Below are 174,904 nucleotides of genomic sequence, written 5' to 3'. Positions count from 1 at the left end.
GTTTGGTGGCGATAGCGGAGGGGTTCCACACGTACCCATCCCGAACACGACCGTTAAGCCCTCCAGCGCCGATGGTACTTGGACCGCAGGGTCCTGGGAGAGTAGGACGCCGCCAAGCACACATAAGACACTATCGATTTTCATCGATAGTGTCTTTTTTTTGCCCGGATAAAAATGAATGTGATTTATTTAAATATTAGTACCAAGTACTAGTACCAAGTGATATAATAAGAGCACTAACTGTAAGGAAGGTGAACAGGATGTATCAGTCTAAAGCGAAAATCACGGCAATAGGAACTTATGTACCAGAGAAGATATTATCTAACGCAGATCTCGAAAAAATGGTCGATACGAATGATGAGTGGATTGTACAACGTACAGGCATGCGTGAAAGAAGAATAGCTGCAGAGAACGAGTTTGTTTCTAATTTGAGTTACAAAGCAGTTGCAGACATGATTAAGCGTTACTCTGTTGATATAACAGATGTAGATATGATTCTAGTTGCCACTAGTACAGCCGAGTATACTTTTCCAAACGTAGCTTCCCGAATTCAACACCATTTCAATATTAAACAAGCAGGTGCTATTGATCTGGGCTCAGCTTGCGCGGGATTTGTTTACGGATTGCAGTTGGCTGATGGTATGGTATCCAGTGGTATTCACAAGAAAGTGCTTGTTGTTGGTGCTGAGACTCTTTCCAAAATCACAGACTATACAGATCGCTCAACCTGCATCCTTTTTGGGGATGGGGCCGGAGTCGTGTTGATCGAAAGTGATGATGACCATCCTGGCTTTATAGCCTCGGTATCCGGCACCCATGGCAGTGGTGGGGGACATTTATATAGAAGAACGTTTGCTACAGAAATTGATGGTATGAATCTCGAGAAGGACCCATTTCTTGTTCAAAATGGTCGAGAGGTCTACAAATGGGCAGTACGTCATGTACCTGAGGCATCTAATCAGCTTATTAAGCAATCAGGGCTGCAGCCGGAAGATATTAATTGGTTTGTACCCCATAGCGCCAATTTGAGAATGATTGAGTCAATTTGTGTAAAAGGCCCGATCCCGATTGAGCGCACGTTAACTAGTGTGGAGTTTAGAGGCAATACCTCAGCTGCTTCTATTCCCTTAGCTATACAGCTCGGTCTTGATGAAGGACGTCTCAAATTTAATGATAAGATGTTATTGTTTGGATTTGGCGGAGGTCTAACCTATGCAGGAGTAATTATGCGCTGGACCGTACCGGATAGCAACTAAAAGAATAGGAATGAGGAGCTTGTCCTCATTCCTATTTTAGTCTTCAATAATCTATTTGCTTGCATATCAAGAGAGCGCTTCACTTATCTTTTGAAATGAACTCTCATTAGCGATAATAAATAGCTTAGCTTGATCTGGAATGATGGCATTAGGTCTTCTTATAATACTAGTGTCATCGTGGTCGGCAATTAATAAGGCACCCATTGCTTTTATATCCTCGAACGCGTCATTGTATGTTATCCATTCTTTCTTCTTGTTAATAACATATATTTTCTCGCCACTCTCCGTGCTGAGCAGGTTCATGAATAATTTAGAAGATCCTTTCTGAACGCTGGCATGCGCAATTAGATAAGAGATAGACTGCTGTGAAAGTATGAGCTCATCCACCTTAGCGTGTTTAAAGTTAATCCGGTGATTCTCCTTAAGGATCTCTGCTATGGTGTATATTTGACAATTCATTTTCTCACCGTAGCTTTCGATTGTTGTTGCGATGAGCAGTGTTTGTCCATCAGCATATTTGGCCGGGACACCTTGAGGAGAAAAGATAATAACGGCTTTCGATTTGGCTACGTTAGCACGATCAAGTGTCTCGTATTCCGTTGGCTCGCCTTGTATGTAATGGATTTGACTATGATCTATGGGGCTTGAAGGCAGGTCAGCTATAAGAACGATGTTATGGACGGTGTCGCTGTTTAGCATTTCCTTTATTGTATCCTTAATCTTATCATCGGACCAGCCGATAATGACGTAGTGATTCTCTCCTCTATAATCCATTTTGCCTTCCTCCTTCATCTTAATCCACTTTGTAAATCTCTCAGAAATTTTTGCAATAAGGGTCCCGATGAGAAAAAGCCCTGTAAAAATAACAATAGTACCAAATATCATTCCAGGTATTGTTTCAGGAAAATAATCCCCATATCCCACTGTAGTGGTTGTGACAACGACCCACCATAGACCCTTGGCAAAGTTAGTAAACTTCTCAGGCTCCAGGATATGAATGATGATCGGGCTAATTAAGAAGAAGGAAAGTGCAAAATAGACAAGAGATATATTACTCATTTTAAACATTTTTTCGAAAGCTTTGCGCCAGAATAACATGGGTCACCTCATTCTCTAACTGATGCAGCTGGTGTATGGCATCTATTTACGGTGAGAGTGAAACTACGTTTCACAATATTTCAATATCTTTACGGTGAGAATCAATTTCATAGTACCTTTAGCTGCTTATATCAAGGGTATATATAGATCAAAATGATTTTATTTGTCTATATAGTTTTAAATTTACCTATTTAATGATTTATGAAATGGATTCAGCGAATTATATTATATAGAATTTCTTGTCGCCCGGCTATCTAAATCCTCTCCGAGAAAAAAGATCAAAAGAGCAAAAAAAGCACACACCGACAGGATCGGCATATGCTCTTCATTTGAAATATGAGACTGTTAAGTGATACGGATAACTACTCAGTCAACATAGGGGCTTTACGGTGCTGTGTTCCCTGCTCGTAGCTATAAGCGAGCTTAATGAGCTTCCCTTCATCATAAGCTCTGCCAAGGAATTCAATACCGACAGGAAGTCCGTCCGTGGTGAATCCAGCTGGAACCGTGATGGCGGGGAATCCAGAAAAGGCACTAAGCCGGTTATTGCCTCCGACATTTTGAGGCTCACCTATTACTGCAGCAGATTGGGTAGTACTCGGGTACACAATGGCATCCAGGTTATTGTCTGCCATCACCTTTAGGAGAGCGTCTTTGGCCAGCTTGGTTCGCTTCAGCACGATATCTTTGTACTCCTCGGTTTCCAATGTTTCACGGGCATCACGGGACTTCATCGATTGCTCTTGGTCTAGATCATAATTGCCGGAAGCAATGATCTCAGACAAAGTGGAGTATGGAGCATCTTCACCGAGTCCTTCAAGGTAATCGTTAAGTTGAAATTTGAACTCATAGCTGCTGAGACTTGGATACTTAGCAAGCTCGGCCAAATTAGGGAGTTGGATCTCTATAGCCGTTGCACCAAGCCGCTCTATTTCATCAATCGCGTTGTAAATAATGGACGAAGTTTCTTGTTCTGCATCACTGCTGCTTCCAAAGAGCTCAGTAGCTACGCCAATACGAGCACCTTCAAGGGCGTCTGCATCCAAATTATCCGTATAGCTCTCCGGAATTTGTCCGACGCTTGCTGCTGTGACAACATCTTCGGGGTCATATCCTGCAATAGCATCCAGCATAATCGCAGCATCCTCAACGGTGCGTGCCATGGGTCCGCCTACATCCTGTGTGAGTGCTAAAGGAATGATTCCGTCACGGCTTGCCAGTCCAATCGTTGGACGGATACCTACAAGACTATTAAAGCTGGAAGGGATCCGGATAGAGCCTCCGGTATCTGTGCCTAAACCCGCAGCTGCAAAGTTAGCAGCGATCGCAGCACCCGTTCCTCCGCTTGAACCGCCGGGGTAGTGATCAAGTGCATATGGATTTAAGGTTTGTCCACCGAGCGAACTGGAGGTTGTAATGCCGAAGGCAAACTCATGCAGATTTGTTTTGCCCAAGATGATTGCCCCTGCTTCTTTCAATCTGGCGACTTGCTCTGCATCTTCATCTGGAACAGAGTCCTTGAGGCATAGGCAGCCTGCTGATGTCGGCATATCATTTGTATCGTAATTGTCCTTGACCAGAACCGGGATCCCGTGAAGATTACTGCGAGCTCCTGTCCTTGTACGTTCGGCATCGAGCTCTGCTGCGATATCAAGAGCATCGTTATTAATCGTGAGCACTGCATTTAGAGAAGGACCTTGATCATCATACTGTTCAATACGATCAAGATACATTTGCACAAGCTGGACGGAGGTTAATTTTCCTTGTTCCATCGCTTTTTGCATATCTGCGATTGTAGCTTCCTCTACTTCAAAAGGCTGTATGTATTCTAGAACACGATCATATATAAGATGGACATCTTTGACGGTAAGAGGAGTTTTGGGAAAGAAGGAGTCTTTGCTGTAGCCTGTCATAATTTCTGCTTGAGTTACGGCACTTATAGCATCAGCATAGGAGCTGTTCTGAGGAATATCTTTGTATGAAATGTCCGATGCAGGCAAAGAGAGCCAGTTCTGGATTGCTTGGGCTGCGGCTTGTCTGAGCATAACTGTTCCAGTGACCTTCTCCATGGTAAAGGGAACCCCAGCCGTTTCTGCGGCTAGCTTCATTTGGTCGTAGAAATACGCGGCGTCTGCCTGCTTATTAGAGGCAGTCTCTACAGAAGATGTAACACTTGGATTCGTTCCGTCTGCTGCTGACGCAGTATAGGCAGGAAGCAGGAAGGAGCTGGATAGGAGTGCGGCTGCAAGAAAGGCTTGCCCACCTTTTCTCCATCGATGTAACGGCTGGTTCAACTTCATTTAAACACTCTCCTTGTAAGATGATTTAGAGCTCAGAATCCATTTCATATAATTATTCATCAAGGAAATGATTCAGTTAAATCATATTTAATGTTATAAATTGTTACAAGGATGCATGACTTCCAATAAAGCGATTACATCCAATATTTACAGCATGATACTCATTATTTCAATTGATTATCTCCGTACCAAAAAAATGTGAAAAGAGTCTTAAGACTAATATCATAGATTCAATGTAAAATTATATGACATGACGTGTATAAATCGCGGGCTTCTTGGTTTGATTTTCACTTGTTACTCCCATCACCTCTAGTCTATTGACTGTCCTGAATGAAGAAGTTCTTCTTTCGCGGGCACTTTGAAGGAGTGTTATAATGGAGGATGTTATAGAAAGGAGAGTCACATGAAAGTACTTGTTCTAGCAGAGAAACCTTCAGTGGCACGTGAGATTGCACGTGTGATGGGAAGTAGAGAGAAGCATAAGAGCTATTTTGAAGGACCTAAATATGTAGTGACTTGGGCCTTGGGCCATCTGGTCGGGTTGGCTGAGCCTGAGGATTATGATCATAAATATGCAACCTGGAACCTTGCGGATCTGCCGATTCTGCCAAAGCAGACGAAGCTGAAGGTCCTCCGAGAAACCCAACATCAATATAAAGCGGTACAGCAGCTAATGAAGAGACAAGACATTAAGGAGCTCGTTATTGCAACAGATGCTGCCCGTGAGGGTGAGCTGCTTGCCCGCTGGATTATGCAGATGGCGCATTTCAAGAAGCCTTTTAAACGCCTATGGATTTCGTCTCAGACGGATAAAGCGATCAAAGAAGGATTTGCAAATTTAAAGCCCGGTCAGCAGTTCGATCGTTTGTATGAATCCGCACGCTGCCGCGCTGAAGCGGACTGGATGATCGGTCTAAATGTCACCCGTGCTCTTACGGTTAAATATAACGCTCAGTTGTCTGCAGGACGTGTTCAAACCCCGACGCTCGGCATGATTATGAACCGGGAAAAAGAAATTATGAACTTCCGTTCAGAAGAATACGAAACGTTGTCTGCTGATTTTGGCAGCTTCCAAGCGATGTGGCGAGCGCCTCAGGGAGAATCTCGTATTTTTGATAAAGCACGGACAGAGGAACTTAAACGTAAGCTTGAAGGACGATCCGGCAAAGTCGTTCAAGTGAAAAAAAGCGAGAAGGTTGAATCCCATCCGCTGGCATATGACTTGACCGAGCTGCAGAGAGATGCCAATAAGCGATATGGTTTCTCAGCCAAACAAACCTCTAATCTCCTGCAGAAATTGTATGAACAGCATAAGCTCGTCACTTATCCACGGACAGACAGCAGATACTTGCCTTCGGATATGGCAGAGACATTCAAGGAACGTCTTGAAAGTGTAGCGGTAGGCCCTTACAGTCCACTAGCAAGACCGCTGCTTCGTGCCAAGCTTCATATCACAAAGCGTGTGGTGGATGACAGTAAAGTGAGTGATCACCATGCCATTATCCCTACAGAGCAAACGGTTCTGCTCAATCAATTGTCTACGGAGGAGCGCAAGCTCTACGATCTGATCGTAAGACGATTCATAAGTCTGTTCTACCCAGCGGCTAGATATGATGCAGTGCAGGTCAAGATTGAGGCAGAGAATGAAGCCTTCATTGTGAAAGGAACGACGGTCAAAAATCACGGATGGCGTGAAGTATATGGTGCGGAAGGTTATAGCGATGAGGATGAAGACGCTTCTGATGATGCCTCGGATTCAAGAGGAAGTGGACAGGAGCTTCCTGAGCTTCGCGAAGGGGAAATGTTTAAGATACAGCGTTGTATTATTAAAGCTGCCCGTACCATGCCGCCAAAACGTTACAATGAAGCGGCTTTGCTTGCTCAGATGGAGAAGCATGGTCTGGGTACGCCTGCAACGAGAGCCGATATTATCGAGAAGCTTGTCAGCAGTGATACAATTGAACGTCAAGGCAATGTGATGCACCCAACGGGTAAAGGGAAGCAGCTGATTGAGCTTGCAGCACCACAGCTCCGCACACCAGAACTTACCGCCAAGTGGGAATCAGAGCTGGAACGCATCGCCAAAGGACAGGGCTCTCCGGAACCATTTTTAAATGGAATTCGGAAGATGGCCGATGAACTTGTTCGCAGTGTCAAGAATAGTACCACGGAATACAAGCCGCATAATGTATCTAACAGCCATTGTCCGGATTGTGGTACAAGACTGCTCGAGAAGAAATCCAAGCGAGGCAAGTTCCTCGTCTGTCCTTCTGAGGACTGCAGTTATAAGCGGTCGGCAGAGAAGCGTTTGTCCAACCGACGTTGCCCGCAGTGTCATAAGAAGATGGAGCTTAGAGAAGGCAAGGCAGGAATGTATGTGCAGTGTCTGCCATGTGGCATTACGGAGACGGTGGATAAGGACAAGCAGCGGGTTAATAAACGGGAGCAGCAGAAGCTCGTTAAGCAGTTTGAGAAGAAGGAGCCGATTGGCTCAAATCTTGGTGATCTGCTAAAGGCAGCCATGGAAAAGAAAGAAGACAAATAAGCAGCGTGTCGATGTAATGCGGTGCACTACGAAGTATCCGTATAATGCTCCTTGGAAGATGACAATCTATGTCGTAGGGGGGTGAGCGACACATGCCTTATCATAAACCGCTGAAAATTAAAAACCAGCAAAATAAGTCTAGTGTGCTAGAGGAAAGTAAATCACTTCGTCCGGCCAAGGCAGCCCACACTCCGCCAAGCTTAAACGGCATTCCTAAGCAGGAATCCTAAGCCGTAAGCTGCTATTTAGCAGCGATGAGCTGGCAGCATGAGAACCAGATTCTGTATTGAATCTGGTTCTTTTGTATGTTTCCAGTCGATATATGATGCCAGCATAGCTAACGCATAGAATGAAGTTGATTTAGATACAATACATTTAGCTATTACAGCTGAGCCCGTCCGAACTCATTGTCACTCTGTTTCTACTGAAGCTATAATGGAGTGGGGAATGAGATCCCTAAAGAAAGGGGAATTGCCAATGCGGACAGGCATTATTGTATGGTTTGTTTTTATAAATGTGGTAGCATATCTTGTGATGTCAGAGGATAAGAGAAGAGCACAGAGAAGACGAGACCGGGTTCCAGAAAAAACGTTGTTTTTACTTGCCGCCATCGGTGGTTCACTTGGCATTCTGATTGCAATGTACCGGAAGCGACACAAAACAAGGCATGCCAGCTTTACCATTGGAGTTCCTGTGCTGCTCTTCGTTAATGCTATACTATACGGCTATTTTTTGAGCTGAAGCCACCTTTGGGCTCAATTGATCTTGGTGATTCAAACAAATCCGTAATCGGTTAAATATAAAGTACATACAGAAAGGTGGCGTTCCTCATGACTTTTTCCAATATTCTACTTGCATATGACGGATCAGAGTTAGCGAACAAAGCGTTTGAGCGCGCAGTGGAGTTAGCCAAATTGTCTGATTATACACAACTGCATATTGTTCACGTATACGATTTTCCGCGGGTATTTATCGGCGAAGGTCTGGCGCCAATCCCTCCGTCTGTGAACAGCGATGTATATGAGGTCGCTGAAGAGACCGTAGACGAGATTAAGAGACGTCTTGTAAACGAGCAAATTGGTGCCAAGGTTGAGCTCATTCAAGGCTCTCCGGTGGATGTCATATTAGAGTATGTGAAACAGAATGAGACGGATCTCATTGTAATAGGGAGCAGAGGACTCAGCGGTATACGCGAATTCGTGCTGGGCAGTGTAAGTCATCGGGTCGTTCAGGAAGCAGACGTTCCTGTACTCGTCGTGAAATAAACAAGATGAAACAGAGATCATTTATTCAAAAAAACCAGTATCTTTCCTGTACTTCATGGAAGCTGCTGGTTTTATTTATGTTTAGTATTAATAAATATCCGAACAATAAATATGGTAAAGATTAAAATGTTCGTCTTTAAGTTGACATCAGGTGTAGGGGATTGTTAAACTGATAAAGGTAAAAAGAATAAACTCGAAAATCCAAGAAATCTATTTTCAAACCATATGATAAGTAGTTATGAAATTGAATCGGTAAAAATATAGAATTAACTCGTATAGTACCGGGGATATGGCCCGGAAGTTTCTACCCGGAAACCGTTAATTTCCGGACTACGAGGATATTAGAATTTAGAGCAGCGGGTCAGGTGCAGGCAAGATAGACGCTTTTTCAAGATGCTATGAAGCGGATCTTCTTGAATAGAGAGTCTCTCTCTGCAGCGTACTTGAGCAGCGCCTAGCTATTGGGCTTGGCTATTGTGGAAGTACATCAATAGATGTTTTATTATTTCTCCCGTATGGCTGCATCTGATATCTTCATATCGTCCGGAATCCGTATAGTGTCATCATACCTCGAGGATTTCGGTTTTTTTTCGTCAATTGAAGGTGCATGTTGATCTAAATAAAGGGAGTGGATATCATGTCAGTGCAAGTTGCCGTAATTATGGGGAGTACATCGGATTGGGAAACAATGAGACATGCCTGTGAAGTGCTGGACGAGCTGGATATTGCTTATGAGAAAAAGGTGGTCTCAGCTCACCGTACACCGGATCTCATGTTTGAATTTGCGGAAGGTGCGTATGACCGCGGAATCAAAGTGATTATTGCTGGGGCTGGAGGAGCCGCTCATTTGCCTGGAATGGTCGCATCCAAAACTCTGGTTCCCGTTATCGGTGTACCTGTTCAGTCCAAGGCACTGAATGGTCTCGATTCTCTGCTGTCTATTGTACAAATGCCTGGTGGTATTCCCGTAGCTACGGTGGCAATCGGCAAAGCAGGAGCAACCAATGCAGGACTGCTCGCTGCACAGATCATCGGTGCTTTCGATCCAGAGGTTGCAGGAAGAACGCAAGAACGCAGAGATCGAATCCGCAAAGAAGTATTAGAAAGCAGTGATACGTTATGATAAACAAGCCAACCAGCGAGAGCACGAAGGTCTTCCCTTCTGGAGCAACAATTGGGATTCTTGGAGGCGGACAGCTTGGCCGGATGATGACATTATCAGGTACAGCCATGGGATATCGGTTTATTACGCTGGATCCGACAGACAATTCTCCTTGTGGACAAGTAGCACGGCAAATTGTAGCGGGCTACGATGATCAGAAGGCAGCACGCCAGCTTGCAGAAGAGTGCGATGTGATCACTTATGAGTTTGAGAATGTGGATGCGGATGTGGCAGCACTGCTGGAGAATGAAGCATATGTTCCGCAAGGAAGCAAGCTTCTGTATACGACACAGCATCGTCTACGGGAGAAGCGTGCAATTGAAGCGGCGGGTGTGCCGGTTGCTCCATATCGGGAAATTACGAGTGCGGAGGACATGAGCGCAGCGATAGAGGCATTAGGTGTTCCTTGTGTGCTCAAGACCGTAACTGGAGGCTATGATGGCAAAGGACAGCGGGTCATTCGCGATACAGAGACGGCGCTTACGGCTTACGAAGAGCTGGCTGGACTTGGTACGGAGCTTGTGTTGGAGCAATATGTATCCTTTGAGTGCGAAATATCGGTCATCGCTGCACGCAATCCCCAAGGAGAGATTCGAACATTCCCCCCAGCTGAGAATGTACACGTGAATAACATACTGCATACCTCAGTTGTACCGGCGAGAGTGTCTTCAGAGCTCCAGCTCGAAGCGCAGCAGCTCGCAGCTAAGATCGCCGAATCTATGGGAGCTGTTGGGCTGCTGGCTGTCGAGATGTTTGTGACAAGAGATGGACAGCTGTACGTTAACGAATTGGCACCTCGGCCTCACAACTCAGGTCATTATACAATGGAGGCGTGCAGCACATCGCAGTTCGAGCAGCATGTGAGAGCGATCTGTGGTCTGCCTCTTGCAGATACGTGCCTGCTTAGCCCGGTTGTGATGGTAAATGTCCTGGGAGAGCATATCGAAGCAGTAATTGATCGATTTGCCAAAAAGGATGCAGACGCTGATGAACTGGGCGTCGTGCCTAAGCTTCACCTGTACGGCAAAGCAGATGCCAAGACGGGCCGTAAAATGGGACATATTAATCTGTTATGCCATGATGTGCAGCATGCACTGGATTGGATTGGCAAAACCAATATATGGAGGAACGAATACAAATGATTGAACGTTATAGCAGACCCGAAATGCGGGCGATTTGGACGGAAGAAAATAAATTTAAAGCTTGGCTGGAAGTGGAAATTTGTGCATGCGAGGCTTGGGCTGAACTGGGCGTTATTCCAAAAGAGGACGCAGCTGTCCTTCGGGAGAAAGCAAGCTTTGACATTGACCGGATTTACGAGATCGAGCAGGAGACGCGCCATGATGTAATCGCCTTTACACGCACTGTATCCGAAAGTCTTGGAGAGGAACGCAAATGGGTGCATTATGGACTGACTTCTACAGATGTTGTAGATACAGCGAACGGCTACCTGCTTCGTCAAGCGAATGAAATTCTAGAGAAAGACATCCTGAACTTCATTCAGATCCTGAGAGACAAAGCGGTCGAATACAAGCATACCCCGATGATGGGACGTACCCATGGTGTACATGCAGAGCCAACAACCTTTGGTCTGAAAATGGCACTGTGGCATGAAGAGATGAAGCGTAACCTGGAACGTTTCCGTCATGCTGCTGACAATGTCCAATACGGCAAAATTTCCGGTGCTGTAGGTACTTATGCGAACATTGATCCATTCGTTGAGGAGTTCGTGTGCAAGAAGCTGGGCACGAAGCCGGCACCGATCTCGACTCAGACATTACAGCGTGACCGCCATGCAGAATATATGGCAACCCTTGCTCTGATTGCTACCTCCCTGGACAAATTTGCAACTGAAGTACGCGCGCTCCAGAAGAGTGAATTCCGTGAAGTGGAAGAGGCTTTTGCTAAGGGTCAAAAAGGCTCCTCTGCTATGCCGCACAAGCGCAATCCAATCGGCAGTGAGAACATCTCCGGCTTGTCCCGTGTTATTCGCGGACATATGCTGACAGCTTATGAGAACGTAACGCTGTGGCATGAGCGTGATATTTCGCATTCCTCAGCAGAACGCGTAATCCTACCGGATGCAACGATGCTGCTGAACTATATGCTGAACCGTTTTGGTAACATCATCAAGAATTTGACGGTGTTCCCTGAGAACATGAAGCGCAACATGTCCCGTACCTTCGGTGTTCCGTTCTCCGGACGCATTATGACGAAGCTGATTGATAAAGGCTTCAGCCGTGAAGAAGCTTATGATACGGTTCAGCCTCGTGCGATGGAAGCTTGGGAGACGCAGCGCCAATTCCGCGACATCGTGGAAGCTACGCCTGCGATCACCGAAGTGCTCAGCACAGAGGAGATCGAGGACGCCTTTAATCCGGCATGGCATCTAAAGCATGTGGATACGATTTTTGACAAACTGGGATTGAACTAGTCGAACAGAATCTTAGAAGGCTGTTACGGCTTAACAAATAATAAAACGTGGAGTGATTAACGTTATGGCTTTATCCACCGCAGCAGAGCTAATTAACGCACCACTGTTATACAAAGGCAAGGTTAGGGAGTTGTACGATCTTGGTGAGCATTTTCTGATCGTCGTAACGGACCGGATTTCAGCATTCGATTATGTGCTGGAGCCGGCTGTCCCAGAGAAGGGCAATGTACTCAACACAGTTAGTGCTTTCTGGTTTGACCAAACCAAGGGATGGATGCCGAATCACGTCGTTCATACCAATGTAGATGAACTGGGAGATATCGTTCTGGATAAAGAGGCGCTGAGGAATCGGATTATGGTCACGAAAAAAGCTGAGCGCATCGATATCGAGTGCGTGGTTCGCGGATACATTACCGGCGGCGGCTGGAGGCAGTATCAGTCCAGCGGCACGGTTAACGGGATTAAGCTTCCGGAAGGACTTCGCAAAAATGCGAAGCTGGACAAGCCGATCTTTACGCCGGCGGCCAAGAACGACGTCGGACATGACGAGGATATTTCCATGGAGCAGATGAAAGCAGCGGTTGGAGAGAAGCTTGCACTCGAGCTTGAAGCGAAGAGCCTTCAGTTGTATGAGTTTGCGAGAGACTATTGCGAACAAAGAGGCATTATTTTGGCGGATTGTAAGTTTGAGTTCGGGATGGTAGACGGAGAGGTCATTTTGATTGATGAGATCTTTACACCGGATGCCTCCCGTTTCTGGGCCAAGGAGAAATACGCGCTGGACATTGAGATCGACAGTATGGATAAAGAGCCGGTAAGAGCATATCTGGCATCCACCGATTGGGATAAGAACAGCCAGCCGGAGCCGCTTCCAGGGCATGTAGTGGAGGAAACGAGCAGACGCTATAAAGAGATTAAGGACAGGCTGACTCGTTAATCTAGAAGTTCTATATGGCTCAGTACCATATCCGTGTTATGGAAACTTAGCAGATGAAAGCTTTATATTAGCAATCATTATCATCATTAATCATAGTCCAAACCTTAAAAACATTCCTTAGGAGGAACTTCCGATCATGATAAAAGCTACTGTATACGTTACGATTAAGCAAAGCGTACTTGACCCTCAAGGCGTTGCCGTACAAGGCGCGCTCCATTCCATGGGCTTCAGTGAAGTGGAAGGGGTACGCATCGGCAAATATCTGGAGCTGACACTGGATACAAGTGATCGTAATGAAGCAGAAGAACGCGTTAAGGTCATGTGTGAAAAGCTGCTCGCAAATACGGTTGTCGAAGACTACCGCTTTGAATTGGAGGTTTAATTCATGAAATTTGCAGTTCTCGTGTTTCCTGGATCCAACTGTGATATTGACTGCTTCAAGGCAGTAGAAGAAACGATTGAACAGCCTGTAGATTATGTATGGCATACGGCAACAGATCTGTCTGCCTATGACTGCATCATCGTTCCCGGCGGCTTCTCTTACGGTGACTATTTAAGATGTGGAGCGATCTCAAGATTTGCTCCTGTGATGAACGAAGTAGCCAAGGCTGCGGAGCAAGGAAAATACATTATCGGGATCTGCAACGGATTCCAAATCCTAACGGAAGCCGGGCTTCTCCCTGGCGCATTGCTGAGAAATACGGGTATGAAGTTTGTATGCCACGATTCAGTACTTCAAGTAGAGAACAACAACACGCCGTTTACAAGCGAGTATGCACTTGGGGAAGAGATCATTATCCCGATCGCGCATGGGGAAGGCAACTATTATTGTGATGAAGAGACCCTTGAGAAGCTTAAGGCAAATAATCAAATCGTCTTTACTTATAAGAACAATCCGAATGGCTCCTTGAATAACATCGCCGGCGTAAGCAATGAGCGCGGCAACGTGGTGGGCATGATGCCACACCCGGAACGCGCAGTGAACGAAGTGCTTGGTACGACAGATGGTAAACGCATGTTTACTTCGATTTTGAACTCCTGGAGGGATCAGCATGACGCAGCAAGTATCCGCTAAAGAACCAACCGCAGCACAGATTGCGGAGCATAAACTTTATCAGCAAATGGGCGTGTCTGACAGTGAATATGACCTGATCGTGTCGTTCATGGGACGTCAGCCGAACTATACGGAGATCGGCGTATTCAGCGTTATGTGGTCAGAGCACTGCGCATACAAGAACTCCAAGCCGCTGCTGCGTCGTTTCCCGACCACAGGCGAACGTGTCCTGATGGGACCGGGAGAGGGAGCCGGAATCGTCGACATCGGAGATAACCAAGCGGTTGTATTCAAGATCGAAAGCCATAACCATCCTTCCGCGGTTGAGCCCTTCCAAGGTGCAGCAACAGGGGTCGGTGGAATTATCCGCGACATTTTCTCCATGGGTGCAAGACCGATAGCATCCCTCAACTCCTTGCGCTTCGGTAAGCTTGAAAGCGATCGTGTGAAGTATTTGTTCGAGCACGTCGTATCCGGTATTGCAGGCTATGGTAACTGTATCGGAATCCCGACCGTAGGCGGAGAAGTTATGTTTGATGAGAGCTATGACGGTAATCCTTTGGTAAACGCCATGTGTGTAGGTCTGATAGATCACGACAAAATTCAGCGCGGTGTGGCCAAAGGGGTAGGTAACCCGGTATTTTACGTGGGACCTCCAACAGGACGTGACGGTATTCATGGAGCGACGTTTGCTTCAGTTGAGCTGACGGAAGAATCCGAATCCAAGCGTACAGCGGTACAGGTTGGTGATCCGTTCATGGAGAAGCTGGTCATGGAAGCTTGTCTTGAGCTGATTGATACAGGCATCGTGCTTGGCATTCAAGATATGGGTGCTGCGGGTCTTACATGCTCCAGTGCGGAGATGGCAAGTAAGGCAGGCAACGGACTTGAGCTTTATTTGGACCAAGTGCCTCAGCGGGAACAAGGCATGTCTCCATACGAGATGATGCTGTCCGAATCTCAAGAACGCATGCTGTTTGTCGTTGAGCCTAAAGACGAAGCACAAGCACGTGAAATTTTTGAGCGTTGGGGCGTTATCTGTGCAAAAGTCGGGAAGGTTACGGACGACGGACGACTGAAGCTGTACCATCACGGTGAAGTCGTTGGCGACATGCCGGTAACGGCATTGGTTGACGAATGTCCGGTGTATAACAAACCGTCCTCGGTTCCTGCTTATTATATTGAGAACGAGAAAATCGACACCCTGCGTTACGAGGAAGTGTCGGATCTGACAGGAGCCTTGAAAAAGGTGCTGTCTTCCCCGACCGTCTCCAGCAAGGCTTGGGTGTATGACCAATATGACTACATGGTGCGGACCAGCACTGCCGTTCGTCCAGGATCGGATGCAGCTGTTGTGACGGTTCACGGCACACGCAAAGGTCTTGCGATGACAACGGACTGTAATGGTCGTTATGTGTATCTTGATCCAGAAGTTGGCGGCAAAATTGCGGTCAGCGAAGCTGCGCGAAACATTGTATGTTCTGGAGCCGAGCCGCTGGCGATTACGGACAACCTGAACTTTGGTTCGCCGGAGAAGCCGGATATCTTCTGGCAGATGGAAAAAGCGGTGGACGGAATGGCTGAAGCTTGTACTGTGCTGGGTACACCGGTTATCGGCGGTAACGTGAGCTTGTACAACGAGAATGCCAAAGGCGCCATTTATCCAACACCTGTTGTCGGTATGGTCGGACTTGTCCATGATACGGACCACATCACGACACAAGGCTTTAAGAAAGAAGGAGATGTTATCCTGCTTCTTGGGGATACCAAAGCAGAGCTTGGCGGCAGCGAGTTCCAATATGCCGTTCATGGCTTGACGGAAGGACGTCCTCCACAGCTCGACCTTGAAGTGGAGAAGAAGCTGCAGGGAGCGGTGCTTGGCGCCATTCAGAAAGGTCTTGTACAGTCTGCGCATGACTTGTCTGAAGGTGGTCTTGGCGTGGCGCTAGCAGAGAGCTGTATCAGCGGCGGCATTGGTGCCAGCGTGAACTTTACGACTGACCTTCGCGGTGATATTGCTCTATTCAGCGAGAGCCAATCCCGTATTCTACTGACAGCAGACCAAGCACAAGCAGAAGAACTGGAAGCGTTCGTTAGAAATAGCGGCGTTCCTGCTCAAGTGATCGGACAAGTAACAGGCAGCAATCTTAAATTGGAGTTGAACGGCACATCAGCTGTGGACGAACCGGTAGCGGTTCTGAAACAGGTCTGGGAGGATGTTATTCCATGTCTGATGAAGTAAAAACCCCGCAGTTTTGGACCGGCGATTACTACAACGAGGGTTCGGGCAAAGAGGGACTGTTCGATAAATTGAAAGAGGAGTGCGGGGTGTTCGGGGTGTATAGACACCCCGACGCTGCCTCCTTGTCCTATTATGGACTGCATGCGCTGCAGCATCGCGGCGAGGAAAGTGCCGGAATGTGTGTCAGTGACGGCAGCGAATTCCATTATCACCGCGGGATGGGACTCGTCAAAGAGGTATTTACGAAGGATCTCATGGCTTCCCTGTCCGGAGATATCTCCATTGGTCACGTGCGCTATTCAACCAGCGGTGACAGCAAGCTGACGAATGCACAGCCGCTCGTGTTTAAGTACCGTGACGGGGATCTCGCTGTTGCGACAAACGGAAATATCGTGAATGCACCAGAGATCCGCAAGGAGCTGGAGCAAAGCGGATCGATCTTTCAAACGACGAGTGATACCGAGGTTATTGCGCATTTAATCGCCCGTTCTCCCAAGGATCTGGTAGAGGCGGCAAAAGACGCATTTCGCCGGATCGTCGGGGGCTACGCCTTCCTGATCATGACGAACGATCGGCTAATCGTTGCGTCAGACGCACATGGACTGCGTCCGCTGACGATGGGCAAATTAGGCGATGCTTATATTTTTGCATCAGAAACTTGTGCATTGGAGACGATCGGTGCCGAGCTGATTCGGGACATTGAACCGGGAGAAATGCTGGTGCTCGATAGTGAAGGTCTGCATGAAGATCGTTTTGAGGAGAAAAAACACCGCAAAGCGCTGTGTGCTATGGAATATATCTATTTCGCTCGTCCGGACAGTGATATGAATGGAGCGAATCAGCATAGTGCGCGGAAGCGGATGGGAAGCCGGCTTGCGATTGAATCGTTTGTCGATGCCGATGTGGTAACGGGTGTTCCGGATTCAAGTATTTCCGCGGCAATAGGCTATGCGGAGCAGACGGGCATTCCGTATGAGCTGGGGATGATTAAGAACAAATACACAGGCCGTACCTTTATTCAGCCAAGTCAGGAGCTGCGTGAGCAGGGAGTGAAGATGAAGCTGAGTGCGGTGCGCCGGGTAGTAGAAGGCAAACGCGTTGTCATGATTGACGATTCCATCGTGCGCGGTACGACATCGCGCCGGATCGTGAATATGCTCCGTGATGCAGGTGCTACCGAGGTGCACGTACGCATTACTTCACCGCCGTTCAAGAATCCGTGCTTTTACGGGATTGATACCCCGAACCGGGATGAACTGATTGCTTCTTCCAAATCGATTGAGGAGATATGCAGAGAGATCAATGCAGACTCTCTGTCATTCCTCAGTCCGGAAGGTCTGATCTCTTCTATAGAAGGAAATCATCAGGATGCATATAAAGGCGGCTTATGCCTCGCCTGTTTCGATAATGACTACCCAACGACGCTGGACTTCAAGGATGCGAAGGCGGGCTGCGGCTGTTAATTCGCCGCAGAATTCAATGCTCCATAAAGAGCCGCCCCACATTTGTGAAGCAAACAGGGGATGGCTCTGATGGAGCAGCCACGCGCCGCGTGGTGTTGCTTCGCCCTGGAGCCTTAGCGCATCTGCCAAAGGCAGACAGCGAGAGGTCCGGCGAAGCGAGCGCGCAGCGCTAAAGGCTCCGCAGCGGACCCCAGCACATTTGCCGAAGGCAAACAGCGGGAAGTCCAGCGGAGCAGCCACGCGCCGCGTGGAGGAGAGCTTCACCGTGAGCCCCACGCTTTTGCCGCAGGCAAATAGTGGGTAAGCTCTGGTGAAGCATCGCGCGCAGCGCCAAGCAGTAGAGCGTGTCTGAAAGACGAAAGCGAATCCCAGCACGACAGTAACCATAGCAGGATCTAACCAAACTCTGGTCCGCGAATCCAATTTTGCGGGTGTCCAGAGGGGCCGCGGCCTCTTTGGGGTCCTCCCTGTCAGGGAGGATTTAGGAGGGTGAATTTATATTTGAGGGACGGTGACCAAGTTGTCAGAGGCTTATAAAAATGCAGGCGTAGATATCGCGGCAGGCAACGAAGCGGTTGAGAAAATGAAGAAACACGTAAAACGGACATTTCGCCCTGAAGTCATGACCGATCTTGGCGGATTCGGAGCCTTGTTCGGATTGAACAAGGATAAATACGATGAGCCGGTATTAGTGTCTGGCACAGATGGGGTCGGAACGAAGCTGAAGATCGCATTTGCCATGGATCAGCATGATACGATCGGCATTGATGCAGTAGCAATGTGTGTGAATGACATCGTTGTACAAGGTGCAGAACCATTGTTCTTCCTCGACTATCTGGCATGCGACAAAGTCGTACCTGACAAGATTGAAGCCATTGTAGCCGGTATTGCAGAGGGTTGTCATCAGGCAGGTGCTGCGCTGATCGGTGGTGAAACAGCGGAAATGCCGGGCATGTACAATGAAGGGGAATACGATATTGCCGGCTTCACGGTAGGTGTTGTAGATAAAGCCAAGATCATTAACGGCAGCAACATTTCGCCTGGAGACACAGTCATTGGACTTGCTTCAAGCGGCGTACACAGCAACGGCTTCTCTCTGGTCCGCAAATTGCTGCTGGAGCAGTCTGGATACAGCTTGCAGGATGAGATTGCAGAGCTTGGCGGAACACTGGGCGGTACACTGCTTACGCCGACCAAGATTTATGTGAAGCCAGTCCTTGCACTTCTTGATGAAGTAAAAGTGAAAGGCATGGCGCATATCACAGGCGGTGGATTCATCGAGAACATCCCGCGGATGCTTCCTGAAGGCGTGAATGTGGAAATCGATCATGGCTCCTGGCCTGTTCTGCCGATCTTCGAGCTTATGCAGGACAAAGGCAGCATCTCCAATCGCGATATGTTTACGACGTTTAATATGGGCATAGGTCTTGTCCTTGTTGTGAGTGATGCAGATGCAGCAAAAACGCTTGAAACCCTTCGTGCGAATAGCGAGGAGGCTTATACCATCGGCCGCGTAACAGAAGGCAGCGGAATTGTGACATTTACAGGAGTGGAAGTCTAATGTCTGGCTATCGTATTGCCGTGTTTGCTTCAGGACAGGGCAGCAATTTTCAGGCTTTGGTGGATGCTGCAGCGAGCGGTAAGCTGGATGCAACGATTGAGCTGTTAGTCAGTGATCGACCGCAGGCTCCTGTGGTGGAGAAGGCAACAGCCGCTGGTATTGAATGCCATGTGTTTAATCCCAAAGAATATGCTTCAAGGGAAGCCTACGAGCAGGAGATTGTAACCAAGCTTGAAGAACGGAATATTGATCTTGTTGTTCTTGCCGGTTATATGAGACTCTTAACTTCTGTTGTCGTTGACCGTTATGCAGGCAGGCTGATTAACATTCATCCTTCATTGCTGCCTGCGTTTCCAGGCAAGGATGCCATCGGACAAGCTCTGGATTACGGTGTAAAGATGACGGGAATAACGGTGCACTTTGTGGACGGAGGAATGGACACGGGAGCTATTATAGCCCAGAGAGCCATTATGGTTTCGCCGGAAGATACAACAGAGACACTTGCTGCTTCGATTCATGAACTCGAGCGCGAACTGTATCCGGAGGTCGTATCCTGGTTCACCAAAGGACTTGTCACGCTGGATGGACGCCAAGTTACGATTGCTGAGAATGATGTCAGAAAGTAATAGGCAAGACTTGTAAAAGTAACATTTTGCGATATAACTCATTTGTTCGCTGCAAGATATGATATTTCTCGGGAAATAAAACAACAATTTATAGCACCAAAATGGGATGAACAAGAGGAGGATCTTAATCGTGGGTATTAAAAGAGCGCTGGTTAGCGTTTCGGATAAAACGGGTATCGTGGATTTTTGCCGTGAGCTGTCTAATTTGGGTGTGGAAATTATCTCGACAGGAGGAACTAGCAGCCTGCTGTCGAACGAAGGCGTTCCTGTCATCGGGATTTCAGACGTAACCGGTTTCCCGGAAATTATGGACGGACGTGTCAAGACATTGCATCCTGCTGTGCACAGCGGACTGCTGGCGGTTAGAGACAACGCGGAGCATCAGCAGCAGATGAAAGATCTAGGCTTGGATTATATTGATCTCGTTGTCGTTAACCTGTATCCATTCCAGGAGACGATTGCCAAACCGGGTGTTTCTTACGAGGACGCGATCGAAAATATTGATATCGGCGGTCCGACCATGCTTCGTTCTGCAGCGAAAAACCATGCTTTTGTCAGTGTTGTTGTCGATGCAGCCGACTATGAGCAGGTGCTTGCTGAAGTTCGTGAAGGCGGCGATACGACACTTGCAACGCGTAAACAGCTTGCGGCAAAAGTTTTCCGTCACACGGCGGCTTACGATGCCCTCATTTCTGATTATTTGTCCAATGTCAACGGAGATCCACTTCCAGAGCGCTACACGGTGACTTATGAGAAGATCCAGGACCTCCGCTATGGGGAAAACCCACATCAGCAGGCAGCCTTCTACCGCAAACCGCTCGCACCGAACGGTACGCTGACGACTGCGGAGCAGCTGCACGGCAAAGAGCTGTCCTATAACAACATCAATGATGCCAATGCGGCACTGCAGATCGTGAAGGAATTTGATGCGCCGGCTGTCGTGGCTGTTAAGCATATGAATCCTTGCGGAGTAGGTACAGGTGAGAACATCTATGAAGCTTACATGAAAGCCTACAATGCAGATCCGACCTCCATCTTTGGCGGCATTGTTGCGGCTAACCGGACGATCGACAGTGATACGGCCGTAAGGCTCAGCGAGATCTTCCTTGAGATCGTCCTTGCACCGGACTTCACTTCGGATGCACTGGAAATTTTGACGAAAAAGAAAAATATCCGTTTGCTGAAAATAGGCGAGCTTGGCTCTGCGAAGGAGCGCACCAGCCAGTTTGTGGTCACTTCCATCGACGGCGGGATGGTCGTTCAGCAAAGCGATGTTCACTCCATTGATGAAGGTGATCTTCAGGTCGTAACGGATCGTGCGCCTTCTGCTGAAGAAATGAAGCAGCTGCTCTTTGGCTGGAAAGTGGTTAAACATGTGAAATCCAATGCCATCGTGCTTGCAGCGGATGATATGACCGTGGGCGTAGGCGCGGGTCAGATGAATCGTGTCGGTGCAGCCAAGATTGCGCTTGAGCAAGCGGGAGACAAAGCCAAAGGGGCGGCGCTTGCATCGGATGCCTTCTTCCCAATGGGCGATACGGTGGAACTCGCTGCGAAGCACGGCATTACAGCCATTATTCAGCCTGGCGGATCAATTAAAGACGAGGAATCCATCAAGGCAGCGAATGAGCATGGCATTGCGATGGTATTCACCGGCGTACGTCATTTTAAACACTAATAAAAAGATAAATAAATATCGTGTTAAGGAGCAGAGCGTTATTCGCACAGATTCAAAAAGGGGAATTGAACGGAGATTCAGGCGAAGCGTGATCTGATCCTAAGGAGGAAATTATGGATATTCTCGTCATTGGCGGCGGTGGCCGCGAGCATGCGATCGTATGGGCTTTGTCGAAATCGCAAAAAGCTGACAAGATCTACTGTGCACCGGGAAATGCAGGCATCGGTCAAATCGCGGAGTGTGTGCCGATTGCAGTCAGCGAGTTTGAACAATTGACAGCTTTTGCACTGGAAAAAGAAATCGGGCTGGTCGTCGTTGGACCGGATGATCCTTTGGCAGACGGAATTGTCGATGCATTCGAAGCGAAGGACATTCCTGTATTCGGACCGCGTAAAAATGCAGCAGAAATCGAAGGCAGCAAAACGTTCATGAAGGATTTGCTGCGGAAATACAGCATTCCTACTGCAGCCTACGAGAAATTTGATGACTATGAACAGGCGCTTGTTTATCTGCGCTCACGCACAGCACCGATCGTCATTAAGGCTGATGGACTTGCGGCAGGCAAAGGAGTGACTGTTGCTTATACGATGGAAGAAGCAGAAAAGGCTCTACGCAGCATGATGCTGGACAAGGTATTTGGCGATGCGGGTACTCAAGTCGTTATTGAAGAGTTTCTGGAAGGACAGGAAATGTCCATTCTTGCATTTGTAGATGGAGAAACGGTTCGCTGCATGCCGGCAGCACAGGACCACAAGCCAGTGTATGATGAAGATAAAGGTCCAAATACAGGCGGAATGGGAACCTATTCTCCACTTCCTCATATTGACCAAGCCATTATTGACAAGGCAATTGAAACCATTGTCGTTCCTACGGCAAAGGCGATGGTAGAAGAAGGCCGTCCATTCCGCGGTGTGCTGTTCGCAGGGCTGATGATATCTCCAGATGGTACGCCAAAAACAGTAGAGTTTAATGCACGTTTTGGAGATCCGGAAACACAGGTTGTACTTCCTAGGCTGAAGACAGATTTGCTGGAGATCTTCCTGGCAGCTGTTAACGGTACGCTGGCTGAACTGGATATTGAGTGGAGCGATGAAGCGGCAGTATGTGTTATCCAGGCCTCGGGCGGTTACCCGGCGTCCTTTCCCAAAGGCATTGTTATTTCCGGGCTAAACGAGGTATCTAAGGATGAGAGTGCGCTTGTGTTCCATGCGGGAACGGCTAAGAATGAGTCAGGAGAATGGGTTACGAATGGCGGCCGTGTGCTGGGCATAGTAGGACGTGGTGCGACCATTGAAGAAGCAAGGGCTGAAGCATATTCGGCAGCAGGACGCATTCATTTTGAAGGAAAGCATCAGCGGACGGATATTGCGGCAAAAGCACTTATCTAGCATTACGACATGCATGTACTATAATTCTTAAAACAAAAACGGCTTTTTTGTATGCTGGAATGAACAATGTCCATAATATAAAAGAGGCCGTTTTTTGTATTGGAAAACAATAGAAATCACCTCTTGCGAAATCGCTGTCGAGGGTTTATTATAAGGACATAGAAATATCTTTAATTTAAGATATTATGAATTAAGATGTTTTTTACAAAGATCAGAAGCTCAGATATAGATTGGAAATGTATAACCCCAAATTTAAAAATGGAGTGGAGGAAGTACCATGCTACAAACCGCAGGTATTCACCATATTACCGCTTTTGTGAGCGATGCTCAGCGGAATGTCGATTTTTATGCAGGTGTGCTCGGTCTACGCTTGGTGAAGAAAACCATTAACTTCGATGCACCGGAAGTATATCATTTCTACTTCGGAGATGAGAAAGGAAGTCCAGGTACGATCATTACCTTCTTTCCACAGGCTGGCGCACGGAAGGGCGTTGTCGGAGGGGGGCAGACCGGAGTAACCGTATATGCGATTCCACCGGGCAGCATGGATTTCTGGAAGGAAAGACTCACCTCTTATAGTATCCGGTTTGAAGAGAAGCATCGGTTTGGCGAGACCTACATTCGGTTTCTGGATAACGCGGGACTTGTCCTTGAGCTTGTGGAGCGTGAGTCGGGGGATTTGAATACCTGGTCCTTCAACGGAATTCCGTCAGATAAGGCGATCAAAGGCTTTGGCGGTTCCGTACTGTATAGTCTTGCTCCAGAGCAAACGATTCGGGTACTTGAGAATTTCCTTGGTCTGACTAAAGTAACCGAAGAAGATGGATGGGTCCGTTTTGAGGGAACAGGAAATCTGGGTAATATTATTGATATCAATAAATTAAAAATGGCTCCTGGACGCGCCGGCTCCGGAACAGTCCATCATATTGCCTGGCGTGCCAAAGATTTTGAAGAGCATGAAGCTTGGCGGAACATGGCCGTAGAGGCCGGACTTCATCCGACAGGCATTATTGACCGCCAATATTTCAATGCTGTATATCTTAGAGAACCAGGCGGCATATTGTTTGAGATCGCTACAGACCCTCCTGGGTTCGCAAATGACGAATCACCTGATAAACTGGGTGAGAAGATTATGCTTCCATCCTGGTATGAGCCTCACCGTGCAGCCATTGAAGAGAATTTACCAGACGTCACTGTTCGTGAAATTAAAGGAGGAACAACTGTATGACAATAAACTTACGTATGAAGCATGTATATCGTGAAGGCAGCAACCCGTCAGCTCCAACCATCCTATTGCTCCACGGCACAGGGGGGACAGAAACCGATCTACTTCCGCTTGCTGAACTGGTATCTCCGGAGTCCAATGTACTTGGAGTGAGAGGAAACGTAAGTGAACACGGAATGCCCCGATTTTTCCGCCGTCTGGCTGAAGGAGTATTTGATATAGAGGATCTGATCTTCCGTACACAGGAGCTGCATGAGTTCCTGGATGAAGCGGCTGAACAGTACGGCTTTGACCGCCGCAATATCGTTGCCATCGGCTACTCTAACGGTGCCAATATCGCAGGCAGCCTGCTGTTCCATTACGCGGACTCGCTGCGTGGAGCGATATTGCATCATCCAATGGTACCTCTTCGGGACGTTGTACTTCCGGATTTGGCAGGTGCTCCGGTATTTATTGCAGCAGGAAAAAACGACCCGATGTGTGCCCCGCAGGAATCGGAAGAGCTTGAAGAGCTCCTATCCGGCGCAGGTGCTGATGTGACTGTGCACTGGGAGAATAACGGCCATCAGCTGAGCCGCAGCGAGGTCATTGCTGCAGCTGCCTGGTTCAAGACCCAATTCAAGGCGTAAAGTGTTAATCGAATAAACTAATGATGTAGTATCGGGGATTACCGATTCATTAGATCTGACCTAACTTAAAGTCATATAATAGAAAAAGCAACCCGCTTCGGCTAAATTAAATTAGCATGGCGGGTTGCTTCTATTTGCCTTTACGCATTTAAGTGGAAACACCAATCTTGTTCACTTAAATACCGATTTCCTGCATGTTTTTCATTACATTCAAGGCCCTGCTGTCCAGATCTGTTCTGTTATACTTCGGAAGCTTCAGCTCGCTTAATATTTTGCCGTCCCGCATGAACAAGATTCGTTCCGCTCTCGCCGCAACCTTCGCATCATGAGTGACCAGCATAACCGCTGTTCCTTCTCTGTTTATTTCAGAAAAGATATCCATAATCTCCTGGGCAGTTTTGGAATTGAGCGCCCCTGTAGGCTCGTCACCAAAGATGATTTTCGGACTCGACATCAAGGCGCGGCAGATGCCCGCCCGCTGGAGCTGGCCTCCTGACAGCTGTGTGATGTCCCTGCTCTCAAGCTCTGCAATGCCTGCTCTTGCCATCAGCGCCTTCGCCTTTACCGAAATGGCAGCGGCGTTTTTTCGGTTACCGCGCATAGACGGCAAAATGATGTTGTCGAGTATATTCAGATTTCTCAGCATGGTCGGCTGCTGAAATATAAATCCCATTCGGGTTCGGCGAAGATCTGCAAGCTCATCCTCAGTGGCTGCAGATAAATCCATGCCGTCAAAGATAACCTTGCCGCCATTCACAGCATCCGTTCCACTCAGCGCAAATAATAGTGTCGATTTCCCCGAGCCAGAAGGTCCCATAATCGCAATAAATTCATCCTCGCCGATATTAACGGACACGCCATCGAGAACATGGCGTTTATCACCGTCTTGACCAAATGATTTGACGATTTGCTCACCAATGATTATCTTCTTCATATGCCTACCCCTTTATATTCTCATAAATTTGGATTCGATCAGCACCCGATGTGCCGATAATGGTCGCAATCAGGACCGTAATCATCATCATCAGCGGACTAAGCAGATATGCCGAAATCGGATCAACGGTGAAATTGAACGTCGATGCTCCGAAGGAAGAGATCGCCGCACCTGCAAGCAGCTCTCCGAGTGTATTCGCAAGAAGCGTGCCGAGAGTAATGCCGACAATAAGAACAAATGCCGATCGTGCGACATATTGCGCTTTTATATCCGAGTTTGTAAAACCCAATGCTTTCATAACAGCTATGGAATACCGGTCCTTGGCAACAAGCAGCTTCATAAATATAAGAGTGATCAGTACGATGACGATCAGGGCTGCAAATGCTGCGGCATAGGAGGCTTTTTCGACAGAGCTTATGGTTGAACCGAATGTTTGTGTAACGTATTCATCAATGTCTGTAACTTTGGCCTGTTTAAATTTGGCAGCATACTCCGATACCTTATGGTCCGTAACGCTCTTGTCTAAGAGCTCGGCACAGATCATGCTCCACATGATGGGCACCGAACTGTCGGTGAATACGGCCTTTGCGGTCTTGCCGCCGTTGGTGATGTCGGAATAGATCCCTGTCACGGTCAAATCTGCTTTTTCTCCATTGATGACCAGGGTTAGCCGATCTCCGAGCTTTTTGCCCATTTCCTCGGCGTTTAAGGTCGATAGTGCAATTTCATTTTCTACAGCTGGTGCTCTACCCTCGGTATAAGTAACAGGGAATATTGAATGGTCACCGAGTTCAACTTTGATATTCTCTTCTGTTCCTTCTTTTGTTCTTGTCTGAAAAGTCTTTGTTGTCAGCACGGCATATTTGGAGATCGCACTGTCGCTATGCATCGTACTTGCAATTTTGTCAGACAAATCGGACATATCGGCGGCTTGCTGTATGTCAATGCGCATATCGTAGTTTCCGATGCCCATGTAGCTGGTGAAGCTTTTGGCAGAGATCGTGTTGTAGAGATTCTGCGGCACAATCAGGATAAACGAAGAGATAACCAGTACGGCAAGCATGGTGATGTACAGTTTTTTTCTAGCAAGCACATCTTTTATGCCGAGAAATATATTGGTGTTCCATAGCCTGCTTTGGTTCAGAGTAAAGCGCTTGGCACCGGTCTTGGTGTCCTGTGAGACGCCGAATCGAATTGCATCTGCAGCTGATATTTTTCGGAAACGGTTCAGCACCATGCTGACATAAGTCACAATGGCAAGGAATACAAGCATTATGCCGATGATTCCAAAAAGGAATGCATCTGCCGAATTATCGCTTTCTCCCATATACAGCCGTATATTTTCAAGCAGCATGCCCTTAAATAGCAGCGAAAGGACAAAGCCGAGAAGGCTGCCTGCTGCAGCAATGAGTGTGTATTTTGCAAGGTAGATCCTTTTGATATCGGAGATGCGCATTCCTATCGCTTTCATGACGCCGATTTCACGGTAATCGTCTTCGATCTTGGCGAGGAGCGTAAAGCGAATGCACATCCACGCAATAGCGACGACAAGAATGCTGATCAGAAGAATAATTCCAATCATCATCCCGTCTGAGAGAGCATTCATCATTTTGAATAGGGAATAGGTAACCGTTGGCCCGTTCGCTTCCAGTCCTGCCGCGGCATAAGCGGCTTCAAACGAAGAGAGCGCAGACAAATCCTTTAATCTGAACTCGATAAGATACTCCGTGCTGCCATATTTTTTTATCTCCGCGAAATCATGATCGCTCACAAGAAACCGTTTGGAACCGGAGAGTGAGGAATTCATCTGCGAATCGCGGAGAAAGCCTGCAATGGTAAGCTCCTTCCCGCTGATTACAGCCTGATCGCCGACCTTCACGCCGCTGTCTCTCATATAGCTGATCGGTACGTAGAGTTCTCCGTCCGTTACGGTAATGATATCCCCGTGAAGATCGAGAAGATAATCGAATGCTTCGCTCTGGGTGCTGAAGCCGTTGTCCTGGACGCTATTCGCCAGTGATTCTTCGCCTAACTGGATCTGCGCGCCGTCCATGTTAAGAAATTCAATGACTTGAAATTCATCGACGTGCTCGTCTTCCTCCGCAAAGGCTGTAAGTCTCTTCATATCTATATCACCAGAATGCATCTGCATAAAATGCGGAGTTTCGGCTTGCGACATCAGCGTACCCAGCGAACCTGATAGATTGACAATAAGTATAGCGGCAAGTGAAACTAGCGCAGCTGCCGCGGCGACAAATAGTGTGGTTGTGAGCGTAATCGCCTTGCTCTTTGAAATATCATTTCGGATGATTCTCAAATACATAAGCCACCTCTGTTCTGCAAGTTAAATAACGATTCGGACACATTAAATATTGGATCAATCCAGCTATTTTACAAATGGTTTAGGTTATTCATTGTTTTGTTTCATCTTCGCCGCCAAACATTCGCATCACGCTCATTAGACTGCCGCTCTCGGCACCGAGCATCCTTTCTGCGTTGAATATAAACGCATGTATACGTGCAGCCCGCTCCTCGCTAGTCATTTCAACCATGTCCTCATCAAAAACGGTGTTCGCATAAATCACGATCATCTCCATACATTCATACGGGAATGGGGTGCTGAACAATCCCTGCTGGATGCCCTCGCGGATCATTTCCGTCATGATCGGTGTCACGCCATTAATGATGACTTTGTGAATCTTCTGATGCATTAGTGCATTCTCCGGTTTGTGGATATGCTCCATCATTTCTTCAGTACTGCCTCCGCTCAAATTGAGCGCCATTACGGTACGGATGATGCGTTCGACGACCGGAATGCTCCTGTCCGCAGCGACTTGTTGTGCAGCGCTTAGAAGAAGGCAGCTGTACCGCTCGACCAGTGCATTCATAATGTCTTCCTTCGACTTGAAGTGATGATACAGCGTTCCCCGGGCAATGCCGACCTTTTCGAGAATATCGTTTGTGCTCGTTCCGTTAAATCCTCGCTGGCTGAATAATTCTTCTGCCGCATCAATGATTTCCTTTCTCCGTTCTTCGGCTGTTTTGACAATCCTCATCAATGTTCCTCCTTCATATTTAATGACCGACTGCCTGTCGGTTAAATCATATCATGGTATTTTTTTCAAGCAATAGAATGGAGTGAGATTTTACATAAAAATAACAAAACGGATCATATCATTTAGATCACATTCATTAGGAAGTGTCGGAGATGTTTCACGTAGAGTCGCCTTTTTTTATTTATCTTTAGCGTTTCTTTAACAATTCTTTAGATTGGCTTGAACGTAAATTTAGAGCCGATCTGTAAGATGAGAGATGTCAAGAAGTTATCTGAGATCAGAAAGGATGTAGATCATACGGATGCTCAATTGTTCCATTCCTGTAATTGTTGTTCAGCTTATTGAAGCTCATATTGGAGATCCCGGTTATGTGTAGCGCGGCGTTTAACCGCGAAGAGGCGATGAGATGGGGAAGCATCATTAAATCAGTCTATAGAGCAGATCGAACAGCCAGTGATGCGAAAGCGATGCTCGAGATTGAACTGCCTGCGAACTGGAAGGTCATCGCAAGGATCTCGATCGAGCCTTCCCTGTTCAAATGGCATTCAGAAGAATGGATTGGGTGCGTTATTGAATCCCTGACCGACCCCTCTTGCAAGGGGATTGTGTATCGGGGGACGGAGACAGAACTGGAGTGGATTGATGATTTTGAATTCTTCCTGCTGTCCTACACCGAACCTGGAGGAGTAGGCAAGGTGGAAGAGGGCTTCTCCAGAATGTACCGCTCTCTCAAGGTCCACTTGTGCGAAGAAGATAAATCCATGCTCATGACAGAGTATATTGAGAACTTACAAGCAGGTAGCCTGACTGTTGCGGGGCATAGCCTTGGGGGAGCATTGACTGTGCTGACGGCCTACACGGCAGCCTTTTACGGGATAGAGACAGAGGTATATACCTTTGGTTCCCCAATGGTTGGCGATAAGGCCTTTACATCAGCCTACGAGCAGGCCGTGTCCAATACATGGCGTATATATAATGCGCCGGATATTGTTCCTAAGCTACCTGCCAGTGAGCTTGGATTCGTTCAGCCAGAAGTCGGCATCCAGGTCAACTCCTTGAACATACCGGGGAGCGGACGCGGATTGGCCGAGTATCACAAGATGGATACGTACTTAACATGTATTGCTCAGTACCCTAATGATTCAAAACCAAAAATTGAGAAGGTGGAATAATATTATGCCAATTTTTTATCCAGATAACGACAATAGAAAGAGAAGATTGATTGAGCTCGCTACGGACACTGAAAATTTCTTGTATGATGCGACGGCGAATTACAATGAGTTTAGAGCGCTGTGCAGTCAAGTTAATGCTCAAATCGTAAGTGTATATCAGGAAGCGGGGCTGCAGAAGCCGGATATTAGTCAAATTAATGTCATCAAGCAGGCAGATCCTTCTACGGATATTAACACGGAGGAAACGGTAGTTGCGATTGCTGAAGTCATTGTCGATGTAGCCGGATTTATTGGTTCTGTTAAATATTTAGCCCCAGCAGCTACCAAGATGCTGGTTCGCGCAGGACTTATGACAGAGGAGACTGCGGCCAAGGTCTTGACCAAATTCACTGTACCGCTTATCGACAGAGAAGTGGAGATTACAGCGGGAGACCTGGCAGGAAGTATTCTTGGGGGGATCGCCGGAGGCGTTGCAGTTGCTGGAATTGACCTCGGGATCGATGCTATTGAAGGCTCCATTGCTAAGGACAAATTAAGAACAGGACTCCATCAGATTTACCCGATGAGACAAACGGCAAAGATGTCACTTGATCAGACCAAAGAGCTGAAAAACTCCATTCAATCCGTGAAGACGACGCTGGATGCAATTACAGGTGCAGGCATTGAACTGAATGAGCAGATCATAACCAATCTGATTACGAAAGACGTGCAGCCAAGTGTGCAAAGAGCACAGGCCATTACGCTTGATACGGTCAATGCTGAACTAAGTGGGCTGGACGCTGACCGTAAATCCTGGACAAATGAGGATACGAATTAATGTCGATCTTTTTTCCAGACAATGATAAACGGCAAGCGAGACTGATTGAGCTGTCCTCGGATACACAGAACTTCTTGAATCAGATAAAAAATAACTATGCTCAATTTACGGAATTGAGCCAGGAGATTAATGCTAAAATCGCGGAATTATATACACAGCATGGTTTGGCTGTTCCTGATATTACGAGCTTTGATATTCTGCAGGCAAGCGGAGCGGCACAAGACGTCTCAACAGGCGATACGGCTGTAGGGATCACCAATATTTTAGTGGATGTAGCGAGCTTTCTTATCACCGTTCAATATCTTGCTCCGGGAGTAACTGCTGTGTTGGTGGATTCCGGCATCATGGCAGCGGAGACAGCTGCAACCGTGCTTGGCTCTGTCCTCGGCGTCGAAATTGCGGTGGGAACACTTGCAGGCGGACTGATCGCCGGTGTCATTGCAGCGGTTGTCGTTGTAGGTATTGGGCTTGCCATTGACGCCATAGAAGGGGCTATCCTAAGAAGCAAGCTGCGGCATGGCATACATCAGATGGATCAAGTGCGCGCTTCGCTTAAGCTCTCGCTGGATAAAGCTGTCATCATGGTTGAGTCCATGAAGAGCATCAAGCAGGCTCTGGATTCTCTTCAGCAAAGCAATATTGAGATTAGTGATGCTATCGTGCGGAATATTGTACAAAAAACAGTAGAGCCGGCTCTAGCACAGGCCGATGCTGTGACACTGCAGAGCGTCATTGCCGAGCTGAATCAGCTTGATCAGCAGCGTGGATCATGGACAGCAGAAGACGAAACTCCTTCGGAATCTCCTGAACCGCACAAGGTCTTCCTGCTCGCCAAAGCTCCCGAAAGCACACTGCCCCATATTCCATCGGATCTGAAGCCGACGTGCCTGGCTTCTCCGGATACCCTTCAGCCGAATGCGATATATCCGATCATTAAATCGGACGGTTATACTTATTGGCCGCTGAGCTATATAGATAATCGGGTAGGAATGGCCGTCGTGGCATTCGATCCAAACGGTCGTCTGGTGAAGCGCTTTGATAAGAACGGGGCGAGATACATCGTGGACATTACGGCAGATCCGAACAGCAATTCAATGATCTTCAAAGGTCAGGCTAATCACTCGTTTAGCATGTCTTGGTCTGAGCTCGGCACACTGTAATTGTAAAATACCTGGACTGAATATCAACTTAATCATTGTATATGTATTATCTAATTCAGAGGCACTCTTCTGCATAGTTGGAAGGGTGTCTTATTCTTTTATGCGAATAACTTGGGACATACTGGAGTAGGTGACCATGAACTATTTTCTGAAAATAAGAACACTTGTTCCTAATATAGTTTAGATTTACAATAGGAGTATACTTTTAATTTTACTTATGAGAAGAGGAATCAGCGGTGCAAAGAACGAATGTAGTTTACTCCTTGATTACTGATGAAACCTGCTCTAAGGTTCTTATGGTTCAAAACATGGATGATGGACGATGGTCACTGCCTGGCGGCGGAGTAGAGGCGCATGAAACATTGGAGCAAGCTGCGGTTAGAGAGGCAAGAGAAGAAACCGGTCTCTCCGTACAGGTAGGAGAGCTTGTCGCGGTAAGTGAGTGTATGATTGAGAAGAGAAACGAGCATGTGCTGTTTTTTACTTTTCGCTGTAAAGTGCTTGAAGGAGAACTGCAAATAACTTTACCTGAGGAAATAGGGGAAATTGCCTGGATCGATATCGACATTGCTGATCAGCTGATGCCATTGCCTTCTTATAAAGATGGACTTAAAGAGGTAGCTAGAGCGGATCGAGGAATTACATATAAGGACGAAGGAACGGATCAATCGCTGTCGGAGCATCAAGTAGCTAGTGAGGTGGTATGACTATACTCCATTTTTGAGAATGGGGAGGGAGATAGGCAAATGAGTATCCTTGAAGAAGCAAAGAACAATGTGAGAGCAGCACACCAAATCCTAACGGATCTAGAACTGCTCAAGGAGTGGTGTCAGCAGCATGATCGAGACGGACTTACCTTCTGGACACCTCGGAATTATTCTACTTAGAAATGATGGAGTTAACAGAACTTCTAATTCATCCTAACGTCTAATGGTATAGCCGATTTTTCAAGCTGTGGTCAGGCTTTGAATAGGCTGTAACATAATTTAAGGCAGAGGATGAAGAGACGAGATGAAGCCGACCGTAGCAGACATGATGAAGGCCTATGCTGAAGACGCTGTTGAGTCAGCTGAGAAGCTGGGCGTGATGCTTGATTACAGTGAGGATAGCATCAAGAGCCTGGAAGGGATATTGCAAAGATATCACGAAGAATTGCCCCGAGGTGTGAGAAAGATGTTTAGAAGGGGGCCTTCAGAACAAGAGAAGATCCAGATGTCCAAGGCTTGGGGAGGTTATTTGGGAGAGACCTTGATTAAGCACTTGGGAGGGGAATGGCAGCTGAGCAGTGTATCGGAGGATACAATTGCTCTTGTCGTGAGCAAGTCGATTAATGGAGAAGAGTATCCTCATGAGATATATCCTCCATCTAAAGTGTATCGCAGAATAATGAACGGGCCGGAGGACAATGTTTGGCATTATTACTGTGTGCTGAAAGAGGATTTAAGCTATGACCCTGGCAAGCCAAGCCAAGAAGTCTGAAAGAGATGATGGGTGAGCAAGTACCTGATGAGGATTGACGAATTCATGCTATTGATTCTCTCCTGCTGGAGGGGCTAATTAATACTTGGAAGCCCAAGCTATGCCTATGGCTTGAAACGAATACTTCTCTGCTCTCATTTCATAGCCATAGGCACAGCATAAAAAGAGGGTAACTCCATCATCGGGTTGATTTTGTTTTGGCACTATGTTACGCTTTCAGTACAAAACAACCACATATCTTGTAAGCATCGTTTAATGGATTGTTACTGCTTAAGACAGGCAAAACCTAAACTGATGGTGAAATGACAGGCTCCTTGGCGGAGTGTGCTTTTACCTTGAGTTTAGGTTTTTTTTGTTTTCTGACCTCGGATGACAGCCGGCGTATTCGGAGTCTGTATACGAAAACGATCAAGCCTGTGTATTAATGATGTCCTAAATTGATTCCTTTATCTATATTTCGCAATTTCTATATTTATATCATGGAAAAGAGGTTGTTTAATGATGACAATAGCCAAAAAAGGATTTCCGGAAAACTTCTTATGGGGTGGAGCAACAGCCGCAAACCAGCTTGAAGGAGGCTATAACCTGGGTGGAAAAGGTCTCTCTACTGCAGACATGATTGCCCATGTTCCCAAGGAGCTGCGTAAAGGCGGTCATGCTATGGATATTACTTCTGATCGCATCGAACAGATTCTAGCAGGTGAGATTGAAGAGCGCTTTCCAAAGCGTCATGGCATCGACTTCTACCACCGTTTCAAAGAGGATATCGCTCTATTCGCTGAAATGGGCTTCAAGGTATTCCGGATGTCCATTCACTGGTCCCGTATTTTCCCGAACGGCTATGATGAAGTACCGAACGAAGAAGGCTTAAGATTTTATGATGAGGTATTTGATGAGCTGCTTAAATACGGCATTGAGCCGCTCGTAACGCTGTCCCATTATGAAACACCGCTGGGTCTTACGCAAAAATACAACGGATGGGCCGGACGTGAGGTCATCGACCATTATGTGAGATATGCGGAGACGGTATTCAAGCGGTATAAAGACAAAGTGAAATACTGGCTGACGTTTAACGAGATTAATGTCATGCTGATCAGCCCATATACTGGCGGAGGCATCTTGGTGGATAAGGTGGATAACAAGCTCCAAACGGCCTTCCAAGCGCTGCATCACCAGTTCGTCGCAAGCAGCTTGGTGACGAAGCTTGCACATGAGATTATTCCAGGTTCCCAGGTAGGCTGCATGCTCGCCCGTATGGAGACCTATCCGAAAACCTGCAATCCAGAGGATGTAAGACTGGCACAGCAGGAGAATCAAATCAACCTGTTCTTTACCGATGTTCATGCTCGTGGGAAGTATCCAAACTACATGGCCCGTTACTTTGAAGAGAATAACGTGGTCATCCAACGCGAGCCGGGTGATGATGAAATCTTGCTCAACAATACGGTAGATTTCATTTCCTTCAGCTATTACATGAGTGTGACCAAATCAGCTTCTGCAGACCAGGAAGAGACAGCAGGCAATCTGGCTGGCGGCGTGAAGAATCCTTATCTTGAAGCATCTGACTGGGGCTGGGAGATCGATCCGATCGGGCTTCGGGTTACACTGAACAATCTATGGGATCGTTATAATAAACCGCTGTTTATCGTAGAGAATGGACTTGGCGCATATGACAAGGTCGAAGAGGATGGCTCCATTCATGATACGTACCGGATGGATTACCTTAGAAAGCATATTGAGCAGATGAATGAAGCAATCAAGGACGGTGTAGACCTGATGGGCTTTACGAGCTGGGGACCGATTGATCTCGTTAGCATGTCTACATCTGAAATGTCCAAGCGCTATGGTTTTATTTATGTCGATCTGGATGATGCAGGCAACGGTACACTTAAGCGCTCGAAAAAGGATTCATTTGAATGGTTCAAGAACGTAATCGCTTCTAACGGAGAAACACTGTAATGAGAGAATGAAAGACCAATATACTGTGCAGGATATAACAATCGAGAGAGGATGACAGATATGACGACTTCATTTCCGAAAGACTTTCTATGGGGCGGTGCTGTAGCTGCCAATCAGCTGGAAGGAGCCTACAATCAAGATGGTAAGGGACTGTCTGTACAGGACGTACTGCCGAAAGGAATTGCGGCACCGAGAACAGATGAACCGACGCCAGATAACCTGAAGCTGGTAGGGATTGATTTTTATAATCGATACAAAGAGGACGTCAAGCTGTTTGCTGAAATGGGCTTCAAGGTATTCCGCACGTCGATTGCCTGGTCGCGTATTTTCCCGCAAGGGGATGAGCTTGAGCCGAATGAAAAAGGACTGCAGTTCTACGATGATTTGTTCGACGAGTGTCTGAAGTATGGCATTGAGCCGCTGGTAACGATCTCTCATTATGAGACGCCGCTGCATCTGTCCAAGACATATAACGGCTGGGTTAACCGCAAGATGATTGGATTCTACGAGCGATATGTTAGAACACTGTTTGCCCGCTATAAAGGAAAAGTGAAATACTGGCTGACCTTTAACGAGATTAACTCTATTTTGGAGGAGCCGTTTATGAGCGGAGGGATCTTCACGCCGAAGGATCAACTCTCCAAGCAGGATTTGTATCAGGCGATCCATCATGAGCTGGTAGCTAGCGCTCTAGCCGTAAAGATCGGACATGAGATGATGCCAGAGGCCAAAATCGGCTGTATGGTGCTCAGCATGCCAACTTACCCGCTCACACCGAACCCGGATGATGTCGTTAAGGCCATGCATGCAGAGCAGCGGAACGACCTGTTTGCCGATGTGCATGCCCGCGGCTATTATCCCAAATATATCAATCGTTATTTCAAAGAGAACAACATTAGTATTCAATTTGAAGATGGCGATGCTGATATTCTGAAGCACACCGTGGATTTCATATCCTTCAGTTATTATGTGAGCATTTGTGAAACAGCCGATCCGGACAAACGGAATGAAGGCAAAGGGAATCTGTTCGCAGGTGTACAAAATCCTTATCTGAAGGCCAGTGAATGGGGATGGCAGATTGATCCTCAAGGCCTACGCGTTACACTAAATAAATATTATGACCGTTATCAAAAGCCGCTGTTCATTGTTGAGAATGGACTCGGTGCCATTGATGAGCTTGTCACGGACGAGCATGGGAACAAAACGGTAAACGACGATTACCGAATACAGTATCTGAACGATCATCTTGTCGAAGTCGGCAAAGCGATCGAGGACGGAGTTGAGGTCATGGGCTTCACCTCTTGGGGATGTATTGATCTGGTCAGTGCTTCTACAGCAGAGATGAAGAAGCGCTACGGCTTCATTTATGTAGACCGCAACAATGACGGCACAGACAGTCTTGAACGTTATAAGAAGAAATCATTTCATTGGTATAAAGAAGTTATTGGTACAAACGGAGCAAGCCTTACTGACCCAGCTGCCGGAGAGTAATTAACGAATATTGGCACCTTCGGGACTGTTAAACGCTTTCATAAAACCTTTGTCATTTGGCTGCTGATATGGTAAGATAGGCCTATAGCAAATATATTACTGGATTGTTACTGTTAAATCAGGCAAAACCAGAGGCTGGGCTGCAACAATGCTCTGCTTTGGTTTTGCCTTTAATTTTTTGCCAGTACAAGGTGATGTGAACAGATGAAAATAGCGAAGGTGCTGAACAACAATGTTGTGACGGTCATCGATTCAAGTGGTAACGAGCAAGTCGTCATGGGGCGGGGGATCGCCTTTAAGAAACATACAGGAGACTCGATTGACGAATCTCTTATTGAGAAGGTATTCTCACTCGAAAGCAAGGAAGTATCTCAGAAACTGAAAACGCTTCTGTCGGATATTCCTGCGGTGTATGTGGAATGCTCGGATGAAATTATCCGTTATGCGGAAACGGTGCTTGGCGGAAAGCTGCATGAGAGTATTTATATTTCGCTGACGGATCACATCCATTTTGCAATAGATCGCCATCGTCAGGGTATGCAGCTGCGAAACGCATTGCTGTGGGAGATTAAACGCATGTACCGCAAGGAGTTTGCCATCGGTCAGAAGGCACTGAACATGATTGAAGAAACGCTTGGCGTGCTCCTGCCGGAAGACGAATGCGCATTCATCGCGATGCATCTCGTAAATGCCCAGATGAACGGTGAGATGAGGGAAACGATCAGTATTACGAATATCGTCAAGGATATTCTAAACATTGTCAGACGAAGCTTTATGATTGAGCTGGATGAAGATTCGCTCAGCTACTACAGGTTCTTAACGCATCTGAAATACTTTGCACAGCGGGTAATAGCAGGGACCGCGATCGAAGGGAAGGAAGAGGATAACCCGCTTCATGACCTGGTCAGCAAGCAATACCCTGATGCTTACGCTTGTGCAATGAAGATTAACGATTACACCCGAAAAATATATGGACGGGTATTATCGAAGGAAGAAATATTATATCTGACCATTCATATTGAGCGGATTGTCAGAAACGAACAACCAACCGAATAATACAGGATTGTTACTGTAAGTACAGGCAAAACCTAAACGTTGAATCATAGATAAGATCTACTCTTGTCTTGGTTTCAGTGTTTAGGTTTTTTTATTCCCTAATTTTAAGTGCAACACGAGCTTATCTTATCATTTATTACATTTCCTAAAAGGAGCAATTCATCATGGATAAACAGCAATTGTCCAAAGATATATTGAAGCTGGTTGGCGGCGAAGAAAATATCGATCAAGTCACGCATTGTATGACCCGGCTTCGCTTTAACCTGAATGACAATAGTAAGGCCGATAAGAAGACGCTTCAAAATACACCAGGTGTCATGGGGGTCATGATTAACGGGGGACAGTTCCAGATCATTATCGGTAACGAGGTGCCCAAAGTGTACAATGCACTGGTCGGCAATATGAGCAAATCACCGGATGGGGATACGAATGTATCCACCGAAACGAAGCAGAAGAAAAATCCGCTGAGTGCTTTGTTCGATTTCATTTCCGGCGTATTCACCCCAATTCTTCCGGCGATTACCGGAGCAGGGATGATCAAGGGGATTGTTGCACTGCTGGTCACACTGGGCTGGATGTCGGAGACAAGTTCAACGTATCAAATTCTGTCGGCGATAGGAGATGGAGCGTTCTACTTCCTGCCAATTATCTTGGGGATCAGTACTGCACGTAAACTGGGAAGCAATATGTACATTGGTGCAGCCATCGGAGCATCAGTGCTCCACCCGACCATCACCGCCCTGCTTGGAACGGGCGAGGATGTTACGTTTGCCGGGCTGCCTGTTGTGGCCGCTACCTATTCATCATCGGTTATCCCGATCCTGATCGCGGTATGGCTCGCCTCCTATGTGGAGAAAGCCGTAGACAAGGTTACACATGCATCGCTCAAGCTAATTGTTGTTCCTACAGTTACGCTGCTCGTCATTGTACCAGTGACGCTTATTGCCGTTGGTCCACTGGGTGTTATTATTGGTAACGGCTTGACGGATGGATTCTCCTGGCTGTTTAATAACACGGGTCTATTTGCAGGACTTATTATTGGCGGAACTTTCTCTCTGCTTATTATTACAGGTATGCACTATGCGCTTGTGCCGATTATGATCGGTTCCATTGCTACATTGGGTTACGATTACCTGATTCCGATGATGATGGTAGCCAATTTTGCCCAAGCGGGCAGTGCACTCGGTGTATCGCTTAAATCCAAAAATAAACAAACGAGATCACTCGCGATGTCTACGAGTGTTACGGCCTTCATGGGGATTACGGAGCCAGCGATGTACGGGGTCAACATGAAGTACAAAAAACCGTTTATTGCAGCCCTGATCGGGGCAGGTATCGGCGGTGCATTTATGAGCTTGTTCCATACCAAAGCTTATGTGATTGGCGGTCTTGCGGGCTTGTCCGGTATTCCAATGATCCTGGGTGGAACATTCGTTTATGCCGTCATCGGTCTTCTGATTGGTACGGTAGCGGCTGTAGTCCTCACTTATACTCTTGGATTTGAAGAAGAGACTGCCGTGGAAGCTCCGGAAGCTAAACAAGTGGATACTGCTGAAGGTAAAGCAGTGAACTTGCAGGCTGCTGCAACAAATGAAACAGGTTCTGCTGCATCTGTGAAAATAGTTGGGGAAGAAGTGAGTGCAGAGGACCAAGAAGTATACAGCCCGATTACGGGTGAAGTTAAACCTCTGAGTGCGGTGAATGATCCTGCGTTCTCGGAAGAAATTATGGGTCAAGGATTTGCCATTCAGCCGTCCGAAGGACGTGTTGTATCCCCGATTAACGGAACTGTCTTCTCTCTGTCCAAGAGCGGTCATGCGATTGGTCTTGTAAGCGACAGCGGTGCAGAGATACTGATTCATATCGGTATCGATACAGTGAAGCTCAAAGGTCAGTTCTTTAGTCCGAAGGTTCAAGCTGGAGCGAGGGTATCCGTGGGTGATCTTCTGATGGAGTTCGACCGGGAGGAGATCGACAAAGCAGGCTACGAGACTATTACCCCTGTCATTGTAACCAACATGCATCAATACGGGGCGATCCAATCCGCAGGCAAAACAAACGTGCGTGAGACAGAGCTGATCTATACAGCCAAGGCGCTGTAGGCGGATACTGCATACTGACTCTGGAGCCAGCAACAGAGAAATATTGTTAACATGAAGACCTCGGCAGGTAAACGCCGAGGTCTTTCTTCGTATTCGCAGGTGATGCAATTTCAGGATGTTTACATACGAACGTACATTCGTTATTATAATGTTATGTTGGTCATAAATTCCATTATTGGAGGTTATCTTGATGGGTAAAGTCGTAGGTTTTGAACTCAACAGTCAGAGTCCTGAACTCGCAAGGGAGTTTTATTCCAAGGTGTTTGGTTGGAGAATTGCAGAGCCTAATTGGGGTTATTATCCTGTTACAACAGGAACTAAGGACGATCCAGGAATAGGCGGGGGAATTTCTAAAGGTCCGCACGATTTCCCGCATGGAACCCGAATACAGATTGAAGTGGAAGATATCGAGACTGCGATCAATGCGGCAGTAGAACTCGGAGCTCAAATTGTAAGAGACAGGATGGAATTTGAAGATTTTTATCTAGCATATTTGGTAGATCCCGTTGGCAATGGAATTGGATTAATTCAGAATAAAGGTTGATTATGTGGAATTTTTGGTAGCTCATCAGTATGCTCTAAGTGCTATTTAGGAGGGAAAGGATGAGGATACAAAAAGGGTTCATGATTCTATGTCTCCTTCTGTTAACAGCCTGTCAAGCTGAACCTGTACAGCCCCCACTTCGTACGACCTTGTCCGAGTTATATCCGGGTATTATATCAAATGCAGACCGTATAAGGTTAATTGATGGTAGCAGCGGGCATCGAATTTGGATAAACGATTCTGTAGAGGTTCAAGAATGGATTAATCAGATTAAGGATGTTGAATGGGTACCTGAAGAGCCTCAAGAGGGAGCTGTAGGAAACATTTACAGAATGGAGCTTTATGAAGGCGAAGATATGAAGCTGAAATTCACGCCTCAACAGATGGATAGGATTTATTATGTGAGCGATCCGAAATTTATGGAATCGGTAAACTCCTTATTCGAGGAGAAATTCGAGAAGGATTTTTGAAGTCTGAAGTCTGTCCGGAAAAAGGCATCCACGTTCTTGATATTCTATATGAATTAATTTAAGAAAGCCCAGCTGAATTACAGCTGGGCTACTTCTGTACACCTTGCTTAGTGAGATTTTTGGATGAAGAACGACTTTTGACGAAGTCAACCGGAGTGATTCAGCCAAAAACCGAACGCCGCGAAAGCCCCTTACTTGGATTCCTTGATCGCTTCAGCCAATATTTTACGAAAAGCGACTTCCTCGTGATCCTCAAACCCTTTGAATATGACATCCTTAATATCCTCGTGGTTAAAGAAGACATTGGAGTCCTCCGTTAAATTACCGTGGGGATAATAACAAGCCACATAGTCCCATGTGCTATGAGATTCAGTATCATTTTGGAGTCGTCCATAGATCATCAGCTTCTGCTTCCATTCCTTAATGCGTACCACAGAACCGATCGGCAGCAAGTCTTGTTCATAGTTTAGTGTCATGATCGTTCCTCCTTTGCAGGTCAATGCTCTTATTTAACCATAATGACCCTTAGACATGCAAAAGAAGCTGCTTATCATTTCATTCTAATCACATCATACATCCGTCGATTGGTTGTTTGAGATTGAATGAGAAGGGTACTTCATAAGAGAGAAAAATGATCTGGAGGTGTGTAATATGTTACAAGAAAAGTATCAGGCAGCGGTGAATGCGCTGCACGAATGTATGGCTGCCTGCAACCATTGCTATGATGCATGCTTGCAGGAAGATCATGTAGGTATGATGGTCGAGTGTATCCGCTTGGACAGGGAATGTGCCGATATATGCGGATATCTTGAACAAGCTCTCTTAAGAGGTACGCCCGTTGTATCCGAGCTGGCGAAGGCTTGTGCAGCCATATGTGAAGCATGTGGTACAGAGTGCCAACAGCATGACATGGAACACTGCAGGAAGTGTGCGGAAGCATGTTTCCAATGTGCAGAGGTGTGCAGAGGATTAGCAGCATAAGTAGCAATGGCAAATCAGACAAGACGGTTAAGGCGGGATCTGTTTGTCTTGTCTGATTTGTCGTAAGATGATCGATATCTATCTATTAATTTAGGGAATAGAGCGGACAACGTTATTCATTTCCACATAAACTCAATAAATCCCCAAGTTATTTGCCCAGTACCCATACCAAGAGTAATTAACCCTTCTTTCTTGTTCAATATCACTCAGCCACATGGACAGCTGTGTTGAAGAACTAGCATATACGATTCGCTCTAAGCCTACCCAGTCATGGACAGCATCTATATTGCTAGGCTATCATGATTCTCTGCATCCTGAAAATAAGAGATACAAACACAAAAATAAGTACAGATAAGGAGGGCATGCAGCGCAGGAAAGTGGTACAATACATAGAAATGAACTGAAGCCATGTCATACAGAGAAATGCTGCGTAAGTGAATCAATTTCATAATATCCTGAGCTGCTATAGTTTCGAATTCATCAGCTTAATGAGTTATGAAGTTGATTCAAGTACATGCCCTTGCGCGTACCAAATTCAAGCGGAGTGTGGAGAGAATGGAACCAGTAGAGACATCAAGAAGTGGAAATGTCCCTGTTGTGGGAATGGAGGATATCGTCAGAGCACACCATGTGCTGAGGGAGGTTATCATACGTACGCCACTCCAGCGTGACGCTGTGTTATCTGCGAAATACAATTGCGAAGTTTACTTAAAGAGAGAAGATTTGCAAGTCGTTCGTTCATTTAAAATCCGGGGTGCTTACAATATGATCCGGAGCTTGTCCCAAGAGGAAAGAGAACGAGGAATTGTATGTGCGAGTGCTGGGAACCATGCGCAAGGTGTTGCTTTTTCGTGTAATGCCTTGGGGATTCGGGGCAAAATTTTTATGCCAAGCACGACACCAAACCAGAAGGTCAAGCAGGTAAGACGTTTTGGTGGAAGCAACGTGGAGGTCGTGCTTACAGGCGACACGTACGATGATTCCTATGAAGCAGCGATGCGTGTATGCAAGGAGCAGGAGCTTACATTTATTCATCCTTTTGATCAGCCGAAGATTATTGCAGGCAATGGAACAATTGGTATGGAGATCATGGAGGACCTGGACGCTCCAGCAGATTATGTGTTTGTTACGATTGGCGGCGGTGGACTCGCGGCTGGTGTAGGCGCGTATATCAAAACGGTTCATCCGGAAACGAAGGTTATTGGCGTAGAGCCATTAGGCGCAGCTTCCATGACAGAGGCCATGGAACAGAAGCAGGTCGTTACACTACAGCAGATTGATAAATTTGTGGATGGTGCAGCGGTCAAACGTGTAGGTGATCTCACCTACGATATTTGCAAGAACGCACTGGATGATATTATCAAGGTGCCAGAGGGCAAGGCATGTACGACGATTCTTGAATTGTACAACGAAAACGCCATTGTTGTTGAACCGGCAGGTTCATTGTCCGTTGCTGCGCTGGCACAGTATAAAGATCAAATTCAAGGCAAGAAGGTCGTCTGCATCATCAGTGGGGGCAATAATGATATTGACCGGATGCAGGAGATTAAGGAACGTTCACTGATGTATGAAGGGCTGAAGCATTATTTCATGATTAACTTCCCGCAGCGTGCTGGTGCACTCCGTGAATTTTTGGAGGATGTGCTGGGTCCAAACGATGATATTGCCCGGTTTGAATATACGAAGAAGAATGACAAAGAGAACGGCCCGGCCCTGGTCGGCATCGAGCTGATGTACACTGAGGATTACGAGCCGCTGATCGAGCGAATGAATCGAAAGAATATTCAATACACCGAGCTGAACAAGGATCTCAATCTATTTAATCTCTTGATCTGATATGAATTTATACGATATAAAAAGAGCCTCGCTTATGAACATAAGCGGGGCTTCTTGCTGTACATTAGCATTTTATTCGTTCGTTCCGACATGCTGATCCAGCCAATCATTCACCTCAGAGGTTTGCTTGAACTGATGATTCTCCAGTACGTCAACGAACTGCTGCAGCAGCTCATGCAGCTGACTGTTGTTATCATTCGGAAGTCCGGCAATAAACGTATACGCTTTTTTGGCATTGGGCCTGATCACTCCATTGTCCTGAAAGAGAGGGGTATTATTCATCCCGTAAAAAATAACGTGTTTGTACAAATCGAATTGACCTTCAACCTGCTGTGTGCGATTAGAGTTCGGATAGCTGTTAACAAATCCTTCGAGCAGTAATGCGCGATTTACAAGCTCCTGATACCCGATCGCAAGTGCGGCATCCTTACCCAGCTGTTTGCGGGACAGCTCTGACTGGATGCTGATGTAGGCAGAAATATCCTCTTTGACATCCTCCTTGTAGCGTTCAAAAGCAGAATAATCCATCGTCAGGAAATACATGCCTTCAGCGGTAATGACCTTGTATCCGTAATTTTTGGCTTGTGTAAGCAGTTTTTTTACTTTTTGAGTTTTGGCCTTTTGGATTAGCTGGTTCATCGTGTAATTTTCTTTGAATATAGTTTGCAGCTCCTCTTGAACATCCTGTGGATACAATTTCTCATCAATGGCCGGCATAGCTTTGACTCGTGCATTCTCTAGATAGAGCACCATGAGTGTCGCATGATGGGGAGCTGCACTCGATATATTTTCATTCAGATAAGCAGCAGCGTCCGGCAAGCCGTTCGGCTGTTTAAGCAAAGCTCTAAACTTGTTCAGGATAATGGATGATTCCGATGAAACCGCCGCAGCGGCGGCAGGAGCTGATGTATTCGCTTGGGCTGAATTCTGGGCGAAGGCGGGGCTCCATCCCGCAGGAAGCAGCAGTGCAGCACTGCTTAACACAGCCATCCATCTTACGGTGGATTTCCGGTTGTTCTTAAGCCGAAGTATCGTGTTCTTCATCATATACCCTCCTAAGATTCATGAATAATTTTTCTCAGCAAGTCTTATCTAAACTATTTACCCTAATTATCTGTATCCTATCTTCCCTAGTTAATTCGATGTGGATCTGCCAATTCGGTTCATTCGGTGCAGTGAGCAAGCCGGCATCCTGTTTTCTAAAAAATAATTTTCTTTTGTCTTGTAAATATGGAACATTATCCCACCCTTCTGCGTTATAAGATTGCTGACGTGAAATGAGCTGCTTAAGTTGCAAATGGATCTGAAGTTTTAGGTAATTCAATTTGATGCTGGAGGAAATATTGATGAAAAAATGGGTATCCTCGGTTGTGATTGCTGCACTGGTATTCGCGGGCGCTGGTCATGCTCCTGGTATGTTAAACGCAGCGACCACCATCCAAATTTATATTGATAATGAAAGACTCCCTTCTCCCCAAGCTCCTGTGATGAAGGGCAATCGGGTTCTTGTTCCGCTGCGCTCGATATTTGAAGGGCTCGATGCGAATGTATTATGGAACAATAAAACGAAGACGGTTACAGCTACAAAAGGTGACCAGACAGTCTCCATGACGATCGGATCAAGCTATGCCACGATAAGTGGAAGCAGGGTCACGCTCGATGTTCCAGCGTCAATCATCAAAGGCAGCACGATGGTGCCGATCCGGTTCGTGACGGAGGCGCTTGGTGAGGAAGTGCTGTGGAGCTCCAGTGCCAAACGTGTAGATATTATAACGAGCAGCAATGATCTGACTTCTTCCACTGTAACAACCAAGGTAGGTACTCAGTATGGGGATGCAAGAGATATCAGCGTGGAGTTTACCCCTTCGCAGAATGAAGGAGGCGTGCATGAATATCGGGTCATGCTGGTCAAAGCCTCAAATGCAGGAAGCTTTAATCTGAATGCAGCCAAAAATGTATCTTACACGAGCTATACTCCGGTATCCAGAACGAATGGCAAGCTAAGCACGACACTGAAAGAGAACGCACTGGATGCAGCAGGTCAGAAAATACAGTCCGGTACAGCTTACAAGGTATATGTACTGACTGTGGGGAACGATGCGTCGGATTTTGCTTATGTGTTGTCCTCGGCGAAAGATTCGATTACGATGAATGCCAAGCCGGCAGTGGCTGCAGCCTCTGAAGTTAAGATTCGAGATATTGCGAATAATGGGGACGGAAGAGATATGGAAGTCAGCTTCAAGCAGCCGGGTACGACATCCGATATTACAAATTACCGTATCTTTGTCGTTAAGCAAAAGGATGCTTCATCCTTTGATGTGACCGCAGCCAGCAGAGCAGCGAACAGCTACTCTACACCCGTGAATAAGTCGAGCTCCTCAACGATAACGACGATGTTGTCGTCAGGCTCGCGTGATTCTTCAGGTGAAGTTATCAAGAACGGAATACCGTATGTCGTTTTCATCTATTCGACCAGCTCCAATACCAACAATAAGCAGCACAAGCTGTCTAGTTCATCTTCTGCGATTACACTCGACAGTGCTACACTGACGGCTCCATCCATTACTGCTGTTCAGGATGTTAATGATTATGGAAATGGCCGGGATGTTCAAGTCTCCTTCAATAAAGCAGGCAATGAAGCCAAGGTCGGTTTTTACAGAATATACGTCGTCAGAAATGCCCAGGCATCCTCTTTTAATATGACTGAAGCGAATAAGCTGGGCTCAGACCGTTACTACGATATCTCCAAGACAGGTAAAAATATCACCACCACCTTGCCTGAAAAACTGAAGGATACCAGCGGCAACACAATCCGTGAAGGAGAGGCTTATCGTGTCTTTGTCGCATCCATGGGCAATCAGCAGGGAGGATACTCCAATCTTCTCTCTGGTGCCTCGGTCCAATTTACTCTTGTGAACAATTCCGTAACAAAGCCGATCAGCGGACTTGTAGTGAGTGATATTCAGGACTATGGGGATGGCCGTGACCTCAGAGTGACGTTCAATCCATCATCGAATGAAGCAAATGTGGATCATTATCGCGTATTTGTCGTGAAATCGGGGAATGCAGGGGGCTTTGATGTATCAAAAGCGAACAGCATGAACAGCTCAAGATACACGCGTGTGAACAAATCAGGAGGGAATTTGTCCGTCACACTGTCTGCCGATATGAGAGATACCGATGGATCTGCAATTCGGAGCGGTGTAAGCTACCGCGTATTTGTTCTTACGGTAAGCAACAGAGGCGACAGCAGGCTGAACTCTCTATCTGGTGCTTCACCTGTTATTCAGCTGTCGGCCAGCAGTGCTCAGCCAGCTTCCACGGTAGAGGCGGTAGTGAACGGGAATCACGGAGATGGACGCGATGTCACCGTGAAATTCAAGAAGGCTGCGGATGAAACAGGGCTGTCCCGTTATCTTGTCATGGTTGTGCGGGCTGATGAAGCGAGCAGGTTTGATCTGTCATGGGCGAATCGGGTGGATTCAGGAAATTATACAGCAGTGGCGAAGAAAGGATCGGATCTGTCTCAGGTGCTGAACGAGAACACCAAGGACGTCAGAGGAGACCGAATTGTTCCAGGAACAAATTATAAGGTGTTTGTATTGTCGCTCGCAGATGGTAAGGTCCGCTCTGTAAATGCATTGTCACAGGCCTCTAACTCATTTGTGATCAACAAGGCGCCTGTCGCAGTAGATGCTGCCGTCATAACCAAGGTGGAGATCAAGCAGGCCGAGAATCCAGCCATACAAGTGGATTTCAACCGAGCTGGCAATGAGGCTGGATTGTCCTTCTATGCAGTCATTGCGGTGAAGGCAGCTAATGCAGAACAGTTTACCTTGGAACAGGCAAGTGCCTTGCCTAGGAATCAATATACTACGGTATCCAAAACAGGAAACAGCCTGAGTGCGTTGCTGGATACCTATGCCCTTGATGCGGATGGCAGTACTTTAAAAGCCGGGGTTGCCTACCGGATATTTGTATTATCTGTAGCCGATGGAGAGTCAGCCACGGTGAACAGCCTGTCGAGGGCAAGTGACACGATTGTAATGGAGGAATTGCCTGCTGCCTCTGCACCGCAAACGCAGAGCCCTTCAGGAAATCAATGAGAAGAACCGTATGCTGAGACAACTAATGTCCACTATAATCGTCTTAAGGTATGAACGAATATAGAAAGAACAAGAAGCTTGGGTTGCTTATACAGCGATCCCGAGCTTCTTTTTTGCATGAGAATAGTAGACCCTGAAGTGTCCGAAATGGCTGAGGATACTCCAGGGTCTATATTGTATGGATTAGGATTGTTATTTTCTTCCAAAGATCGGTTTAACCAGCACAAGTCCGACGGCGCCGATGATGATGAGGGCGATCGCAGACAGCTGGATGGCGGGAAGCATATTGCCGAATACGTAGCCGAGCAGCAAGATGATCACAACGACGATGAGGTAATTAACGACGGACTTGAGATTAAATCCAGCGCGTTTCGGAGACCGAGGGGTCTCTTCATCCTCAGGTGCATTATTGAAGGATAGGAGAATTTGAATCAACACAATCGCTCCACCGGCGATGAGGGCTAATGTAAACAGGCTGATGCTCGTATACGGTGATGGATCTTGGCCCGCCCACGACGTAACCTGCCCGATGAGGCCCATTAGCAGAAATACCATGGATACAGCAGCCCACGCAATCATGAGATTGAATTTGATTCCTTTGGTGTTATCTGTATTTGCATTTTTATTCTGATTCGAATCATTAGTTGAGACATTGGAAGAATTTTTCGAATTCTTTGTCGATGTTAACGCATATTTCTTCTCTGCTTCTTTAATATAGGAATTCGGTTTCCCGCCGAATAATTGATTCAGATCTGTACCCTTACGCTGTGCTTCTAGGATTTCCTGTCCCATGCGAAGCAGCAGCTCCTCCAGCTCAAACTCAGGAATGCGTGAATTCCTGGCCTGATTCTCAATCAATGCGTAGAACTCCCTGGAAGGGGATGTCATCTGGCCAATGACCGTGGTTTGCCGATTCTTGATCAGCATGATTTGTTTGCTGCGATTCATTACTGTATTGTCCACTCCTCTGCCCTATGTCCGTGCATAATATGAATAAAGTATACGGGAGTAAGGTGGAATTAGCAAAGTTAGCCGTAAGCTTATTCTTTATAAAACAGCTGAGTATGATGAACGGCTACATATATAATGGCTGCGAGAACGGCAAGGCATAGGAATACACTTCCCAGGTGATGCTGAAGCCAGTGAAACATGAGATTCATGTGATATCTTCCTTTCCTATATTCTTCAATTGCTGCTTGTTATTATTCTTTATTATTGCCTGGATTAATCCATTCCATGAAGTTTGTGATGCAAATCCGTAGGTCCGAGAGGGAGTGTATAGCCGGTTATCTCCTGTCGCACACTATGTTGTGTGCTTAAACTAAGAGCAGTACGCATATAAGGGAGGATTTCGATTATGACACAGAATGATGCGACAAGACAGTATCTGTTAAACAGCCAGTCAAGGGGAGTCAAGGATGAGGTTGTGAAGGCAGAACATATTGAAGAAACAACCAGTTATAATGAGGAATTTGCGTGGGCTCATGAGGTGAGCCGTTCTGCAGAGAACCAGCGGGTGAAGGGAGCAGCTCAGATCAGTACCGAGATTGCGAATGTGGCGCCCGTCTATCGGACAATAGCTGATACAGAATTTGGAACGGAAGATGAGGGAACGATACCTCGTGGTGAGGCAGATGCGGAGCCTGTGGAATGGAAGGGCAAATCAGAAACCCATGCGATGTTTCGACGCAGTTATGAATAGGGAATAGATTCGATTGACTTTCAGTAAAGAATGGTGCTACACTAATTTCATCTAATTCACATTAAACTTATCGGAATTAATTGAAATATAATTTGAATATCCATTCAGGTGTTATTTTTTACTGGGAGGCAGTCATATGGAACGACATATTGGGATCAAGCATGGGAAAGAGGAAATAGCAGCAACGATCCACTATCCGGTTGTAAGCGAGATATCAGAAGGCAAGAAGCCAGCTCGAGTACCGCTGATCATTATTTGCCATGGGTTTGTAGGCAATCGCATTGGTGTTGACCGTTTGTTTGTCAAAACGGCGAGAGAATTAGCGGAGGATGGGAATCTGGTACTCCGGTTTGACTATATCGGCTGCGGAGAGAGTACAGGTGAATATGGCGCCGAGGGACTGCAGTCGATGATTAATCAGACGAAGAGTGTGCTCGACTATGCTATTGACTGCTGTGATGTTGATCCTCAGCAGGTGACGCTGCTCGGTCACAGCCTGGGAGGAGCTACGGCACTGCATACTGCGGTAAGAGACAAACGAGTAACCAAGCTTGTCCTGTGGTCTGCTGTAGGGTATCCCTTTAATGACATAATAAAAATTACAGGTCGTGACAAATACGATACCTCTGTCAAAGAGGGTGCTGCAGATTATTTAGGCTATCGCTTTACTCCAACATACTTCGAATCGCTCGCAGATTTTCAGCCGTTTCAGGAGGCGCTCAAGTTCTCAGGCGATGTGCTGGTCATCCACGGAACGAGCGATGATACAATCCCGGTGGACTACGCCTTTTTATATCAGAAGGTATTCTGGATGCGCAGCGAGGGACGCTGCGATAAGGATATTATTTTTCAAGGTGACCATACCTTTTCATCAGGACCGGAACGTGAGCAGCTAATCAAACGTACCCGTGCGTGGTTAACAGAGCAGCGTACTGCTAATCAGGACTGGCAGCACTGGATGATCTGATGGGAGAAATAAATGTTTCAGTAACTTTATTTCATTCACCTCTAGATGTAAAATAAACACATACACCCATTCTACCTGTGTCTGGAGGCTTGGCAGCGATGACTTTACCTGCATTGTTTATTGCGCACGGTTCACCTACCCTCGTAATAGAGGACAACAATTATACAGCGTTCTTGAGAGAGCTTGGTGCCAGCTTACCGGTTCCGAAAGGTATTGCCTTATTTTCCGCTCATTATGATGAGCCGGTGCAGTCACTGTCTGCGGATGAATTTCATACGACGATGCATGATTTTTATGGATTTCCTGAAGAGATGTACAAGATTGAGTATCCTGCCCCGGGAGATCCCGAGCTGTCCATGCGGATTGGCCAATTGATGTCAGAGCACAATCTTTCGTACAAGCTCGTTACAGGAAGAGGGCTTGATCACGGCGCCTGGGTCATTCTGCGGCATATGTATCCGGAAGCGAATATTCCGGTAGTCAGCTTGTCTGTCGATTCCATGCGATCGGAGCAGGAGCAGTATCGCATCGGCTGTATGCTGGAGCCTTTAAGGCACGAGGATATATTAGTGATTGGCAGCGGCGGGCTGGTACATAATTTGAGAAAGCTTAGTCCGGGTTCAGAACCCGCAGCCTGGGCTGCCGAGTTCGATGAATGGCTCACTTCGAAGCTGCAGGAGTGGAATCTTAGAGATCTCTATGATTACGAGAAAAAAGCCCCGAATGCCCAAGATGCGGTGCCATCGTATGCTTCAGAGCATTTTGCACCCTTATTCTATGCAATGGGAGCAGCAGACAAGGAACGCAGTGCACAGAAGTTGTTTCAAGCCTATCAGTACGGCAGTCTTAGTCTGAATTGCTGGCAGTTCGGTTAACTTATAACGAAGTTAAAGGCATCCCTATCGGAAGAGTGGATCTTCTACAGGGGATGCCTTTTATTGTATACGAGCTTCTCGCAGATCTTAAGATTTAAGTTCGAAGAACTCACAGTCCTGCCTTTGATGATAGGCAATATCGCTGACGCTGGATTGAATGACAATCGTCATATCATCATAGCGAATAATAACGCCGCCGGAGTCGATTTGCTGGTTATCTCTAAAAACGCGAATGCGTCTCTTGCGAGTCATGGCTTCTTCAAAGTCAAGGTTGGTTGTTAAACGGCGAGTCGTAGCCAAGGGGTTGTCACACCTCCATCCTCTTGGATTAAATGCCCCTAGAAGTGGGCTGTGATGAGAGTATACCATGGAAGCACTTCGGGATGAATGGATATAGAAAAAAAGCACCCCACCAGCCTTGGACTACGGCATTTTCACCTGTCGATTTTTCGATTGCTCCTGTCAGGAATCCTGTAGCGTCAAAACCCCCGCCAGTCAGCTTCTGCCAGCCGTGAGTCATCCAGTCATATCCGAGATACACCCGGAGCACGGTCAGCAGCCACATTGCAACCTTGTTCTCTCTCAGCCATGTTGTAAACATATAAACCACTCCATCCTGATTTTTTGTGAGGAATCTGTATGATTCCCCTTGCCTGAAGATAATTAGTGAATTATCAAGATAGATTGAGCGAGAGAAGTTGAAGCCTTTATCTTTGTACACCTCTTTTGCTCATTCTATCTTAGGATTTTGCATAATTCGGCTTTCTTTAGTTAAGAGGTATATATCCAGCTGAATTGAACCGTTCCAATCTGGATATAGCCGATTGATTGTTCTTTTGGGATTTATGCATATCAACTATACATTTCTGGCAGGAAATCAAAGACATTCGGCCTATATTTATGATTAAATGATAGAAAAGAACTCAAGATGCTACAATTCCCTGACGATGAAGGAGGTACACACTTACGTGAAAATAGCAGAAAAATGGAAGCCCTTGTTATACATTCTATTCATACTCGTCCTGCTTACGACCGCTTGCTCAGCCAATTCCACACCAGAAGCCGGGCCGTCAGAGCCGGTAGTTGAGATACCGAGCCCCTATGAGGAAATGACAGAAGAGCCTGGGGTCGAGTCTGAGTCTGAGCTTGCCTATGTCGCGCCTTTAACGGGTATCCGATCTGCTGTACCGGTTGATCAAAGACCTCTTGCCGTAATGATCAATAATGCCCCGGCAGCAAGACCCCAATCCGGGCTTAGTCAAGCAGATCATATATATGAAGTGCTGGCTGAGGGAGGAATTACCCGGCTGATTGCGATCTTCCAAAGCGAAGGAGCTGCAGAAACCTTAGGTCCGATCCGCAGTATTCGCCCTTACCTCATCGAGCTTGGCGAGAGCTATGGAGGTATATTGGCGCATGCGGGAGGGAGCCCTGCTGCCTACTCGATACTGCAAAATGAAGGGAAGCCGTATCTTGACGAAATCTCTAATGGCGGACCTTATTATTTCCGCAGCAGTGACCGTAAAGCACCGCACAATCTGTATTCCTCTGTAGATCAGCTTAGAGAGGGTGCCGAGAACCGAGGATATTCAGCGGAGAACAGTGCACCTGAATATTCATATATGGAGCAAGGAGCTGAGGTGAGCGGAGAAGAGGCCAGCTCATTTGATATTTATTATCTGAGCGACAGCTATACGGTAAGCTACGAGTATGACAGTACAGTGCAGCAGTATTTAAGAAGTGTGAATGCTACTCCGGATCTGGATGCGAATGATGGAACGCGTCTAGCCGCTTCCAATATTATTGTGCTGTCGACCTCGCATCAGGTGCTTGACGATGTGGGCAGACTCGCACTTGATCTGTCATCGGGCGGTGAGGCGATGCTGTTCCAGCAAGGTCAGCTTATCCGCGCAGAGTGGAGGAAATCCTCAGGAGACATCATTCGGTTCTATAAAGATGAGAAGGAGCTGCCGCTTGTTCCGGGAAAAAACTTCTTCAGCATCGTGCCGGAATCTCCAGCACTTGAAGAGCATATTACATTTCATTAAACACATAGCCAGATGAACATCGCTTTTACAAGCCATGATCATCTGGCTATTTTTTGTGAATCCACGGAAATATCGAGTCCAGATATATACTCCATATTAATGATGACAATGTCAAAGAGAGAAGAAAATTGAATGATTTTATTGAAAAATGAAGAATTTTACATTTTCTTTACCGTGAGGTAACAGACAGATCGCACAGCAATGGTAAAATTGTCGAAGTTCATTTCATGTGATGACAGAGAGGAAGCGAGAAGTATGAGGATGAAAGGCCGTTCAATTCAAGTGGCGGCCTTGGCTTTTGCTGTAATAGCTTCAGCAGGCTGTTCTGCACAGCCGGTCAAGGAGACAGGAAGTGAGCTTCAGGCCTCTGCATCGACAGGGGTCAAGACAGCAGCGAAGGAAGAGCTAATACTGGCCGTCGGTGGTGAGCCGGATACAGGATTTGACCCGGTAACAGGCTGGGGACGGTATGGTTCACCCTTGTTCCAGAGCACACTGCTCAAACGTAACAGTGAGATGGAGATCGTAAGCGATTTGGCTGCAAGCTATGAGACAAGCGCGGACGGGCTGATTTGGACCGTCAAGCTGAGAGAGGATGCCCAGTTCAGCGACGGAGAAGTGCTTACAGCGGATGATGTTGTGTTTACATATGAAACGGCGAAGGACAGCAGCTCGGTTGTTGATCTGACTAATCTGGCTTCTATAACAGCCCTGGATGACTATACGGTGGAGCTCACACTCAAGCAGCCGCAATCGACATTTGTCTATGTCCTGGCGACACTCGGCATCGTCCCTAAACATGCATACGGGGATAATTACGCACAGAACCCCGTTGGCTCGGGTCCGTTCAAGTTTGTCCAGTGGGATAAAGGGCAGCAGCTGATCGTCGAGCGGAACGATCTTTATTATGGAGAGAAGTCCAGTTTCTCTAAGCTGACCTTCCTCTTCCTGGAGGAGGATGCTGCCTTCGCCGCAGCGAAAGCAGGTACGGTTGATGTTGCATTTGTAACACCCGCATTCAGCACGCAGCAAGTGGCAGGGATGAGGCTGGAATCTTTGCAGTCCGTGGACAACCGGGGCATTATGTTCCCGTATGTGCCTGAAGAAGGCCGCACAACCGAAGAAGGCTACCCGATCGGCAACGATGTCACTGCGGATATTTCTATTCGAAAGGCGATAAATGTCGGCATTGACCGTGATGCACTTGTAGAAGGCATTTTGGAAGGAGAAGGAACACCGGCCTATTCGATCAGCGATAACCTGCCGTGGTGGAATTCAGATACTGTATTCGAAGATGGCAGCATAGAGCAGGCGAAGGACATTTTGGCCGAAGGCGGATGGACAGATTCCAATGGAGATGGGACAGTGGACAAGAATGGCCTTGAAGCGGAATTTACGCTGATCTACTCCTCCGGGGATTCTACGAGACAGTCTCTTGCCATCGCGGCCGCCGACATGGCCAAGCCATTAGGGATTGGCATTATAGTAGAAGGAAAAAGCTGGGACGAGATTGACAAGCTGATGTTCTCAAACGCTGTTCTACTCGGGTTCGGAAGCAATGATCCGCTGGAAATGTACAATGTGTACAGCAGCAAATTTGCAGGAATGGAATATTACAACCCGGGTTATTACAATAACCCGCAAGTCGATGACTATATGGAAGCAGCGCTTGCAGCTGTGGACGAAGATGAAGCAATGGAGCTGTGGAAGAAAGCACAGTGGGATGGCACAACAGGCCTAAGTATATCAGGTGACGCGCCGTGGGCCTGGCTCGTGAACCTGAATCACTTGTACCTTGTGAACGACAAGCTGGATATTGGGGAGCAGCAAATTCACCCGCATGGTCACGGCTGGCCGATTACGGCCAATATTGAAGAATGGGAATGGAAGGAATAGCAGATGGCGACGGTGACCGTTAAATTTGTGGTACGGCAGTTCTTTAAGCTTATCCTCTTGCTTGCAGCCGTAAGCGTCATTACTTTCATATTAATCAGCCATTCCCCCATTGATCCGACGCAGGCTTATATTGGAGCAGATATGCTCCGTGTTAGTAGCGAGCAGCGTGCAGCGATTGCTGAATACTGGGGGCTGAATGACCCTCCTGTAGAGCGGTTTCTAGCATGGGGCCATGCGCTTGTACAAGGCGACTTGGGGACTTCAATGATTCACCGTGAACCCGTAATGGATGTCATCGCTGACCGGTTTAAGAGCTCTCTGGCGCTTATGCTTGCAGCTTGGGTGCTGTCCGGAATTATCGGGTTTGCAGCGGGGGCTCTGGCAGCGATGAAGCAGGGAACCTGGATTGACCGCATCATCAAGTGGTATTGCTATGGCCTCTCCTCTACACCGACGTTCTGGGCGGGTCTGCTGCTGCTCATTTTGTTTACGGTATGGATTCCAGTCTTTCCAGTTGGTCTTGGTGTTCCTGCAGGTGTTGAAGCGGCAGAGGTTACCTGGCTGGACCGGGTGCGCCATATGATCCTGCCCGCAATCACACTCAGCATTGTCGGGATATCGAATATTGCTCTGCATACCCGAGAGAAGCTGGTCGAGGTGCTGGAAAGTGAATATGTACTGTTTGCGAAGGCAAGAGGAGAGGAAGGCTTCGTCTTGTTCCGCCGGCATGGCCTTCGCAACATTCTCCTGCCCGCGGTAACGCTGCAGTTCGCCTCCTTCAGCGAGCTGTTTGGCGGCGCGGTATTGGTCGAGCAGGTATTTTCCTACCCCGGACTGGGACAAGCGACGGTGGAAGCGAGCACGCGCGGCGATGTTCCGTTATTGATGGGCATTGTGCTATTCAGCACGCTGTTCGTCTTCACAGGCAATCTCATATCCGAGCTCGTTTACCGCTGGATTGACCCGCGGATCAGGGAGGGACAATCGATATGATGACCATACTGAATCGCAGAACGAGAACGCTGATCTATTCGGCCATTGCGTTTGTTCTGCTGGTTATTCCGATACTGCTTGCTCTCTTGCAGAGCAGCTCGCTGCTGGAGACTCATTTGACCGAGCGGAATCAGGCTCCATCTCTTGCACATCCGTTCGGAACAGACTGGCTCGGGCGCGATATGCTCGCTAGAACGATGAAAGGGCTTGTCCTAAGTCTTGGCGTCGGCTTAACGGCGGCACTGGCAAGCGGAATGATTGCCGCTGTGCTTGGACTAATGGCCGCTTCCCTTGGCAGAACCGTCGACCGGATCATTACGTGGCTGATTGACCTGTTCCTGAGTGTACCTCATCTGGTTCTGCTTATACTGGTCGCGTTTGTCATGGGCGGCGGCGTCAAGGGAGTCATTATTGCCGTGGGCCTGACTCATTGGCCGAGCCTTGCCCGTCTAATTCGTGCGGAAATGATGTATTTGCAAACAAGCGAGTTCGTGCTTGTATCCGAGCAGATGGGCAGATCCAAATGGTGGATTGCGACAAGGCATCTGCTGCCGCATCTACTGCCCCAGTTTATTGTTGGGACGCTGCTGCTATTCCCGCACGCCATTCTGCATGAGGCATCTATTACTTTCCTCGGCATGGGCCTCTCACCACATCAGCCGGCAATCGGTATCATTTTGTCGGAATCGATGAGGTACTTGTCCACAGGCATGTGGTGGCTGGCGTTTTTCCCGGGACTATGCCTGCTCATTGTCGTGCGTGCTTTTGATGTGCTGGCTGAGAACCTGCATGCGCTGATCAGTCCGCATCGTTCGCAGGAGTAGAAGGGAGAACCCATGACAACATCTTTATTGGAAATCGATGATTTGAATATTTCATTTACCCGGTATGACAAGGGTCTGAGGCAGATGGATAGATCGGTAATCCGCAGCTTATCCTTGACCGTACATCCCGGCGAGATTGTTGCCGTCGTTGGAGCAAGCGGTTCAGGCAAAAGCCTGCTGGCTCACGCCATACTTGGCATTCTGCCGAGCAATGCAAAATGGAGTGGGAATCTGATCTTCGATGGTCAGCCCCTAACTCCGAAATTGATGAAGAAGCTGAGAGGCAGAGAAATCGCACTTGTCCCACAATCCGTTGACTTTCTTGATCCGTTAATGAGAGTTGGCATGCAGGTCAGGCAAGCCGTACGGGTCGGAGACCCTGTCGAAGAGCAGATTAAAGCCTTTCAAAAAATGAGGCTCGGTCCGAAGGCTGCGAAGCGGTACCCATTTCAGCTGTCTGGTGGGATGGCCCGGCGTGTGCTTGTATCCATTGCATCGGTCAGCGGCGCCAGACTGCTCATTGCCGATGAGCCCACGCCGGGGCTGGATGAGGCGGTCGTACAGGAGACGCTGAATATGTTCAGGCAGTTCGCGGATACGGGAACTGCTGTTATTTTTATCACGCATGATTTGGAAGCGGCTATGTCCATCGCAGACCGGGTAGCTGTCTTCTATTCCGGGACGATACTGGAAATGGCAGAGGCTGCTGATTTTACAGGGAAGGGCGAGCGTCTCCGTCATCCGTATTCACAGGCATTATGGCAGGCACTGCCTCAGAATGATTTTGCGGTGCCTGATGTGGTTGATCATGCCATGGCAGCCGCGGCAAGAGAAGAAGAGAAGCCGATATGACAACTGCCGAGGCAAGTCAGATGAGGGCGAACATTACCCAAGGGAAGGTGAGAAGCCCTTATGGAGCTTGAAGCTCACAACGTAAGCAAGCGGTATGGCAGGGAGCAGTGGCTGTTCCGTGAAGCAAATATGCAGGTAAAACAAGGGGAGGCCGTAGGATTGTTAGGACCGAGCGGCTGTGGGAAATCCACCTTATGCCGGATTATGTCAGGCTATGACAAGGAATTTGAGGGCAAGGTGCTGTTGGACGGTCAACCGCTGCCCAGCATTGGTTACAGACCGATCCAGCTGATATTCCAGCATCCTGAACGGGCTGTAAATCCACGATGGAAGGTGCGCCAGATATTGAACGAGGGCTGGGAGCCGGACGAGGAGCTGCTTGCAGCCCTCGATATTCATCCAGATTGGCTGGAGAGGTGGCCGGCTGAGCTCTCGGGCGGAGAGCTGCAACGAATCTGCATTGCCCGCGCTTTGGCGCCAGAGACCAGGTTTTTCATAGCAGATGAGATGACAACGATGCTCGATGCCATTACACAGGCCCGAATATGGAAGGCGGTGCTTGACTTGGCAGAGAAGCGGGAGATGGGGCTTGTGATTGTCAGCCATGACCATCATCTCTTGAATCGAATCTGTACAAGGGTGATCGATTTTACAACCTATCAAAAATAAGAATCGGCGGTGAGCTGAGATGAAGAAATGGATGAGAGCAGCAGCAATTGCCGCAGCTTACACCCTTCTGGCCGGACATACATCCTGTGAAGACATCAAGCCGCGTCCGGGTCAAACGGTGAAGCCGGATGAATCCGAAGCAATTCAGGGAAACGCCGCACAGGCTGAAATTGCAGAAACAGTAGAAGGGAAGGACCAGCAGAACTTTATGGCTTAGCCTATGGAGGCTGACATTCCGCTTGAGGCCTTCCAAGTGATTAATAGAGGAGCGTGTCTATACGATGGAAGTCGTTATGCATGAAGGCTATCACGGGATACTGACCAGCCACCATCATAACCGGAAACAAAACGGCGGGAGATACATACCGTTAGGAGGCCCAGACCCGGATGAGGACGACAGCTATGATTCCCGGGACTCGGAGCAGCGGCAGCAGAGAAAAGAACGTGCAAATACGCGTCATAAGCTCATTTCGGCATTCGTGGTTATCGCCGGTTTAACGGCCTATGTCATTTGGGAGTTCAGTCAGCTATGAACACAGTGCAGCTGAGAAATGCGTACATATGGTTTCTGCCGCTGTCTGTTGGGCTCGCTTTGCTCGTCTCGTATATCCCGATGCTGGACGATGTCGCGGGCTTTCCGCCCGCATTCTATGCAATGCTGCTTGGAGGCGGCGTTATTGCTTACCGCGCACTTCTGGCTGTGCTGGATACCCACAGGCTGACCGCAGGCACCCTGGTCGTGATTACGATGGCCGGCTGTGCCTACCTCGGATTTTACAAAGCTGCCGCGCTTGTGGCGCTGATGATGCTCATTGGCGAGCTGCTTGAGGAAATTACGCTGCACCGGACCCGGCAGTCGTTTGAGGAGCTGCTAGCTCTTGTGCCAGAGGAAGCCTCTGTGTGGCGAGGCGGAGCATGGATCCGGGTGTCTACCTCGGAGCTTGTCCCTGATGACCGGGTGTTAGTGAGGCCGGGAGAACGCATACCTGCCGATGGAACCGTTACGAGAGGCTCTGCTTCCATCAGTGAAGCCGCACTGACGGGAGAGCCGATGCCGCAGGACAAAGCCGCTGGCAGCCAGGTATACCAAGGCACGGTTGCCGAGTTTGGCTCGATTGAGATCAAGGTGGCAAAAACCGGAGAAGAAACAACGATGGGCCGAATTATTGCCTCAGTGCTGGATGCACAGGAAACGAAGGGCCCCATGCAAAGGCTCGCAGACCGGATTGCCGGCTATTTTACACCGATTATTCTAGGAACGGCCGCAATAACCTGGCTGTTCACGGACGATCTGGTACGTACGATGACCGTGCTGGTTATCGCCTGTCCCTGTGCGCTTGTGCTCGCTACGCCTACCGCCGTCGTTGCCAGTGTAGGCAACGTTGCCAAGCGTGGTGTGCTCGTAAAGGGCGGACGCGCCATGGAGGCATTGTCCCGGGTTGATCTGGTCTGCTTCGACAAGACCGGCACGCTAACCCAAGGCAAGCCGGTGCTGAAGCAAATTTTATCATTTGGAAAGATCACGGAAGCAGAGCTGCTATGTTATGCGGAAGGGGCAGAACGATATTCCGAGCATCCGATTGGGCTCGCGATAAGGGAATACGCTGCTGAGAGCGGATTAACGCTTGCAGAGGAGCCGAGGGACTTCAAGCAGGAAGTCGGCATGGGTGTCAGCGCAATCGTGTCCGGGAAGCGGGTTCGAGTGGGGAATGAGCGTCTCATGGAGCAGTGGGCCAATGGTGCCGACGCAGAGGCGGCTGTGCAGTTTCTGGCACAGCATCCGCACGAAACCGTCCTGCTCATTATAGTAGAAGAAGAACTGGCGGGAGGTCTCATTATCGGGGATAAAGTCCGGGATGAGGCGGATCAGGCACTTGCCCGAATTCGACAGCTCGGTATTTCGCGGATCGTGCTTCTAACCGGTGATAGTGAAGGAGCAGCCGCATCACTTCAGCGGGAGCTGAAGCTGGACGATGTTCACGCCAGACTGCTTCCTCACGACAAGCTGGCTGTCATTCGCCGCTATCAGCGCGAGGGTTTTGTTGTAGCCATGGTCGGTGAAGGCATTAATGATGCACCTGCCCTTGCGGCAGCCGATGTAGGCATTGCCATGGGAGCGGCAGGGACAGATCTGGCGATCCAGTCCTCACAGGTGGCCTTGATGGGTGACCGGCTTGAGAAGCTGCCGGAGGTCATGCAAATTAGCCGTTCAACGATGTTCATCGTAAGGCAGAACATCTGGATCTTTGCTGTGGCATTTAATGTCATTGGTATTCTCCTGGCAGCCTCGGGGTGGATCGATCCGGTTATGGGAGCAGCGATCCATAATGTTGCGTCGTTATTTGTAGTGATGAATTCGGCGAGATTGATTCGCAAGAAAGCTTCGGTTTCAAGACGCAGCTTGAAGATGCGAATTCAAGACGCGAATTCATGACGCAGCTTCATTACAAGTAAAATTAATTTTGGCATATATGCAGCCTTTGGCTTGAGTTCATGGCGTAGTCACCGCCGAATTTAAGCAAAGGCTTTTTTTTGTGCATATGGCAGAGTTAGAGCATATCGATGATCATCTGGCTATGTTTCTCTTTACAGATGTAATGGTTATATCTAGGAATATCGAGGATAAGCATGGAAGTTCTGTGAGTGATCTGGATAATAGAGGCTCTACCAGGTCACTCTACATAAAGATGGAAATTGATAATGATGAAAAGTGTTCGTTTTTTGTGTAAACGCGGTGTAAAGTATGATAAGATATCAAATGTTGTCATTTCATTTCATTACATTACATTTCACGCAATTTTTCTGTGAAGGGGATATAAGAATGGCTTTGAAGAAGAAGAAGGATATATTTTTTGAGTCACTGGAAAGCATGGCGGACACGGTTGTACAAGCTGCGGATTATTTTGCCCAGCATGCCGGAAGCCTGAACAACATGGTCGAATTTACGAATCAAATGAAGAAGTATGAGACCGAGTGCGATAACTACACACATACAATTATCAAAGAGCTGAACAAGACGTTTATTACACCTATCGAACGTGACGATATCATGGCGCTCGCTACGACGCTTGATGATGTACTGGACGGTATTGAAGCAACCGCATCCCGTTTCTACATGTACAATCTGACAGATCCGGATGAATATATTGTACAGTTTGCTGAAATTATCCGCGAGTCTGCCTACGAAATTCAAAAAGCTGTACATTTGCTCTCCCAGAAAAAGCTGCTCGCCATCCGCGAGTACACGATTCGTTTGAACGATCTAGAGAATCAAGGGGACGAGCTTCTTCGTATTTGCATCAAGAACCTGTTCGACACAGTAACGGATCCCATTGAGCTGATTAAACGCAAAGAAACCTACGAGCGTCTTGAGACGACAACCGATGCTTGCGAGCATGTTGCAAACCGTCTTGAATCGATCATCATGCGGAACTCGTAAGGAGCACATCGATTATGGAAATGGAAACTACTATATGGGTATTAGGGATTGTCATCTTCCTGGCGCTGGCCTTCGATTTCATTAACGGGTTCCACGATACGGCGAATGCCATTGCAACATCGGTATCGACGAGAGCCCTGACACCGCGCCGAGCTATTATTCTTGCAGCCAGCATGAACTTTCTGGGTGCACTGATGTTTACAGGGGTTGCGAAAACGATCGGGGGCAGTGTCGCTGACCCCACGAAGCTGGATAACGGGATCAATATCGTGATTGCGACGCTTATTGCAGCGATTGCCTGGAACCTGATCACCTGGTGGTTCGGGCTCCCGTCTTCTTCATCCCATGCACTGATTGGTGCGCTTGCGGGTGCCGTATTTATCGGTGAAAGAAGCGAGCTGAATTGGGCAGGGTTTGCTGATATTGTAAAAGGCTTGATCTTCTCTCCAATCATTGCCTTCGTCATTGGTTATGTCGTGATGACCTTACTGAAATGGATCTTTGCCAAGCGCAGTCCACATACGGTCAACAAAGGTTTTCGGACCATGCAGATCTTTACAGCTGCACTCCAATCCTTCACACACGGTACGAACGATGCACAGAAAGCGATGGGGATTATTACTTTCGCTCTCGTTGCAGCGAAAGTGCAGGATACAATGGACGTTCCGCTGTGGGTCAAAATCGCGGCAGCTACAGCGATGGCGGCAGGTACGGCAGTCGGCGGATGGAAAATTATCAAGACAATGGGTACAAAAATATTCAAGATTGAACCAATCAACGGCTTTGCAGCGGATTTCTCAGCAGCATCCGTCATCTTCGGCGCAACGCTGCTGCACCTTCCGGTCAGCACCACGCATGCAATCACATCTGCAATCCTTGGTGTAGGTTCGGCTAAACGTTTCAAATCGGTGAAATGGTCGCTAGCAGGACGCATCATAGTAACCTGGTTTATTACCATTCCGATTTCCGGTTTTCTTGCCGGCCTTATTATGTGGATATTTTTCTAAGCTCTTAATTTCAAAAATAGATGTAGAATGAACAGAACCCGGACGATCGCGAAGCTGTGGATTCATTTTCGCGTTTTTGCCGGGTTTTTCATTCGTTTCATGTGGAAAATGTTTATAACTCTGTGAATATGGGGACATCTAAGAATAACAAATCTCATATAAAAAGTTATCCACTTGTGGATAGATAAATCAGCTGAAATCATACAGTCCGTGCTTACCTCTCGTTCACGATTTGTGAATGAACAAAAGATGAGGAAGCAGGGCTTTTTTGTTCCGTGATGTCGGTGATATGTATGGAAAGGCGTGGTGCACGATTATTCGGACGATGGCAATAACCCATGATCATAAAGTGGTCAAAGAGTTACATCTGCTTGATATAAGTCTTGATGATTATGATTTTGTATGGACGGATTTCAGTGCCCCGACAGAACAGGAGTCACAGCTGCTGCATAAGTATTTTCAATTTCATCCGCTGGCAATTGAAGATTGCCTGCATGTGCTTCAGCGCCCTAAGCTGGATTACTATGAAGATATTCAATTCATGGTGCTTCATGCGATCCGCCAGGAAGAGGAGAAGCCGCATGAGGTAGATCTGTTTCTTGGTCCCAAGCTGCTGGTCTCCTATCATCATGAGCCGCTTGACGAACTGGATCAGGCCTGGGAGCGTATCGGTGGCGAGGCCGAGAGGCGTACCATTTGGAGCAGAGCTCCGATTGCGGCAGCATATACAGTGATGGATAAGCTGGTCGATGGTTACTTTCCGGTCTTGTTTGCAATTGAGGATGAGCTGGCTGAACTGGAAGGAAGGAGCGGCAATGCACCGACGGAGGAGCTGGTTAATCAAGTGTTTCTCATTCGAAGCAAGCTGTTGCATTTGCGCAAAACGATCGTGCCGATGAGGGATCTCTTGTATCGAATCATCAACTCGCAGCATATACAGGGTCAGAGCCGAAGTGATCATAAGCTGTATTTTATCAATATTTATGACCATTTGCTAAAGCTGACAGATATGCTTGAAGCAGACCGGGAAATGACGGCAGACCTGCGGGACAGCTACATTTCGCTGAATTCGGATCGAATGAACAGCATTATGAAGACGCTCACGGTAATAACGACCTTGTTCATGCCCCTTACGCTGATTGCCGGCATCTATGGGATGAATTTTCATCATATGCCAGAGCTCAGTTATCGCTATGGATACACTGCGGTCATCGTGGGGATGATCCTGCTGGGCTGCGGAATGATGATCTGGTTTAAGAAACGGGGCTGGTTTAAGTAAGGCATATGTTTCAAAAAAACAGAAGCACCCTCCATCAGCCATCATTCTACGGAGGGTGCTTTATGCGGAGTCCAGCATAAGCAAGGGTAGCTTATCTCCTTCTCTTTTTGGAGGATGAGGGAGAGTAAGGCTTGGAAGATGAAGTTTTGCGGCGTTTTTTGCCCGTGGATCTTGATTTCTTGCGTTTACGCTTCTTTCTTGGGCGGTAGTAAGTCTCCTCGTATGTGGGTGATGTGGACTCTGCTGCTTTATTGGCTGCTGCTGCGGCTCCAAAGGGGAGCAATCCTACAAACAGCTTCATCATCGGGGCCATCTGCTGCACTCCGTTGACGACCTGCTGTACCTTGCCCATTCCATTGACGATCCCGTCAATGCCGCCGATCCGGTCAAACAGACCTTTTAGACTACTCAAGTTATTGCCGATTCCGCCTAAATTGCCGAGCAGACCTCCAGTGGCGGCCGCTGCTCCGGTATCAGCAGCCTGCTGTACAACCTGGTTCGCAGGATAGACGGGAGTGGGAGTAATCTGCTGAGGTATCGCTTGAGGAACCTGCGGCTGAGTTGGTACTAATGCATTGGTTTGTGCAGTATGGTCCGGCGCAGGGGGCTGATTATAGTGTGGAATCCCAGGATATGGTGAATACTGATTAGGGTCCGTGAATGCCCGAGCTTGCCGGCTGCGTCTTCTGTAGTGTTGTTGAGACATCGGTTGATCACATTCCTTTGCACATGGTTTAGTATAGTGTATGTTGATGAGGTCCTCCGCGTTTAAAAAAATGCGAGATTTTCCGGGATATTGGCGGATTTGGGCTCTGGCCCAAGGCGCAGCTCTATCACTTATGAACAGAGAGGAGATGCACAACAGCATGAGCTCACAGGAACAGCGCAGCCTTATATGTGTGTGAAAAAAATATCGGAAACAGCCGATAAATAGGTAGAGTCAACAGGATTCTTTCCACATGGGAACGAATAAACATGAAGTCCGGGTATATAAACAACACCATGACTTCTTATAAACAAGAGCAAAAGGTATCACATTTCATTGCAAACCTGTACATTATGGTATAATGTAGTTTGGCGTGCGGTGCTCTAAGATCTTACCGCCTGTGTATAGCGCAAGGAGTATCGGAATGATTTTATTCTGCATCGCGTGAAAACGGTAATGCTTGAAATACCAATAACGTGTAGTTACAATGAAATAATATTCATAGTAACCTTAGGGGATGATGACATGCAGCTGAAGAAGCTAAATGATAAAAGTATAGATCAATTATTTGAAGCCATTTTGACACTGAAGGACATTGAGGAGTGCTATGTGTTCTTTGACGACCTGTGTACGGTGAACGAGATTCAATCCTTGTCACAGCGTCTGGAAGTAGCGCGCATGCTGGGTAAAGGTAATACCTATAATCAGATTGAGTCTGAGACGGGTGCAAGCACGGCGACCATTTCCCGTGTTAAGCGCTGCTTGAATTATGGTAATGACGGATACAAGATGGCGCTGGAGCGCCTTGGACGCTAAATGATGAAGCCCGGAGTTCTGATTATCAGCCATGGATCCAAGGATTCAGGCTGGACTGAGCTTGTGGATCAAGCAGTGATGCAGCTGTCTTTACCGGCGGGAGTACCTGTGTATGCTTCTTTTCTGGAAAATGTAGAGGGAAGGCTTATTCAGGATGGAATTGACGAGCTCGAACAGAATGGAGTAACCGATATACTCGCTGTTCCCTTGTTTATTTCAGCGGGCAGCACCCATGTCGATGAGATTGAGTATGCGCTTGGAGCGAAGCCTGTTCCTGAGAAGGTGACGGATCTTGAGCCTTTCGAGGTGGAGTCACGCGTTCATTATGGACATCCGCTGCATGATGATCCGCTGCTTGCCACGATGATATGGGACAAGCTGAGGCCCTATTCGCAGGAGCCCTCCAAGGAGATCATTCTTCTGCTTGGACACGGAAGCCGTCATGACGGATTTCTGCAGCGCTGGGAGCAGGGCTTCTCGACGCTCGCTCGTCTGGTCAAGGAGATTAGTGGAGTTTCTCAAGCGGATTACGCACTGTTGAATCCAGATCGTATCAATGATAAGGCTGCTGGTTATATAGAACAAGGGTACCGGGTTCTGGCCATGCCGCTATTTCTAAGTGCAGGGTATTTTACGAATGTAGAGATACCGAAACGGCTGGGTGGAATTCACGTGGAATATAGTGGAGATCGTACGCTCCTGCCCCATCCACTACTGCATCAGTGGATTGAGAAGCAAGTGGACGATATGCTGAGAGCCTTGGCGAACACTTAGGCGCGAATGAATGTGCAATTGTTGTTATTTGTATTCGCTTAATATTGGAAATGCTTATGGAATACAATAGAATAAGGGTATAGAGTCCTGGCCGTTTGTCCTAAAACAGTGGTATGATGCGAACTGAAATAAAGACGACGGCCGGTTTTTTGTTGTATAATAAACTATTGGATGTAAGAAACAGGCTTAGAGAGACTTAAGCGGAAGTGTTTTTGGGAATAGTAAGAAGATGGAACAAACTATAAACGCTATAATTCTATTTCTATCGTATGGTCGGATTCAGTTCATAACAAGGTAATAAGGGTATTATGAACTCGAGTCAATTTATAAAGATAAAGAGAAGGTGCCCAAGGCTGGTTGTATGATGATCTTTGGGATATTTGCTAAAAGTAGGTGGCGTAAGGATCATGACTATGAAAAAGGCGAGATTAATCTATAATCCGACGTCAGGTCGGGAAGAGGCGAAGCGAAGACTTGCGTCGATATTACAGCGCTTGGATGAGGGCGGAATTGAAGCCTCCTGTCACGCAACCACAGGTGAAGGTGATGCAACAAGGGAAGCATCGGAAGCGATTGACCGCGGATACGATATGATCATTGCTGCCGGTGGAGACGGAACGCTGTATGAAGTTATCAACGGGATGGCAGGTAAAGAGAATCGGCCGCCGCTGGGCATTTTTCCGCTGGGAACGACCAATGACTTTGCAAGAGCGCTCGGAATCCCAAGGCATTGGGAGGATTACTGCGATATGGTGATCCGCCAGGAGACGCGTCCTGTTGATCTTGGTCTTGTAAATAATCGTTATTTTATTAACATTGCTGGTGGAGGAACACTGACAGAGCTGACCTATGAAGTGCCGAGCCGCCTGAAGACGATGATTGGTCAGCTGGCCTATTATATGAAAGGCATGGAGAAGATGATCAACCTCACCCCGCAGGAGCTCTACATCAAGGCCAGGGGGCAGGAGGACATTCATGATGAATTCATGCTGTTCCTGATTGCGAATACGAACTCGGTCGGCGGATTTGAGAAGCTGGCACCGAGTGCTACGATCGATGACGGATTGTTCGATGTGATTGCACTGAAGAAATGTAATCTTGCGGAGATGATACGCCTCGTAACGATGGCGCTCCGTGGAGAGCATCTTGGCGACAAGAAGATCATTCACTTCCAAACGGACTATATGGAGGTTACCTCACCGGGTGAAGTGCTGCTCAATCTGGACGGAGAACTGGGCGGGTCACTACCGGCAAGCTTCAAAAATATGCCTCATCATATCCAAATCTACAGATAGATTGAAGCAGGCATTTATAATGAATGTGAAATCTGATTCAGTATACTGCTGAATTGTTAATGGAGTAACAACTGGAAGTAAATTACATTAGGGAACAAAATCAACAAATGAGAGGAATTACGCAAAGATGAACAACAACCGCAGCGGTCGTGGAAAAAACCGCCGGAGCAGTGAAGTAAAGGCTGTAGCAGCTAATGCAGGAGCAGGTAAGGCTAGTGGAGGACGTCTTCAAGGGAAGGATCATCGTGCCGGGAAGACAGGTAACAAGCAGACTGGAGCAGCAACAAGAACAGGGATGCAGCCGCAAGGCGAGGCATCTTTTTCTGCTGGTTCTGGACAGGCAGGAGGGAGCTCTCGAAGTTCGGAGAAGAACGGAAGCCGCACATCTAGAAGAAGTAGAGACAAGAACAGCGGCCTTGGCTCGGGAAGAAATCAGCAGGCATCACGAGATATTGCGGCAGAGTTAGGGCTGCCCGTTGCAAAGAACGACGAAACTGTCATTGAGATCATCGGGATGAATCATGATGGTGAGGGTGTAGGCCGTACGGAAGGATATACCTTGTTTGTTGCTGGAGCACTTCCGGGTGAGAAGGTCCGTGTGAAGGTGCTCAAGACGAAGAAGCAGTATGGTTATGCGAAGCTGCTGGAGATCATCACAGCAAGCAAGGACCGTGTCGCTGCACCGTGTCCGATCTATGATCAATGCGGAGGCTGCCAGCTGCAGCATATGAGCTACGAAGGACAGCTGGAATGGAAGCGTCAGATTGTCGTGGATAACTTGACCCGGATCGGCAAGCTGAATGTAGCAGAGATGAAGACTCATCCACAAGTGGATAACTTGTCTTCGGATATGGAAGATACTCACAGTGCTGGGGACAAGCCTGTGTATGAAGGGATTCAAGTGCTTAAGACATTAGGTATGCAGGAGCCATGGCGTTACCGGAACAAGGCACAGGTGCCGATGGGTGAAATCGACGGCGGCCTGATCGGCGGCTTCTATGCCAAGGGCAGTCACCGCATCGTGGACATGGAGCGCTGTATGATTCAGCATGAGCATAACGACGAGGTCGTAGAGCGGGTTAAGCAGATTGGCCGCAGTGTCGGAATTAGAGCATATAATGAAGAAACAGGTAAAGGGCTGCTTCGCCATGTGGTTGTGAAGAAGGCTTTCCGCACCGGTGAGATGATGCTTGTACTCGTCACGAACGGAGACAGCATTCCCCATGTAGAAGCGTGGATTCATGGCATTCGGGAGCAGCTTCCACAGGTGACCAGTATCTGTCAGAACGTCAATACCAAGAAGACGAACGTCATCTTCGGTGATGTTACCCGTGTGCTCTGGGGCAGTGAAGTCATCTATGACTACATTGGGGACATCAAGTTCGCGATATCAGCGCGTTCCTTCTATCAAGTTAATCCGGTACAGACCGAGGTGCTGTATGGCAAGACGGTGGAGTACGCAGGGCTAACTGGAAAAGAGACCGTCATTGACGCCTACTGCGGAATCGGTACCATCTCACTGTTCCTTGCCCAGCATGCTAAGCATGTCTACGGCGTAGAGATCGTGAAGGAAGCGATTGAGGATGCGAAGAAGAATGCGGATCTGAACGAAATCACGAACGCCACCTTCGAGGCAGGTCCATCCGAGGATGTGATTCCGCAGTGGAAGGAACAAGGTATCACGCCAGACGTGATCGTCGTTGATCCCCCGCGTAAAGGCTGTGACCCAAGACTCTTGGATACGATTCTGGAGATGCGTCCCGAGCGTGTGGTCTATGTGTCGTGTAATCCATCGACACTGGCACGCGATCTGCGCGTCCTGGAGGACGGCGGGTTTAAGACGGTAGAGGTGACGCCGGTGGACATGTTCCCGCATACGGTGCATGTGGAGTGCGTATTATTGATGGAATGGAGGGGCGAGCCTAAATAGGCTACGCCCCTTGTTTTAGTGGGTTTTGGAAGTTGTACGTAATTTCGATTGAACCGTCTTCGTGAACGTCCACACGGTTAATCATCTTGTGAATCATATCTCGCAGGATTTCCTCGTTACTAACGTCTAGCGCGATGAACTTCATTAACTCCGCCTTAAACGCTGATACACGAGATTCTGTATCGTGTTCGTGGGCGATTTCTGATTGAAGTCGCGCCCCTCGTTCTTCTAGTGCTTGGCGTTCGTTCTTGACCGCCACAGAACAAGCATTGAACAATTCCTTATCAATATCGCCGCTCGTCCATTTCCTCGTAAGCTGTACAAGTTCCCTGTCCAGTTTGCTGATTTCACGCTGAACCTTATCGAGTTCCTTAACGGCGTTGTTTTTCTTGATTCCTGCTCTTTGGATTGTAACGTCCACTAATGATTGCATGTTGAGCGAGTTATCAATTAGTTCCTTCAGATTGGCTAATACAGCTTGTTTTAGAAGGTTCATGCTTGATGATATGAGACGAACACTTTTTTGAGCCGTTCTTCTGATACGTTGAGCATACGTAGGAATGTCGGTCATTCTTATAATTCATTCCCGCTCCACAATCGGCACAGAACGCAACTCTAGCAAATAATGATTTGCGTCCTCTGCCTCTAAATATTCGATTGGCTTTTTGTTTCATTTTTTCTTGAACAGCTTCAAACTGCTCTCGAATAATGAGCGGTTCATGTTGGTTAGGAATGACAATCCAATCGTTCTCGTCAATCTTATGCCGCTTCTTGTAGCCCTTTTTTTGAAGATGGATTTTGTCCTTACTATCCACCATAGAACGTCCTTGTACCAAGTCGCCAATATAGTGACGGTTAGTTAGCATCCAGCGTATAGAGGAATCATACCACTTCTTTGTGTTTTTTCTCGAAGGAAGTACGCCTAATTCATCATTCAAGTAATTGGCTATTGCTTGAACGCCCATCCCCTTGTTTAGGTAGAGGTCGAATATTAACTGTACAGTGGGGGCGTGAGTGACACTGGGAACTAATTTTCCCGGCTTCACTTTGTCGTAGCCAAATGGCGGCGTACCATGAAAGATGCCATTACGTGATTTGACTGCTATCCCCCAACTAACGTTGTGTGACGTATCCTCGCTTTGCCGTTAGTTTACCGCTGAAATAACAGTAAGCTGTAACTCGTCTTTTTATTTCGCCTTCCCTTGAAGAAAACAGCATCACATCGTAGCTATTAAGAGTTCTGACGATGTTTAGAGTGTCGGCTGTATCACGAGATAGCCTTGACAATGCTTTGATTAGGACTACATCAAAAAGCTTCTTTTCTGCATCTCGCATAAGTCGTTTTAGTTCTTCACGTTGGGCGGTACTTGTACCAGTAATTCTTTCATCGGCATAAATATCAACCAGTTCCCAACCTTTTTGCTGAATGGAGTCTTCAAAGTACGAAACTTGACTTTCAAGGCTATCCTTCTGACTATCTAATCCTGTACTTACCCTTGCATAAATGGCACATCTCATGCACATTTTCCCCCTTTGGAATCATGTTTTTGAGATGTGACAGTATTCGCTTGCCTAATATCGTATGACTGTTCTATCAATGTGTCAATTCGGGATTTTAGAAGCCCTAGCATTATAGTTTGAAGATTATTTTCAGAAGTGAATTTTACAGTAACTTTCAATATGATCGCCCTCCTTGGTGAATCGGCATGATGGCGGTCTTTGCTGAATTTGAACGTTCAATTATTCGTAAACGAACTGTAGCGGGGTTGAAGCGGCTAGAGCGCGTGGGCGTAAGGGCGGTCGTCCGATGACTGATAAAAAGAAACTTGATAAAGCGATTAAACTTTATGAAAGTAAAGAGTTCACCATTGCACAAATTGAAGAAATGACAGAAGTGAGTAAAGGTTCACTTTACCGCGAAATAAATAGACGTAAAGAACAAAAAAGTTAGTTAAAGGCTTCATCAAGCCTGAGACAGGTTAAGCCATCTTCTTCTCTTTGGATGGTTTTTTTATTTTAGAAGACCTTTAGAAAGGATTAAAGTGCATATCAAAAATGACCCCCACCTAGTGCCGAATGATTCGCTCTTTCTTGTCGCAGCAGGGTTTACCTTTGTTTTTCCTGCCCAAAAATTTAAGAGTTCATTTGTACGCACAAAAGTGGTTATCATCTTAGGAAACTAATGGTACATCCCTTAGCTAAGATTATTCTATTAGCTGAAAAATTTACATCAAAACCTCTATCTGAAGTTGTCGGAATTATGATATTATAGAGGAATAATTTGGAATTAATTGTCGTATTTAAAAATAAAGAGGAGCACTTAAAATGGATCATTCTATTACAGCCTCATACTATGACACAACACAACAACTAAGTTTATTAAAGCATGTCTTGTCAGAAGATAAGAGGCCAATCGCATTTATCATTGCCGCTGGTTGTCCCGTTTCTATTCGACATAATGACGCACCTTTAATTCCTGATGTAGCAGGATTAACTAGAAAAATTTCTGATTCATTTGGTGGAAATCCTGACTCCTTATTAATGAAAATAATACAAAACTTAAAAACTACTATCCCTAATCCAACAATCGAAGATATTTTAAGCTACATACGGCTTCTTCAGCAGATACCTATGAGTGGTAAAATTCATGATGTGGAAAATTCAGTTATTAATGCATTAGAAGAATCGATTTGTGAACTAATCGAGGAAGAAGTTAATGTGGATTTACCAGGCAACGCAACACCTTACCATAAAATAGCTGCATGGATTAATTCGATTAATCGAGAACACCAGGTGGAAATTTTTACAACAAATTATGACTTGCTAATGGAGCAGGCGCTGGAAGAGCTAAATGTACCATATTTCGATGGGTTTGTTGGTTCTAAAAGAGCCTTCTTTGATATTAGAACAATAGAAGAAAATAAACTTCCATCAAGATGGTCTAAACTTTGGAAGTTGCATGGCTCAATAAACTGGCAATTAGATAAACAAACTCAAACAATATGGAGAGGTACTCCAAGCAAAGGATGTTCATTAATTCATCCATCACATTTAAAGTATGATCAAAGTAGGAAAATGCCATATTTGGTAATGATGGATCAGTTAAAGTTATTTTTAAACCAACCTTCCGCTATCCTGATTACTTGTGGTTACTCTTATAAAGATCAGCATATTAATGAGGTTTTATCGCAAGGATTACAAACAAATCCTAATGCATTAATATATGGCCTACAATACGATGTATTAGAGAATTATCAAGAAGCTAAGGATATGGCGTTAAAAAGAAGTAATTTAATTTTACTCGCCAAGGATAGAGCCATAATTGGTAAGAAAGAGGGCGAATGGAAGCCAGATCCACAATCTTCTCAAGATAACGATCCTCTCTTGTTTTTTAAATTAGGCGATTTTCAACACCTGGCTTCATTTCTAGAAGAGATAAGTCAGTATGATTGGAGTAAACAGAATGACTGAAGCCTCTACTTATATAGGAACAGTACAAGATGTTAATGGAGCAAATATAAGAGTTGTTCTCGATATTAATACAATTTCTAGTCTTAAATTTGTCGATGGACAAGGTTATAGAATAGGTCAAATTGGTAGTTTTGTGAGAATCCCAATTGGATACATAAATCTCTTCGGAATCGTCTCCCAAGTAGGAGCGGGTGCAGTCCCCGATAAATTATTGGAAGTAGAGCCATATGGACATAGATGGATATCAGTCCAACTAGTTGGGGAAGAAGGGATTAAGAAGGAGTTTGAACGTGGAGTATCACAATATCCTACTATCGGAGACAAGGTGCATATTGTTACTGAGCCTGATTTGAAGAAAATTTATGGGACTCAAAATAAGAAGTATATTAGTCTTGGAAATATTGCAAGCGTTGACTCTATTCCTGCATTGGTTAATATAGATACTTTAGTAACTAGGCATAGCGCAGTTTTGGGGTCAACAGGCTCAGGGAAATCCACTACCGTAACTAGTATTCTTCAGCGGATATCAGATATGAGTCAATTTCCTTCGGCTAGAATTATTGTTTTTGACATTCATGGTGAGTATGCAGCAGCATTCAAGGGAAAAGCAAAAGTATATAAAGTTACTCCTTCTAATAATGAACTAAAACTGAGTATTCCTTACTGGGCATTAACTTGTGATGAATTTCTTTCTGTTGCATTTGGAGGTCTTGAAGGTAGTGGCAGAAATGCTCTCATCGATAAAATATACGAGTTGAAACTACAAACGCTAAAAAGACAGGAGTACGAAGGAATTAATGAAGACTCGTTGACCGTTGATACACCAATTCCGTTTAGTATACATAAACTTTGGTTTGATCTATACAGGGCAGAAATAAGCACACATTATGTTCAAGGTAGTCACTCAGAAGAAAATGAAGCCCTATTACTGGGGGAAGATGGGAATCCAGTGCAAAAAGGGGATTCTTTAAAAGTAGTACCTCCGATTTACATGCCACATACCCAAGCACAAGGGGCAACAAAAATCTACTTAAGTAATAGAGGTAAAAATATCCGTAAACCGTTAGAAGGTTTAGCGTCATTACTTAAAGACCCACGATATGAATTTTTATTTAATGCTGACGATTGGTCAGTTAATTTAGATGGAAAAACAAATAAAGATTTGGATGCGCTTTTAGAAACATGGGTTGGATCGGAAGAGAGTATAAGTATTTTTGATCTTTCCGGTATGCCATCATCAATTTTAGATACTTTAATAGGCATTTTAATAAGAATATTGTACGATTCACTATTTTGGTCTAGAAATCAACCTGAAGGTGGGAGAGAACGACCTTTACTAGTAGTTCTAGAAGAGGCCCATACTTATCTTGGAAAAGACTCTCGTGGTATTGCAATTGATGGGGTTCGAAAAATTGTTAAGGAAGGTCGGAAATACGGTATTGGTATGATGCTTGTAAGTCAAAGACCATCCGAAATAGATAGCACAATACTATCTCAATGTGGAACATTATTTGCATTAAGAATGAATAATTCTTCAGATCGCAATCATGTTTTAGGTGCTGTTTCTGATAGTTTTGAGGGACTTATGGGGATGCTACCAACCTTGCGGACAGGTGAAGCTATAATTATTGGTGAGTCTGTAAGGTTGCCAATGAGAACAATTATTTCCCCTCCTCCGTTCGGACGTCGCCCTGATAGTCTTGATCCCGATGTTACAGCAAAATGGTCAAATAATCGTGTACAGGGTGATTATAAAGAAGTTCTCACATTATGGAGACAAAAAAAGGTGCGATCACAAAGAATTGTTGAAAATATTAAACGATTACCAGTAGTAAACGAAGGAGAGATGACTGATATGGTGAGAGAAATGGTTACTTCATCAAATATTCTGAGTATAGGTTATGAAGCAGATAGCATGACCTTAGAAATTGAGTTTAATCATGGACTAGTTTATCAGTATTACGATGTACCGGAAACTCTTCACACAGAGTTGCTTGCAGCTGAATCCCATGGTAAGTTTTTTAATTCCCAAATTAAAAACAACTACAGATTCAGTAGGATTTAAGAATAAGCATGTTATTAAAAAATGAAGTAGGATCTTCATGAGAGAAGACGCCTACTTTATTTTTTATGGCTATTTATACTCTTTCAACCAAGATTTTAAATCGGTGTAATCCTTTAGTGATAATTCATATTTTAAGGGAGAAGCAAAATCGATTGCATCTTTAGAGAAAGTGGATGTTGTCACAAGCATTGCGGCAGTTGCTCGTTCTGCTACTTTTACCCCATAAATTCCTCTGACTAGTTCAACCCCTACTTTATTTGTGCTGCTATATCTCTTGCATTCTATTACAAATAATTGACGACCAAACATTCCATTTTGGATTGCATAGATATCTTTGCCACCATCTCTAGTTCTAGGAGTAAGTGTAACTGTGAAGCCCTTTTTGTGAAAAATTTCAGCGACAACTTCTTCGAATTTCCTTGGGTCAATCTCCCTTAGTAGTTCAGGATACATGGCTAAATATTTAATTAATTGCGCATTGACATCGAGGACTTCAAGGTTAATTTCTTTATGGTTTTGATAATTAGCCGAATCAAGAATAATGGAACTTTTATTTATAGGAATGTATTTTGTATATCCTTGTGCTCGATTTTTATTAGAGTAAGGATAAGTTACTGAACCTCTTGGTACTCTCTTTCCTATAGCTTGTCTTTCATTTTCACTCATGTGGTGTTCACAAAGGTAAGGACATGTGAAATCCAGTTCCATAAACTCTTGATTAATAGGTGGGGCATAATAGTCATACAAGTAAACTTCATAATCGGCTACTTGTAAACACCCATCGATATAGCAGGTAATATTTTCTGCTTGTTGATTGTAAGAGTCAATAATATAAGGACAGCTACTAGAATGACTATGATTTCTATGGGAGCGGAAATATGGTTCATGCATATTACTATTAACGTAAACCAACTTGCAATTACATCCGTCGGTTGGACAAAATAATGAATCTCTGAAATCAGGTATATAGTCGGCAACGGTTATAACTTTGCTTATATTTTTATTTTCTAATAATGCGAGCCTCAATATGTAATGCCTCCCCCATTGTCTTTAAAACATTATGATCATCGTAAGACAATGCTCTTTATACATTATATTATTATATTTCAGACTTGTTGAGTAGTAAGCGAATACTGCCACATCGATTGTCTATTTTACGCAATCCACACATGTAGAATCGGTCGCTTTGTTGGTGAGGGATGTGTAGAACACTAATAAACCTCTGCTATTCATAATAAACTTGTGCTAAAAATTGAATAAAGACGTGATAAAATGGGGGAGAGGGAGAATGGAGAAGGGAGAAGGGGGAAAACCCAGATCCATCAAGTCTTTCCCCTGTTTTTCTATCAAGACATTATTCAGATTTTAATAAAGTTGTGCTATAAAATGTGGAGATAATAATTGAGAAAAAGATTGTTTTGTAGCATGAGTTTATTTATTGAGGCAACGGTGGAATGCGGGTTTGAGGGCTGTTTTTTAGAAAGGGTTTATTCATACTGAACAAATATAAAAGATGAAAAGCTCGTTCAAAAGTTTCATTAATTAGACGAGCTTTTCTTATTACATATTTAGAGTAATTCATTTTTGATTTTTCTAGCTTTAATTTTTTGAAAACCATTTTCTAATTGATAGAATCCATTACATTGTGCTTCAGTATGGACTCACTAGAGTTTTCTTAATCGTCAAACCGTGCCACATATCTCCAGTATAAGCCTTTCCACTTGATAAAAGAGTTAGGATTCCTTGGCTATAAAACCACAGGCATATCATCAAAATATCCTTAATATTTATTTAAACTGTAAAAGCTCTGCTCTGATTGTTTATAGCTTAAAACGTAACGATTCAGAGTAATTTAAATAGCTTACGAACCTAACTGAAGACCAGTCGTTGGTTAATAGTAACGGCCTTTGAAAACTTATATTCGTTTTTCTCTATAAGGGGAAAATCGGAAATACGCAACACTAGTGACATTAGGGATTGATATAATCTAAGTTAAAAAATTTAATTATTGGAGGTTAGCTATGAATGTTCTTGTTAATTCTCAAAAAGAAAAATATATAGTTTGGGTCACCGAGAATCTGGGAGAGAAAACTGGAAGTTGGTATTCACCATATATTGAAAATTTAGGTTATCTACTAGATAAGTTTGGGCTTGATACTGGATATAAGCAGAATTTCTTTGACTACCAATCTTATTCAGAATTCAAAAATGTCTATCAACAGATGACAAAACAAAGTGATGAGGATATAGAAAAATTTGTAACTGGTAAGGGAATACCTCGATATCCAGCCGAATTCGGAACTAGAAGAATACAATTCAGACAGAAATATGCCGAAGATCAATTCAATCGTGGTGAAAGAAGTAAGCCTGACAATTTAGGGGGTATACCCGATTGGGGTGTTTTACTTAGATCCTATCTAATATTTCTATACTACAATGAAAATCCTACTTTAATTTATCCTAAAAAGGAAAAGAAAATTGCGAATCAGGAAGGTGAAATTGATAATAGCATCAACTATTGGGTTGTTTCTCCGGGGGAACATTCAAGATTATGGGATGAATTTTATACTGAAAGTGTGATTGGTCTTGGTTGGGATTATCTAGGTGATTTAAATAACTACGATTCCAAGGAAGCGGTTGAACGAGAAATATCAGAGCATAGAGCTGACGGGAAACGTCCAATAAACGATACCAAAGCTGTGTGGGATTTTTATAGTGAAATTCAGATAGGCGACATTGTTTATGCTAAAGAAGGTGTTAAGAAAATCATCGCTCGAGGAGTCGTTATTGGAGAGTATTACTTCGATAGTGGAAAAACTGAGTACAAACATAGAAGGAAAGTGGAGTGGCTGCAAGTCGGTAAGTGGGAATTGCGTCAGACTTTCGCACAAAAGACTATGACATCTCTGAATCCTTACCCAGATCTGATTCAAGAGATTGAGCAGGTGATAAACGACGACATTTTTGACTTAACAAAGGCGGAAGTGAATGAATTTCGTACATGGTTATCAAATCAAGTGACAGACAATGGAGAAACTTTGAATGATAAAACTGTTACTCAAAAGGTGAACGCATTAAAGGATATAGAGAGTCATTTTGAAACTCCCATATTTGGAGAAACAGATACTGAGCAATTGAAGCGATTGAAAGATGTTGTTGTATCAGATGAATCCTACAGAAAATATAAAGGAGTATCTGGAAGTTCGATTGATTACTACATTCGTTTTATTGAATCTAGACCCACTGTTCAAGAAAATGAGCCTTATTCTACGGATGACTTTCTTTCCGATGTATTTATTGAAAGAAAGGATTTAACTCGACTAATCTCGGTACTTCAAAATAAGAAGAATCTCATTATGAAGGGTGCTCCTGGAGTAGGGAAAACATATATAGCAAAACGTCTAGCTTATGTGATGATGGAAGAAAAGGATGAGACTCGTGTCCAAATAGTTCAGTTCCACCAAAGTTACAGTTATGAAGATTTCATTGAAGGTTACCGTCCGAAAGCGGAAGGTGATGGATTTGAATTGAAACAAGGACCATTTGTGAAGTTTGCAAGAAAAGCGGCACGTGATCCTGAACGCGAGTATTTCTTCATTATTGATGAAATTAATCGTGGCAATATGAGTAAAATATTTGGAGAATTAATGATGCTTATCGAAACAGAAAAGCGAGGGGAACAAATTAATCTCCTATATTCTAATGATAAGTTTTCAGTACCATCCAACTTATATATCATAGGTATGATGAATACTGCCGATAGAAGTTTAGCGCTGTTAGACTATGCTCTTAGAAGAAGGTTTTCTTTCGTCGAAATTAAACCAGCATTTGAAAATGATACCTTTAAGTCGTATGTTGATAAATTAAATAATCCAGAAGTATTGATTCGTGTAATCGATGAAATCAAAATTTTAAATAATCGAATTGTTGAAGAGCTAGGTACGGGCTTTCAAATTGGGCATAGTTATTTTGTAGGGAGTGCCTATAAGGTAGATTCTATAAATCGAGTAAAAGAAGTTGTTGAATATGAAATTATTCCCCAACTATTCGAATATTGGTTTGATGATGAGCAGAAAGCAGAGGATTGGGCAGAGCGACTAAGGGGCTGTTACGATGGAGAGAAATAGAAATATTCCAATTCGTAATATTTATTATATGCTTTCATATGCATATCAAACCTTGAATCTTTCAGAATATAAACATATTGGAACCGAAAAATTTGAAAACGTCAGAGACCTATACGCAGAAATTCTATCTATTGGAATACCTGTATTAATTCGTGGAGGATTAATTAAGGATTACGTGAGTGTTGAGGAGAGTTCAACTGTTATCAAGGGGAAAATTGATATTAATTCTTCAATAAAGAAAAATGCATTGGTAGATAAGAAGCTTATGGTGATATACGATGAGTTTTCTGAAGATATATTGTTGAATCAAATTATTAAAGCTTCTCTTGTTTTCTTATCCCATTCAGCAAAAATAAAACTAAAAAATCGTAAATTATTCTATGGTTTTCTTCCTTATTTTGCTGAGGTATCAGACATAGAAATGAATCTGCACCTCTGGAAAAATGTCCAGTATAATAGGCAGAATATTCGCTATCAATTTATCGTTGATGTATGTAGATTTCTTTTTGAAGAGCTATTATTTGATGGAAATCTGACAGATCAATTTATGAAGCAAGTACAGGATGAACAAAGGCTTTCGATTTTATACGAAAAATTTATCTTTTCATTTTACAAACGTGAAACGGATTATCTTGTAGCACGCCCTCAAATTCAGTGGAAAGTTGATGATGGATTTACTGAAGCATTGCCAATCATGCAAACTGATATTGTGCTTCGAAAAGGTAATAGAACATTGATTGTGGATACGAAGTTCTACTCAGAGAATATGGTTGCAAGATTTGAGGGAGGGGCGTCAAAACAAAAATCGAGTAATCTCTATCAAATTTTTACTTACGTAAATAACTGGAACAAAAGATCTACTGAAATAGTAGGTGGTATGTTACTTTATGCGAGAACAACAGCATTAAACCAACCGAATCATACTTACAATATTGACGGAAATGAAATTATTGTATTGTCTTTGGATTTGAATCAAGACTTTTATGGTATTAAAGCTGATTTACTAGCTTACGTTAATCAATTCTTTGAATAAGATTCTTTAAGAAGATAAGTATATAATATGTATCTAGCATAAGTCGGTATACCTAGTAGGTTTACAACATCTTCCGAGTAATAAACATTAACGATCATTGACGATAATCAATTGATTAGAGGTATTTTAAATATGCCATTTACGATAATTAGACAGGACATTACAAAAATAAAAGTCGATGCTATTGTCAGGCAAATATCATGCTTCAGATGGGAGGCGGTGTATGCGGAGCCATATTCAAGGCCGCAGGAGTATCCGAACTTCAAGTTGCTTGTAATAAGCTGGCTCCCATTCAGACGGGTGAAGCTGTTATTACACCTGGATTTCGGCTTCCGGCGAAGTATGTTATTCATGCCGCGGGACCCGTCTACAGTGGTGGTAAGCAAGGCGAAGAGGGACTACTCCGTTCTTGTTATACAAATTCCCTGAAACGCGCCGTTGAAAACAATTGCGAGAGCATTGCATTCCCGCTGATATCAAGCGGTATCTATGGTTACCCGAAAGCAGAAGCTCTCCGTGTTGCCACCTCCGCAATTCAGGACTTTCTTGCCGACCACGATATTGAAGTTTCGCTTGTGATGTTCGATAAGGCTGCTTTTGATGTGAGTAAGAAGCTGCTTGGTGAGGTCAAGGCGTTCATAGACGAAAACTATATAGGAGATTATGTTGATTCACGGCGCCAAAATCAGTTTTTACAGGTCGAACTGGATACTATAAAGAGAGCCGATGCATTAGATTCTATAATCTCCGAAGAGACGGAGACCGTCGTGCTTGAGGATTTAGTCGTTAATCTTGACGAGCCCTTCGCCCAGGCACTATTTCGACTGATCGACGCCAAAGGTAAGACGGATGTTGAAGTTTATAAACGCGCGAATCTCGACCGTAAACTGTTTTCAAAAATCAGAAGCAACAAGGGATATATGCCAAGCAAACGTACTGCCATAGCCCTTGCTGTGGCTTTGGAGTTGTCGCTTGATGAAACAGACGACCTTTTGGAGCGAGCAGGGTACGCCCTCTCCAGAAGCCAGAAGTTTGACGTAATTATCCAATATTTTATTACGAGCAGCAATTACGACATATACGAGATTAATGAAGTGCTGTTCAGCTATGATCAGCCACTGCTAGGAGGGTGAAGAATTGAATGTCGCTCCTCAAGCGACCTTGTATCCATTTAGGAATGTTACCCTTAAGTCATGATAAAGCCTGAGGAGGACATTTCAACAATGAAAAAAAGATTAACTGAGTTAGTATTTATATTGGACAAGAGCGGTTCAATGGGAGGTTTAGAGAAAGACACCATTGGCGGCTATAACTCAATGCTTGCCAAACAACAGGCTGTTGAAGGCGAGTGCCATATGACTACCGTGTTATTTGACAACAACTATGAGCTGCTGCACGATCGGATCGACATTAAGGCGGTCAGCCCGATTACCGAGAAGGAATATTGCGTTGGGGGCATGACCGCTCTCCTTGACGCAATCGGCAGAACGATACACAAAATTGGCAATGCACAGAAGCATACCTCCGACGATTCCCGTGCTGAGAAGGTGATGTTCGTCATCATAACGGATGGTGAGGAAAACTCAAGCCGCGAATACTCATCAGAGCAGATCAAGGCACAGATTAAATGTCAAAAGACAAAGTACGGGTGGGAGTTTATCTTCCTCGGTGCAAACATTGACGCAGTTGAAACTGCTTCAAGTTTCGGTATAAGCGCAGATCGTGCTCAGAACTATCACGCAGACAGTGAAGGCGTTGAACTGAATTTTCGTGTTATGAGCGAAGCAGTTGCAGCATTCCGTGAACGCTCTGCAATGCCAGAAGGCTGGAGCGAAGAAATCCAAAAGGATTATAAGACGCGCGGCGAGTGGAAGTGAATCTTAGACTTGTTTCCGGCAACGGACAGTAAAGAGGGGGGAAACCTCCTCTTTTTTCTTTGGAACCATTCGGAACGAAGAGTATGTCCGTACTCCGTAGCAGATTTGTATTATTTACTATAAAAAACAAAGTTTTTCCTTTAATTTGGAGAAAGATTTTCCTTTCATGAAGTGGTATTATCTGGGTGAAAGGAGGCTGGTCACAGCAAATTATGTAAGCGCTTCACATGATCTGAAAATAATTTAGTGTGGGGGGATTCGAATGAGGAAATCATTTAAGCAGGTCGTTTCCGGGTTACTCGCAGCGGCTCTGCTTCTTCCGGTCAGCTTATTTGCTCCGGCAGTCAACGCTGCGGATCAAGTGGCATCTAATTCACAAATCGTATATCAAGAAACATTCCAGAATGGTCAAGGGAAGGCAGCTCAATCAGGCGGCGCCCAGCTGGACATTGTAACAGGCAAGCCGTTCGAAGGTAATAATGATGGAGCCGCTCTAAAAGTCAGTAACCGATCCAATAACTGGGACGGCGTGGATTTCGCATTCGGTGACCTTGGTTTGGCGGTTGACCAAGAGTATACGGTAACCGCTTCTGTTTATGTGGACGAGGTTCCTGATGCACCGGCTGCCGGGAAAGCTGTCCTTGAAGTTGTAACCAATAAGGGTGTCACTGGATCAGAGGGATACACTGAAATCAGCTCTTCTGACTTTACAGCGGGACAAGGAATAACGCTGTCTGCCGCTCTCTCCGTTACCAGTGTGGACAAGACAGCTCTGCGAATAAAGTCTGATGAAGCAGGTAAGGGTGTCCGCTTCTATATCGGGGATATCACGATCACCCAGACAGAAGCACCTGCCGAGCCTACTGTAGTCCTTAACCAGAGCTTTGAAGACGGGAATACTGGAGGTTGGGGCAAGCTGTCTTGGGGATCAAACGGGGATACTGCGGTCGTTGACGACGCAGCCTCCGAAGGTACAAAATCTCTGAAGTTCTTCAACCGGGCTGACGAGAAGGCAGTCCCTGCGCTTGTACTTACTGGCAAGATGACATCCGACCGTAAGTATGATATTTCCCTCAAGGTTAGACTCGGTTCAGGAGAAGGTCAGTTCCATTTGGCTTCCAAGATGGATTCCGAAATACTACCTGATGATCAGAAGTATCCTTGGCTTATAGGCAACAAGCTTGTAACCGCTTCCGATTGGACGCTGTTTGAAACCAAGGGCTATGAAGTTCCTTCTAGAACAAATGAGGTCATCATCTATGTTGAACCATCGGGTAATACTTTAACCTCGGATATTTACATTGATGAAGTCATGATCACCGATGTGACCCCTGGTCAAACCGAACCGGAGGTTGTAGATCAGTCGGGCATTTCCGCGGACTTTGAGAACGGTCTGGATGGATTCAAAGCACGGAACGGCCGTGAATCGGTAGTCCTATCCCAAGCTGATAATCATACACCTGACGGCACGCAAAGCCTGCTTGTCACGACGACGACACAATATGATGCTGCCTTAGTTGATGCTGCTGGCAAAATGGCAAAGAATCACGAATATGAGCTGTCTGCTTGGGTCAAAATGGCACCTGGCGAAGCGCCTACAACACTTCGTATTAGTGTTCAATATGCTGACATCGGTTTTGCGAATGTATCACAAAATGCAAACGTTACAGATCAAGAATGGGTACACTTAACGGGTAAATATACGCTCACCACGACTCCAAGCGTACTCAATGCTTATATTGAAACAGCAAATAATGACGGCGGCAATCGTACCTTCTTCTTAGATGATTTTGTCCTAAAATATTTGGGACCTGTAGCTGCAGCCCCTCCGATTCAAGAGGATCTTCCGAACCTCAAGGATATTTACCAAGATGAATTCCTGATTGGTAACATTGTTAATGCGTCTACTTTTGACGAGACTCGGCTCAAGCTTCTGACGAAGCATCACAATGTTGTCACGTTTGAGAATGATATGAAACCGGATTATGCATATGGCCCTGACAGAGAATTTGATTTTACTGCAGAAGATGCCCTTGTCCAAAGAGTACAAGCTGCAGACCTTGATTTGCACGGTCACGTGCTCGTATGGCATGCCCAGTCACCTACATGGCTTCATACTGCGGACAATGGTGAACCATTGAGCCGTGATGAAGCGCTCGCTAATCTGAGAACACATGTGAAGACGGTTGTTGAGCACTTTGGTGACCAAGTCATTTCCTGGGATGTTGTCAACGAAGCCATGAACGATAACCCGCCTAATCCGGAAGACTGGAAAAATGCATTGCGTAATTCCGGCTGGTTACAAGCCATCGGCCCAGAATATATTGAGGAGGCCTTCCTTGCGGCCAAAGAAGTCATTGACGAGAACGGCTGGGATATCAAGCTGTACTACAATGACTACAACGATGACAACCAGAATAAATCTACAGCGATCTACAGCATGGTTAAAGAGATCAATGAGAAGTACGCCGCAAATCACCCTGGCGAGAAACTGATCGACGGTATCGGCATGCAAGCCCACTACAATTTGGGCACCAGATTGGATAATGTCAGGATGTCGCTCGAGCGTTTCATTTCCTTGGGTGTAGAAGTCAGCGTGACCGAATTGGACATCACGGCAGGTACTAACTCCACAATCACTGATACAGAAGCCAAGCAGCAGGCCTATTTGTATGCCCAATTGATGGATCTCTATAAGAAGAACAGCGAGTATATTCCGCGTGTCACCTTCTGGGGATTAAATGACAGCACCAGCTGGAGAGCCGAGCAGAATCCAACCTTGTTCGATAAGGATTTCCAAGCAAAAGAGGCATTTTATGCGGTAAGTGATCCTGAGAAATATATGGCGGACAATCCGCCTGAAGAGCTTGAATACAAGAAATCAAGCGCTTACTATGGGACACCAACTATGGATGGCTCCGTAGACAGCATATGGAGTAAAGCTCCTGAATTGAAACTGGATACGAAGCAAATGGCATGGTCAGGTGCTGCAGGAACAGCCAAGGCACTCTGGGATGACAACAATCTGTATGTGCTCGTTCAAGTCAGAGACGATCAATTGAACAAGACCAACCCGAACGCATGGGAGCAGGACTCTGTCGAAGTATTCGTCGATGAAAATAACGGAAAAACGCCGACCTTCCAAGATGATGATGGACAATACAGAGTGAACTTTGAGAACGTCGCTTCCTTTAATCCTGCGGAAATCGCTGAAGGCTTCGAATCAGAAGTCTCTGTTTCCGGTACTAACTACACGGTTGAAATGAAAATTCCTTTCAAAAAGGTTCAGCCTGCGAATGATGCCAGAATTGGCTTTGATGCGCAGATCAATGATGCTAAAGACGGCAACAGAATCAGTGTTAACGCTTGGAACGATCCATCCGGCCAAGGTTACCAGGATACTTCCGTATTCGGTGAATTGACGCTGACGGGCAAACCTTCTTCCGGCGGCGACAATGGCGGAGGTAACAGTGACGGAGGTAACGGCGTATCCAGCCCAGGTACTACTCCGCAGCCTCTTCCGGGCAATGGCTCCGTAATTGTACCAGTAATAAAAGTCGAAAATGGAACAGCCACAGCAACCGTCTCGAGCGACAGCCTGAATAAAGCCATTGAAAAAGCTTCTTCAGGTGCAAATGGCAAGAAGCAGGTTACCATCGACGTGCCGAAGCAGGCAAATGTACAATCCTATGTGGTGCAATTGCCGACTTCAAACCTGCAAAATAACAATAATACTGAGTTCGTGCTTAAGACAGACAATTCAACACTTCAAATTCCGTCCAACATGCTTTCTAATATCATGGAACAAGCAGACGAAGTCTCTATTCATATTAACAAAGTCTCAGCAGATCGCTTGAGTGCAGATGTTCGCGCTAATGTGGGCAGCCGTCCGGTGATCAACCTAAGCGTATTAGCTGGGGATCGTGTCCTGGCCTGGAACAATCCTGCGGCGCCTGTAACGGTATCTGTTCCGTACACTCCTGCTGCACAGGAGCTTGTCAATGCACATCAAATCGTGATCCTATATATTAATGATCAAGGACAGGCTACAGCCGTACCAAGCGGACGATATGATGCCAAATCCGGCTCGATTGTGTTCGAAACAACGGAGTTCAGCACCTATGCTGCAGCTTACGTAACCAAGTCTTTCGCCGATATACAAAATGTGCTGTGGGCAAAACAAGCAATCGAAGCGATGGCTGCACGCGATATTATTAATGGAATCTCTGATGACAGCTTCGCTCCTGCGGCTTCCATCACAAGAGCAGACTTTATCACCTTGCTAGTCAGAGCACTTGAATTGAAGAGTCCGGGCACAAACACGACATCCTTCAGCGATGTACAGCGGGCCGCTTATTATGCACAGGCCGTGGCTATTGCCAAAGAACTTGGTATTGCATCTGGATACGAAAATAACACATTCAAGCCAGATAGCAGCATTTCTCGGCAAGATATGATGGTGCTTACAGCGAAAGCCTTGAAAGCAGCTGGTAAGCAATCTGCCGGCAGCGGAAATCTAGTTCCTTATTCCGATGCTGCAAGCATTTCCAGTTACGCCATGGATAGTGCAGCTTCCCTCGTAGGAAGCGGAATTGTCAACGGCAAAGACGGCAAAATTGCACCAGCCGATCCATTAACCCGTGCTGAAGCAGCGATGGTTCTTTACCGGATCTGGAACATGTAAATGTAAGAATAGCCAGCCACGTGAGACGAGGGCCTTTCTTGAAAAGTGGTTAATGTGGAACAGCCATTTTAGTGTTTAGCTATTTAACAGAATCCCTAATAAAGGGGGCTTTTCGCGCATACCGTTCATGTCGAGGAGTGTGGCGGTGATGGTTAAAAAAGGCACGGAATTGTTTCTTCCGTGCCTCTTTGTTTTTCGGGCAGAAATATCTATTTAATTCAATCCTAGAATGTGTAGGTTTCCCCGTCATCGGGAACTAGAACGTTCGAGGAGATTTCTCTATCGTTTATATAACTACTTAACTCTTCCCTTGATAATGTCCAATGATTAACGGCTTCCATATGGATAGAAATAATCTTCGATCCTGGGGCGGCTTTATATACATTGTAGATATCTTCTTTCCCCATGACTAAAGATCCACCTTGAAGAAATTGATTATCTCCTCCATTTACAACAATGGTCTCCGGTTTGTGTGTTTTGATTGTTTCCTGAATAGCTTCATACCAAACTGTATCTCCAGCAATATACAGCGTTTTTTCGCTAGGGTGCTTAAAGACAACACCGCACACATGTCCAGCAAGTTTTAAATTTCTCCTCTTCCGTGTTCGCCTTTTGTTTTGACGAGTTGAATATCTCCAAAGGCTGAATGTTGTTGCAGCACCTCTACATTTTGAAATCCAGCCTTTTCGACTTCTGTTGCGTCTTCTTCATTTTGTACGAACATCTTAGTATCCTTTGGTAAAACCTCTTTAGCCGTATCGTCCCAATGGTCTAAATGCAGATGAGTGACAATCACAGCATCTAGGTCGCTGATAATATTGTCTAATGATGCTGGTAAGTCAACCAAAGGATTGTTCTGATCTTGTCGTACCGAATTAGGGAAAGGCGGGTATGCTCCTTTTTCTCCTAAAAATGGGTCGATTAAAAACTTCTTCCCTGCATACTGGACAACAAGTGTCGCATTTCGAATCAGTTGTATTTTCATGTGCAATAAGCTCCTTTTATTGATTTTGCTCAGCGGTGAATGATCAATTACATGTTCCCTTTTTCTCAACTTTGGGATAAGGGTTGATGTATAATTAAATGATAAATAACATCTTGAAAATATTCGATGCTTCCATGAAACACTTTTTTATTAAATCATTTCACGGTGAAAGGATTATTATATGCAGCTCGATCAAACGGATTATCAGATCCTTCGGTTACTAACTGAAAATTCAAGGATTCCATGGAAAGACCTGGGCGAACAAATTCACATGACTGGACAAGCCGTAGGCAATCGTATCAAAAAACTGGAGGAAAGCGGTGTAATTACAGCCTACTCGCTAATCGTTGATGATATGAAATTAGGACTTCCTTTCACGGCATTTGTTATTATTCATATGAAAACAGCAAATCACGATTCATTTATTCGTTTTATGATCGATCAGAATGAGGTAGTTGAAGTCCATCGAATCTCAGGCGAAGGCTGTTATCATTTAACGATCAAAGTTTCATCCCAAGATCAATTGAATCTATTTCTTGATAAACTTCTTGATTATGGAAACTACAGCTTGAATCTGTCTATACAAAAAATAAAACAAAGCAGTACGTTGAACGCCGCAAATACGGCTAACGGGCTTTTTAAATCATAGGAGGATACATATACATGTCCTGGAGTAAATTGAAGCAGCAACTGGAGAGTTTCCTTTCTCCTGCGTTAGTTGGAAAGGTCGAGTACCGTGCAACTAGCTACCGCTATTCACCTGATAAATCAGGGGATTGTTATATTACCGTGGATAAAAAGAATGTGCTCAATATGAATGATCGAACGACCTCCATTCGTTGGTATCAGACAGAGCAGGAAATTAAGAGTGATCCCGATCTCCAAATCCCGGTCAGCAATGAAGAGATCGAAGCGGTCAGAATCGATACCAAAGGAACCGTTCCTGAGGATCGCCTAATCGTCATTGCGAGAAGCAGAAAAATATCTGGACTTGCTAAGGACCTGATGTCTGCACAGACATCATTAAGTAAATCCAATTTTGCCGTTGCAGCAACTAAGTTCTTATCTACTTCAATAGAGGAGAGCATAGAAGGTAATGATATTTTGCTAAATATTCTAGCCTTAGTGGACAGACGAGTTGGGAAAAAGCGGATCTTAAACATGTCCGAGCAGATGAAGCTAAAGCATCCGATTGTGCAGTATTTTTATGAGCTGCGACGCAGTACATTGTAGTATAAAGCTCAAATTGTCCCCTCTTTAACATGGCTACAGTTCAATAACTCTGCTGAACGCTGAAGAGATTAATCTCATGTTCTAGATGATCTGAAATGGGTATTCACAAGCAGCGCTGTCTAAAATGAACAAGATCTACCTTGCCTAATGCATGGTGGGTCTTGTTTTTATTTTAGGAGTAAACCTGCATTCACAACTACATAAATTTACATCCAAATGGATGGACGTCCTCCTTAATAATAAAATAGAAAAATATTGAATTAATTATAATAAATTGTTAGATTTAGTGGGAGATAGCAAGCAATATATGCTTATAGATAAATTAAATTCTATAAAATAGAATAATTCATTTAATCAAATATGGAGGGCCATGATGAAACTCTCTACCTTTGGATTGGCGATGAGGATGCTCTTTGCCAAAAAACAGCGACTCTTGTTGACTTGTATCGGTATTGGGGTTAGCTTCGGTCTGATTATCGTGATAAGTACGTTGTATGTCTCAATGGAGCGTACCGTGCAAAGGACGATAGATAACGAAGTCGGAGGATTCGATTTAGTAGCAGCACTTAGTCCTCTCGAAGGCAATGATAAAAGGAAGTTATTGACGGAAGAGGAGATTTCCAGATTAAGAACTATGGATGGTGTCATTGCTTCAAGTGTAACCCTTGTATTTCCAGAGCTTGTGACGAATCGAGTCGATCTTGAAGCTAGAATGAAGACTGATATTAATTACGCTGGGGTCGAGCCTAATGAGAGAATAAGAAATTTTCTTGGATTTACGGCAACGTTACAGCTGGGCGAGATGGTGATTACTGAAGAGGTGGCGAGACGCTGGGGAGTCCAGCAGGGGGATACGAAGGAATTCTCCATGAGTAACGACATTGTTCTAAAGAAGGTAGTCCGTGAAATTATACCGGATTATACACCGAATCCTGCAGCAGTAATTTTGCATATAGATGATGTTCGAGAAGAGTACGCGTTAGGTAAGGTTGCTACTAACGTATATCTTGATGTAGCAGACGACATATCTGCCAGGGGTATTGAGGAAATGATCAAATCCGAATTTCATGAAGATATACGTGTTTCACTGACTTCAGATAACAACAATGTAATTAAACAACATACAATGTTTAGATTTATTGCAATTGGACTAGGCAGTATATTAATGCTCGTCTGTCTATTGTTCTTGTCCAGCAGTTTCAAATTGATGTTGCTTGGACGTGTCCGTGAAATATCAACATTTCGAATGGTTGGAGCTAGCAGGTGGGTCATCTATAAGATGGTCATGATGGAAGCGGCCGTGATGAATTTATTAGGCGTTGTGTTAGGGGTTGGTATAGGAGCGTTGTTCTGTCAGCTCGCTGGATTGTTTATTAATTCAATGATGGGAATTGCATTAAACAACGTGGAAATGGATTGGAGAGTCGTCGTTACAATTGCTGTAGTGGGCTGGTTGCTATTAACAATATCTGTGATGAGAATTGCCGTGACTGCTGCGGGATCTGCTCCGCTTGTAGCTGTGCGGCATAGCGAGCAAGAGACATTAAACAGATCACAAGCTTGGATCTCGGGAATTCTGTTCATTATCGGCTGTGTCATGTTAGGTCTGGCGTGGCTAGATTTAATTAGCACGGATACAAGGCTGATATTTACGCTTGTGGGGGGATTGTTAGCAGCAGGGGGATCTATTCTTGGTGCGGGATATATGATTCCGGCCATCTCTCGAATTAGTGGCTGGTTCATTCGCAAATTCGTCATTGCTGAAGCCTACTATGCAATGAAACAGTTCGTAGCCTTACGCAAACAGAATTCGTTCATCGTTATGCTGCTAGCGAGTATCGTGACAGCATTCATTGCTATTCCTACCTTTATAGACAACCTCACGCGTGTACAGACAGAACAAGTAGTGAATAAGCATATAACGCCAATTGTGATTGAGCATAGTCGTGATGTAATGTCTTCCGACGTAGTAGAGCAAGTGCGTCAAATGGAAGGCGTTGATCAGGCGTTACCGGTCGGATCGTTCAGCGCTGTATTGCTTGCAGATCTGGACTATGAACGAGCAGATCCCGAATGGCTAGAGCAGAACAGCTATCATCCTGAGTATCTCCAAGGTACATCTTTATATGAGACGTATGAATATGAATGGATAGGAACTGCAAAGACGGATTTTAAGCTGATGCAGCAAATGGGGTTAATGAAGTTAGATGATGGCGATCTATCATCAGGAATTGTCATACAACCTGAGTATGCTGCTCATATGGGCATAGCATTAGGAGACACGCTATCTCTGCAAAGAACAAGTCTAGGTGAGAGGGCAGAGAAATATGAGATGCCTGTAAGTGGAGTGACAGACCTATCTTTTATTGTGCATGAAACCCATGTTCTAGTAGATTATCAGAATCCGAATGTATCGTGGATTGAAGGTGATAATGACAATTCTAATGAGATTTTGCCCAAAACAATATATGTGCAGGTTAGCGAAGGTGCAGATATTGCTAATGTAAGGGCCGAATTAGAGCATTTACTTCAAGATGACCCGGCAATTAGGGTTACAGATCTAGATTCTGAATTATTGCGCATTGCAGAGCAATCAAGAGAGCAGTATACCATTTTGTGGGCTGTAATGGCCATATTTGTCGTCGTTGGTATCGTAGGGATTATGAATACACTTGGAGCCACATTTCATTCTCATCGCAGGGAGTATGCCATACTGCGGGCAATTCAGCTGACAACAGCCAAATTGAGATCTGTCATGATCGTACAAGGACTACTGTATGCCATTACCGCTATTGTTGTAGGGGTGATTGCCAGTGGCTGGATTCTTACTGGATTGTTTAGTGGGACCAATGAGTTACAAGGATGGACGATCAACGGCTTCACCCTAGCATTACCTATCGTCATTGTGGGAGCCATATCGCTGCTTGTTTCGCTGTTATATTCTAAACAGTTCGGAGCAAAGTCCATTACCGAGGAATTAACAGTGGAGTAGTGGGGAAGTGAGTTCGTTGAGTGATCTTGTACTCGTTCTGTGATTCCTTATTAGTAGAACAGTGAATGCGATGGGAGGATGTACGCTTGGGAGATTCAATATTAGCTGTAAGAAATTTGACCAAGATTTATGGACAAGAACCGAACCAAGTCGTCGCGCTAGATCATGTAGACCTGGATTTGGCAGCAGGAGAGATCGTGATGTTAATGGGACCCAGCGGTTCAGGTAAGACGACTTTGCTTCAGATCCTAGGTGGACTAGAGCCCCCTACCGAAGGGAAGATCAAAGTTCAAAATGGGGAGTGGCAGCAATTTTATCGTGAACCTGAAGTCTCGCATTACCGGCGAGATATGATAGGATTCGTATTTCAATTCTTCAATCTCATTACTTCCCTAACCGCAGAAGAGAACGTAGCATTGCCGCTGATCCTGGCAGGTCAGCCTAAGAAAAAGATTACTTCTCTTACAGAGGAAATGCTTCATTTAGTAGGTTTGTCAGAGCGAAGTAAGCACCGTCCTGCGGAACTGTCTGGAGGACAACAGCAGCGGGTTGCGATTGCACGTGCACTTATTCATAAGCCAGCAATACTGCTGGCGGATGAGCCAACGGGAAATCTGGATTCACGTAATTCAACAGACATACTAGAGTTACTGTTGAATATGCGTGATAAGCTCGGACAGTCGATGCTCATCGTAACTCATGACCCTTATGTTGCCACCTATGGAGATCGTGTTATCCTGTTTCGTGATGGATGCATTGTAGATGAGTACAGTGCGGAACACATGGTTGGAGAGGATCGAAGTGAACGCTCATTGTATATTATGGAGCGCCTCCAATCGATTAGTAGTGAACCGCGCAGTAAGCAGATGCAATTTCCTTAAATAGAGCCAAAGTTCCAGTTTTCCCGTAGTTTGAATTCAGCAGAATATGCATAGAAAGGATGCAGCCATGAAGAAGATGAAACACTCTTTTGGTACAGGCCAGCTGTTATATGTAATGACTACTTTAGTATTGGTTGTGTTGTTATCCGCTTGCTCTAGCGGGCAAGAAGATGCTAGCAAAGAGGTTCAGTCAAGTGTTAGCAACATTCAAGAATCTATTGATAACCTCGCTTCATCAGAAGTAGCCGCTAGTTCTAATCCATATGATTATGTAAAAAATAACGAAGACTTTAAGGCAATTATTGCTGCAGGAGTCGTTGCTTTGCCTGAACTGGAGCAGTTGCTAATTGATTCAGAACAAGATGGCCTTATGGAATATATCTATGCTATAGCGATGGAACAGATATCGAAGGTGGATATGAGACAAGAAGCGGAATGGAGTACAGGGAAGGAATTTTTAACGATATATACGAGCTATATTGAGGAGATCCCCAGCAAGGTAGAATTGATAGCCGATGAACCGATTAACGATGTGGACAAAATCGACCAATTGAAAGCTTTGGGCACTCCGGCGATCCCCTATATTTTCTATGCAATTGAGAATGGACACCCGGAATTAGCACCTGCGCTTGATGATTTGACCGACAATGCGTCGAAGGATGATCGGAGAGAGTGGAGTGTCAAGAATAAAGATCAATTGAATCTGCTCACAAACTTCGTTGAGAAATAAAAATGAGGGATTAATGGTCAGATTATATGGGAAGGTAACCGACAAATCTCACATGAATGACTTATAAATCTATCATAACTAATGGTTATCTTGAGTATGTCGATATAGCTTTTAGCTATAGCTAGATATTGCTTTTAAGTCTTATACAGGATGTAAACCTCCATGCTAGAATCAAAGGAATCAAAAACGACATGTGCTTTCTAGAGGAGGACTTTTATCATGTGCAATAGATTTCAAATCGTAGGCAGCTTGCTGCGTCCGTCGGACTTATTAGAATATAAACATCAGATCGAGCATCGCGATGATATTACCTATCCATTTTACCAAGATTTCGAGGGGTATGAGCAGTCTGAGTCTGCAGCGATTCAAGCTGTAGTTGATAAAGAGATCGCAAATAATATATCTGTTATTACGGATGGAGAATATTCCAAATCGATGTGGCATCTGGACTTCGTCTGGGGCTTCCAAGGCATTAAACGTTACATCGCAGATCATGGGTATTTCTTCAGAGATACGGACGGATCTTCGAAATATGAGACTCGTAAAGATATCGGTTTGCGCATTACAGGTGAACTGAGCGGTAAGAACCATCACTTTATTGATATCTATAAGAAGCTTCAAGCGCAAGCGGGCGATCGTGAAACGAAGCTGTGTGTACCGTCTCCATCCCATATCTTTGGTGAGCTGTCCTGGTCGGATAACATTGGCGGTACTGAATCCGTTTATAAAGACAGACAAGAGCTTAAGAACGGCCTGGTGAAGGCTTATAAGGAATTTGTTGAGGAGTTTGCTGCGGCTGGCGGTAAAATTCTGCAATTCGACGATTGCTTGTGGGAGCTCTTCGCTGATGACAACCCGAACTCTCCATACACAGGCGAGAACATCAATCAAGAGGAAGTGCAGGCTCTCGCTGCCGAATTCATTGATATCAACAACACGGTTATTGACTTCGGCCATAGCCTGGGCCTCAAAATGTGGACGCATAACTGCCGTGGTAACTACGACTCCCGTAATATGGGCGGCGGCTCCTATGCCAAGATTGCGAATCTGTTCTTGAAGCAGCTGAAATACGATCGTTTCTTCCTGGAGTGGGATGATGAGCGTGCAGGCTCACTTGAGGCGCTCGCGGTATTCAAAGACAAGCCTAATACGGAAATTGTACTTGGCCTGCTGTCTTCCAAAACGAATACGCTGGATGATGAAGAGCGTGTACTGAGAATGCTTGACGAAGCATCCAAGATTATTGATAAGGACAGACTGCTCTTGTCTCATCAATGTGGATTTGCGTCCTGCGATGGCGGGAATGAGCTGACCGAAGATGAGCAATGGGCGAAGATTAAGCAAGGGCAACGTATTGCGGAGCAATATTGGGCGAAATAATCTCGAATTAAAATAAAGCAATGAGGGCAGCTATGTTCCCTCCCAGACTGTCGGCGATGTACTTGTCGGCAGTTTTTTCTTGTGATCATAAGTCTGAATTTTTTCTTCGGAACTGCGGTGGCTTAGTTATGTGGATTGTTAAACTTTTACTATCGTTTGATAAGAAGTGCCTAAACATGCTATAAGTGTAGAAGAAGCAGGAGCATGAACAGCGTTGAATCAATTTCATAAATATAGGGATAAAGATTTGTCCTGAAATCATAGAGAGGTTTTTAGATATGACAACTAATTTTTGGCGTGATTTGCCACGTCCTTTTTTTATACTCGCACCGATGGAGGATGTAACGGATGTCGTTTTTCGCCATGTGGTGAGTGAAGCGGCAAGACCTGATGTATTTTTTACAGAGTTTGCGAACACAGAGAGCTATTGTCACCCGGAGGGGAATCACAGTGTGCGTGGGCGGCTCACCTTTACGGAGGATGAACAGCCTATTGTAGCCCATATTTGGGGAGATAAGCCGGAATATTTCCGTCAAATGAGTATCGGTATGGCCAAAGAAGGCTTTAAAGGGATCGATATTAATATGGGTTGTCCTGTAGCGAATGTAGCGGAGAATGGGAAGGGAAGCGGCCTGATCTGTCGTCCCGAGATTGCAGCTGACATCATTCAGGCGGCCAAAGCCGGAGGACTGCCGGTAAGTGTGAAAACTAGGCTCGGTTTCAGCAGAGTAGATGAATGGCGCGATTGGCTGACCCACATCTTGAAGCAAGATATTGTTAATCTATCTATTCATCTACGGACAAGAGAGGAAATGAGCAAAGTAGACGCCCATTGGGAATTGATCCCGGAGATTAAAAAGCTTCGTGATGAGGTGGCACCAGATACGCTTCTGACGATTAACGGAGATATCCCTGACCGTCAAACCGGCCTGAAGCTTGCTGAGCAATATGGTGTGGATGGAGTTATGATCGGGCGGGGTATTTTCCACAATCCATTTGCCTTTGAGAAGGAGCCAAGAGAGCATAGCAGTGAGGAATTACTTGACCTGTTACGGCTGCACCTGGATCTCTATGATCAGTATTCGGCATTGGAACCCCGTTCGTTCAAGCCCCTTACTCGCTTCTTTAAAATCTATGTTCGTGGGTTTCGAGGGGCAAGTGAATTAAGAAACAACTTAATGAACACCAAGTCGACAAGTGAAGTGCGTGCATTGCTTGATGATTTTGCAAGTAAACAGCATGATGGGGCGGAGGAAGAGTAGGGGACTTCCCTAATGGATATTTTTTGCCGTATTCAGTGCGTGTGGTGTTGGAACGATACAATGATTACGGGCCCCTATATATGGTATTATGGTATGATGAGTTAGTTGAACAACAAACGTATTGGGATATATTAAGTGAGGAGCCCTTCTAAATGAAGGGCTTCTGTAACGTTTATTTTGGCAGGGGTAATTTACTATAGGAGATGTCTGATCAAGTATGATAAAAAAAGAACTCGCCCATATTCGCAAGCAGTTTAAAATGGATCACGAAATGCTGAAGCTATACGAAATTCTTAACGTGTATATTATGAAGGAGAGTAATGAGATCTACCATTACGAGCGTCAGCCGTTTGAGATGCTCGATCGGGAGAAGCAGGAGCTGCATATGGCCAACTTCAAGAAGCTGCTAACCGGTGAATTGGATCAGAAGCTGTTCGAGTTAAAGTTTCAGGAGGAAGCGGAGGAACCGACTCGTGAGCTCCTTCATCAAGCGCTGGTGACCGGTGATCCTGATGAGTGGAATGATCTGATGCTTCTGCTCGTGGAGAGAATGCTGGCGGATACTCACTATAAGCAAGATACGGTAATCACTTTCGTTCGAGGACAATATTACCGACCGACGAAGGAAAAAAATGAAGAGGTCGAAGAGAGCGAGAAGAATGAGGTGTTCGCGAACTCGTTTATTTTATGCAGTGTGAATTCCACAGAGCAGCAGAAGAAGGCACTCATGTTTGATTATGTCGAGCGGGAATATAAGTATAATGTCTTTGTTGATCCTATCATTAAATTAAACGCGCCGGAGCAAGGCTTCTTCTACCCTAGCGTAACGGATAATTATTCCGACGTGAATCGTGTTCTTTATTCCTCAGGGAGAGCCAATGAACCAAACTTTCAATTCATTGAGGAAGTCCTGAAGGCCGAGAGAACCATAACTGCGCAAGAGGAGCGGACGATTTTTGAGGATATCGTGAAGGAGGTAGCGGGAGAACATCTCGATGCCGCCACGATCGCTCAGGTGTACGAGGAGATTCATCAGGTCATTGAGACGAACGAGCAGGAAGAGCCAGCAAGGCTGGACTATAAAGACGTGGAACGGATGCTGACTTCGAGCGGTGTGGAGAATGTGACAGCGGAGAAGGTAGAGCTTGCGTTCGAAACGGTCGTTGACGATAAAAATTATGAGCTTAAAGCGAGCAGCGTCATTCCGAAATTCACCTCAAAATCGATTAAGATCGATACGAAGGTGGCTACGATTACAGTGAGCCCACAGGATCTAAAGTACTTGAAGCAGGTGAATTATCAAGGGAAAAGGTGCCTCCTGATTGAGGTCGACGAAGATGCCGTCATCGAAGGGTTTACGCTTGCTACGGAGGATTTGTAGCGTAAGGATTAACAACGGTTTGGTTGATAGGGACAACTCTAGATATCCATTACATGAAGTTAAGAAAGTGTGAGGATGTTACCGATGTATTTATTTGGCATTGTAGTCGCGATAATTACAGGGTTCATATCCCTAGTTGATATTTTATTTGATTTAGATCAATTCGGCAGTGTCACGAAATTATTAGTCAAGATATCAAGTTTATTATTTTGGGCGTCACTTCTATATCTTGTGATCAGAAATGGTAAGAGGAAGTAAAGGCTTGTTCTGTATAGAGAGATTCTCGGTAGTACTCCTGTGAGTGAGGGGTATCTTAGAAAAGGCAGGTGTTAAATGATGGATTTTGAAGCTGTCATGCAGGAGCTTGAAGCTCTCGGCAAGGAACGACTCAAAAAGATGTACATGTCTAATGGTGCCCATGAACCGCTGTTTGGTGTGGCGACAGGTGCGATGAAGCCGATGGCGAAGAAGATCAAGATGGATCAGCCTTTGGCTGAACAGCTGTATGCAACAGGAAACTATGATGCAATGTACTTCGCCGGCATCATTGCAGATGCGAAATCCATGACAGAAGCGGACTTTGATCGCTGGATGGATAGAGCTTATTTTTACATGCTGTCTGATTATGTTGTCGCGGTCACCTTGGCAGAAACGGATATTGCTCAAGAGGTGGCTGATAAGTGGATTGCAAGCGGAGATGAGCTGAAGATGTCAGCAGGATGGAGCTGCTATTGCTGGCTGCTCGGCAGTCGCCCAGATGTTCAGTTTACGGAGAGTAAAATTGCCGGTATGCTGGACATGGTTAGAGAGACGATTCACGAATCTCCTGAACGGACCAAATCCTCGATGAACAATTTTGTGTACACAACAGCCGTGTCCTATGTCGCGCTCCACGATAAGGCGGTCCATACTGCACAGGCAATAGGTCCTGTTGAGATGAAACGGGATAATAAGAAGCCCGCCATCTTGCTCGCAACCGATAATATTCAAAAAGCGGTGGACAAGAACCAGCTTGGCTTTAAACGCAAATATGTGAGATGTTAGGCATCCCATCACAATAAGACATTCGAGAGTAACCCTCGAGTGTCTTTTTTTCACATTTAAGAGTCATGTCAGCTCGTAGTTAACCAGACGGTCTACTGGGAGAGTACTCCTCTTAACAGAGATAACTCTAGGTTTTTAACATGTTTTTCATCATGCGGATGATAATTGTACTTGGTTTGCGGAATGAGGGTATGATAAAATTTTGAGTAAAACGCCTGTTCGCAACTTTTATAGCATATGGGGGAACAACATGAATATTAACGAATTTCAGCATTGGGTGAAGGATTATTATCAGCAGCGTCAATGGTCAGATCTGAATATCTTTGTTCGTATCGGGTTTCTTGCTGAGGAAACGGGAGAGGTCGCGCGTGCAATTCGTGCACTAGAGATCGGACGAGATCGCCCAGATGAAATAGAAGGCACATATGAGCAGAATAAAAGGGAGCTGACAGAAGAACTGGGAGATGTGCTGGGTAATCTAGTTGTGATTGCCAATAAGTACGATATCTCTCTCGAAGATATTTTAGAGGCACATAAAGATAAGCTCCAAGCACGGTACGCATCAAAATAATAAGAATGGAGTGTGGGGTAATGAAATCAATCGCTGTATTCTGTGGCTCCAGTGAAGGAAGCACTTCTATATACAAAGAAAGTGCAGCACAGCTGGGTCAGGTGCTGGCTAAACAACAGATCACTCTTATTTATGGCGGATCAAATGTAGGGCTGATGGGAGCTGTTGCTGATGCGGTCTTGGAACACGGTGGCCGAGTGATCGGCGTGCTGCCTCATTTTCTGCAATCTCGTGAAATTGCGCATAAGGGCTTATCCGAGCTCATTATGGTGGATTCCATGCACGAGCGTAAAGCCAAGATGGCTGAATTGGCAGATGGATTTATTGCTCTTCCGGGCGGACCTGGAACGATGGAAGAATATTTTGAAATATTTACATGGGGCCAGCTTGGGTTACACCAGAAGCCATGTGGCTTGCTAAATATCAATGGATATTTTAATTCGCTGGTATCTATGTTTGATGTTATGGAGCGTGAGCAATTCATGCAGCCGAAATATCGATCCATGATCCTTACGGATCATACCCCGGAAGGTATTCTTCAGCAGTTCTCGACTTACAAGGCTCCTTCTGTTAAGACTTACCTCACTGAAGAGCGTACTTAACCTAATGAGGCATTGTTTCCGTAGTTTATTCGGCATGAACCCTGCAATTATACCGGGATCATGCCTTTTTCAATTGGAGGACAGTTAGTCTGTGAATCAGCTGCTGGGGTTATTAAAAAATAAATATTAATTCCTTAGATTCCGATTGCGATATCTGGCATCGGTCTCGATGTCATATAACCCGATATAGTCATTCGATCCGCAGTTTTAACCTGATTCAGCTTGTAGAAATCGTTTAGCCATTCTTCATGCAGGTCTTCATAGATCTGGACAGAAGTCAGCTCGAATAACAAAACAGCCCATCTTCCAATGAAGGAGTATGGGCTGTACGAGTTTGAATTTTTTTCGAGTGTAAGCAGGATTGCTTCTACATGTGAAGTCAGGTCCTCGCTTCGTGGCTATCCTTGAAAATTAATGAACTCTTTATTAATCACTTGGGCATCTTTGAATCCCATTTTATATGCTGTCTTCATAACACGGGTGTTACTTTGCAAAAAGAGATCCTCTAATAATCCGATGCTGTTGTCCAATTTGTCGGGAGTTTGATCTTTGATCGTTTCGAGAGTCTCACTGAAGAGCTGATAAAGGTCATTGTGCTCCTTTTCGCATATCTCTACAATATCCTGTGATCTTCTTTCCAACACATCTTTTATCATTTGTTCTACCATCGATAAGCCCTCCAGTTGATGTCCATTTTTCTAAGTTAGTTATTGCTTAGGGGTTCTTCATCGGTAAGTCATGTATAAGATGAATAATCAACATTCTCGTATACATCATACCTTCTCCGTGTCGAAAAATTTGTCACCTTATGTCGAAAGGCTCTTAGGTAATATTTTCTTAAACGAATCAAGAGTTATGAAATTGATTCAAATGCTTTTATGAATATGTATAATCTCTTGTTTACGATATTGGCCTGGCGTCATGCCGGTTTCCTTTTTAAACATCCGATTGAAGGAGGAGAAATTGACATATCCGACCTGGGAGGCAATCCGGTTGATCGTAATGTCAGTCGTGATTAACATCTCCTGTGCTTTTTCTACTCGGACACGATGCAAATGCTCGCTGAAGGTGCTGCCGGTTTTTTCTTTGATATAGGTTGATAAGTAAGTGCTGGACATATTGAGCAGATCGGACAGATAGTTAAGTGACAGGTCCTGGTGGTACTTCTGCTGAATGATATCAAGCACATATACGGCGAGCGTATCTTTAATTCCGACAGTTGGTTCGCCCGGATCCTCTCTCTTATCTAAGGCTTGCATATGAACGTTTGGCTGCTGCTGTTGCAGAAGTGGAGCTGGTAGTGCATCGGCCGGTTTGGTAATCAGCTGAATCCGCTGAGATGCAGGGGCTTGTCCAATCAAGTGAAGGGTCTGCTGATAGATCTCGCTGAGGAGGAATTGTCCAGGGTATGAATCACTGACAGCAATTTGCAGTTTCCGACCATCTAACAACTCCTGCTCCCATAGAGGAATTTGCGCTTCTAGATTGGCAATAAGCACGTCCCGGTCTGTGTTATAGAATATGGAGATGATGTGCATCGGTTCGATTTGAAACGTATGAGTAGAAGGTGCGCAGGCTTCAGCAAATTGGCGGATCGTAAGGATCCTATGGTGTGCGTTATCACAGGATGAAGATTTACACATTGGGTTATCTGCACTAGCCTCGATCTCGGTAAGGGAGTTATACAAGACAATAATCGTACTGCTGGCAGGGGGATGTTCTCCTGCCCTTTTTAAATCTGGGTTAAGACGCTTGATTTCATTGATATGATCTAAAGTGATGATGGAAGGCATGGTTTCGGCTGCCCACTTCATATAATAGTTGCGTTCTTCTAATAGGCGGTTCACTTCAAGTACGGCTGTATTGAGGTTAATCCGGGAGTCCATGTTCAATGGCACATGGCTGGACAATGCTTGACCGATCGCCTTGATCGGAGTACGGATCTGAGTGTAGAACAGGAACAGCCCTGTCATGCATATAGCGAGTAACAAGTACAAGACGGCTAAGATGGTGCCCAGGAAGAGGGATGACCGCGCTACTTCGGCATTACTTACGGCACTTATCCATTTCGTTCCATTCAAGGTTTCAGTATAAAAATAGTATTGGTTATGCGATTGGGCTATATTTTGGCCAGGCTGGAATGTAGGAATGGGCATGGAGACTGCTGATGTGTCTGAACTGTACAACTCCATCCCATTTGCAGCGAATACGATGAGGTTATCAGGAAGGAGCCCCTGGTGAGATGCTTCTACAAGATGATGGGAAATATCCATATGTGATTGTGAGTCAGTCAGCCCGACAGCTGTATGCTCCAGCTGGAATAAGTATTCTTTTATCGCTTCATTAATAACTGCCCTATTTAGTATGGAGGTGGTAAACAAGTACAGGATAGCAATAAGCGCAAATATCGTCGTCATGCCGGTTATGGATCTGCCGTCCCACCTAATGCTCATCTCAATGAACCTCCCCGAGAACATGCTGTATCTTACAAATACTAATAGAGAATTGTTTCATATATATGTAGGAAATGTAATAGGAGTGTTAAGAAACTTAGTGTCGATATTTCAGAATTTTTGCATTTTTTTCACTTCATGCTTTTTTGCGGTGATTAGCTAAAAAAATGTATATGTTCCAATTAAATGTTCATTGTCGTCTTCCTTCCTCTTCGGATACCCTTTAAAAGGTCATCATTATACAATATGAGGAGATGAAGAAGAGGGAATGTTTAGTTTGAACCAAATGAAGCGATGGACAGCCGTATGTATGACAGCCGTACTGGTTGTGACGGGATCGGTTGGAGGAGTGGCTCCATGGTTTGGCGTCCAGTCGGCATATGCTGAAGCCTCTGCTGAAGTTTCAGCAGAAGCTCCTACTGAGACTCCTGTAGAGGCTCCTACCGAAACTCCTACTGAAGCGCCTGTTGAGCCTCCAGTTGAAGCTCCAACTGAAGCTCTTGGCGCCGCCCCGGTGGTTACTTATGAGCAGCAAGCGGAGTCAACAGCACCTATGGACATGACGGTTACGTTGTCTGTATATAGTGAAACCGCAATCACGTCGGGGACACTATACTATAAGGATAATAATGATGAAACTTTCGAAGCTGTGCCAATGAGCATCGGCGATCCAATTGATGGATATTCAGCGTTAACTGGGATCCTTCCGGAGTCTGTCATGCGGGACGCTGAAATGGTGAATTATTACTTTGAGGTTACGAGCGAGAACGGAACAACACGGAGTCCGGCTGAAGAGGGAGCGGTATATGAGCTTCTAATTGAGCAGACTGCTGTAGAAGAGACGCCGAGTCTTCTGATTACGGAGATTGTATTTAATGCTCCGGGCGATGGAGAAAAATCGGAATATATCGAAGTTTACAATAACAGCCCGCAGCCCATTAATCTATCCGACTATTATGTGCATTACGAGAATCATGATGGAAGCACGGTTCGGGATTGGACGCTTCCCAATCAGGAAGCAGGGCCATGGGAGACGGTAGTCTTGCTCGGCAAGAACAGCAGTCTGCCGCTTGTGAACAGTGACTACGGTGTTTCACTGGCAGAACATCAGATTGCAGTCATGACCCAGCCTAGCGGCAACCTGGTAAACACAGGCACATACACAGCATCGATTAAGACGGTTGCCGCCAACGAAACCTTATCATCGGTCCGTTATAACGATGCAGCAGTGAACAGCTCGGAGATCGGTGACGATCAGGATAAGACGAGCGTAGTTTATAAATATAACGCAGACAGCTCCATGATGGAAAAATGGTTTAACTTCGGCATCCCAACACCAGGAACACTACTGGATGGTCAGGTGCCCGATCCATCAGCAGAGAATCCGTCCCTGCTTCCGGTGATCAGTCATCAACCTGCCGGCACGGTGCCGCTGCAGGATGTTGCGCTCACCTCTTCCGTATACAGCCCATCCAATCTGGAATCAGCTACACTGTATTTCAAAGACAGCTCAGCAAAAACTTATACAGCCGTTGAAATGTCAGTGGAAACAGGAGAAGCAGGAAATTACAGCCTCTCTGGAACGCTCGGGCTTACCTCTATTGGTTATTCAGGCAGCATAGATTATTACATAACAGCCCGCAATGAAGAAGGGCTGAGCCGCACAGAGATATATAAGCTTGCAATTGATCGGGAAATTCCGGAGCTGCTCATCACCGAGATCGTGTTTAACGCTCCGAATGATGAATACTCGGAATATATTGAAGTCTACAACAATAGCGCCGAGACGATAAATTTATCAGACTACTATGTATCTTACGAGAACTATAATGGTACCACCGTATATAACTGGACGCTGGGCGATCAGGAGCTGCAGCCTTGGAAGACCGTTGTGCTGCTCAGAAAAAACAGCAGCCTTCCTCTCGTCAACAGCGAATACGGAGTATCCCTTACCCAGGATCAGATTCTGATCATGAATCAGCCCTCGGGCAATCTGGTCAATACAGGAACCTACACGGCTTCCATCAAAAAGACGGGTGATGACCTGATTGTATCATCTGCAAGATATAACGATATTGCCATCGGTCCGAAGGATGTGACGGATAACGGTGACAAGACCAGCGTCGTCTACAAATATCCGGCGAGCGGCGCTCTGATGGACAAGCTGGCATCCAAGCAGATTCCGACACCAGGAAGCATTCTCGAAGGACAAGTTCCTCTACCGCAGGTAGATGACCCTACACAGCTGCCTGCTATCAGCTATGAGCAGGCGATTACGACTACGAATCCTCAGGATGTATCCATTGAAGCTGCCGTTACAAGCGAAACGGCTTTAATAGGTGCCAAGCTGTATTACAAGGCAGACTATGAGATTTTGTACAGCAGTACTGAGATGACCATTACGGAGGGCGCCGAAGGGAATTATTCCGTGGCAGGGGTTATTCCGGCTAAGGCGATGGCAAGCACGCAGCAAGTTCAATATTATTTCACGATTCAAAATGAATATGGTACGTCAAGGAGTCCGTCAGAGGACCACGAGACATATGAGCTTCAAGTAGAGCTTGATGGAGAGCCTCCATATTTGCTGATTACGGAAATTGTATTTAACGGTCCAAATATCAACGGTGCCGACGTCCCTGCATGGGAATATATTGAGCTGTACAACAACAGTGATCAGGTCATTTCGCTGCAGGATTACTACATTGATTACACCGATTTAAGCGGTGTTACTCAGTATACTTGGCAGTTCAGTGATAACGTTCAGATGGAGCCAGGCAAAGCGCTTGTGCTGCGGATGGAGCCGACAGATGATAACGGCTCGGTGGACAAATTCAACGCTGCTTACAAGCTGACAGGTGATAAACAGATTGAAGAAGTAGATATCGCTAATCTCAGAGGGGACAGCAGCCTTGCGAATACATCTTCAAGGATTGTAAACATTGTAACCCAATCGGGACATAAGGTTGTATCCGCAGCTTATAATGACAGTGCAACTGCGGATAATCCAGCGCCTGACAATTTAACGGACACCTCTGTGACCTATTTACCGAATTATGTAACCGAGGATATGGTCAAATGGGGTGTGAAAGTAACGCCGACACCAGGCATCGTACTGGATGAACAGATACCGTTAACATCCGTTGCTCTCCCGGATGATTATCTGCCTCCAGTCATTAAACACACCCGCGGGGCAGGCAGCATCGGGATGGAGGATTATACCATCTCCGCTCAAATTACGGATGATACAGCCTTAATCGAAGCGAAGCTATATTATAAAACAGATGTGATGTCAGACTTCACCTCTGTGTCCATGACCCGGCAAGAAGGGGATTCGTACGAAGCGGTCGTACCGGAAGAAGCACTGACAGGCGCGAGCCGTCTGTACTATTATTTCGAAGCATCTGATGGAGTCCATATTACAGTGAAAAAGGACGTGAAGAACGAGCCTTATGAAATTAAAGTGCTCGAGTCCATATCATCTGTAGTTCCTGAGCTGCTCATTACTGAGCTCGTGCCAGACAGTACGGGGAGCGATATGTATGAGTACATTGAGGTGTACAACAATTCGACGCAAACCGTAAATTTGAAGGATTACCAAATCGTATATGTTTATTATCATGGCGGAACGGACGCTTGGGATCTGCCGCATAACCTGGAGCTGCCGGCTGGAGAAACGGCTGTGATCTGGGTACAGTCTGATCTGAGCAAGGACGAGCCGGTCAGCAGCTTTAACAGTCACTGGGGCGTCAACCTGCCGGAAGATCGGGTCATGTCGATCTACTCGATAGGTATGAACAATTCGAACGAAGGACGTATTGTTCTTGCCGAGGATTCTCATTTTGCGGTCGACCATGCCCGCAACCCAATTGTACAAGCCTGGTTCAACGTAGGTATTGATGAGGTAGAGAACGACGGTACGAGTATCGTATATGAATACCCTAAGGACGGCTCTACCAAAATGGTGAAGCGTTCCGCGCGCATGACGGCTACACCAGGCCAGCTTATTGAAGCACAGGTACCTGAACAGCTTGTTGAAGTGCCGGAAGATACGAGCGAGCCGATCATTACCCACGAAGCTAAAGCAGAGGATACTCTTTTTGGCTCGCTGACATTTGAAGCGACTGTCACCGATGATGAAATGGCAAAACGTGTGTCATTGTTCTTCAAGCGGGATATGGATGCTGACTACACAGAAGTCAACATGAAGCGCACAGCGGAAGGCTCGGATGTATTCATGTCCGCTGAAGTGAACAAGGCACTGCTGCTTGGCGCAGCACATGTCGATTATTACTTTGAAGCAACGGATGGGCAGAATATTGTCCAGTCAGACAGCTATAGCCTCGGCTTTGTAAATCATGGACCGTTGTGGATTGATTTTGCAAATGTCGAATTCTTAAGCGGAACAGCTGTTGTTCAAGGCAGTACGGAAATTGCCGGTGAGTCGATGAGTCTGGCGGTGGATGGAACGGAGCTTGAAGCGAATCCCGCCCTGCACCTGACGCCAACGCTTACGTATCGGGTTGACGATATAAACAACGGGTTCCAGAATGGTTTGTTTATTAATGATGAGCTGGTTACCCTGTTGCCAGTAAGTACTTATTATCAGCAGAAGTATGTTGATATTCCGAAGCATGTTCTGCGTCCAGGAGAAAATATCATCAAGATTACGGCCGGGACGAAGGAAGACCCACTGGAGTTCGGTACATCGAACAATAATGATGACTATCGGATTGAGGGAGTAGAGCTGCTGCTGCCTGACGGTACTTCGGCTGAGTGGATCTCGGCACGTGCCAAGACATTAAACGCAGACAGCTTTACAGATATCGATCCGGCAGACCGCCATAAGATTGGAGATAGCGGCGGGTATGTCGAGTATATCGAAATTACATTCAACGTGCCGGCAGATGTATTCCGCAGCATCTATGCGGAGGTAGATACGACAGCACTAACAGATGGAGAGCATCTGTTCACCTTGTCCTCAGGAGCGGGTAACTCTGTCGAGCAAACCGCCGTTGTTGACAATACCGCGCCTCTATTTGAGAGCTTCTCCATTGAGGACGGCAAGCTGTACACAGGTGAATTCGAGCTGAATGCGAATATCGTGGATGCTGTATCAGGTGTAGCTTCGGTAACGGCTGCTCTTGACGGCTCAGTGGTTGAGCTGCCATCTATGGTTCATGCTTCAGAACTCACGGTCGGTGAGCATATCTTTGAAGTAACGGCAACGGATGCGGCAGGAAATACGGTGACGCGCAAAGGTGTGTTTACTACGGACGAAACGGCGCCGAACGCTCCTGAGGATCCGAATCCAGCAGATGGTGCAGCAGGTGTGAGCCGTGATGCGGTGCTCAGCGTAACCGCAAGTGATCCGAATGGAGATGCAGTGGACGTTTCCTTTGGTCAAGGCTATCGTTATGATTTCGACGAGAAGTCGGGTATTGAAGCCTATTCCAATGCCGTTGACCGCGAGCCGCCAATTGAATTGAATCCAGAAGGAGAAGAAGCATTCACAGCAGAAGCAGAAGCGCTCGTCGCGAAGCAGGACGGCGAATATTACGTAACAGACGCAAGTGGTCTGTTCCCTTACCAGCGCTATGAATTCAAGCTGGACGAAGATGCAAACGGAATTGAAGAGATTGAAGTCGTATGGCAGGGGCACTCCGTTGAGGGCCGTCAGGTGACCATGTATACGTGGAACTATAACACGGGCAAATGGGAAGCGGCTGCCAGAGGCGTCGGTGCAGAAGATTTTGAACTGAGAGCCACCGTAAACGCTGCGGACATGGTGAAGGACGAAGCTATTCAAGTGCTTATTCAGGACTTGATTGTAGCTGAAGATGCCTCAGCTTCGGAAGATCCGGATGGTGATGGCAAGTTCACCTTTGCCTTCTCTACAGATACGCAGTACTACGCAGACTCCTATCCGGATATTTTCCGGTCTCAGATGCAGTACATCGCTGATATGAAGGAAGAGATGGATATCCGCTATCTCATTCATACCGGAGACATTGTTGACGACTGGTACCGCCCGGACGAATGGGCGATAGCAGATGAGAGCTTTAAAATCATTGAGGAAGCCGGACTTCCATACGGTGTCGTTGCAGGGAATCATGATGTGAACTTCAATGCCGCCGATTATACCGAGTACTGGAAATATTTTGGGCGTGATCGGTTTGAGAGTCAGCCAACTTACGGAGACGATTTAAACAACAACCGTGATCACTATGATCTTGTATCAGCCAACGGCCAGGATTTCATTATTTTGTATCTGGGCTGGAGCATCCAGGAGGATACAGTGGAGTGGGCAAATGAAGTATTGAAGAAGTACCCGGACCGTTACGCTATTATCGGAACGCATGAATATATTTCTCCATCTGGAGCCTATTCTGGCCAAGGTCAAATGATCTGGGATGAGATTGTAGCGAAGAATCCGAATGTGAAGATGGTCCTCTGCGGTCATATTCATGGCGTAGGCTATAACGTCAAGCATCTGGAAGACGGCCGCGTCGTCGTAGAAATGCTGGCAGATTATCAATCCGGTCCTATGGGTGGTTCAGGATACATGCGCTTCCTGGAATTCGATCCGGCGGAAGAGCAGATTCATGTGAAGACTTATTCACCTTATCTTGATGACTGGAATTATTTTGAGGACGGTTCCGACGATTTCTACATTCCATTTGAAACACAGGACCCTCTCAAGCGAGTAGCTACAGATTATATCGGAGTGAATCTCTATAGTACAAACGAGATCGGGACACAGCAAGCCGTCGAAAGTGGAAGCAGGGCGACCACGACCTGGGATTCACTAGACGCGAATCAGGATTATTTCTGGTATGCGAAGGCAACCGATCCATCCGGCAGCTCGGCACTCTCGCCAATCTGGAAGTTCTCCACGGGTACTGGCGGTAATGGTGACGGCGATGGTGACGGTGACGGTGACGGTGACGGCGATGGAAATGGTAATGGTAATGGTAATGGTAATGGTAATGGAAACGGCAATAACAATAACAATAACAATAACAATAACAACGGCTCCGGCAGTGGTACATCAACGGACAGCGAATGGACTGAAATCACAGCGGAAGACATTTCTGCGGATGGTGACAGTGTAAGCCTGAGAGCAGAGGACGACGCGGCAGGATTGATCTTAACCTCATCAGCGCTTACTAGCATGGGAGACCGCAGCTTGACGATTACTCTTGCGGACGGTGCTATGATCACCATGAGTGCAGCAGAACGAACTGCATTAGCTGGTGAGCTCGGTGTTAATGAACAACTGTATGTTTCTACACAAGCAGCCTCGGAGGAGGCAGTGAACGAAGCAGTTCGCGATTACAGCATGGAACAGAAAGCAAACTTTAAAATGGTCGGCAATCCAGCTAAGGTAGAGATTGGAAAACGCGGTGCGGATGGTACAGTGAAGCCGCTTGATGCTTCGGTAACCATCAAGCTGAAGGCCGATAATGTGAAGAATGATCGCCTGGCCGGTATTTATCATATTGACGAAGACGGAAGTGTAACCTGGGTTGGCGGCAGTTATGCAGATGGCAGCTACTCAGCAACCGTACAAGAGGCTGGTACGTATGTCGTAATGGAATTTAACAAGCTCTTTACGGACGTAACCGAAGGACATTGGGCTTACCATTATGTACAGCTGCTCAGTTTCCAAGGTATCGTCAATGGAATGACGGATACAACGTTTGGTGCTTCAGAGTCGACAACAAGAGCTGAATTTGTCACGCTGGTGGCAAGAGCATTTGGACTTACAGCATCTGCAGGCGCTGACACCTTCAGTGATGTTAAGGCTGGAAGCTGGTATGCAGAAGCTGTACAAGCAGCTTATGAAGCGGGCATTGTTTATGGCACAAGTGCAGACCAATTTGAACCAGGCAAGTCAATTAGCCGGGAAGAGATGGTTGTCATGATTGTGCGTGCCCTCGAGCATATGAGCGGCAAGGAATTGGAGGCCGGAAGCGGTACAGCCTTTACCGATGACAATCAGATCAGCGGATGGGCCAAGGAAGCAGTCAATAAGGCGACGGCAATGGGATTCATTGCAGGCAAAGGAAACAATAGCTTTGATCCTAAAGGCATGGCATTGCGTTCTGAGACAGCGAAGGTTCTCGCTCTGATGCTGGAGCAAATGCAATAACAAGGTTAGGGAGAAGGCCTGCAACAAGAGGGCTTTCTCCCTTTCTTTTCAATAGAATGAGTATTTTACATTATTAAACATTTATTTCATCATCGGATAAACATAGGATGCTATATTGATTGCATTTGAGTGTACAAGAGATCGGTACTGGAGGATATGACATGCAATTATATGGTCAGTATGGCAGGACAGTAGAATCGGCTTCGCGTGTGCGCAGAAGCTTGTTCTGCATCGGGATGAGAGGATACACCAAGCGGATCGCGGCTTTCATCCTCTTTTTTTGGGCATCATTTATTCTTGCTCACCCGGTAAGTGCACACATGAATACATTGGGATATTCCAATATCCAGGTGGACCAGAGCGGATTGATTTACGAAATAGAGCTTGATCTGCAGGAAGTAGCTCAGTGGATGGATGTTCGATCTGGCGGTGTGTTCGTACTGGGTGGAGGCAATAAGCCTCCGGAGGGCGAGGTTGCATGGACACAGGACGAGCTTAGATCCTTGATCGAGGAATCCTTAATCGTAGAGGGAGAAGGTCAGGCTGCCGAGCTTGCATCCATAGATGATATCAGGATCGTGGAACGAAATGACATCGGCTATCTGCATATGCAGCTTGGATATGATTTTGCAGAAGCGGCAGATGATTATTCAGTCAACTATAATTTCTTTTTTGATATGGACGCCAATCATCAGAACTTTGCTGCCATTCGGATGGGAGAGGCCTCAAAGGATATTGTTTTTACCAACGGACAGCAAGTGGCTGCCGGTGAAATTACAGCTGAAGGAAGCAGCAGCACGACCGTGGAGCTGCCCAACTGGGCGGTCACGACGTGGAACTACTTGGTGATCGGAGTTCAGCACATCTGGCTGGGCCTTGACCATCTGCTGTTTATCCTTGCTCTGGTATTGGCCAAGCTGCGGCCATGGGACTATGTGAAGGTCCTGACGGCTTTCACCGTCGGGCACAGCTTGACCATAGCTTTGGCTGCACTGGACATAGTACGCCTGCCGTCAAGCTTCGTGGAGCCTTTCATTGCACTCAGTATTGCCTATGTTGCTGTTGAGAACATCTTCCGCAAACAAGTGAACCGGCGCTGGCTCGTTGCTCTGCTGTTCGGTCTGATCCATGGCTTTGGCTTTGCCCAGGTGCTTCAGGAATCTCCTGTAGATTCCATTGTTCTTGCATTAATTTCGTTCAACGTTGGTGTGGAGATTGGTCAGCTGTCTGTGCTGGTCTTAGTTATTCCGCTGCTCCTGTGGCTGAGAAGATTTACGAAAGTCTATACGTACAGCAATGCCATAGTATCCGGGGGCATCATGCTGTTTGGCCTGTTCTGGTTCGTTATTCGGGTCATTTAATGACAAAAAAGAATCATAGAAAAATATGAAAAACCTAGATATAATCTGATAATATGCTCCATTAACGAGGTAAAGTGAAAGGGGGTATTTCTTAAGTGACAATAAAGTATTCTGTCCTCCAAGCAACGATTCATGATTTAGATGATTTGGTTCCGTTGTTTGATTCTTATCGTGTGTTCTATGGGCAAGCATCCGATCCTGAGGGAGCCAGGGAGTTTTTGTTCAACCGCTTTAATCATGCAGAATCGGTCGTATTTATTGGACGTGCTGCTTCTGATGGACAAGTCGTTGGGTTTGCTCAGCTCTATCCAACCTTCTCATCCATCTCTATGATGCGTTCATGGGTACTTAATGATCTATATGTAGTAGAAACGCATCGCAGAGAAGGGATTGCGGATCTGCTGCTGCAGCAGGTTAAGGAATTCGCAGCAAAGACTAAGGCTAAAGGGGTAGCGTTATCTACAGCGCCAGAAAATAAGGCAGCACAGACGCTTTATGAGAAGCATGGATTTGTCATAGATGACGAATTTTATTCCTACTTTTTGACCTTGCCACTTCAATAGTACATATATCAGGTGGTTCTAGTTCGAGCAGTAACATTTATGCCATGTATGGTCGAGTCCTGCAGTGCTAAAAGTAGACTCTGTTCGAGCGCATATGCTACAATGTTCGCAAGGAAAATAAGCTTGAAGAAAAAGGAGAAAAACATACCAGCCATGGATAAAACAATGGAAGTTATTAATTACATCAAAGATAGCAAAAAGGTTACGCCTGTAAAGGTGTATTTCAACGGTAAAATCACTTCTCCAGTAGAAGGCGTTAAAGTATTCGACTATGGTGACGGCGGCGTGCTGTTTGGCGATTGGGCAGAAGTTCAAGAGCTGCTTGCGAACGAGAAAGGAATTGAGTCTTACGAGGTTGAGCATGATCGTCGTAATTCCGCAATTCCGATGCTTGACCTGAAGGGAATCAATGCCCGTATCGAGCCTGGCGCGATCATTCGTGACAAAGTAGAGATCGGCAACAATGCGGTTATCATGATGGGCGCGGTTATTAATATCGGCGCTTCTATCGGTGAAGGCACAATGATTGACATGAACGCAACGCTTGGCGGACGTGTTCAAGTCGGCAAGATGTGCCACGTTGGCGCAGGTGCGGTACTGGCTGGCGTGATCGAGCCTCCTTCTGCACAACCGGTTGTCATCGAGGATGATGTTGTCATCGGTGCAAACGTCGTTGTTCTCGAAGGCGTGCGCGTAGGCAAAGGCGCTGTAATTGCTGCAGGAGCGGTTGTTATCGAAGACGTGCCTGAGAACGCAGTGGTTGCTGGTATTCCCGCTCGTGTAATCAAGATGGTTGATGACAAGACGAAATCCAAGACAACCATTATCGAAGGTCTTCGCAACCTGAAATAAAGCAAGCTAATGTAATCAACGCGCGCCATCAACAGTGGCGCGTGTTTGTTTATGAGCAGGATTATGCTTGAATGTACATAGCTATAACGGAAAACGAACGGGCTTAATGAGTGACTTGAGGAGTGATCGAATGAGCATATTTGTAGAGTTAAGACGGAGGCTGCACCAGATTCCTGAGCCAGGCTTTGAAGAATTCAAGACACAGGCTTTGCTGCTGGAATATATAAGAGGCCTGCCGCAGGACCGGCTGGAGATAAAGACGTGGCGTACTGGTATTTTGGTCCGAGTGAAGGGGCTGATTGGCGAGCGTTGTTTGGGATATCGGGCGGACATGGACGGGCTGCCGATTGATGAAGAAACCAGCTATGAATTCCGATCAACGCATCCTGGTTACATGCATGCTTGTGGACATGATCTGCATATGGCTATCGGTCTCGGGGTGCTCACGGACATAGTGAATGTACCCATTAATGATGATGTTCTGTTCGTGTTTCAGCCGGCGGAAGAGGGGCCAGGCGGCGCTCTGCCCATGCTGGCAAGCGAGGAATTTAAGGCGTGGAAGCCTGATTTCATGATGGGGCTGCATATTGCTCCTGAATACCCGGTAGGCACGATAGCTACGAAGCCGGGTATCCTGTTCGCCAACACATCAGAGCTGTTTATTGATCTGACAGGTAAAGGCGGCCATGCGGCTTATCCGCATCGGGCGATCGATATGATCGTTGCGACGTCGAGTCTCGTGATGCAGATGCAGTCCATTGTCTCGCGCAACGTCGATCCACTGGACTCCGTGGTTGTGACACTTGGCAAAATTACAGGTGGAACCAAACAGAATATTATTGCAGAACGGGTTCGTCTGGAGGGCACGATCCGGTCATTGTCAGCAGATTCGATGGCGGATGTGAAATCCCGAATTGAAGCGCTGCTGACAGGTGTTGAAGCCGGCTTTAATTGCAAGACCGAGCTGGATTACGGTTCCAATTATTATCAGGTCTACAATAATGAAGAAGAAGCTGAGCGATTTATGGACTTCGTACATCATTTTGACGGTGTGGAATTGATTGAATGCACTGAAGCCATGACGGGCGAAGATTTCGGATACTTCCTGCGCGATATCCCTGGTTTGATGTTCTGGCTTGGTGTTGACACGTCCTATGGATTGCATCATGCGAAGCTTGAGCCACAGGAGGAAGCGATCGGCGTAGCCATCAAAGTTGTATCTAATTATTTGCGTCATCGTTCTTCATAACGAACATTCCTTAAAAAAAGCTGCTTCTGCGCTTATGCGCAGAAGCAGCTTTTTGCATGCACCTGTTTAGTTGGACAATCCTTGTACGAACGATTCTATCCGATCCATTGCCTCACGAAGGACCTCCATCGAGCAGGCATAGGAGATGCGGATATAGTTGTCGCCGAAGGGAGCGAACGCCGCTCCCGGCACGACTGCGACCCGTTTCTCTTCAAGCAGACGATGGGCGAACGTGGTGGAATCAAGTCCAAACTTAGCCACGGAAGGGAAGATGTAAAAAGCACCGTGTGGCTGTGTGACCTCAAATCCTGCGCTCACCAGCCGCTCATAAGCATAGTCACGGCGCCGTGCATACTCCGCACGCATCGGCAGTGCGTCATCGATGCCAGCGGTCAGCGCTTCAACCGCAGCTGCTTGACTGACGGAGCTGGCGCATGTGACATTATATTGATGCACTTTCACAATATGGCGTGCCAGGTAAGCCGGAGCGAACAGCAGCCCGATACGCCACCCGGTCATCGAGTGTGACTTAGACAACCCGTTGATCACAATGGTCTTCTCACGCATGCCCGGCAGAGCCGCAATGGAAGTGTGCGTCCCGTCAAATACAAGCTCGCTGTAGATCTCGTCTGACAGGACGAACAGCTCGCGCTCCCGAACCAGATCCGCGATCTCGTTAAGCTCGTCAGAGCTCAGTGTACAGCCCGTCGGATTGGAAGGTGATGCCAGCACGATGCAGCGGGTACGCTCCGTCAAATGCTGACGAATCAAATCGGCTGTCAGCTTAAAGCCGCTGCCGGTCGTATCGATATGCACCGGCTTCGCGCCGCACATGCGAATAATGGGCTCATACCCCGGATAGATGGGGCCTGGCAGAAGTACTTCGCTGTCCTCCGTAAGAATTGTCCGAAACGTCACATCAATTGCCTCACTGGCGCCAGTCGTCACGATGATCTCATCCGCAGGATCGTATGTAAGTCCGTACTTCTGTGTCATGAAATGGGCTGCCGCTGTACGCAATTTGATGGTTCCCGCATTCGGCGTGTACACCGTTTCCCCACTGTCAATTGCTTGCTTGGCGGCCTCTAATATATGCTGCGGTGTCGGAAAATCCGGCTGCCCGATCGTGAGCGATAACACCTCGTCGTATTGACTGACCTTGTTGGCCATTTTTCGTATGCCGGATACTTCAATGCTGCGAACCTCCGGCCTGATTAGATGCTCCATAATTTCACCTGTCCCGTCTATATGTTTCAATGGTAATCATCATATCATATCGAACGGGGCACTTCGAGAGGGGCACTCAGAATAAACGGAGGCTGCAGTTAATTGCTTCCTGATACCGTAGATCAGCTGATTTTAAATAGAAGTTGTTTCCAGATGCTCTCCCCACTGCTTGAGCGACTGCGCATCATGATAGCCCAGCTTGTGAGCGGTCTTGATCAACTGAATATTGCTATGAAGAAAGATATCTTCCAACATTCCCGTTTTGTTATATAAATGCTCAGGCATGTGCTGTCTCATATTTTCCAGTGTTTCACTAAATAGCTTATAGAGCTCCAGATGTTCTCTTTCACATATTTCTACAATTTCCACACTTCTTCTATCAAGCACTTCTCTCAAAATTTGATCTACCATCTTCTATAGTCCTCCCTGTTGTCCATCAATTGAGATAAGAATATGCCTACTGTATACAACGAATATCATCGCAATATAAAAATGGAGTACAAATTATATTAATATTATATTGTTAATATATTCCATACGGAGTTTACTTCGTGATATGGAGTTAATGTCGAATTATTGTGGCTTTTTGTTACGAAGATTCCGGGTAAGAAATTAAACGTTTTCATGATACAATGTAAACGTAATCATCAGTATCTAATTTGTAAAAGTGAGAGGTGGCCCATGAATCAACAAATATTGTTTAATGACGGCTGGGAATTTGCCAAGATGCACCTTGAAGCAAAGGACGCAGGGAGAGCAGGGCAAGATCCCAGTGAACTGGATGCAACGACAGCAGCAGGGCTTCATTATGAGCCGGTCGATCTTCCCCACGACTGGTTAATCTATAACTCGCTGGACTTATACGAGAACAGCATTGGCTGGTATCGCAAAAGATTTACATATAGCGGGGATGAGAAACAGGTTCTCCTCGCTTTTGACGGTGTCTATATGGATTCTACAGTTTATGTAAACGGTCAATTTGCTGGGGAGTGGAAGTATGGATATTCCGCTTTTGAGCATGAGATCACGAAGACACTCGTACCCGGTGAGAACGAGATCATCGTCAAGGTCGTGCATCAAAGCCCGAACAGCAGATGGTATTCTGGAGCCGGAATTTATCGTGACGTATGGCTCAAGACAAGAGACAATAGTCATATCGTGACGAACGGGATCTATGTTTCTACAACTCAGCAGGAACAAGGCTGGCTGGTTGAAGTGGATACGGACGTGTTCATCCAGCAGGACGGTGAACTCGTTCACAACATCATGTATCAGGGGGATGTCATTGCTTCTTCTGCAGATCAGCTTAAGGCAGGCAGCGATTCCGTAGTGATGAATCATCAGCAGTTGACAGCTGAGGACCCACTACTCTGGAGTACGGATGAGCCGCATCTATATGAGTTGGTTACAGAGCTTAAGATCGCTGGAGAGACAGTGGAGAGGGTCGCACAACATATCGGCTTCCGCAAGATCAGCTTGGACCCGAACGACGGTTTCCGCCTGAACGGCGTGAAGATGAAGCTGAACGGGGTGTGCGAGCATCATGATTTGGGAGCTCTGGGAGCGGCATTTAACGTAACGGCTCTGCGCAGAAGATTCGAGCTGCTGAAGGAGATGGGAGTAAACTCCATTCGCACAGCCCACAACATGCCGGCGAAGGCATTTATGGAGCTGGCTGATGAGATGGGGATGCTGATTGTCTCTGAAGGCTTTGATATGTGGGAGAGATCCAAGACGCCTTATGACTATGCGCGTTTCTTCCCGGAATGGGTGCATACGGATGTGAAGAGCTGGGTGATGCGGGATCGCAACCATCCAAGTCTTATTATGTGGAGTATTGGGAACGAGATATATGATACGCATGCAGATGAGCGTGGACAAGAAGTGACCCGAATGCTCATGGATTATGTGCTGGAATTTGATCCGAAGCAGAATGGACGCGTGACGATCGGCTCCAACTATATGCCGTGGGAGAATGCTCAGAAATGCGCCGACATCGTTAAAGTGGCGGGCTACAACTATGCTGAGAAGTATTATGACAAGCACCATGAAGAGCATCCGGACTGGATCATCTACGGAAGCGAAACAGCTTCGGTCGTACAGAGCCGTGGGATTTATCACTTTCCGTTTGACAAGGCCATCCTGGCCGATGACGACGAGCAGTGCTCTGCGCTCGGCAACAGTACGACCAGCTGGGGAGCGAAGTCGGCGGAGGCATGTATTTTGGCCGAAAGAGACACGCCATACTCCCTTGGACAGTATTTGTGGACAGGGTTCGATTATATCGGTGAGCCGACGCCGTATCATACGAAGAACTCTTATTTTGGACAGCTGGATACAGCCACATTCAAGAAAGATTCCTATTACATCTACCAATCCGCATGGACGGATTATAAGAAGGCGCCAATGGTTCACATTTTCCCATATTGGGATTTCAGTCCGGGACAACTGATTGATGTACGCGTGTGCTCTAACGCACCGAGGATTGAGCTGCAACTGAACGGCAGTACCATCGGAACGTACGACATTGATCATGCGAACGGAACGCAGCTGGTTGGCTGGTGGAAGGTACCTTACGAGCAAGGTGAACTGAAAGCTATCGCTTATGATGAGAATGGCCATGTGATTGCGACGGATGTACAAAGATCTTACACGGATGCGGCGAAGATCCGCCTGCTGCCGGATAAGAGCGAGCTTACTGCCGACGGCACAGATCTTATTTTTGTAGAGATTAATGTGGAAGATGAAGCAGGGAATGTTGTACAGAATGCAAATAATCGCGTGAACGTCAGTGTAAGCGGAGCAGGGCGCCTGATTGGTCTCGATAGTGGGGACAGCACAGATTACGATCAGTACAAAGGACAGAGCAAGAGGCTGTTCAGCGGCAAGCTGATGGCGATCATCGGTGCGACGAAGGAGCCGGGAACCATCAAGATCGAGGTGAGCTCTGAGGGGCTTACAGGGCAATCTGCTGAGTTCAATTCTGTGCCTGCAACGGGTGATGCACAGCTGAGCAGCATCGATGCAAACACGAAGAATGAGGCAATGCCGATTGTGATGGGAAGTGCGGCTGAGGTTCCGCTGCGCAAAATCGAGCTCATTAGTAGTGGAGGTCAGGTGCTGAATCCGTCCAACAAGGTATTAACGGTGACAGCGAATCTTTATCCGGTGAATACGTCCTATACTGATCTTGAGTGGTCTGTCGTTAACGATGCCGGTATTGAGTCCAACATCGCGAAGATTGAGGCCGACGGGCATACCGCTACGATCAGCGCACTTGGTGATGGTGAATTCCTGGTACGCGCGACGAGCAAGAACGGAACAGATAAGACGAAGCTGATCTCCCACTTGGAATTCAGAGCAGACGGGCTTGGCACAGCCTTCAAAGATCCGTATGGCTTTATTACCGGAGGTCTGTACGATGATGCAATAGGCGATGTCAGCAACGGGAATGACAAAGGGTTTGCGACGAGCCGTGACGGGAAGACCGTTGTAGGCTTCCAGAACATTGACTTTGGTGCTTACGGTTCGGACACGATGACCATTCCGATCTTTGCACTCTCCAATGAGGAATACTTCATTCAGATCTGGGAGGGCATGCCGGAGGAGGAAGGCAGTACCCTGCTGGCGGATGTTGTGTACCAGAAGGAGTCCAAATGGAATGTGTATCAAGAAGAGACATACCGTCTGTCCAAGCGGCTGAATGGGATTACGTCCATCTATTTTGTGCTGAATCAGAAGATTCACGTCAAAGGCTTCACGTTCGAGAAGAAAAATAGAGCCTTCGAGCAGAATGCATCCGCAGGGTGCGATCACATCTACGGTGACACCTTCACGATCTCGGGAGATCTAGTAGAGGGCATCGGCAATAACGTATCCCTTGAGTTCAGTGATATGGACTTCACGGCGGAAGGGACTTCAAGAATTGTATTCTACGGCAGTTCACCGATTGACAAGAATACGATCCATATCCGGTTTGCAGGTCCAGAGGGTGAGAGTAATCAGCTTGTGGAGTTCACGCAGTCGAACGGATATGAAGAGCAGGTCTTTGAGCTGGAGAAAGTAACCGGTGTTACAAAGGTAACGTTCATCTTCCTGCCGGGAAGTAATTTCGACTTTGGCTGGTTTAGGTTTGAGAGGTAAGATTCGTACTCGCACTTAGGGGATATAAATTAAGTTGATAAAAGTGGGGGCAGATACCCAATATCATTAAGTTAAGCCGCATCTTAATGACATTGAGCCAGATGCCTCCTCTTTTGAATTTGCACTCGCAGGCAATCTTGTTCACTATTCAGCCTTCAAGCATCATATTGGTTTTTATCCAGGGGCAAGCGGGATCGCCGCGTTCAAGGATAAATTATCAAAATACAAGAGCGCTAAGGGCTCAATGCAATTTCCAATGGACCAGCCGCTCCCGTATGAGCTTATCAGCAGGATCGTTATGTTCAGAGTGAAGGAGAATAAGGAGAAGGCAGGTGGTAAACGTCAATGAATGGGACAAAGGATGCTCCTGACCCTGACAACACATTGGGGATTCCGGATATTCATGAATGTACTGCAAACGAGATTTCCTTGTTAATAGCCAAAATCGATGAATTAAAACTAGAGGTAAACAGTCTTGTACTTATGAAGGATGGCAGGCTAGAGGCCGAGTTCTATCGGGAGCCTTATCGTAAGGAATGTTCGCAGCTGCTGTATTCACTAAGTAAGAGCTTTACATCCATTGCAACAGGCATCGCTTGGGACCAGGGCTTCATCCGTCTCAACGATCCGGTCATCTCCTTTTTCCCGGATAAGCTTCCATCCGATATCTCTCCTAATCTGGCCAAGATGACGATTCATCATCTGCTGTCTATGAACACGGGTCATCACGATAATATTTATGCAGAGATAGCTAGGGAGCAGGACTGGGTAAGAGCCTTTCTCTCCTTAGAAGTGAAGTCTGAACCAGGAACCTATCATCTGTACAACACACATGCCACATATATGCTCTCTGCGATCCTTGAGCGTGTCACCGGTCATAATCTGGTAGACTTCCTGATGCCGACATTGTTTGATCCGTTAAATATACCGCGTCCAATATGGGAGACCTGTCCCATGGGCATCACAGCAGGAGGTATGGGGCTCAGTCTGACGACAGACAGCGTCGCAAAATTTGGTCAAATGCTGCTTGATAAAGGAATGTACGCAGGCAAACGCATTGTATCCGAACGCTACATTGAACTGGCGACGACGAAGCATAGTGACACGACCGATCGTAAGGATCGAATAGACTGGCAGCAAGGATATGGATACCAGTTTCATATGTGCCGACAAGGCTGCTATAGAGGGGATGGATCTTTTGGCCAGCTGTGCTTCGTTGCACCTTCCGCAGGAATCGTCGTTGCTGCCCATTCAAGCTTCAAGAGCATGCAGCCGCTGCAAACGCTGCTGGACTTCATCTATTCGTATGTGCTGAGCCCTCCCCTGAAGCTAAGCAGTGATAAGTTAATTTTGATGGAGAAAAAGCTTCACCTGAGCTCCAGGCTCCCGGAGCTTATGAAGATACCGATCGGGATTCAAGACATAGGTGGCAGGTGTTATAGGTTGGAGAATCATCCTGAAGGACTGCGTATGCTCCATTTTCATGCTGCTGGGGATAGATTAGATCTTCAAATGAACTATGGAGATGAGCGTGATCAGGTGCTAACCTTCGATCTCAGCAAGCCGGTGTCACAGCAAGGGCTATTCTATAAGGATCTAAGCCTTCATGTACAGGAGGTTGTTGCCTGTGCTTCGTGGGTGAGCAGCCATACATTGCAGCTGACGTTGTTCTATATTGAAACACCTTACATGGTTACATATCGTTTAGAATTTAAGGAACGAGAAATCGAGCTGAGTTATCACATGAACGTTTCCTTTAGCCTTCGACATTATCAGGTAAAGGGACATTTGCAAAGTCCTCAAATCTTCTAATACTTTAATTCTCTAATAATCACAACTCTAAGTCTGTAAAAAACGCGGCTGCTCTTCATCTCTTTCTTCCATACTTTTTGGCGTTAGACAGAATGTGTTGGTAGAGGGTTTTATCCTTCATATGTTTCAGTGGATAGAATTGAGGTCTTGTGTTAACTTCCAGAATCCAGATCTCCCCATTCTTATCCAGTGCAACATCGAGACCCAGCTCATGGAAGCCATCCTTGTGGGAATCAAACACTTTGCCGACGGACTTTCCAAGCTTTTTGAGTTCTGCTTCGATCTCTTTTGCCGTGGTGTTCGAGTAGCCGGCATTTATTAAGGTTGGGCGAATAAATCCGATTCTTCCGCCTTGCTGATAATTGGTAGCCACTTTGCCTGGGGTTCCGATCTTGGTAAAGATACCGGTTGATTTCCAGCTTCTGCTTCTAGACTTCTGAACCATGACCCGAATATCGAACGGTTTGCCGTTGGTTTTATCAAGCTGAATGCCCTGCTGAAGCAGGTACGGCTCACGATTATTTCGTTTTTTCAATTCATTATATAGAGTATCTAAAGAAGTGAATTGCTTCTTGACCGAATTATGCTGGTACTGGTATCCGTTCTCGCGCTTCTTGATTCTTATAATATTGTAGCCCCCGGTACCGTTCTCCGGCTTGAAAAAGATAGTCGAATACTGTGACAGCATGCTGCTCAGATTGCTTCGGCTGAACTGCAACGTTTTGGGAATATATTCTCGTACTTCCGAGCTTTTGTCGAGCCATTTGGTCTTGGTCCATTTGCTCTTGATGGTTGTGCTTGTATAGTGCATTTTCTTCTTCACTTGTACTCATCCCCTTTCTACCTTAGGATATGACAGCTGTTGGAGTCCGTTAGTGCACTAGTCTAGCTTGAGATAATGGGGCAACTGACACGGAAAAAATTAGCGGGTATGTGCGTATGCCTAGAATTACGCAGATCCTGCCTACGAATAAGGTCCGATGGGGCCTTTTTTATTGCCCGAAATTTAAGAAGAAACTGTGTCATATAACACAGCAATATCAATTGATTTACATGTGATGTTAAATAAAGACGCTCGATTGACCGATGAATAGATGTGAATCTTTATCTTTATATTGGATATTAGTAATTTTCCAACAATAGTGAAGGTGCAAAGCTTATCCAATGAACTGGAGGTTTTTAGAGTGAGCAAGTTAAGTAAGAAGCTGAAGTGGTTCGACAAGAACGAACTAAGATTAACCGTTAAGTACAAGCTGATCATCGTATTTCTCATCGTACTTATCATTCCCTCTTCTGTTATAGGGACACTATCGTACCAATCCGCGAAGCAAGAACTGGATAAGGAATTCATGCGCAGCGCAGGTGTGAGCGTCGAGGTCATCAACTCAGTCATCACAGATATTATCGCTCCCAAACGAGAAGATGTTGTGATCTTCTCCAATCATATTAATGCTACGCGGTATGACGGAGTTGATAGTCCCGATATTAGAGCAGAGTTCGATAATTATATTCAATTTAATAGAGATCTGGACAGCATGTATGTCGGAACAGATGAGGGGGTTATGATTCAGGTTCCGAGAAAGCAGCTTACTGAAGATTATGATCCACGTCAGAGACCCTGGTATAAAAAAGCCATGGAGAATAAGGGACAGGTCATTATTACAAATCCCTATGTATCGGCTGCCACCGGTAATTTGGTCGTCGCTGTAGCAAAAATGACCGAGGATGGCTCTGGTGTTGTCGGTATGGACATTAACCTGCAGAGCTTGAGCCAGGTCGCAGGTCAAGTAAACATCGGTACAGACGGTTATGCAATTGTTTTGGATCAGCAGAGGAATATCGTGGTTCATCCTACGATAGAGCTAGGTATAAGAGCAGAAGATAATTTCTATGATAATATGTTCGCAGCTGAACGAGGCAAGTTCGATTTCACTTTTGAAGGGGATTCGAAGCGCATGGAGTTCATAACGAATGAGCTGACGGGCTGGAAGGTCGGCGGTATTGTGTTTGATACAGAGATTGAAGGCATTACCAAGCCTATTCTTATTGCAACCAGTATCGTTATTGTTGTTGCCATTGTGCTCGGCTTACTCCTGGTATTCTTCCTTATTGCATCCATTACGAAGCCGCTTCAAGCGCTGCGTACATCGGCAGCCCGGATTAGTGAAGGCGATCTGACCGAGAAGATTCAGCTGAAGAATAACGACGAGCTTGGAGACCTGGCGAGCTCATTTAATCAAATGTCTCACAATTTGCGAATGCTGATTCAGGAGATCGGTTCAAAATCAGAGCATGTCGCCGCATCCTCGGAGGAGCTTACGGCAAGCTCGATGCAAACAGCGACGGCTTCGGAATATGTAGCTTCTTCACTCCAGGAGGTGGCAAGCCGGACGGAGACGCAGAATGATCAGTTGAACCAAACGGTAGAGGCTCTTACTCAGATCAGCATGGGCATACAGAAGGTAGCCGAGAATACTGTTCATGTCTCGGATCTGACGAAGCATGCGGCAGAGCAGGCAGCGGATGGGAATGAATCTGTGCTGAAGACGATGGATCAGATGAATGCGATATACAAATCGGTTAACAAATCGAATGAACAGCTGCAATCGCTGCAGCAGCGTTCTCAGGAAATCGCAGTAATCGTCGATCTGATCGGTGGTATCGCTGGTCAAACGAAGCTGCTATCTCTTAATGCTTCTATTGAGGCGGCGCGAGCTGGTGAGCATGGCAGAGGATTTGCCGTGGTAGCCGAGGAAGTCGGTCATCTTGCCAAGCAGTCAGAGGAGGCTGCGAAGCAGATTATCGGACTTATCGGACACATCCTGAAGGAAACGGAGACGACAGCGGATAGCATGAAGCTGGCCGCAGAAAAAGTAGAGAGCGGACTCACCATTTCCTTCAACACGACGGAGACCTTCTCATCCATCATTCAGAATATTCAGGAAATCCCTGTTCAGGTGGAAGAGGTTGCAACACTATCTGAGCAGATTGCAGCAAGTGCCTCTCAAGTGACCTCAACGGCTCAGAGCTTGCTGAGCATAGCCACGGAGAATGCATCGTTGTCTGAAGATATGGCCAGTTCCACCGAAGAGCAGCTTGCCTCTATGGAGGAGATCAGCTCAGCTTCCGCTTCATTGTCGAAGCTGGCAGAAGAACTGCAGGAGCTGGTTCAGCAATTTAAGATTTAGTACCAACCCTATCCGTGTATGCACGGAAATTACTACTATAACCACCCGCCTCGGGTGGATGATGATGACGATTAATCACTAAATGTTATGAGGATGGACCAAGGGCCGCTGTAGGAAGGATGCAGCGGTCCTTTTTCCGGTATAAGAGATCACTTGAAAGCTCGCCTTATCATATCCGGTATAAGACTTATAAGAAATTGTAATGTCAGATCATATGACAAAAAATTGAAATCTAGCAGAGTAAGTATAAAATAGGTTTCGAGAGTAACTAACTACGAGAAAGAAAGGAGTTATGATAATGAGAAAGACAATTCTAGCAAAAAGAACAATGTCCCTGGTCATTTCTGGAATGTTGATAGGATCTATACCTGAGCTGACACGAACGCCTTCAACCGTATATGCACAGGAACAGATTCAATTGGAAGAGATGACAGTGAATGAATTGACTGAGGGATACAGCAGTGGAAAATTTACGGCGAAGCAGATTGTCCAAGCTTATTTGGACCGGATTGAAAAGTATGAAGGTACATATAACGCGTTCACCTTCATGAATGATAAAGCACTGCAGGAAGCGGAGGAGATTGACCGTCTTCGGAGTGAAGGAGCAGAGCTCGGACCACTTGCGGGTATACCCGTCGTCATTAAGGAAGCAGTGGATGTCGCTGGATTCCCAAGTACATTCGGCTGGGAACCGCTTAGTAAATCAGCGGGAGGCATTGAATTAATGCCTGCTCAGGATGCTCCCGTCGTGGCACGGCTTAAAGAAGCAGGTGCGATCATCATCGGCAAGACGAATATTCCGGCTTTCAGCGCAACAGGAACGCATGCGAATACAAGCTGGGCTGGACCTACGTATAATGCTGTCGATCCTTCCATTGCACCGGGCGGCAGCAGCAGTGGGACAGCGATGGCGGTCTCGGGGAATTTCGCAGTCCTTGGAATTGCCGAGGAGACGGGAGGATCGATCCAGAATCCGGCGGCAGCTCAATCGATTGTCGGCATCAAGCCCTCGTTCGGACTTATCCCGACAACAGGAGTTACACCGCTCGCAGGAAGCACCCGGGACGTTCTTGGCCCGCATGCCCGCTCGGTGCTGGATGCGGCAGTGATGCTTGATGTCATGGCCGGCTATTCGGAGAAGGATGAGAAGACACAGGCTGCAATTGGCCATATTCCTGAGGAAGGTTACGCAGCAGCTGTGAGTAATCAGGCGCTTAATGGCAAAAGGTTAGGTCTGTATGGACCAGGCTGGCGTGATAGTGAGCTGTCGGCAGAGACTGTAGAGCTATATGAACAAGCTGTGAAGGAGCTGGAGGAAGAGGGGGCGGTTGTAGTAGAGGACCCTTTTGCCGGATCAGGCTTTAAAGAGTATGTGAAGAAGACGGGAAATGTCGGTATGGAGACGTTCTTCTACGATCTGGAGAGCTATTTGCAGAATTTGAATCCCGAAGATGAAACCCTGTCTATTCAAAGTGTATTTGAAGAGGCCGGTGAGCTTCCGTGGGTCAAAGGCGGACCGCTCAGTTTTATGGAAGAAAGATTTGAGGATATAGATGCTGCAATCAGTGATGCGAAGGTGGCGCCGGATTTAACGGAGTTCAATGAAGTTAGAGAAGAGTACCTGCAAATGGTGGATAGTGTCATGGAAGAGCATGATCTGGATGGGTTTGTATACCCGCAAATGTCCAATCGAATTCCAAAGCTGGGCGAAGGGGATATCGGTGCGACAACCGTCCCCGAGATTAACATCAGCGGTCTTCCATTAATTACGGTACCCGCAGGCTATTACGAGAATGGCTCACCCTTTGGACTCGCTTTCTTTGGAGAGATGTGGGGAGAAGCTGAGCTAATCGCTATGGCATACGATTACGAACAGGCAACCCAGCATCGGGAGCTTCCCGTATTAATTGAGAAGACCGCAGATTATACCGATGTTAAACCGAATAGTCCGTATTTCCCTGCTGTGATGTCATTGACAGCGGCAGGAGCAATCGATGCGGATCAGACAGAATTTCAGCCGAATGAGCTGATCTCACGTGCTGAGACTGCAGATATGATAGCAAGAGGTTTGCATCTAACCATTCCCGATAATGTGAGTGCCGTACTTGAAGGCTTTGAGGATATTTCATCAGAGGACGAGTATGCGGCTGTAATAGCTGCAGCTTATAACGAGGGAATTCTCCTAGGCGGATCAGATTCGTTCATGGGCGAGCAGTCGCTGACGAGAGAACAGATGGCATCTGTACTAGTAAGAGCCTTTAATCTGGCCAAGGTGTCAAACAGCCCGCACACGATAAATATAACGAACGTGAAGCCAGCACACAAAGAGGATGTCTTGATCCTGGCTCAGCATGGAATCACCGTGGAGCTGGGCAACTATAGACCACAGGATACCGTCACACGCGGCGAGTTTGCTGCCTTTATGTATAGAGCAATGGAGCTGCAGCTGTCAGGTCAGGAGAGCTGAAATTGAAGCATGCGTGTGCATGTCTTGTGCATGAGCTGCAATGATTACATGGTAATACTTCTTAACTGTCAAAGCTCCTCTAATACAAAAATGAAGTGACTGAATTGAAAAGAGAGTCTGGGCCAACGATTATTCGTTGGGCCCAGACTCTTTTCTATTAATTCTTTGGAAGGACGGTTTCTATGAACCGCATGGATACCATGCTACTTAAAATATTGCTCCAAAATTGCTGTATCAAATCCGTTAGAAATTTTAAATTCGCCAGCGTGGTATTTGTGTGCGGATCTTCGTGAATTATCTATTCGTATATATTGCTCTTGCTCTTCATATAGGGTCATATCGAAATGTGCTCCGGTCTTGAGCTGAATACGGACTAAATAGTAGTCCCATGGCAAGCTTGCATCACTTGCGTATTCAAATTTCATCGTGGAGAAGTGAGATATTAACTCTTGAATCTCCTCTTGGTCTGTAATTTCAACACGTTCCCAATTCTCGTATTCGCGGCTTATCTTTGTAATATCAATCATATAGTACGTATCTGTTTCTCTTATGTAATCAAGTACCAGCTCTTCGAACGAAGCATAGTGCAGCGACAGAATTCGCCATAGCACAGCGGCTGTCAACAGAATGGATAGGGACAAGCCCGCGATCAGCTTAAACCGTATATTCTTCCTTTTCATCAGATTTTCCTTTCCTTCTTTGTGACTTGGGAGCAGTAGAAATCCTTATTTTCCATTATATGAATAAACGTCGCAAATTGGGGTAAAGTTTAAGAAATTGCTTTTTAATAATAGAAAATTGAACAAAATGGAACCAAGTAAGTTCGGTTTGCAGCAGAGTGAAAATTGACTTGCAATAGATTGCGTAACTGTGTAATGTAGACAAGGCGTGTGATTTGAAACAAGGCGCTTAATCATAAGTAAAAGGGAGTTTATGTGAGTGATGTCAATTGTAATTGGAATTCTGGGGCTTCTACTGACACTGGGACTTGGATTCCTTCTTAGCAACGATAAGAAGAACATCAACTTCAAAGCAATTGGTGTTCTGTTTGTTCTTCAAATATTGCTTGCCCTATTCATGTTCAAGACGAGCATTGGTGTGAGCATCGTCGAGAGTGTGTCAAACTTTGTAACGAAGATGCTGTCCTACGGATATCAAGGAATTGACTTTGTTGTTGGCGGGTGGGCTCCGGCAGAGGCGAGTGTGTTCTTTATTAACGTGCTGCTGCTTATTATCTTTACGGCAACCCTGCTGTCCATACTGACACATATTCGAGTGCTGCCGCTGGCAATCAAGTATATCGGAGGGGCACTTGCCAAGATTACGGGACTATCCAATGTGCTTACCTTTAATGCAGTGAACTCGATCTTCTTCGGTCAATCCGAGTCGCTTATTGCGATCAAGCACCATCTGCAGAAAATGAACGATAACAAGCTGTTTGTTGTATGTACTTCAGCAATGGGTTCAGTGTCTGCTTCCATCATGGGTTCATATATGACGATGATTCCTCCGCAGTATGTTCTAGTAGCCATGATCTTGAACGCGATGTCTGCGCTGATTATAGCAACGATGGTCGCTCCTTCGAAGCCAAGCGAGGATGAGAAGATTGATGTACGGGAAGTCTCCCAGACCAAATCGATCTTCGAAGCAATCTCGGCGGGTGCACTTGATGGTGGTAGAGTTGCTCTGATTGTAGGCGCGATGCTAATTGCGTATGTCGGTCTCATTGCACTTCTGGATGGAGCACTAACAGCGATATTAGGTATTTCATTTACCGCGATTCTGGGATACATCTTTAGTCCAGTGGCCTGGATTATGGGAATTCCGGCAAACGAAATGGTAACAGCAGGCTCCATTATGGGAACAAAGCTGGCGACGAATGAATTTGTAGCGATGCTGCAGTTCCAGCCGCTCATTGAGACGCTTAGCCCTAAAACAGTCGCTATCGTATCTACATTCCTGGTGTCATTCGCGAATTTCAGCTCCATCGGGATTATCAGTGGATCGATTCAGGCGATCAGCGGGGAAAAGGCAGCGGTGGTTGCCAAATTCGGCCTCAAGGTGCTGCTTGTTGCGACACTTGCTTCCGTAATTACAAGTATTATCGCTGGATTGTTTGTATAAGATGCTGCACAATATAATGAATCCCGATTCTTATTGATTAAGAATCGGGATTCTTTTTTAGATGTAAGTGACCCTATCTTCCTCGAAAATTACGATAAGGTCAGCATTGATTTTATGCATCAAAGGTTTGGTTTGATGTTTGACCGGAAGCCGTCTTATTTTTCTTACCTAATTTCTGTGGCAGTACAATGAGTGCCGGAACAAGCATAGGGAGAAGAATGAAGCACAGTATGATAAGTCCGGCCATCACCGCCGTTGCCAGCTCAATCAGCAGGACAAGCCCGGATGGGATCAGTGTAGCGAACGTACCGCCGAGAATGATCATTGCCGATATGATGACTCCTCCGATATTTTTCGCAGACTGAACAAGTGCTGCAGTCGGGTTAAGATCGCCATACTCCTTATATCGCATCATGAAGAAGATGCTGTAATCGACACCGACGGCAACGATAATGATGAAGGAGAAGAATGGAACGAAGGAGGACACCCCGTCAGCTCCCAAGATCTGATACGTTACAAAATTCGTTGCAGCCATAGCCGTGTAATAGGAAGCGATCAGCGCCAAAATAATGTAGATGGATGGCAGAAGTGATTTAATGACGAACAACAGCACGATAAATACGCCGAGAATAACAAGAATGGCTGTACTGTTAAAGGACTCAAGCTGCGCCTTGTTCGTGTCATATGTGAAGGAGCTTGGTCCCGCAGCACCATAGGAGGACCCATCAAGGACCGTGCCCTTCAGACTTGCAGCCAGTGTTTCGTTAATGTCCTCAATCGTGTCCATGGCTCCCATAGAGTATGGATCTTCCTTCAGAATAACCATCATCTTCGTTACCTTACGGTCATCGGACATGAAGGTATCGAGCGATGTCTTGAATTCTTCTGCTTCGAGCGCTTCCTTCGGGATGAAGAAGGTCTTCGCTTGTTCATATTGAGACAAGAAGTCACCGGTCTGATCCAGTCCTTCGGAAATATCGTTCAGACCGTTGCCGCTCTGACCAAGGCCGTCCTTCAGGCTGCCCATACCGCTCGACAGCTGGGATAATCCGCTGGAGAGCTCCTGCTGTCCTGCATTGACCTGAGCAAGCGCATCATTCAGCGTATCCATGTTCGATGTAATGACAGAGGAGCCGTCTGCACCTTCGGATAGACCGGAGGAGAGCTGCTTCGCTCCTTGTTCCAGCTCATTCAGACCGGCCAGAATTTGCTCTTGGCCGCTGTTGACCTGAGCCAAGCCGCCTGCAGCTGTATCAAAGCCGCTGTTCAGCTTGCCATAATTCTCATTCAGCTCATTCAAACCGCCTGTGATCTGGGCGAGTCCGCCTTCGAGAGCAGCGCCCTGGGCTTTGAGCTGATTGTAAGTCTCGTCTTGCTGCAGCTCGGTGTGACGGTCGCCAAGAGCCGAGACTAAAGTATTGATGCCTGCCATACCGGTTTGAATAACTGGAAGCTGCTCGGAGAGTTCAATATATCCGCTGCGAAGCGCTTCGTATTGGCTCTGAATTTCCGTAAGTCCACTCGACAGCTCTCCGGTACTGGATACGATAGAGCCGAGTCCGTTCCTAATCTCTCCAATACCTGCAGCAAGACCTTCTGCACCCGCAGCTCCGTCATCAAGTCCGCTTCCCAGCTGTCCTACGGCATCGGTCAGCTGGCGGTAGCCGGACTCAATCTCGCTCGATCCGGATACGAGCTCATCGACCTGAGAGAAGTCAGGTGTAGATAAGCCTTCCTCCATCTGGCTCAGACCATCTTTGATTTGGTCTACTCCGTCTTTGGAAGCTGAGATGCCTCCCGTAATCGTTTCGGCTTGACTCGAGACATAGAAGTCCTCGATCGGCTCAAACTGAGGCTGGGTCACACTGGATACCTGATCTACACCAGGCAGGCTCTTCAATGTATTCGTGACCTGATCCAGCGCAGCGAGTGCTTCGTTGTTGTCCATCGGCTCATCCGATTCAATAACGACATTGGTCGGCAGCGCCTGACCTTTGCTGAAATTGTCCGCAACAAGGCTGAAGCCTTTGGTTGATGGATAGCCGTTGCCAAGCTCCTTCAGCTGGTCAAACGACAGTGTCTGCTTGCTGAACATCAACATAGGGATCATCACCAGGATGATGAGAACCGTCGTAAGAACCGGAAAACGCACCGAAATGGATGTCAGCTTACCCCAGAACTTACTGTCCTTATGACCTGCATCCTGTTTCGAAGGCCAGAACAGCTTCGGTCCGAGCGTCTTCATGAAGAATGGTGTTAATGTATAGATTTGAGCAATCAGGATGACCGTACCGATCGCCACGACATTGGCAGATTGGTAAATACCGAAGTCAGAGAAGCTGAGTGCCGCGAAGGCAATGAACACCGTGAGCGTACTGTAAAAAATAGTCTTGCCCGCTGTACGGTACGTTGTCGATATCGCCTCATCAACGCCTGCTCCATGGGACAGCTCTTCCTTGAAACGATTAAACAGCAGGATGTTATAGTCCGTTCCGATCCCAAACAGGATGAGGACCAGCAGCATCTGCGTTACACTGGTCACCGGAAAATCGAGCTTGTCGATAATCTGCGCCGCAATCCCCATCGAGACGAGATAAGTAATCCCGACCGTCAGCAGAGAGATGAATGGAATCAGTGCAGACCTGAACATGATAATGAGAACGATAAGTATAAAGGCGACAGTCAGGGCAGCGCTTTTTTCCACCCCGATGATGGTAGCTTCCAGGTAGTCGTTCTGGATGAAATCTTCACCGCTTAAGTAAAAATCCGTATCGACACCGGACAGCTCGGATTCAAGCTCCTGCTTGATGTCCTTGACCTCACGGTCCCCCTTATCAATGCTGAAGCTGACCATAAGAGTGGTCTCATTCTCCGAGATGAGCGAGGATTTCGCTTCCGGTGTTCCGAACGGATCCAGGAGCTCGGTAATGCCAAGGCCGGACATGTTATCGCGGATGTTGCTGATGCCTGTTTCAATGTCTGCGAGCTCGGTGTCTGATAATTTGTTTTCGTTATGAAAAACAATAATATTGCTCGTACCCTTATCACCGTCAATCTTCTTCAGCATTTGACTGGCGACTTTGGAAGGACTGTCCTCTGTAAGCGGATCCTGTCCTCTTTCATGCAGAATGGCATTCACATCGGGCTGAAATACAGTCAATAGACCTGCCAATGCCAGCCATACGACTAGAATGAGCACCCGCCATTTGACGATTCTTTGCATTCTCTCCGAACTCCTTTTTCTATAGATAGATTAGTAAACACATGTTCATTTTACGAGCAAAAAAAACCAATGATGACCTCACCGGTTTAATTTTTTCGCGAATCCTTCTCCAAATACGTACAGCTGCTCATCTACCAGGTATTTGATGGTGCTGCCGTCCTCGTAATCACGCAGAATGATACAGATGCTCTCAATCAGGGTGGTGGCAAACATCTGAACGGCCAATTGATCCTTCGGATCATGAAGGGCCGGTATGTCCTTCGCGATCAGCATGACCTTCTCCAGAATTTGCGCAACAATCTGAATTAAATCCTGCTTGGCCTGTTCGTAAGCGGACCCCTGACTTAACGTCAGCAATATCTTGATCTCAACGCTCGACTCCTTCAGCAGTTCCACGAGCGTATCATCTACGAGCTGGATACAGTTGAGCGTTTCAAAGGCATCAATCGTATTTGTTTGGTCAATGGCCTCCTTAATATCCATCGTATACTTGATAAACTGGATGTATGTCGGTTCAAGCAATGCGTGGAAAAGGTCATCTTTGTTCTTGAAATACCGATATATATTACCCGTCGTAATGCCAGCCGTACTTGCAATTCGCCTCATAGAAGATTGAGCATAACCGTACTGTTCGAATTCGGAGAGGGCCGCGGCAAGAATGCGGTCTTTGATTTCTTCTTTTAATGTTTGCATTAATGAACACCTGTTTACTATTAAGATGATGGTATTAGTATAGAGGAGTGGAATGCGATTTACAAGCATCAGTTGGATTCCATGACAAAGCTAAAGTTGATTCATGCAGAATATTTTTATTTAGAAAAAGGGCGGTTATTACTATGCAAGGGCTGGGAAGGTGCTATAATAGTGTGGCAATTGATTCAAATACACTGAAAAAGAGATGATGAGCTTTGAATTCGCCGGAACCCTATATACGACCCAAAACGACCTCAGCAGTCATGCTGAATAAATATTTTACAGGTAAGACGCTTGATTATAAGCAAATGATCGCGATTATTATCCCGATATTTGTGGATCAAGCTTTTATTATTTTGATGAGTCTGCTAAATACCGCCATGATCAGCTCCTCCGGAGTCGCGGCTGTCAGTGCGGTGAGCATGGTCGATTCCTTGAATATTTTCCTCATAAACGTATTTGTCGCCGTTGCGACGGGAGGAACCGTCATTGTTGCCCAATACAAGGGCAGCGGCAATTCCCAGATGGCAGCCAAATCCGCTACACAGGCCATATCCGCTGTCGCCATTCTATCCATAATCATCTGTGTGCTCGTGATCGCTTTTCATACTCCCATATTGAATCTGTTATTTGGCGGAGCAGAAGCCGCTGTGTTTGACAATGCCAGGCTGTACCTGATCGGGAGCTGCTTGACCTATCCTTTTATTGCAATATTTCAGGCAGTTACAGGAGTGCTGCGAGGTGTGGCGGAGACAAGACCCTGCCTTATTCTATCGCTCATTATGAACCTGACTTTTCTTGGGCTGAACATTCTGTTCATCACGGTGCTGGATATGGGCGTTATGGGCCTCATCATATCCATGCTGACTGCAAGAATTATCGGGACGGCAGCCTCGCTGTATTATCTCGTGAAGATCAATCAGTCCTTGCTGTTCCGTATCAAAAATCTAGTGAAGCTTGATTTTTCCATCCTTAAGAAAATCATGACCATCGGCATTCCGTTTGCCGCAGAGCAGATGTTCTTCAATGGTGGGAAGCTGCTTACACAGACCTTTATTGTTCAGCTTGGCACATTCGCGATTACGGCAAATGCCATTGCCGGCTCCATATCGCTTGTGTTCCAGATCGGCGGCAGCGCGCTGAGCATCGCGATTGTCACCATTGTCGGGCAATGTATCGGCAACAAAAATACCGAGGATGCCCGCAAATTTATTAGATCATTGCTCTGGCTGTCGAGCATCTTCTTTGTCTTCATTGCAGCCATCTTGCTGCCGCTGTTCCCATTTGTGGTTCAGCTGTTTTCGCCGCCTGAGGAGATTGTGCCAGTTATCTTTGGACTGACACTGCTGATTGCCATTGCTCAGCCATTTCTGTGGTCCGCGAGCTTTATTCTTCCTTCTGCGCTTCGTGCGGCAGGGGATTCCAATTTTACGTCCATCACATCGCTCCTGTCGATGTGGCTGCTGCGCATCGCTCTTGGCTATGTGCTTGGTATCACGCTCGGCTACGGCATCATGGGCGTCTGGATTGCCATGGTCGTAGAATGGGGCGTACGCGGCCTGATCTTCTGGCTCAGATTCCGGGGAGAGAAGTGGTACAGTCGGAAGCTGATTTAAGGGGGAAAATACTCTTTGTCCGTCCAAGCTGATGGGGAAGGAGTATTTTTTTTGAAATCATTTCCTGGAAAATTCGTATCCTACTCATAAGTGATGTGAGTATAAGCTGGAGGGCGAATTATGAAATATATGACTATCGCTGCTGTTATTCTGATGCTGCTGTTGATGGGGTGTACTCAGTCAGAGGAGATTTCTTTTGTAGGGGAAAGTGATCATTGGACAGGTAAATACACGGCAATAATCGGTGAGTCCAGCGAAGATGGAGATTTCATATTCGAGTATAAGCTGGGGGGACCGCAAGAGGTTCATTTCTCTAACTTGGAGGTTTATGCAGATGATAAGAAGAATATATTCAAGGCCGAGGAATACAATTCCCGGAGGGTCACAATGTCCAGAAGCTGTTCCGGCTGTTCTGTGACACGGAAAGAAGCTGAGCTTCTGGTGAAGATTAAATGGGATGGACAGGAAGAGTCGTTTGTATTAAAGCCACAATCGTAGACTATATCTCCGAGATAAAGCACACAATATATTCGATAAGGCAAATCCCCTTTTAACGAAGAAGTAGGCCTGATCTATCGAAGTCAAAGAGCGTTCAAGTCTCATCCACCTTGGATAAAACTTGACAGCTCTTTTTTTGTCGGAATATGTCAATAGTTAGACAGTTTATCTCTCTTCAGGAATGTGCTAAATTAGTATAGTTCGTTTTTATTTGAAATATAGCTCTTTAAGGAGGATCTGCACCATTGGATTGGCAGGATATTTTGTTTAAATTTATCGGGGGATTAGGGATATTCCTGTTCGGTATTAAGTATATGTCGGACGGCCTGCAGAAATCAGCCGGCGACAAAATGCGCGGCTTGCTGGAGAAGTATACATCTAACCCTATTCTTGGGGTGCTGTTCGGGATTGGAGTCACGATTCTGATTCAGTCGTCTTCAGGGACGACCGTCATGGCCATTGGTCTTGTGAATGCAGGGCTGATGACGCTTCGTCAGGCCATTGGGGTTGTTATGGGTGCGAATATCGGAACAACGATGACCGCATTCATCGTCGGGATCAAGATTGAGGAATATGCTTTACCGATTATTGCTATCGGCGCATTCTTCTTGTTCTTCTTTAACAAAAAGCGTTTCCAGTATATCGGGCAAATTATTTTTGGATTCGGTACCTTGTTCCTTGGTCTATCGACCATGAGCGGAGGTCTTAAGCCGCTTCGGGAAATGCCGGTATTCACAGATTTCATGGTACAGCTGTCAGATCAGCCGATTCTCGGACTTATTGTCGGTACGGTCTTTACGATTATTGTCCAGAGCTCAAGCGCAACCATCGGGATCTTGCAGACGATTGCGGATGAGGGCATGATCAGCCTTCAAGGTGCGCTGCCAATTCTGTTCGGAGACAACATCGGGACGACAATTACTGCGGTTCTCGCATCTATCGGAGCTACGGTAGCGGCGAAGAGAACTGCGCTCGTCCATGTAATCTTTAACGTGGTCGGCTCGATTATCTTCCTTATACTGCTTCCCGTGGTGCATGCAGCCGTGCTCTGGATCGGAGAAGGTGTCAACATCCGGATGCAGATTGCTTATGCGCACGGTATATTTAACGTAACGAATACACTGATCTTCCTCCCGCTAATTCCGGTACTCGCCTGGATTGTAACGAAGGCGGTTCCTGGTAAGTTACAGGAGATCCAGTTCAAGGCGATTTATCTGGATGACCGTTTGCTTGCAACTCCAGCCTTAGCGCTAGGACAAGCACAGCACGAAATTGTTCGTATGGGGCAATTTGCACGTGAGTCTTTGCAGGACGCAACAGGTTATTTCCTTAAGAAGGACAACAATCTTGCCGAACTTGCGCTGCAAAAAGAAGAGCTCATTAATGAGCTGAACCGTAAAATTACAGATTATATTATTAAGATTCATCAGAATAATGATGGTCTTGCTGCAGGCGAAACGGAGAAAGCGACAGGCTGGTTCCAGACGGTCAGCGATATTGAGCGGATTGGAGACCATGCGGAGAATATGGTCGAGCTTGCTGAGTATAGTATTACGAACAAGCTGGAATTCTCCAAGGAGGCAACTGCTGAGCTCACGGAAATGATCGAACTCGCAGATCAAGCCGTAGAACAGGCGATTATCGCGCTGGAGCATCAGAATGAAGAAGCGGCGCGAGCTGTTCTGGATCATGAGAGCCAGCTGGATGAGCTTGAAGTGAAATTCCGCAAGAATCATATCCAGCGCCTGAACCAGAATCTCTGTTCCGGAGGAACGGGAGCTATCTACCTGGATATCCTGACCAATCTTGAGCGGATCGGGGATCATAGCAAAAATATCGCTCAGTTTGTACTCCACGAGCAGCATTAAGCTTCCTTAAGTGGCATTCGAGCTGTCAGCATAATAATTTATTAAATGATAAAGTGCTTCTCTTATTCACTGCAAACAATTAGTGGTAAGAGAGGTGCTTTTTTTGTATGCATGCTTAGGGTCAAAGTCAGTTATTTGCAATTCAGAAATCTGAATTCTGGGTAGGGCCCTCTAGGCATGAACCGCTCGCCAATCCTTATTCTCATCATAGTATGCAAACAAGGAACAGCTCACGATGAACGAAGCTGCATGACAAGAAGAGGGGCGGGGGTATGAACGATCAGGAAAGACCTATATTACACCGGCTGAGAGCAGAGATCAGTGAACGAATCAGCAATCTTCAACGTCTCCAGGAGGATGACGGTTCGTGGAGGCTTCCGTTTGAGACGGGACCGATGACCGATGCATATATGATTATTCTTCTGACAGTGATGGAGATGGAGGATGAGCTAGTGGTACCGCTCGTTCAGCGGCTGAAGAATCGTCAGTCAATCAGCGGGGCATGGCAGCTGCATGACGATGATGAAGGTCACTTGTCTTCCACTGTCGAAGCTTACACGGCACTTCTGCTCTCAGGATATGGTGAGCGCAGCGATCCGATGATGAAGCGGGCAGAGGCATATATAGTCGCACATGGCGGTGTAGAGGGAGCCCATATTTCTACCAAGTTCATGCTTGCGCTGAATGGGCTGTATCCATGGCCTGCGGTGTATCCGGTTCCGCTCTATCTCATCCAGCTGCCAAGGTTCAGTCCGTTAAGCTTTCACCGCTGGAGCTCTTATGTGCGTTCACATTTTGCCTCTATCCTCATCCTCGGTTATCACAAGTTCTCCATTTCTCCTTCCTCCGATATGAATCTCTTTCATTTATTTGTGACAGATAAATACGAAAAATTACGAAGACGGCATCGAAAAAAGCAGACTCCAGGCTCTGAGAAGATGGGGCATGGACATCGTTCTTACACGAAAGCGGCCCTTCAAAAAGCAGAGCAGTATATCATTCAAAATATCGAAGAAGACGGGTCGCAGTATAGCTACGCCAGCAGTACCTTTTTTATGATTTATGCCCTGCTTGCTGCAGGATACAAGCGCGAATCACCAATCATTCAGCAGGCGGTAGATGGGCTGAAGAGCTTCAGCTGTTTGATCTCAGCTGATGAGCCTGAGCTTCATATTCAGAATTCTCCATCCACGGTCTGGGATACGGCGCTGATCAGCTATGTGATGCAGGAGGCTGGAGCAGATCCGCAGGATGTGGCGGTAAGCCGGGCGATACGTTACCTGCTGCCTTTGCAGCTGCCAAGGGGGATTATGCCGAATCAGAGAAGCTCATATCCAGGGGGCTGGGGATTCTCGGAGAGCAACTCAGTTAATCCCGATGTGGATGATACACAGGCCGTGCTGAGGGCACTCAGCCGGTTGTCTGGGCAGGGAGACGGGGTCTGCCGCAGGGCATGGAGGTCGGGTGTACAGTACCTATTCCATATGCAGAATAAGGATGGAGGGTGGGCGGCCTTCGAGAAGAACAGTACAGCAGCTGTGGTCAGGCTGTTTCGCATTCCGAACTTTGTCGATACAGCGGCAGACCCCTCCTGTGCAGATATTACCGGGCGGGTAATGGAGTTCTTGGGAAGTCATATGGGGCTCAGTCTGTCCCACTCACGGGTTCAAGATGCGGTAAGCTGGCTCCTGAAGCAGCAGAATAGGGATGGATCGTGGTATGGAAGATGGGGTGTGTCCTATATATATGGAACATGGGCTGCCGTGACGGGGTTGAGAGCAGCAGGTATACACCCCGATCATCCTGCGATTCAGAAGGCAGTGAATTGGCTGTGGAGCATCCGGCAGCCAGATGGCGGATGGGGGGAATCCTGTGCGAGCGATGTTCTGCGGAGATATAAGCCCGCTCCCTACTCTACCGTAGTGCATACCGCCTGGGCATTGGACACGCTGATCTCGGTCTATAATTATCCTGTTCAGGAAATGGACGATAGCATAAAGAATCTCATAGAGTGGGGCAGAGCAGGGGATCAGCGGTCTACTTATCCAACCGGAGCAGGACTACCGGGGCATTTTTACATTTATTATCACAGCTACCCGCGCGTCTGGCCGCTGCTCACTATGAGCCACTATGTGAAGAAGTACAATTAAAAATCCAATTTCAAAGGCAATTTCAAATGCAATTTCAAATGCAATTGTAAATTTAAGCTAGTATATCATTCGAGCGGAATCTACCCATTTTTAAAATTTGGAGAGACACACGCCCTGTCCTTTTCGCTTGCCAAGCATATTGTTAATTATCGTCATTGAATCGAAGAAGCTTCTTGCTGTTCCTCTGACGAGAATACAAGCGTATACGAAGGGAGATTTCAGTATGGCCAATCTCGATCCGGAGCTGATGGGAACATTTCGTCGTAAGATGAAAAACCCAAGACATTTTCACCAGGTGTGCGGCATTTTATGCTCGAAGCGCTGTGAGGACCTAAGACATCATGGAAGATGCTGCGGAATGATCGATGAGCTGTCCCGGTGTCTTAACGTACCTGTTACTCCTTATCAACGGGAGAATGCTGCACAGTGGCTGATGACCTGCGGCGTAGACCCTCAAAACCGGTACCACCGCAAACAAATGTGGAACATGGTGTGGGGCAGAAGATAAGTGGCGTTTCAAGGAAGGACTGTCTGGGAGGACAGTCTTTTTTCTTCCTAACAAGTAAACTGGAGAAAGTCAGTAACAAAACCATATAGAGAAAATTTTGTTTACATACCCAATCCACGGCCAGCTTATAGGGAGCATACTATTATATTGAGCTGGAGGGGATCCTCTGTGCGAATAATACTCGGGTCTTTTTTTCGTGCTATAAGGTAGTACTTTAGATTTACGTAATTTCTTTTGTGGCATACAGTTCTTATGAAGAAGGGATCGCCCAGCTAATGAATCAGACTGTATAGTACTAGAAGACAAAGCATAATTGCGCGAAAATAATCTTCAATATTTAATCTTCACCTTTAGGAGTGAGCCCGTTGTTCTTGTGAAAGACCTGATACTTCGCGCAATCATAAACTGAGCGGCATAGTATGTCGTCATAATCAGCACACCGGCGTCGGGAATGTCTTCTATAAACATATTCCAAGCTAAAATAGAGTCCGAAATCACAAACAGCAGGCTACCAATCATCGCCCATACACTGCCTGTCATCATAGCAGACCACAGCATGAGCGAAATGACAGTGACATATATCATGACGGGAATAACCAGCCCGGTAAACTCGGCTGATGCTCCAATATCACCTGCAAGCTTTCCGCCCATAAACCAGGCATAGATGCCAATGGGAATTAGACTTAACAAGCGGACCCACGAGAACCGCCATAAGCCGAGAAAAGCTGCCAGGTAAAACAGATGGCCGACGAGAAACGTGCCCAGCCCGAACACGAACCATATCGGCAGTAAGCCGTCACCGAGCATGCAGAAGAGCAGGCCTGCGAGCAGCAGCCAATGAGAAGGACGTCGATCCGCAGGGAACTGCAGATATGCATATAGAATAATGAGCCCCATCGGAATCAGCTTAAATAGTAATTTTACACCGAATGGATCTTCCGGAATGAAGAAGATGTATAATAGGCTCATCATGAGGATGAGAAGAGGCAAGAACCATTTTCTCCAAACGTACATCATGTAGAGACACTCCTTATGAAAGGGTTTAAATTAGCAAATTCATATAGATATTATATTAGATCGTTAGGAAAGTCATGGTAAATTAGTGAATGAAAAGAGAGGAGACCATGATGCTCAATTACCTGATTCCTAGGCCGCAGACGATCTCTATTTTGCACGAAGTAAGTAATGAATTCTACTTCCAAGGGAGCGGAAGGCTGTCGCTTAAGACTTTTTCGAATGGACGAGCATTGTACGAAACCGGGCAGGGAACCTATGCCGTAGAGGAAGAGAAATATTTGTTGTTAAACCAAGGTCAAGAATACTCCATCACGATTGAGAGCAGAGAACCGGTAGAATCCTTTTGTGTCTTTATCACGGAGGAAGGAATCGAGGACCTGAAGCGTACATTAATGCTGCCACCGGAACTGCTGCTGGAAGATCCCTTTGACTCAGGAGACAGCACCACAAGCTTTATGGAAAAAACCTATACGAACCAGCACATGTCCATACTGCTTAAACGACTGAAAGGCGCTTATGTGCACTTTCGCCATGATCCAGTGTGGATGGAAGAGAGGCTTCATGAGCTGGGCTCGGTCCTGCTCAAGGACCATCAAAAGGTACATTATGAAAGACAAAGGCTGACATCCATTAAATCTTCTACCCGAGCGGAGCTCTACCGAAGAGTACAGATCGGTCATGAATATCTCTCCGCTTACTTTAACAGACAGATCACCATCCAAGACTCGGCTGTGGCGGCATGCATGTCTGGCAATCATTTTCTACGAAGCTATAAGCAGCTATTTGGAAGGAGCCCGCATAAGTATTTAACAGAGCGCAGGCTTCAAGAGGCTAGAAAAATGCTGCGCACTACCAACCTGACAGTCACGGAAATTTGCATGGAGGTAGGCTTTCAGAGCCCAAGCTCCTTTAGTTTATTGTTCTCGAAGTGGTATGGCATTTCTCCGATTGCATTCAGGCAAAAAAAGTGATTTTCGATAAGCAGACAAGTTACATATTGAGTTACGCTGTAAGCAAGATAAGCTGATTTCTATTTCTTACATTGGAGAAAAGTCAGTTAAAACTATAATGCCGGGAGATGACGGAGCATATGGAAATGGTAAACCTGAAAATATCGGACTTGTTTAAGGCGTTGATCGCTGGGGACACGGCAAAAGTACTGGGGCTGCTTGAAGAGCAGCCCCATCTCGCTAATACAGAGAATGAAGATGGACTAACACCGCTTGCTTATGCTGGACATCTAGGTTTTACGGAAATCGTACAGGCTCTGCTTGAGTACGGAGTTGAGGTTAATGCCGTCACTCACTCCCAAATTTCATATATTCCCTCCAATACGGCGCTGCATGCTACCATTGCAGGGGAACGAAGTCTTGAGATCATCCGTCTTCTTCTAGCCCGTGGGGCAGATCCGCGCATTGTGGATAGTAATGGACACACCCCGCTGCATTCGGCTGCGTATCATGCGGATAGCCTAGAGATGATACAGTTGCTGCTGGAGCATGGGGCTGAATGGGACAAACTCACTCCGGAAGGAGAAACCGCGCTTCAAATTGCGGATGGACAGGGGAATCAGAGGGTGGCGGAGATGCTTAGGCAGATTATATCGAAGCAGCAATGACACTATTGATCAAATACAAAATTGGTACAAAAAAACCATGCTATTTCGCATGATATTCCGGCCGCTGAGAATCATATCATCGTTCATCATGACGGAAGGGTAGTAGAGCCTCAATTGGCTTAAAGAGCAGTTACTGGAAAGTGAAGGACATTATCTCAGAGCCGCTTCGGCTGAGCGGATGCTCGAAGCAGCAGGCCTATGAGCAGGCAGCAGCGCTGCTTACCAAGGTAAAGCTGACTTTTGACTTTATGGAGCGGTATCCGGCAGAGTGCTCTGGTGGACAGAAGCAGCGAATTGCCATTGCAAGAGCCTTGACGATGTCTCCCCGGCTGCTCGTAGCCGATGAGATTACGTCAGCGCTGGATCCGCTCACAGAAGGTTTCCAATTCGATCGAGCTTCTCTCAACAATGGATGATACTGAGAAGTATAGTGGAGTAAAGTGCAATGAAGTGAAGCAAAGTGAAGTGACCCAGGTGTGGAATCCTGTAGGGTCACTTTTTTTTATAATCTCAATCTGCGATGAGAAGTAGAGTAAAACAAAGCATAGCGCTCAATCATCCTCAACCTTTGCACAATTCTGCTATAAATCTGCTCTAAAGACGAAATCAAGGCAAATTCGCCGACTGTCTGATTTTACCCTCAATGTAGGTATCCCTTATGATTTGATCAGAAATCATGTTGCAGGGAAAGAGCGGAGGAGATGACGTATGAATGCGGTTGAGATTCAGCATCTGACCAAGCAATACGGCAAGGCAAGAGGGATTATTGATGTGAGCTTTTCGATTGAGGAAGGCGAAATCTTTGGTTTTATTGGGCCGAACGGGGCCGGCAAATCAACAACGATCCGGACACTGCTGGCTCTCATCTATCCCACAAGCGGTACAGCCTCGATCTTCGGAAAGGACTGCATTCGTCACAGCTCGGAGATTAAGAAGGAGATCGGATATCTGCCAGCGGAGGTTTTCTATTACGATCATATGAGGGTCGTGGATATACTCAAGTATTCGGCCAGCTTCTACAAGAAGGATTGTACGAAACGCATGAAGGAGCTCGCGGAGCGGATGGACTTGGACCTCAGCAAGAAGATCGAGAATCTGTCACTCGGCAACAAGAAGAAGGTAGGTATCGTCCAAGGACTTCTTCACAGTCCCCAATTACTTATCCTCGATGAGCCGACGAGTGGACTTGACCCGCTGATGCAGCATACGTTCTTCGAACTATTGAAGGAGGAGAACGGACGAGGGGCTTCGATCTTATTTTCCTCCCATATCTTGAGCGAAGTTCAGCGGCTGTGTAACCGGGTGGCGATCATTAAAGAAGGAAGGATCGTAACCGTGGAGAAGATCAGCGCTCTCAAGGAGAGCAATTACAAAAAGTTTGCGATTGAAACGGCAGTTTCTCTGGACCCGCAGCAGCTGGATATGGACGGTGTAAGTCATATTACGGCAGAGGGGAGCATCACACGGTTTTTGTTCAAGGGAAATTTGAATCAGATCCTGCAGAGGCTGGCTTATATCGAAATGGATAATCTATGGATCGAGGAGCCGAATCTCGAAGAAATCTTCATGCATTACTATGACAGGGAGGCTTGATTCAAGGTGAATATGTTTCTCTTTGAACTGAAGTCTTATCGTAAATCACTGCTGATCTGGTCCTTGTCCATCATTGGCGTTATGGTATTCCTCCTCTCCTTATTCCCATCCATCTCAAGAGAGTTCGATGCCTTTGCGCAGATTCTTGAGGGGTATCCAGAACCGTTCAGGCAGGCGTTCGGTATTCACATTGAAAGCATGGGTACGTTTCTCGGGTTCTACACTTATATATTTATGTACATTACGCTGTGCGGAGCGATTCAGGCGATGCTGCTGGGCATGTCGGTCGTATCCCGGGAAACCCGGGAGAGAACCGCCGATTTCCTCCTGACGAAGCCGGAGACTCGAACCAGGGTGCTCACGTCTAAGCTGCTGGCTGCATTCGTATCGATCTTGCTGACCAATGTGCTGTATCTTGCTGCTTCCTGGCTTATGGCTGAACAGCTTCAATCTGGTGCTTACGATGTGAAATTGTACATCATGATCTCCATTACACTGCTGTTTGTTCAGCTGATGTTTGTTGGTCTTGGGCTCATCGCTTCCGTGCTGCTGCCGAGAATTAAAGGGGTTCTTCCTGTATCTCTTACGACGGTGCTCGTATTTTATATCATTGGGATGCTGGTGTCTGGTGACGAGGGAGGGCTGAAGCGGTACTTGTCACCGTTCAAATATTTTGACACAAAACGGGTCTTGGAGACGGCAAGCTATGAAACCTTTTATATAATCGCCGCTGCGGGAATCGTTATTTTATGTACTGCTGTCTGTTACCACATCTATATAAGAAGGGACATTTCTGCCTAGCTGTACGGGAGGGTGAGATCATGAACATATTTTGGAGAGAAACGAAAGCGTACAGCAAGAGCCTGCTGTTCTGGAGCATCGGCATTGTGCTGCTATTAGTGAGTGGAATGAATAAGTTCGAAGGGACAGCTGCCGGAGGCGAACTGAATCAGGTGATCGAAGGTATGCCTGAATCCCTTCAAGCTCTAATGGGGGCGGGTGCCTATGATCTGTCGAAGGCAAGCGGATATTATGGAATGCTTATGCTGTACCTGTTCTTCGCAGTCACCATTCATGCCGTAACCCTCGGAGCCAATATTATTGCCAAAGAGGAGCAGGACAGAACGGCGGAGTTCCTATTCACCAAGCCCTTGTCCAGAAATGCGATCATATCCGCGAAAATATTGGCGTCGCTGCTGCAAATTTTCATCCTTAATCTTGTGACCTGGGAATCGAGCATTCTGATTGTCGGTATGTACAATAACGGAGAGCAGGTAAATGACGATATTGCTGTTCTAATGATCGGTATGCTCTTTCTTCAGATCATCTTTCTCCTCGTCGGCACGACGCTCGCCTCAGTGTCCAAGCGTGTGAAGCAGGCGGCATCTACATCATCAGGTATTTTGCTCGCTGCGTTCATCTTATCCATAGCTATTGATCTGAATGAGAGACTTGAAGGCTTGAAGTACTTTACGCCGTTCAAGTATTTTGAGGCCAAGGAGATGATGTACGGAGGAGGACTTGATCTTATCTACGTTCTTCTGTCTGTGCTTATCATTGCAGTCTTGCTTATCGTCACCTTTACGGCCTTCCGAAAGCGGAATTTGATGGTGTAAGTTCACACTAAGAAATTGCCTGTATAATCCAGTTATGTTATCATAACAATAGAAATAAGGACGGTTCGCAGCCGTCCTCAGCACAATAGCTTGGTGGGAACTCCTCCGAGTGTGTACTAAAGGCCGAAGAAGTGACCCAGGTGCGGAAACCTAAGGGGTCACTTCTTTTTTGAATCGATGTATGTCAGTAACGCTATGATAAAGCCAGCGAACAATAACATATCGGCAAAAGAGAAGTGCATGAGCCTCACCTCCTTTCCGGAGGAAGACCCGCCCACCTAGGCGTATCGTACAACCATATTATACCATGTAGTCCTGAGAAATCAGGGCTTATTGTTGTCTTTAATAGAAGTAGCACGTAACCCTAAAGAAATTGCCTGTATAATCCAGTTATGTTATCATAACAATAGAAATAAGGACGGATGGCCGTCCGTCCTCAGCACAATAGCTTGGTGGGAACTCCTCCGAGTGATGTTATAAGTCGGAAGAAGTGACCCGGTTGCCAAACCTAAGGGGTCACTTCTTTTTTGAATCGATGTATGTCAGTAACTCTATAATAAAGCCAGCGAACAGCAACATATCGGCAAAAGAGAAGTGCATTAGCCTCACCTCCTTTCCGGAGGAAGACCCACCCACCTAGGCGTATTGTGCAACCATATTATACCCTGTAGTCCTGAGGAATCAGGGCTTTTTTGTTTTATTTATAGAACGCATGTTTGCTGACAAAGTAGTGTCTCTTGGTCCTGTCATAATGAAAAAAATCACTGGGTATATGGCTCTGAATTGTGTGTTTATCTTGATGGAATTTAGTTTGGAAATTGTGTTGAGCTATCTGATCATGATGCTGAGTGAGAGGAAAAGGATTAACCGAGTGCAAAAAGGACTCTGAACATTAAATCAATCTAATTGTTGGAGAAAGAAAACGGGGCTGGTTTAAACCTGATCGCAAACATTTTTTCACAATAACGAAGAGATTATGAGAGAATTTCAGGATCTACGCCGAAACTCATCCTTTTTTTTCATTTTATTGCAAAAATATATGCCATATTCCCATATTGTTCTATATAATAGTGAGTATAGTTCTGAAGTATGAACTATAAATGAAGCTTTTGAATTATGTGGTTCGGATAAATCTATAATGACTGGGAGTATAGATCTATGTCTGACAAGTTTTTTCGTTGGTTTAAGATTATTCACGCGATTCAAGCAAGGCCCGGCATAACGGCTCCGGAGCTGGCTGAGAAGTGTGAGTCGAATGAAAGAACCATTTACCGGGATTTGCGGGCACTGGACACGCTGGTCCCAATAACGAACATTGGGTATGGCAAGGGGTACGCTTTTACAGGGAATTTCGCCATGTTTCCATTTAATTGGACCGAGGAAGAAGAGCTGGTGTTTACAATGCTCCCTTCCTTCGTGGATCAGACCAACCTTCCGCCCGGATTCGACAGTGCTTACGACAAAGTGATGTCCTCTCATTATCGGAAGAAGCGAAAAGATGCGGAGCTGCTCCAGAATGTAACGGATATCATCCAGATGGGGTCGCCCGCCTATAGGGAGGACTCCCCGAATTACTTGCTGCAGGTCATTCAGGCAATTCTGGAGGAAAAAAGGATAAAGGTTCAATACCATACCCAGAGCCGAAACGAGCTGACGGAACGAGAGATTGCTCCATATTATCTGGTTCCACGGGATCAACGTTTTTATCTGATTGGATATTGTCATCAGGCGAAGGAGATTCGTACATTTCGGTTAAGCCGTTTTCGCTCCATGGAGATGATAGAGACACATTTCGACCGCAGGGATTTCAATTTAAAGAGTTATATGAAGAACACATGGTCCATCGAGCGTGGAGAGCAGCAGATTCATTTCAAAGTGAAGTTCTCCGCTGATGTAGCAAGATACATAAAGGAAGAAGAACTGTTTATTAGTCCAAAGATGAAAGATTTGAAGGATGGAAGTCTCTTATTTGAGGTAACGCTGAATCATGACAGAGAGTTTCTGAATTGGCTAAGCCAGTATGGTCCAGATGCAGAGATCCTGGAGCCAGTGAGTTACCGGGAAGTGATGAGGGAGCGGCTGGAGAAGTGGAGTCGGTTGTACACGGAATGAGGAGGAGAATAAGATTCTCAAGCAAATATTAAGCTGGTTTAAGAGTGAGAAGAAGCAAGAAGTTAATAAGATAGTAAAGAAGGAAGTTAAAAAGGAACATAAGAGCACATCAGTAAAAGCAAAGGCGAAAGTAGCTCCCACACGTATTGGTGAGCTTGGGGAGCACAAGATCAATATTCAGCTGGATCAGCTTCCGCAAGAATGCAGGTATATCAGTGATTTAATGCTTGTGAATCCCAAGTCACGTTCTGGTTACTCCCAGATCGATCATGTTGTCGTGTCTCCGTATGCGATATTCGTGATTGAAACGAAGAATTATAACGGAGAGATCAAGGGGAAAAAAGGAGACAGGGAGTGGAGCGTCAGCAATAGGTATAAGCTTTACAATCCGCTGAAACAGAACTATGGGCATATTAAAGCGCTTCAAGCACATGTCCCAGATATTCAAATTCCCTATGTCTCGATGATCTCGTTTACGATGAGATGCAGATTTAATGTAGATCCGGAGCTCAGAAAGATTCAGTCCAATGAGCTGATTATATATGATGTAGAGCTATCTGAGTTTATTCAACGGAAGATTAGTAGATTAAAAATGGAAGGTAAGAGCCCAATGCTTTCCGAGACTGAAATTTTAGAAATAGTAGAGAAGCTAAAAGAATTAAATATAGTAGATCCAGTTTTGCGTGAGCAGCATGTAAATGGTGTCAAGAGGGGGCCTATTTAAATCGTAAAAGTCCTATTATAAATGACTGTCTCTCGGTAAAACATATGTAAGGCAAGGTGGGATACAATCTGGAGTGGATTCTACCAATGTAAATCAGTAGGTCGAACAGGCAGGGGGACTATTTAACTTGATTGTTTATGAAGCTTTGAAGAATGAATTTCTAGATGATGTATACCGTGATAAATTAGTAGATAATTTAATGTCCAATTTTCATGATAAGATTGGTAGCATTGGAAAGAGTGAACTTCGCTCATGGGAAAATTCTATGAATTATATGTATCGGCTTCTAAATGATCCTGAAATCCCAGGAAACGCAGGAGTAGCTATTGAATTTAGAGTTCCTTACAGTTCAAAAAGAGTAGATTTTTTAATTTCAGGGAGTAATGAATTTAGTGAAAGTATAGTGATAATTGAGCTAAAGCAGTGGGAGACGGTAGAAAAGGTTGATAATAAAGAGGCAATTGTAAGAACAGCATTAGGAGGTGGGTTAAGAGAGGTTGTCCATCCATCCTATCAAGCGTGGTCTTACGCAGCCTTAATCAAAGACTATAATTCAAATGTACAGGATGAAAAAATTGAATTGTATCCTTGTGCATATTTGCATAACTACTCGAGTTTAGGTACAAAAGATCCAATTGTTCATGAAAAATATCAATTTTATATAGATAATGCACCAGTATTTGTGAAGGGTGATTCAGAGAGACTACGCAATTTTATTAAACAATATATTAAACATGGCGACAACAAAACAAACCTGTATAAAGTAGAGAAGGGTAAAATTAGACCTTCCAAATCGCTTCAAGACTCACTATTGGGGATGTTAAAAGGAAACGATGAGTTTGTCATGATTGATGATCAAAAAGTGATTTTTGAGACAGCAAAGTCTCTTGCCAGTGAGGCAATTCGATCTAATAAAAAACAAGTGCTTATTGTTAAAGGGGGGCCTGGGACTGGTAAGTCTGTGCTAGCGATAAATCTCCTAGCAGAACTAACTGCACAGAACATGGTGTGCCAGTATGTAACTAAAAATGCAGCTCCAAGATCTGTTTATGCAAAGAAATTAAAAGGGGATTTTAGGAAGAGTCATATAGATAATTTATTCAAAAGCTCTGGTAGTTATATAGATGCTCCGTTCAATGAAATTGATGTTTTGATAGTGGATGAAGCCCATAGATTAAATGAGAAATCTGGTATGTTCAATAATCTTGGAGAGAATCAAATAAAAGAGATTATTAATGCATCAAAGCTTGCTGTGTTTTTCATAGATGAACGACAGCGTGTTACTCTCAAAGATGCAGGAAATGTTGAAGCTATTCAGCATTTCGCATCGGAATCCAAAGCAGTAATTACTGTTAAGGAGCTAGAATCACAATTTCGTTGTAATGGTTCTGATGGTTATCTTGCCTGGATTGATGATGTGTTACAAATAAGAAAAACAGCAAACGCTGATATGATAGATAAGGATTATGACTTCCGAGTTTATTCAGATCCGTCCGAGATGAGAGATGAGATTCTAAGGCTGAATAGAATAAATAACAAGGCACGACTATTGGCAGGATATTGTTGGAATTGGAGCAAGGAAGGAAAATACAATTCAGATATACATGATATTCTTTTAGAAGAATATGGGTTTGGGATGAGCTGGAATCTAGCGAACACGGACAGTTGGGCAATAGATGAAGATTCTGTGCATGAGATTGGCTGTATTCACACTTCACAAGGGTTAGAGTTCGATTACGTCGGTGTCATTATAGGAGATGATATGTTTTGCAAGCTAGGAAGTGTAGAGACTGACTTTACTAAGCGAGCTAAAACGGATAATTCCCTAAAAGGGCTTAAGAAGCTTTATATAGACAACCCTCAAAAAGCACTGAAATTGGCTGATGAGATTATTAGAAATACGTATCGTACTTTGCTTACAAGAGGCCAAAAAGGATGTTATATTTTTTGTACAGACAAAGAGCTAGAAAAGTACTTCATTAATCGATTAGCAAACTCAACAAGACGTAACGAATATTTACTAAGCAATTCAAATGCTATTGCAGCTGAGCAACCTAATAAGTACAAGCTGAATCCTGAAATTTAAATCATAATTAAAGTAGTTTCCGTGCTTTGGAGGCTGCTTTTATTTCTTTTATACTATAGTTACAGAATTCCTTTAACGGAGGTCATCATGCTACCAGAATTACTATCAAATATTTTTCGCTCCAAACAAAAATCATACAAAATGGTTCTTATTCTTTCCATTATTGAATTCTATAAAGAAACTCAATCCGTCCAAATTCCATTGGATCAACTAGCTCAAAAGTTCTTGAAATACTTCCAAGACGAAAGCGAGCAAGGAAACATAGTAGATTCACCACCTGAACAAAAGGCAGATGGATGGAATGAATTTTCGCTAAACCAAACAAAATCCCTACTAAAAACACCAATTGATGCTCTATCCTCTGTTCTCACATTCGACCAAGTAAATCAAACCATTACCTTCTCCGACCCTGATTTGTTTAACGAAGACACACTTAAGGAGCTTAAAGAATACGCCATGCAAGAGCTAGACAATTACAATAGAAAGCTAGAATTGAATAGAACGACTCATTCTCCTTTCTCCTTACACGATGCATTATCGCAGATCATGAACACGTATCTCCAAGCCAAAATGGAGCCGTTCGCACAACACCCTTTAGGCATCTTAGTTAGAAATTCTATTCCTGGCCAGTTGAAGGATCTATTATCTTTAAATGAGCAATACAAGGTTCAAGGTTCCGTTGGACAGGGCAATTGGGCTAATGTTCCCTGGATCGCATTCATGGATAAACGACTCACGCTGACGACTCAGCAGGGTGAATACATCGTATACCTGTTCTCCGAGGATATGCAGTCCGTGTATCTAACGTTTATCCAAGGAGTTACCGAACCCTTAAAGCAAGGCAAACTCAGAGGATACGAGTACCTCAAGAACAAAACTCAAGAGATCCGTAGCCTAATCCCACTAGATGGACTACATAAAGACGAGAATATTATTCTCATGGAAAAAAGCGGCCTGGGCCGAGATTACCAAGTCTCTACGGTAGCTTATATCAAATACGATAGAGATACATTGCCGGAAGATGAAGTCCTCCTACAAGATCTTGAGAACCTCGTTTCTAACTACAAACATTATGTAAACATCGTGTTACAAGATAGAGCAGATGAAACTACTCCAGAGGAGGAAATAACTCCAGTGAGCATCAATGTCAGAGAGCAACTAGAACAAGTGAAGCAATATATTCACCATAAAGGTTTTCTCTACCCAGATGGCCTCATGGAGAATTTCTATTTATCTCTCAAGACCAAGCCGTTCGTCATTCTAGCCGGGGTATCGGGAACAGGGAAGACGAAGCTGGTGAAGCTCTTTGCCGAAGCTTTGGGTGCTACCATGGCGAATGGACAGTTTACTTTAATCCCGGTAAGACCAGACTGGAGTGACCCTTCTGATCTGTTAGGGTATAAGGATCTGTCGGGTGTGTTTAGACCTGGGCGTTTAACGGAAGTGTTAGTAGAGGCATCTAGAGCTGAGAATAAGAACAAGCCTTATTTTATCTGTCTGGATGAGATGAACCTGGCGCGTGTGGAGTATTATTTCAGTGATCTGTTGAGTGTGATGGAAACCCAGGAATGGCATGGAAGTCGAATCGTAACTTCGGCGTTGATTGGACCGGAGTCTTTAAGAGAGGAAGATCAGTCGATATATGGTGGCCTGACTCTGCCGGATAATGTGTACGTGATTGGAACGGTCAACATGGACGAGACGACACATCCTTTTAGCAAAAAGGTGCTGGATCGCGCGAACACGATTGAATTCAACTATATTAATCTGGAGCAATTTCCATCTAAGGGTGTTGAAATAGATAACCTTGAATCTTCAAATTCCAATAATGCTTTCTTGCGTAGCGAATATTTGCAGTTAACCGATATGTATAACACCTATCCAGAGCTTGTGCATTCGACGACTGACAAACTGGTGAAGATCAATAACATCTTAGAGGAGATTCATTCCCATGTCGGCTTCCGGATTCGGGACTCGATCTGCTTTTATATGGCATATAATCAGCGGTTTGAGCTATTATCAGAGGACAAAGCGTTCGACGGACAGCTTCTCCAGAAGATTCTACCTCGCATACAAGGAAGTAGCTTATCTGTTAAAAAGGTATTGCTCCTCTTAATGCAGGGGGCGATTGGCAAATCGATTCCTGTTAAGGATCTCTTAGATGACGCTTCTGATCTATATATAAAATATGGTAGTAAGCAGCAGGTCGAGGAAGTAAAGTATCCACTGTCTGCACGGAAGCTTGCCTTTATGTTACGGAGGTTAGAGGAAGATGGGTTCACCTCATACTGGCTTTCTTAATCATAGCGTGGAGCTGATCCGGATCGAGACGAATCTTTTTAACCTCTATATTCAGGGCAAGCCCTATCATTCGACCGTAGAATCCTTGCAGCTTCATCGGGATGATGTGGGTGCATGGATGGATTCTAATACTCTGCAGATTAGCACTTTAACCCGTGAGCTTGAGGTGGAGAACATCTTTGTTTTTTCGCCGGAGCAGGGACAGCTGGTTCCATGGCATACGGGGGAGAAGAGCTATCCGTTATTCTATGAAACGCAGGCATATGAGCTCGTTGTTGAGAAGAAACAGGGGACCGAGCTAATCTTCTACCATGACAATCTGTATTTACGGCAGGCGATTAAGCCACTTGGGCAGTCGATCCTTTCGGGTATTTTGAATTTTCAGAACGAGGTGGGGTTAACCGAGCTTGAGCTTCGTCAGCAGGGCCGGTCACTATTCCAGCTTCAGATCGAGATTTATCCGTCCAAGATGGATTACAAAAGGGATTACCAAATGATTCTGAGTGACATTAATCGGCAAATTTATAATTTATCCTTTGATTTTTTGAGAAAGACTTATCATCTGACAGGGTTAAAGGAGACACAGAATCAGAGTCTAACCGAATTTTTCACGATATTGCAGCATGTGTTTGATCAGCTAAGACAAGCCGTGGAACGAATTCACGCAAATCCTCATTACAGCCTAGCTAAAGAACAGCGCATCGTAGATGCAGCCAAGGTCAGGAAGGCGGGAAAAGAAAATATCGCGTTTCTCGCCAAACGACCGTACCTGTTGACCCATCATGAAGCGCATGGATTTATTCCACATCAGGGGCAGCGCCTGCATCCATCTCATGCCCTTGAAACCAAGCGCCAAGTTCAGTTCGATACATTGGAGAATCGTTTTGTAAGATGGGTGCTTATCAGGGTATCGAAGAAGCTGCAGGAGATGAAGAGAAAGCTGAGTGCCTCAGGTAAACTGCAGGATCCCGTACTGGATAAGAAGATGACTTCGATTCAAAATCAGGTACAGCGTCTATTACAGCTGGATTTTCTAAAGGTTGGTGAGATGAAGCAGCTATCGGTGTCATTAGTGCTGCAGATGGCGCCGGGATATCGCGAGGTGTATCGAAGTTACTTAATGCTGATGAAGGGTCTAAGCGTGCAAAGTGATCTATTCCGTTTGTCGATGAAGGATTTAGCCCAGCTGTATGAATATTGGTGCTTCCTGAAGATTAACGAGCTCCTCGGGCAGAAGTATGAGTTATTGAAGCAGGACATGATTAAGGTGAATCGGACGGGCGTGTTTTTTACACTCGACAAATCTCAGTCAGCAAGGATGAAGTATCGGAACCCGAGGAACGGTGAAATCTTCACGCTTTATTATAATAGGCTGCCAAGTGGGGATCGGAGTGCGACGTTAGGCCAAAGACCGGATAATGTGCTTACTTTGAAGAAGAACGATTCCTCAATGGAATATAAATATATTTTTGATGCCAAGTACCGGATCGATCCTGCCTATGAAGGCTCTTATTATTATGAGAAGTATAGGCAGCCTGGACCGGTGGAAGAAGATATTAATACGATGCACCGTTATCGGGACGCAATTGTCTACAGTGAGGGTGGTCAGGAGCTAGAGCGTAGTATGTTTGGCGCTTATGTGCTTTTCCCATATCATGATGAGCAGTCTTACCGCGAGCATAAGTTTTATAAGAGCATAGAACTCGTAAACGTTGGGGCCTTTCCCTTCTTGCCGAATGCGACGGAGCTGATGGATAAGTTCTTGGAAGAGATTATTATGGACAGTCCCGAAAAAGCTTACGAAAGGTCTACAAGACCTCGTGGTACTCAGGGGTACTATAAAAACAAGCTTGCAGGCAAGAATGTGCTCGTCGGCTCGTTAAGAGAAGTAGCTCAATTAGAGAGTTCACTTCAATACAAGTACTACCATTTGCCGCTGAGAAATATCGTAGATCACCAAATACTTACGCAAATTGAATATGTAGCGGTGTATCAATCCATTGGAAAGTTCGCTGATATAACGGGAGAGACAGGAATCCATTATGTCGGCAAGGTGAAAGACTGGAAGGTGCTGCGAAGAGAAGAGATCAAGGAACGCCCTGCACGCTCAGGGACGGAGGATCAGCTCTACGTGAAGTTCCGTATCGAGGAATGGACGAAGCGACCAGAGCCCATTGTATCCGGTGGACTTGGAATTTATAGATTACTATACACCTCCAAATACATCTTTGACCGGGCAACTGAAATTGCCGAACTGAAACTGGAAAAGGAAGAACAGTTAAACGAATGGCGGGAGAAGAGACGTAGAGGTGCGGTAAAGGTAGAGCTGGATCATACGCAGGTGGACTTGGCTCAGGTGGTTAAAGACATTCGGGTGGATGAATAGGCGGGGAGCAATAGTTAGCTTCATGAAAAGGACTCAATTTTCGATACTTAACACTTTGATGGGCTTCGTGCCTTTCGAGGTGTTTTTGTGCTGGGCGGGTCATTATAAGTTCGCAATGAAAATATCAAATGCTAGTATCGGAAGGTAGAGGATTTGGAGATGAATATTAATGTACCATAGAATATCATTAGTACTATAAACTAATCAGCAGGACAAAAGGGACGGTGATAAACATGATCGAAGTAGCCGCAGCTATTATTGAAGAAACAGATGGACGTATGCTCATCGCACGAAGGCGAGAAGGGAAGTCTCAAGCAGGATTATGGGAGTTCCCAGGCGGCAAGATTGAAGTTGGTGAATCACCGGAGTTGTGCTTAATCAGAGAGCTGCAGGAAGAGATGAATATCAAGATTGAGCCCTATGCTTTTTTTGCTGTGAATGAGCACACCTATGATACGGTGACGATTCGACTTATTGCATATAAGGCAAGAATACTGGGAGGAACCATTCAGTTATCTGATCACGAAGAATACAAATGGGTACAAGCAGCGGAACTGACACAGTATCAATTCGCTCCAGCAGATATTCCTTTTGTTGAACAATTATCTGCTCATTAATGAAGGCCTTCCGAATGAATCGACTTGAATAATGAAGGGACATGGGTACCTGTTCCACAGGGTGATATATAAGTAAAATTATACCTATCTATAAATGGAGAGGTAGCTTATGACAAGAATCAAAGTTCCTATTGAGGTACTGCTATCGGTATCTGATCAATTCGATCATGCATCTAACCAGCTTAAGATGATCAATGAGAACCTTCTCCGGCAAATCTTTATGCTTATGTCCAATTGGTACGGTCAGAGAGGGGATCTCTTCCAAACGGATTTCAAGACAGCTTATGAACAGATGAATGTGACCATAGAGCGTATGCATGTAATCAGCCAGGAGCTGAAGGGAATTGCCGTTCGCTTCATGGATGCAGATCAGTTGAATGAATTTATGGGCGAACAGCGGATGGAGCTATTTACTAAACTAAGTACAACAAATAACATTAGCGAGCCTTCTAAATCATTCTTGGAAAAAGCAGGAGACGTCGCAGCAGATTTTGGTAGTGGGGTTAAAAAGGCCTTGGTGATCTGGGGGATTCATTAAAAGACACAGCAACTAACTTATACGAAAATCCAATGGAGACGCTGGGTGATATGGCATATAACGCTACTATAGGAACAGCAGAAGACATAAAAGGTGCTGTTATATGGGGCAAAGATATGGTCATGGATGAAGAGAAGCGAGAAGCATTCTGGGACGGCACTCAGGAGAACATTCAGGAATCCGGCGGTTTCCCTAACTATTTAGGTGAACAAGCAGCATTTATATTAGGTTCTGCAGCAATTAGTAGAGCTGGGATCAAGGGAGGCTCAAAATTAAAACCTGAATTTGGTAGTGATGGAGGTAGTGACAAGGGGAATTCTGCAGAATCGGCACAGACTGATGATTTAAAGTATGCTGAATCCGGAGGAAGAGATATATCCCCAGAGCAGTTCTATAGAGAAGAAGCGATTGCTGAAGAAATGTATGATAAATTTAGAGACTTAGGCACGAAAGATGTAGAAGCTATCGCAAAAAATACAGACTTTCCTCTTAGCAGGGTTCAAAGGATCAAAGATCATGTTTTTAGTAACTTACACATTAAAGATCATGGTATTGGGCGATTTGATCCAGACTATGAACTAGCACAGGCTTGGGAAAGATTAATGAATGGTCAGCATATAGATTCTGATATACAATTATTACATCATGAAATTTTTGAATCAAAATTTGAAGGAATATTCAAGACTAATTATAGAACAGCACATGATAAAACAATAAAATCAGGAAGAGTATGGGACTGGGAGAAGAATTATGAGGAGTGAGAACAGTGGCGGTATTTGTGATCATGCTAAAGGATTATGAGGATGAAGAAAGAGTAGTATATCGTTATGGACCAAATGAAGAAACAATGGGGAAAATTGAATATCATAAAAAAAATGATGTTATAAATCAGCTTACTTCAATTGATTCTGACAATTATTCTGATGAATTCTTTTTCAAAAGAGCTGGTAGAAGGCTGGCTAGAATGATTATTAAAGAGAATAGGAATTTTGTCGATAGGACAACGATTGAATCATAACTCGTACATTTGCTAAACTTAGGCTCCTTTCCACTTGAATTATGAGTAGGAATGAGCTTTTTTGCATTCTTAAATTAAACATTGTCGACCCAAAAAGGCCTGGAAAGCGTAGTCGAATCTATTAGATACTTGAAACGGCCTTTGTTAAGAACCCCATTGGTACGGTTGGAGATATGGCGTACAATGCGACAGTAGAGACATAGAGGATGTTGTGGGTATTGCCGCATGGGGCAAGGATATGATCATGGATAAAGGAGAACGAGAAGCTTTTCTGGATGGAATGCAGGAGCAAGTAAATCAATCCGGAACAGCAAACTTCGTCGGTGAGCAAGCTGGTGTAATATTAGGCTCTCTTCTGGTAGAACTGGAATTTAAATTGGAAGTGCTCAAAAAGGGAATTCTGAAGTGACAGGGAAAGTACTCAGTGAGAGTTACGATTATAGAAAAGTAAATAGATACACAAATAGTTATGGGGAAGCACTAGCTACGAGGAAAGAAATTAAAGAATTCAAGAAGAAATGGAATCAATTAGGTGTGCCTGTAGTAGTAGATAAAAAGAGAAAGATTCTTACAGGTGATTTTGAAGCTGCATTTGATTACGTGGAATGGACAGATATTCATTAAGAAAAAACCTTCTGTTGTTAATATGTATCACGTGGATTAGATGGGAGGGTTGATGAACGAATAGAAAGTTTATTTTTTGATGAAGGCTATACATTTAGGATAAACCCAGATGATAGAGAGAATGATGATATACGGCCAGCTTGGAGAGTAACGGTTGATCTTGAGCCTAATCCATTTTTATTTGAAGACTATACTTTAATAGTATCAGATCCTGATAAGGCAGTAATGGGTATGTTAGATGCTAATGGGCATCCAGTATCGGAAGGTAATGATTTTACAGATGAAGATATAGAGTACATTATGAGTGACGAAGAACCGGAAAAGGATAAGGCGTAGGTTAAATAAATTAGGGTGATACAAGTAAAATTATACCTATCTATAAAATGGAGAGGTAGCTTATGACAAGAATCAAAGTTCCTACTGAGGTGCTGCTATCGGTATCTGATCAATTCGATCATGCATCTAATCAGGTTAAAGGAAATAAAAAAGTTGGAATATAATTATCTTAAGGAACCTGCATTTACACTTAGATTAAGTGGGGAACATTTTCAAAGTGAAATAGGCTGTTTAGGAAAACAACTTGTTCAAATATTAACCTGTATTCAGCATGAAACTTCCAATCTTACTTGGTTTGCTTTTGATGTGTTTGGTAGCAGTAATCAGCCGTCAGAAGTGTTGTTTCCAAAGCCTTACTCGGGAATCCTAAATACAGATGAACTGATCAAAAAAGTAGAAAAGATAGTACAATTTCATCACGAAGCAGAATTGGAAATTCGTCCATTTGATACTTCATACTTTGAGGTTTACGGAATGAACAAAGATATTGAAGCCAAAATTAAATCTTGTATTATGTAATCTATGAGTTATTGATCCAGTGAGCCTACACAAAGATTTACTGCTTTATCTGTATCCCTTTAATAGGAGGAACGAGCCCATGTACATATACGAAACACTGGATAACATAGATACTCAAACCTTGCATCGCGCATTTATAGAAGCCTTTTCCGATTATCAGGTGAGTATGAATCTGTCGCTTGAAGCTTTTCAAAAGATGCTTGTTAGAAGAGGTTATTCTCCAGAGATTTCGATCGGTGCATTTACAGAACCTGGACATGAGCTTGTTGGCTTTATCCTGAATGGAATGAGGATGTGGGATGGAGCACGAACCGCATACGATCTTGGAACCGGCGTCACACCTTTACATAGACAGCAGGGTATCTCAAGCCGCATGTTCCAATCTGTACGGGAAGAACTCAAGCGGAATCAGGTGGAGCAGTATTTGCTGGAGGTCTTACAAAACAATAAGGCTGCCTTCGAGCTATACAAAAAGCAAGGGCTTTCCATTACAAGAAACTTCTCGTTTCATAAGCTGGAACAGGGCTGTTTTCATGCAAAAGAGCTGACTTATGACATCGAGTACCTGACAAAAGTAGATTCGGATACGTGTGAGCAACTGCAAATGTTATGGGATTTCACCCCCTCCTGGCAAAACTCGATGGATTCCATTCGTGCAGTAGAGAGGCAGTTTGTCTATGCAGTCGTGAGGCAGGAGAAGAAGATTGTAGGTTACGGCATCGTAGACCCAGCAACAGGCGATGTCCCGCAGATCGCGGTGCTTCCGAAATACAGGCGCAAAGGGATAGCGACAAACATAGTAGCTGCTTTGATCAAACATTCAAAGGGTGAGCAACTGCGAGTTGTTAATGTGGATGATACATGTGAGGGTATGAATTTGTTTTTGCATGAAATAGGATTTGAAACGATTGGACATCAATATGAAATGATGCTTACTATTGATTGAGATGGAAAGAAATAAGAAGATGGAATATAGAACATGCATATATAGATCCCTTGGGACGGTATGTGATCTGTAATATTTAAAACAAGCACTGGAGGTTATGAAAATGGTAAACAAACAGAGGACATTAACGCAGGAGCAGCAGGAAGAGATTCTTACTATATTAAAGAAGCGTTTTGAGAAGCATATGGATCGCCATGAGGGAATCGAATGGAGCGCAGTAGAAGATAAGCTGCACACTCAGCCAGAAAAGCTATGGTCGCTATCTGAAATGGAGAGAACCGGCGGTGAACCTGACGTGATTGGTTTTGATGCAGAGCTTGGTGAATACACATTCTGTGATTGTTCCGCAGAAAGCCCGAAAGGCCGCAGAAGTATCTGTTACGATCATGAAGCGCTGGAGTCTAGAAAGCAGCATAAGCCAGAGAACAGTGCGGTGAACATGGCGGCTGAGATGGGAATTGAGATGCTGACGGAAGAACAATTTCGGGAGCTGCAGCAGAAGCTTGGAAAGATCGATAACAAAACATCAAGCTGGATTAAGACACCTCCGAACATTCGAAAACTTGGTGGGGCGATATTTTGCGACTACCGGTATGATACAGTGTTTGTGTACCACAACGGGGCAGATTCCTATTACGGTGCCAGGGGCTTCCGCGGTTTGCTGAGAGTTTAATTATAGATTGAAAAATAGCTGAACAATGACAATAAGCTTCACTTCCTTAATAAGTGAGGCTCTTTGGCATATGCGTCTCGGCACAGCGGCTAAACTGATATAAAAGTCATATGCTCATTCATGAAGGACTTCTGTATGAACTCGAGATGGCGAAGAAAGGACAGGGGAACCTTTTTCATTGAATAATATATTTGTAAAATTATACCTGTCTGGATTGATTTCATAATAGTCTGAGTTAAATTCAACTATTATAAATAGAGAGGTAGCGTATGACGAGAATCAGAGTTCCGACTGAGGTGCTGTTATCGGTATCCGATCAGTTTGGCCAAGCTTCTCAGCAGCTGGGTATAATCAATGAGAATTTGCTCAGGCAGATCTTCACGCTATTAACCCAGTGGGATGGTCAGAAAATGCTGGTCTTTCAATCGGAGTTTAAGACAGCCTATGAGCAAATGAATGTAACCATAGAGCGTATGCAAGTGATTAGCCAGGAACTAAAGGGAATTGCCGTTCGATTCATGGATGCGGATCAGCTGCAGGATTTTATGGGCGATCAGCGGATGGAGCTATTCGCTAAACTAAGTACGATAAGTACCCCTAGTGAGCCGCCTAAATCATTTATAGATCAAGTTGGAGACACCGCAAAGGACTTGGCAGGAGAACTCAATAAAGGTCTGGGAAGTGTAGTCGAATCATTAAAAGATACAGGAACGGCCCTTGTTAAGAATCCTATCGGAACTTTAGGAGATATGGCTTATAATGCTACGGTAGGAACCGTTGAGGATGTCATCGAAGGTGCCGCTTGGGGCAAAGATATGGTCATAGATGAAGCGAAACGAGAAGCATTCCTGGAAGGAATTCAGGAGGAGGCTAACGCATCTGGAAAAGCTAACTTCGTTGGCGAACAGGCAGGCGTAATGTTGGGTTCATTTCTGGTTGGCAGGCTCGGTATTAAGGGAGGTCCGAATCATAAACCGGATACGGATGGAAGCGGAGGTAGATCAAAAGAAAATACTGAGGGTATGGGTCAAGCCATGAGCAATATGATCAACGACATAAGAACAAAGACCCAAGATCAATTGCTCAAAGAAGGCTGGCAGGATGTAACTAATCCAAGGAAAGCCCAGAATACCTTGTCTCGGGAATATTACAGCCCTGAAACAGGTGTCAAAATCAGTTATGATCCAGGAAAGAAGGGTGCAACAGGATTCGAAGCAGTAGACCATTACCATATCCACAATCGGAGTTATACCGATAAAAAGGTCGATTATTATTTTGATATTGACGGAAATCCAGTGGGTAAAGGTTCGAAAGCTTCTCATATAGTAATAAAGGACGGTGAGTAAGTATGAAAATAGATACCTTTATTGAAGAATACGATTTGCACGATAGCTTAATAGATAATATCGGTATTAATGGTGAGAAACTGGTTCTCGATATTGATCTTTGTAATTGGAGACAAAAAAATTACAGTCCCGAGGAAGATGAAATGAAAGTAATTAAGATTACTTTCGATAATGTACAAAGTTATCATTTAGATTCAACAAATGATACGGTAGATTCCGATTCAATCTTGGAGATCAGTTGTTCGGATGTAGATTCTTCTTCAACATCGAAAGACATAAGAATCGTCTTTGAAGGTGAAGGAGATATAAAAATAATGACATTTAGAAGTGACAATGTAACCGTAGAGTAGTTAGTATAACCTTGATTGAGTGTTCGTCACTTATTCAAGGTTTTTCTTTACCTAGATGATTTCTTGTATATAGATAACCTTCACAAGAGACAGAGAGATATAAATTAGGAAAAATATTTAATAATACTCAAATTTCATACATTTAGGGCATGACAATTACATTATTATGTGATATATTTTTGAGAATTCCGCCTAAAGAGGACTAATGTCCTTGTACAGTGGACAAAAAATATGACATTAATAGGTGATGACATCATGAATAAGAAGAAGCTCGGCTTGCTGCCGAAGATATTGATTGCCATTCTACTCGGGATTGCTGTGGGTTCGTTTTCACCGGAGTGGCTTGTTGCAGGGCTTGCTACCTTTAGCGGTCTGTTCGGCAACTTTTTAGGCTTCGCCATACCTTTGATTATTATCGGATTTATAGCGCCAGGGATCGGCGAGCTGGGAAGGGGGGCAGGACGTCTGCTGGGGTTAACGACAGGTCTTGCCTATGTTTCTTCCATTATAGGGGGCTTGCTGGCGTTTCTTGCTGCAACCTTGTTATACCCGTATATATTGGAGGCGGGAAGCCTTACCCAATCTTTTAGCAATCCGGAAGAGGCACTGCTTGCGCCTTATTTCACCGTAGATATGCCGCCTGTATTCGGGGTCATGACTGCCTTGCTGCTGGCCTTCACACTTGGGCTTGGGGCTGCGGTCATTAAGGGACAAGCTTTGCAGAATGTGATGGTTGACTTTAGAGCCATTGTCGAGAAGTTGATCGCTTCAGTTATTATTCCTTTGCTTCCTTACCATATCTTCTGTGTGTTTGCCAATCTGACGTATGGCGGACAAGTGACGATGATTTTATCTGTCTTTGTTAAAGTGTTTGTCATGATTATCGTCCTGCATATTCTTTATTTGGTCATACAGTACACGGTGGCTGGACAGATTGGCCGCAAGAATCCGTTCACCCTGCTCAAAAATATGATTCCCGCTTACTTTACAGCGATAGGGACACAGTCCTCGGCTGCAACGATTCCGGTGACGCTTCGTCAGACGAAGCTGAATGGAGTCAAGGGGAAGGTAGCTGATTTCGTTATTCCGCTGTGTGCGACCATACACTTATCCGGCAGTACGATTACGCTGGTAAGCTGCTCGATGGCCGTTATGGTGCTGACGGGGATGCCGATTACCTTCGGCTCGATGTTCCCCTTCATTTTAATGCTGGGTGTTACCATGGTGGCTGCTCCTGGCGTTCCCGGTGGTGCGGTCATGGCCGCACTCGGTCTCTTGGAGTCCATGCTCGGCTTCGATACGACGCTGACCTCACTGATGATTGCACTGTATATTGCTCAGGACAGCTTCGGAACAGCAACGAATGTTACAGGTGACGGTGCTATCGCGATCATCACGGATCGAATGAGCAAGTCGGAACCTGCATAAAATAGTAAAGCAGCTCAGCGCCTCTCATAGGAGATGTCTGAGCTGTTTTTACATGGAAAGTAGCGGAAGAGGCTAATTCTAAAAGGGGAAAAGATTCGTACATCTCTTTCTTGAATTTCATGGATGAATACTATACTGCACAAGATGGATGCCAAAGTAGTCTATCTTCTATTATTGTGTGGCCAATAGCCCAGCTGAAATATTAGAACAAAGTGTTTGTAAATCCGTACAAACCACGATTTAATTCCATCTCTAATTCAAAAAAACAGTTGCCATAAAATCACACCTATAGTATATTCAGTTCATAAAAACGTTTTTATAAAAAGGAAGACGGCAGATGAGAAAGGTAACGATCAAGGATGTGGCAAGGGAGGCGGGAGTGTCGATCTCGACGGTCTCCAATGCCCTGAACGATGTGGATGTGCTGAATCCGGAGACGAAGTCGCATATTCTGGATGTCGCGAAGCGCCTGAATTATGTGCCGAACATCAACGGCAAGCTGTTGAAATCGGGCAAATCGAAGATGCTGGGCTTCTTCACCACAAGTGTGTCAGGACCGTATTTCTATACGCTGGTGGAGACAATGTCACGGGAATGTGACCGCCACGGCTATGGTCTGAACATCTTTGTAACCAAGGATAAGCAGGTCATTATGAGCAACATTCTTGGCGGGCGGGTAGATGGCGTCATTGTCTACGAAGAGCTCAGAATCGACGAGAATGACATTGCCGTTATGGAGAAGAACAACGTCAAGGCGGTGTTTCTGGATCGTGAGATACAGAATGAATCCATGGGAAGCATTATCTTCGATTCCTATGTGGATGCGTATGAAGCTACGAAATACCTGATCAGTTTGGGTCACAAAAAGATCGCCTATATCGCGGGTGTAGAGACGATGTTCGATAGTGAGCAGCGGAAGGCCGGGTACCTTGCGGCGCTGACTGACTATGGCCTGCCGGTCGATGAAGACTATATTCTGCAGGGTTATTTTGAAGAGGAAGGCTCGTACGGTGCGGTCAAATCATTTGTGAATGTGCATGGCAGCAAGCTGCCGGATGCATTCCTTGCAGGGAACGACCTCAGTGCAATCGGGGCGATGCGTGCGCTCAAATCACTCGGATACGAAATTCCACAGGATACGAGCGTCGTTGGCTTTGACGATATCGACATTGCACAGTATTTTTCACCATCGCTGACCACAGTGCGGAACCAAATCGCAAGGCAGGGCATACTTGTCGTGAACCATTTGATTCGCATGATCCAGGAGAAGGAAGAGGGCAGGCATGAGAAGCTGCCGGGAGAGCTCATCGTTAGAGGCTCGACGCAGATCAAAATGGTGCGGGATTAACCTTTTTACAACAAAAGGGAAGTTCCCGCCCAGTCTAATAGTAAACGCTTACAAATCGAGAGATGTAAAAAGTAACAGTAAAAGTAAAATGAATAAAAGTAGATTAGAAACGTGAAAAAGCAGTGAAAGTAGTTCAAGCAAAGCTTATCAAGGTCCTTCATTTGTTGATTATGCTGTTATGAAAGCGGTCTTATTTGAAAAAAACGTGATATTTTTTTAACAAAAAATAAAAACGTTTTTATGTTTCTTTTAGAAAATTTCAAAAGGAGAGAAGCAAATGAGCAAACCAGCTCTGATTCAGCCGGCTGATACCTCGTCAGGCACGATGAGGCCGCCAGCCAAGAAGCCCATGGGACAGCGGATCAAGGAATTTTGCGTTGATTACGTGAAGCAGTGGGAGCTGCAGTCCATGATTCTTCCGGGCGTACTATTTATGATCATCTTCAACTTTATTCCGATCTATGGACTCACGATCGCCTTCAAGAGCTATACCGTAATTGACACAATCGACAGTGCGCCATGGGTCGGGCTTGACAACTTCAAGATTATTATGACGGATCAGTATTTCTGGGAATCGGTCATTAATACGCTTGGCATCAGCTTCCTGAAGCTGGCGATCGGGTTTGTTGTACCTATCATTCTAGCCATCATGATCTATGAACTAAGCGGCAGCCGCTTTAAGAAATTTGTTCAGACCGTATCCTATCTTCCTCACTTTCTCTCCTGGATCGTACTGGGCGGGATGCTGATCACCTGGGTGTCGACGACAGGTCTGTTTAACCAGATTCTGCTCTCTCTCGGTCTGATCTCACAGCCGCAGAACATCCTGCTTGACCCAAGCAAATACTGGTGGATCGCCGTTCTGTCTGACATCTGGAAGGAAGCGGGCTGGGGGACGATTCTGTACCTGGCGGTGATGTCCAAGATCGATCCTACCTATTATGAAGCTGCCAAGATCGACGGAGCCAACCGGCTTCGCCAAATTTGGAACATTACAATTCCGAACATGAAGATGATCATCAGCTTGAACCTGATTCTGACCGTGAGCGGACTACTCGGCTCGAATCTGGATCAGACACTTGTGCTCATGAACTCACAGAACCGGGAAAGTGCAGAGGTCATCAACTCCTATGTGTACCGGATGGGGATGACGCAGGGCGATTTTTCTTATGCGACAGCAGTGGGTCTCGGCGTATCGATCGTTTCGGTCATTTTGCTGCTGACGGCAAACAAGATTACGAGCAGGCTGAACGATAATCAATCCGTGCTATAAGGTTTTATATAAGGGGGGAAATACTTGTGAACTCAAGAGCAATTAAAGGAGACATCGACAGCCGGATCTTTAATGCGGTAAATACCACGCTGCTCGTCATTACGATGATTGTGATCATCGTTCCGCTCTGGAATGTCGTGGTTTCATCCTTTGCTTCCAGCCGGGCATTGGCAGAGGGTGGTTATATCTTCTGGCCATCCGAGCTCTCACTGGAGAACTACCAGGCGGTGTTCCGGGATTCATCGATTTGGCAGGCTTTTTTCATATCCATCTCCAAGACCGTCATCGGGGTAGTCACTCATGTGTTCTTCTGTGCGATGGTCGCTTATGGTCTCAGTAAAAAATACGTACGCGGCCGTAAGCTCTACGTATCTATGGGTGTCATTACGATGTTCTTCTCCGGCGGCATGATCCCTACCTACCTGCTGATCAAGGACCTCGGTCTGCTGGACAGCTTCTGGGTATACATCATTCCGGCGCTGCTCAGCTACTACGATGTCGTCATTCTGATGAACTTCTTCCGAGGTGTGCCGGAAGCGCTGGAGGAATCGGCCAAGATCGACGGAGCCGGCGACTGGAAGGTGTTCCTCAAAATCTTTATCCCGCTGTCCATGCCGGCCATGGCGACCATTGCACTCTTTAACGGGGTCGGGCAATGGAATGATTTTATGACTACCAAGCTGTATGTCACGAATGAAGCACTGTATCCCTTGCAGATGAAGCTGTATGAGATTATCGTGCAGTCGCAGACACAGTCTATGCAAAATATCGGGGGATCGGTTGTCATCGAGACGGCGACCAAAGGCGTACAGCTGGCGACGATCGTCATTACCACGCTGCCGATTGTCATTATCTATCCGCTCTTGCAGCGTTATTTTATCTCCGGCATGATGCTCGGGGCAGTCAAAGAGTAGGAGCTCAGTCCATATTGGACATACGTTTGCAGTCATTCGCAGGCCAAGTTACGGCAACACAAGAAGCACAACATAGATCTGATGTATTTCTTTTTTAGTAAGAATCACTTTTATTCAGTAAGCGCTTTAATATCAAGAGGAGGGTATGAAATATGTCTAGAAGAACACTCGGTATTGGCAAAAAAGGCTTCACTCTGACAGCTGTCATGATGTCCGTTATGCTGCTCGTGAGCGCTTGCGGCGGGGGAGGCTCGAGCTCCAAGGAAGCAAACTGGATCTCCATTGAGGATCGTTATACACCGGATGCAAGCAAGCCGGCATGGCAGCTCGACACGAAGGAAGAAACGACGCAGCTGACCTGGTATGTGAACGCAGATTGGTGGAACACGGATTACGGCAATGACGTTGTAACGAAGAAGATCAAGGAAGACCTAAACATTGATATTAAATTTATCACAGGTGATGACACGAAGCTGAATACGTTCTTTGCGGGCGGCGACATGCCGGATCTCATTACGACCTTTGGCATCAATTCCCCTGTGGTACAGAAGGCTTCGACGTGGGCACTTCCGCTGAACGATCTGGCTGAGCAATACGATCCTTATTTCAACACCGTGGCTGCGCAGGATACACTGAACTGGTTCCAGCTCGCAGACGGCAAGACGTATGGTTACCCGAACTACTCGAATACGCAGGAGGACTACGATCAAGGGACGATTCCGGCCAAGACGGCCTTCATTATTCGTAAGGATGTGTATGAAGCGCTCGGAAGTCCAAGTGTAGGGACGCCGGAAGAGTTCCAGTCCGTCATGAATGACATCAAGGCACAGTTCCCTGAGCTGATTCCACTTGGCTTTAACTCGATTGGCGAAGGCACTGGATCTCTAGGTGATGTACTTCAGGACTTCATCGGAGTTCCGCTGGAGGATGCAAATGGCGGCTTCTATAACCGCAACCTGGATGAGGATTATCTCACTTGGCTGAAGACACTAAATATGGTATATCGTGACGGCAACATTAGCGATGACAGCTTTGCTGATGACGGAACCGCATTTGAGGAAAAAGTAAAATCCGGCAAGTACGCGACCATTATGCTCGACGGCACACCGCAGCAGGGAGGTAACCTGCAGATCTTCATGACGGCCAACCCGGGCAAGGAGTACATGGCTATTGACGGACCTCAGAGCACAGTCTCCAATGCGCCGAAGCTGAACCAATCCGGAATCTCGGGCTGGATGGTCAGCTTCATTACGAAGCAGAACGCCGATCCTGCCAAATCCATGCAGCTGTTCACCTATCTCCTCAGTGAGGAAGGGCAAATGCTGATGAACTACGGCATCGAAGGCGAGACATATGTGAAGAACGCAGATGGAACGGTGCAGTTTACACCGGAGGTCAAAGAAATTCAGCAGAACAATGCGGATCAGTTCAAGAAGGAATACCGGATGGGTGAATTCATGTTCTTCGGACATGACAAGCACAAGACGCTGAGTGAGGATGCCTTCCCTGAGTCGATCAAGCAGATGCAGGCATGGGGTGAAGGCAAGCTGGTACCGCATTTTATCCTCGAAAATATTGATCCGGACCAAGGTACACCGGAAGCGCGTGCCCTTACAGCGATCAACACCAAGTGGAACACTTCAATGGTGAGTATGATCCGGTCTAAGGACGATGCCCAGTTTGAAGCGGTACTGAATGAATACAAAGGGTTCCTCGATGCCAACAGCTGGGAGAAGATTGTAGAGATCCGCAGTGAGAAGATGAAAGCGAACAAAGAGAAGCTTGGTCTGTAATGTAATTTGGAAGCGAGAATGGGATGTTAAATATGGAAGTCTTAAAACGGAAGAACTCGGAGGAGAGCAGCATGCGGAACTTGACGAACTTGAACATCTACGAATCAAATGGAGAGCAATCCCTGTATGTGAACAAAACGAGAGAAGAACTCACACCGCCTGATCCCAAGGCACACTTGTGCAGCATCATCATCGACGACAGCGAGCAGTATCAGGAGATGGATGGATTCGGAGCTTCCTTTACCGATTCGGCAGCCTATCTGATCCATCAGGTGCTCTCGCCCGAGCAGCGGGAGGAGCTGATGCTTCGGCTGTTTGATCCCGCCGAAGGTATCGGCTTGTCCGTTATACGGAATCCGATGGGTGCTTCAGACTATGCCCGGGACTTCTACAGCTACAATGACCTGCCTGAAGGAGAAACGGATTCAGAGCTTGCGAGCTTCTCCATCGCGCATGATGAAGCAGATATTATCCCACTCATGAAGGAGGCTGTACGTCTGAATCCCCAGCTCAAGCTGATGGGCTCCCCATGGAGCCCGCCGGGCTGGATGAAGACAAGCGGCTCCATGATCGGCGGTGAGCTGATCGAGGAGTACTATCCGGCATATGCCGAATATTTCGTACGGTACATTAAGGCTTATGCGGCGCATGGCTTGCCGGTCTATGCAATTACACCGCAGAATGAATCCTTGTATTCACCTGGTCATTATCCGGGCATGATTTTTCCAGCGGAGGATCAGGCCAGATTCATCAAGGATCACCTGAAGCCTGAGTTCGTCAAGAATGGACTCAACACCAAAATCCTGTGCTACGACCACAACTGGGATCAGCCGGAATATCCGCTGACCGTGCTGGAACAGGCGGCGGAGGCCGTGGATGGAGTGGCTTGGCATTGGTATGGGGGCCGACCAACCGCACAGACTGATGTGTTCCGGGCCTATCCTGACACAGAGGTGCATTTCACGGAAGGCTCCGGAGGAGAATGGATTCCGCCGTTTGAGCAGGCCTTCTCCAATGTCATGCGTACAGGAATTGAAATCCTGCGCAATTACAGCAAATCCTTCGTACTGTGGAATATGGCGCTTGATGAGAACAACGGACCGACAGTGCCGGGCTTTGGCAAGAGCACCTGCCGCGGGATTGTGACTGTTCATCAAGTGACGCGTGAGCTGACGTATACTCTGGATTATTATGCGCTTGCCCATTTCAGCAAGCATATTCGCCCGAAGGCGGTGCGTATCGGCTCCAGCAGCAATGAAACCGTCCGTTCTGTGGCGTTCAGAAACACGGACGGCTCCATCACCGTCGTATTGTTCAATGACAGTGAGGATGAGAGCTCTGTAGAGGTGCACGTTCCAGGTGCAGACTGTGTAAGCTTTGGAATGGCGGCGAAGAGCGCACTGACTCTAGCATTTCAGTAGATAGCAGAGCCGACGTGTTGCTTCATTTATGGATTTAATTGTATAACAAGATCAAGGCGAGGGTCATCCATTCAGTGGATGAAGCCCTCGCCTTGTTTGGCTTGTCTCCATATGCTGGATGAACACCACTGAACGAGTCGCAAATGATGAATTGTACTCAATTCAGCTTGAAAGACTAAACCCATCCAATAGATAATCCCATGTTACGTCGTCCCCAGCCCGGTTTGGAATCCCCAGAGAGCAGATACCGGGGAGTGCCCAGCCGTTATCTACGACGGAATTCAGTCCATCGATGCCATTCACGATCAGGATGTGGAAGCTGCCGCCCGTAAGCGAACGGAGCACTGTCTGGAGCTGAAGCGCTTCCTCATAAGTGCTCCCCCAACGGATAAACAGGGTATTCGGGCTGTTGCGCAAATGGTTCAGCAGACGCTGGCAGCGTCTGTCGATTTTTTCTTTGAAAGCGGGGTGGAAAGTAGTCCAATCCTGGCCCTCAACAACAGGGAAATCATGCACCGAAATAACATTATATTGGTGATCCTTCACAAAATAGGATTTAACAGGTGTAACGATCTCGTTATCCACATAAGTAGCATAACCGTCAATGAGTCCCATATTAGAGAGCTCCATATACCCTTGAAACTGGTTCATCAGCAGCCGATTTATATCGGTCAGCGATAAGGCGACAGACCAATCCAGTGGACCGGAGAAGGTACGAAGTCCCTTTCTACGGAGATGCGCGGCCGGTTCGCATGAGCTGCCGAGGCTGATATAACAGGTGTAAGCACCCTTCAATTCCTGCAAGATCATGTACACTTCACTTCTTCCTCGTAATTTCTATATTTTATGTTCGCAGCGCTGCAAAGTTCAGGTCATAAGTGGAGAGAAGCGAGATCTAAGACCTTTGATTTTGTTCAAGCAAACAAGCTAAAATAGTGATGAATCGCTAACCGTACTGCTTATTGTATGAATTTGAGAGAAGAATAGGGAGGTAGCTTGAACGATGACCATTGCTAGTGTAAAAGAACACTTCCGCGCGTATAACAGAGAACAGGATGTACTTGAGTTCGATACCTCTAGTGCAACGGTGGATATGGCCGCAGAAACGATTGGTGTGATCCCGGCTCGAATTGCGAAGACACTCTCTTTCCGTGGAGCAGACGAGAATGCCGTCCTGATCGTCGCAGCAGGTGATGCCAAGATCGGTAACAAGAAATTCAAGGATCTCTTTGGCTATAAGGCGAGAATGCTGGGTTCGGAGGAAGTAGTCGTACAGACAGGTCATCCCATTGGCGGGGTGTGTCCATTTGGCTTAGCTCACGAGCTTGATGTGTATCTGGACGTGTCAATGAAACGATTTGAGAGTCTGTTCCCTGCCTGCGGCAGTCCAAATTCTGCGATCGAGCTGACCTGTGATGAACTGGCTCTGTATTCCCATGCGAACGATTGGGTTGATGTCTGCAAAGGCTGGCAAGAGGAAGAAGCTTCGACATAAGTATATGAGAGAAAAGGAAGCCCTCCAGCATCAATACGCTGGAGAGCTTCCTTTTTATATGGCTGAATTACTGAGAAGTCACTAAATCCGAATTCAGCTGTTACTGTCCTGTAACGTCTTCTCCATGGCTTGCGCGGTTTCATTCAGCTTCTGGATACTTACCACAATCTCATTCACCCGGTGCTGCTGCAGCTCGGCGCTCGCCAGCACTTCCTCGACAGAAGCAGCCGACTGTTCTGTAACGGAGGATACGGAGGAGATCTCATCGGTGATTTGAGTGGATGCAGACTGGAGTTGAATGTTCAGCTCAAGCAGATGGTCTGACTGGTCCATGACTTCCTTTGTATTCGTATTGATTTGCACAAATAGAGCTGTGATGATATCCGCCGATTCAGCTCCAGAGCGGGAAGCGGTCTGGCCTTCTGTGATACGGACCGCAGCCGAGCTAATGTTGCTCTGGATCGACGATAGAATCCCTGCGATATCTGATGATGCACGATGGGTCTGCTGAGCAAGCTGGCGAATCTCCTCGGCCACAACAGCGAAGCCTCTGCCGTGTTCTCCTGCGCGAGCCGCTTCAATCGAAGCGTTGAAGGACAGCAGATTGGTTTGCTTCGCAATCTCCTCAATAGAAGAGAGGATGCCGCCAATTTTTACATTTTCCGAATTGACCTTCTCCATGATCACCGCTGTATTATCGACGAGCTCTGAGACCTGATGCATTTTGTCTGCAAGATCGGTAATTTGGTCTTGGCCTTCCTTAGTCAGTTCGGCAGCAATAGTGGCTTTTTCACTTGTCGTCTCTGAGGCAGCGAAAGTACGCTGAACCGAATCATTCAGGCTCTCCATCGCGGAGCTGATATCGGAAACGCTGCTTGCCTGGGATTCGATGCCTGCCGACATCTCATGAAATGCAGCCAGTACCTCGGCGTTGATCTTTCCTGCCATGACCGCATTCTCGTTCAGTTCCTTGCCTGATGTATTGAGTGTTGCCGAGACCGTTCTTGCTTCATTAATGAGCAGTTCGACCCGTTCTTTGGCTTCGTTCGCTTCATTCATGCTAGCGTTCATATTCCCCAGCATTCGAGTCCCGACCGTGCTCTGACCAATCAGTGTGAGCAGGACGACGATATAGAACGTGTTGAGTCCGACAATATCCGCTCCGACATATGCAGTAGCGCCGAAATAATTCAATAAAGCCAGCCCGATGATTCCGTTTAGAATCATGATAAATCGATCCATATAGAGGGAGCAGAAGGCCAATCCCAAGTATAATACGAGTGAATTGGTTACAGCTGAACCCATCGACATAATCGAAAAGCTAATAATGTTGATACCGATAACCATTAAGAGCTTAATTTGCGGAATAAATAGCTTTTTCCAATATAGGAAGGTGCTTAATAAACAAATAGGAATGGCAGGATAGGCGATTGACAATACCCCGTCCATTGAATCGATTGTCGATACGATACCAAGGGTGGTACATATCCACAGCAGTAGTACCAGCAGACCGTTTCTTTTGTGAAGTTCGAGTAAAACTTGAGTCATTCATGTTCCTCCTGTAGTTGAAAAATAGGGATTCGGTGTTTATCTTTTCACAAAAGAATCTGCTATTGGTTTCTTGAAAAAATGTTAAGATAAACAATACCGGACTGAATCAAATCCAGCGTTCTACGCAGCAATGAAATTGAGTCAATATACAAATATATCGTCCAAAATAATTACATATCTTAGATAATTTTTCATTTTGGTATAAATTACCTTATAACAGGAGGAAGTAGAATTGAGGAAGGCAGTTATTAACATAATGTATGCGGTTCTAATCATCATCGCTCTCTTGGGTTTGCTCATCACCGATATGTCGGCAAGCAATGTCATGCTGTCCATTGCAGCGATAATCATCTGCGCGGGAGGACTCTATTTGGTCAATCGGAAGAAGAAGTGAGCGAGACAGGAAAGAGTTAATACAAGTACTAGAAATGTGAAGTGCGAATGTATAGTGAACATAAATTGCTATAGAGATTCGCACTGTGATTATTTGCAACTATTTTGTATTATAGATAATATATGGGTCTATGTTGCGAGAAAAAATTAATTAGTATAGATATGCCTCTCTTTAGAATGATGTTTCGACAATATTTGCTCGAATATCTGAGTCGCATCCTACGTGGATGCGTGGATTGAAATCAAGTGAAAGCCAAGTAATCTACATAAGAAACTGCGTCGCATCCTACGTGGATGCGTGGATT

The 174,904-nt window shown here is 45.8% G+C and carries 145 protein-coding genes, 1 rRNA gene, 3 pseudogenes and 1 riboswitch; of the genes and pseudogenes, 121 read left to right on the top strand and 28 right to left on the bottom strand.

Annotation, left to right across the window (positions count from 1 at the left end):
• The first annotated feature begins 1 nt into the window (after window position 1).
• Both rrf and BM415_RS18680 read left to right on the top strand, forming a co-directional pair.
• A 5S ribosomal RNA gene (rrf, locus tag BM415_RS18685) occupies window positions 2-118 on the top strand.
• 142 nt (window positions 119-260) lie between these two features.
• On the top strand, window positions 261-1,256 hold the full coding sequence (locus tag BM415_RS18680) for a ketoacyl-ACP synthase III (protein ID WP_091160598.1): 996 nt from the start codon (window positions 261-263) through the stop codon (window positions 1,254-1,256).
• Between the two features lie 66 nt (window positions 1,257-1,322).
• Here BM415_RS18680 and BM415_RS18675 read toward each other — a convergent pair whose 3' ends face one another.
• Complete coding sequence (locus BM415_RS18675; RefSeq protein ID WP_211753679.1) at window positions 1,323-2,315, bottom strand: ion channel; 993 nt, start codon at window positions 2,313-2,315, stop codon at window positions 1,323-1,325.
• Window positions 2,316-2,716: 401 nt separating this feature from the next.
• Window positions 2,717-4,654 (bottom strand): amidase family protein, encoded by a 1,938-nt coding sequence (locus BM415_RS18670; protein ID WP_091160595.1) that lies wholly within the window; start codon window positions 4,652-4,654, stop codon window positions 2,717-2,719.
• Window positions 4,655-5,057: 403 nt separating this feature from the next.
• Here BM415_RS18670 and BM415_RS18665 point away from each other — a divergent pair, with 403 nt between their 5' ends.
• The 18 genes from BM415_RS18665 (at window position 5,058) to BM415_RS18585 (ending at window position 24,863) form a co-directional block, all read left to right on the top strand.
• A complete protein-coding gene (locus tag BM415_RS18665; RefSeq protein WP_091160593.1) occupies window positions 5,058-7,199 on the top strand; it encodes a DNA topoisomerase III in 2,142 nt (713 codons plus the stop codon).
• 92 nt (window positions 7,200-7,291) lie between these two features.
• A complete protein-coding gene (locus BM415_RS25195; protein ID WP_170862554.1) occupies window positions 7,292-7,429 on the top strand; it encodes a hypothetical protein in 138 nt (45 codons plus the stop codon).
• A 247-nt stretch (window positions 7,430-7,676) separates the two neighbouring features.
• Window positions 7,677-7,940 carry a DUF1294 domain-containing protein gene (locus BM415_RS18660; RefSeq protein ID WP_091160592.1) on the top strand — a complete coding sequence of 88 codons (264 nt, stop codon included), beginning with the start codon at window positions 7,677-7,679 and terminating at the stop codon, window positions 7,938-7,940.
• A gap of 89 nt (window positions 7,941-8,029) precedes the next feature.
• Window positions 8,030-8,464 carry a universal stress protein gene (locus BM415_RS18655; protein WP_091160590.1) on the top strand — a complete coding sequence of 145 codons (435 nt, stop codon included), beginning with the start codon at window positions 8,030-8,032 and terminating at the stop codon, window positions 8,462-8,464.
• A gap of 251 nt (window positions 8,465-8,715) precedes the next feature.
• Window positions 8,716-8,817: riboswitch (purine riboswitch) on the top strand.
• A 284-nt stretch (window positions 8,818-9,101) separates the two neighbouring features.
• A complete protein-coding gene (gene purE, locus BM415_RS18650; RefSeq protein WP_091160589.1) occupies window positions 9,102-9,587 on the top strand; it encodes a 5-(carboxyamino)imidazole ribonucleotide mutase in 486 nt (161 codons plus the stop codon).
• Window positions 9,584-10,768 (top strand): 5-(carboxyamino)imidazole ribonucleotide synthase, encoded by a 1,185-nt coding sequence (gene purK / locus BM415_RS18645; RefSeq protein WP_091160587.1) that lies wholly within the window; start codon window positions 9,584-9,586, stop codon window positions 10,766-10,768. Before purE ends, purK begins: the two co-directional genes overlap by 4 nt.
• The gene (gene purB, locus BM415_RS18640) at window positions 10,765-12,060 is read left to right on the top strand and encodes an adenylosuccinate lyase (RefSeq protein WP_091160585.1); all 1,296 of its coding nucleotides are present in this window, start codon (window positions 10,765-10,767) and stop codon (window positions 12,058-12,060) included. The genes purK and purB overlap by 4 nt, the downstream gene beginning before the upstream one ends.
• 55 nt (window positions 12,061-12,115) lie before the next feature.
• Entirely contained in the window at window positions 12,116-12,997 is an 882-nt protein-coding gene (locus BM415_RS18635; protein WP_091160633.1) for a phosphoribosylaminoimidazolesuccinocarboxamide synthase, read from the top strand.
• A 136-nt stretch (window positions 12,998-13,133) separates the two neighbouring features.
• Window positions 13,134-13,379: a phosphoribosylformylglycinamidine synthase subunit PurS gene (gene purS, locus BM415_RS18630; protein WP_047912782.1), complete on the top strand. Its 246-nt coding sequence runs from the start codon at window positions 13,134-13,136 to the stop codon at window positions 13,377-13,379.
• 3 nt (window positions 13,380-13,382) lie between these two features.
• On the top strand, window positions 13,383-14,072 hold the full coding sequence (gene purQ / locus BM415_RS18625; RefSeq protein WP_091160584.1) for a phosphoribosylformylglycinamidine synthase subunit PurQ: 690 nt from the start codon (window positions 13,383-13,385) through the stop codon (window positions 14,070-14,072).
• Window positions 14,050-16,293, top strand: a complete 2,244-nt coding sequence (gene purL, locus BM415_RS18620; RefSeq protein ID WP_091160582.1) for a phosphoribosylformylglycinamidine synthase subunit PurL — start codon at window positions 14,050-14,052, stop codon at window positions 16,291-16,293. The genes purQ and purL overlap by 23 nt, the downstream gene beginning before the upstream one ends.
• Window positions 16,278-17,756, top strand: a complete 1,479-nt coding sequence (purF, locus tag BM415_RS18615; RefSeq protein ID WP_091160580.1) for an amidophosphoribosyltransferase — start codon at window positions 16,278-16,280, stop codon at window positions 17,754-17,756. Before purL ends, purF begins: the two co-directional genes overlap by 16 nt.
• Window positions 17,757-18,276: 520 nt before the next feature.
• Window positions 18,277-19,317, top strand: coding sequence for a phosphoribosylformylglycinamidine cyclo-ligase (gene purM / locus BM415_RS18610; protein ID WP_091160631.1), 1,041 nt, complete (start codon window positions 18,277-18,279; stop codon window positions 19,315-19,317).
• Entirely contained in the window at window positions 19,317-19,943 is a 627-nt protein-coding gene (purN, locus tag BM415_RS18605; protein WP_091160579.1) for a phosphoribosylglycinamide formyltransferase, read from the top strand. The genes purM and purN overlap by 1 nt, the downstream gene beginning before the upstream one ends.
• Before the next feature lie 130 nt (window positions 19,944-20,073).
• A complete protein-coding gene (gene purH / locus BM415_RS18600) occupies window positions 20,074-21,621 on the top strand; it encodes a bifunctional phosphoribosylaminoimidazolecarboxamide formyltransferase/IMP cyclohydrolase (protein ID WP_091160577.1) in 1,548 nt (515 codons plus the stop codon).
• 113 nt (window positions 21,622-21,734) lie between these two features.
• On the top strand, window positions 21,735-23,009 hold the full coding sequence (gene purD / locus BM415_RS18595; protein WP_091160575.1) for a phosphoribosylamine--glycine ligase: 1,275 nt from the start codon (window positions 21,735-21,737) through the stop codon (window positions 23,007-23,009).
• Between the two features lie 277 nt (window positions 23,010-23,286).
• Window positions 23,287-24,237: a ring-cleaving dioxygenase gene (locus BM415_RS18590; RefSeq protein ID WP_091160573.1), complete on the top strand. Its 951-nt coding sequence runs from the start codon at window positions 23,287-23,289 to the stop codon at window positions 24,235-24,237.
• Window positions 24,238-24,251: 14 nt separating this feature from the next.
• Window positions 24,252-24,863: an alpha/beta hydrolase gene (locus BM415_RS18585; protein ID WP_091160630.1), complete on the top strand. Its 612-nt coding sequence runs from the start codon at window positions 24,252-24,254 to the stop codon at window positions 24,861-24,863.
• A gap of 175 nt (window positions 24,864-25,038) precedes the next feature.
• Here the strand turns inward: BM415_RS18585 and BM415_RS18580 are convergent, their stop codons facing one another.
• From BM415_RS18580 to BM415_RS18570, 3 genes are all read right to left on the bottom strand, one after another.
• The gene (locus BM415_RS18580) at window positions 25,039-25,797 is read right to left on the bottom strand and encodes an ABC transporter ATP-binding protein (RefSeq protein ID WP_091160572.1); all 759 of its coding nucleotides are present in this window, start codon (window positions 25,795-25,797) and stop codon (window positions 25,039-25,041) included.
• Window positions 25,798-25,801: 4 nt separating this feature from the next.
• A complete protein-coding gene (locus tag BM415_RS18575; RefSeq protein ID WP_091160570.1) occupies window positions 25,802-28,120 on the bottom strand; it encodes an ABC transporter permease in 2,319 nt (772 codons plus the stop codon).
• An 88-nt stretch (window positions 28,121-28,208) separates the two neighbouring features.
• The gene (locus BM415_RS18570; protein WP_091160568.1) at window positions 28,209-28,853 is read right to left on the bottom strand and encodes a TetR/AcrR family transcriptional regulator; all 645 of its coding nucleotides are present in this window, start codon (window positions 28,851-28,853) and stop codon (window positions 28,209-28,211) included.
• A 368-nt stretch (window positions 28,854-29,221) separates the two neighbouring features.
• Here BM415_RS18570 and BM415_RS18565 point away from each other — a divergent pair, with 368 nt between their 5' ends.
• The 12 genes from BM415_RS18565 (at window position 29,222) to BM415_RS18515 (ending at window position 41,103) form a co-directional block, all read left to right on the top strand.
• Entirely contained in the window at window positions 29,222-30,025 is an 804-nt protein-coding gene (locus BM415_RS18565; protein ID WP_091160567.1) for a lipase family protein, read from the top strand.
• A 4-nt stretch (window positions 30,026-30,029) separates the two neighbouring features.
• Window positions 30,030-30,842: a hypothetical protein gene (locus BM415_RS18560; RefSeq protein ID WP_091160565.1), complete on the top strand. Its 813-nt coding sequence runs from the start codon at window positions 30,030-30,032 to the stop codon at window positions 30,840-30,842.
• A complete protein-coding gene (locus tag BM415_RS18555) occupies window positions 30,842-32,002 on the top strand; it encodes a hypothetical protein (RefSeq protein ID WP_091160564.1) in 1,161 nt (386 codons plus the stop codon). The genes BM415_RS18560 and BM415_RS18555 overlap by 1 nt, the downstream gene beginning before the upstream one ends.
• A gap of 236 nt (window positions 32,003-32,238) precedes the next feature.
• Window positions 32,239-32,709, top strand: a complete 471-nt coding sequence (locus tag BM415_RS18550; RefSeq protein WP_091160562.1) for an NUDIX hydrolase — start codon at window positions 32,239-32,241, stop codon at window positions 32,707-32,709.
• Between the two features lie 39 nt (window positions 32,710-32,748).
• Window positions 32,749-32,889 (top strand): hypothetical protein, encoded by a 141-nt coding sequence (locus BM415_RS25190; RefSeq protein ID WP_170862553.1) that lies wholly within the window; start codon window positions 32,749-32,751, stop codon window positions 32,887-32,889.
• Window positions 32,890-33,013: 124 nt separating this feature from the next.
• The gene (locus BM415_RS18545) at window positions 33,014-33,481 is read left to right on the top strand and encodes a hypothetical protein (RefSeq protein WP_091160560.1); all 468 of its coding nucleotides are present in this window, start codon (window positions 33,014-33,016) and stop codon (window positions 33,479-33,481) included.
• Between the two features lie 501 nt (window positions 33,482-33,982).
• Window positions 33,983-35,440, top strand: coding sequence for a glycoside hydrolase family 1 protein (ascB, locus tag BM415_RS18540; RefSeq protein WP_091160628.1), 1,458 nt, complete (start codon window positions 33,983-33,985; stop codon window positions 35,438-35,440).
• Between the two features lie 60 nt (window positions 35,441-35,500).
• Window positions 35,501-36,931 carry a glycoside hydrolase family 1 protein gene (locus tag BM415_RS18535; protein ID WP_091160559.1) on the top strand — a complete coding sequence of 477 codons (1,431 nt, stop codon included), beginning with the start codon at window positions 35,501-35,503 and terminating at the stop codon, window positions 36,929-36,931.
• Window positions 36,932-37,135: 204 nt separating this feature from the next.
• Window positions 37,136-37,987 (top strand): BglG family transcription antiterminator LicT, encoded by an 852-nt coding sequence (locus BM415_RS18530; RefSeq protein WP_091160557.1) that lies wholly within the window; start codon window positions 37,136-37,138, stop codon window positions 37,985-37,987.
• A 164-nt stretch (window positions 37,988-38,151) separates the two neighbouring features.
• Window positions 38,152-40,089, top strand: a complete 1,938-nt coding sequence (locus tag BM415_RS18525) for a beta-glucoside-specific PTS transporter subunit IIABC (RefSeq protein ID WP_091160555.1) — start codon at window positions 38,152-38,154, stop codon at window positions 40,087-40,089.
• A 190-nt stretch (window positions 40,090-40,279) separates the two neighbouring features.
• Complete coding sequence (locus BM415_RS18520; protein ID WP_091160553.1) at window positions 40,280-40,633, top strand: VOC family protein; 354 nt, start codon at window positions 40,280-40,282, stop codon at window positions 40,631-40,633.
• 59 nt (window positions 40,634-40,692) lie between these two features.
• Window positions 40,693-41,103 carry a hypothetical protein gene (locus BM415_RS18515; RefSeq protein WP_091160551.1) on the top strand — a complete coding sequence of 137 codons (411 nt, stop codon included), beginning with the start codon at window positions 40,693-40,695 and terminating at the stop codon, window positions 41,101-41,103.
• Between the two features lie 191 nt (window positions 41,104-41,294).
• On the opposite strand, the gene BM415_RS18510 is transcribed toward BM415_RS18515, so the two are convergent.
• On the bottom strand, window positions 41,295-41,579 hold the full coding sequence (locus BM415_RS18510) for a DUF4176 domain-containing protein (protein WP_091160550.1): 285 nt from the start codon (window positions 41,577-41,579) through the stop codon (window positions 41,295-41,297).
• A gap of 175 nt (window positions 41,580-41,754) precedes the next feature.
• Between BM415_RS18510 and BM415_RS18505 the strand changes: the two genes are divergently transcribed.
• Window positions 41,755-42,084: a four-helix bundle copper-binding protein gene (locus BM415_RS18505; protein ID WP_091160548.1), complete on the top strand. Its 330-nt coding sequence runs from the start codon at window positions 41,755-41,757 to the stop codon at window positions 42,082-42,084.
• A 555-nt stretch (window positions 42,085-42,639) separates the two neighbouring features.
• Complete coding sequence (gene ilvA, locus BM415_RS18500; RefSeq protein ID WP_091160546.1) at window positions 42,640-43,920, top strand: threonine ammonia-lyase IlvA; 1,281 nt, start codon at window positions 42,640-42,642, stop codon at window positions 43,918-43,920.
• A 72-nt stretch (window positions 43,921-43,992) separates the two neighbouring features.
• Here ilvA and BM415_RS18495 read toward each other — a convergent pair whose 3' ends face one another.
• Window positions 43,993-44,967 (bottom strand): hypothetical protein, encoded by a 975-nt coding sequence (locus BM415_RS18495; RefSeq protein ID WP_139237019.1) that lies wholly within the window; start codon window positions 44,965-44,967, stop codon window positions 43,993-43,995.
• A 299-nt stretch (window positions 44,968-45,266) separates the two neighbouring features.
• Here BM415_RS18495 and BM415_RS18490 point away from each other — a divergent pair, with 299 nt between their 5' ends.
• A complete protein-coding gene (locus tag BM415_RS18490; protein WP_170862552.1) occupies window positions 45,267-48,026 on the top strand; it encodes a copper amine oxidase N-terminal domain-containing protein in 2,760 nt (919 codons plus the stop codon).
• Between the two features lie 192 nt (window positions 48,027-48,218).
• Here BM415_RS18490 and BM415_RS18485 read toward each other — a convergent pair whose 3' ends face one another.
• On the bottom strand, window positions 48,219-48,974 hold the full coding sequence (locus tag BM415_RS18485) for a DUF1129 family protein (protein WP_091160541.1): 756 nt from the start codon (window positions 48,972-48,974) through the stop codon (window positions 48,219-48,221).
• Between the two features lie 409 nt (window positions 48,975-49,383).
• Here BM415_RS18485 and BM415_RS18480 point away from each other — a divergent pair, with 409 nt between their 5' ends.
• The 3 genes from BM415_RS18480 (at window position 49,384) to BM415_RS18470 (ending at window position 51,570) form a co-directional block, all read left to right on the top strand.
• Window positions 49,384-49,728 carry a hypothetical protein gene (locus BM415_RS18480; protein WP_091160539.1) on the top strand — a complete coding sequence of 115 codons (345 nt, stop codon included), beginning with the start codon at window positions 49,384-49,386 and terminating at the stop codon, window positions 49,726-49,728.
• A 136-nt stretch (window positions 49,729-49,864) separates the two neighbouring features.
• Entirely contained in the window at window positions 49,865-50,695 is an 831-nt protein-coding gene (locus BM415_RS18475) for an alpha/beta hydrolase (protein ID WP_091160538.1), read from the top strand.
• A 98-nt stretch (window positions 50,696-50,793) separates the two neighbouring features.
• The gene (locus BM415_RS18470; RefSeq protein WP_091160536.1) at window positions 50,794-51,570 is read left to right on the top strand and encodes a DODA-type extradiol aromatic ring-opening family dioxygenase; all 777 of its coding nucleotides are present in this window, start codon (window positions 50,794-50,796) and stop codon (window positions 51,568-51,570) included.
• An 87-nt stretch (window positions 51,571-51,657) separates the two neighbouring features.
• Here the strand turns inward: BM415_RS18470 and BM415_RS18465 are convergent, their stop codons facing one another.
• Both BM415_RS18465 and BM415_RS18460 read right to left on the bottom strand, forming a co-directional pair.
• Entirely contained in the window at window positions 51,658-51,870 is a 213-nt protein-coding gene (locus tag BM415_RS18465) for a hypothetical protein (protein WP_091160534.1), read from the bottom strand.
• Between the two features lie 100 nt (window positions 51,871-51,970).
• Window positions 51,971-52,171: pseudogene (locus tag BM415_RS18460) on the bottom strand (Crp/Fnr family transcriptional regulator); the annotation flags it as partial.
• 367 nt (window positions 52,172-52,538) lie between these two features.
• On the opposite strand from BM415_RS18460, the gene BM415_RS18455 reads away from it, so the two are divergent.
• From BM415_RS18455 to corA, 12 genes are all read left to right on the top strand, one after another.
• Complete coding sequence (locus tag BM415_RS18455; protein WP_244533581.1) at window positions 52,539-53,618, top strand: DUF3048 domain-containing protein; 1,080 nt, start codon at window positions 52,539-52,541, stop codon at window positions 53,616-53,618.
• A 255-nt stretch (window positions 53,619-53,873) separates the two neighbouring features.
• Complete coding sequence (locus tag BM415_RS18450; protein ID WP_091160533.1) at window positions 53,874-55,514, top strand: ABC transporter substrate-binding protein; 1,641 nt, start codon at window positions 53,874-53,876, stop codon at window positions 55,512-55,514.
• Between the two features lie 3 nt (window positions 55,515-55,517).
• On the top strand, window positions 55,518-56,507 hold the full coding sequence (locus tag BM415_RS18445) for an ABC transporter permease (RefSeq protein WP_091160531.1): 990 nt from the start codon (window positions 55,518-55,520) through the stop codon (window positions 56,505-56,507).
• On the top strand, window positions 56,504-57,331 hold the full coding sequence (locus BM415_RS18440) for an ABC transporter permease (protein ID WP_091160529.1): 828 nt from the start codon (window positions 56,504-56,506) through the stop codon (window positions 57,329-57,331). The genes BM415_RS18445 and BM415_RS18440 overlap by 4 nt, the downstream gene beginning before the upstream one ends.
• Before the next feature lie 12 nt (window positions 57,332-57,343).
• Window positions 57,344-58,183 carry an ATP-binding cassette domain-containing protein gene (locus BM415_RS18435; RefSeq protein WP_091160528.1) on the top strand — a complete coding sequence of 280 codons (840 nt, stop codon included), beginning with the start codon at window positions 57,344-57,346 and terminating at the stop codon, window positions 58,181-58,183.
• A gap of 60 nt (window positions 58,184-58,243) precedes the next feature.
• Window positions 58,244-58,852, top strand: coding sequence for an ABC transporter ATP-binding protein (locus BM415_RS18430; protein WP_091160526.1), 609 nt, complete (start codon window positions 58,244-58,246; stop codon window positions 58,850-58,852).
• Window positions 58,853-58,871: 19 nt separating this feature from the next.
• Window positions 58,872-59,069, top strand: a complete 198-nt coding sequence (locus tag BM415_RS18425; protein WP_091160524.1) for a hypothetical protein — start codon at window positions 58,872-58,874, stop codon at window positions 59,067-59,069.
• Window positions 59,070-59,133: 64 nt separating this feature from the next.
• On the top strand, window positions 59,134-59,385 hold the full coding sequence (locus BM415_RS18420; RefSeq protein ID WP_091160523.1) for a hypothetical protein: 252 nt from the start codon (window positions 59,134-59,136) through the stop codon (window positions 59,383-59,385).
• A complete protein-coding gene (locus BM415_RS18415; protein WP_091160521.1) occupies window positions 59,382-61,286 on the top strand; it encodes a heavy metal translocating P-type ATPase in 1,905 nt (634 codons plus the stop codon). The genes BM415_RS18420 and BM415_RS18415 overlap by 4 nt, the downstream gene beginning before the upstream one ends.
• 387 nt (window positions 61,287-61,673) lie before the next feature.
• Complete coding sequence (locus tag BM415_RS18410) at window positions 61,674-62,291, top strand: DUF47 domain-containing protein (protein WP_091160519.1); 618 nt, start codon at window positions 61,674-61,676, stop codon at window positions 62,289-62,291.
• Window positions 62,292-62,311: 20 nt separating this feature from the next.
• Complete coding sequence (locus BM415_RS18405) at window positions 62,312-63,298, top strand: inorganic phosphate transporter (protein WP_091160625.1); 987 nt, start codon at window positions 62,312-62,314, stop codon at window positions 63,296-63,298.
• Window positions 63,299-63,611: 313 nt separating this feature from the next.
• On the top strand, window positions 63,612-64,577 hold the full coding sequence (gene corA, locus BM415_RS18400; RefSeq protein ID WP_091160624.1) for a magnesium/cobalt transporter CorA: 966 nt from the start codon (window positions 63,612-63,614) through the stop codon (window positions 64,575-64,577).
• 91 nt (window positions 64,578-64,668) lie between these two features.
• Here corA and BM415_RS18395 read toward each other — a convergent pair whose 3' ends face one another.
• Window positions 64,669-65,283 carry a hypothetical protein gene (locus BM415_RS18395; protein ID WP_091160518.1) on the bottom strand — a complete coding sequence of 205 codons (615 nt, stop codon included), beginning with the start codon at window positions 65,281-65,283 and terminating at the stop codon, window positions 64,669-64,671.
• Window positions 65,284-65,808: 525 nt separating this feature from the next.
• On the opposite strand from BM415_RS18395, the gene BM415_RS18390 reads away from it, so the two are divergent.
• The 4 genes from BM415_RS18390 (at window position 65,809) to rlmD (ending at window position 70,098) form a co-directional block, all read left to right on the top strand.
• A complete protein-coding gene (locus tag BM415_RS18390) occupies window positions 65,809-66,099 on the top strand; it encodes a YerC/YecD family TrpR-related protein (RefSeq protein ID WP_047912825.1) in 291 nt (96 codons plus the stop codon).
• The gene (locus BM415_RS18385; protein WP_091160516.1) at window positions 66,100-66,873 is read left to right on the top strand and encodes a sirohydrochlorin chelatase; all 774 of its coding nucleotides are present in this window, start codon (window positions 66,100-66,102) and stop codon (window positions 66,871-66,873) included. It begins immediately after the preceding gene.
• A gap of 413 nt (window positions 66,874-67,286) precedes the next feature.
• On the top strand, window positions 67,287-68,168 hold the full coding sequence (locus BM415_RS18380; RefSeq protein ID WP_091160622.1) for a diacylglycerol kinase: 882 nt from the start codon (window positions 67,287-67,289) through the stop codon (window positions 68,166-68,168).
• A gap of 127 nt (window positions 68,169-68,295) precedes the next feature.
• Window positions 68,296-70,098 (top strand): 23S rRNA (uracil(1939)-C(5))-methyltransferase RlmD, encoded by a 1,803-nt coding sequence (gene rlmD, locus BM415_RS18375; protein WP_091160514.1) that lies wholly within the window; start codon window positions 68,296-68,298, stop codon window positions 70,096-70,098.
• 1 nt (window position 70,099) lies between these two features.
• On the opposite strand, the gene BM415_RS18370 is transcribed toward rlmD, so the two are convergent.
• The 3 genes from BM415_RS18370 to BM415_RS18360 all read right to left on the bottom strand — a co-directional run bounded on the left by BM415_RS18370 (window position 70,100) and on the right by BM415_RS18360 (window position 71,616).
• On the bottom strand, window positions 70,100-70,519 hold the full coding sequence (locus BM415_RS18370; protein ID WP_170862551.1) for a hypothetical protein: 420 nt from the start codon (window positions 70,517-70,519) through the stop codon (window positions 70,100-70,102).
• Between the two features lie 25 nt (window positions 70,520-70,544).
• Window positions 70,545-71,144, bottom strand: a complete 600-nt coding sequence (locus BM415_RS18365; protein WP_091160511.1) for a recombinase family protein — start codon at window positions 71,142-71,144, stop codon at window positions 70,545-70,547.
• A 67-nt stretch (window positions 71,145-71,211) separates the two neighbouring features.
• On the bottom strand, window positions 71,212-71,616 hold the full coding sequence (locus BM415_RS18360; RefSeq protein WP_170862550.1) for a recombinase family protein: 405 nt from the start codon (window positions 71,614-71,616) through the stop codon (window positions 71,212-71,214).
• Window positions 71,617-71,804: 188 nt separating this feature from the next.
• Here BM415_RS18360 and BM415_RS25935 point away from each other — a divergent pair, with 188 nt between their 5' ends.
• The 4 genes from BM415_RS25935 (at window position 71,805) to BM415_RS18350 (ending at window position 75,634) form a co-directional block, all read left to right on the top strand.
• Window positions 71,805-71,909, top strand: a complete 105-nt coding sequence (locus BM415_RS25935; protein ID WP_348272331.1) for a recombinase family protein — start codon at window positions 71,805-71,807, stop codon at window positions 71,907-71,909.
• Window positions 71,906-72,049 carry a hypothetical protein gene (locus BM415_RS25930; protein ID WP_170862549.1) on the top strand — a complete coding sequence of 48 codons (144 nt, stop codon included), beginning with the start codon at window positions 71,906-71,908 and terminating at the stop codon, window positions 72,047-72,049. Before BM415_RS25935 ends, BM415_RS25930 begins: the two co-directional genes overlap by 4 nt.
• Window positions 72,050-72,423: 374 nt before the next feature.
• Window positions 72,424-73,569, top strand: a complete 1,146-nt coding sequence (locus BM415_RS18355) for an SIR2 family protein (RefSeq protein ID WP_091160507.1) — start codon at window positions 72,424-72,426, stop codon at window positions 73,567-73,569.
• Entirely contained in the window at window positions 73,544-75,634 is a 2,091-nt protein-coding gene (locus BM415_RS18350) for a helicase HerA-like domain-containing protein (protein WP_091160506.1), read from the top strand. The genes BM415_RS18355 and BM415_RS18350 overlap by 26 nt, the downstream gene beginning before the upstream one ends.
• Before the next feature lie 69 nt (window positions 75,635-75,703).
• Here the strand turns inward: BM415_RS18350 and BM415_RS18345 are convergent, their stop codons facing one another.
• Window positions 75,704-76,660 (bottom strand): restriction endonuclease, encoded by a 957-nt coding sequence (locus BM415_RS18345; RefSeq protein WP_091160504.1) that lies wholly within the window; start codon window positions 76,658-76,660, stop codon window positions 75,704-75,706.
• A gap of 995 nt (window positions 76,661-77,655) precedes the next feature.
• Between BM415_RS18345 and BM415_RS25360 the strand changes: the two genes are divergently transcribed.
• From BM415_RS25360 to BM415_RS18320, 5 genes are all read left to right on the top strand, one after another.
• A complete protein-coding gene (locus BM415_RS25360) occupies window positions 77,656-79,761 on the top strand; it encodes an AAA family ATPase (protein ID WP_211753677.1) in 2,106 nt (701 codons plus the stop codon).
• The gene (locus BM415_RS18335) at window positions 79,748-80,794 is read left to right on the top strand and encodes a 5-methylcytosine restriction system specificity protein McrC (RefSeq protein WP_091160503.1); all 1,047 of its coding nucleotides are present in this window, start codon (window positions 79,748-79,750) and stop codon (window positions 80,792-80,794) included. Before BM415_RS25360 ends, BM415_RS18335 begins: the two co-directional genes overlap by 14 nt.
• A 200-nt stretch (window positions 80,795-80,994) precedes the next feature.
• A complete protein-coding gene (locus tag BM415_RS18330) occupies window positions 80,995-81,927 on the top strand; it encodes a macro domain-containing protein (protein WP_348272330.1) in 933 nt (310 codons plus the stop codon).
• 90 nt (window positions 81,928-82,017) lie between these two features.
• Entirely contained in the window at window positions 82,018-82,671 is a 654-nt protein-coding gene (locus BM415_RS18325) for a vWA domain-containing protein (protein WP_091160501.1), read from the top strand.
• 262 nt (window positions 82,672-82,933) lie between these two features.
• A complete protein-coding gene (locus BM415_RS18320; protein ID WP_091160500.1) occupies window positions 82,934-87,355 on the top strand; it encodes an endo-1,4-beta-xylanase in 4,422 nt (1,473 codons plus the stop codon).
• Between the two features lie 224 nt (window positions 87,356-87,579).
• Here BM415_RS18320 and BM415_RS18315 read toward each other — a convergent pair.
• Window positions 87,580-88,340, bottom strand: a pseudogene (locus BM415_RS18315) (MBL fold metallo-hydrolase).
• Between the two features lie 181 nt (window positions 88,341-88,521).
• Between BM415_RS18315 and BM415_RS18310 the strand changes: the two are divergent.
• From BM415_RS18310 to BM415_RS18260, 11 genes are all read left to right on the top strand, one after another.
• A complete protein-coding gene (locus tag BM415_RS18310; RefSeq protein WP_091160498.1) occupies window positions 88,522-88,989 on the top strand; it encodes an Lrp/AsnC family transcriptional regulator in 468 nt (155 codons plus the stop codon).
• A gap of 14 nt (window positions 88,990-89,003) precedes the next feature.
• The gene (locus BM415_RS18305) at window positions 89,004-89,573 is read left to right on the top strand and encodes an SF0329 family protein (protein ID WP_091160496.1); all 570 of its coding nucleotides are present in this window, start codon (window positions 89,004-89,006) and stop codon (window positions 89,571-89,573) included.
• Window positions 89,574-89,946: 373 nt separating this feature from the next.
• Window positions 89,947-92,565: an FtsX-like permease family protein gene (locus tag BM415_RS18300; RefSeq protein ID WP_211753676.1), complete on the top strand. Its 2,619-nt coding sequence runs from the start codon at window positions 89,947-89,949 to the stop codon at window positions 92,563-92,565.
• A gap of 86 nt (window positions 92,566-92,651) precedes the next feature.
• Entirely contained in the window at window positions 92,652-93,446 is a 795-nt protein-coding gene (locus BM415_RS18295; protein WP_244533566.1) for an ABC transporter ATP-binding protein, read from the top strand.
• A gap of 67 nt (window positions 93,447-93,513) precedes the next feature.
• Window positions 93,514-94,176, top strand: a complete 663-nt coding sequence (locus BM415_RS18290; RefSeq protein ID WP_091160492.1) for a hypothetical protein — start codon at window positions 93,514-93,516, stop codon at window positions 94,174-94,176.
• Between the two features lie 219 nt (window positions 94,177-94,395).
• Window positions 94,396-95,556, top strand: a complete 1,161-nt coding sequence (locus tag BM415_RS18285; RefSeq protein ID WP_091160490.1) for a cobalamin-independent methionine synthase II family protein — start codon at window positions 94,396-94,398, stop codon at window positions 95,554-95,556.
• Between the two features lie 278 nt (window positions 95,557-95,834).
• The gene (locus BM415_RS18280) at window positions 95,835-96,818 is read left to right on the top strand and encodes a tRNA dihydrouridine synthase (protein WP_091160489.1); all 984 of its coding nucleotides are present in this window, start codon (window positions 95,835-95,837) and stop codon (window positions 96,816-96,818) included.
• A 217-nt stretch (window positions 96,819-97,035) separates the two neighbouring features.
• A complete protein-coding gene (locus BM415_RS18275; RefSeq protein ID WP_091160487.1) occupies window positions 97,036-98,199 on the top strand; it encodes a DUF4317 domain-containing protein in 1,164 nt (387 codons plus the stop codon).
• A 336-nt stretch (window positions 98,200-98,535) separates the two neighbouring features.
• The gene (locus BM415_RS18270; protein WP_091160619.1) at window positions 98,536-99,243 is read left to right on the top strand and encodes a DNA alkylation repair protein; all 708 of its coding nucleotides are present in this window, start codon (window positions 98,536-98,538) and stop codon (window positions 99,241-99,243) included.
• A 250-nt stretch (window positions 99,244-99,493) separates the two neighbouring features.
• On the top strand, window positions 99,494-99,814 hold the full coding sequence (locus BM415_RS18265) for a MazG nucleotide pyrophosphohydrolase domain-containing protein (protein ID WP_091160485.1): 321 nt from the start codon (window positions 99,494-99,496) through the stop codon (window positions 99,812-99,814).
• Window positions 99,815-99,834: 20 nt separating this feature from the next.
• Entirely contained in the window at window positions 99,835-100,416 is a 582-nt protein-coding gene (locus BM415_RS18260) for an LOG family protein (RefSeq protein WP_091160484.1), read from the top strand.
• A 134-nt stretch (window positions 100,417-100,550) separates the two neighbouring features.
• On the opposite strand, the gene BM415_RS25180 is transcribed toward BM415_RS18260, so the two are convergent.
• The 3 genes from BM415_RS25180 to BM415_RS18250 form a co-directional block, all read right to left on the bottom strand.
• Window positions 100,551-100,709, bottom strand: coding sequence for a hypothetical protein (locus BM415_RS25180; RefSeq protein ID WP_170862548.1), 159 nt, complete (start codon window positions 100,707-100,709; stop codon window positions 100,551-100,553).
• Between the two features lie 105 nt (window positions 100,710-100,814).
• On the bottom strand, window positions 100,815-101,084 hold the full coding sequence (locus BM415_RS18255; RefSeq protein WP_091160482.1) for a hypothetical protein: 270 nt from the start codon (window positions 101,082-101,084) through the stop codon (window positions 100,815-100,817).
• Between the two features lie 198 nt (window positions 101,085-101,282).
• Entirely contained in the window at window positions 101,283-102,869 is a 1,587-nt protein-coding gene (locus BM415_RS18250; protein WP_170862547.1) for a helix-turn-helix domain-containing protein, read from the bottom strand.
• 268 nt (window positions 102,870-103,137) lie between these two features.
• Here BM415_RS18250 and BM415_RS18245 point away from each other — a divergent pair, with 268 nt between their 5' ends.
• The 5 genes from BM415_RS18245 to BM415_RS18225 all read left to right on the top strand — a co-directional run bounded on the left by BM415_RS18245 (window position 103,138) and on the right by BM415_RS18225 (window position 115,046).
• On the top strand, window positions 103,138-111,021 hold the full coding sequence (locus tag BM415_RS18245; RefSeq protein WP_091160479.1) for a lamin tail domain-containing protein: 7,884 nt from the start codon (window positions 103,138-103,140) through the stop codon (window positions 111,019-111,021).
• Between the two features lie 119 nt (window positions 111,022-111,140).
• Window positions 111,141-112,382, top strand: coding sequence for a HupE/UreJ family protein (locus BM415_RS18240; protein ID WP_139237017.1), 1,242 nt, complete (start codon window positions 111,141-111,143; stop codon window positions 112,380-112,382).
• 95 nt (window positions 112,383-112,477) lie between these two features.
• The gene (locus BM415_RS18235) at window positions 112,478-112,945 is read left to right on the top strand and encodes a GNAT family N-acetyltransferase (RefSeq protein WP_091160473.1); all 468 of its coding nucleotides are present in this window, start codon (window positions 112,478-112,480) and stop codon (window positions 112,943-112,945) included.
• 153 nt (window positions 112,946-113,098) lie between these two features.
• On the top strand, window positions 113,099-113,797 hold the full coding sequence (gene dapD, locus BM415_RS18230) for a 2,3,4,5-tetrahydropyridine-2,6-dicarboxylate N-acetyltransferase (protein WP_091160472.1): 699 nt from the start codon (window positions 113,099-113,101) through the stop codon (window positions 113,795-113,797).
• A gap of 130 nt (window positions 113,798-113,927) precedes the next feature.
• Window positions 113,928-115,046 carry an N-acetyldiaminopimelate deacetylase gene (locus BM415_RS18225; RefSeq protein ID WP_091160471.1) on the top strand — a complete coding sequence of 373 codons (1,119 nt, stop codon included), beginning with the start codon at window positions 113,928-113,930 and terminating at the stop codon, window positions 115,044-115,046.
• Window positions 115,047-115,112: 66 nt separating this feature from the next.
• Here BM415_RS18225 and BM415_RS18220 read toward each other — a convergent pair whose 3' ends face one another.
• Together BM415_RS18220 and BM415_RS18215 are read right to left on the bottom strand one after the other, a co-directional pair.
• Complete coding sequence (locus BM415_RS18220; protein WP_091160469.1) at window positions 115,113-116,273, bottom strand: aminotransferase A; 1,161 nt, start codon at window positions 116,271-116,273, stop codon at window positions 115,113-115,115.
• Window positions 116,274-116,405: 132 nt separating this feature from the next.
• Window positions 116,406-116,684 carry a hypothetical protein gene (locus tag BM415_RS18215; protein WP_091160467.1) on the bottom strand — a complete coding sequence of 93 codons (279 nt, stop codon included), beginning with the start codon at window positions 116,682-116,684 and terminating at the stop codon, window positions 116,406-116,408.
• A gap of 270 nt (window positions 116,685-116,954) precedes the next feature.
• Between BM415_RS18215 and BM415_RS18210 the strand changes: the two genes are divergently transcribed.
• The 3 genes from BM415_RS18210 (at window position 116,955) to BM415_RS18205 (ending at window position 122,228) form a co-directional block, all read left to right on the top strand.
• A complete protein-coding gene (locus BM415_RS18210; protein ID WP_091160466.1) occupies window positions 116,955-120,416 on the top strand; it encodes a glycoside hydrolase family 2 TIM barrel-domain containing protein in 3,462 nt (1,153 codons plus the stop codon).
• 91 nt (window positions 120,417-120,507) lie between these two features.
• The gene (locus BM415_RS25690) at window positions 120,508-120,765 is read left to right on the top strand and encodes an iron chaperone (RefSeq protein ID WP_348272333.1); all 258 of its coding nucleotides are present in this window, start codon (window positions 120,508-120,510) and stop codon (window positions 120,763-120,765) included.
• Window positions 120,762-122,228, top strand: coding sequence for a serine hydrolase domain-containing protein (locus BM415_RS18205; RefSeq protein WP_091160464.1), 1,467 nt, complete (start codon window positions 120,762-120,764; stop codon window positions 122,226-122,228). Before BM415_RS25690 ends, BM415_RS18205 begins: the two co-directional genes overlap by 4 nt.
• A gap of 55 nt (window positions 122,229-122,283) precedes the next feature.
• Here BM415_RS18205 and BM415_RS18200 read toward each other — a convergent pair whose 3' ends face one another.
• Complete coding sequence (locus tag BM415_RS18200) at window positions 122,284-123,051, bottom strand: YheC/YheD family protein (protein ID WP_244533558.1); 768 nt, start codon at window positions 123,049-123,051, stop codon at window positions 122,284-122,286.
• 361 nt (window positions 123,052-123,412) lie between these two features.
• Between BM415_RS18200 and BM415_RS18195 the strand changes: the two genes are divergently transcribed.
• Both BM415_RS18195 and BM415_RS18190 read left to right on the top strand, forming a co-directional pair.
• Window positions 123,413-125,416, top strand: a complete 2,004-nt coding sequence (locus BM415_RS18195; RefSeq protein WP_091160462.1) for a methyl-accepting chemotaxis protein — start codon at window positions 123,413-123,415, stop codon at window positions 125,414-125,416.
• Window positions 125,417-125,714: 298 nt separating this feature from the next.
• Window positions 125,715-127,883 (top strand): amidase family protein, encoded by a 2,169-nt coding sequence (locus BM415_RS18190; protein WP_244533556.1) that lies wholly within the window; start codon window positions 125,715-125,717, stop codon window positions 127,881-127,883.
• A 203-nt stretch (window positions 127,884-128,086) separates the two neighbouring features.
• Here BM415_RS18190 and BM415_RS18185 read toward each other — a convergent pair whose 3' ends face one another.
• Window positions 128,087-128,563, bottom strand: coding sequence for a hypothetical protein (locus tag BM415_RS18185; RefSeq protein ID WP_091160459.1), 477 nt, complete (start codon window positions 128,561-128,563; stop codon window positions 128,087-128,089).
• Between the two features lie 262 nt (window positions 128,564-128,825).
• Here BM415_RS18185 and BM415_RS18180 point away from each other — a divergent pair, with 262 nt between their 5' ends.
• Window positions 128,826-130,007, top strand: coding sequence for a NupC/NupG family nucleoside CNT transporter (locus BM415_RS18180; protein WP_170862546.1), 1,182 nt, complete (start codon window positions 128,826-128,828; stop codon window positions 130,005-130,007).
• A gap of 112 nt (window positions 130,008-130,119) precedes the next feature.
• Here the strand turns inward: BM415_RS18180 and BM415_RS18175 are convergent, their stop codons facing one another.
• Complete coding sequence (locus BM415_RS18175) at window positions 130,120-133,230, bottom strand: MMPL family transporter (RefSeq protein ID WP_091160456.1); 3,111 nt, start codon at window positions 133,228-133,230, stop codon at window positions 130,120-130,122.
• Window positions 133,231-133,308: 78 nt separating this feature from the next.
• Window positions 133,309-133,923, bottom strand: a complete 615-nt coding sequence (locus BM415_RS18170; RefSeq protein WP_170862545.1) for a TetR/AcrR family transcriptional regulator — start codon at window positions 133,921-133,923, stop codon at window positions 133,309-133,311.
• A gap of 263 nt (window positions 133,924-134,186) precedes the next feature.
• On the opposite strand from BM415_RS18170, the gene BM415_RS18165 reads away from it, so the two are divergent.
• The 5 genes from BM415_RS18165 (at window position 134,187) to BM415_RS18145 (ending at window position 140,563) form a co-directional block, all read left to right on the top strand.
• Window positions 134,187-135,539 carry an MATE family efflux transporter gene (locus BM415_RS18165; RefSeq protein WP_091160616.1) on the top strand — a complete coding sequence of 451 codons (1,353 nt, stop codon included), beginning with the start codon at window positions 134,187-134,189 and terminating at the stop codon, window positions 135,537-135,539.
• 120 nt (window positions 135,540-135,659) lie between these two features.
• Window positions 135,660-136,037 carry a hypothetical protein gene (locus BM415_RS18160; protein ID WP_091160452.1) on the top strand — a complete coding sequence of 126 codons (378 nt, stop codon included), beginning with the start codon at window positions 135,660-135,662 and terminating at the stop codon, window positions 136,035-136,037.
• A gap of 245 nt (window positions 136,038-136,282) precedes the next feature.
• Entirely contained in the window at window positions 136,283-137,905 is a 1,623-nt protein-coding gene (locus tag BM415_RS18155; RefSeq protein ID WP_091160450.1) for a Na/Pi cotransporter family protein, read from the top strand.
• Window positions 137,906-138,177: 272 nt separating this feature from the next.
• On the top strand, window positions 138,178-140,055 hold the full coding sequence (locus BM415_RS18150; protein WP_091160448.1) for a terpene cyclase/mutase family protein: 1,878 nt from the start codon (window positions 138,178-138,180) through the stop codon (window positions 140,053-140,055).
• Window positions 140,056-140,278: 223 nt separating this feature from the next.
• Window positions 140,279-140,563: a hypothetical protein gene (locus BM415_RS18145; RefSeq protein ID WP_139237016.1), complete on the top strand. Its 285-nt coding sequence runs from the start codon at window positions 140,279-140,281 to the stop codon at window positions 140,561-140,563.
• A gap of 330 nt (window positions 140,564-140,893) precedes the next feature.
• Here BM415_RS18145 and BM415_RS18140 read toward each other — a convergent pair whose 3' ends face one another.
• Window positions 140,894-141,580, bottom strand: a complete 687-nt coding sequence (locus tag BM415_RS18140; RefSeq protein WP_244533554.1) for a lysoplasmalogenase — start codon at window positions 141,578-141,580, stop codon at window positions 140,894-140,896.
• A gap of 107 nt (window positions 141,581-141,687) precedes the next feature.
• On the opposite strand from BM415_RS18140, the gene BM415_RS18135 reads away from it, so the two are divergent.
• From BM415_RS18135 to BM415_RS17995, 29 genes and pseudogenes are all read left to right on the top strand, one after another.
• Entirely contained in the window at window positions 141,688-142,551 is an 864-nt protein-coding gene (locus tag BM415_RS18135; protein ID WP_244533552.1) for a helix-turn-helix transcriptional regulator, read from the top strand.
• Between the two features lie 119 nt (window positions 142,552-142,670).
• Window positions 142,671-143,198: an ankyrin repeat domain-containing protein gene (locus BM415_RS18130; protein ID WP_091160443.1), complete on the top strand. Its 528-nt coding sequence runs from the start codon at window positions 142,671-142,673 to the stop codon at window positions 143,196-143,198.
• Window positions 143,199-143,338: 140 nt separating this feature from the next.
• On the top strand, window positions 143,339-143,614 hold the full coding sequence (locus BM415_RS25850; protein WP_280142884.1) for an ATP-binding cassette domain-containing protein: 276 nt from the start codon (window positions 143,339-143,341) through the stop codon (window positions 143,612-143,614).
• A 292-nt stretch (window positions 143,615-143,906) separates the two neighbouring features.
• Window positions 143,907-144,791 (top strand): ABC transporter ATP-binding protein, encoded by an 885-nt coding sequence (locus tag BM415_RS18120; RefSeq protein ID WP_091160440.1) that lies wholly within the window; start codon window positions 143,907-143,909, stop codon window positions 144,789-144,791.
• 12 nt (window positions 144,792-144,803) lie between these two features.
• The gene (locus BM415_RS18115; RefSeq protein WP_244533588.1) at window positions 144,804-145,592 is read left to right on the top strand and encodes an ABC transporter permease subunit; all 789 of its coding nucleotides are present in this window, start codon (window positions 144,804-144,806) and stop codon (window positions 145,590-145,592) included.
• A 20-nt stretch (window positions 145,593-145,612) separates the two neighbouring features.
• On the top strand, window positions 145,613-146,407 hold the full coding sequence (locus BM415_RS18110) for an ABC transporter permease subunit (protein ID WP_091160436.1): 795 nt from the start codon (window positions 145,613-145,615) through the stop codon (window positions 146,405-146,407).
• Window positions 146,408-147,565: 1,158 nt separating this feature from the next.
• Window positions 147,566-148,519: a helix-turn-helix transcriptional regulator gene (locus BM415_RS18105; protein WP_091160435.1), complete on the top strand. Its 954-nt coding sequence runs from the start codon at window positions 147,566-147,568 to the stop codon at window positions 148,517-148,519.
• Between the two features lie 13 nt (window positions 148,520-148,532).
• Complete coding sequence (locus BM415_RS18100; RefSeq protein ID WP_091160433.1) at window positions 148,533-149,243, top strand: NERD domain-containing protein; 711 nt, start codon at window positions 148,533-148,535, stop codon at window positions 149,241-149,243.
• Between the two features lie 127 nt (window positions 149,244-149,370).
• On the top strand, window positions 149,371-151,329 hold the full coding sequence (locus BM415_RS18095) for a DUF2075 domain-containing protein (protein ID WP_091160431.1): 1,959 nt from the start codon (window positions 149,371-149,373) through the stop codon (window positions 151,327-151,329).
• 87 nt (window positions 151,330-151,416) lie between these two features.
• On the top strand, window positions 151,417-153,630 hold the full coding sequence (locus BM415_RS18090; protein WP_091160429.1) for an MrcB family domain-containing protein: 2,214 nt from the start codon (window positions 151,417-151,419) through the stop codon (window positions 153,628-153,630).
• Window positions 153,602-156,016, top strand: a complete 2,415-nt coding sequence (locus BM415_RS18085) for a restriction endonuclease-like protein (RefSeq protein WP_091160428.1) — start codon at window positions 153,602-153,604, stop codon at window positions 156,014-156,016. The genes BM415_RS18090 and BM415_RS18085 overlap by 29 nt, the downstream gene beginning before the upstream one ends.
• A 233-nt stretch (window positions 156,017-156,249) precedes the next feature.
• Window positions 156,250-156,633 carry an 8-oxo-dGTP diphosphatase MutT gene (mutT, locus tag BM415_RS18080; RefSeq protein WP_091160426.1) on the top strand — a complete coding sequence of 128 codons (384 nt, stop codon included), beginning with the start codon at window positions 156,250-156,252 and terminating at the stop codon, window positions 156,631-156,633.
• A gap of 109 nt (window positions 156,634-156,742) precedes the next feature.
• The gene (locus tag BM415_RS18075) at window positions 156,743-157,171 is read left to right on the top strand and encodes a WXG100 family type VII secretion target (RefSeq protein WP_091160425.1); all 429 of its coding nucleotides are present in this window, start codon (window positions 156,743-156,745) and stop codon (window positions 157,169-157,171) included.
• Window positions 157,172-157,221: 50 nt separating this feature from the next.
• Window positions 157,222-157,932, top strand: coding sequence for a hypothetical protein (locus BM415_RS18070; protein WP_244533550.1), 711 nt, complete (start codon window positions 157,222-157,224; stop codon window positions 157,930-157,932).
• A 5-nt stretch (window positions 157,933-157,937) separates the two neighbouring features.
• Window positions 157,938-158,189, top strand: a complete 252-nt coding sequence (locus BM415_RS18065; protein ID WP_091160423.1) for a hypothetical protein — start codon at window positions 157,938-157,940, stop codon at window positions 158,187-158,189.
• 211 nt (window positions 158,190-158,400) lie between these two features.
• Window positions 158,401-158,598 carry a hypothetical protein gene (locus tag BM415_RS18060; protein ID WP_091160421.1) on the top strand — a complete coding sequence of 66 codons (198 nt, stop codon included), beginning with the start codon at window positions 158,401-158,403 and terminating at the stop codon, window positions 158,596-158,598.
• Window positions 158,595-158,813, top strand: a complete 219-nt coding sequence (locus BM415_RS18055) for a zincin-like metallopeptidase toxin domain-containing protein (protein ID WP_244533544.1) — start codon at window positions 158,595-158,597, stop codon at window positions 158,811-158,813. The genes BM415_RS18060 and BM415_RS18055 overlap by 4 nt, the downstream gene beginning before the upstream one ends.
• Window positions 158,814-158,849: 36 nt before the next feature.
• A pseudogene (locus BM415_RS25680) lies at window positions 158,850-159,149 on the top strand (hypothetical protein); the annotation flags it as partial.
• 153 nt (window positions 159,150-159,302) lie between these two features.
• Window positions 159,303-159,668 (top strand): hypothetical protein, encoded by a 366-nt coding sequence (locus BM415_RS18045; RefSeq protein WP_091160420.1) that lies wholly within the window; start codon window positions 159,303-159,305, stop codon window positions 159,666-159,668.
• 79 nt (window positions 159,669-159,747) lie between these two features.
• Window positions 159,748-160,614, top strand: a complete 867-nt coding sequence (locus BM415_RS18040; RefSeq protein WP_091160418.1) for a GNAT family N-acetyltransferase — start codon at window positions 159,748-159,750, stop codon at window positions 160,612-160,614.
• Between the two features lie 103 nt (window positions 160,615-160,717).
• Window positions 160,718-161,287, top strand: coding sequence for a DUF4256 domain-containing protein (locus tag BM415_RS18035; RefSeq protein ID WP_170862544.1), 570 nt, complete (start codon window positions 160,718-160,720; stop codon window positions 161,285-161,287).
• A 269-nt stretch (window positions 161,288-161,556) separates the two neighbouring features.
• Window positions 161,557-162,633, top strand: a complete 1,077-nt coding sequence (locus BM415_RS18030) for a WXG100 family type VII secretion target (RefSeq protein ID WP_091160414.1) — start codon at window positions 161,557-161,559, stop codon at window positions 162,631-162,633.
• A gap of 2 nt (window positions 162,634-162,635) precedes the next feature.
• A complete protein-coding gene (locus tag BM415_RS18025) occupies window positions 162,636-162,983 on the top strand; it encodes a hypothetical protein (protein WP_091160412.1) in 348 nt (115 codons plus the stop codon).
• Window positions 162,984-163,238: 255 nt separating this feature from the next.
• Window positions 163,239-164,411, top strand: a complete 1,173-nt coding sequence (locus BM415_RS18020) for a dicarboxylate/amino acid:cation symporter (RefSeq protein ID WP_091160410.1) — start codon at window positions 163,239-163,241, stop codon at window positions 164,409-164,411.
• Between the two features lie 337 nt (window positions 164,412-164,748).
• The gene (locus BM415_RS18015) at window positions 164,749-165,759 is read left to right on the top strand and encodes a LacI family DNA-binding transcriptional regulator (protein ID WP_091160409.1); all 1,011 of its coding nucleotides are present in this window, start codon (window positions 164,749-164,751) and stop codon (window positions 165,757-165,759) included.
• 277 nt (window positions 165,760-166,036) lie between these two features.
• On the top strand, window positions 166,037-167,032 hold the full coding sequence (locus BM415_RS18010; protein WP_091160407.1) for an ABC transporter permease: 996 nt from the start codon (window positions 166,037-166,039) through the stop codon (window positions 167,030-167,032).
• Window positions 167,033-167,058: 26 nt separating this feature from the next.
• A complete protein-coding gene (locus BM415_RS18005; protein WP_091160406.1) occupies window positions 167,059-167,946 on the top strand; it encodes a carbohydrate ABC transporter permease in 888 nt (295 codons plus the stop codon).
• 152 nt (window positions 167,947-168,098) lie between these two features.
• Window positions 168,099-169,739: a type 2 periplasmic-binding domain-containing protein gene (locus tag BM415_RS18000; protein ID WP_091160404.1), complete on the top strand. Its 1,641-nt coding sequence runs from the start codon at window positions 168,099-168,101 to the stop codon at window positions 169,737-169,739.
• Window positions 169,740-169,771: 32 nt separating this feature from the next.
• The gene (locus BM415_RS17995; protein WP_244533542.1) at window positions 169,772-171,160 is read left to right on the top strand and encodes a glycoside hydrolase family 30 protein; all 1,389 of its coding nucleotides are present in this window, start codon (window positions 169,772-169,774) and stop codon (window positions 171,158-171,160) included.
• 162 nt (window positions 171,161-171,322) lie between these two features.
• Here BM415_RS17995 and BM415_RS17990 read toward each other — a convergent pair whose 3' ends face one another.
• Window positions 171,323-171,970 carry a DUF1796 family putative cysteine peptidase gene (locus BM415_RS17990; protein ID WP_091160402.1) on the bottom strand — a complete coding sequence of 216 codons (648 nt, stop codon included), beginning with the start codon at window positions 171,968-171,970 and terminating at the stop codon, window positions 171,323-171,325.
• Between the two features lie 193 nt (window positions 171,971-172,163).
• On the opposite strand from BM415_RS17990, the gene BM415_RS17985 reads away from it, so the two are divergent.
• Window positions 172,164-172,655: a YbaK/EbsC family protein gene (locus tag BM415_RS17985; RefSeq protein ID WP_091160401.1), complete on the top strand. Its 492-nt coding sequence runs from the start codon at window positions 172,164-172,166 to the stop codon at window positions 172,653-172,655.
• Between the two features lie 93 nt (window positions 172,656-172,748).
• Here the strand turns inward: BM415_RS17985 and BM415_RS17980 are convergent, their stop codons facing one another.
• Window positions 172,749-174,203, bottom strand: a complete 1,455-nt coding sequence (locus tag BM415_RS17980; protein ID WP_091160399.1) for a methyl-accepting chemotaxis protein — start codon at window positions 174,201-174,203, stop codon at window positions 172,749-172,751.
• A 235-nt stretch (window positions 174,204-174,438) separates the two neighbouring features.
• Between BM415_RS17980 and BM415_RS24810 the strand changes: the two genes are divergently transcribed.
• Window positions 174,439-174,600 carry an LPXTG cell wall anchor domain-containing protein gene (locus BM415_RS24810; RefSeq protein WP_139237014.1) on the top strand — a complete coding sequence of 54 codons (162 nt, stop codon included), beginning with the start codon at window positions 174,439-174,441 and terminating at the stop codon, window positions 174,598-174,600.
• Window positions 174,601-174,904: the final 304 nt, after the last annotated feature.

Source organism: Paenibacillus sp. 453mf, from assembly GCF_900116105.1.
Taxonomy (GTDB): Bacteria; Bacillota; Bacilli; order Paenibacillales; family Paenibacillaceae; genus Paenibacillus; species Paenibacillus provencensis.
The sequence above is the reverse complement of the archived record's forward strand: the minus strand, read 5'-3'. Positions and strand labels throughout refer to the sequence as shown.

Bases quoted from the DNA above. Each gene is read 5' to 3' on its own strand.
- BM415_RS18580 (WP_091160572.1), bottom strand. From the start codon at position 25,797: ATGAAGAAGATAATCATTGGTGAGCAAATCGTCAAATCATTTGGTCAA.
- BM415_RS18140 (WP_244533554.1), bottom strand. From the start codon at position 141,580: ATGATGTACGTTTGGAGAAAATGGTTCTTGCCTCTTCTCATCCTCATG.
- BM415_RS18285 (WP_091160490.1), top strand. From the start codon at position 94,396: ATGTGCAATAGATTTCAAATCGTAGGCAGCTTGCTGCGTCCGTCGGAC.
- BM415_RS18655 (WP_091160590.1), top strand. From the start codon at position 8,030: ATGACTTTTTCCAATATTCTACTTGCATATGACGGATCAGAGTTAGCG.
- BM415_RS18305 (WP_091160496.1), top strand. From the start codon at position 89,004: ATGTCCTGGAGTAAATTGAAGCAGCAACTGGAGAGTTTCCTTTCTCCT.
- BM415_RS18205 (WP_091160464.1), top strand. From the start codon at position 120,762: ATGAATGGGACAAAGGATGCTCCTGACCCTGACAACACATTGGGGATT.
- purE (WP_091160589.1), top strand. From the start codon at position 9,102: ATGTCAGTGCAAGTTGCCGTAATTATGGGGAGTACATCGGATTGGGAA.
- BM415_RS18565 (WP_091160567.1), top strand. From the start codon at position 29,222: ATGTGTAGCGCGGCGTTTAACCGCGAAGAGGCGATGAGATGGGGAAGC.
- BM415_RS18290 (WP_091160492.1), top strand. From the start codon at position 93,514: ATGAAGAAGATGAAACACTCTTTTGGTACAGGCCAGCTGTTATATGTA.
- BM415_RS18085 (WP_091160428.1), top strand. From the start codon at position 153,602: ATGGGTTCACCTCATACTGGCTTTCTTAATCATAGCGTGGAGCTGATC.
- BM415_RS18335 (WP_091160503.1), top strand. From the start codon at position 79,748: ATGGAGAGAAATAGAAATATTCCAATTCGTAATATTTATTATATGCTT.
- BM415_RS18480 (WP_091160539.1), top strand. From the start codon at position 49,384: ATGACACAGAATGATGCGACAAGACAGTATCTGTTAAACAGCCAGTCA.
- BM415_RS18560 (WP_091160565.1), top strand. From the start codon at position 30,030: ATGCCAATTTTTTATCCAGATAACGACAATAGAAAGAGAAGATTGATT.
- BM415_RS18385 (WP_091160516.1), top strand. From the start codon at position 66,100: ATGATGAAGCCCGGAGTTCTGATTATCAGCCATGGATCCAAGGATTCA.
- BM415_RS18115 (WP_244533588.1), top strand. From the start codon at position 144,804: ATGTTTCTCTTTGAACTGAAGTCTTATCGTAAATCACTGCTGATCTGG.
- ilvA (WP_091160546.1), top strand. From the start codon at position 42,640: ATGGAACCAGTAGAGACATCAAGAAGTGGAAATGTCCCTGTTGTGGGA.
- BM415_RS18390 (WP_047912825.1), top strand. From the start codon at position 65,809: ATGCAGCTGAAGAAGCTAAATGATAAAAGTATAGATCAATTATTTGAA.
- BM415_RS18300 (WP_211753676.1), top strand. From the start codon at position 89,947: ATGAAACTCTCTACCTTTGGATTGGCGATGAGGATGCTCTTTGCCAAA.
- BM415_RS17995 (WP_244533542.1), top strand. From the start codon at position 169,772: ATGGAAGTCTTAAAACGGAAGAACTCGGAGGAGAGCAGCATGCGGAAC.
- dapD (WP_091160472.1), top strand. From the start codon at position 113,099: ATGGATAAAACAATGGAAGTTATTAATTACATCAAAGATAGCAAAAAG.
- BM415_RS18185 (WP_091160459.1), bottom strand. From the start codon at position 128,563: ATGAAAAGGAAGAATATACGGTTTAAGCTGATCGCGGGCTTGTCCCTA.
- BM415_RS18440 (WP_091160529.1), top strand. From the start codon at position 56,504: ATGATGACCATACTGAATCGCAGAACGAGAACGCTGATCTATTCGGCC.
- BM415_RS18160 (WP_091160452.1), top strand. From the start codon at position 135,660: ATGAAATATATGACTATCGCTGCTGTTATTCTGATGCTGCTGTTGATG.
- purQ (WP_091160584.1), top strand. From the start codon at position 13,383: ATGAAATTTGCAGTTCTCGTGTTTCCTGGATCCAACTGTGATATTGAC.
- BM415_RS18570 (WP_091160568.1), bottom strand. From the start codon at position 28,853: ATGAGGATTGTCAAAACAGCCGAAGAACGGAGAAAGGAAATCATTGAT.
- BM415_RS18275 (WP_091160487.1), top strand. From the start codon at position 97,036: ATGATAAAAAAAGAACTCGCCCATATTCGCAAGCAGTTTAAAATGGAT.
- BM415_RS18270 (WP_091160619.1), top strand. From the start codon at position 98,536: ATGGATTTTGAAGCTGTCATGCAGGAGCTTGAAGCTCTCGGCAAGGAA.
- BM415_RS25360 (WP_211753677.1), top strand. From the start codon at position 77,656: ATGAATGTTCTTGTTAATTCTCAAAAAGAAAAATATATAGTTTGGGTC.
- BM415_RS18420 (WP_091160523.1), top strand. From the start codon at position 59,134: ATGGAAGTCGTTATGCATGAAGGCTATCACGGGATACTGACCAGCCAC.
- BM415_RS17985 (WP_091160401.1), top strand. From the start codon at position 172,164: ATGACCATTGCTAGTGTAAAAGAACACTTCCGCGCGTATAACAGAGAA.
- BM415_RS18520 (WP_091160553.1), top strand. From the start codon at position 40,280: ATGGGTAAAGTCGTAGGTTTTGAACTCAACAGTCAGAGTCCTGAACTC.
- BM415_RS25930 (WP_170862549.1), top strand. From the start codon at position 71,906: ATGACTGATAAAAAGAAACTTGATAAAGCGATTAAACTTTATGAAAGT.
- BM415_RS18470 (WP_091160536.1), top strand. From the start codon at position 50,794: ATGACTTTACCTGCATTGTTTATTGCGCACGGTTCACCTACCCTCGTA.
- BM415_RS18170 (WP_170862545.1), bottom strand. From the start codon at position 133,923: ATGCAAACATTAAAAGAAGAAATCAAAGACCGCATTCTTGCCGCGGCC.
- BM415_RS18000 (WP_091160404.1), top strand. From the start codon at position 168,099: ATGTCTAGAAGAACACTCGGTATTGGCAAAAAAGGCTTCACTCTGACA.
- BM415_RS18680 (WP_091160598.1), top strand. From the start codon at position 261: ATGTATCAGTCTAAAGCGAAAATCACGGCAATAGGAACTTATGTACCA.
- BM415_RS18450 (WP_091160533.1), top strand. From the start codon at position 53,874: ATGAGGATGAAAGGCCGTTCAATTCAAGTGGCGGCCTTGGCTTTTGCT.
- BM415_RS18505 (WP_091160548.1), top strand. From the start codon at position 41,755: ATGTTACAAGAAAAGTATCAGGCAGCGGTGAATGCGCTGCACGAATGT.
- purL (WP_091160582.1), top strand. From the start codon at position 14,050: ATGACGCAGCAAGTATCCGCTAAAGAACCAACCGCAGCACAGATTGCG.
- BM415_RS18035 (WP_170862544.1), top strand. From the start codon at position 160,718: ATGGTAAACAAACAGAGGACATTAACGCAGGAGCAGCAGGAAGAGATT.
- BM415_RS25190 (WP_170862553.1), top strand. From the start codon at position 32,749: ATGAGTATCCTTGAAGAAGCAAAGAACAATGTGAGAGCAGCACACCAA.
- purF (WP_091160580.1), top strand. From the start codon at position 16,278: ATGTCTGATGAAGTAAAAACCCCGCAGTTTTGGACCGGCGATTACTAC.
- BM415_RS18430 (WP_091160526.1), top strand. From the start codon at position 58,244: ATGGAGCTTGAAGCTCACAACGTAAGCAAGCGGTATGGCAGGGAGCAG.
- purB (WP_091160585.1), top strand. From the start codon at position 10,765: ATGATTGAACGTTATAGCAGACCCGAAATGCGGGCGATTTGGACGGAA.
- BM415_RS18585 (WP_091160630.1), top strand. From the start codon at position 24,252: ATGAAGCATGTATATCGTGAAGGCAGCAACCCGTCAGCTCCAACCATC.
- BM415_RS18545 (WP_091160560.1), top strand. From the start codon at position 33,014: ATGAAGCCGACCGTAGCAGACATGATGAAGGCCTATGCTGAAGACGCT.
- ascB (WP_091160628.1), top strand. From the start codon at position 33,983: ATGACAATAGCCAAAAAAGGATTTCCGGAAAACTTCTTATGGGGTGGA.
- purS (WP_047912782.1), top strand. From the start codon at position 13,134: ATGATAAAAGCTACTGTATACGTTACGATTAAGCAAAGCGTACTTGAC.
- BM415_RS18120 (WP_091160440.1), top strand. From the start codon at position 143,907: ATGAATGCGGTTGAGATTCAGCATCTGACCAAGCAATACGGCAAGGCA.
- BM415_RS18075 (WP_091160425.1), top strand. From the start codon at position 156,743: ATGACAAGAATCAAAGTTCCTATTGAGGTACTGCTATCGGTATCTGAT.
- BM415_RS18215 (WP_091160467.1), bottom strand. From the start codon at position 116,684: ATGGTAGATCAAATTTTGAGAGAAGTGCTTGATAGAAGAAGTGTGGAA.
- BM415_RS18180 (WP_170862546.1), top strand. From the start codon at position 128,826: ATGTCAATTGTAATTGGAATTCTGGGGCTTCTACTGACACTGGGACTT.
- BM415_RS18250 (WP_170862547.1), bottom strand. From the start codon at position 102,869: ATGAGCATTAGGTGGGACGGCAGATCCATAACCGGCATGACGACGATA.
- BM415_RS18090 (WP_091160429.1), top strand. From the start codon at position 151,417: ATGCTACCAGAATTACTATCAAATATTTTTCGCTCCAAACAAAAATCA.
- BM415_RS17990 (WP_091160402.1), bottom strand. From the start codon at position 171,970: ATGATCTTGCAGGAATTGAAGGGTGCTTACACCTGTTATATCAGCCTC.
- BM415_RS18025 (WP_091160412.1), top strand. From the start codon at position 162,636: ATGAAAATAGATACCTTTATTGAAGAATACGATTTGCACGATAGCTTA.
- BM415_RS18280 (WP_091160489.1), top strand. From the start codon at position 95,835: ATGACAACTAATTTTTGGCGTGATTTGCCACGTCCTTTTTTTATACTC.
- BM415_RS18445 (WP_091160531.1), top strand. From the start codon at position 55,518: ATGGCGACGGTGACCGTTAAATTTGTGGTACGGCAGTTCTTTAAGCTT.
- BM415_RS18495 (WP_139237019.1), bottom strand. From the start codon at position 44,967: ATGATGAAGAACACGATACTTCGGCTTAAGAACAACCGGAAATCCACC.
- BM415_RS18220 (WP_091160469.1), bottom strand. From the start codon at position 116,273: ATGGAGCATCTAATCAGGCCGGAGGTTCGCAGCATTGAAGTATCCGGC.
- rlmD (WP_091160514.1), top strand. From the start codon at position 68,296: ATGAACAACAACCGCAGCGGTCGTGGAAAAAACCGCCGGAGCAGTGAA.
- BM415_RS25195 (WP_170862554.1), top strand. From the start codon at position 7,292: ATGCCTTATCATAAACCGCTGAAAATTAAAAACCAGCAAAATAAGTCT.
- BM415_RS18245 (WP_091160479.1), top strand. From the start codon at position 103,138: ATGTTTAGTTTGAACCAAATGAAGCGATGGACAGCCGTATGTATGACA.
- BM415_RS18190 (WP_244533556.1), top strand. From the start codon at position 125,715: ATGAGAAAGACAATTCTAGCAAAAAGAACAATGTCCCTGGTCATTTCT.
- BM415_RS18575 (WP_091160570.1), bottom strand. From the start codon at position 28,120: ATGTATTTGAGAATCATCCGAAATGATATTTCAAAGAGCAAGGCGATT.
- BM415_RS18145 (WP_139237016.1), top strand. From the start codon at position 140,279: ATGGCCAATCTCGATCCGGAGCTGATGGGAACATTTCGTCGTAAGATG.
- BM415_RS18435 (WP_091160528.1), top strand. From the start codon at position 57,344: ATGACAACATCTTTATTGGAAATCGATGATTTGAATATTTCATTTACC.
- BM415_RS18530 (WP_091160557.1), top strand. From the start codon at position 37,136: ATGAAAATAGCGAAGGTGCTGAACAACAATGTTGTGACGGTCATCGAT.
- BM415_RS18355 (WP_091160507.1), top strand. From the start codon at position 72,424: ATGGATCATTCTATTACAGCCTCATACTATGACACAACACAACAACTA.
- BM415_RS18535 (WP_091160559.1), top strand. From the start codon at position 35,501: ATGACGACTTCATTTCCGAAAGACTTTCTATGGGGCGGTGCTGTAGCT.
- BM415_RS18260 (WP_091160484.1), top strand. From the start codon at position 99,835: ATGAAATCAATCGCTGTATTCTGTGGCTCCAGTGAAGGAAGCACTTCT.
- BM415_RS18660 (WP_091160592.1), top strand. From the start codon at position 7,677: ATGCGGACAGGCATTATTGTATGGTTTGTTTTTATAAATGTGGTAGCA.
- BM415_RS18130 (WP_091160443.1), top strand. From the start codon at position 142,671: ATGGAAATGGTAAACCTGAAAATATCGGACTTGTTTAAGGCGTTGATC.
- BM415_RS18105 (WP_091160435.1), top strand. From the start codon at position 147,566: ATGTCTGACAAGTTTTTTCGTTGGTTTAAGATTATTCACGCGATTCAA.
- BM415_RS18070 (WP_244533550.1), top strand. From the start codon at position 157,222: ATGGCATATAACGCTACTATAGGAACAGCAGAAGACATAAAAGGTGCT.
- BM415_RS18210 (WP_091160466.1), top strand. From the start codon at position 116,955: ATGAATCAACAAATATTGTTTAATGACGGCTGGGAATTTGCCAAGATG.
- BM415_RS18665 (WP_091160593.1), top strand. From the start codon at position 5,058: ATGAAAGTACTTGTTCTAGCAGAGAAACCTTCAGTGGCACGTGAGATT.
- BM415_RS18485 (WP_091160541.1), bottom strand. From the start codon at position 48,974: ATGAATCGCAGCAAACAAATCATGCTGATCAAGAATCGGCAAACCACG.
- BM415_RS18175 (WP_091160456.1), bottom strand. From the start codon at position 133,230: ATGCAAAGAATCGTCAAATGGCGGGTGCTCATTCTAGTCGTATGGCTG.
- BM415_RS18110 (WP_091160436.1), top strand. From the start codon at position 145,613: ATGAACATATTTTGGAGAGAAACGAAAGCGTACAGCAAGAGCCTGCTG.
- BM415_RS18395 (WP_091160518.1), bottom strand. From the start codon at position 65,283: ATGTCTCAACAACACTACAGAAGACGCAGCCGGCAAGCTCGGGCATTC.
- BM415_RS18015 (WP_091160409.1), top strand. From the start codon at position 164,749: ATGAGAAAGGTAACGATCAAGGATGTGGCAAGGGAGGCGGGAGTGTCG.
- BM415_RS18510 (WP_091160550.1), bottom strand. From the start codon at position 41,579: ATGACACTAAACTATGAACAAGACTTGCTGCCGATCGGTTCTGTGGTA.
- BM415_RS18360 (WP_170862550.1), bottom strand. From the start codon at position 71,616: ATGAGATGTGCCATTTATGCAAGGGTAAGTACAGGATTAGATAGTCAG.
- BM415_RS18135 (WP_244533552.1), top strand. From the start codon at position 141,688: ATGATGCTCAATTACCTGATTCCTAGGCCGCAGACGATCTCTATTTTG.
- BM415_RS18265 (WP_091160485.1), top strand. From the start codon at position 99,494: ATGAATATTAACGAATTTCAGCATTGGGTGAAGGATTATTATCAGCAG.
- BM415_RS18020 (WP_091160410.1), top strand. From the start codon at position 163,239: ATGAATAAGAAGAAGCTCGGCTTGCTGCCGAAGATATTGATTGCCATT.
- BM415_RS18030 (WP_091160414.1), top strand. From the start codon at position 161,557: ATGACGAGAATCAGAGTTCCGACTGAGGTGCTGTTATCGGTATCCGAT.
- BM415_RS18040 (WP_091160418.1), top strand. From the start codon at position 159,748: ATGTACATATACGAAACACTGGATAACATAGATACTCAAACCTTGCAT.
- BM415_RS18410 (WP_091160519.1), top strand. From the start codon at position 61,674: ATGGCTTTGAAGAAGAAGAAGGATATATTTTTTGAGTCACTGGAAAGC.
- mutT (WP_091160426.1), top strand. From the start codon at position 156,250: ATGATCGAAGTAGCCGCAGCTATTATTGAAGAAACAGATGGACGTATG.
- purN (WP_091160579.1), top strand. From the start codon at position 19,317: ATGTCTGGCTATCGTATTGCCGTGTTTGCTTCAGGACAGGGCAGCAAT.
- BM415_RS18320 (WP_091160500.1), top strand. From the start codon at position 82,934: ATGAGGAAATCATTTAAGCAGGTCGTTTCCGGGTTACTCGCAGCGGCT.
- BM415_RS18405 (WP_091160625.1), top strand. From the start codon at position 62,312: ATGGAAACTACTATATGGGTATTAGGGATTGTCATCTTCCTGGCGCTG.
- BM415_RS18515 (WP_091160551.1), top strand. From the start codon at position 40,693: ATGAGGATACAAAAAGGGTTCATGATTCTATGTCTCCTTCTGTTAACA.
- BM415_RS18255 (WP_091160482.1), bottom strand. From the start codon at position 101,084: ATGGTAGAACAAATGATAAAAGATGTGTTGGAAAGAAGATCACAGGAT.
- BM415_RS18590 (WP_091160573.1), top strand. From the start codon at position 23,287: ATGCTACAAACCGCAGGTATTCACCATATTACCGCTTTTGTGAGCGAT.
- purD (WP_091160575.1), top strand. From the start codon at position 21,735: ATGGATATTCTCGTCATTGGCGGCGGTGGCCGCGAGCATGCGATCGTA.
- BM415_RS18675 (WP_211753679.1), bottom strand. From the start codon at position 2,315: ATGAGTAATATATCTCTTGTCTATTTTGCACTTTCCTTCTTCTTAATT.
- BM415_RS18225 (WP_091160471.1), top strand. From the start codon at position 113,928: ATGAGCATATTTGTAGAGTTAAGACGGAGGCTGCACCAGATTCCTGAG.
- BM415_RS18380 (WP_091160622.1), top strand. From the start codon at position 67,287: ATGAAAAAGGCGAGATTAATCTATAATCCGACGTCAGGTCGGGAAGAG.
- BM415_RS17980 (WP_091160399.1), bottom strand. From the start codon at position 174,203: ATGACTCAAGTTTTACTCGAACTTCACAAAAGAAACGGTCTGCTGGTA.
- BM415_RS18425 (WP_091160524.1), top strand. From the start codon at position 58,872: ATGAAGAAATGGATGAGAGCAGCAGCAATTGCCGCAGCTTACACCCTT.
- BM415_RS18350 (WP_091160506.1), top strand. From the start codon at position 73,544: ATGATTGGAGTAAACAGAATGACTGAAGCCTCTACTTATATAGGAACA.
- BM415_RS18310 (WP_091160498.1), top strand. From the start codon at position 88,522: ATGCAGCTCGATCAAACGGATTATCAGATCCTTCGGTTACTAACTGAA.
- BM415_RS18330 (WP_348272330.1), top strand. From the start codon at position 80,995: ATGCTTCAGATGGGAGGCGGTGTATGCGGAGCCATATTCAAGGCCGCA.
- BM415_RS18555 (WP_091160564.1), top strand. From the start codon at position 30,842: ATGTCGATCTTTTTTCCAGACAATGATAAACGGCAAGCGAGACTGATT.
- BM415_RS25935 (WP_348272331.1), top strand. From the start codon at position 71,805: ATGATGGCGGTCTTTGCTGAATTTGAACGTTCAATTATTCGTAAACGA.
- BM415_RS18415 (WP_091160521.1), top strand. From the start codon at position 59,382: ATGAACACAGTGCAGCTGAGAAATGCGTACATATGGTTTCTGCCGCTG.
- BM415_RS18010 (WP_091160407.1), top strand. From the start codon at position 166,037: ATGAGCAAACCAGCTCTGATTCAGCCGGCTGATACCTCGTCAGGCACG.
- BM415_RS18325 (WP_091160501.1), top strand. From the start codon at position 82,018: ATGAAAAAAAGATTAACTGAGTTAGTATTTATATTGGACAAGAGCGGT.
- purK (WP_091160587.1), top strand. From the start codon at position 9,584: ATGATAAACAAGCCAACCAGCGAGAGCACGAAGGTCTTCCCTTCTGGA.
- BM415_RS18670 (WP_091160595.1), bottom strand. From the start codon at position 4,654: ATGAAGTTGAACCAGCCGTTACATCGATGGAGAAAAGGTGGGCAAGCC.
- BM415_RS18475 (WP_091160538.1), top strand. From the start codon at position 49,865: ATGGAACGACATATTGGGATCAAGCATGGGAAAGAGGAAATAGCAGCA.
- BM415_RS18165 (WP_091160616.1), top strand. From the start codon at position 134,187: ATGCTGAATAAATATTTTACAGGTAAGACGCTTGATTATAAGCAAATG.
- BM415_RS18525 (WP_091160555.1), top strand. From the start codon at position 38,152: ATGGATAAACAGCAATTGTCCAAAGATATATTGAAGCTGGTTGGCGGC.
- BM415_RS18490 (WP_170862552.1), top strand. From the start codon at position 45,267: ATGAAAAAATGGGTATCCTCGGTTGTGATTGCTGCACTGGTATTCGCG.
- BM415_RS18150 (WP_091160448.1), top strand. From the start codon at position 138,178: ATGAACGATCAGGAAAGACCTATATTACACCGGCTGAGAGCAGAGATC.